A 230,686-nucleotide genomic window follows, 5' to 3' on the forward strand; every position below is an offset into this window, starting at 1 on the left:
GGTCGGCTTCACCTTCAAGGCGCTCCTGGACCCGTTCCACGGCATCGTGAACAACGTCCTCGGCTTCATGAACCTGCCGCAGCCGGGCTGGTACACCGACCCGAACCTCGCGCTGCTCACTGTCGCAGCGGTGGACGTCTGGAAGGGCGTCGGTATCGCGACACTGATCTTCATGGCCGGGATCGTCGCGATCCCGCATGAGTATTTCGAGGCAGCCCGGATGGACGGCGCCGGCGCCTGGTCGGTGTTCCGCAACATCACGCTGCCGCTGGTGCGGCCGGCGACAGCGACCGTCATCATCCTGTCGCTCATCGGCGGGCTGAGATCCTTCGATCTCATCTGGGCGATCACAAAGGGCGGACCAGGGTTCACCAGCGACGTGATCGCATCCGTCATCTACAAGCAGTACCAAGCCGGGTTCTTCGGCCTGTCCACCGCCGGCAACGTCATCCTCTTCATCGTGGTGATCGCGGTCATGGTGCCGGTATCGCTGTTCCTCAATCGAAAGCAGGACGAGCTGTGACTCTCACCGAAGCGATCACCACCGGCCGCAGCCGTGGCACTCGCCGCCCCAAGGTGGATCGCCGGCCGATGACCTTCCGCCGCTGGATCCGCAAGTATCTCATCGGGATCATCGCGATCCTCGTGTCCATCGTCGTCTTCCTCGTGCCTTTCGCATTCGTCATCCTCCAGGCCGCGAAGGACCCCAGGGAAGCCGGGCTGGTCACGTTCTCGCTGCCCACCGAATGGCAGCTCTGGGAGAACTTCATCGCTGTCGTCTCGGCGAACGACTACAACTTCGTGCTGGCGCTGTTCAACAGCGTCGTCCTCACCGTGGCCAGCGTCACCATCATGGTGGTGTTCGCCGCGATGGTCGGCTATGTCCTGCAGCGCAAGCGCACCAAGCTCAACGCGTACATCAACTTCCTCGTGTTGGCCGCCCTGATCGTGCCGCCCGCCGTGCTGCCGACGATCTGGGTGCTGCAGGGCGTCGGTCTGTTCAAGACGCTCCCCGGCCTGATCCTCGTCGAAGCAACCTTCGGGCTCGCGTTCTGCATCCTGCTGTTCCGTGCATTCGTGGCGACGATCCCCAAAGAGCTCGACGAGGCTGCGATCATCGACGGCGCTGGTCCGATCCGCCTGTTCTTCGGGGTGGTCCTGCCACTGCTGAAGCCCGTGATCGTCACCGTGATCGTGGTGCAGGCCGTGAACGTGTTCAGCAACTTCCAGAACCCGCTGTACTTCCTGCCGGGCAGCGACACCCCGACCGTGCAGCTCGCGCTCTACAACTATCAGAGCCAGACGGTGAGCCAGTTCAACCTGCTGTTCATGTACGTGCTGCTCGTCACGATCCCGCCGCTCATCATGTACATCTTCTTCAACCGTCAGATCGTCGCCGGCATGACCAGTGGAGCCGTCAAGGGCTGAACCATGTCGCGCTCACCAGAACTCCGCGGGGACCCCACCGCGGAGCCAAGGGAGTTCGTTGTCCCGGATGAAGACGGAGAGGGTGTCGTCGGGATCGAGTTCCGATCCGAGCCAATCGTCCAGGGCCCGCATGAGCACGCCCGCGGTCTGGATGTCCGGGTCAGCGACCACCTGTTCCCACGCGGCCACGAACCCGTCGGGGGTGGGAACGTCGCGAATCAGCCGGGAGATGTACTTCGGCCCGGGCATGAGAGTGCGGGATGCCGCGAGTGCAGCACGGGCAGCGGCCAGAGACAGATGGAGGCCGGCATGCTGACGAAGGAACGGGTCTCCGCGTTCGACGGCCTGCTTCAGGAAATAGCCGCCGTAGAGACGGGCCTGGGCCACGTGCGAGCGCACCCGTTCGGACCAGACCTCGTCGGGAAGCACAGTGATCCGCTCGATGAGCTGCTCGAGTCCGTCGACTCGGCTGAAGGCGGCGCGAGCGCCGACGAACGAAGCTCGAGTAGGGTCATCGGCGCGCTCCGCGGCGGCGGCGAGATAGGACGGACTCGCGAGCTTGACGTCGATGTACGAGCCGGGATAGTCGATGTTCCACCGCTCGATCCATGCGAATCGGCCGGCGGCGGACTCCTCGGCGAACCGCTGGTCGTCCACGACCAGATAGACGTCGACATCCGAGTCCGGCCGCTCGCTCCCGCGCGCCACCGAACCGACCACGACGACTGCCAGAGTCCGCGGGTCGTCCCGGACCGACTCCACGTAGGCGGACAACGCCCTCTCCTGCTGCTCCACATCGGCTCCTTCGCGTCGGGATCGCGGAACACGCTACCGCCTGCCGCGGGGGCCGGGTGGCGCGACCGTTCACGCGATCTGTTGCCGAGACATGCGTTCCTGTGCAAGAATGAAACGATTCATTTCCACCTACCCTCAACGCCGAGGACGCGACCCCAGAGACCATGCGCCGCATCTGCTTCCAGCTTCTGATCAAGCCCGAACTGCTCGACGAGTACGTCGAGCGGCACACTCCCGTCTGGCCGGAGATGCTCGCCGAGATCGCCGCGGCAGGCCGTCACAACTACTCGCTGTTCCTGGGCGAGGGCGGGCGCCTCATCGGCTACTACGAGACCGACGACGATGACGCGGCCCAGGCGTACCTTGCGGCATCCCCCGTCGCCGCACGGTGGGAAGCCCAGATGGGCCGGTATTTCGCCGGTCTCGAGGGCCGCCCCGACCAGGCTGCGACTCCCCTCGCCGAGATCTTCCACCTCGAAGACCAGCTCGCCGCTGCTGCGGCACCATCCCCCGCGATTGACGAAGAAAGCGACCCATCGTGAGCACTCTCTCTCCCGCTGTTCTGCAGACCCTCGAGGGTCAGGCCATCGAGCTCCCCTCGTGGGCGTTCGGTAATTCGGGTACCCGGTTCAAGGTGTTCACGACACCGGGGACGCCGCGGGACCCGTTCGAGAAGATCGCGGATGCTGCACAGGTCAACCGTGTCACGGCTCTCGCACCGAGCGTGGCGTTGCATATCCCGTGGGACAAGGTCGATGACTACGCGGGCCTGCGCGCCTATGCGCAGGATCTCGGTGTGGAGCTCGGCACGATCAACTCGAACACGTTCCAGGACGACGACTACAAGTTCGGCGCCCTCACCCATGAAGACCCGGTGGTGCGGCAGAAGGCGATCGACCACCACCTGGAGTGCATCGACATCATGGACGCCACCGGTTCCCGTGATCTGAAGATCTGGCTCGCCGAGGGCTCCAACTACCCGGGCCAGGCCGACCTGCGCGGACGGCAGGACCGGCTGCACGAGTCGCTCGAGAAGATCTACGCACGGCTCACGGGTGAGCAGCGCCTGGTGCTGGAGTACAAGTTCTTCGAGCCGTCGTTCTACCACACCGACGTCCCGGACTGGGGAACGTCGTATGTGCAGGTCGCCGCGCTCGGCGACAAGGCGATGGTGTGCCTGGACACCGGCCACCACGCCCCCGGGACGAACATCGAGTTCATCGTGATGCAGCTGCTGCGCCTCGGCAAGCTGGGCTCGTTCGACTTCAACTCCCGGTTCTACGCCGACGACGACCTCATCGTGGGTGCCGCCGACCCGTTCCAGCTGTTCCGGATCCTGTTCGAGGTGATCCGCGGCGGCGGCCTGAACAACCCGGACGTGGCGTTCATGCTCGACCAGTGCCACAACGTCGAGAAGAAGATCCCCGGCCAGATCCGCTCCGTCCTCAACGTGCAGGAGATGACCGCCCGCGCCCTCATCGTCGACCAGGACGCCCTGCGCGCAGCGCAGGTCTCCGGTGACGTGCTGGCCGCGAACGCGGTGCTGATGGACGCGTTCTACACCGACATCCGCCCCGCCCTCGCCGAATGGCGCGAGACCCGCGGCCTGCCCGCCGACCCGATGGCCGCGTTCGCCGCATCCGGCTACCAGGAGAAGATCGAAGCCGACCGCGTCGGCGGCGTCCAAGCCGGCTGGGGAGCCTGACCACCATGGCGGCAGCGGAGAACCGAACGCTCGACGGGCCGCACGGGCCCCTCGTCGTGCGGGTCTACGCGCCCGAAGCACCCGCCGGCCCCGGGCTGGTGTGGCTGCACGGCGGCGGATTCGCCGCCGGCGACCTCGACATGCCCGAGGCGGACTGGGTCTCGAAGCAATTCGCGAACCGGGGAATCACGGTCGTCTCGGTCGACTACCAGCGCGCACCGCTGCCGCTCGAGTGGGCAGCGGCGCTGGGCGTCGAGCCTGTGGCGGGCGCGCACTACCCCGTCGCCTCGGAAGAGGTCGCCTTCGCGTTCGCGTGGGCGGCGGAATCCGGCCTCGCGTCCGGTCCGTGGGCTCTCGGCGGCGCGAGCGCCGGCGGGAACCTTGCGGCGGGCGCCGCGCTGCGGCTGGTCCACGCCGGAGGCGAGGTCCCCGCGCTCGCCGTTCTCGCCTACCCGACCCTGCACGCCGTGCAGGAGGAGCCGGATGCCGCGCTCCGCGCCGCGCTCGATGCAGACCCCGAGGCCGACCAGTTCAGTCCCGCGGCCGTGCGTGGCATGTACGAGAACTACCTCGGCGGCTCGACGGACGGGGCGGAGATCTTCGCCGTCCCCGGCTCCGCGACTGCTGACGACGTCGCCGGGTTCCCGCCGACCATCATGATCAACGACGAGGTCGACGAGCTGAGGGTGTCCGGCGAAGCGTTCGCGGCGTCGCTGCGCGGCGCCGGTGTCGACGTCCATGCCCACACCGAACCGGGGACCCGACACGGTCACCTCAACGACCCCGAAAAGCCCGCCGCCGCGGCATCCGTCGACCGCTTCGCGACCCGAATCCTGACCCTGAAAAGGAAGACCACATGACGAATCCGACTGCTGCCGAGTTGATTGCCCGATCGAATCGCCTGGGCGCTGATCCGAAGAACACGAACTACGCAGGTGGTAATACGTCCGCGAAGGGGACCGAGACCGATCCGGTGACGGGCGAGCCCGTCGAGCTGCTGTGGGTGAAGGGCTCGGGCGGTGACCTGGGAACGTTGAAGGAGTCGGGTCTCGCAGTGCTGCGTCTGGACCGGTTCCGTTCGCTCGTGAACGTCTACCCCGGCGTCGACCGGGAGGACGAGATGGTGGCCGCGTTCGACTACTGCCTGCACGGCAAGGGCGGGGCGGCACCGTCGATCGACACCGCGATGCACGGACTCGTGGATGCCGCGCACGTCGATCACCTGCACCCGGACTCGGGCATCGCGATCGCGACGTCCAAGGACGGCGCGAAGCTGACGAAGAAGATCTTCGGGGACAAGGTGGTGTGGGTGCCGTGGCGGCGCCCCGGGTTCCAGCTCGGCCTGGACATCGCGGCGATCAAGGCGAAGAACCCCGCCGCGATCGGCTGCATCCTCGGCGGGCACGGCATCACCGCGTGGGGAGACACGTCGGAGGAGGCGGAGGCGAACTCGTTGTGGATCATTCAGACCGGCCAGACGTACATCGACGAGCACGGCAAGGCACTGCCCTTCGGCAAGCAGCGCAAGAAGTTCGCGCCGCTCGAAGCCGACGAGCGGCGCGTGAAGGCCGCCGCCCTCGCGGCGACGATCCGTGGCATCGCGTCGCAGGACAAGCCGATGGTGGGTCACTTCACCGACGACCCCCGGGTGTTGGAGTTCCTCGCGTCGGCGAAGGCCCCGAAGCTCGCCGCGCTGGGCACCTCCTGCCCGGACCATTTCCTGCGCACCAAGGTCAAGCCGCTGCTGCTCGACCTGCCGTCCGAGGCCCCCGTCGACAAGCAGATCGCTAGGTTGAAGGAACTGCACGAGGCGTACCGCGCGGACTACACCGCCTACTACGACAAGCACGCTTCGACAGGCTCAGCGACCGAACCTGCATCCCCCGCGATCCGCGGCGCCGACCCGCTCATCGTGCTGGTGCCCGGTGTGGGCATGTTCTCGTATGGGGCGAACAAGCAGACCGCCCGCGTCGCGGGGGAGTTCTACCTGAACGCGATCAACGTGATGCGCGGCGCCGAGGCGCTGTCGACCTACACCCCGATCTCGGATGCGGAGAAGTTCAACATCGAGTACTGGGCGCTGGAAGAGGCGAAGCTGCAGCGGATGCCGAAACCGAAGACCCACCAGGGCCGTATCGCGTTCGTCACCGGCGCGGCATCCGGAATCGGCAAGGCCATCGCCACCCGTCTCGCGGCGGAAGGCGCCTGCGTCGTGGTCGCCGACCTCGACCTCGCCAAAGCACAAGCCGCCGCCGCGGAACTCGGCGGCACGGATGTCGCGATCGGCGTCGCCGCGAACGTCGCCGACGCCGACGGGGTGCAGGCCGCGATCGACGCCACCCTGCTCGCATTCGGCGGCATCGACCTCGTCGTCAACAACGCCGGCCTGTCGCTGTCGAAACCTTTGCTGGAGACCACCGAGAAGGACTGGGACCTGCAGCACGACGTCATGGCGAAGGGCTCGTTCCTGGTCTCGAAGGCCGCCGCGAAAGCGCTCATCGAACAGGGACTCGGCGGCGACGTCATCTACATCTCGTCGAAGAACTCCGTGTTCGCCGGCCCGAACAACATCGCCTACTCCGCCACCAAGGCCGACCAAGCCCATCAGGTGCGCCTGCTCGCGGTCGAGCTCGGCGAATACGGGGTGCGGGTCAACGGCATCAACCCCGACGGCGTCGTCCGCGGCTCCGGCATCTTCGCCGCCGGCTGGGGCGCCAACCGCGCCGCGACCTACGGCGTCGAAGAGAAGGACCTCGGCAAGTACTACGCGCAACGCACCATCCTCAAACGCGAAGTCGTCCCCGAAAACGTCGCCGACGCCGTCTACGTCCTCACCGGCCCCGAGCTCACCCGCACCACCGGCCTGCACATCCCCGTCGACTCCGGCGTCGCCGCCGCCTTCCTGCGATGACCGGCGGCGCCGTCGCCGCCGTCGACCTCGGCGCCACCAGCGGACGCGTCATGCTCGGGCGCGTGAGCGACGGGATGGTGTCGCTCGAGCCGGTCGCGCGCTTCCCGAACGGTCCGGTCGAGGGCGCCGATGGGCTGCACTGGGACTTCTCGGCTCTCTACGGGCATATTCTCTCCGGACTCCGGGATGCCGTGGCTCGCGAGCCCGCGCTCGCGAGCATCGGCATCGACTCGTGGGCGGTCGACTACGGCCTGGTGGCCGAGGGACACCTCGTCGGCGAGCCATTCCACTACCGCGACGAGCGCACCCTCCGCGGAGCCGAAGCGGTCCACGCCATCGTGCCGTTCGAGCAGCTCTACCGCCGCAACGGCCTGCAGTTCCTCGCGTTCAACACGCTCTACCAGTACGTCACAGAGCAGGGCCTGGACGACATCGACGTCGCGCTCCTCATCCCCGACCTCGTGTCGTTCCTGCTGACCGGAACCCAGGGCGCCGAACGCACGAACGCATCGACCACCGGGCTCGTCGACGTGCAGACCGGCCAGTGGGACCTCGAACTGGCCCGACGCCTGGGTGTCCCGGCATCCGTCCTCCCGCCGCTCGTCGATCCTGGGGCGCACCTCGGTCGCCTGCGGGGCGAGGCCGCGGCCGCTGTCGGCGCCGACCTCGAGGTCATCGCCGTCGGTTCGCACGACACCGCGTCGGCCATCGTCGCCGTGCCGCTCAGCTCCCCGAACGCCGCGTACATCTCGTGCGGCACGTGGGGGCTCGTCGGCGTCGAACTCGACACCCCGGTCGTGAGCGATGCGGCACGTGAGGCGAACTTCACCAACGAGGGCGGCGTCGACGGCCGCGTGCGGTTCCTGCACAACGTGACGGGTCTGTGGCTGCTCAGCGAGTCGGTGCGCGCGTGGGAGGCCGAGGACGGCGAGAGCATCGACCTCCCGTCGCTGCTGGCGGACGCGGCATCCGTCGGCCACGACGTGCCATTGTTCGACGCGAACGATCCGCGTCTTGCTGCTCCCGGCGACATGCCCGCTCGCATCGCGGCTGTGCTGAGGGATGCCGGTGCCGCTGCGCCGACGAGCCGCCCGGCCTTCGCGCGCAGCATCGTGGAGAGCATCGCCGCCGCCTTCGCCGGTGCGGTGCACACGGCCGGCCGCCTGACCGATCGAGAGATCGACGTGATCCACATCGTCGGCGGCGGGACGCTGAACCGCCTGCTCTGCCAGGCGACTGCCGACCGCTCGGGCCTGACCGTGCTCGCCGGTCCGGTCGAGGCGACCGCGCTCGGGAACGTGCTGGTGCAGGCTCGCGCGCTGGGATGGTTCGGGGCGGATGCCGCTCTCGAGACCCTCCGAGAGGCTGTGGTGGCGGCGTTCCCGCCGGAACGATTCGAGCCGGCCCAGCGCCCCTGATCGCTCAGACCCCCGCTGTCAACGCCCTGCCGAGGTCGGTCCCGCGGGCCTACCGTGTCGGTATGACAGACAAGCGAACTGAGGGCGAGAACACGACTCCGGATGAAGCAGCGCCCACCGGAGGCGATGAGGTCACCGAAGAGCAGCTCGAGGCCGACAACCCGGCGGAAGAGGACACCCTCAAGATGCTGGATCCCGACGCCGCACCGGGCTGAGCCGCGCAGGTATCAGTCGACGGTCCGCGGCCCTCTTTCCCACCATGAACAGCAAAATCAAACTCGTCCTGTCGGTCGTGGGGTACATCCTCGGTGCCGCCGCCGGAGTCACCGCCATCGTGGTCGGTGCGATGCAGTCCGAGGCGGGCTACATCGTCATCGGTATCGCGTTCCTCGCTGCGGTCGTCGTCGCGTTCATCGCCGGCGCGACCGCATCCCCGCGCGGTTCGGTGTCGGGCCCGAAGTACGGGGCCAAGTTCACTCCGCCCGATTGGGCGTGGTGGGTCGCCGTCGGGATCATCGTCGTCGGCATGGTCATCGGCGGAATCCTGCTCGCGCTCTGAACACTGGCGCCACCGGCGCGGAGTGGACAGACTGAACGCATGGACGGCCTGCGCCGCTGGGCTCTCTGGGTCGCCGTCGTGGCGATCCTGCTCGCGCTGCTCGCGTGCATCGGCGCCGGGATCATCATCTCGCCGCCGCCGCTGGGTGACCGGATCCAGTCGCTGCAGCAGGACTCGTCCGCGGCTCCCTCCGAGCTCGACCAGGACGACATCGAGGACCTCAGCGCGGACGATTTCGGCGAGAGCGCGGATGACCCGCCGGGTCTTGCCATCCCCTACCTCGCCCTGCCGAACGGACTGCTGCTCATCATCGTGGGCCTGATGGCCCTGCCGCTGCTGATCGGCAATCGGATGATCCCACTGATAGGCGGGATCGTGAGCGTGCTCGGCGGGCTCGTCGCCGTGATCGCCGGCATCATCATGGCGATCATCGCGTTCGTCGCCCTCCTCGTGATGGTCTCGCTCTTCCTCGCGGTGCCGTTCGGCACGCTCGCGTACCTCGCGATCTTCGGGTTCTTCGATATCTGGGCATCCGCCGCGCTGCTCGGGCTCATCATGTTCCTGCAGCTCGCGGCGATCGTATTCCTGATCGTCGCCCAGCAGAGCATCCTCGGCAACAAGCGCCTCGTGTTCTGGCTGCTGCTGACCGTGCTCCTGACATTCGTCGTGATGATCCTGCACTCGATCGTGCCGATCATCCTCGTCAGCATCACGGATGCGCTGGGCGCGCTCATCATCGCGATCGTCGGCGCCATCTGGGGGCTCCTGATGCTCATCGGCGGGATCATCTCGCTCATCAAGCAGCTGAACCTCGGGCGTCAGGGGGGCGGCCCTCTCCGCGAGCGCGAAGCGACCGAGTCGGCGACGGCAGCAGCCGTGCGCGAGCGCGAAGCGAGCCGACCTGCGACGATGACGTCTCCCGGCTCGACGCCCGGCGCCGGTACCGCACCGGCGCCTGGTTAGCCCTCGGGCTCGACGACGACCACCGTGCACGTGGCGATCAGGACGCACTGGATCGTCATGGTCGTGTCGTCGTCATAGATCGGGACCGGCTGAGGATCCGAGCACGACAGCGCGGACGCCTTGACCGTCTGGGCCGGATACTCCTTGCCCTCGGTCCGAACGATCACGGTCGCCGGGTCCGGAGCGCACAGGGTGATCTGCGCAGGATCGGGGAGCGGGATGGCGCAGCCGGCCGCTCCGACGACGAACCCGGGAATGGTCGCATCGGCGCAGTCGGCGTCGGCGACATCCGCGAAGTCGAGGCTCGGACGCGGGACCAGCCAGCCCAGTCCGCCGCCGACTCCGCCCTGAGCCTGGTCTGACTCACCCTCCGGCCGCAGCGACCCGTAGAACAGCACGAGCACCACGGCGACCACGATCGCGACGAGCACGACGATCATGACCTTCACGCGGGCGGCTCCTCGGGCTCGGGCGGAGGGGGCGCGGGCGCGGGGACAGGTGCGGGGGCGGTCGCCGGAGCGGGCCCCGGAGCGGCCGCCGGGGGCCTGGCGATCACCACGGTGGGCGCATCACCGTCGACGGTGGCCGCGGGCGCGACGACGGCCGGGGTCGGGGACTCGGGCTCAGGACCCGCCGGCGGCTCCGCCTCCGGCGCGCCGGTGAGGACGGGCGCAGGTTCACTCCCCGGGAAGGACGGCTCAGGCGGTGCGGCGGGTCCGCCGACCGGCAGCGTGGGTGCGACGGGGGCCTCCTCGGGGACCGGCTCGGGCGGGGACGTCTCGGGCCCGTTCTCGAACACGACCTCGGCCGTCACGTGCGCCGGCTTCTCCTGCTGGACGATCCGCTGCACGAGCATCTGGTGGACGACGGCCTCCTTCGGCAGCCTCACGACCACGTGGAACGGACGGATGCGGCCCGCGGCGTCCGGCACCTCCTCGTCGATCCGAACGCCGCTCACCCCGGTCGCCCACTCGAGGGCATCGCGCAGTCCCTGGGCGGTGCCGCGGATGCGCGACAGATGCGCGGCTCCCGCCACGACCTGGCGCAGCCGTCCGACACCCGAATCGAAGCCGCCGGATGTGTCATCCAACCACCGCGCAAGATCGACCCATCGCGCGAGGAACGGCACGAAGCGGTCGGGCGTGAGCTGCGGGTCGAAGTAGTCCGGCAGCTGGGCGAGCACCTCCTCGACCGGATCCTGCAGCTGCGCCATGACCTCGAGGAGGGTCGCGATCGGCGTACCGGCGACGATCGTGCGCTGGTAGACCTCGGGCAGCAGCCTCGCGATGCGTTCAGCCTGCATCGTCGTATGCCACCGTGATCTCGTGGGAGCCCGGTGCGAACAGCCAGTTCGGCGGCAGCGACACCTCGTCACCGAACGCGGCGGGCGAGGCGAGACGCCACGTGCGCCCGTCCGCGCTGCGGAAGACGCCATCCGGTCCGCCGCACAGCGCGAGCGGCGGGCTCGCGTCGTTCGAGGCCACGGTGAAGAGCGCCTGGAATGTGCCGTTCTGGCGCAGCGGCAGTCCGCAGTCCCGCGTGGGGGTGCGCCAGCTGCCGCCGTCCTGCCGCGGGTTGGCGACCGCGACGCCGGCCCGCTCGGTCGCGGCCAGAACCGTCTCGCCGATGAACGCGATGTCGCGGCAGCTTCCGCCGGTCCATTTCGCGCCAGCCGGCTCCCAGCCCTTCGCATCGAGCTGCACGCCGAGTACTTCGACGCGCGATACTCCCGCGCCCTCCTCCTCGCCCGTGGCATATGCCCCCGCGTACAGGTAGCGCCGGTTCGCGATCTCGAGGGTGCGCAGCACCCTGATGTCCTGGTTCTTGAGACCGGTGTTGACGAATGTGCCGGGGCGGCCCTCGGCGAAAGAGACGTACACACCCTTGAGCTCCTGGGCTGCCGCTGCGACGCACAGCGCGCCCGACGGGTCGACCGAGGTCGAGACGGCGTAGAAGCCCATCGCGGCATCCTCCGCCACCACGAGGATGCGGTCGCCCACGGCGTCGCCCTGCAGCGGCTGCCGGAACAGGCCGGCATCGGTCGCGAGGAAGGCGTGGGGCGCGCCGTCGATCAGTGCGAGAGCGACCTCTTCGACGTGCGAGTCGAACTCGCGGATGCGCGCCCACGTCTCGCCGTAGTCCATCGACGCGTGCACCACGCTCGACTCGGTCTCGCCGACGCGAGCGGTCGCCACCACACAGCCCGGAGCCTCCCGGAGCACAGCGAGGCGTTCCACCGACTCGCCCTCGAAGCGCGCGACGGCGACCCATCCGGTCGAGTCGTCGACGGTACGGAAGATCTGCTCGCCGCTCGCCGAGAACCAGGTCTTGCGCTGATTCGGATCCCGGACGATCGACGGAACGACGCGAGGCACGTCCTCGACGATGAGCGTGACATCCGAGACGTAGCGCACACCGCGCTCGGCCTGCAGGACGTCGTACACCTTCGCGACCCGCAGGTGTTCGCCGAACGGCCAACCCGTCTCGGTGCCCACCGGCACCGGCGAGAGCACCCGGTCCAGCCGCTCGCGCAGGCGGCGTTCGATCGCCACACGATCCTCGGCACGGTGCACCACCACGGACGCGCGCACGAGGGTGCCCTTCAATCCCACCCATGAGACCCCCACGCGCGCACCGATCGGCTGGCGCGAATGAAGGGCTTCGGCGAGCCGCTCGAGCACATTCGGGCTCATCGAGGCGGCCAGCGCATCGGCACTCACGTCGCCGCCGTCGCTCGACGGCACGACATACACCTGCACCTCACCCGGCGTGGCCCCCACCCACGCATCGGCGCGCGTCACGGCACGGGCGCGCGAGACCCCGCCGCTCGCGGCCACCGCGAACTGCTCGTAATCCCGCGCCGTCACCACGCGGTCGAGCGTATGGATCGACTGCGGCCCGCGGACCATGGCGTTCTCGAGGGTCTCGCGGTCGCGCCCACCGGTCGCCGCTGCGGGATTCGTCACGGAGACACCCGGCACCGCATCCTTCAACGTCGTGAGCGTGCCGGCAGCGACGTTGCCCTTCGCCCCGCCGCCGTGGCGGTACCAGGCCACGATGCGCCTGCCCGGACCCGGAACCTCGGCGAGCGCCACGGCTTGCGCGGTCAGTCCGCCCGCGGCGGCATCGGCGATCTGAGCGGCCGGGGCGAACATGATCACGCCCTCGGCGCGGTCCACGGTGTACAGGTGTGCCTCGGTCTCGGGACCGGGCGGTGCGCCGAAGTGCTCGGCCTCGGTCCAGATCCGGTACGTGATGCCGCCGGACTCACGGGCGGGCTCGCGATTCTCCAGCTCCCCGGGCTCGGCCTGCACACCGATCACGAGATCGAACACGTCGCCCGTGGGCAGCGAGATGGGCGGATGGGCGACCCGCAGCAGCTGGCCGGGCTTTCCCGTCCCGTTGCCGAGGTGTTCGCCGTCCACGACCTCTCCCGCGTACGCGCGGACGGTCGCCGTCTGCTGTCCCACGGCGATGCGGGCGTCATCCGCCGTCGCGAAGACCGGAGAGTCGGCATCCGATCGCGCCGTCGCGACGCGGCTGCCACGCGGCACGATCACCTCGCTCGTCGCGGGCGCCGACAGCGAGAAGACGAGATCGACGGATGCCGCGGCCGGCGGCATGACACGCACCCCGATGAGTTCGAGGAACTGCACGAACGCCTTCTCGGGGATGCGGTTGACCCGGTAGAGCAGTGTGTCGGTCAGGTACGCGAAGACCTCGAGCAGCGTCACACCGGGATCGCTGGGCGACAGGTCCGTCCACTCCGGACTGCGCGCGGCGATGAGCGCTTTTGCGTCGGCGACGAGCCGGTCGAAGTCACGGTCGTCGAGGTTCGGGATCGGGAGCGGCACGGTCAGGCACCCCCTTGCAGTGCGACGTCGGCGATCAGCCGGTCGGCCGGCCCGCCGAGGCGTGGACGGTAGTCGAGAATCACCTGGAGGCGGTCGGGCGCGTCGGGGACCGGCCCCGCATCGATCGCGAGGATGATGACACGCGGCTCGAACCGCTCGACGGCGCGGCCGACGTAATACCTGGCAAGGCCCGCCGCGGTGGCATCGTTCGGCGAGAAGATGAGGCGGGCGAGATCGCAGCCGTAGTCGGGTCGCATGATCCGCTCGCCGGGGCGGGTCGACAGCAGCAGCATGAGCGCCTGACGGATCGCGTCGGCATCGCGGACGAGCTCGATACTCCCGTTCGGACCGACGGACAGCCCGCTGAGGCCGTCATCGAGGTCGGGATGACCGAACCGCCACCCGATCCAGGTGGGCGGTGTGCGTCTCGTCGGCACCTGGATCGTCATGGCGCCTCCGTCACGAGCGTCTGTCCGGGATGATCTACTCGGTACTTGACCTGCCCCTGCGGCGTTCCGTCGGTGAGGCCGGCGAGGTCGGCGCGCACGATCGGCTTGCCGGCGATCGTCACGAACCCCGACTCGCCTCGCTGCAGATTCACGGTCGTGGTGCACGGCTTGATTCCGACGCTCAGGTTCGGGCATCCGCCGATCGGTCGACCGACAGGATCGTGGTCGGTCAATACGGGCTGACCCGAGACGAAGACGAAGTCCTCGGGAGCGATGAGATCCAGCTTGCCGAGCTTGTGCTCGCAGCGGATGTCGGCATCCAGGGTCACCCAGTACCACATCAGGCCTGCTCCAGTTCGATGCGATCGGCCTGCAGCCGCATGAGGTGACCGGGAGCCTCGAGGACGAGGTCTCCCTCGGCGTGCACGACGATCCCCGTCTCGGTGAGCTCGACCCGGCTTCCGGTCTGATTGCCGATCACGAGGCTGTCGCCGTCGGCGCTCATGCGCAGCGACTGGCCGGTCGGGAGCCGCAGTCCGTACACGCCGACCGCGCCATCGACGACGCCGACGCCGGGCTCACCGCCATCGTTCGTGCGCAGCCCGCCCAGCACCACGCCCCGACCGGGGTCGCGGGAGTCGTGCGCGACGACGACCTGGTCGCCCACATCCGGCTGCAATGCGAGCCCCTTGCTCTCCCCTGCGCCGAGCGCGATCACCGGAAGCCACTCCGACTCCAGCCCGTCGTAGGCGGAGAGCGCGACGCGCACGCGTCCTCGTCCATCAGGATCGTCGATCCGCAGGACCTCTCCGATCGTGATGGCGGATGCCTCACGCCCGGGCGAATCGTCGAGCCGGCGCAGCAGGCGCAGGTGGTCCGGCGTCGTGGTCGTGACCGTGCACGTGTACCCGCCGAACGAGTCGATGACGTGGTCCGCGGTGAGAAGGACGAACGACCCTGACGCGCCGGAGGTGAGCCCCTCGATGATGAGCGTGGTTCCGGGCTCGAGGGCCGGATCACCCTCGATGACCGCCCGCAGCGACCGTCCGGCGGCGCGGTCATCGCCCGCGAGTCCGCGGGCCAGCGCGTCGAGGTGGGCGGCACCGGCTGTCATCGCCCCGCCGAGGATGCCTTCCGCCGCCCCGGGAGCGGTGGATTCGCCATCCGCCGATCCCGTCGCCACATCGCCGGTCACGGGGTCCCACCCCATGACGCGCCAGCCCGACCGGTTCGCCAGCGAACTCGACGTCACGGTCGCGTGCAGCAGGGTCTCGCCGTAGACGACCGTGACCTCGTCGCCCGCGCCCTCGTCGCTGAAGAGCTCGAGAGTGCTCCCGGACGGGTCGACCCGCCACCACAGCCCCGCGCGGCGGGTGATGGCCGTCACAAGATCGAGAGCGGACCGGCCGTCCTGCACGAGCCTCGGCATGCGAGGCCCTTCCTCGGATGCGTCGACGTCCAATCCCGCGGTCGACGCCAGTTCCCGCACGAGCTCTGCCACCGACACGTCCACGAAGACCCTCAGCTGCGAATCGGCCCGCATCCGGTGGGCGGCGTCCTGGCAGCGAGCCGTGACGAGCAACGTGCCGTCGGCACCGAATGACTCCTCGACCGAGACGATCTCTCCCGTGAAGAGTGCATCCGAGAAGCCCTCGACGGATGCCTCGACCGACGCCCCGAGAGCCAGGATGCCCTCGAGCGCATCTGCGTCCGCGGGATCCTCGAACGTGAGCGCGCACGCCGTCGGCGCACTTGCCTCCCGTCGCACCCGGATGCCCGCGAGCAGGGCGACGTCCACGGCGTCGAGCTCGTCGCCGTCGACGCGCAGTGTCACGCCCGGAACCCGATGCGGTCCCAGGGCAACGGTGGCGGCATCGGTCATCGCGTCGCTCCCGTCGGCAGATCCTCCGGGGCGGGGGGGATGATGAGATCGCGGCCGGCCTCGGGCCAGATGACGTCGTCGAGCACGTTGACGTCCGCGATCCACCGCCACAGCGCCGAGCGGCCGCCGAAATAGCGGGCCGCGATCTCGGGGAGGGTCTCTCCCCCCGCAGCCGGCCCTTCATCCGACGACGAACCCGCTCCGATGACCACGTGGATCGCCGCGGGTGCGGCAGCCGCGATCGCCGCGGCCTCGGCATCCGGGATCGTGACAGGGACGGGCGTCTCGGGCGCGGGAGGATTCGGGTCGGGTACTCGGACCAGACGCATGCTGAGCCAGGACCGACTGGGCGTGCCGCTCGCGTCGAACCGTTCGAATCGCTCCGCGAGCGACTCGACGACGGCCAGCACGTTCATCTCCTTGCCGTAGACGACCCGGACCTCCGGAACGCCCCGGCCGCCCTTGTCCGAGTTCTCGGCCAGCTGCCACAGCGGTCTGGTGTGATCGCGGACGTCGCGGCGCGGCGGCACGACCGCGGTGGAGAGCGGGATGTCCGTGCCGCTCTCGATGGGAAGCGGCGTCTCCGTGCCGGGCTCGGCGATCTCGACGTCGCCGGGCTGGAGTGTGCCGACATCCGACCCGCTCGGCTCAGCCGCCACCGGCTCAGCCGCCACCGGCTCGGTCTGAACAGGCGCAGGCGGAGGGACGATCGGCGGCGGAAGGAGGTCGAGGTCGAAGAGCAGCTGAAGCTCCAGCTCGGTGCGGCCGCCGCCGGTGTGCAGCAGGGGAGAGTCGGAGCGCGCCGGACCTGCGACGACACCCGCGCCGGTGCGGCGGGGTGCGAGGCCCGCGACGCGGCGCTGCACGATGTGCTCCGGGTTGAGCATGCATGTGATCCGCTCGCCGTCAGGCAGGAGGAAGGCCACCCGCTCCATCAGGTGCTCCGCTGTTCGTCGATGAGCACATCAGCAGGCGATGCGCCCTCCCATGCGAGCGTTCCGCCCGAGTCCATCGGCGGTGCGCTCCATGTCGAAGGAGGCAGCTCCGGCCACGGCGCCGGCCTCGTGAGGTCGCCCCTCGAGATCCGCACCGCCGGTGCGATCGACGCGGGCCCCGGCGTGCGAGACCGGGGGGCCTGCTCGATCCGGTCCCGCGACGGGGCGACGGAAGCCGCAGGACGGGGCTGCGCCGGCCAGGACGGCTCGTGCGTGTGTTGACGGGCGGTCGCTGCCACCTGGGGCGCCGGGGTCGTCGCCGCGAGCGGCGAATCCCGGACCGGCCGCGACGCGACGGCGATTCGCGGCGGTGAGGAGTCGGGTGAGGGGACGAGCGATGGCACGGGCGACGGCGGTGTGAGGCCGGCATGGTCCGGCCGCGCAGCCTGCACGTCCTGCTTCGCGCCGCTTGTGCGGCGGTCGTCGAAGTGTTCCTGACCGGTCTTCGCCGCGCGGCTGCCGACGTCCGCTGTCGCACCCGATTCGGCGAGTCCCGCCACGGTCGGCGTTCGCGGGCCCTTCGGATCGGCGGCGCGCGGCGGCTTCGGGTTCGACTCGCTGGGAGTCGCACTTGCGGCGTCGACGCCACGACGGCCGTCCTCCGATGCCTCCCGGTCGGAGACGTGGCGCGATCGCCGGCGGAATGAGATGCGCGACGGCCGCGCGGGCCGACCTGCGGGCAGCTCGGCGGCGGTGGGCTTCCCGCGCGCCGGTCGCCGGCGGCGCCGGGGTGGCTCGGATGCGGCCGACGAACCTCGGCCGGCCGCTGGGGACTCCTGCGTCTGCGGAGCGCGAGTCGCGGCGGTGGCCTCTGCCGTCGGCCACGGCGGCAGCGCGCCATCGCCGCCCGGCCAGCCCGGTTCCGGTGCGTCGCCCGTCAGATCGAACGAGAACCACTCCGGATCCTGCGCGGCGACATACGCGGCGATCCCCGGATCGACGCCCGCGAGTCGCGGGTCCTTCGGCAGCACCGGCGCCCGCTCGCTCCCGAGCGAGCGCAGTCCCTCGGCGGCGAGCTCGAGACCGTCGGCGACACGGTCGAAGGCGGTCTGAGCGGCGGCGACCAGTGTCTTCCAGAGACCCGGGCGACGCCCATCAGGCATTGGCCGAACCCACCCTCTCGATGCCCTCGTACTTCAGCCCGAACTCGTGGATGTAGACGTCGCGGGCGGTCGCCTGGAGGCGGGCACCCGCGAAGCTCACCGGAAACGACCCGGCAAGATCCCACTGCACGACCGGTGTCGTACCGCGTGAGTCCAGCAGGATGATGGAGACCGCGAGTCGCCGGATCTCGCCCCGGAGCGTGGCTGCGAACCAATCCCACAGCTCCGTCTGGCGGGTCAGCCCCTGCCGCAGGTACAGCGTCTCGTAGCTGGCAAGGGTGGGGATGTGGTGCACCACCTGCGACTGACCTGCCTCGCGATACTCGACGGTGTCGATCGTCACCCGCGGACCCGAGCACTCGGTGAAGTGCCCGACGGCGAGCTTGCCGATCACCAGCTTGAAGTTGCTCGCTCCGAACGGTGCCTCGAACAGAGGCTGGGCCGCAGCCGGGGCCGGCGGCGTCGTGGGAGCAGCGGATGCGTCGCTCACTATGCTTCCTCTCCGCCGGCGCTGCCGGCCACGTATTGGCTGACCTTGAAGACGATGAACTCAGCCGGTTTGACCGGTGCCATGCCCACGAGTGCCGTCAAGATGCCCGCGTCGATGTTCTCCGGCGGGTTGGTCTCGGCGTCGCACTTGACGAAGAACGCCTCGCGTTCGGTCGCGCCGAACAGTGCGCCGTCGCTCCACAGCCGACGGAGGAACGCGATGACGTCCCGTCGGAGCAGGTTCCAGAGCGTTCGGTCGTTGGGCTCGAACACCACCCAGTTGGTGCCCTGCTGGATCGACTCCTCGGCGAAGGCGAAGAGCCGGCGCACCGGCAGGTACTTCCATGGGCTGGCGCTGCCCGCCCTGGTCCTGGCGCCCCAGATCCTGATGCCACCGTTGATCATGCGAATCGCATTGATGCCCGAGCTGTTCAGCAGTCCCTGCTCGCTGGAGGTCAGCGCGTACTCGAGGCCGACCGCGCCGCGCACGATCTCGTTGGCCGGGGCCTTGTGCACGCCGCGACTGCCGTCGACGCGCGCCCACACGCCGGCGACATGGCCGGACGGGGGGGCGAGCACGAGCTTGCCGGTGACCGGGTCGACGATCCAGATGTACGGGCCGTACTGCGCCGCCCAGTCCGTCTCGCGTGACGCGTTGCCCTCCTCGGTCGGTGCGCCGGGGGCGCCGCGTCGGGCGGGCGACGCCGGCGGCGGTGCCTCCGCGCCCTCGGCATCGGACGCGCCCTCGGCGTCGGATGCCGCTCCGTCGGCCGACGAGCCGGACGAGCCGGACGAGCTCGATGAGGTCGGGCCTGTCACCGTCGCCGGCCTCGTCAGCGTGTTCAGGTCGGTGATCCCCTGCGGGAAGTCGAGCACGGCGACGCGGTCCTGCATGCTCTCGCAGTGGCTGATGACCGCTTCGAGCGACACGGCATCCGTCTCGCCCGGCGCCGCGACGATGGCGATCTCGTCGATCGTTCCGAACTTGTCGATGCCCGGTTGGGACGACGTTCCGGCGACAGAGCCGTTCTTGCCGATGTTCAGCACGTAGCAGCGCTGACCGCCGTTGAGGAAGAACCCGTGCACGGCGAGCGTGAGGTCCGAGCTCGGCCCTTCGCCGCCGAAGATGGTCCGGTACTGCGTCCAGTTGTTGACCGCCAAGGGGACGCCGACGGGAGCCTCGAGATTGTCGGCCCGCCCTATGAATGCCGCGACGTTCGTGCCGACCCCTTCGATCGGTCGGGTGCCCTCCATGACTTCTTCTACGTAGACGCCCGGAGTGAGGTATTGGGGCATGTGTCGTCCTGTCCTTTCTCAGTGTCGGTCAGACGGATTCAGGTATGGGGAGAGCGAGGTCCCCGAGGTCGCCGCCGGCTCGCTCGAGCGGCGCATCGACGGTGAATGTGCGCGCCACACCGCGGGCACGGACGCTCAGACTGAGCGGACCGCCCTCGACGGTGGCGACGGGGAGGCGGAACCGGCCGCGGTGATCGGACATCACCCACGCACCGGAATCGGCGAAGGCGATGCGTGCGGAGGCGAGCGGTCGACCGTCGGATGCCACGACCCTGCCGACGACGACGTGCATGTTGGCCGGCATGACGTGCAGCGGCTCCCTGACGAGCGGTGCCGTCGGACGTTCCACGATGCGCTGCACCGGCACGCGCAGGATGAAGGCGGGCGCGGGTGCGCGGTCGAGGGCTCGCCAGAGGTCGAGGCTCGGGCCTGCCGCATCCATCGGCCAGTCGGTGTCGGATGTCGCCGACAGCGCGAGCCCGCTGGTGACCCCGGCGGCGTCGAACATGGCGAGCCCCACTGTCGTCACCAGCAGGCCGAGCGTGAGTTCGGCGCTGCTGATGTATCGCCGATCCGGCCCCGCCGGGCCCGCGAGCTCGAGGTGGAGCGGGCGGAGCAGCACGGCGCCGTCTCCGGTGTGCTCCTCGTCGAAGTCGTGGACCACCGGGAGCTTCGTGACGTCGGTCGCCCACGCGCTCACCGGTTCGATGGCACGGGCGAAGTCCTCGGCGGGCTCAGGGTTCCGTGCCATATGCCCACAGCTCCATCGGTGGCGCGAAGGAGATACAGTCCCGGAGGCCCGGCGCCGCCGACCTCGCAGGCGCGCGGAACCGTGCGGTCTCGCGGACCTTGGCAAGCCGCGGGATGAGACCGATCGTGAGGGACCACACGCGCTGTAAGAGTGCCGACACCGCGTGCGTGATACCGACGATCCGAAGGAGGATCGGTCCGAGGAGGCGGGCCTGCGCCGCGAACGGTGTGCCCACCGCCAGTGCGGCCGACGCGGCAGGGGTCAGGATGGTCCGGACGACGGGTTTTCCCATGGTGGCCTAGCTCGTCCCGCCCGCGCGGATTCGCGCGGCGGCGTCCGTCGCCGCCGCGACAGTCGGCAAGCGGCACGAGTCATGGACCCACTCGCGGCGCCGCGCCCCCCTGGTCGCCACGGCCACACGGTAGCAGTCGCCGTGCGGGCGCACCAGGGGCGTCGTGGGCCGGCGTCAGCCACGCTCCCACGTGGTGAACGAGACCGGGAACCCGTCCCCGGTGATGGGGCCGATGGACATCACGGACCAGCGCTGCTGATCGGTCAGCTTCACGCAGACGAACGTCTCCCGGTCCGGAAGGAGAGTGATGTTCTGGGCATCGATGTCGTCGTATGCGGTGGCGGCTTCACACGCCGCGAACGTCGGCTCGTCGACGACGGCGAGACGCGGCGGACCCTGCCCGACGACGCCCAGCTCGCCCGAGCCGCCGCCCTGATAGAAGTACACATCCACTCCGTCGGTCGGCGTGGTGGTCGAGCGACTCTCGTCGAGGTCGAAGTACATGTTCGGCGTGGCGAGGAACAGGTCGGACAGGAATACCGGCGGCTCCTCCGCCGCCGTCTCGGTGGGAGTGGGGTCTGGTCGGGTGAGATTCCAGATCAGGATGCCGCCACCCACCAGCAGCAGCAGGGCGACCGCCGCCACGATCACGATCCACCAGGGGAACCTGCGCTTCGTCGGCGCCGGCACCTGGAACGTCACCGTCGGACCCGACACCACCTGATCCGGCGCCTCTTCGAGTGCCGCACCGACCGCGAATGAAGAGGGGCCGGCCGGAGCCTGCTCGGGGACTTTCAGTGCGACATCCACCGTCGCACTGCCGGCCACCGGGAGCGCCCGCTCCGACTCACCCACGACCTGGAACCAGGACGCATCCGCGCCCGCGCCCGGCAGCACCAGCATCCGCGCCCGCACCGGGCGCCCCGTCACGTTCGACACGGTGAACGAGCCCGATCCCGAGCGCGTGGAATCCAACGACACGGTCGACGGACCCGCCACTGCAAACGGAGGCCCCTGAGCCGCCTCAGGTCCTACCGGACCGAAACCATCACCGCCAGACATGGCCACACGGTATCAGCGACCCGAGACGCCGTGACAGACCGAACGCTATTCCCAGACCGTCGCCTTGACCTCTCGGCTCTGATCGGGCTGCGTCGGGCCGAATTCGAGCACCCCCGCGTGCCCTTCGCTGGTGAACACGCAGACGAAGGTGCCGTCGTCGGCCTCGGGGACCTCGACGAACTGCTGGAGGAATACGTCCCGGCACTGCTCGAAGGTCGGCGCAGGGATGAAGGCCACTCCTCGCATGTTGCCGAACACGGTGGTCGGTCGCCCGGCGGGAACCGCGGGTGAGAGGTCGGCATCGGAGAGCTGGATGTCGGTCACGCCGTCGAGGTCCAGGTCGACGTCACGGGTGGCGGTGTCGAACAGGAACGTCTCCGACCGCAGGACCGCGGGTCCCGTGTCGGTCGGACTGGGCTGCGGGTTCGGGCGGGTGAGGTTCCAGATCAGGATGCCGCCACCCACGAGCAGCAGCAGCGCCACCGCGGCGACGATCACGATCCACCAGGGGAACCTGCGCTTCGTGGCCCCCGGCACCTGGAACACCACCGTCGGACCCGAAACCACCTGATCAGGTGCCTCTTCCAGCGCCGCGCCGACGGCGAACGAGAAAGACCCTGCTGGCGCCTTCTCCGCCACCTTGATCGCGACATCCACCGTCGCCGTGCCTGCCAACGGCAGCGCACGCTCCGACTCCCCCGTCACCTGGAACCACGATGCATCCGCACCCTCGCCAGGCAGCACGAGCACGCGCGCCCGCACCGCACGTCCGGTCACGTTCGACACGGTGAACGACCCAGACCCCGTCCGCGCGGCATCCAACGACACGGTCGTGGGTCCCGCCACCGAGAACGGCGGTCCCTCCGCTGCGACAGGTCCTGCTGGACCGAAACCCTCACCGCCCGACATGGGCACACGGTATCAGCGACGCCCCTCTCGGTGAACCGTTATCAAGGACCCACTTGCTCGAAGAACCAATCGTTCGTGATCACCAGGTCGTCCTTCTGGATCCACCCGATGCATGTCAGGAGTTCCGGCGGATGCAGGGTCGTGATTCCCACCACGCTGCCGATGGGCGCCTGCTCGAAGCCGTCGGGACTCTGGTCCACCACGTCCGGATCGCACTCCCCGATCTCGTCGGACGTGGTGCGGACGACCTGGAATCCGGCCGCCGAGAGCAGGGACACCGCCTGGCTGTAGGGCAAGGTCTCGACGGGCGGCACCTCTGCGGTCGTGGGGGGCGCCGCGACCACCGGATCCGTCATGGCAGAGGATGCCGACGCATTGGGGAGGTCGGAGAGGTCGTCAGGGCCGTCCTCGCCGAACGTCTCGGGATCGACTCGCACGGCGGTCTCGACGACGCGGATCCGCATGCCGACCACATCCGCACCCACGACGTACGTCGGGCCGCGTGCACTCGCGGCGTCCTCGCCGGTGCCGACGATGATATCGGCGCACTCTGCGTCGTCCTCGTCGGTGGCGGCATCCGGACACGCTTGCCAGGTGTGCACGAGCACCGAGTCGTCAGGATCCCAGACGCCGGGAGCGACGGCGAGTTCCGCCCCGACCTGCACCGTGCCCGAGACCGTGGGCGCCTGGCTCATCGTCGGGGCAGCGGGGGTTCGCATCAGCAGCCAGATCGTGATGCCGCCGCCGATGAGCAGCAGCAGCGCGACCGCTGCGACGATCACGATCCACCACGGGAACTTGCGCTTCTTGGGCTCCGGAACCTGGAACGCCACGGTGGGACCGGACACCACCTGATCGGGCGCCTCCTCCAGTGCGGCTCCGACCGCGAACGAGAATGCGCCCGCCGGTGCCTTCTCCGCCACTTTCACCGTGACATCCACCGTCGCCGTGCCGGCGACCGGCAGTGACCGCTCCGACTCCCCCACCACCTGGAACCACGACGCATCGGCGCCCGCACTCGGCACCACCATCACACGGGCTCGCACCGGGCGACCGGTCACGTTCGACACGGTGAACGACCCGGACCCCGCTCGTGCGCCATCCAGGGCGACGGTGGACGGACCCGCAACGGCGAACGGTGGACCACCGACCACCGCGGGATCCACCGGACCGAAATCGCCGCCCGACGACATGGCCACACCGTACCGCAGGCGGCACGCTCGGACCAGGGCTTCGTGCTACTCGACGGTGACGGATGCTGTTCCGCAGCGGCACCACCCCGCCGGTCGCGCGAGGCTCACGCCTCGCGTGTGATGGTCACCTTCACGTGGAGGTGGCTCTTGAAGGGCCCGGCGTACACGCCGCGCAGCGGCGGCACATCGCCGTAATCCCGCCCGCGGCCGACGAGCACGTGACGGTCGCCGATCTCGATGTTGTTCGTGGGATCGAAGCCCTGCCACTCGCCGGCGAACCATTCGATCCAGGCGTGGGATTCGCCGGTGACCGGCTCACCGACCTCGGCGCTCGGCCGTGGATGCAGATAGCCCGAGACGTAGCGCGCCGGAATGCCGACTTCGCGCAGCGCTCCGAGCGTGACGTGGGCGATGTCCTGGCAGACGCCCTTGCGGGCTTCCCATGCCTCGTGAGCGGTCGAGTGCACGCCGGTGATCCCGTGCATGTATTCGACGGCATCGCCCACGGCGATCGCGATCGCATGCGCGGCCCGCCCGGGATGATCGTGGTCGGCGGCGATCGAACGAGCGAGGTCGGCCACCTCCGGATGCGGCCGCGTGCGGTGCGTCTGCGTCATCTGCTCGACGGTCTCGATCGATCGCGACGACTCGCGCGCAAGCATGTGCCACGAGACGTCGACGTGCTCGAGCGGACGCGGCCGCACCTCGACGAGGGACCGCGCCGTGATGGTCAGCGCCCCGTGAGGTGACAGAACATCGAACGCGGCGACGCGCGTGCCGAAGTAGTCGACGTACTGGTTGACGGATGTCGAGGGCTCGATGTCGAGCGACGAGTTGAGCACGAACTGGCTGTCGGTCGAACCCGGCAGCATCCGCGCTTCGTTGTACGAAGCCGTCACGTCGCCTTGATAGCTGAACCCGGTCTGGTGCTCGATGCGCAGGCGCTTCATGAGATCTCCCCGATCCAGCTGGGCTCCGCCTGCGCGGGGAAGAACCGGTGACGGATCGCCTCGGATGCCTCACGGGTCACCTTCTGCACCCGTTTCATATGCTGCGGGAGCTCGTCCAGGATCTCGCTGACCGGCCGATACTCGAGGTCATTGCGGATCTGGCCGAGCGCACGGAGGACGGTGTTCGAGTGCCCCACGCGATCGGCGCGCGGGTCGATCGCGCTCATGCAGTTCTCGGCCCGCTGGATCGAGTAGATGATCGAGCGCGGGAAGAGCCGGTCGAGCAGCAGGAACTCCGCGGCGTTTCGAGCGCTGGGCATGCCCCGATAGGTCCGCAGGTACGCTTCGTAGGCACCGCACGAACGCAGGATGGTGGTCCACGAGGGGCCCGATGCCTGCGTGAGCGACCTCGTTGCGAGAAGTCGCGCCGTCATGTCGGCGCGCTCGATGCTGCGTCCGAGCGTGAAGAACTGCCACGCCTCATCCCGACTCGTGGACGAGTCGACGATGCCGACCGCGAGCGCCGAGCGCTCGCGCACCCACTGGAAGAACTCGTGCACCTTCTCGGTCTGCAGGCGTCGCGGCATCCTGGCACTCGTCGTGTTGAGTGTCTCCCAGAGCTCGGTCGACACGATCTCGCGGGCTCGCCGGGCATTCTCGCGTGCTGCGGTCAGGGCGTACGCGATGCTCGCGGGGTTCATGCGGTCGACGGCGAGACGCTGCAGCACGTCACCACGGCGAACCACCTCGAGGCCCTGTGGGGGGAACGAGCCCATGACGCTCAGCAGCGAGCGACAGGCCGTGTCTTCGTCGATCCAAGGGTCTTCGAGGAGCAGCTGCAGGTGCACGTCGAGGATGCGCGCGGTGCCGTCGGCGCGCTCGATGTACCGACCGATCCAGAACAGCGACTCTGCGATGCGGCTCAGCATGACGTCACCTCCGCATCCTGCGACTGCTGTTGCTGCTGTTGCTGCTCCTGCTGCTCGATGCGCGACCGGGGCCGATCCTGCGGCGAGTGCGTCGGCTCGGGCTGTCCGTCGTAGATGATCGGGATGGCGGCGGTCACGGTGGCCGCCTGGTCGGCGACGAGTCCGGCCAGACCACTGCCCTGTCCGTATTCGACGTGCGCGGGGGCCGAGCCGCCGATCACCCAGGTGTCCTTCGATCCGCCGCCCTGGCTCGAGTTGACGACGAGCTGGCCCTCCGGCAGGGCGACGCGGGTGAGCCCCCCGGGCAGCACCCAGACGTTCTCGCCGTCGTTCACCGCGAAGGGGCGCAGGTCGGCGTGGCGCGGGCGCATCCCGTCCTCGACGAGGGTCGGGATCGTCGAGAGCATGACGACGGGCTGTGCGATCCAGCCGCGAGGATCGGCGATGAGCCGCTGGCGAAGCTTGTCGAGCTCGGCGGGCGAGGCATCCGGCCCTACGACCAGTCCCTTGCCGCCCGAGCCGTCCACGGGCTTGACCACGAGCTCGGCGAGGCGGTCGAGCACCTCTTCGAGGGCTCCTGCGTCTTCGAGCCGCCAGGTGTCGACGTTCTTGAGGATCGGCTCCTCGGCAAGGTAGTAGCGGATGAGCTCGGGCACATATGTGTAGAGCAGCTTGTCGTCCGCGACGCCGTTGCCGACGGCGTTGGCGATGGTGACATTGCCGAGACGCGCGGCGAGCATCAGACCCGGAGCCCCGAGCATCGAGTCGGCACGGAACTGAAGCGGGTCGAGGAATTCGTCGTCGACGCGGCGATAGATGACGTCGACCCGCTTCGGGCCGCGCGTGGTGCGCATGAAGACCTTGCCGCCGATGCACAGCAGGTCGCGACCTTCGACGAGCTCGACTCCCATCAGCCGCGCGAGCAGCGTGTGCTCGAAGTAGGCGGAGTTGTAGACGCCCGGCGTCAGCACGACGACGTTCGGATCCTCCACCCCGGGCGGCGCCGATGCCCGGAGGGCTGCGAGGAGCTTGTTGGGGTAGTCGCCCACGGGCCGCACCTGCATCGAGACGAACAGCTCGGGAAGCGTCTGGGCCATGACCCGGCGGTTCGAGATGACGTAGCTCACCCCCGAAGGGACTCGCACGTTGTCTTCGAGCACGCGCATCTCACCGTGCTCGTCGCGGATCAGGTCGATGCCCGACACCTGGATGCGAACGCCGTTCGCACTGTGGATGCCGGCGGCCTGGCGGTAGAAGTACTGGGATGACGCGATCAGGCCCGCGGGCAGCACTTCGTCGCGGACGCAATGCTGGTGCCCGTAGGCGTCGTCGAGAAATGCCTCGAGCGCTCGCACCCGCTGCTTGACGCCGGACTCGATCCTCGACCACTCCTCGAAGGCGATCACGCGCGGCACCGCATCCAACGGGAAGGGACGCTCCTCCCCCGCGAAGTCGAACGTCACGCCCTGCGCCAGGTAGGAGCTCGCGAGCGATTCGGTGCGTCCGCGCAACTCCTCTTGAGTCATGCGCGCCAGCGCCTGGTAGAGCTCCCGATAGGCCTCGCGGGATTCCGCTGCCTCGCCAGGGTGAGCCGGGTTGCCGAACATCTCGTCGAATGCCGGAATGCCGCTCGCAGTCTTCCGCGGCGCCAGCGTGGAGCCGTAGCCATCGAAGAGATCGCCCATGGGGATGAGCCTACTGGGGGCTGTGTTGCCGAGGTGTTTCGGAACTGGACACCGCGATCGTGTCCGTTGTCAGCCGCGCCGAGTCACGGGGCGATGCCCGCCCCTGCTCCGCTGCGCGAACGGCCCATGGCCAGGCTCGCTGCGACGCCCACCCCGGCGACCACGACGATCGCGCCGGCCGCGAGGAGGGTCAGGCCGTCAGGCTGCACGATCGACTGGCCGCGCAGCGCCTGCCACGTGACGAGCGCCACGACGCCGGTGTAGACGACCGCCGTCGTCCAGACGAGGCCGACCCGCACGCGCACATCACGGAGGATGGGGATGCGGCGCGAGGCGAGCTCGACCAGGATCAGCGCCAGCGGGATGAGCTGCAGGGCGTGCATGCCGACGAAGTGCGGGATGCGCAGATCGCCATGCTCGGTGCTCCAGCCCAGGATCAGGATGCCGGGCCCGCCGTCAACGGCGCCGACCGTGTGTGCGCCGACGATGTCGCCTCCCGCAGCCATCTGGGCCTCGCTGGGGATGGTCATGAGAAACCCGAGCGAGAGGCCGACGAGGCAGATGACGGACCCGAGGCGCACCGCCAGCGTGCGAGCGCGATCGGCGTATGGCGAGAACCACAGCAGGATCGCGGCGACGAGCGTCGCCAGCCACAGCACGGCGATGGTGGCGCCCATGACGGACCACACGAAATCGTCGTACGGCGTCTGCTGGTTGAAGTGGCTGCGCTCGCCCCGCACCGTCTGGCTGATGACCGCGGCCATCTCGATGAAGAGGGTCGCGGAGATCACGGTGCCGGCCCACCACGCGATGCGGCGGAACCGACGCAGCTGGCCGATGAGCCAGGCCCACGTCACGGCGTAGATCAGTATCGACACCGAGAACTTGAACGGCTTCGCCCAGATCGGCGCGCCGACGAGCTCACGCCCGTCGAGGAGCAGCCCGCCGATGCTCACGAGTCCGGTGATCGCCATCGTGGCGGCGAGCGCGATGAGCGGTCCGTGCCAGCGGAGGCTCCCCGGCCCCGCCGCGGAGTCCTCGGACGATGCGCCGACAGGCTTCGTCGAAGTGGTCATCATTGCCCCCGATCGTCGTTCCGGCCGTGGATCCGCCGGTACTTGCGACGCTAGGGACGTGCTCACGCGCGAGACACCCGGCCGGCCACCGCATCGACGGGGGGCAGACCCCCGGCTTTCCGCCCCGGCCCACGCCACTCCGCGTAGGCTCATCACGTGGCCGCCAGCCCGACAAGCCGTCGCCTCGCCGCTGCCGCCGCGGGCGCCGCTTCCGCCGTGCTCGGCGCCGGTCTCGGCGAATTGACAGCCGCCGTGGTCGCGCCGGCCGCCAGCCCGTTCGCCGCCATCGGCTCGGCCCTCATCGACCTCGCCCCACCGTGGGCGAAGGATGCTGCGATCGCGCTGTTCGGCACCAGCGACAAGTTCGCGCTCCTGCTCGGAATCGCGATCGTGCTGGTGCTGGTCGCCGCAGCCGCCGGGCTGCTCGAGCTGTGGCGGTCGCCGTGGGGCTCGGTCGTGATGCTCGGCTTCGGCGCGGTCGGCGTGCTGGCGGCGATGACGCGAGCTGATGCCGGACCGCTCGACTGGATTCCGTCGGCCGTCGCGGGCATCGTCGCCGCGGTGGCGCTCCGGATGCTCGTCAAGCGGGTGCCCGCAGGAACCGCGTCCCGTCCGGCGGAGTCGAGGCCCAGCGCAGGCGTCGACCGCCGCACGTTCATCGGGTGGACAGCCGGTGCGGCCGCCGTCGGAGTGCTCGCCGCTGTGGGGGGCACGCTGTTGCGCGCCGGAGCCAGCACGGTGACCGCCGTCCGTCAGACGCTGAAGCTTCCCACTCCCGCGGTGGCGGCACCGCCGATCCCGGCGGGCGCCGAGCTCGACCTGCCGGGGCTCGCGAGCGTCGTCACTCCGAACGAGTCGTTCTACCGGATCGACACCGCCCTCATCGTGCCGCAGCTCAACCCGGCCGAATGGAGCCTGCGGATCCACGGACTCGTCGAGAACGAGGTCGAGATCACGTGGGACGAACTGCTGGCACTTCCGCTCGAGGAGTCCGTCACCACGCTCACGTGCGTCTCGAATGAGGTCGGCGGCGACCTCGTCGGCAACGCGGTGTGGCTGGGCTATCCGATCCGCGAACTCCTGGCGCGCGCGAAGCCGACATCCGATGCCGACATGGTGCTGTCGCACTCGAGCGACGGGTTCACGGCATCCACCCCTCTCGAGGTGCTCCAAGATGACCGCAACGCGATCCTCGCCGTAGGGATGAACGGTGAGCCGCTTCCTGCCGAGCACGGATTCCCGGTGCGGATGGTGGTGCCCGGACTCTACGGGTATGTGTCGGCCACGAAGTGGGTGGTCGAACTCGAGGTCACGCGCTTCGACCGGGCTCGGGCGTACTGGACGGATCGCGGCTGGTCGGAGCGTGGACCGATCAAGCTCGAGTCGCGGATCGACGTGCCTCTCAGGGGTCAAGGTCTGAAGGCCGGAGATGTCGTCATCGCCGGCGTCGCGTGGCAGCAGCAGGTCGGGGTCGAGGGCGTCGAGGTGCAGATCGACGAGGGCGAATGGGTTCCCGCGAGACTCGCGACGGCGATCTCGGACGACACCTGGGTGCAGTGGAGCCTCGCCTGGACCGCCGAGAAGGGCGACCATGTGATCCGCTGCCGCGCGACCAGCAAGGCGGGTGAGCTGCAGACCGAGGATGAGGCGCACCCCGCTCCCGACGGCGCCACAGGCTGGCACTGGCGCACGGTGTCGGTCTTCTGACCCCCTCGCCGGCTCGGTGCGGCTGTCGATGGGAAGGCGCTCAGCGAGCCGGTTCCCGTGCGGTTGGCTGGGCTGAACGAGAAGGTGGCCGCCGTGGCGCCGCCGGGATCAGCAGAGGATCATGAGTGTGAAATCCCGGTCGGTCGGGTTGTGGCTGATGTTGTCGAGTCGCACATCGATCAAGGAGCCATCGACTCTGGTACGGCTCGTGACTCCTTCCGCGAACGCGTAGGCGCTGACCTGCGCGGTCGCGGCACAGCCTGTCAAAGGGCGGTCGAAGCTCACGAAGTACGCCCCGGTGCCAGCGTGATTCACCGAGAGGACGCGTCCGCTGGACGACTGGATCGATCCGTTGGACCCGATGGTCGCGACCATGGGTGCGATGTAATAGCCCGCGACATCGATCACGAGGTGAGTCGCCGCCTTCACGTTGAGCAGCCGGATCTTGCCCGTCGTCGAGAGCGGCACGATCGGGTTGCCCGTCATACTCCCCGAGCTCAGGTACGAGAGCGCCGTCGAGTTCGGCTGCGACGCACCGTCCGCCCATGCGACGATCCGCCCTGCGCCCGTGGCTTCGCCCGTCGTGATCGAAAGGGCGACGGCCTTCGCCGCGAGAGGCACCCCGCATCCGTTGCCCGTGCCTCCCTGCCCCAAGAAGCCGACCGTTCCTCCGACGAACAGCGCACGGGACGCGCCCGAGGCGAACTTTCCGCCCGCCGCACGCGTGTCCACGACGCGGCACGGCGCAACGGGGACGAAATCGAGCTCAGAGGTGGTGACGGCGCCGACGGCGGCCGCACCCACCGCTGGGGCAGCCGGCGCGACCGGTGCGCTGGGGAGGTCCGTCGGGGCGGGCGGCAGGTTGGGAAGGTCGGTCAGCCGGACGGCGGACGCCGAGATGGATGCCATGCCCCCTCCGATGAGCGCGGCGAGTGTTCCGATCACAATGGCAGTGCGCAGCCGGATGTACATCGACATTCCTCCTCATGGGGCGGGTGTGTGCGTCGTGCGACCGGCACCGCCCCCAGGCGGAGCCGCATGCGCCCACAGTAGTGTTCCCGACCCCGCTCCGCCGCTCGCAAATCAGCACACGACCTGCATCGCGACGCCCGAGTCCTCAGCCCGCGAGCACGACCTTCAGCTGCTCGACGGCCCAATCGAGTTCGGTCGAGCGGATGACGAGCGGGGGCGCGATGCGGATCGTCTGACCGTGCGTGTCCTTGACGAGCACACCCCGGGAGATCAGTCGCTCGGCGATCTCGCGACCGGTCCCGGCAGCGGGGTCGATGTCGACGCCCGCCCACAGACCCGCGACGCGGATGCCCGTCACACCGTGGCCGACGAGCTCGGTGAGCTTCGCCTCCAGGTGCTCGCCGAGCGCGGCCGCGCGCCGCTGGAACTCGCCGGTCTGCAGCATCTCGACCACGCGCAGGCCGACCGCCGCCGCAAGTGGGTTGCCACCGAACGTGGAGCCGTGCTCACCGGGGCGGATGACGCCGAGGACGTGACTGTCGGCGACCACGGCAGACAGCGGGAGGATGCCGCCGCCGAGCGCCTTGCCGAGCAGGTAGACATCGGGCACGACGCCTTCGCGGTCGCACGCGAACGTCTCGCCGACGCGTCCGAGCCCCGACTGGATCTCGTCGGCGATGAACAGAACGTTGTGGCGCGTGCATATCTCGCGGACGGCGCGCAGATACCCTTCAGGCGGCAGGATGACGCCCGCCTCGCCCTGGATCGGCTCGATCAGCACGGCTGCGGTCTCGGGGGTGATCGCGGCCTCGAGGGCGGCCGCATCCCCGAACGGCACCGGCACGAAACCAGGCGTGAACGGACCGAAATCACCGTACGCGTCGGGGTCGTCGCTGAAGCCGACGATCGTCGTGGTCCGGCCGTGGAAGTTTCCGTGAGCGACGACGATCGTGGCGGTGTCCGGTGCGATGCCCTTGGTGCGATAGCCCCACGCACGCGCGACCTTGATGCCGGTCTCGACCGCCTCGGCGCCGGTGTTCATCGGCAGCACGAGGTCCTTGCCGCAGAGCTCGGCGAGCGCCGCCGCGAAGGGTCCGAGCCGGTCGTTGTGGTACGCGCGACTGGTGAGCGTGAGGCGGGTGAGCTGCTCCTGCGCGGCGGCGACGATGGCGGGATGCCCGTGGCCGAAGTTCAGCGCCGAGTAGGCCGACAGCAGGTCGAGGTAGCGTTTGCCCTCGACGTCCGTCACCCACGAACCCTCGCCGCGGGAGACGACCACCGGCAGCGGGTGGTAGTTGTGCGCGACATGCTCGCCTTCGGCCGCGATCACCGCTGCCGTCGGGTCGGCGGCGATCGAGAAGGTCATCGCGAGGCTCCTCGCAGCTCGAGCGTGCAGCACTTGATGCCGCCGCCACCAAGGAGAAGCTCGGACAGATCGATGAGCACGGGGTTGTAACCGCGCTCGCGCAGCTGCGCCTCGAAGCCCTTCGCCCGCGGCGAGATGAGGACATTGAGGCCGTCACTGGCCGAGTTGAGACCGAAAACGGCGCCGTCCTCATCCGAGACGAGGATGGCGTCCGGGTAGCGCTCGGCCAGGATCTGCTGACCGCGCGCGTCGAAAGCGCCGGGGAGGTACGCGATGTTCGCCTTCTCGACGCCGTCGGGCCCCTCCACCGGGTCGAGCACCGAGATGGCGGTGTCGAGGTGATAGAAGCGCGGGTCGACGAGGTTGAGGCTCACAACCTCCTTGCCGAAGACCTCGCTCAGCTCGCGGTGGCTGTCGCCCGTCGAGCGGAAGCCTGTGCCGGCGAGGATCGTGTCGCCGACGAGCAGGAAGTCGCCCTCACCTTCGTTGACCTCCAGGGGGTCCACGACGTCGAAGCCGCTCTCGCCGAACCACGCCATGAACGCGGGGCCTTCGGGCACGCGCTCCTGGAAGCGGAACTTCGCACCGTAGGCGACGCCGTCGATGATGAACCCGCCGTTGGCCGTGTAGACCATGTCGGGAAGACCCTCGATCGGGTCGATGAGGTGCACGTCGTGGCCGAGGGCGATGTACGTGTCGTACAGCGTCTGCCACTGCTGGATTGCGCGAGCGGTGTCGGTCGGGTTCGCCGGCTCCATCCACGGGTTGATCGTGTAGCTGACAGTGAAGTGCTCGGGGCGGCACATCAGGTACGTGCGGTGCTGCTGGATGCGGCGGGTCGAGGTGCTTGCCACGGTCGCTGAGCTTGTCGAAGCGGCGGGCGCGGTGTTCTGCGTGGACATACTTGCTCCTACAGGGAGGGGCGGCGGACGCTGTCCAGGGGCCCGACGGGGCTGGGGAAGCCGGCGACTCGGGCACGCCGCATCCATTGTCTCACGGTCGCCGCGAAGGGCCGTCAGGACGGATCGGCGTCCGGATACTGGAACACATCGTCCAGTCCGACTGCGAAGACCCGCGAGATCTGGAACGCCAGCTCGAGCGTCGGCGAGTATCTGCCCAGCTCGATCGCGATGAGCGTCTGGCGCGTCACGCCGATGCGCCTGGCGAGCTCGGCTTGGGTGAGGCCCGCCGCTTCGCGCAGCGGTCGGATCGAGTTGGTGACCTTCGTGGGTTTGACCATCAGGCGAGGCCCCGGCGGTAGGCGACGACCCGTGCGATGTCTCCCACCAGAGTCGACAGCGCGAAGCCGAAGAACAGGGCGTTGCCGATCCAGAACCAGTCCGCCTCGATCATCGACAGCGCGAGTGCCACAAGCGCGCCGGCGACCAGCACGCCATAGCCCAGGCGATTGCCGAACCGCGATATGTCGCGGTCGCGCTGGTCGGAAGTGCCGACCTCGCTGGGATCCCGCATGCCGGCGAGGATCCCCCACACGATGCTGATCACGATCGCTCCCACGATCGACGCGGCCATCGTCCAGAGCATGATGGGAACCCAGTCCACGTCGGTGACCGGTCCGCCCGCGGCGCGGGCCAGCACGACGAACACGTACACCGGAACGGTGATGATCGTGGCGATGAGCGTCGCCCATGTGGTGCGTTCCTGGTAGACCACCGGAGACTCCCATGTGTAAGGAATATTTGACATTTCGACCGTAGCGGTGTGCGGAGGTGATGTCAATTATTCTTTACTCGCGGGGCTTCGATACATGCTCCGCGCCGCGACGTCCGGTCAGATCACGGCTTCCCCGACCCTCGTGCCGGGCCGCTCGGCCGGGCGTTCGACGCTGCACAGCGCGTCCACGACGTACTCCGCGTCGGCGCCCATTCCGAACAGCGCCCCCGACGCCGCCGAGTGCTGGAAGTCGAGTCCGACGAATGCCAGTCCGGCGCATCGGCGTGCCATCCCACGGTCGTGCAGTGGCTCGCCCTCGGCGTCGAGCACGCCGTCGATGCGGATCCAACCGAGGTCCGGCCGCGACCCCGTCGCCCACACCACCGTGGCCGCATCGATCGCGGCGCCATCCGCAGTGACGGGCAGTCCGTCGACGACCGACTCGATGCGTGCGACGCGCGTGATCCCCGCCCGGTCGAGATCGGCGAGTTTGTTGCGGATCAGCATGATGCCGCGATGAGTCTCCTTCGCGGCGCGACCCTTCTCCGTGTCGATCGTGAGGTGGCGGAGTCGGCTGAGGAAGATGCCCGAGAGGATGTTGCCGATCGGCGTGTCGACGTCGACCGGCACCTGCCCGGGATGACGCCCTGCGATCGTGACCCGATGACCGTTGCGCGCTGCCTCGAGCGCGATGTCCGTGCCCGAGTTGCCGGCGCCGACCACGAGCACGTCGCCGGGTGCGAGCTGCTCCGGGCCTCGGTAGTCGATGGAAGTCACCTGCGTGATGCCGGGGTCGAGGTCGCGCGCGAACTCCGGAAGCTTCGGCGTGCGATGCGCGCCCGCCGCGACGACCACACGATGTGCCAGCACGGCATCCCCGTTCGCGAGGTCGAGCCGGAATCGCCCCGAGTCGTCCCGCGTCAGCCCGGCGACGGCCGCGTCGGTGCGCACGACGATGCCGAAGCGCGTGGCGTACCGCTCCAGGTAGTCCCCCATCTGCTGAGCCGTGGGGAACCGGAAGAAGCCGACATCCAGCGGAAGCCCGGGGAGGCTCGAGACGCGGCTCGGGCTGAAGATCCGCAAGGAGCGATAGCGCTCCCTCCAGGAGTCGCCCACGCGCGGATGCGCATCGAACAGCTCTGCGCTCATCCCCCGGTCCATCAGCAGACGGCCGACGTGCAGACCAGCGGCTCCGGCGCCGATGACGGCGGTATCGAGAACTGTTTCGGTCATGATGACCTCCTTCTTCGTGCTCGAACGTACGGCCGCGGCGATCGTCCTCTCATCGGCAGAAATGACCAACTCGAGTCAGGCCGGTGTGGTCATTCCGTGCTCGAACGCGAATGCAGTGGCAGCCGCGCGACTGGGCAGCGCAAGCTTGGCGAGGATGTTGCTCACATGCCGGGCGACAGTCCGCTCGCTGAGGAAGAGTTCGTTCGCGATGGCTCGATTCGAGAGGCCACGCGCGATGAGCCGAATCACCTCGCTCTCCCGGGGAGTGAGACCTCCGGCGGCCGACGGAGGCACGGGCGACGCAATGCGTTCCAGGCGGTCGAGATCCGGCGCCGCGCCGAGCATCGCGAGCGTCGATCGTGCGGCGTCGAACTCGAGCTGCGCCCCCTCCTCGTCTCCCGATGCGCGCGCGGCGCGGCCCAGCTGCATCCGCGTCAGGGCGGCCTCGTAGGGAGCATCGAGGCTGCGCCACGCCGCCCACGATCGGCGCAGCAGTGGCAGCGCGGCAGCGGAGTCGTCACGCGCGACGAGCACGATCGCCCGCGCCCTGTCCGCCTGTGCGCGAAGGTAGACGGTGTCCAACGCCGTGGCGAGCGCTCCGAGGTCTGCGGCCGCCCTCTCGGCCGTATCGAGGTCGCCATGGGCGGCCTCGAGCTCGACCTGCGCCGCGAGCAGATCCGCGCGCCGGTTCGGCTCGCCGGCGGCCTCCAGCGCGCGCGAGATCCCGCTCCGGGCGGTCACCGAATCTCCTTGATCGCGACGCAGCAGCCCGAGCCCCGGCTGTACCTCGCGCCCGAGATCGGCGGCCAGGCGGTATGCGGCCTCAGCCTCGCCGCGACGGCCGGCGAGCCGGTGGAGTTCGGCGAGGCCGTAGACAGCGTTCTCCCTCGTTTCGGGACGACGCTCGTGAGCCGCGACCTCGGTGAGGGTGCGTGTCGCCTCCTCCCACTCCCCGCCGACTCGGAGAACCACGGCGCGCAGCACCGAGCACTCGCCACGGAATGGCTTCAAGCCCTCCTGTGCATCGCACCAGGAGCTGAGGTCACGGGTCCACACCCTGGCGCGATCTACGTCCCATCGTGCGAGGCAGCTCGCGATCACCGCGCAATAGGCGGGGCCGGCGACCCGATCGCTCACGTGGTGAGACGAGATCATCAGCATGACCTGGTCCATCTGCGCGAAGCCGTCTTCGATCCGCCCGATGGCCACGAGCGCCCGCCCGAGCGACATGGTGGCCAGCACCTCTGCGTCGGCGTCTCTGGTCGCACGCGCGATCGCGACGGCCTTCTGGGCGAGATCCGCTGACTCGTCGATCCTGCCGCGACCGAATGCGGCGACCGATCGGCAGATCGCGACGAGCGCCTCCGAGCCTCGACCAGCGGCATCGGATTGGCACAACTCGAACACGCGAGCCATCCATGCGCCGCCACGGATCCCATCGCCCTCCTCCGACAGCGTGAAACCGATCCAGAACGCGCACCGGATGGCCGCATCGACATCGCCGGCCTCGAGGTAGGCGAGATGCGCAGCATCCCACGCCCGCTCCGATTCCTTGGCGCGGCCGATGAACCAGGCCGCCAGCCCGAGATCGTCGAGACCCTGCGCCGACAACCCGCCCGCGGCCTCGTCACGGCTGAGATCTTCGAACCGTGCCGTCCAGTCGTTCAGCGTCGAGGTGACAGTGGCGCCGCCGCCATCCTTCGCGTGATCGGGCATGCGCACAGTATCGACCCGTCGACAAGGGCGAGCAATGGTCTGGGCCGGCGCATGGGACGCGCTCGGGTCAGATCACGCTCTCCGACCAGCGGTCGGGATTGCCGAAGCGGTGCGCGGTGATCGTGATGGACTGCTCGTGAAGGAACGGCAGAAGCTCGAGCCGGCCCGCCGTGGTCACCTCGTTGTCGTAGACCGCGAGGTCGGGGTCGCCTCCCACTGCCTCGGCGAGCCCGCGATGCAGCGCCGCCACGGATTCGCGAGAACCCACGAGACGCGTCCGCGGCGGACGAGAAACGGATGCCGCATCCGCCGCCTCGGCGATGATGTCGGTCGAGCCGACCATGCGCTGGATCCACTGCTCATCGGTCTCGACGAACACGGCGATGCCCTGGTCGCTGAAGGCGCGACGCACCGCGGCGGGGAGCCCGACAGACGCGCTCAGCGTCAGCGACGACCCCGCGCGGATGCCCGCGATCGCGACACGGAGGACGGCCTGCCAGGACGCATCGGCCGCCGCACGGATGGCGACTGCAGAGATCGGACGGTACCGGAAGAGGTTGCGCTCGATGCCGAGCCCCGAGACATCCTTCACCTGTCCGAACTCGCGGTCCCACGCGATCGCGTCCGACAGGGCACCTCGACGCAGCCACTCGAAGGACTCGTAGTCCAGCGACGGCTGAGCCGCCTCGATGACCGACGAGATACGCGAGTCGAGCCCCCGCAGGTGCAGCGTCGCGGAACCGGTGCTGCCCGAGGTGGCACGCCACGATCCGAGGCCGACAAGGTAGTTCGGTCCGCCCGCTTTGGTGCCGGCGCCGACCGACGAGCGCTTCCAGCCGCCGAACGGCTGGCGCTGCACGATCGCACCCGTGATCCCCCGGTTGACGTAGAGGTTTCCGGCCTCGACGCGGTCGAGCCACGTCGCGAGGTCATCGGGGTTCTGTGTGTAGAGCCCGGCCGTGAGGCCGTACGCGACCGCGTTCTGAAGCTCGATCGCGTGTGCGAGCGAGTGTGCGTGCATGATGCCGAGCACCGGCCCGAAGAACTCCTCCTGGTGGAATCGCGACCCCGGCTGCACCCCGGTGCGGATGCCGGGACTCCAGAGACGACCGGCGAGTTCCGGGATGCCGTCCCGTCCCTGTGCTTCGACAGGCATAGCAACCGTTACCAGTTTGGGCTCGACCAGCCACTGCTCCTCCTCGTCGAGGGTCGACAGCGCCCATGCGAGCTTGCCCTGCGGCGGCTCGATCACGGGGCCGACCTCGGCCAGCGGATCGGTCGGCGGTCCGACGCGGAGCGATGCCGCGGCATCCACCAACTGGCGAGCGAACCGGCGTGACCGGCCGACCGGACCGACGAGGATCGCGAGCGAGGCCGCCGAGCACTTCTGGCCGGCATGGCCGAACGCACTCTTGATGACATCGCCCGCTGCCAGGTCGAGGTCGGCCGACGGCATCACGATCATCGCGTTCTTGCCGCTGGTCTCGGCGAGGAGCGGCAGGTCGGGGCGCCACGAGCGGAACAGTGCGGCCGTCTCCCACGATCCGGTGAGGATGACGCGATCGACGTCGGGATGGGACAGGAGCCGCCGGCCGAGTGAGCCTTCGTCGATGTCGACGAGCGCCAGCACATCCCGAGGAACGCCCGCCTCCCACAGCGCCTCAGCGACGACGGCGGCACACCGTCGCGCCTGGGGCGCGGGCTTGAACACCACGCCCGATCCGGCGGCGAGCGCCGCGAGCACGCCGCCGGCGGGGATCGCGACGGGGAAGTTCCAGGGAGGGGTGACCACGGTCAGCCGGGCGGGCTCGAAGACGGCGCCGCTGACGCGATCCAGCTCGCGTGCGGTCGCGGCGTAATAGCTCGCGAAGTCCACGGCCTCGCTGACCTCGACATCCGCCTCGGCGAAGATCTTGCCGGTCTCCGAAGCCGCCACCTCGATCAGCTCGCCGCGACGCGCCTCGAGCGAACGCGCGGCCTCGGCGATGATCACAGAGCGCTCGGCGGCGGGCATCGCACCCCATCGCGCCGCGGCATCCCTCACCCGGCCGACGATCGCCTCGAGCGTCCCCTCGTCGTCGACGCGAGCGGCCGCGATCGTCGCGTCACCGGCCGTCGACGCCTCGATGCGACCCACGATCTCGCGCGCCCACGCCCGGTTGGCGGGAAGCGCAGGGTCGGTGTCGGCGGCATTGCGGAAGCCGGGGGCTCCGGCGGCTCGGCCCTCCGACTCTCGCGACGCGAACACCGCGGTCTCGACAAAGGCCCCGCCGCCGAAGGTCTGCTCCTCGGCAGCGACCGGAGCGAGCGGCGCGGTGTCGCCCGCGTCAGTCCCGGCGGAACGGGCGATTCCGAGCACCGCCTGCGTGAGCCCCGCGTCGTCCTCGCCCGTGTCGCCGTGTTGCAGCCGGGCACGCGCGCGCAGCGAGTCCGGCAACGCCGCGGTGCGGTCCTGCCGGCGGTTCGGTCCGGTGCGAAGGGCCGGATCCACGGCGCGCTCGAGCGAGGCGAGGAACCGGTCCCGCTCGCGGTCGAACATCGCGGGGTCGTCGGCGAGCTCGAATGCCGCCGAGAGGAAGTTCTCGCTCGAGGCGTTCTCTTCGAGGCGCCGCACGAGATAGCTGATCGCCACGTCGAACTCGTCCGGACGCACGACGGGCACGTAGAGCAGCACATGCCCCACCTCGCGCGCCACCGCGTGCACCTGGCCCTGGGCCATGCCGAGCAGCATCTCGAACTCGACATCGTGCTGAACGCCGGTCTCGGCCGCGAGCAGCCACGCGTAGGCGATGTCGAACATGTTGTGTCCTGCGACGCCGATCCGCACCGCTGCGGTGTTCTCGGGCCGAAGTGCGAACTCGAGGCAGCGCAGGTAGCTGGCGTCGGAGTCGACCTTCGCGTCGTACGTGGCCAGCGACCAGCCGTGCATGACGGCATCGACTCGCTCCATCGCCAGGTTCGCACCCTTGACCAGTCGCACCTTGATGCGCGCCCCGCCTGCCGCGACGCGTGCCTGTGCCCATGTGGTCAGCTGCTCCAGCGCCGGCAGCGCGTCGGGGAGGTAGGCCTGCAGCACGATCCCCGCCTCGAGGTCGCGCAGGCGCGGGTCTTCGAGGATGCGGGTGAAGACGGCGATCGTGAGGTCGAGGTCGCGGTACTCCTCCATGTCGAGGTTGATGAAGGTGGTGTCGGTCCCTGGGCCTGTCGAAGGGCCGGCCGCCGTCACATAGAGCGGCAGCAGTCGTTCCACGACCTTGTCGACCACTTCGTCGAACGCCCACATCGAGATATGACTCGCGATCGCCGACACCTTCACCGACACGTAGTCGACATCGGGGCGACGGATCAGGTCATGGATGCCGTCGAGCCGGCGCAGCGCCTCATCCTCACCGAGCACGGCCTCGCCGAGCAGATTGAGGTTGAGCTTCGCGCCGCTCTCGCGGATCGCCGCGATCGCCGGCCCGAGCTTCTCGGGTCGCGCGTCGACGACGAGGTGCCCGACCATCTCACGCAGCACGCGACGTGCGATGGGCACGACCGGCGACGGCAGGATCGGGGCCACGGCGCCACCGACTCGGACTGCCCCGCGCAGGTACCACGGCAGGAACCCGGGGACGAGGGGTGCCACGCGGCTCAGATTGGATGCCGCGGCCGTCAGGCTCTCGGGACGCATCACGCCGTCGACGAAGCCGATCGTGAAGGGAAGCCCGTTCGGGTCTTTCAGTACGCCGGCGAGTCGCTCGGCGGCGGGGTCCACGTCGACCTCGGCGCTTTCGGTGATCCACCGCTGCGCCAGCAGCACGGCACGCGCGGCGAGGTCGTCGCCGGATGCCGTGAGGTCGGTGTCCCCCTGTGAAGGGTCGGTCACCATGGCATCCAGCCTAGGTGCCGCCCGCCCGGCGAGACAGCCGAGCGCTTAGCGCGTGTCTCGCCGGGCAGACGATGCGGGGAATGAGTTCGTCAGACGCGATCCGCGCGTCGGGACCGGGTGGCCGGCTGGTCGTCGACGACTTCGGGTTCGGCATCCGCCGTCACATACGGGTCGACCTCATCGGCTTTGCGCAGGGTCTCCTGCTGCTCGGCGCGATGCTTCGATGCATCGGCGGCGTGCTCGTCGACGGTGTCGCTGAGGCGCTGAGCGTCGAGATCCGCCTGAGCAGCACGCGCCTGGGCCTGCTGCGCTTCGGCGGCTGCCGTTGCGGCATCCGCTCGCGCCTGCGCAGCTCGTGCTTCGCCTTCGCGTGCGGCGAGATCAGACTCACGCGCTTCTTCGCGCAGCTTCTCGGCCTTGTCGTGTTCGGTGCGACGGCGCTGCTCGTTGCGTCTGCGGGAGGTGAGGGCGAGCGCTCCGACGATGACGATCGCCACGACGATGATGGCGATGATGATCCACACCAGTACAGCGTTATCCATGGGTGACTCCTTCTGTGCGATGCCGCCGGGTCGCGGACGACGCACTCCTGGCACGAAACCCGATCGCGCCGCCTGGGGCAAAGGTCTTGCGCTCCCCGCGTACGTCGGCTATGGGTCTCGAAACACCCGAGAGTCCCCACCTTTGGCCCACGGCGGTTGCCTCCGGCGGCAGGCTGAGAGAGCCTGGACAGATGCAGCGGCGGCGAACGATCACACTGATGTGCACCGTCGGAGGGACTCTGGCGACCGTGGTGATCGTGTCGTCCTTCATCGCAGCCAGCGCTGGAGCGGCGCCCGGCGACACGATAGGGCCGATCAATCCGGTGACCCAGCCCCTCGACGGGCACCCCGCCAACAGCGGTTTTCTGGCCTTCATCGAGAACGATGTGCAGCTCAACGCCGACGAGGCGGAAGGAACGCTCGCGCTCGGCGGCGACCTGGCGTTCAACCGCACGTACAACCTGGAAGCTGCGCGACCGACCTTCACCGTGCCTGGCGAGACGCAGTCCGTGACCCTCTTCGTCGGAGGCGGCATCCGATTCCCCGCCGACAGCGGGCTCATCCTTCGACTGCTCGGCGGTGCCGGGTACGCCAAAGTCGCCGACACGTCCACCTACACCGCCTTCGACACCGACTCCAACGGTGCGGTGCAGAACTTCCACATCGTGCCGCCCGGCGGCACCTTCGAGACCCAGCCGCGGATCGAGGGCACAGTCACCCAGACGCCGGCCTCCATCGCGGCGCCCGTCCCGGACGACCTCATCGACCTCCCGGCCGCTTTCGAGCTCTACCGCGACACGTCGACGCTGCTCGGCAGCTGTACGCCGACGATCGAGCTCGTCGCCCGCGACGACGGCGCGGACCTTCCGACTCCGTATCCCCCTGGGACGAATGCACGGCTGACGCTGGTCGCCGGCCAGACGAACGTGCTGAACATCACCGCGTCCGATCTCGCCAATCTGGCGGAGATCACGTATCCGACAGCCCCCAGCGCGGACACACCGCTGCTCGTGAACATCACCGGCGACTTCATCGGCTCGATGCCGAACAGCGCAGGCATCAGCTCGGTGTCGGCGCCCTTCATCCTGTGGAACTTCGTGGATGCGACCACCATGACGGTGACCGGAGGCGACAGCCTGCAAGGGACGGTCTACGCACCGCGAGCGCTCGTCAACTGGCAGGTGACCCAGAACATCGAGGGCAACGTGATCGCGGCCGCGTTCATCCACGGCCTTCCGATCGCCGCTCCAGTGGGTCTGCCGCGCGAGATCCACGACTTCCCGTTCGGCACCGAGCTGACGTGTGTCGAGGCGGGTCCGACACCCACCCCGACGCCGACACCGACACCCACGCCGACGCCGACACCCACACCGACACCGACACCCACACCGACACTCACGCCGACGCCGACGCCGAGTGCGTCTCCGACCGCCGGGGTCACGCCGACGCCGACCGACCCCGCGCTGGCGGCGAGCGGCGGCGACACCGGCTGGCTGCCCCTGGCCGCAGTGGCCGCTCTCGGCCTCGGCGGTATCCTCCTCGTGGGCGACGGCGTGCGGCGCAGTCGGCGTCGCGGACGCGTCTAGCCTGCGTCAGCGCCAGACGCTCGGTGCGTCGGCGCGGGTGGACGGCAGAGCGGATGCCGCGGCCCAGTCGTGCACCCAGGGTGCGACATCCGGGAGCCCGTCAGGCCTGCCGAGCGCGGCGAACAGTTCATCGTGCGACAGCGTGCCGCCGGAGCGCTTGAGCATGCGCGCGCGGATGATGGCTCGCGCGTAGACCTCACCGTCGACGACCGCACGGTGCTCGAGATAGAGCGCCTTGTCGTCGTGCCCCATGAAGCGCGATTCGACGTCGAAGCGCTGCCAAGGGTTCAGCGACTTGCGAAAGGTGATCGTCTCGCTCGACACCACCGCGTACCAGCCATGCCTGCGCATCGCGTCGGCCATCCCTGTCCGGATGAGCAGATCCCATCGGCCGAGGTCGAACAGCGACAGGTAGCGACCGTTGTTCATGTGCCGCAGGATGTCGAGATCCGTGGGCAGGGTCGTCAGCCGGATGACGCCCACGGCTACCGGATCGATGCGCCCCTGACGGCGCACGCGCCGCCTCGCGAGCACGGTGATGAGGAGGGTCCGCCAGATCACATTCACGAGAAGCGATGGTAGCCATGGGTCAACGGACGCGTCGATTCGATTGTGGGGTTCCACCATCGAGCCGCCAACGGACGGTATTCCACCCCCGTATCAGGTGCCGGTCGTGATCAGGTGCCTGTCGTGCGTTCACCCAGGCGTTCGCGCAATCGGGTGGGTGACATCGTGACCGCCCGCCACGTGCCCGAGCCATCCCACCAGGTCGGTCCGCGCACATCGGGGACGCCGTGATTCATGCGGATCTGCCATCCGCTGCAGTCGAGCGTTCGATGGTGGTGCCAGCAGAGCGGAACACCGTTGTCGGTGCCGGTCGAGCCGCCGCGAGAATGCTCACGGACATGATGGATTTCACACCAGCTCGCAGGGACGTGGCACCCCGGAATGATGCACTCCCCGTCGCGAAGAGCAATCCCGAGCCTTTGGTGGTAGTTGAAGATCCGATCGGACGTCTCGATCGCCACGATGCGGCCTCGCTTGTCGCTGATCACCCGCTCGACGTTGCCGCAGCACGCGACCTGCCGGGCAAGACTCAGTGACACCGGCTCGTCGAAGCCGTCGATGTGGGCGAATCCGCGACCGCTCTGCAGATCTGCGGCGCGTACGGAGACCACCAATGTCGGAGCCGCGCCGCCGAGCGTCGGCAGGGCGCCCGAACCCGCGACCTTGAAGATCGCCGTCGCGAAGGCATCGTGCTGCTTCTGCGCGCGCGTGCGGTCATCGGCGAGGCTGTCGACCGGGGCACCCTCGGGACCTGTCTGGCGAAACTCGGGACCTGACGAGGAGCCATCGACCTTCGGATTCAGGATGCTGTCGAATACGAGTTTCAGCTGGCCTGCCACCTCGGGCAGGAGGTTGCCGCGCACCGGCACGAGGCCGTCGCGGCAGACGCCGACAGCCAATCCACGTTTGCGCATCGCGACCGCTTCGCGGGGCTCCGCGCCGTCCTGGTCGAGGTAGGTCGCCCACACAGATGCGAGGGCGCGAAGGTCGTCGGCGCAGGCCGGAGGAGCAGCATCCACCCCCTCGCCTCGCGCTGCGGCGGCAAGCTCCTCATCGGCCGCCTGATGCGCGGCACGGCCCGCGACACCGGCGACGCCGGCGAGCGGCCCCACAACGGCGAGCAGGCCGTCGAGACCGACATGCCCGGACGCGAGCACCGCACGCATGGCGGGATACTCAGCCGGGAGCGTCTCTCCCGACGATGGCGCAACCTCGCGGATGATCACGTGTCCTGCTTTGACCAGCTCGGCCGCGGAGCGGGACGATGCCCGCGTAACCCGCTGCACCAGCTCGTTGGTCGATCGACATCCATATCGCGACGTCATCCGCTCATCGCGCGCCGGCACGCTCGATCGGTAGTAAATCTGCGCGACGCTCTCGATCTGCACCGCCTCCGCTCGGCGAGCGATGCGCGCCGACAACCCGAGTACCGCGAGCAACTCGTCGTCCGAAACGCCCTGCGCGTCGTCAGCAGCGAACATCTCCTCGACGACACCCGCGAGCGCCGCATCGACTGCTTCGAGCGCTGCAGCGAGGGTGTTCATGACTCGATTCTGGTGAGGGCCCCCGACATTGGACCGCCGATGATCTCCCAGATCAAGCGTTGAAACGAAAGCTGTGGAGAAGTCCCTTCTAGCGTCAGAATCGCGGCGGTTGGGGAGGAGCCGAACCCGATGCCCGCCGGGCCGGCCGGCAATTTCACACACTCGAAGCGCGGCATCCGATCGACATTCACAGCCGATCCCGCCTCGCAATCCGGCGGATTTCGCCTCGCGCCGGAGCGAGCGTAGAGTCTGGCCATGGAAGCCGAACTGCAGACCGACGTCGTCGTCCGTCCGGTGCGGGATGTCGACGCCGAGGCACTGGGACGGGTGCACGCGACGTGCTGGCACGAAACATACGACCACCTGATCAGCAAGGCCGCTCTCGAGAAGATCTCCCCTCGGCGCATGGCCGAACTCTGGACGCACTGGGCGGTGCAGGGCCCTGAGTTCAAGATGTTCGCCGCGCTCGTCGACGGTGAGATCGTCGGATTCGCCGGCTCCGGCCCGGCGCGCGACAAGGACGCCCCGCGGTTCCGCGAGCTGTACTTCATCTACCTCCTCGACGCCTGGCATGGTACGGGCATCGGCCAGAAGCTCTTCGACGCCGTCATCGACGAAGACGAGCAGGTCTACCTCTGGGTGGCCGACGACAACCCCCGCGCCCACCGTTTCTACGTCCGCAACGGCTTCGCCGCCGACGGCGCCGCCCACACCGAGCCGTTCCTGGGTGAGACGCTCACCGAGGTGCGGTTCGCCCGCTGACGCCGCCGGACGTGCTGCAGGCTTGGGCTCTCGAGGGCATCCCGGAGATCACCGCCGGCGCTGATCTCGTGAGCCTGATCGCAGACGCCGCGGCCGGCGCGCTGGCAGACGGCGACATCCTCGTGGTGACGTCGAAGATCGTCTCGAAGGCCGAAGGCCGCACGGTCGCCGCCGACGATCGTGAAGACGCCATCACCGCCGAGACCGTGCGTGTGGTGGCAAGTCGTCAGACACCGAACGGCGGCACCACCCGCATCGTGCAGAATCGTCTCGGCATCGTGTCGGCCGCCGCCGGGGTCGATGCCTCGAACACTCCCCACGGCACCGTTCTGCTGCTGCCGATGGATCCGGATGCCTCGGCCCGAGCCCTCGCGACGGGCCTGCGATCGCTGCTCGGCGTAGAAGTCGGCGTCATCGTGTCGGACACCCTCGGCCGCGCATGGCGGGAAGGGCAGACCGACTCCGCGATCGGGGCCGCCGGCCTGCACGTCTTCGAGGATCTGCGCGGCGGGACGGATGCTGAGGGCCGAGCGCTCGTCGTGACCATGCCGTGCGTCGCCGACGAGATCGCCGCTGCGGCCGACCTGGTGAAGGGCAAGACGTCGCGACGGCCGGTCGCCGTCGTCCGCGGTCGCGCCGACCTCGTCGGCAGCCTGGACCTGCCCGGGGCGCGATCGATCGTGCGCCCGCTCGAGCGCGACATGTTCCGCCTCGGTGCGGACGAGGCCTACGCCGAGGGATTTGCGGCGGGCACGGCACTGAGCCCCTCCGGTCCCTGAGCCCCTCCGGCCCCTGAGCCCCTCCGGTCCCTGGGCCTGTCGAAGGGACCTGAAATGCGGCGCTTCGGCAAGCTCAGCGACCGCTGATGTGCGGCGATGTCAGCGTCCGCTGACCTTGCCGAACAGCCGGGCGATCGGGGCCAGGACGAGGGGGCGTGCGGCGACCCAGCCCGCGGCGATCACGACCATCGATGCGACGAAGATCCAGAATCCGACCCAGTTGACCACATCCTGCGACGCGTACATGTGGTTCAGGTTTCGCAGCGCCCCGGTCGCGAAGACCAGCGTGACGTGCACGATGATGAACGCCACGAAGTACAGCATCACCGGGAAGTGCACCGCCCGCGCCCACTCGACGGGGTACGCCTTGTTGAGGCCCTTGGCGTTCTTCGGCCAGATGCCGCTCATCCTCGCCCCGGTGGCGATAGCGAGTGGCGCAGCGAGGAACACCGTCACGAAGTAGGCGAGCTGCTGCAGGCTGTTGTAGTTGACCCAGCCGTTCTCGGTCGGCCAGTCCAGCGACACGTACTGCAGTCCGGCGCTGATCGCATTCGGGAACACCGCCCAGCTCGTCGGCACGAGCTTCATCCACTGGCCCGTGGCGAACAGCAGCGCGATGAAGATCACGCCGTTGACGATCCACAGGATGTCGAGCGACTGGTGGAACCACAGGTTCAGGCTGATCTTGCGCTTGCTGTTCCGTCGTGACCAGAACGCGCTGGGGCGCTTCTCGGTGCGCACCTGCAGCCCGCTGCGGATGATCAGCACCATCAGGAACACGTTGAAGAAGTGCTGCCAGCCGAGCCACGGCGGAATCCCGACGGGCGCCCCTTCGGGCAGCGGGTACTCGCCCGGGTAGGTGATGAGGAACTCCTGCATGAACTCCAGGCTGAGGAACCACCGTACGAACAGCACCGCCATGCCCGCCGCGAACAACAGCCCGGCACCGCCGACGATCACCGCACCCGCCCACTGCAGACGGGTGAACGGGCCGTACCGCTTCGGCTCAGGCGTGGGCTCGGGCCGGACGAAGGCGTCCTTGCCCGGCCACACGGTCCGCGTGAAGGGCAGCGGCACGCTGAAGTCGACCGCAGGAGAAGGAGCCGTACCTGAGCTTGTCGAAGGGCCCGCGGGCGCTTCGACAAGCTCAGCGACCGCTGGCGTGTCTGCGACCGCAGGCGTGTCTGCGACCGGTGGGGTGGCAGCGACCGGTGGGGTGGCAGCGACCGCTGGCGTGTCTGCGACCACTGGCGTGTCTGCGACCGCCGGGGTGGCAGCGGCCGCCGGGGTGGCGGTGGCGACGATCCGGTGAGTGGCGACCGCACCGGCCGGAGGCCACGGCTCGCCGCCGGCGACGCGCGGGAGTCCTCGGCGCAGCGCAGTCGCGTCCGCCGCGACATCCTGTTCGAGCGTCGGGTTCTGGGAGGTCACCGCGGCGGATGCCGCAACCTCTGCCACCCGAGCGCCCTCGGCCTCAGCAACTTCGCGCTCGGGTGTCACCGCCTGCGCGGTCACCGGCGAAGCGGCCGCCGCTTCTGTCACCCGAACGGGCGATGTGACGACCGCGGGCGGCCACGGGTCCCCGCCGGCGACGCGCGGCAGCCCGCGGCGCAGCCTGGTTGACGGATCCCCGGCGCTCCCCGAGCCGGCGCCAGGCCGAGCCTCGCCGCCTGACCTGCGCGGCAGGCCTTGCCGGAGAGTCCGGTTGGATGCCGGGGGCGCTGCCTCTGCGGCGGACGCTTCGACAGGCTCAGCGACCGCAAGCTCAGCGACCGGCAAGACACCCTCGCCGTTCGCGGGCCAGGGGTCTCCCCCGGGTCGCCTCGGCAGTCCGCGCCGGACCGTGCCCCCGTAGGTCGCCATCCGCGGGTTACGCCTTCTTCGCCTCGAGCGCCGCGATCAGCTGCGGCACCACGGTGAACAGGTCGCCGACCACGCCGAAGTCGGCGATCTCGAAGATCGGCGCATCCGCGTCTTTGTTGATCGCGACGATCGTCTTGGCGGTCTGCATGCCGGCCTTGTGCTGGATGGCGCCAGAGATGCCCAGGGCGATGTACAGCTGCGGCGACACCGACACTCCGGTCTGGCCGACTTGGTATGACTGCGGAACGTATCCGGCGTCGACGGCCGCGCGCGACGCGCCCACCGCGGCGCCGAGCGCGTCGGCCAGCTGGTCGACAAGGGCGAACTTCTCCTCCGATCCGAGCCCGCGGCCTCCCGAGACGACCTTGGCCGCACCCCGCAGCTCGGGACGCGACGAGACCACGACCGTCTCGTCGACAGAGACGACGGATGCGGCCTTCCGGCCGGATGCGGTCACATCGAGACTCTCCACGACGGGTGAGCCCACCGACTCCGCGCGCGCGTCGATCGAACCCTGCCGGACGGTGATGACGGGAGCTCCCCAGGTCACCGCGGAGTCCACGTTGTAGGCGCCGCCGTACACCGAGTGGTGCGCGACCACACCCTCCGGGTCGCGAGAGACTCCGACCGCATCCACCGCCAGCCCCGAACGCGTCCGTGCCGCCAATCTGCCCGCGACATCCCGACCCTCGACGGAGTGTGACACCAGAATCGCGTCAGGGCGCACCAGGTCGGACGCCGCAGCCAGGGCATCCACCAGTGGAACCGTCAGCCGGGCGGAGTCTCCTTCGGCGGTGAGCACATGGACCGCGCCGAGGGCCGCTGCATCACCCGCGATCGCCTCGACCGCCGAGCCGGGTGCTACGACGAGGGCGACCGGGGTGCCCACCGATGCGGCCGCGCCGAGGAGTCCCGCGGCGCTCTTGGCGAGCTGGCCGGATGGGGTCACATCGAGCAGCACGAGGATCGAGTCTTCAGCGAACGTCATGACAGCCACTCCTACGCGAGCCGGTTCTGGATGAGGAAGTCCGCGAGCTGCTCGCCGGCGTTCCCGTCGTCGACGATCGTCACTCCCGCCGCGCGCGGCGGCTTCTCGGACAGCCCGATGATGATCGACCGGGATGCCGAGTGATCCTCGGGCTCGACGGCGAGGTCGGCAAGGGTCACCGTCTCGAACGGCTTCTTCTTCGCCGCCATGATGCCCTTGAAGTTCGGGAACCGGGCGTCCGGCAGTCGCTCGGTGATGGAGATCACCGCGGGCAGTTCGGCCGTCACGCTGATCGTGGCGCCGTCCGACGCGCGCTCGCCCGAGACCTTGCCGTCGGCGATCTCGACGGAGTTCAGCGAGGTCGCGGCGGGCAGGTCGAGCAGCTCGGCGATCATCGCCGGCATCACTCCCCCGGAACCGTCCGTCGACTGGTTGCCCGCGATCACGAGATCGAACCCGGTGCGCTGCAGCGCGGCGGCGAGCACCTCGGCGGTGAGTCCGAGGTCCGCGCCGACGAGCCCTTCGTCGGCGATGTGCACGGCCGACGCGGCGCCCATCGCGAGACCCTTTCGCACCGTCGCGGCCGATCCTTCCGGCGCCATCGACATCACGACGACCTCCGTGCCCGGGTTCTTGTCTGCAAAGGACAGGGCGACCTCGAGGGAGCGCTCGCCGATCTCATCCAGCACCGTCTCGGACGCACCACGGTCCGCAAGGCCTGTCTCCAACGACAGCTTGCGATCCCCGTACGTGTCCGGGACCTCCTTGACCAGGACGACGATCTTCATCACGCACCACTCCTTTGTCGAATCGAGTCTATGGCGACACCGGCGTTGCGATTGCGCCTGGTTCGCGGGCTCCGCGCCGTGCCACGAGTGACCTGGACCGACCACGGACTACCGTGGAGACCGTCGGAAGGGAGGCGTGCGATGCCCAGATCGGGACCGCTTCCCGTCGATCCGATCGCCGAAGCCAAGCGCCAGTGGTCGGCGCATGGATGGACGGATGCCGCGGCCGGCATGTCGGTCGTGACTTCGATCATCCGCGCCCAGCAGCTGCTGATGGCGCGCATCGACGGTGCGCTGAAACCGTTTGCGCTCTCGTTCGCACGGTACGAGATGCTGCGCCTGCTGGGCTTCACCCGCCAGGGACGGATGCCGATGGCGAGCGCCATCGCACGGCTGCAGGTGCACCCCACGAGCGTGACGAACACCGTCGACCGCCTCGTCCGCGACGGCCTGATCGTGCGTGAGCCGCACCCGATCGACGGCCGGGCTGCGATGCTCGTGCTCACGCCTGCGGGTCGCGACCTCGTCGACCGCGCCACCCGCGCGCTCAACACCGAGGTGTTCGCCGACCCCGCACTCGCCGAGGAGGACATGGTCGCGCTCGTGCGGATACTCGCGCGCTTCCGCAAGGATGCCGGGGACTTCACGGATCCCCGGCCGATCCCCGACCCGCTCTGACCACAGTCGCTCACCGGTTGGTGAAATCCGGGCTGCGCTTCTCGCGGAAGGCCGACATGCCCTCTTTCTGGTCGGAGGTGTCGAAGAGCGATGCGAAGACGTGGCGCTCGAATCTCAGGCCCTCGGCCAGCGTCGTCTCCATCGCCGCATCCAGCGCCGCCTTCGCGGCATACACGGACGGAAGCGACTTCGCGGCGATCGTCTCGGCCGTCTTGCCCGCCTCGGCGAGCAGCTCGGCCGCGGGGACGACCCGCGACACAAGGCCCGAGCGCTCGGCTTCGGCGGCATCCATCATCCGTCCCGTGAGGATCAGGTCGGCAGCCTTGTAGTACCCCACGGCACGGAGCAGCCGCTGCGATCCGCCCATCCCGGGGATGACGCCGAGGTTGATCTCGGGCTGGCCGAACTTCGCGGTGTCTGCGGCGATGATGATGTCGCACATCATCGCGAGCTCGCAGCCGCCTCCGAGGGCATAGCCCGACACGGCGGCGATCACCGGGGTCCGAACCGCCGCGAACTGCGCCCACCCGCCGAAATGATCGCCCATCAGCACGTCGAGTCCGGACTTGGACTCCATCTCCTTGATGTCGGCTCCCGCGGCGAACGCGCGCTCCGATCCGGTGAGCACGATGGCGCCGATCGCCTCATCCGCATCGAAAGCGGATGCCGCGGCCACGACATCCGTCATCACCTGCGTGTTCAGGGCGTTGAGCGCATCGGGCCGGTTCAGCGTGATCCAGCCGACGCGGCCGCGCGTCTCCACCAGAATGGTGTCGTAGCTCGTCATGACTCTCCTCAGGCTGGGGCGCTGTCGGTGCGGATCGTGTTGATGATCCCTGAGAAATCCTGCCCGGCTCCGGGGCCGGCCGCGAACTCGAGGTAGATCTCGCGTGCGAGCCGCCCCATCCGTGCGTCGACGCCGGTCAGATCGATCGCCTGCTCGGCGAGCCCGAGATCCTTCGACATGAGCGAGCCCGCGAAGCCCGGCTGATAGTCGCGGTTGGCGGGGCTTGTCGGCACAGGTCCGGGAACCGGGCAGTTCGTCGTCAGCGCCCAGCACTGACCGGACGCGTTCGAGGCCACGTCGAAGAGCGCCTGATGTTCGAGCCCGAGCCGCTCGCCCAGTACGAAGGCTTCGGCGACCGCGATCTGCGACACCGCGAGGATCATGTTGTTGCACACCTTGGCCGCCTGGCCGAGCCCGGCGCCGCCGCAGTGCACGATGCGGCGGCCCATCGCCTCGAGCAGGGGAGCCGCCGCGGCGAAGTCCTCGTCCGACCCGCCGACCATGAACGCGAGCGTGGCGTTCTCGGCGCCGACGACCCCGCCCGATACGGGTGCGTCGAGCGAGCGATGTCCGGCAGCCTCGGCCAGGGCATGCGCGGCACGCGCCTCGTCGACGGCGATGGTCGAGGAGTCGATGAACAGGGTGCCGGGTGCCGCGACGGCCAGGAGCCCCGCGGCCCCGTCGACTCCGCGATACGCCTCGATCACCTGTGCGCCGCTCTGGAACATCGTGATGACGACGTCGGCCGCGGCTGCGGCATCCGTCCCCGACGCTGCGACCCCCAGCCCCGCTTCGCGCGCCGCATCGACGGCGGCGGGGAACACGTCGAACCCGACGACATCGTGTCCAGCCGCCGACAGGTTCTTCGCCATCGGCAGGCCCATGTGCCCGAGGCCCAGGAACGCCACGCGCGCAGCGCGTGACCCGCCCTCAGCCTGTCGGAAGATCATCGCGAGCCCTCGACGAGCTCGCGGCCGATGATGACGCGCATGATCTCGTTCGTGCCCTCGAGGATCTGGTGCACGCGCAGGTCGCGCACCACCTTCTCGATGCCGTACTCGTGCAGGTAGCCGTAGCCGCCGTGCAGCTGGAGCGCCTCGTTCGCGATACGGAAGCCGGTGTCGGTCGCGAATCGCTTGGCCATCGCGCACTGCATCGCCACGTCTGGCGACTTCTCGTCGAGCGCGATGGCTGCATCGCGGACGAGCGCGCGGGCCGCCCGCAGCTCCGTCGCCATGTCGGCGAGAGCGAAGACGACGGCCTGCTTCTCGGCCAGCGGCTCACCGAACGTGTAGCGCTCGTGCACGTAGCGCAGCGCCCGGTCGAGGGCGAACTGGGCGCCGCCGAGCGAGCAGGCGGCGATGCTGACGCGGCCGCCGTTGAGTCCCGACATCGCGATCTTGAAGCCCTGGCCCTCCACCCCGAGCAGGGCGGATGCCGGCACGCGCACCGCGTCGAGGATCACCTGCCTCGTCGGCTGGGCGTTCCATCCCATCTTCTTCTCGTTCGCGCCGAACGACAGTCCCGGAGCGTCGGCAGGCACCAGGAACGCGCTGATGCCGCGCGCACCACCGGTCCCCGAGCCCGTCGAAGGATCGGTGCGCGCCATGACCACGTAGACGGATGCCTCGCCCGCGCCCGAGATGAACTGCTTCACTCCCGTCAGCACGTACTCCTCGCCACCCTGCCCGTCAGCAACCCGGATCGCGCTCGTCGCGAGCGCCGCGGCATCCGACCCCGCTCCGGGTTCGGTGAGGCAGTACGCGCCGAAGTCGGTCATGGCGGTGAGTCGCGGCAGCCACAGCTGTCGCTGCTCGTCGCTGCCGTAGGTGTCGATCATCCACGCGACCATGTTGTGGATCGAGATGTAGGCGGCGATCGCAGGGTCGGCGTAGGCGAGCTCCTCGATGATCGCAGCCGTGTCCGACCGGCTCAGCTCCGAACCCCCCACATCCTCGCGGACGTAGATGCCGCCGAGACCCAGTTCGCCGGCACGGCCCAGCGCCTCGCGGGGGAAGTGCTTCTGCTCGTCCCACTCCAGCGCATGCGGCGCGAGCTCGGACTGCGCGAAGTCGCGCACGGCGTCGAGGATCGCCGCACGTTCGTCGGACGTGGTGGGGGTCAGGGTCATCGTCATCGGTGTTCCTTCACGCAGGATGCTGGGGCTCGTGGTCCCGGCTTTGTCAGTGTGCTCATCATACTAGGACATCCATCTATTTTTCCGGTCCTCCTAGTATTACCGGTCGGCCTTTCCGTGCGGATCGGCCGGTGGGATCCTGAAGCATGGACATGTTCCTGAAGATCGACGCAATACCGGGCGACGCGACGGAGAAGGGTCACGAGAAGTGGATCCCGCTGCTGTCGGCGGACGGCGGGGTCAGCCAAGCGGTGGGAATGGCGCATCACGGGGGCGGCGCCGGAGCCGGCAAGGCAGAGTTCCGCCCGGCGGCGTTCACCGCGTGGACCAGTGTTGCCACACCGCTCCTGTTCGCAGCGTGCGTGTCGGGCAAGCACGCCGCAACCGCCACGTTCGAGGCGCTGCGCGAAGGAGACCGGCCCGTCCTGTTCATGAGGTGGGACTTCGAGGACGTCCTCGTCACGACGGTCGGCACAGTGGGCGGCGGAGGTGGCCCGAGTCTGGCGGACTCATTCGCGCTGTCGTACAACCGCATCCGGGTGACGACCTTCTCGCAGGACCCCAAGGGAGGCCTCGGCACGGCCACGGCACGCGGCTGGGACCTCGTCGCCAACCGCGCCTGGTAGCTCGCGGTCCTGCGCACATCCGGCCGCGACACGTTCACCCTTCCGTAACCTCGCGCCACTACGACTGAGAGCACTCGCCCCGACTCTGAGGACACCGATGCCTTCGCTCCTGCTCTCCCGTTCGGCGGTCGCCGCAGCGACCGTCGCGGCACTCGCGCTCGCCACGATCAGCGTCTCGACCGCCGCCGCCGCGTCGATCGTTCCCGACCCGATCGAGTACTCGGCGGATGACGCCGCCCTGGCCCTCAGCCCGGTGGGCACTTTCGAAACCGGCGTCTTCGACGAGTCCGGCGCCGAGATCGTCGCCGCCCACGGTCACCACCTGTTCGTCGTGAACGCGCAGGCTGGCGCCGTGAGCGTGCTCGACTACTCCGACCCGACCGCGATCGCGCAGCAGTCCGTGATCACGTCGGACGGCATCGCGAACTCGGTCGCCGTGCGCTCGGACGGTCTGGGGATCATCGCCTTCGAGGCAGCAGTGAAGACCGATCGCGGTCACCTGGTGTTCTTCGACGCCGTCGGCGACGGGGGCGAGTTCCCCATCCTCGGCGAGGTCACCGTCGGAGCGCTCCCCGACATGGTCTCGATCTCGGCCGACGGCACCTTCGCCGTGGTCGCGAACGAGGGCGAGCCCGCCGACGACTTCTCGATCGACCCCGAGGGCTCGATCTCGGTCGTGCGGCTCCCCGCGCCGGGGCTTGCGGCGCCCACCCAGAGCGACGTCCGCACCGCGGACTTCCATGCCTTCGAGGCCGGCGGTGCGCTGAACCTCCCCGACGACGTGCGCGTCTTCGGGCCCGCGCCGCACGGCGACGACCTCCCGGTGAGCCGCAACCTCGAGCCCGAGTTCATCGCGATCGACGGCGACGTCGCGTACGCGTCGCTGCAGGAGGCCAATGCGGTCGCCGAGATCGACCTCGCGACCGCGGCCGTGACGGCGATCTGGCCGCTCGGCTTCAAGGATCTCGGCACGGCGGGCAACGGCATCGACCCGAGCGACCGCGACCCGCGCGACGCGCCGACCTTCGACGTCCGCACCTTCGAAGGCCTGCACGGCGTCTACATGCCCGACGGCATCAACGCCTACCAGGCGAACGGCCAGACCTACCTGGTCACCGCGAACGAGGGTGACGCGCGGGAGTGGGGCGACTACGCCGAGCCCGTCCGAGTCGGCGATCTCGCCGATGACGGCTTCGGGCCCGTCTGCGACGACAGTCCCCTCGCCGGCTCACTCGGCAACGACCAGCTCGGGCGTCTCAACGTCACGAAGGAGCTCGGCTTCGACGCAGCGGCGGGCTGCTACTCGGACCTCTACGCGTTCGGTGGCCGCTCGTTCTCGATTTGGACGACCGACGGCACGCAGGTGTACGACTCGGGCGACTCGTTCGAAGAGATCACCCACACGGCGAACCCCGACTTCTTCAACTCGAGTCACACCGCATCCGAGCTCGAGGGCCGGAGTGACGACAAGGGTCCGGAGCCCGAGAACCTCTCGATCGGTGCGATCGGCGATCGCACGTACGCATTCATCGGGTTCGAGCGCGTCGGCGGCATCGCGGTGTACGACATCACCGATCCGGGCGCCGCCACCTTCGTCACCTACGTGAACAACCGCGACTTCTCGGTGTCGGTGGAGGATGCCGATGACCCGGCGGCGGTGCTCTCGCAGGCCGGCGACCTCGGACCGGAGGGCGTGACCTTCATCCCCGCGACATCGTCGGCCACGGGTTCACCGCTGCTCGCCGTCGCGAACGAGGTGTCGGGCACCACGACGCTGTTCTCGGTCGTAGATCTGCTCGCTCCGGTCAACACCGCTCCGCCGACGATCAGCGGCAGCCCCGACTTCACGCGGACCCTGAAGGCCGACCCCGGCAGGTGGACGCCCGTCGGCGGGAACGGCAAGGTGACCTTCGACTACCAGTGGCTCCTCGATGGTGAGCCCATCCGCGGGGCGACGAAGCAGACGTACACCGTCGGCCTGCTCGACACCGGGCACGAGATCATCGTCCGGGTGCGGACGAGCCAGTCCGGGCAGCGCGAGGCCGTCGCGACGAGCGCTCCCCTGCTCCTGCGCTACTCCTCGATCGCACTGGTGACGCCGAGTCCGCGCGTCGCGACGACGTCGTCCACCGTGGTCGTGACGGTGCAGGTGCGTCCGTCGAACTTCACGACGGGCGCGACCCGGCCCACCGGAACGGTCAAGATCACCGTTGCCGGCAAGTCCTTCACCGGCACGCTCGACGGCAGCGGCTTCACCGTCCGCATCCCGGTCGGCAAGCTGCCGCGCGGCATCCACCCGATCGTCGCGAACTACTCCGGCGACATCGCGGTCTCGCCGACACGCGGGCTCGGAGTGGTCCTCGTGCGCTGACGACAGTGCGCTGACGACGGTTCGCTGACGACCCCTCCGAGCCGTACGGGCTACTCGTCCCAGGGCTGGAACGCGCGCAGCTCGATCTGGCCGTTGCGGGCCATCGGATGCCGCGACGCGATCTCGATCGCCTCGTCGAGGTCCTCGACCTCGAGGATGTCGAAGCCCACGACGACCTCGCTGGTCTCGACGAACGGCCCGCGGGTCGCGAGCACCTTGCCGCCGCGCACGCGCACGACCGTCGAGTCCGAGACCGGCGCCAGCACCTCGCCCATCACCCGCTTGCCGCTGGCATCCAGGGGGTCGACCCACAGGTCGATGTCGGATTCGTCGGACTCCGTGTCGGGTGTCAGCGACGAGGCGACGAACATCATGTACTTCATATCTGGATCCTTCCGTGACGGGCGCCCGGCGGGAACCCTCACTTCGCGCGTCGAACGGCCCCGCATCGGATCGACGGTTCTCGTCGAAGAGTTTCTGCGGGGCCGTTCGAAACGCGGCGTCAGTAGATGAGCACCGGAACCGGGATCGGCGACCTGGAGTTCTGGTACTCGCCGGTCCCCGTGAACGAGGTGCGGATCACGTGGACGCCTCGCTTCAGGGAGGGGAGCGTGATGCCCACCTTCCCCTTGTCGGCGGCGGCCAGCGTCGCGGTTGCGATGACCCTGCCGCCGTCCGTCACGGTCACGGTCCCGGTCGGAGCGGTGCCGTCCGCCGCCACCACCTTGCCGGTGACCTTGACGGTGGTTCCGGCCTTCGCGACGAGCTCGTTCGGCGCCGCCTTGACCGACGTCGACACCGCCTCCTTGTCCACGAGGACCGCCACCGAGCGGGCGGGAACCGTGACGGTGCCGGATGCCGCATCCCACGTCGTGGTCTTGACCACCGCGTCGGCGCCCTTCGCCTGCGCCGCCGTCAGGGCGAAGCCGCGTCCGGCGAGATCGGGCAGCGCCTGCGTCGTCGCATCGGGTGAGGCGTTGAACACCACGAGCGCACCCTCGAGCGCGGGGTCGACATCCTCGCCGACGAGATCGTCGATGAGCATCACGATCACCCCGGGGGTGGCATCCGGACCGCTGTTCGGGAACGTCACCTTCTGCTCGATGAGGTCCGCCGAGCCGAGTCGCAGGAGACCCACCTGCTCGCGCACGCGCAGCAGATCCAGGGCGGATGCCTCTGCCGCCGCGATGTCGGCTGCTGCGGGCTTGAGCGCCGGGTTCGCGAGCAGCGGGCCGCGCCGCGCATCCCAGTCGTCGGGGTTCTCGGCCGCAAAGGGCAGACCCGAGCCGAACGTCGACTCCTGTCCGGTCCAGTCGATGCGGTTGAACCAGTCGCCCGAGTTGTAGCTGTTGCGGTCGAGCGACTTGGAGCGCAGCAGCTCCGTGCCGGCGTGCCAGAACGAGGGCGACTGCGACAGGGTCACGGTCGCGAGCTCGAGCGTGTTCATGCGCACCCGGTCGGCCATGGACGTGTCGACGGGGAGCTTGAGCACCGAGAGGTCGTAGAGCGTCTCGTTGTCGTGCGCGTCGACGTAGTTGATGGTCTCGTCGGGCTGGTCCGCGTAGCCGGCCGGAGCATCGTTGTACTTCACCTCGGCGCCCGATTTCACGGTGCCGTCGGCAGCAGTCATCTCGAAGCCGCGGAGATTGCCCGTCAGGCCGATCTTGACGAGGTCGGTCTGCTCGCCGAGGGTGCGCGCATCCGGCCGGACCGGGTGGCCGTTCGGATCGGTGCCGAGCCCCGTGCCGAAGCCCTGGTCCCAGACCGACGCCGCGTCGACCGGGCTGCCGCCGTGCACACCGTCACGGAGCCGGTCGTTGAACGTGCCGATGCCCGTGCCGCCGAGGTTGCCCTGGCGGGCCTGCTCGAACAGCTTGTCGTCCTGCACCTCGCCGAAGTTCCAGCCCTCGCCGTACAGGTAGATCGACTTCCCGTCGACGCCGTCCTTCTTCAGCGTCAGCTCGTCGAGGGCCGCCCGGATCGCGAGCATGTTCGCCTTCGAGTGGTGGCCCATCAAGTCGAAGCGGAACCCGTCGACCTTGTACTCGCGTGCCCACAGCACGACCGAGTCGACCATGAGCTTCTGCGCGACCTCGTGCTCGGTGGCGACGTTCTGGCAGCACGTCGAGGTCTGGACGCCTCCTGTCGCGTTGAGGCGCTGGTAGTAGCCGGGCACGACCTGGTCGAGCACCGACTTCGCACCCTGACCGGACTCGGCGGTGTGGTTGAAGACCTCGTCGAGCACGACCTGCAGGCCCATGCTGTGAAGAGCGCCGACCATCGAGCGGAACTCGCCTACTCGTGCACCGCCGTCGGGGTTCGTCGCATACGAGCCCTCGGGAACCGAGTAGTGATAAGGGTCGTAGCCCCAGTTGAACGCATCGGTATCGACGACATCCTTGATGCACTCCCGCTGATCCTCCGAGTCGAGAGCCATCGAGGCGAGGTCGCAGTCGGGCGTCTGCTGGGCGGCTCTGTTCTCCTCGATCGACGCGATGTCGAACGACGGCAGCAGGTGCACCGTGTTGATGCCCGCCGCGGCGAGCTGCTCGAGCTGATCGGTGCCCGCGCTCTTGCGCGCGAAGGCGAGGTACGTGCCGCGCTCGGCCTCGGGCACAGACTCATCCGTGGCCGAGAAGTCGCGGATGTGCAGCTCGTAGATCGCGCGATCCACGGCCCGGTCGATCACGGGCGCCTTCGTCTTCTCCCACTGCTTCGGGCGCCACTGCTTGTCGTCGAGGTCGATCGCGACCGAGCGCGTCGAGTTCTCGGTGAGCGCCACGGAGTACGGGTCGGTCACGTCGTTCTTCTCGATCGCCGTGGTCGTGGGGGCGTAGACCTCGACCTCCCACAGATACTCGTCGCCCTTCAGCCCGGCTTTGCCGCCAGCGGTCCAGGTTCCGGATGCCGCATCCCACGCCGCTTCGGTGTGCACCGGGTCGCCTGTCCCAGCGGGGTCCCAGGTCAGGAGTGTCGCGGCCTGCGCCGTCGGCGCCCAGAGCCGGAACGTCGGCTTGCTGCCCTGGAACGTCACGCCGAGGTCGACGTCGGTGACGGCATCCGCGTACAGGTCGTCGAGCACACCCGGGATCTGCACACCGGTGAACGCGGTGAGTGCATCGCCGGCGCCGCGTTGGGCGACCATGAGCTGGCCCTTCAGCAGGCTCGCCACGGCGTCACGGTCCTGACCCTCGACGTGCAGCGCCGTGTAGTCGGCGAGCGCGGGGAACCGATCCTTCTGCGCCGGGGTCAGGCCGGTGGCGACGAGTGAGAGGTCGACGGCATCACCGCCGGTGACGTCTCCGTCCGCCACCCCGAGCGAGGCGTCATCCGACGAGTACAGCTGCCACGAGGCATCCGCCGCCGGTGCGCCCAGCTTCGATGGCCACGCGATCGTCTCGGCGTCGATCCAGTGCGCCTGCAGCTGCCCGGTGCCGGGAAGCGGCGGATCCGTGAGCTCGATCTCGAGAACGTGCGTGGCGAGCGTGTAGCGGAACAGGATCTGCTTGCCGTCACTGGCGCTGAACGAGTAGTTGCCGCCGCCTGGCACGCCGCCGACCCCGTAGTTCTCATCCCAGCTCAGGCCGTGGGCGACCTTGGTCTCATAGGCGCCGGTCGGGATCGCACTCGTCGCGAACTCGTACACGCCGTCCTTGTCGCCGTCGAACATCAGGCCGCGGAGGCAGCCCGGCGACCAGTCCCCCAGGCATCCGAGCTCGCTCTGCTGCGACCCCGGAAGGGTCACGAAGGGACCCTCCGCATTCGACTGCACGAACTTGCTGCGCGGATCGAAGTAGAACGTGATCTTTCCGCCCGCGTGCGTGATGGAGATGTTGCCGCCGTTCGGCACGCCGTTCGCGCCGAAGTTGACGTCCCACGACTTGTCGGTGGCCACCTTGTACTGGTACGGGCCGGGAGCGAAGTCATCGAACTCGAGCTTCCAGATGCCGTCGACGAGCTTCATCTGCGCCTGTTCGCAATCGGGCAGCCAGTCGCCCGCGCATCCCATCTCGGAGTTGAGGTCGCCGGCGATGCTGACGGTCTTGAAATCGACGGGTTCCTCCGGCTCCTCGGGCTCGACGAAGTTGACCTTGTTGCCGACCGAGGCGTACGTGGATGCGGCTGAGCGCTGGCCGGCGGCATCCGTCGACACCGCCCGGTACTCGACGAGCGTGCCCGCCGCGAGGTCGCCGACGTCGTGGAAGACGCGCGGGTCGGTGTCTTCGGCGGTGCCGAGTGCCTGCCAGTCGGCCGAGCCGACGACCCGCCACGCGAAGCTCGTCTCGCGCCAGGCGTCGTCGGCGGCGGCCGACACGGGAGTCGTGCCGGTCAGTCCTGCGCCGGCGACCGGCACCGACACCGAGAGGTCGGCAGCCGCGGCGGGCGCGGTGACCCCGCGGTCCGCGCGCAGCACGACGGCCGAGAGAGCGGGGACGGTGACGGATGCCGCGGCCGCCGCATCCGCAGTCACCGGCGATCCTCCGCCGTAGACAGGCGTATACGTCGCACCGGCGGTGAGCGTCGTCAGGTCGACGGTCTGGTCCGTCGCGGCGTTGTTGAGGGCCACGACGTACTCGACGCGCTCGTCGCGATCGACGCGAGAGAACGCGTAGACGCCGGCGTCATCGCTCGCGAGGAGTTCGATCTGCGCGCCGTCCACCAGGGCCGGGTGAGCCTCACGCAGCTGCGACAGCGCCGCGATGTGCTCGTAGAGCGGAGCGTCGGTGTCGAACCGGTCGACGGAGCCCACGGTCTCGCCGGTGATGAGCGTCTGGTTCTCGTATTCGTCGACCTGGCTCGCGAAGAGGGACTGTCGTGCGTTCTTGTCGGCGCCGTCGATCACGCCGGTGAATCCCTGCTCGTCGCCGTAGTACACGATCGGCTGGCCGCGGCCAAGGAACAGCAGGTCGTGTGCGAGCAGGTCTCGCTGCTCGGCGGCCGGCTGATCCTTGAGGAAGTATCCGATGCGGCCCATGTCGTGATTGCCGAGGAAGGTCGGCAGAGCGGTCGCCGACGAGTCGCTCGTCGTGTAGTAGTCGTCTCCCGCGAACAGCTTCTGGAGCCCCTTGGCCGAGTTGCCCTTCGCGAAGCTCAGTGCGGCGGACTGGAACGTGAAGTCGAGCACGGAGTTCATGTCGGTCTGGCGCACGTAGGGCGACAGCTTGACGGGGTCAGCCTCATAGACCTCGCCGAACATGAAGAAGTCCGGCTTGCCGTGCGTGTGCGCGTAGTCGAGCACCTGCGTGGACCACTTCTGCCAGAACTCGAAGTTCACGTGCTTGGCGGTGTCGATGCGGAAGCCGTCGATCCCCAGGTCGATCCAGGTGTCGTAGACATCGACGAATCCGTTCACCACGGCCGGGTTCTCCGTCATCAGGTCGTCGAGTCCGCCGAAGTCCCCATACGTGGAGTTCTCACCGCTGTAGGTCGTGTTGCCGCGGTTGTGGTACAGCGTCACGTCGTTCAGCCATGCGGGGACCTTGACGCTCTGCTCGGCCGGCGCGACGACGGGCACGTAAGGGAAGGAGGTCCCCGCGTCGAGCGTCGGAAAGCTGTCCGTGCCCGCGTAGGCAGCGGGGTCGAACGGCGTGCCATCGGCATCCTGGTAGGGGCTCGTCGTCTTGTCGACGTAGGTGTACTGGCCGCCCTGGTACGAGATGACGTCGGCGGTGTGGTTCGTGATGATGTCGAAGTAGACGTCGATGCCGCGGCCGTGCGCATCGTCGATGAGGTCCTTCAGCTCGGCGTTGGTGCCGAGGTGCGGGTCGATCTGCGTGAAATCCGTGATCCAGTACCCGTGGTAGCCGGCGCTCGCATCGGCACCGGTGCCCTGCACCGGCTTGTTCTTGAAGCTCGGCGTCAGCCAGATGGCCGTGGTGCCGAGGCCCTCGATGTAGTCGAGCCGGCTGCGAAGGCCCGCCAGGTCGCCGCCGTTGTAGAAGCCCTTGTCCGTCGGATCGAACCCTGTCGAGAGTCGATCCCCGGTGAGTCCGCCGGTGTCGTTCGAGGCATCCCCGTTGTCGAACCGGTCGGTCATGACGAAGTAGAACTGCTCGTCGGCCCCGGCCTGCCGGGCAGGAGCCGAAACGAGGGCGTCGTCGTCGGAGGTGTAGCCGTCGCGCAGCGACTCGACCTCGACAGTCACGCCGACGCGGTGGATGTTGTCGTCGAACACGAACCGGAGCGTGGAGGTGCCGCCCACGGTGAGCGGGATGTTGGCCGAACCCCCGTCGAGTCCATAGGCCTCGTCCCACGCGCCATCGACCGCCACCTTGTACTCGTACGAGCCTGCCGGCACGTCGAACTCGGCGTCGTACACCCCCGCAACGCCGGTGGGTTCGAGTGCGGTGTCGCCGCAGTCCGGCAGCCAGTCGTCGGAGCAGCCGAGCTCGGACTGCAGCGAGCCGGCGAGCACGAACGTGCGGTCCGCCGCGGCGGCAGGAGTCGCCACGGCGATCCCGCCGGTGAGTATGAGGGGCGCGATCGTCAGGATCGCGGCGGGTCGGACACGTGCGGAGGTCGTCTTCGACACAAGGGCTCCTGGGGTAGGGGATCCCCGGAGAGTACTACCCGCCACCCGCAGGGTCGAGGGGGTTGACCAGTCAGAGGCGCTCGATGATCGTCGCGTTCGCCATACCGCCGCCCTCGCACATCGTCTGCAGCCCGTAGCGACCACCGACCGCATCGAGGTGAGCGATGAGCGTGCCGAGCAGGCGGGTGCCCGAGGCGCCGACCGCATGACCGAGCGCGATCGCGCCGCCCCACGGGTTGAGCTTCGCCGGATCCGCGCCGAGCTCCTTCGCCCAGGCGAGCGGCACCGATGCGAAGGCCTCATTCACCTCGTACGCGTCGAGGTCGTCCATCGCCAGGCCGTTTCGCTCGAGGATGCGGCGGGTGGCCGGAATCGGCCCCGTGAGCATGAACAGCGGGTCATCGCCGACCACGGCGAACGAGTGGAAGCGCGCTCGAGGCGTGAGGCCGAGTTCGACCGCCTTCGCGTCGCTCATGATGAGGACGGCGGATGCGGCATCCGTCAGCGGCGAGGAATTGCCCGCCGTGATGTTCCACTCGAGGTCGGGGAAGCGCTCCGCGAGGGCATCGGTGCGGAATGCCGGACCGAGACCCGCGAGTCCCTCCACCGTCGTGCCGGCGCGCACCGTCTCATCCGCCTGGACGATGCCGCTGTCCGTCGTGACGGGCAACAGCTGCGATGCGAAGCGGCCCTGAGCCGCCGCATCCGCTGCCCGCCGGTGCGACTCGGCCGAGAATGCGTCGAGCTCGCCACGGCTGAACCCCCACTTGCGGGCGATCAGCTCGGCGGACACGCCCTGGTTCACGAGGCCCTCGGGGTAGCGTTCCGCGAGTCCGCGCGGCAACGAGCCGCCGGTGCGCGATGACCCGAGCGGCACACGACTCATCGACTCCACCCCGGCGGCGATGACGATGTCGTAGGCGCCGGCGATGACGCCCTGCGCGGCGAAATGCGCGGCCTGCTGGCTCGATCCGCACTGCCGATCGATCGTCGTCGCGGGCACCGACTCGTCGAAGCCGGCGGCGAGAACGGCCTGGCGGGCGATGTTCATCGACTGGTCGCCGATCTGGCTCACACAGCCGACCAGCACATCGTCGATCTGCCTCGACTCCAGCCCGCTGCGCTCGAGGACCGAGCGCAGCACGCCGGCCGCGAGGTCTACGGGGTGCACACCGCTGAGCGCTCCCCCCGGTTTGCCTCGTCCTGACGGCGTGCGGACGACATCGACGATGACGGCATCGCGGGTCATGATCGCTCCCTCTGCTCCGCGGTCGTGTAGGTGCTGCGCTGCTCGATGACCGCGAGTGTGCAACGCGAGATGCAGGCGAGCTTGCCGGCATCGTCGACGATCCGGATCTCCCAGACCTGCGAGCGCCTGCCGATCGCGGCCGGGGTCGCCGTCGCGGTCACCCATCCGGTGAAGACCGGCCGGATGTGGTTGGCGTTGATCTCCTGGCCCACGACGTGGAACCTCTCGCGGTCCACGGCGAGGAAGCCGGCCCACGAGGCGAGAGTCTCGGCCAGTGCGACGGATGCCCCGCCGTGCAGCACACCGGCCGGCTGCACGGTGCGGTGGTCCACCGGCATCCGCGCGACGATCGCGTCATCGCGCACCTCGATGATCTCGATGCCGAGCGTCTCGATGAGCGTGCCCTGCGACATTCCGTTCAGATCGATGCTGTCGACATCGCCGACCCACACGCTCACTCGACGGACTCCTCCGCGCGTCGGACGGTCGCGGCGAAGGCATCATCGGGCACGTAGCCGTCGATGTGCCGCTCGTCCGGACCGTTGTAGGCCGACAGCGGACGGATCAGGGCGTTGGATGCCGCCTGCTCCATGATGTGCGCGGTCCAGCCGGTGACCCGTGACGCCACGAAGAGCGGCGTGAAGGTCAGCGTGTCGAAACCGATCAGGTTGTAGGTCGGACCCGAGGGGTAATCGAGGTTCGGGTAGATGCCCTTGCGCGCGACGAACTCGGACTCCAGGGTGTCGTACAGCGCGGCCAGATCGCGCGCGTGGTCGCCTTCCAGGGAATAGTGCTCGACGAGCGTGTCGAGGGCGGCCTTCATCGTCGGCACCCGGGAGTCTCCGTGCTTGTAGACGCGGTGGCCGAAGCCCATGATCTTGCGCTTCTCGGCGAGCGCCGTATCGAGCCACGGCGAGACGTTCTCGGCCGATCCGATCTCGTCGAAGATATGCATGACGGCTTCGTTCGCGCCACCGTGCAGCGGTCCCTTGAGCGCGCCGATCGCTCCGACGACCGCCGAGTACAGGTCGGCCAACGTGCTGGTGATCACGCGGGCGGTGAACGTCGACGCGTTGAACGAGTGCTCGCCGTACAGGATCATCGAGACGTTGAATGCGCGCACCACGACCGGGTCGGGCAGCTCGCCGAACGTCATCCAGAGGAAGTTCTGCGAGTAGTCCAGGTCGTCGCGGGGCTCGACCAGTGCTTGACCACGACGGCGGCGCTGGTCGTAGGCGACCATCGCCGGCAACTTGGCGAACAGGCGCTTGGACTTCGCCAGGTCGGACTCGCGCGAATTGTCGAACGCGGCGGGATCGGATGCCCCCACCAGCGAGACGGCCGTGCGGAGCACGTCCATCGGGTGCGCCTCGAGCGGGACCAGGTCGATCGCCTGCTTGACGTTGTCATCGAGCGTGCGGTTCGCCCGCTCCTCGGCGACGAACCCGGCCAGCTGCGATTCGGTCGGCAGCTCGCCGTACCAGAGCAGGTACGCGACGGCCTCGAACGACTGCGTGGCCGCGAGTTCCTGCACCGGATAGCCCCGGTACAGCAGGCTGTTGGTATCGGGGTTGACCTTCGACACGGCGGTGTAGTCGACGGTGACCCCGGCGAGGCCCTTCTTGATCTCGATCGTGTCTGTCATGTCGGTCTCCTCAGCGAGCGATGGTGAAGTTGAACACCGAAGTGTCGAAGTGGTTGTAGTCCTCGTAGTCGACGAGGTCGTAGAGGTCGGCGCGGTGCTGCATCTCACCGAGCTTCGAGGTGAGATGGCCCTCGTCGTTCAGCGTATCCAGCGCTCGACCGGCAGCGCCCATCGCGATGCGGAGGAGCGAGACGGGCCAGATCACGATGTTCACGCCGACGTCGCGCAGCTGATCCGACGAGAACAGCTCGCTCTTGCCGAACTCCGTCATGTTGGCGAGGATCGGCACGTCGAGCGCCGCGCGCAGCGCCTCGAACTCGCCGAGATCGCGCATCGCCTCGGGGAAGATCGCATCGGCACCGGCATCCACGAGCGCCTTCGCGCGGTCGATCGCGGCATCCAGCCCCTCTACAGCACGGATGTCGGTCCGCGCCATGATGAGGAAGTTCGGGTCGCGACGGGCATCTGCCGCGGCTCGGATCCGCTTGATCGCGGTGTCTTGGTCGACCACGGCCTTGCCGTCGAGGTGGCCGCAGCGCTTGGGGTTGATCTGATCCTCGATGTGGGTGCCGGCGAGCCCGGCGTCCTCGAGGGTCTGGATGGTGCGCGCGACGTTCATGGGCTCGCCGAACCCGGTGTCGGCATCGATGATGGCGGGCAGTTCGGTCATCCGGGCGATCTGCTGCCCGCGGCCGGCGACCTCGGTCAGCGTCGTCAGGCCGATGTCGGGCAGCCCCAGGTCGGCGGCGAGCACCGCTCCCGAGATGTAGACCCCCTCGAAGCCCTTGCGCTCGATGAGCCGCGCCGACAGCGGGTTGAACGCGCCGGGGAACCGCAGCAGCTCGCCGGAGGCCAGCCGCTCGCGGAACAGCCGCCGCTTCTCGGCAGCGGTGGTTGTCGAGTACAGCATCAGAACAGGCCCTTCGGCGCGGGGGCGCTCGCGAGCACGCCGAGCTCGGCCACGATCGTGAGCTGCTGCACCTCTCGGGGCGACAGGTCCGGCAGACGCTGCGCCAGGTCGAGGAATCGCTCGATCTCGGCCGCGGACAGCACAGGCTCGGCGAGCATCCGGAACTTGCGGATGTAGTCCTCCCGCGCGAACGGACGCGCGCCGAGCGGGTGCGCATCCGCCACGGCGATCTCGTCGGTCACGCTCTCGCCGTTCGCGAGACGGATCTCGACGCGGCCGCCGAACGCCTTCTCGTTCGGGTCGTCCGAGTGGTATCGGCGCGTCCACTCCTCGTCCTCGGCGGTGGTGACCTTGTGCCACAGCTCGACCGTGTCGGCTCGTGCCGCGCGCTCCGGCGCGTAGGACTCGACATGGTGCCAGCCGCCGTCCTGCAGCGCGACCGCGAAGATGTACGGGATCGAATGGTCGAGCGTCTCGCGCGACGCCGTGGGGTCGTACTTCTGCGGGTCGTTCGCCCCCGAGCCGATGACGTAGTGCGTGTGGTGGCTGGTGTGCAGCACGATCGACTCGATGTTCGCCGGATCGCGCAGCTCTGGCCGCTCCGCGCCGAGCCGACGCGCCAGGTCGATCCACGCCTGAGCCTGGTATTCGGCCGAGTGCTCCTTCGTGTACGAGTCGAGGATGCCGCGCTTCGCCTCGCCGGGACCCGGCAGCGGCACGTCGTACGACGCGTCCGGTCCGTCGAGCAGCCAAGCGATGACGCCGTCCTCGCCCTCGTAGATGGGGCTCGGCGAGGTCTCACCGCGCATCGCGCGGTCGACGGCTTCGACGGCCATCTTGCCCGCGAAGGCGGGCGCATGCGCCTTCCACGTCGAGATCTCGCCCTTGCGCGACTGGCGGGTCGCGGTGGTGGTGTGAAGCGCCTGACCGACGGCCTGGTAGATCGTCTCGACGTCGAGGTCGAGCAGGGTCCCGATTCCGGCGGCAGCCGACGGGCCGAGGTGGGCGACGTGGTCGATCTTGTGCTTGTGGAGCGAGATCGCGCGCACCAGGTCGATCTGGATCTCGTATCCGGTCGCGAGCCCGCGCACCAGCGCGGCGCCGTCCGCGCCGACGTGCTGGGCGACGGCGACGATCGGCGGGATGTTGTCGCCCGGGTGCGAGTACTCCGCTGCGAGGAACGTGTCGTGGTAGTCGAGCTCGCGAACGGCGACACCGTTCGCCCACGCAGCCCATTCCGGGCTCGTCCGCCGGTCGAGCGCGCATCCGAACACCGTCGACCCGTCGCCGCCGATCGAGACCGCGTGGTCGAGAGCCTGCTGCCGGGCGGCACTCACGGGGGCGCGCGTGAGGGATGCCGCGGCCACGGCCGCGTTGTCGATGACGCGGTTGACGATCATGTCGACGACGTCCTGGTCGACCTCGACCGGATCGGCCGCGATCTCGGCGATGTGCCAGGCCAGCTGCCCCTCGCGCTCGAGGTTCTCGTCGCTGCGGTGCACCCGCAGGTGGTGGATGACGGTCATGCTGCTCCCTTTTGTGGGCGGTCGGTCGCTGAGCCTGTCGAAGCGCCTTCGACGGCGGTGAGGATGTTCGCGAGCGCGTTGTGCAGGTGGACGTGCGTCGCGTGCGCCGCGAGATCCGCGTCGCGGTGCGCGATCGCCGCGGCGATCAGCCGGTGCTCGGCGACGGAGGCCGCGAGCCGTGGTGGATTGTCGCGCGCGAGTCGCCTCACCCGCACGAGGTGGGTGCGCACGGTCCGCAGCGCTGCGGTGAGGTAGTCGTTCGCCACAGCGGCATCGAGCTGCGCGTCGAAGAGCGAGATGAGTGCGTAGTAGTCGTCCAGCGCATCCTGGCCCCCGTCGAGGCCGGCGCGCGCGAATGCATCCGCCAGTTCGGCGAAGGCACCGGCATCCCCTCGCTCGGCCGCCAACCGCGCGGCGGTCTCTTCCAGCGCGCGACGGACTTCGAACAGCTCGCGGATGTCGCCCGCATCGACGTCGGTGACGACCGTGACCCGCGCGGACTGCTGGGCGACGAGACCGTCGGCGGCGAGCCTGCCGAGCGCCTCACGCAGCGGAGTGCGACTCACACCGAGTCGCGTCGCCTGTTCGACCTCGCCGAGCACTGTGCCGGGGGGCAGGATGCCGCGCTGGATCTCATCGAGAAGGCTCGCGTACGCCCGATCACTCGCCCGCACTCGCACCTCCTCATCAGTCGATTCGGTCATTGTATACATAAAATGCTCCGTAGAGCGATCTGGGTCACGGAATATCCCATTCCGTATACATCGAAGCCACTGGACTACAGTATTCACAAATTCGTGAAAGAAGCGTACGCTCGCGCTCATGGCTACCGTCATCCACACCCAGGGTCTCGTCAAGCGATACGGCAAGGTCCGCGCCCTCGATGGGCTCGACCTCGACGTCGAAGCGGGCCAGATCCACGGATTCCTCGGCCCGAACGGCGCGGGGAAGTCCACCACCATCCGGGTCCTCCTCGGACTCGCGCGCGCCACATCCGGCGAGGCCACCGTCTTCGGCTCCGACCCGTGGCGCAACGCCGTCGACCTCCACCGCCGCATCGCGTCGGTGCCCGGCGATGTGAGCCTCTGGCCGAACTTGTCGGGCGGCGAGGCGATCGACCTGCTCGCGCGTCTTCGCGGCGCTTCGCGGCGGGATGCCGCCTACCGCACCGGCAAGGAACGCCTGATGGAGGCGTTCCAGTTCGATCCGCGCAAGAAGGGCCGGGCGTACTCGAAGGGCAACCGTCAGAAGGTCGCGCTCATCGCCGCGCTTTCGGTGCCGGCCGAGCTCTACATCCTCGATGAGCCTACGAGCGGCCTGGACCCGCTGATGGAGGTCGTCTTCCGCGAGGAGATCGACCGCATCCGCGCGGCCGGGTCGACCGTGCTCCTCTCGAGCCACATCCTCTCCGAGGTCGAGCAGCTGTGCGATCGCGTGAGCATCATCCGCTCCGGCAGGATCGTCGAGTCGGGCACGCTCGCCGAGCTGCGGCATCTCACCCGCACCGAGGTGTCTTTCGACGCCACCACCTCGCCCCAGGGCATCCCGGGTGCGCACGACGTCACTCTCACCGAGGGCCGGGCGCGTTTCACGGTCGACAGCGACGCCATCGTCGGAGTCCTCCCCGTGCTCGCACAGCGCGACGTGCAGGGTCTTCGCATCGAGCCGCCGTCGCTCGAGGAGCTGTTCCTCCGCCACTACGGCGACGACCTGGCTGCCCTCGAGGCGGCCGAGGCGAAGTGATGAGCGGACTCGGCGCGTTGCTGCGGCAGCGGATGCGCCGCGACTGGCGCCAGCTCCTGATCTGGGCCATCGGGACAGCAGCCCTCGCGTACCTGTCCTACACCGGGGTCTCGCAGTCCTACGGCTCATTGCAGGACCGAGAGCAGCTACTGGTGACCGTGATGGCGAATCCCGTGATCCTGCTCTTCCGCGGGCTCCCGTCCGGCGCCGAGATCGGCGCGTTCATGGTGTTCCTGATCTTTCCGTGGCTCGCCATGATGGCCGCGTTCATGAGCTCGTTCCTCGCGGTGCGGCACACCCGGATGGATGAGGAGCAGGGCCGGGCCGAGCTCGTCTCAGCGACGCCCGCCGGCAGGACGACGCCCGTCGTGGCGACCGTGATGCACGGCTTGATCGCGAACTTCGTGCTCGCGGCGCTCACGACGCTCGCGTTCATCGGCACCGGGCTCGATGCGTCGGGAGCGAAGGTGGCGGGATTCGCGGTCGGCTGCGTCGGCGTCGCCTTCCTCGGAATCGGCCTCGTCGCCGGCCAGCTCATGCGCACGTCTCGCGGCGCGAACGCGCTCGCAACGTGGATCCTCGTGATCACCTTCGTGCTGTGCGGAATCGGCAATGCCTTGGGCACGCCGAGCGACGACCTGCAGTGGATGGAGAGTTCATGGCTGACGTGGCTCTCGCCCTTCGGTTGGGGCGAGAACGTGCGCGCCTACGCCGATGACAACCTCTGGCCCGCGGTCCTGGCGCTCGCATTCGGGCTGCTGCTCGCAGGTGTCGCGATCGCGCTCCAAGCCGTTCGCGATCTCGGCGAGAGCCTCGTGCCCGAACGGCTCGGCCGTGCTGAGGCGCGTCCACTGCTTTCGTCGCCGACGGGGCTGGTGTGGCGCCTGACATGGGGCGCGATCCTCGGCTGGACGATCGGAGGGCTTCTCACGGGGATGCTGTCGACCTCGCTCGCCTCCGTCGTCGACGACATCGGCAATCAGAACCCCGCGGTCGAGGAGATCCTGTCGAAGATCGCGGGCGGCGCGGGAAGTCTGGCGCAGGCCACCGTGTCCGTCTTCTTCGTGATGCTCGGGATCTTCGCGGCGTGCGCGGGCGTCCAGATCGTGTCGCGCGCTCGGCAGGAGGAGGCGCATGGCACGGCCGAGCCTGTCCTGTCGGCGGCTGTCGGCCGCGTCCGCTGGCTCGTCGACTACATCGTCATCGCGTTCCTCGCGGTCGTCGGCGTGGCGGTAGCCGGTATCGGCGGCGCGATGCTCGGGCTGGCGTCCGCCGACGGCGACTGGGGCCTCCTTGAGACGATCACGATCACGGCGTTCGGGCAGCTGCTCGCGGCATCCGTCTTCGTCGTGCTCACGGCGCTCGTCTTCGTGCTCGCGCCGCGGGCGACGATTGCGGCCGGATGGACCCTGGTCGGGGTCGGCTCGATGCTGGGCCTGTTCGGACCGCTGTTCGGGTTCCCGGACTGGCTGGTGCACCTCTCGCCGCTCGCCGTGGCCCCCGAAGTGACGCCGGATGGTGTCGACGTTCGAGGGATGTGGTGGCTGATCCTCGCCGTCGTCGTGGGTGGGGCGGCATCCGTGACGCTCATGCGCCGTCGCGAACTGGCGACCGGCGGATAACGTGGGGGCCAGATGACCGAGCCGACGTATCCCGGTGCCGAAGCCGCCGAGCGCGCCGCCGCGATGCTCACGGCGGCCGGCATGCCTCGGATGTCGGCTCGCGTCATGATGGCTCTCGTCGGATCGCCCGACGAGGGCTACTCGGCCGCCGAGCTCGCAGAGCGACTGGGGGTCTCGGCCGCAGCCGTGTCTGGCGCGGTGCGCTATCTGCAGTCGATCCACATCGTCCATCGGCTCTCGCGCGCGGGCGACCGCCGTGACCGTTACGACCTCATCGACGACGGGTGGCACTCGGTGCTGACCGCGAACGCGCCGCTTTACCGGATGCTGGCCGATCTCATCGACGCCGTCGCCGACGAGAATCCGGGCGCGCCGTTGTCGAACGAGCGCGCCAGGGAGATGTCGGCCTTCTTCCGCTTCTTCGCCGACCGCATGCCGGCGTTCCTCGACGAATGGGATGCGGAGCGCCGAGCGCGCTCAGACGCCGATCAGGCTTCCGGCACCTCGGTCACGCCCTCGTAGAGCGAGATCACATTCCCGTCGGGGTCGACGATCGTCGCCCACCAGCTCGTCGGAGTGATCTCCTGCTTGCCCTGCAAGACGCCGGCACCGGCCTCGACCGCGATGGCGAGGGTGTCCTCGATCGAGTCCACCTCGACGTAGGACCGCGGCTGCGTGAAGTCATCGCTGCGCGGAGCGAGCCCTCCACCGCTGATCTTGTTGGGCGCCTGCCACATCGGGTAGTCCTCGAACCCCGGTGGTGCGGCGATCTGCCACCCGAACAGCTTCGAATAGAAGACCTGCGCCGCGTCGAGATCGCTGACCGGGATGTCGATGTGAGTGATGTCGCCGTGAGCCATGTCGTGTCCTCTCGTCGTCGAGACTGCTCCTGACAGTGTGAGTCTGATGCGGGCCTCCGACAAGGGGCTCAGGATGCCGCGCGAAGTCGCTCCTCGAGAACATCGATCGCGGGCCGCTGCCCCTTCACAAGCCGTTCGCGCGCATCATCCAGCGACGCCCACTCGGCTCGGTCGACCTCGGGGAAGGACGCCTTGCGCCCGGACCGCGGCGGCCACTCGAGCTCGAACTCGCCGAAGCCCTCCGTGGGAGCCTCGAACCTCGCACCGTCACCGATGAACATGGTGACGCGCTTGCCGGACGAGTAGGCGAAGGTGCCGAGCTCCGCGTACGGCACATCGGGCGCCGCGACGCCCAGCTCCTCCTCGAACTCGCGGTGCGCGGCATCCAGGGCGGTCTCGTCACCCTCGACGAACTCGCCCTTCGGAATCGACCAGGCGCCGGCATCCTTCCCACTCCAGTACGGCCCGCCCATGTGGGCGATGAGGACCTCCGGCCCGGGGGTGAGTCGGTACAGCAGGATACCGGCGCTCGTGATCACGGCCGCTGCGTGGGCGACACCCCGTAGGTGTGCTCGGCGTCGGTGTTCGGGGTGTCGCCGAGTGCCTCGTCGATCGCCGCCATGGTGTCGGCGTCCAGCGTGACGCCCGAGGCCTTCACCGTGTCGGCGAGCTGCTCGGGGCGGGACGCGCCGACGAGCGCCGCCGCGACGTTCGGGTTCTGCAGCACCCACGCGATCGCGAGCTGCGGCATCGAGAGTCCGGCCTGCTCGGCCACCGGCTTGAGCCGCTGCACGGCCTCGAGCACGTCATCGCCCAGGAAGCCCTTGATGAAGTTCGCGCCGCTCTTGTCGTCGGTGGCCCGCGAGCCCTCGGGCACCGGCTGCCCCGGGAGGTACTTTCCCGACAGCACGCCCTGGGCCATCGGCGACCAGACGATCTGCGAGATGCCGAGCTCCTGCGAGGTCGGCACGACCTTGCCCTCGATCACGCGCCACAGCATCGAGTACTGCGGCTGGTTCGAGATGAGCTGGATGCCGTAGCTCCGAGCGAGAGCGTGACCGGCGCGCAGCTGCTCCGCCGTCCACTCCGAAACTCCGATGTAGAGCACCTTGCCCTGCCGGACCAGGTCAGAGAACGCCTGGAAGGTCTCTTCGAGAGGGGTCTCGTAGTCGTACCGGTGCGCCTGATAGAGGTCGACGTAGTCGGTGCCGAGGCGCTTGAGCGAACCGTTGATCGACTCCATGATGTGCTTGCGGCTGAGGCCGGTGTCGTTGGGTCCATGCGGACCGGTCGGGAAGTACACCTTCGTGAAGATCTCGAGCGACTCGCGTCGCTGACCGGAGAGGGCCTTGCCGAGCACGGCCTCGGCGGCGGTGTTGGCGTAGACGTCTGCGGTGTCGAACGTCGTGATGCCGGCATCCAGCGCCGCGTGGACTGTGGCGATCGCCGCCGAGTCGTCGACCTGCGAGCCGTGCGTGACCCAGTTGCCGTATGTGATCTCCGAGACTTTGAGACCGCTGTTGCCGAGATACCGATAGTTGACCATCACTCAAAACTACTGGGCCCTTCGGCGGAAGGCTCCGCTGAGGCTCCGCAGGAGGAGGAGCATCCCGCCGAGGCCCAGCACGCTGCCCAGGAACGAGAACACCCGGACACCGTCGGTCATCGCCGGTCCGACATCGGACACGGCGAGGAAGAAGCCGGTCGCCACGAGCGCGACGCCGACGATCGTCGCGGTGACGTCGCCGAGGATCGAGTCCACCCATCGACGATCGTCCGCGCTCTCCAGCGCCCGCACCCGCACCTGGAATGTGCCGTCTTGAAGGGACTGGGTGATCGCCTCGATCCGGCGCGGGAGGCGCCGGAGCTGTTCTGCGGCGATGGCCGACTGAGCCTGCAGCCCGAGTGCCAGGACTCGCGGAGAAGCGAGCTGCAGAGCGATGTGAGGTGCTCGAGAGAGCCCACGGCCGACCATGTCGTAGTCGGGCACGAGTCGACGCAGCGAACCCTCCAGCGAGATGAGCGTGCGGAAGACCAGCAGGAGCGACGGGGGCACCGCGAGGCGGTGCTGACGCATGACGTCGATCAGCGCGCTGAAGACGTTCTCCCCCACCTGGGCGTTGGCGATGCGCGTGAGGATCGCACCGATGTCGTGCTGCAGTGCGGTCTGCTCCACGCTTCCTCCCGAGGCCGGCGCGCACAGCAGCAGCACGATGTCGGTGGCCGACACATCGTCGTCATTCGCGATCGCCACCAGGAGCGGAGCGAGGAGCCTGCGTACGCTGCGCTCGAGCACCCCGACCGCCCCGAAGTCGATCAGAGTGACCGTCTGGTCCTCGGCGAGGATCAGGTTGCCCGCATGGAGGTCGGCGTGGAACACGCCGCGCACGGCGATCTGCTCGAAGACCGAATCCACCACTCCGTCGACGACCGCGTGCGCCGCCTCGGGCGGCAGCGCATCCGGCGTGAGCCGGCTGAAGGGGATGCCGTCGGCGCGCTCCAGCACCAGCATCCGGGACGTGGAGAGGTCGCCGTACACGGTGGGGATGTTGAGCGGTGGCGACTTCGATCGGTCGATCGCCCCCCGGAGCATCTCGGTGTTGGCGGCCTCGACGCGATAGTCGAGTTCTTCGCGGAGCGCGCGCGCGAACTCCGCCGCCAGCGCACGCGCGCCGTAGTCACGTGCCCACTCGGTGCGCCGCTCGGCGTCAGCGGCGAGTCGCTCGAGGATGTCGAGGTCGGTCGTCACCTGGGCTCGGGCCCGGGGCCGCTGGATCTTGATGACGACCCGCTTACCGTTCAGGAGGGTCGCGGTGTGGACTTGGGCGACGGATGCCGCCGCCATCGGCGTCTGGTCGACCGAGGCGAACACCTCGTCGAGAGGACGCTTGAGCTCGTGGCGGATCGCCGATTCGGCCTCTGTCCACGGGATGGGAGTCGAATCCATCTGCAGCGTGGAGAGCGCCCTGATGAACTGAGGCGGCAGCACGTCCTCGCGTGACGACAGCACCTGACCCAGCTTGACGAAAGTCACTCCGGCCTCGTTGATCGCGCCGAGGAGCGCGTCCGGCAGCTCGTCGCTGTAGCCTCTCGAGCGATTCTGGTACAGCCCGATGCCGTGGCGAGAGGCGATGACGAGGATCTGCGCGTATCGCCGGGCGCGGTCGCGCCGCCGGATCGCGTCGCGGATCACCAGGATCGGATTGCGGAGCGGCCGAGTGGGCACCAAGAACTCGCTCACGACGATGACCACGACGACGATCGCGAACACCCAGCCGAAGACGAGCGCCACGATGACCGCCGCGATCGGCAACGCGACGACGAACTTCCCGCCTGTCCACACGTGCGACTGCTCGAGCATCCACAGCACCAGCGGGATGCTCAGCGAGAACACGACGAGGGAGATCAACAGCGAGCGCACCCAGCCGACCGGCGTGTCGAGGAGTCGGCGCGACACCCATGTCGCGACAGCGGCGAACGTGAGCGCCAACAGCGCGAAGGCGAGCCAGGTGGGCATGCTCAGATTCTGTCAGCGCAGCGGCTTGCGCGGTCAGACCTCGAGCGGCGTCAGGGCGGCCGCGGCTTCGTCGTCCTCGGTCGTCGCGAGCTGGCCACAGGCGCCGTCGATCTCTTTGCCGCGCGTGTCGCGCAGAGTCGTCGGGATGCCGGCGGCATTGAGTCTGCGCACGAACTCGTTCTGCACCGGAACCTCGGAAGCGGTCCAGATCGATCCGGGCGTGGGGTTCAGTGGAATCGGGTTCACGTGCACCCAGCCGCGTCCGCGGGCGTTGAGCTTGTCGGCGAGCAGGTCGGCTCGCCACGCGTGATCGTTCATGTCCTTGATGAGCGCGTACTCGATGGAGACGCGTCGTCCGGTCTTGTCGAAGTACGCCCGGGCCGCATCGAGAGCCTCGTCGACCTTCCAGCGGCTGTTCACCGGGATGAGCTCGTCGCGCAGCTGATCGTCCGGGGCGTGCAGCGACAGGGCGAACGTGACCGGGATCTCCTCGGCGGCGAGCTTGGTGATCGCGGGCACGAGGCCGACGGTCGACACCGTGATCCCCCGCGCGCTCATTCCGAGCCCGTGCTCCTTGTCGACCATGACGCGCACGGCCTGCATGACCCTGGCGTAGTTGGCGAGGGGCTCACCCATCCCCATGAAGACGATGTTGGACACCCGCTCGAGGCTGTGGTCGTCGCGTTTCTTGCCGCCCAGGCCACCCTCGGCGATCAGCCGGTTGGCTCGGACGATCTGCTCGATGATCTCGGCCGCGGACATGTTGCGTGTGAGACCTGCTTGGCCGGTGGCGCAGAACGGGCAGTTCATCCCGCATCCCGCCTGCGAAGACACGCACAGCGTGATGCGCCCGGGGTAGCGCATCAGCACCGATTCGACGAGGGCGCCGTCGTGCAGCTTCCACAGGAACTTGATGGTGTCGCCGCGGTCGGTCTCGAGTCGTCGCACCTCGGTCAGGAGCGCCGGAAGCATGCCGTGGACGAACTCCTCGCGACCCTCAGCCGGAAGATCGGTCATCGCGGCCGGGTCGTGCGTCCAGTGGCTGAAGTAGTGCTTCTCGAGCTGCTTCGCACGGAAGCCCGGAATACCGAGCTCCTTGACCTTCGCGACGCGTTCATCGGGCGTCAGATCGGCGAGGTGCACCGGAGGTTTGCCGCGCTTCGGGCTGGCGAACTGGAGGAGAGGCCGACCCTCGGAATCCTTCTTCTGCTTCCATCCCTCGGTCGCCGGGCGCACCTGGCGCACGCGCGGAGTTTCAGGGGACGAGGTCATGTCTTCAGGGTAGGCGACGTACCTGCATGAAATCCGGCTTCTGCACCGAGGAGTCCGGATTGCGTGCATGTGAATGGATGGCGCTCGCTGTCAGAACGTGCGATATTTCTCGATACGGCGCCGTAGCCGGTGAGCCCCCTCGCCATCACCCCACATTGCCTTCGGCTCACGTGGGGGCGCCGCTCGGGGAATGTCGCTCTGGGAAGGGTCGAGGTGACGTCGCTGGTCGCGGCATCGGCGCTGAGCCCGCGCCTCCTTCACGGTGTGTCCGACGACGCAGACCCGCACATGCGAATCGACGGCACCGCGGTCGTCGTCGACATCTCCGGCTTCACCACCCTCTCCGAGCAGCTGGCCGCGGCGGGACGTGAAGGCACCGAGCAGCTCATCGCGACGCTTTCGCGCGTCTTCACGGTGCTCCTCCCCGTCACGGATGACGGCGGCGACGTCGTGAAGTTCGCCGGCGATGCCCTCTTCATCCTCTTCACCGGCACCGACCACGCGAAGCACGCCGTCCATGCCGCATGGAACATGAACCGGGTGCTCGCCACGATCGGCGACATCCACCTGTCGTCGGCCCGGGCGAAGCTGCGCATGTCGGTGGGGGTGCACTCCGGAACGTTCGAGGTGCTGCTGACCGGCGATGATCATGTCAGCGCCATCCTGACGGGAGCGGCCACCTCACGGGTGCTCGAGCTGCAGAATGCGGCCGCGGCGGGGAGGATCCTCGTCAGCGACCAGACCGCCGCGGCTTTGCCCGTCAGACAGGTGGCCGCCGAGGAGGGTGTTCCCGGAGCCCACCGGCTGCTGCGCGCCGGCTCGGTCGCGACGGCGTCGCTGATGGCCCTGTCGGTCGGGCGCACCGAGGCGGCGGACCGGTTCCTCCCTCGTGCCTTCGCAGAGCGCCACGACCTCCTGGGCGCCGAGCCGGACCATCGCTGGGCCGCGATCGCCTTCGTCCAGGTCTCGGGTGTTCCCGACGAGCCCGGACCTGCCGACCTCGAGCGGATGTCGCGGCTGACGGGTCTCGTCGAGGCTGCCGCCGCCGACACCGGCGCGACCCTCCTGGATGTCGACCCGTCCGTCGGCGGCTACCGCTACTTCCTCACCGCGGGCGCGCCGACCACCGCGCAGGATCCGGAGGGCCGGCTGGTGACCGCCGCGCTGCGGATCGTCGCGGCGGGCGGCGGCGACGGCTACACCCTGCGGGCGGGTGTCACGTCGGGGCGGGTCTTCGCCGGATTCGTGGGGGCGACGTACCGACAGACCTACACCGTCATGGGCGATCCCACGAATCTCGCGGCACGTCTCGCCGCGCGCGCCGGAGCCGGAACCGTGCTCGTGGCCCGGTCGGCGCTCGAGCGCACCGGCCGCCCCTTCGAGACCGAGGACGCCGGGACGATCTCGGTCAAGGGCAAGACGCAGCAGATCCCCGTCGCGATCGTGACCGGGCGGGGCGGTGCCACGGTCCTCGAAAGGCAGCAGGTGCCCTTCGTCGGGCGCACCGAAGAGCTCAGCCGCCTCCGCAGCGCGCTGGCGGATGCGGCGGCCGAGGTCGGCTCGGTGCTCACTGTGACCGGCCCCGCAGGGATAGGCAAGACGCGGCTCATCGACCATGCCCTGGCCGAGACGCCGCTGCGCGTCCTGCGGGCGCACGGCGACCGCTACGGCGCGAACACGCCCTACCGCACGCTGCAGTCCCTCCTGCGCCCCCTGCTCGACATTCCGGCATCGGCGACGGCCGCGGATGCCGGTGCGATGCTCGCGCGAGCCATCGCCCAGGGCATGCCCGCACTCGTGCCGTGGCTCCCGCTCCTCGCCCCCGCGTTCGATGCCGCGGTGCCGGATACTCCCGAGGTCAGCGCCATCGACGATGCATTCCGTGCGGAGCGGACGTCACTCGTCCTGGTGGAGTTCATCACCGCTTCGACCACCGATCCCGGGGTCCTCGTCATCGACGACGCGCAATGGGTCGACCCGGCGTCGCAAGCCGTCCTCGAGGTCGTCATCGCCGCAGACGCTTCACATGCGATCGTCCTCCTCCGGCGCGACGAAGCCCGCGGCGTGCCGCCACTCGGCGAAAGCATCGCGCTCGGCGGGCTCGACGACGTGGCGATCCGCGACATCATCGAGGCGGTCGCAGGGCGCCGTCTTCTGCCTGCCGACGCCCGCCCCATCATCAGCCGCTCGGGCGGGAACCCGCTGTTCGCGATCGAGCTCGCAACGGGGCTCGCAGCAGGGGAGCGGTCACTCGGTGACGACGCTCTCGGAATCGAGCAGCTCGTCGGCGAGCGAATCGACGCCCTCCCCGACGCGGAGCGGGCGACCCTTCGTCGCGCGGCAGTACTGGGCATCCGCGTCCCGCTCGGCCTGTATTTGCGATGCGTCGGCGCGCCCTTGATCTCCGGTGGCCTCGGTGCCTTCCTCGAGCTGGGGCCGGATTCCGTCTCATTCCGCAGCGAGCTGTTCCGCGACGTCGCATACGGTCAGCTTTCGTTTCAGGTCCGGCGCGAGCTGCACCGCGCGGCGGCGGCGGCGATCGAGTCGGATCCCATGCTCGGGGGGCCCTCGCGCGCTCTGATGCTCGCGGCGCACTACGAGGCTGCGGGCGAGTGGGAGGCGGCACACGAGGCGGCACGCCAGGCCGCCGAGATGGCCGCCCAGGCCTTCGCGCTGGAGGAGGCGGTGCGCGCGTATCGCGTCGCGGTCGAGGCCGCCAAACGCGCGGGCGACAGCGATCAGCTCGCCGATCTCCTCGAGGCGCTCGGACGCGTGAGCGTCGCCGGCGGCTGGGCCAAAGAGGGGCTCGATGCGTTCTCCGCGGCGCGCAAGCTGATCAGCGACACCGTTTCGCGGGCACGGCTCGATCGCGAGCGAGCGTATGCCCTCAACGTGCTGGGTCGCCAGGACGAGGCCGTGCAGGCCCTCCGCACGGCGCGGCGCGCGCTCACCGGTACCGGCGAGGAAGGCCGCGCCATCCTCGCGGCAATCGACGTCACCGAGGCGGGACTCCGGCTGCGACAGGCGCGCTGGTCCGATGCGCGCCGCCTCGCCCAGGATGCCGCCGCGCTCCTGGACGGTCATACCGCCGACGATACGGAGACGCGTGTCCTCGCCGATGCTCTTCGATACGGCGACATCGCGTCGGGCGAACTCGAAGGCGACACTGCCATGGTCAACCTGCCGCGTGCGCTCGAACTCTACGACCGCGCACGCGACGAACTGTCCAAGTCGAAAGTGCTGAACGTCCTCGGCGCCCGCGCCTACTATCGCGGCGACTGGACGACTGCCGCAGTGCTCTACGGTCAGGCGGGCGAAGCCGCTCAGGCGGCCGGTGACGTCGTGGGTGCTGCGATCGAGACCGCGAACGCGGCCGAGATCCTCGTCGATCAGGGACGCTTCGCCGAGGCCCAGCCTCTCATCGACGATGCGCTCCGCGTGTTCGAGGCATCGGACAATCCGTACCTTGTGGCGTTCGTCACCGGATTCATCGGCCGCGCGGCACTGCGGAGAGGGGATCCGGATGCCGCACGCGCGGCATTCCTCTCGTCGGCCGAGGGCTTCGAGAGCCTCGGCGAGCACGACGCCGCAATCGATGCGCGCGTGCGGCTCGCGGAGGCGGCGCTCGACGCAGGCGACGTGCTCGCAGCCGCCGAGACGCTCGGTGCGCTCTCGGAGCCGGATGGCGTGGGCCCGTCGGTGAGCCGACTCCTCAGGCAGCGGGCACGTCTTGCGGCGGCGGCGGGCGACACCGCCGCCGCGGGCGCGCTCGCGCTCGAGGCGCTCGATGCGGCGGCCTCGACGCCGTTCGAGCGGGCGCTGTCGCTCGTGCTGATCTCACAGCTCTCGCCCGAAGACGGCGCGCTCGCACTCGAGGCAGAGGCGATCCTGCGGGGCCTCGGCCTGGCCGACGTCGATCTGATCGTCCCGCACTCTCCCACCCCGTCGCCCAGAGAGACCCCCCGATGATGCCAGCCTCCATCCTCCGCACCGCGTCAGCGACCGCAGTCGGCGCGCTCCTGATCGCGGGGCTGGTCACGACCTCGCCCGCGCCTGGCGCACAAGCAGCACCGCTCCCCGCCGGCGCCGAGACCTTCGACGTGACGGCCGGCCACGGCGGGGAATCGCAGAACGCGTTCCTCACCGCCGACGCCCAGCGGGTCCTCTTCACGTCCACCGCCAGCGACCTCGTCGACGGGGATGTGAACGGGCAGGCGGACATCTTCTTGAAGGCCGCGATTCCGGGATCCGACGACCCGTTCTCCGGCTCGGCGACGCTCGTGAGCGCTCCGGACGGCCCCGTCGCCGCAACTCGGGCGAACGGGGCCAGCGATGAGGCCGTCGCGAGCGCGGACGCGCGGTACGTCGCCTTCACGAGCTCCGCGACGAACCTCGTCGCCCTGCCGAGCACCGGCGACGGCCGCACCTACATCTACGTGCGCGACACCTTGGCGAACAGGACCATCCGCATCCAGGGCGGCGAGGAGCCCGACGGCTCGTCGTACCGTCCCGATCTCAGCGATGACGGTCGCCGGCTCGTGTTCACCTCGGATGCGGGCAACCTCGGCGCGCCCGGCGCCGACACGAACGCGACGACCGACACATTCGTCGTCGACCTCGATGCGAACGGCGATGGCACGATCGGCGATCTTTTGGTGATCAAGCTCTTCCCGAACGATCAGGTGGAACCCGGAACCCACGACGCCGTGATCAGCGGCAATGGCGCGATCGTCGGAGTGCTGACCCGATGGACACCGGGCGCGGGTTACATCGCCGATACGGACTCGCTCTACGCGGTCAAGCTCGGCAGCGGGGCCCTGCAGGTGGGCGACTCCGGATTCGTCCAGAGCCAGGTTCTGGGCCGGCCATCGGTCGACGCCACCGGCACCGTGTTCGCGTTCGTCAAGGACCAGGCATGCGCCCTCGGCTCGGAGGGCGTGGCGGTCGTGGCGTCGCTCACCAGCGTCTCGGGGATCTTCTCGGTGGCGGTCGGAACGATCCTCACCGACATGCGGTCCGGCTGGGTCGCCGATCCCGTCGTCTCGGCGGACGGCAGCACGATCGCCTGGACGACGACCGTTCCCCCGTTCGACTTCGGCAACGGAGGTGTTCCGGCTCCGCCGCTCGCCGAGGCCGTCGTGCGCGTCCAGCAGGCGTCGTGGTGGGATGCGAGCGGGACCGAGTCCGCGACATGCAGCGGCATCCTCGCGGGCGAGTGGTACGACGTCGCGGAAGGGGCTCACGCGACACTGTCGGCAACGGGGCGCTCGCTCGCGTTCCAGTCGCCCGAGCCTGCCGGCATCCATGTGGTGGACCGCCACTCGAGCGACGGACTCTCGGTGACGAGTGTGCAGGGCTCGATCATCACCCCGTCGTTCGTCACGGAGGTGCCGATCGCGAACATCCCGCTGACATCGTTGCGCGACTACGCAGCGACGCTCGCCGACTCACCGATCTACCGGCTGCCGATCTATCGGCTGCCCATCTATCGGCTGCCGATCTACCGGCTGCCCATCTATCGGCTCCTCGTGGAAGATGCCCCGATCTACCGGCTCCCGATCTACCGGCTCCCGATCTACCGGCTGCCTATCTACCGGCTCGACCTGCCGGGCGGGTGGCCGCAGGTCCTCGAGGGCACACCCTTCGCGGACGAACTCCTCCACACCGTGACGCTCGACGAGGTGCTGGCTTGGGCGGACGACAATCCCGGCACCGGTGCATCCGATCGCATCCACTCGTTGACGCTCGTGGACGTCGGTTTGCAAGGCAGTGGCCTCGACGCCCTGAGCCTCGCGTCGTACGCGCTCGGCAACGCACCCGTAGCCGACCTCACGATCCCGGGCACCGGATCGAACCTCGAGCGCTGGCAGACGCGCGTCGACGCGCAGGGACTCGGTGTCACCGTCGACGGCGAGACGGTGCTCGCCGACCTCGACGCTGCGGGCCTCGACATCGCTGCGACCGGGATCGAGCAGCTCTCGCTCAGCGACCTCGACGACTCCGTCATCGATGAGACGCTGCTGGGCCTGCTCGTCATCGATCCCGACCTCCTCCCGGGGACCCCGATGGGAGCCATCGAGGTGACGACCCTCGACCTCGAGGCGCGCCTTGCCCTGTTCGGCGATCAAGGCGTGACCGGGACGCTCGCCCAGCCGTCCGTCCCGCTTCTCGATACCGCGACCTTCGGCGACCTCGCGAAGGGCGCCTCTTCGCTCACGTTCGGCGACGTGCTGTTCTCGCTCCTCGACGCCGACAGCTATCCGTGGGAGCAGATCTCGGCTTCGTCGATCGACCCGCGAGACGCCTCGGGGTACTCGCCGCAGAGCTGTGTGGGAGGCACGCGCTGCACGTACGACTCGCCGTTCCGCTTCTCCTTCGACGTCGGCCCGGGCGAGCCGACCCGATTCGTCGCACCGACGGCCTCCGTGACCCTTCCGACGGGAACCGTGCCGCTCGAACTCAAGGCTCGCGGCTCGGGGCCGGGCGTCGCGTGGAACTCATCGGCTGCGTACAGCGGCCCCGCGGCGATCGACGGCTCCCTGATCACGGTTCCGATGGCCGATACGGAGGCGGGCACCGTGTTCGAGTTGGCGGCCGTCTACTCGCCTGCGACGTTCAACGGCGACATCTCCGCGACGGCCGTGCTGACCTCCGGGACCCAGCGCGCCGTGAGCACGCTGAGCGGTGCCACTGCGCTGAGCCGCTGGGATGACCCGTCTCACACGTGGTCCGCGGACTCCGGATGGGAGCAGGGGTTCGAGGGCGTCGTTCTGCGCCCCGGAACCCTGTACTACGAGTGGATCTCGCCGTCCGATCTCACGACGGACGACACGGGCGCGACCGTCCAGGGACCGGCGCTCGACGAGGACTTCTACCTCGTCGACCCGCCGGCGCCGGGCAAGCGACTCGTGCTCTCGACGAACGCGAGCGACGGTCAGATCTCGCTCTCGCTGTACAGCAGAACGGGTGCCGCCTCGGCGGCTCTCGGCGTTGCGAACGCCGGACCCGCGCCTGGTACGGCCGTGACCGAGCAGAACACCTCGGGCGAGCCTTCGCTCGCAGGCGCCGATGCTGCCACGGCGATCCAAGGGCGCACCCTCGTCGACCAGGCGGTGCAGCGAGGCGCAGGCACGTCGTCCGTCGAGGCGGCATCGACGGATGCCGCGGCCGGCGAACAGCTCCTCGTCAGGGTTGCGAGCGGCAACGGGCGGCCGAGCTCCACCATGTACTCGCTGCGCGTGCAGTACCTCGACGAGCCTGTCGAGACGGTGTGCACGCCGTGGACTCCCGCATTCCAGACGGATCCCTCGTCCGTCCCCGTCAGCGACCCTCTCACCGACGCGACGAACACGATCTACCTCGTCGACACCGGCCGCTACGACGCGACCTTCGGACCGGGCGCAACCGATCAGGCGAAGCTCGCCCTCGCGAGCCTGTCGGGCACAGGCGAGGTCGGGGGGTCGACCGTCCAGGGTGCGGTGCTGTCGGTGGATGCCTCGCCCGGCGTCGTGGCCGCCCGCGCGGCGTCGGATCAGAATCCCTGCTCCATGAGTGCGCGCGAGGCACTCACGACCGCGATCAACGACTACGTCACGCAGCAGCTCGGCGATCGCCGCGACCAGATCCGCTCTGTCGTCGTCGTCGGCGGCGACGAGGTCATCCCGATGGCACCCGTGGCACAGCACACCAGCCAGTTCACGGAGAGCAGTCATGCGGGCGACCTGCGCCTCAGCGCGACTCCGACCGGCGCGGAATGCCCCGCGGAGGTCGAGGCGGGCGCGCTCGACGCCTGCGCGACTCCGCTTTCGGCAGCGGCTGCGGCATCCGTGATCCTGACCGACGACCCCTACGGCCTTGCCAAGGCGTACGAGTCGCTCGGCGGCTACCTGTATGTGCCGACGACCGCCCTCGGACGCCTCGTGGAAGGGCCCGAGGGCGTGCAGACGATCGCGAAGAGCTTCCTCGATGCGGACGGCACTCTGCCCGCTCCTGGCGTGCTCGATGCCGACTCGACACTCACCGCCGGCTACGGCGCCTGGAGCGAGTTGCCCGAAGACGTCACCGCGGCGCTGTCGTGGCGGTCGTCATCGAACGCGACCTTGGGCGCCGATGACCCGGACGGCCTCTGGGACGCCGCCGACATGGCGGACTCGCTCTTCCCATCGGACGGAAACACCCCTCGGGTGGTGTCGATCAACACGCACGCCGATGAGACGCGCATGCTCCCGGGAGTCGACGATGCCGAGAGCGGTGCCTTCGACGATGCGGATCTCTTCACGACCGACAGTGTCTCGTCGCCGGAGGATCTCTCGGGGTCGCTCGTCTTCCTCATCGGCTGCCACGCCGGAAACAACCTCCCCGCCGCGTATTACGGCCAGGACGCGCGCGACTGGGTCGACGTGTTCTCGAACGCGGCGGGCTACGTCGGCAACACGGGTTACGGGCTCGCGAACGACGTGACGACCGCGCTCAGCGAGCGGCTTCTCGCGATGTATGCGAACTGGATCGGCGTCCAGGTCGACGGAGAGAAGGTCTCGGCATCCGAAGCTCTGCTCTACGCCAAGCAGTCCTACCTCGGAGGGCTCGGGCTGTACTCGGGCTACGACGAGAAGGTGCTCATGGAGGCCGTCTACTACGGTCTGCCGATGTACACCTTCGCTGACGCAGCCACGACGAAGGATGCTCCGGTTCCTGAGATCCCGGCGGCGCTCGAGGATCTGCAGACTTCCGGCGGTCTCTCCACCGCCGCGCTGACGCTCACGCCGTCATTCCAGAAGCGGACGACGCAGGATGCGTCCGGCGCGGAGGTGTCCTATCTCGTCGCCGACGGTCAGGATCCCGCCGTGATCTCAGGGCAGCCCGTGCTGCCGAAGATCGTCTCGCAGCTTCGTCCCGAAGACGGACTGACGCCGCGCGGCGCACTCATCACCGCGCTCACCTCCGAAGTCGAGGACGGGGTGACACCGGCCATCGCGGAGGCCGGCGTCGGGACGAACGACACGAGGGCGACCCGTACCGACCTCGCATTCCCATCGAGCTTCGCGACGATCACGAAGCAGGACACCCCCGACGGACCAGCGGACTTCCTCGTCGTGACACCCGGTCGTGTCGAAGCCCCCCGCGGATCCACTGCGGGCACGGGATCCTTCGAACGATTCACCAGCCTCGACCTCGATGTCGTGTACGGACCTGCCGATGCCGCCGACACCACGCCGCCGTCGGTATCGGCGATGGAGACTTCGCGTGGGATCTTCTCGTTCGCCGTGGACGGAACGGGCTCCGCGGCCACGCGCGGCATCGTGCTCGTCCAGCCAGAGGGCGAGACCGCCTGGCAGCGGCTCGACGTCTCGTTCGCCGACGGGACGGGCACCGCGACACTCCCCCAGGACGGGAGATCGTATCGCTGGATCCTTCAGGTTGCGGATGCCGCCGGCAACGTCGTCGTCGACACGGACCGCGGCCATCTCGACGTGGAGTCCGCCCCCGCTCCCTCGCTCGGGGACGCGGGCGGGACGGCCGTCGTCGCCGCGGGCGCGTCACTCCGGCGAGAGGTCGAGGTCACCGATGCCGCGGCAGGCGAACGGCTCACCGGACGCGTGACCGCCACGGCTGTGGGATCATCCGCGGCCTCCGCGACATCGGTCGCCGCCGTCGTGACGGGTCCCGACGGAGCGACAAGGGCGATGATCGATCAGGTGTTCACGACGCCGGGAGAATACGCCGTCACCCTCACGATCTGCCGCGCCGATGCGTGCACCTCGGCTGAGTTCCCGGTCGAGGTTCCCCTGCCGAACGCCGCACCCTCGGCATCCGTGGCCCTCTCGTCGGATGCTGATCCCGTCACGCCGACGTCTGTGCTCACGGCAGACGCTGAAGGAACCGACCCGGACGGCGACCCCGTCGCACTCTCGTACGCCTGGACGCGCAACGGCGCTCCCGTCGGCGACGACAGCGCGACGCTCGCGCTGGATGGCATTGCCTCGCCGGGCGATGTCATCGGCGTCACGGCGACTCCGAACGACGGCAAGACAGCCGGCCATGCAGCCTCTGCGTCGATCCAGGTTCCCATCCCGCCTGCGCCGCCGGTCATCACCGCCACCGCGACGAACGCCGCAGGGGCCTACGTCGCAGACACGTGGAGCCGTTCGGCCGTCGACATCCGATTCACCTGCACCTCGGGGGCGGCCGTGCTGAACTGTCCCCCGTCTCGGACGATCGCCGACGATACGGGCCGGGGCAGCCTCACGGTCAGCGGGACGATGAGCGACGTGCTCGGGCGCAGCGCCACGGCGAACATCGTCGTCAAGGTGGACCGCAGCGCACCCGCGCTCGCACCGAAGGTCACCCCGGCGACAGTTGCTGTGGGAGGCACGGCGGTCGCGACGGCGAACGCCACCGACGCGGGCTCCGGGGTGGCTTCGCAATCGTGCGACAGCCCGGTGACCGCGACCGCCGGGACGAAGTCCGTGTCGTGCAGGGCGACGGATGTCGCGGGCAACACGGCGACGAGCGACGCGACCTACACGGTCGAAGCGCCGAAGCCGCTGACGTGCGCCGGCCGCGCGGACCGCACCGCCCTGGCCCCGGTCAACGCTGACGGATCGAGTGTCTTCCTGCGAACATCGGGGGTGCCCGTGATCTTCTCTGCGTGCGACGCGAAGGGGGTGCCGATCGGCACCAGAGGTTTCGTCACCGGAGTGACACTCCTCTCGACCACGACGCTCCCCGCAGGTGCCAAGGTGACCGAGCTCTGGTACCCACCGGTCGGAGCGTTCACCTACGTCAGGGCCACGAAGACCTGGCTCGGCCACATCTCGACCTTCCATCTCGCGACAGGAAAGAAATACACCTACCGGGTGACCCTCGCCGACGGTACCTCCTTCACCGTCACGTTCGGAGTGCGATGACCGACGATCCCCCACCCACGCCCGACGATCGCACCCATGCCCTCGCCGTCGCCATGCTCGGCGAGGTGACGGGTGAGATCGACCTCGCGGACCAGAAGGCGTCGATGCTGATCGGCAGCCTCGGCATCGCGTTCAGCATCGTCCTCAGCGGCATCATCGGCGGCGACTGGAGCCTGAACTCGCTCAGCGCGATCGGCGTGGCGCTGTGGATCGTCGGCACCGTCGCGGCGAGCGGCTCGGTCGTCGCGGCGGCGATGGCGGTGTGGCCGCGGCTGAGCAAAGGGCCGGGACCCGGCGCGATCACCTACTGGGGCCAGGTCCGCGGGCTCGAGTCGCCTGCGGCGGTCGCCGACGCGCTCGCGCAGCGCGGGCTCCAGCCGCCCGAGCGCACATATCAGCAGCTGCTGGTGCTCTCAGCGGTGGTGCAGCGCAAGTATCGCTGCATCCGGTGGTCGATGGGGCTCGCCGGCGTCGGGATCGTGCTCGTCATCGTCGCCTTCCTGCTCGTGCGCTGACCGGCCGTGCGCAGAGTCGGGTGCCGCCGAATCGCGGGAGGGTTACCGTGGAACAGGAGGTGAGTCGATGGATGCCGCGGACCGCGCCGAGCTGGACGCCCTCCGCCGCCGGGCGTACGGTCGGGGCGCCGACATCCATGACCAGCCTGCCGCGGTCGCACGACTCATCGAGCTCGAGGATCTCGCGCGCGCCGAGACGGTGACGAACCCGCATTGGCCCGCAAGAGCCGATGACATCGGGACCCGGACCCGGCCGGCGAGCCGCTCGTCGCCGGCCACGGCGGTATCCGATATCGTCCCGCCCGCACGTCCTCCGCGACGACGTTGGGGACTCATCGCCTCGGCGATCGCCGTGGGAGCGGTCGCTGTCGCGGTGGCGCTGACGCAGCTCCCGAGTCCGCAGTCGCCCGCGGCTGCACCGACCCCGCCTATGGACGACCGCTTCATGTACCACGGCGACCCCGGCTCCGAGACGTTGATGACGATCAGCCTCGACGGGGCGTTCGGTCCCTCCGTCGACGTGCCGGTCGAAGGCGGACAGCCGACTTTTCCCGCGACCACCACTCTCGATTGGGCACTTCCGCTCGGCGAGTACTTCGGGTGGCAGCTGTGGGTCGCGGGTGGGACCGGGGACGAGACCGACGAGCACTGCATCCTCATCCAGCGCGGCACGGTGGTCCGGGCCCAGTGCCTCCCCCCTGCCGAGCAGGTCGCCGGCAAGCTCAGCGTGTCGCTCGAGGAGACCGACATCGTTCCCGAAGAACTCCCGCGGCCGATGGATGACGACGAGAGCATCAGGTTCTGGTGGCTCGACAGCGGAAAGGTCGATGTCGTGCTGGGATCGTTCGAAGGGTACTGACGCGGCGGCACCGGCATCCGCCCACTATCGTTTCGTTGTGGTCCCGACCGAGAACCTGCTCGCCTTCACACTGGCAGCACTGGTCCTGATCGTCGTTCCGGGGCCGAGTGTGCTGTTCACGATCGGTCGCGCTCTGGCACTGGGCCGCCTGGGCGGGCTGCTCAGCGTGCTGGGCAACGCGCTCGGGCAGATCCCGCTCATCCTCGCCGTGGCGTTCGGGGTGGGTGCCATCGTGGCCGAGTCGATCGTGCTGTTCACGATCGTCAAGGTCGCGGGAGCCCTCTACCTCATGTATCTCGGGGTGCAGGCGATCCGCCACCGCCGCCAATCGGCGCGCATCGCCACGTCGGACGCACCATCTCGCTCGATCTGGCGGCAGCTCGGCGAGGGATTCGTCGTGGGCGTCACGAACCCCAAGTCCATAGCGTTCTTCGTCGCCGTGCTTCCGCAGTTCGTGGACCTGAGCGCCGGATCTGTTCCGCTGCAGATGATCGAGCTCGGGATGGTCTTCTTCGTGCTGGCGCTCATCTCGGACGGCGCATGGGCCCTCGTTGCCGCCGGTGCGCGCAACTGGTTCGGCAAGTCGCCCGCGCGCATCGAGAGGCTCACGGCCACCGGCGGCGGACTCATGATCGGGCTCGGCGGCATCCTGCTGTTCACCGGCAACAAGCACTGACGCGGGCGGCGTCAGGCGCAGGTCAGCTCAGGAAGATGTCGGGGAACAGCTCCTCGTCGGGGGTGCCCGCCACGGCGGCGTATGCCGAGAAGTCGGTGATGCCGGCTTCCCGCAGCACGTCCTCGACGATCAGCGTCTGCCCGGTGTACTCGCGAGCGGGCTTGATGAGCACCTCGTGGGCGGCATCGGCGTAGATCTCGGGCGTGCGGCTGACCTTCATCATCGCGTCGCCGCCGAGCGCGAACTGCACCGCCGCGGTCGCGATCGTCGTCGCCGGCCACAGCGTGTTGGCGGCGATCCCGGCCTTGGCGAACTCCGCCGCGAGCCCCAGTGTCACCATCGTCATGCCGTACTTGGCGAGCGTGTAGCCGGTGTGCGCGCCGAGCCACTTCGGTGACAGGTTGAGCGGCGGCGAGAGCGACAGGATGTGCGGGTTCGCGGCATCCTTCAGGATCGGGACGGCGGCGCGGCTCAGCATGAACGTGCCCCGCACATTGACGGCCTGCATGAGGTCGTACTTCTTCGCCTGCAGGTCGAGCGAGTGCGACAGGTCGATGACGCTGGCGTTGTTGACCACGATGTCGATGCCGCCGAACTCGCCCTCGGTCTTGAGGACCGCGCCCGTGACGTCGTCGTCGTTGCGCACGTCGCCGACGATCGGCAGGGCGTTGCCGCCGGCCGCGCGGATCTGCTCGGCCGCCGAGTGCACGGTGCCCTCGAGCTTGGGATGCGGGGTGTCGGTCTTGGCGAGAAGGGCGATGTTGGCGCCGTCCCGCGCCGCGCGCAGCGCGATCGCGAGTCCGATGCCGCGGCTGCCGCCCGACATCAGGATCGTCTTGCCTGCGAGTGTCTGTTCAGTCATGGATTCTCCTTGCCATCTTGCCGAGTGCACATGATCTCGGCGAGGTCACATCTCAGCGGCGCCCACAGTGTGTGCGCTCACCGAGAGCATGTGATCTCGGAGATCCCTCATGGGCGGGTCTTGCGGGATGCCGCGGCGAACGCCGCGACGCGCAGCTTCGACTCGTCGGTGTCGAAGCGCGACCCGATCGAGGCCGCCTCGTCCGCGAGGTTGTCTTCGAACGATCGGTGCGCGCCGACACGGACGAGGCGCTTGGCCTGCCCGAAGGCGCCGGTCGCGTTGTCGAGCCAGAACCGAGCGACCTCCTCTGCGCGGCCCGCGACCTCATCGCGGGGCAGCACCTCGGCGACGAGTCCCCAGTCGAGCGCCTCGGCGGCCGACAGGGTGCGATCCTGCAGCAGCAGCTGCAGCGCGCGGCGCTGGCCGATCGCAGCGGGAAGGAGCGTCGAGACGCCGAGGTCGGGGGTGAGGCCGATATTGGCGTACTTGCTCACGAACTTGGCGCTGTCGGCGGCGACGATGTAGTCGGCCGTCAGCATGAGCCCAAGTCCGCCGCCCGCCACGGCACCCTGCACGGCGGCGACGATCGGCTTGTCCGAAAGGGCGAATGTGCGGATGCCGTCGTGGATGACGTGCGCGGCGGCGGTGACGGCCTCTCCCCCTGCGCCGGACGTCGCCATCGCGACGACATCGCCGCCGGCGCAGAACGCCGGGCCTGCGGCATCCAGAACCACAGCCCCGACCGTGGAGTCGCTCGTGATCTCGTGCGCGACATCGCGCCAACGGGCGCCCATGTCGAAGTCCATCGCGTTCAGGTACGCGGGGCGGTTGAAGGTCACACGGGCGAGACCGCCCTCGACGTGGACCAGGATCGAATCAGTGCTCATGGGAGTCCTTACTTCGGTGCCATGCGAATTGCGCCATCCAGGCGGATCGTCTCGCCGTTCAGATAGCCGTTGTCGACGATCGCCATGACGAGACGCGCGTATTCGTCGGGCCGCCCGAGCCTCTGCGGGTAGGGCACCTGCTGGCCGAGCGAGTCCTGCGCCGCCTGCGGCAGGCCCATGAGCATCGGCGTCTCCATGATGCCCGGGGCGATGGTGAGCACCCGAATGCCGTAGCGCGCCAGCTCCCGGGCGATCGGCAGGGTCATGGCGTGGACGCCGCCCTTGCTCGCAGAGTAGGCGGGCTGGCCGATCTGGCCGTCGAACGCGGCGACGCTCGCGGTGTTGACGATGACGCCGCGGTCACCATCGGCGGTCACGTCGGTGCGGGCCATGACGGCGGATGCCTGGGCGATGACGTTGTACGTGCCGATCAGGTTGACGCGGATGATCCTCTCGAATCCGGCGAGCGGCGACGGGCTGCCGTCGCGGCCGAGCACCTTCGCCGGCGGGGCGATGCCGGCGCAGTTCACGACCACGCGGAGGGGCCCCACAGCGGCGGCCGTCTCGACGGCGGCAGCCACCTGGTCGGGGTCGGTCACATCCGCCGGCGCGAAGGTGCCGCCGAGCTCGGTGGCGATTTCGGCGCCCGCCGAGACCGGGAGGTCGATGATGGTGACCGCTGCGCCCGCTTCGGTGAGGCGGCGCGCCGTGGCGAGGCCGAGACCGCTCGCGCCGCCGGTGACGAGCGCTGAGGCTCCCGTGAGGTCCATGGTTCTCCTTCGAACGACCGCCGGCGCGTATTGATCGTGTCGTGAGCGCACGGTATTGCATTCCACCCTACGTGGTACTGAGTGTCATCCTCGTCGCGCGCGAACCCGGCTCGCGGGTGGTGTCACAACTCAGGCTAGACGCTCTGGATCGCGCGCGAGCGTCCCGTCGGTGTTGGATGAGTCCATGGAGCTGCGCGTCAAGCGGGTCTACGAGGACCCCGCCCCCGACGACGGGTGGCGGGTGCTCGTCGACAGGCTGTGGCCGCGCGGCGTGAGCAAGGAGCGCGCGGCGATCGACGCCTGGGCGAAGGATGTCGCACCCTCCGCCGCGCTGCGCAAGGAGTGGCACGGGGCCGACGCACGCGCGTGGGACGCGTTCGCCGACCGGTACCGCGCCGAACTCGCTGGGCCTTCGGCAGAGGCGGTCGCGGCGCTGCGAGGGGAGCTGTCGCGGCATCCCGTCGTCACCCTCGTGTTCGCGGCGCACGATCCGGTCCGCAACCACGTCGTGGTGCTGCGCGAGGCGCTGGAGGACTGACGTGTCCATCCCGGTCGGCTCGGTCGCGGTGCCCGAGCGGGTGCGCGCGCTGGCGCATCGCGCGGCGCTGGAGCCGGTCTGGCTCAACGAGGGCGGCGGGGTGACCTTCCGCACCGGCGACGGCCGGTACATCAAGTACGGCCCCCTCACCCTCGAGTCGTCGTTCGCGGGCGAGGCGCTGCGCCTCGAGTGGGCGGGCGCTCACATCCGGGTTCCGCATGTGCTCGAGGTCGGCGCCGATTCCTCCCACGAATGGCTCGTCACGCGGGCGCTCGGGGGTGAGAGCGCGGTGGCACCCCGCTGGCTCGCCGAGCCCGCGACCGCCGTGCGCGCCGTGGGCGAGGGATTGCGCGCCCTGCACGACGCGCTGCCGGTGGCGGACTGCCCGTTCGAGTGGACGGTGGCCTCGCGCATCGCCAACGCGGCGCGCCGCGGCATCCGTGTGCCGGATTCGCTGCGCGAGCCGCCGCCCATCGACGAGCTGGTCGTCTGCCATGCGGATGCGTGCTGCCCCAACACGCTCATCGGCGACGACGGATACTGGAGCGCGCACGTCGACCTCGGTGCGCTCGGAGTCGGCGACCGCTGGGCCGACATCGCGGTCGCATCGATGAGCACGGAGTGGAACTATGGACCGGGGTGGGAGGACGCGCTGATCGCGGCGTACGGCCTCGAGCCGGACCGGCCGCGCCTCACCTACTACCGGGAGCTCTGGAACGCGACATGACCGATCGAACCGACATCACCGGTACCGTCACCGACATCGGCGGTGCACCGAACCTCGTCCTCACCCGCACGTTCGCGGCCCCCGCCGCCGACGTCTGGCGAGAGCTGACGGAATCCAGCCGACTCGAGCGTTGGATCGGCCGCTGGGAGGGCAACCCGAAGAGCGGGCACATCGCGTTCTTCATGACGGCGGAGGACGAGGATGCCGCGCCTGAGGAGTACACGATCCTCGAGTGCGATCCGCCCCGCCGCTTCGCCGGCGACACGTCGGCCGCAACCGGCTCCTGGCACCTGTGGTTCGAGCTGGTGCCGAAGGGCGAAGTCACCATGCTCATCTTCGGGCAGCGCCTGAACCCGGAAGACGAGGTCGGCTCGATCGGACCCGGCTGGGAGTATTACCTCGACCGGCTCTTGGCGGCGCAGCGCGGGCTGAACCCGGCCACGGTGACGTGGGGCGACTACTACCCCGCGATGGAACCGGCGTACGAGCGGCTGGTCGCCGGAGGCTGATGCGACCGGCCGGTCTGGTTCCGGCGCATCGACCGCTATTGCCAAGCCAAAATGCCGCGAGGAGAATGACGCCGGGACTCCAATGGCGGAGTCCAGGTCTCTGAAGGGGGGCCAGCATCAGCGGGCGCGGTCACCGGGTCAGCGAGGAGGAATTCCAGAGCCTCCAGCGTGACTACGGCGATGCCACCGAGCAGTTCGCTGCGATGAACGAGGTTCTCATCGCGCTCGGCCGGTCCTCATCCGAGCCTGATGCGGTTCTCGACAGCATCGTCGAGAGCGTCCGACGACTCTGCCGGTGCGAGGCCGCCGCCGTCCTCCTCGTCGAAGGAGACCACCTCGTCCTGTCGTCCGCAGTCGGCTTCTCAACCGATTACGTGACCTACGTGGGCGAACATCCGTTCCAGCTCGACCGCGCGTCGCTGGTGGGACGCGTCACACAGGACGGACACACCCAGCAGATCCGTGACGTCCTCACCGATCCTGAGTACGGGCGGCAGGATGTCCGCAGGTTCGTGAAGTTCCGCACCGTGATGGCCGCACCGATGCTGTTGGACGGCGAGGTCGTCGGCGTGCTGTCCCTGGTTCGGACAGCGGTGGACCCGTTCGACGATCGCACCGTCTCGCTGGCGGGAGGTTTCGCGGCACAGGCCGCGGTCGTGGTCCGCAACGTGCATCTCGTGCGAGCCCTCGAAGAGCGCGGGGTGGAGCTGGCTCGAAAAGTGGACCAGCTGGAGGCCCTGAGCGAGGTCGGCGGCGTCGTCAGTTCGAGCCTGGTCCTGGACGAGGTGCTTGCGCACATCATCATGAACGCGGTGCGGTTCTCCGGGTGCGACGGCGGATCCATCATGGAGTACGTCGAAGAGGAGCGCTGCTTCTCGGTGCGCAGCGCGTACGCCACGAGCGCGGACCTGCTCGCACGCCTTCGGCGCATCAAGGTCGAGCTCGAGACCACGCTGGTCGGACGATCGGCGTTGGAGGGTCATCCGATCGCGGTGTCGGACCTCGATGCCGTCGACCTCGATCCGCATCTCCAGCTGCTCCGCGAACACGGCTGGCGCTCGGTGCTCGCGGTGCCGGTGCTGCGCGGCGAGCGCATCATCGGAGCGCTCGTGGTCAGGCGCCGGACGCCCGGGGAATTCTCGCAGCAGACCGTCGACTTCCTCGAGACCTTCGCGAGCCAGTCGGCACTGGCCGTGTGGAACGCCCAGCTGTTCCGCGAACTCGAGACCAAGTCCGCGGAGCTGCAGGTGGCGAGCCAGCACAAGTCCGAGTTCCTCGCGAGCATGTCGCACGAACTGCGCACCCCGCTCAACGCGGTGATCGGATTCTCGGAGGTGCTTCTGGAGCGGATGTTCGGGGAGCTCAACGAGCGCCAGGACGAGTACCTGCGCGACATCCTGGGCTCAGGCAGGCACCTGCTGCGGCTGCTCAACGACATCCTGGACCTGTCCAAGGTCGAGGCCGGGGGGATGGAGTTGGAGCGCTCGACCTTCCCCGTGAAGGGCGCCCTCGAATATGCCGTCTCGATGGTGCGTGAACGCGCGGCATCGCACGGCATCGAGGTCACCCTGGAGACCGACCCGGAGGTGGTGAACGTCGAATCCGACGAGCTGCGATTCAAGCAGGTGCTGCTGAACCTCCTCAGCAACGCGGTGAAGTTCACTCCCGACGGTGGGCGCGTGGCGGTCATCGCTCGACGACGAGACGGCGACCTCGCCGTCACCGTGACAGACAACGGGACCGGCATCCGGCTCGAAGATCGAGAGCGGATCTTCGAGTCGTTCCAGCAGGGTCGCCGGGGCGCTCAGAGCGAGGAGGGGACAGGTCTGGGCCTCACCCTGTGCCGCCGGATCGTGGCGCTCCTCGGCGGCACCATGTGGCTCGAGACAGAAGTCGGGGTGGGCAGCACTTTCGGATTCACGGTTCCGCTCAGTGCTGCGGCCGCCGAGCCCTCGTCGGCGGCGGGCGGCGGCGCAGACCTGCCGGTCGTCGTCGTGATCGACGACGACCATGCATCGATCGACCTGATCGCCGCGTATCTCGACGGACTCGGCGTTCGACTGGTGCCGGCACGCGACGGGCAGGACGGGCTCGAGGTGATCCGTGCGCTGCCGCCTGCGGCGGTGGTGCTCGACATCCGCCTCCCGGGCATGGACGGCTGGGAGGTGCTCACCCGGCTGCGTGCGGATGAGGCCACTCGTGCCGTGCCTGTCGTCATCGCCTCGATCCTCGACGAGAAGCCGCGCGGGCTCGCGCTCGGCGCCGCCGAGTACCTGATCAAACCCGTCGGTCGCGAGGCTCTCGTGGCCGCGCTGCGGCGGGTGGGCGCGTTGCCGGAGGGACCCATGCGGGGCTGGGACGGTCGGGACCCCGTCTCGGCTCAGGGGATCGCCTGATGGCCGGCCACTGCATCCTCGTCGTCGAGGACAACCCGCTCAACCTCAAACTCGTGCGCGACGTGCTCATCGCCTCGGGATTCGAGGTGGTCGCCGCCGGCTCCGGCGAGGAGGCGGTGACCCTCGCAGAAAGCCGGTCGCCAGACCTGGTGATGATGGACCTCCAGCTGCCGGGAATCGACGGGTACGAGGCATTGCGGCTGCTCCGCCAGAATCCGCAGCTCGGAGATGTGCCGGTGATCGCCGTGACCGCGTTCGCCATGCGGGAGGACCGGGAGCGCACAGCCCGCGAGGGCTTCGACGGCTACATCGCGAAGCCGATCAGCGTGCCTGCCCTCACGTCGCAGATCGGCGAGTTCCTCAGCAGGGGGCGGGCCCGTGTCGAGTGACGACATCACCATTCTCGCCGTGGACGATCTGCCACAGAACCTCCGTCTGCTGGATGCCATTCTCAGTCCCCGGGGATACCGACTCATCATGGCCTCGTCCGGGGAGGAGGCGCTCGCTGTTCTGCCCGGCTCGGGAGCCGACCTCGTCCTGCTCGACATCCTGATGCCGGGGATCGACGGGTACGAGGTCTGTCGTCGGATCCGCAGCACCCCGAGCTTCGAGTTCCTGCCGGTGGTGATGATCACGGCGAGCGGCGATCAGGAGAAGGTCCGCGCCATCGAAGCGGGTGCGGATGACTTCGTGAGCAAGCCGCTGAACCAGGGCGAGCTGCTGGCGCGCGTCGCCTCGCTCGCGCGGATCAAGCGATACCAGGACACCATCCAGCGCCAGTCCGCCGAACTCGCGGCGTGGAACCTCGAGCTGGAGGACCGGGTCCGCGCGCAGATCGATGAGCTCCAACGGGTGAACCGGTTGCGGCGGTTCCTCTCGCCGCAGTTGGTGGATGTGGTGATGGACTCCGGCGACGACGGCTTTCTCGTCAGTCACCGGCGCGAGATCGTCGTCGTCTTCTGCGACCTCCGCGGCTTCACCCCCTTCGCCGAGTCGAGTGAGCCCGAAGAGGTGATGGGGGTGCTCTCGGAGTTCCATACCGCGATGGGCGAACTCATCGACCGCTTCGACGGCACACTCGAGCGATTCACGGGCGACGGGCTGATGGTGTTCTTCAACGATCCGATCCCGTGCGAGAATCCCGCCGAGCGGGCCGTGACGATGGCGGTGGCGATGCGCGACCGCGTCGCCGAACTCGCCGCCGCCTGGGCGAGGCGAGGCCACGACCTCGGCTTCGGGATCGGCATCGCGCAGGGATTCGCCACCCTCGGCCGCATCGGCTTCGAGGGCCGGTCCGACTATGCCGCCATCGGCAACGTGACCAATCTCGCTGCGCGACTGTGCGTGGCCGCGGGGCCGTGGCAGATCCTCGTCACACAGCGTGTGCTCTCGGCGACCGAAGAGCTCATCGTCACCGAGTCGGTCGGCGACTTGGACCTGCGCGGCTTCAGCCGGCCGATCCGCGCTTTCGACGTCGCCGGCATGACGAGCCGAACGGGAGGGTGAAAGACATGACCACCTTGGATACCAGACCGGCGCCCGACGCGGTGGAAACGCTTTCGGACCTCGACGAGGAGGCCCGGAACGCCCGATTCCAGCTGTTGCAGGACCGGATGAGCTCGGTGTGGGACTCGATGAAGCTGGATCTCGATGACGAGTCCGTCGTGGTCGTCCCGTCGGTCACCCTCAGTCTCACGACGGCGGCGACCGGCAGCATGATGCAGGCGATGGAGGAGCGCTTCCTGTTCCTGCTGCTCCTGCTGCGCCAGCCGCGGCTGCGGATGATCTACGTCACCTCGATGCCGATCGATGCACGGATCATCGAGTACTACCTCGCGCTGCTGCCGGGTGTGATTCCGAGCCATGCGCTCGCCAGGCTGCACACCGTCTCGGTGGGTGACGCCTCGGCGCGACCGTTGAGCGTGAAGCTGATGGAGCGACCCCGGCTGCTGTCGAAGATCGCCGGCATGATCCCCAACCGGGCGCGGAGCCACCTCATCCTGTACAACACCACCGAGCTCGAACGCGACATCGCGCTCACCCTCGGCATTCCCATGTACGGCGCCGACCCTCGCCTCGCCGAACTGGGCAGCAAGACCGGCTGCCGCCGCCTCTTCGGCGACGTCGGGGTGCGATACCCGCTCGGGGTCGAGGACCTCCACAGTATCGACGACGTGGTCGATGCGGTCGGCGAGATCCTCGCAGCGCGTCCAACGGTGCGCCAGGTCATCGTCAAGCTCAACGAGGGCGTCTCCGGGTCCGGGAACGCTCTCGTCGACCTCGAGGGCATCACCTCACTGCCTGCTTCCGAACGGCGCGCGGAGACGCTGGAGCGCGTGAAGCGGATACAGTTGGAGTCGCCGTATGTGCCGTTCGAGACGTATGTCGCCAACCTCTCGACGGGTGGCGGAATCGTGGAGGAACGCATCGTCGGCGAGGAGCTCCTCAGCCCGAGCGTGCAGATGCGGATTCACCCGGGAGGCAGCGTCGAGCTCCTGTCGACCCACGACCAACTCCTCGGCGGCGCGAGCGGGCAGAGCTACCTGGGCTGCATCTTCCCCGCCGATCCGGCGTACTCGCGTCTCATCAGCGAGCCGGCAATGGCCATCGGCGAGCGACTGGCCGAAGAGGGAGTGATCGGACGCTTCGCGGTCGACTTCGTCGTGGTGCGAACCGCCGACGGCACCTGGTCCGAGTATGCGATCGAGTTGAATCTGCGCAAGGGAGGTACGACCCATCCGTTCCTCACCCTCCAGTTCCTGACCGATGGCAGATACGACGCCGAGACGGGGCGATTCCTCACCCCCGACGGCGCCGTGAAGCACTTGGCGGCCACCGATCACCTCGAGTCCGATGCCCTGCGGGCGATCTCGGTGGGAGACCTCTTCGATGTGGTGGCCCGGCACGGTCTGCACTTCGATCAGTCGAGGCAGACCGGCATCGTCTTCCACATGATCAGCTCCATCACCGAGCACGGCCGCGTCGGGATGACCGCCGTCGGCGACACGCCCGAACAGGCGATGCAGCTGTACGCCCGTGCCCGCGAGGCGCTGCTGGAGGAAGCCCACGTCGCAGCACGGGAGAGCGCGCTCCCCGACTGACAGCGGGTCAGCCACCCGGCCCGAGGATGAGGTTCCAGGTGCCGGCGGCCACCGCCGCAGCGGTCGCCATCGACGCGATCGCGAGCCCGACTGCCATGAGCCCCCACTCGGCGGCTCCGAACCGCGACTCGCGCGCCCAGGTTCTCACGCCGGGTGCACCGAAGCCGCGCGCCTCCATCGCGGTCGCGAGCTTCGACCCGCGGCGGATCGACAGCACCAGGAGCGCGAACGCCATTCCGAGGAATCGCCGCAGCCGCCCCCGGTCGGCGACGCCTCGCGCACGGCGAGCGAGCTCGAGGGCCCGCCAGTCGTCGAGGAACAGCCCGACCATGCGGAGCCCTGCCAGCGCCCCGATCACGAAGCGTGCGGGCAGCTTCAGCACCTGGCCGAGCCCGTCCGCGAGATCGGTCGGATCGACCGTCGCGAACAGCACGACCGACGGCAGCGCGATCGCGAGCACCCGCAGAGTCGTGGCCAGCGCAAGGATGAGCGAGCCCTGACTCACCTCGACGAACAGCCAATCGACATAGACCTCGCCACTCGTGCGGCCGTAGAGCGCGATCGTCAGGCCGGTGAGCGGGGCGAGCGCCCACACGATCCAGGTCCGCGCCCAGAACTCGCGCCAGCCGAGACCCGCGAGCGGCATGAGCAGCAGCTCGAGCGCGAGGGCGACCGCCGCCGACACGACGTCGAGCGTCAGCACGAGCGGGATCGTGATGAGCGCGGATGCTCCGAGCTTCGCGACCGGGTTGACCCGCGACATCCGCCCGGTGCGCGCGTGGGCGTCGAGGAGGGTCATGCTCGCCCGCCCAGGTCGAGGCGCTCGGCGTGGAGCGCGTCGATGACGTCCTCGTCGTGGGTGATCGCGACGATCGCGGAGCCGTCGTCGCGCAGCCGCGCGAGCAGCGCGACGAGCTCCGCCCATGTGCGCGCATCCTGCCCGAACGTCGGCTCGTCCAGCACGAGGACGCGGGGGGCGGTCGCCAGTGCCGCCGCGACCGTCAGCCGCCGCTTCTCGCCGCCCGAGAGGGTGAACGGATTCGCGCGGGCGAGCGGTGCCAGCCGCAACCGCTCGAGCAGCTCGTCCACGCGCGCCGCGGTCTCGCCCTCGCCGATTCCGAGTGCGCGGGGGCCCACCTCGAGCTCGTCGCGCACGGTCTTCGCGAGCAGCTGGTGCTCAGGGTCCTGGAACACCGTGCCGATCCGGGTCAGCAGCTGCCGCGACGCCCAGCGGATCGGGTGTGGACCGGCGCTTCCTGCCAGCTCGGGCGAGGCGAGCAGAGTGCCGGATGCCGGGGCCAGCAGTCCGGCGACGGTCAGTCCGAGCGTCGACTTTCCGGCGCCGTTGGGTCCGGTGATCGCGAGCGCGCCACCCGCTCGCACCGCGACGTCGATCCCGCTCGCCACGGGATGGCCCGCCACGCGCTGCACGGAGAGCCGCTCGGCCGACAGCAGCGGGGCACCGGGTGTCTGCGCGGGTGCGGGCGGACGAGCGGGCGGGATGCCGGGCACCCACACGCCGCGCGCGGCGAGCTCTCGACCCTCGCGTGCCAGCACCGCCTCGGGCGGTCCGTCGGCGATCACGCCGCCGCCGTCGATGTCGCCGAGCACGATCACGCGTGACACGACCGGCAGCCACACCGAGACGCGGTGCTCGACGATGACGAGGGTTGCGGGATGCGCGTCGAGCATCCGCGTCACGGCGTCTCGCACCTCGGTGACACCCGCCGGATCGAGGTTCGCGGTCGGCTCGTCGAGCAGCACGAGTCCCGGTCGCATCGCGAGCAGCCCGGCGAGCGCCAGGCGCTGCTTCTGTCCGCCGGACAGAGCCTTCGTCGCGCGGTCCAGGGGCACGTCGAGCCCGACGGCATCCAGAGACCGCGAAACGCGCGGCCAGATCTCGTCGCGGGGAACGCCGAAGTTCTCGCAGCCGAACGCGACGTCGTCTCCGACCCGCGCGAGGATCACTTGGGCATCCGGATCCTGCAGGACGAGCCCCGCGCGACCGCGGGCCTGCGCCGCCGGTGTGCCGTCGATGAGCAGCGACCCGGTCTGCTCGCCGTCGTCCTCGCCCCCGAGCACACCGGCGAGACCGTGCAGCAGCGTGGACTTGCCCGCACCCGATGCGCCCAGCAGCAGCACGCGCTCGCCGGGCTCGATGTGGAACGAGGCATCCCGGATGGCCCACGCGTGACGTGACGCATGACGCCAGCCCCACCCCTGCGCGTCGATCGCCGCAGGGCGTGGCGTCACGCCAGCCACGGCGTCAGACGCGGGCGCGTACTTCGCGCCCCGAGGCGAACCGGTCGAGCGCCCCGGTCGCGGCGAGCCCGCGCGCGAGCAGCCATGAGAGTCCGCCCGCGATGACCGCACCCGAGATCGATGTGCTGATGAGGTACACGATGATGAACGGGATGTCGGAGCCGGGCCACCAGAGCAGGAGGTTGTTGACCCCACCGGCGAGTGCCGCCCCGACGCCGGCGAGCATCGCGACCGGCAGCGACCAGCGGCGGTAGAAGAAGAGCAGGAAGACCACCTCGGCACCGAGTCCCTGGACGAGCCCCGCCTCGAGGGTGAGGAATCCACCCCACGTGTTCCCGACCAGCGCCGAGACGATTGCGGCGAGCAACTCGGTGTAGATCGCGGCTCCGGGCTTGCGGATGATCAGGGCTCCGAGCACCCCCGCGAACAGCCACGGCCCGTCGAGCAGACCCTGCAAGCCGGGCAGCAAGGGCGTGAGGAACGCGTTCGGCCCGATGTAGGCGATGTTCCAGAGCACGAAGATCAGGCCGGACGCGACGCCGATGACGCTGGCGACGACGATGTCGACGATCCGCCAACGATGGATCCGCGAAGTGGATGAGGTATCTGCGGATGCAGACGTGGAAACGCCCATGATGGCTCCTCCCTGCGCTGGCATGACCCAGATCAGGTTCGACGGTCGAAGCGTGGATCGCTTCCTCTCAGCCCGGCTCACCGGACTCCCGTGGTTGTTTCGATGAGTATAGCCGGTGGCGCCGTTGTACCTTTAGCGGGTGACCGTGGACGACGCTGCTTCTTCGACGCGCCGCGCGCGGCGACGTCGCGACGATGCGTCGATGGATGCCGCGCCCGACCCCGACTCGTCGGACACCGTCCTGACCCTCGAGCACGACCGAGAATCCGCATCGTCCCAGGACGGAGAGGACCCCGTCGTCGACCCGGATTCCGGCGGCCGACCTGCCTACGTGCGGGCCCCTTCGGCGACACCGACCCGAGAGCGATCCGCGCTGCTGTGGGTGGATGAGGCATCCGTCGGCACGACCGCAGGACCCGTCGCGGACCTCTCCACCGCGACGACGCCTTTCGTGCCGGTCGGCAACGATCTGCTCGCCGATCTGCCTCGCCGGTCCCCACTCCGAGCGAGCGTCATCGTCCCGACTCTGATCGGCGCGGGGCTCGTCGGTGCCTATGCGGCGACAACCCTGCTCTGGCCGCTGTACGCCGTCGCACCGACGGTCACAGCCATGGAGGTGCAGCCGGTCCCTGCACCGGCCGCCGCCATGACCTGGCCGGCAACGGGGAGCGCGGCGGTCTCGGTGAACGGCATCACGGGGATGGCGGCATCCAGCCCCGACCCGTTCCCGATGGCCAGCATCACCAAGGTCGTGACGGCGCTCGCGGTGCTCGACGAGATGCCCCTCGCCGTCGGCGAGCAGGGCCCGTCGTTCCAGTTCAGCTACGCCGACAGCCTCGCCTACTGGAACGCACTCGCCCAGAACGAGTCCGCCCTCGACGTGCCCGTCGGGGGCAGCCTGACGGAGTACGAGCTGCTCGAGGGCATGCTGATCGGCTCGGCCGGCAACTACGCCGAGCGGCTCGCCGGCAACCTCTGGCCGTCCGATGCGGTGTACGCGGATGCGGCCAACTCCTGGCTGCGTGCTCATGGCGTCGAGGGGGTGACGGTCGTCGAGCCCACCGGCATGGATCGGGGCAACACGGCGAGCCCGAGCGCCCTCATCCCTCTCGCACAGAAGGCCCTCGCGAACCCGGTGATCGCCGAGATCGTCGCGAAGCAGGCAGTCGACCTGCCTGGCGCCGGGAACGTCGTGAACACGAACGGGCTGCTGGCAGACCCGGGCGTCCTCGGCATCAAGACCGGAACGCTGGACGGCTACAACCTGCTCTCGGCGAAGGACGTGACGATCGGCGACACGACCGTCCGCCTCTACGCGTCGGTGCTGGGCCAGCCCGACGATGCATCGCGCCTGGCCGCGTCACGGGCGCTGTACACGCAGCTCGAGACCCAGTTGCAGCCCGCGCCCTCGGTCACCGCCGGTACCACGACGGCGCTCGTCGAGACCGTGTGGGGCGAAGAGGTGGATGTCGTGACGGCGGATGACGCATCCGTCATCCTGTGGAACGGCGGCACGGGGACCGTCTCGACGTCGTATTCGCTCGGCGACAGCCGAGCGGACGGGGATGTCGTCGGCAGCCTCTCGGTCGGCGGGCCGCTCGATCAGACGACGGTCGACCTCAAGCTCGCCGACGACGTCGAGGGGCCGACCGCCTGGTGGCGGCTCACGCACCCCCTCGAGCTGTTCGGTCTCACCGACTGACCGCCGGCTCAGGCGAAGCGGACCGACTGCTGCAACCTGGTTCGCACGTCGAAGACCTCGTTGCCTCCGATCGCGCGCGCTCCGGTGATCCCACGCCGGAGCACGGTCGACAGGGCGCTGCGCGAGACCACGACGACCGGAGTGCCGCGCACCTTGCCGAGCTCGGCGATCGACTCCATCACGTCGTCGTCGGGCAGCACCACGATCGCGCCGCCGAAGCGCACACCCGCGGCCCGCGCCATGCCGCGCATCCGTGCGACCAGCTCTGCGATCGGAGCCCCCGACACGCCTTCGCCGACCAGCTCGCCGCGTCGGATGCGCACCGGCCCGCCGAAGTCCTCGGACAGGATGCCGTACAGCCCGCTCGGGCCGAGCACGATGTGGTCGATCTTCGCGTCCGAGTCGGCGCCGCGCCCGGCGGCCATCACGTCGTGCCACACCGTGTATCCCATGCCGAGGTCCGCGACCACTCGGGCCGTGGCCTCTTCGGCCAGCGCGTCCGCCAGCAGCCGACGGAGGTGATGCGGCGCGGAGCGCACCAGCGCCGGGTCATACGGGTCCTCCAGCGCCACGCCGCGACCCGCCCACTCGCGGATGAGGGTCAGATACCGCTCCCGCCGCCACCCGCCAGGCTGGCCGTGCGACCGGGCGCGGGGGCGTGTGTCCGGGCGCGGCGCGGGGGCCCGCCATCCGGGTGCAGCGCCTGTCGACGCTTCGGGGGCCGGCTCCGCGCTGAAACCGTGACCGCGATCGTAGGCCGCACGCGCGGCCGGAGTGCCGACGAGTTCCCACGCGCGCTGCACCTGCACGAACACGGCGGCGTCTCCGCCGGTGTCGGGGTGCGTCTGCCGCAGGCGCAGGCGGAAGGCGCGCCGCAGACCCTCTTCGTCGGCGGCGGGGTCGACGCCCAGCACCTCGTAGGCGGACGACGAGAGCGGACTGTCGAACACGCGCCCTCCCGCCGGTTCATCGCCGCAACCGCTGCGGCGGGTTTCAGGCTAATCCACCCGGTGATGCGTGCGGCGCTGCAGAGCGTTCGGGGTCAGCGACGCTGGTTGCGGCGCGCGTATGCGGCCGCGCTGCGGCTCGAGAGCGCGAGCAGGATCAGGATGTCGAGGCTCAGCGACAGGAAGGTGCCCTCGAGAGTGATCTCGTCCCCGATGGCCCACCACGTGGCGAACGATGTCGCGATCGAGATCGTCGAAATCGCCATCACGAAGACCCGCGGCCAGTTGTGTCCCCGGTAGATCAAGAGGGCGAAGAGCGCGTCCAACGCTATGGCGATGACGCCGAACCCGACGGCGATCCAGAACCCGATCTGGATGACCTCCGCTGTCGCCTCCACGGCATCGAGGGTGAGGCTGGCGCTGTCGAGGGCCTCGTCCCATGCAGCACCGAGACCGGCGATCACGAACACGCCCGCGGCGACCCGAATCAGTACGAGCACCACACCGGCGACCGTCGATGCGGGCCGGGGCATGTCGGGGTTGTAGCCCGTCGGACGAAGCAGTCGCGCCGCAGGCTCGTAGGCGGGGCGCTTATGGGGGGATGGCGTCGTCATGGCGTCATCCTGCCCACCGCGCGCACATCGACGATCGGCAGATCGCCGTCTGTGGTGATCGAGTCCCCGCCGCCGTTGCGTGCGTGATACCCGGTCGAGAAGTCCTCGATGACGTCGACCGCCACCGTCGGTTCGCCGGCCGTCACGGTCGCGACGATGTGATCCCGCTCGACGTCGGTGTCGGCGTCGATCTTGTGCGTGACCTGCAGTGTGAACAGCGACAGACCCACGCTCGTGTCGAACGTGCCCGCCGCGACCCAGTCGACGCGGCGTCCGCCGGGCAGCAGCCATCCGTCCGGGCACCGCCAGAAGCGCACATGGTGGCGCTGCGCCGGATTGCCGTCGACCTCCTGCTGGTAGGCGAAATCCTGCTGGCGGTCGAACAGGAACAGGGGGCTCACGGGTGCCTCGTGGTAACTCCGCCGCGTCACCGTCGAGGTGATGATGCGCAGCGACGAGCCGAGCGTGACCGGATCCGCCTTGGTCCAGCCGCCCGTGACCATCGCGCGCTCGACCTGGTCGGCATCTCCGAGGAATGCCAGGTTCACCGGGTCGCCGAGCAGTCCGTCGCTCGTGCGCGCGCGGCCGATGAAGTAGTCGGGCACGTAGATGGACGTGAGGATGCGATGCAGCCGCGGCAGCACCAGATAGGCGAGCAGCACCCAGAAGACGATGACCCAGGCGATACCCCACCACCCGACCTGGAAGGTCTCGGTGAAGCTCAGATAGGCGAGCCAGATCGCCGCGAGGCCCGCGAAGACGAAGAAGAACCAGTCGATCGCGATCCCGATCGAGTACCGGCGCGTCCGCGTCGACCCCTCGTCGTCCACGATCGTCCTCCCGTCATCCCCAGAGTGGGATCGCCGGCACGTACGCGAGGGCGGATGCCGCGGTGCCTGGCGACAGGTCGGCGACGCTCGCGGGCTGCCACTTCGGTGCGCGGTCCTTGTCGATCACCTGCGCCCGGATGCCCTCCATGAGGTCGGGCTGCGTCGTGGCGAACCACAGCACCAGACCGTATTCCTGCTCGAGCGCGGCCCGCAGATGGGGGAGCGCGCGCGCCCGACGCACGGCTTCGAGCGTGACGGCCATCGCAGTGGGCGCCAGTTCGCCGAGCACGTCGGCCGTCGTGGAAGCCTCGGGCTCGGGGCGCGCCCGCAGCCGCTCGATGATCTCGGCGACGGAGTCTGCCGCGAACGCGTCGTCGATCCATGCGCGGGCGTCGCGCAGCCGGGATGGCTCGGGCGTCTCGTCGAACAGCAGCACGAGCTCGGTCGGGCTCGACGGATCCGCGCGTGTCTCGAGCGCGTCGCGAAGAGCTTCGAGCCGGTCGGCGGGCACGTAGTGATCGGCGAAGCCGGCATAGATCGCGTCCGAGCCGTCCATCACCGCACCGGTGAGCCCGAGGTATTCGCCGAGGCGCCCAGGAGCGTGCGCGAGCAGCCAGGTGCCCCCGACATCCGGAGTGAAACCGATGCGCGTCTCGGGCATCGCGAGCTGAGACCGGTCGGTGACGATGCGGATCGCGGCGTGACCGGCGAGTCCGATGCCGCCGCCCATCGTGATGCCGTCGGCGATCGCGACCACGGTCGAAGGGTATTCGGCGATGCGGGCGTTCAGCGCGTACTCGGCGCGGAAGAAGACGCCGGTGTCCTCGGCTCGCCCATCGCTGATCTGCTCATAGAGTCCCCGGACGTCTCCGCCGGCGCACAGGCCGCGGTGACCGGCGCCGTCGAGCAGCACGACGTCGACGTCCGTGTCATGCTCCCAGGCGTCGAGTGCCGCGCCGAGGTCGCCGATCATGCCGAGGTCCAGCGCATTGATGGCGGGGGGACGATTGAGAGTGAGGTGCCCGAGTCCGCCGTAGGCACGGACCAGGACGCTGGGCTCTGCGGCGTCTGTCACCCTCGCAACGTTACCGCCCGACCTCCCGCCTCCGGATTGAAGTGACGGCCACCTCCACTTTCCGCAAAGATGTGGAGAACGACTTCACGACGATGAGAGGTTTTCGGCATGCCCGAGGGATTGGCGCTCGAATTCTCCGGGGTGACGAAGAGGTTCGGCGCGATCACCGCCGTTTCCGACTTCTCAGCACGGGTCGAACCCGGTCATGTGACCGGCTTCCTCGGCCCGAACGGTGCCGGCAAGACGACGTCACTTCGCATCCTGCTGGGGCTCGTGCGCGCCACCCAGGGCACGGCCACGATCGCCGGAGTCCCCTACGCCAAGCTCGACCGGCCGCTGCAGACGGTCGGCGCCGTCCTCGAGGCATCGAGCTTCCACCCCGGTCGCACTGCGGCGAGCCATCTCGCCGTGTACGCGGACGCTGCGGGCATTCCGCGTTCTCGTGTGGATGACGTGCTCGGCCTCGTCGGCCTCGCCGACTCCGCGGGACGCAAAGTCGGAGGGTTCTCGCTCGGCATGCGCCAGCGCCTGGGGCTCGCCTACGCGCTGCTCGGCGACCCCGGAATCCTCGTGCTCGATGAACCGGCGAACGGACTCGATCCCGAGGGCATCAAGTGGATGCGCGGGTTCCTCCGCCAGCTCGCCCGCGAAGGGCGGACGGTCCTCACCTCCTCGCACCTGCTCGCCGAGGTGCAGCAGACGGTCGATGCGCTCCTCGTGATCTCGCAGGGCAGACTCGTCTTCCAGGGCGCCCTCGACGAGCTCACCGACCCGTCGGAGTATGCCACGGTCGTGGACTCCCCCGACCGCCCCGCCCTCGTCGCGGCGCTGCGCGACGCCGGCGTGACGTTCGAGGTGCTGCGCTCCGGTCTCACGGCGCGCGGCTTCGATACCGCTCAGATCGGACAGATCGCGGCATCCGCGGGCATCGCCCTGTCATCGCTGCAGCGGCGGGGACCGGCGCTCGAAGAGGTCTTCCTCGAACTGGTCGACGGCACGCGCGTGCATTCGAGCGCCGCGGGCGAGGCTCCCGGGGGCGCGATGTCGGGTGCGGGCGTGCTCACTGCCGGCGTGGCCGCCGAGATCGCCGAGCCCAATCCCGATCCCGAGCCCGAGCCGCAGCCCGACCATCAGCCCGATCCGCAGCCCGATCCCGTGGCTGCCGTCGACGCCCCGACACCCCCCGCCGGCTTCGTCGTGGCGAGCACCGGCGTCATCGACATCATCACTCCCGACGAAGGCGAGCCGGATGCGGTGGATGTCGACGAGCCCGAGCCCGCGAACCAGCCGCCGACGTTCACCGTGGACGGCCAGGGCGTCACCGTCGAGGGCGAAACAGCCGGCACCGCCGAGGCTCCCGCGCACATTCCGGACTCCGATCGCCCGTGGGAGGCCTATGTGAAGACGGAATCCGACCTCGAGGCAGACGCTTTCTTCTCATCGTTCGACGCCCAGCGCGCAGCAGCGGCCGCCGAGGCTGCGCGACTGGTCGAAGCCGAGCCTCAGGAAGAGCCGGAGCCGGAACCCGAACCTGAGTTCCCCCCGGACGACCGATCCGAGGCAGCCACCGATGAGCCGCCCGCCGAGACGAGCGAGTTCGGCGGGCTCGCGGACCTTTCACCCGATTGGGTCGAAGAGGATCGACCCGACCGGGACGGAGGTGAGGGGCGATGAGCCTGACCGCGGCAACCCGCTCCGAGACCACGAAGCAGTTCACGACGTCGATCTGGTGGGTGCTGGCCATCGTGCTCGCCGCCTACGTCGGTTTCACGGCCGCGGTGCTGGGCTTCGTCTTCACGGCGTCGGCCACGGGCGCGCTGCCCGGGAACGGACCGCAGATTCCCAGCGAGGGACTGCCGCCCGTGCTCTACAGCACGGCCACGGCCGTCGGCTACGTGTTCCCCCTGCTCATCGGCACGCTGATAATGACGACCGAGTTCCGCCACAAGACCCTCACCCCGACGTTCCTCGCCACTCCCCGGCGGGGTGTCGTGCTGTGGGCGAAGCTGCTCGTGGGAGTGGTGCTGGGCGTGCTGTTCGGCGTGATCGGCGTCATCGCCTCGGTCGTGCCCGCGGCCGCCTTCCTCGCCGGCTCGGCACTCGAGACCGGCCTCACCTCGTCCGACACGTGGGCGCTGTTCGGTCGCATGGTCATCGCCTTCGTGCTGTGGGCCTTGATCGGCGTCGGTGTCGGGGCGCTCGTGCGCAATCAGGTCGGCGCGATCGTCGGGGTGCTGGTGTTCACGCAGTTCGTGGAGCCGATCGGTCGAGCCGTCGCATCCCTGGTCGAAGGCCTCTCGGACTTCACCCGGTTCCTGCCGGGGGCCGCGAGCGACGCACTGGTCGGCTCGAGCGTCTTCGACGCGAGCACCGCGGCCTCCGGCGGCGTCTCAGCCTCTCTCGAGTGGTGGGCGGGCGGGCTCGTCCTGCTCGGGTACGCCGTCGTGTTCGTGGTGCTCGGGTACCTCGTGACCTGGCGGCGCGACGTCAGCTGAGTCGGGCTGCGGGCGCGGGCGACGGGGAGGGCGTCTTCCGTGGCCGCGGCTTCTTCGCGGGTGACGCCGGCTGCACCGGGATCGTGCCCGTCTCGGCGGCGATGTCGACGACATCCGCCGCCTCGTCCGCGACATCGAGCTGCAGAGCCTGGACGAGCGCGAGACCGTGCCTGGTGGTGAGGATCACCCGCTGGAAGTCCGGATGTCCCTCGAGGTCGATCACGACACTCGGGCGATGGCGACGGATGATGGCGAAGTCCTTGGCACCCGCCGACTTCCAGGTTCCCATCGCGACGATGCCCTTGAGGTGCGTACCCGGACTCGGAACGCCCCGCAGCCACGTCCATGCGTCGTCGGTCAGCTGCACTTTGGCGATGGTCGACCGATCGATGATGACATTCCCTTTGTGGAATGCCATCGCCCGCTCGGCACCCGACAGCACGACTTCGAGCTGGGTCGAGTCGAGCAGCAGTGTGACCATGCGACTAGTCTGCCAGCGGCCGCGGCTGCGCACCCTGCCCTTTTGCTCACAGGAGGACAACGATCGGCGACGCCCGGCACCGTGGGCGGTGCAAGACTGGTTCGGTGACCCTGCTCGAGTCGGCTCCCCCGCAGGACCCGACGATGCCCGCGCGTGCCGGCGCCGTCCTCGATCGCGCCGCAGCCGGTGCCCGGCTCGACGAGTCCGATGCCGAGGCGCTCCTCGCTGCGACGGGCGACGACTTCGAGCGGCTGCTCGACCTTGCGTCAGCAACTCGCGACGCCGGCCTTGCGGCCGCGGGTCGCCCCGGCGTGATCACCTATTCGCGCAAGGTCTTCGTTCCCCTGACAACCCTCTGTCGCGACCGCTGCCACTACTGCGTCTTCGTCGACACCCCCGCGCAGCTTCTCAAGCTCCACAAGCCGGCCTTCATGTCGCCCGAGCAGGTGCTCTCGGTGGTTCGGCAGGGTCAGGCGCTCGGGTGCAAAGAGGCGCTCCTCACCCTCGGCGACCGCCCTGAGGACCGCTGGCCAGACGCCCGCGCGTGGCTCGACGAGCACGGGTTCACCTCCACGCTGGACTATGTCGGCCACGTCGCACGGCTCGTCACGGCCGAGACGGGGATGCTCGTGCACGCGAACCCCGGAGTCATGAGCGCGGAAGAGCTGCGGATGCTGCGCCCTGTCGCGCCGTCCATGGGGATGATGCTCGAGACGACTTCGCGCGCGCTCTTCGAGCAGCCCGGGCAGGTGCACTACGGCTCGCCCGACAAAGACCCCGCACTGCGGCTCGCGGTGATCGACGACGCCGGACGTGAGCGCATCCCGTTCACGACGGGCATCCTCGTCGGGATCGGCGAGACCCTCCGCGACCGGGCGGAGTCGCTCGTGGCGATCCGCGACGCGCACGAACGGCATGAGCTGCGCGGGCAGGGCCACGTGCAGGAGGTCATCGTCCAGAACTTCCGCGCGAAGCCGCGCACCGCCATGCAGAGCGCGCCGGATGCGGCAATCCTCGAGTACGTCGCTGCGGTCGCCGTCGCCCGTCTCGTGATGGGTCCGGCGATGCGGATCCAGGTGCCGCCGAATCTCTCCGACCCCGCGGAGTTCGACCTGCTCGTGCGGGCCGGCGCCGACGACTGGGGCGGCGTCTCGCCTCTCACCGCCGATCATGTGAACCCCGAGCGGCCGTGGCCGCACCTCGATGACCTCGCCGCCCGCACCGCGGAGCTGGGCTTCGAGCTGCGCGAGCGCCTGACCGCCCAGCCCGAGTTCGTCGTGGCCGCCGACGAGTGGATCGACCCTGGATTGCATGCGGCCGTCGAGGCGCTCGCCGACCCCGGAACGGGGCTCGCGGCCACCGAGGCCACACCGAGCCCATCCGTTCCTGGCCGGCCCACCGATTCGGAGCAGCCCGAATCGATGGGTTCCCACCGAATGAACGGGTCCGGCAGCGCGAGCATCCGCCGTCTCGCCGAAGCGGCGGCATCCGACCCCCGTGCTCTTGACGACGACGGGTGGGTCGCCCTGTTGTACGCGACCGGCGACGACCTCGACGCCCTCACGGCGACCGCCGACGACGTGCGCCGGTACACGGTCGGCGAAGCGGTGAGCCTCGTCGTCAACCGCAACCTCACCTCGAGCGGGTTCCGCTCGTCGGGCGCAGATGACCCAGCCACGTACACCATCGACGACGTCGCAGCGATCGCGGCCGACGCGTGGGATCTCGGCGCGACCGAGCTCTGCATCCAGGGCATCCTGCCCTCCGACGAGGACCCGAGCGCGTATCTCGCGATCGCCCGCGCGGCGAAGGCGGGTGCTCCCGGCATCCACCTGCACGCCTACCGTCCGCAGGATGTGTGGGATCTCGCTGACCGCGGCGGGCTGGGCCTCGCGGGTGCGCTCGCCGCTCTCCGCGAAGCGGGCGTCGACACCGTGCCGGGCACCGGCGTCAAGGTGCTCAGCGAGCGGGTGCGCCGCCTCGTGGCACCGGGCGACGTCGAGATCGATCGGTGGGCGGAGGGGATCACCGCCGCACACCGCGCCGGGTTCCACTCCACCTCGGTGCTGTTCTACGGGCACGTCGAAACAGCGGCCGAGCGCATCGTGCACCTCCGGCGCCTCCGAGAGATGCAGAACACGACACGGGGCTTCACCGAGTTCGTGCCGATCCCGCTCCCAGGGCCGGGCGGCGGCGTACCGCTGGTTGCGGGGCGCAGCGCGCTCGACGAGCACCGCGCGATGGTCGCGGTATCGAGACTGGCGCTGAGCGGCAGCATCTCGCACATCCAGATCCCCTGGACGCGCGTCGGCCGCGACGCCGCCGCCGAATTGCTGCGGTCGGGCGGCGACGACCTCGGCGGCACACTCCTCGACGGGCGCGTCAAGCCCCATGCCGGCATCGAGCAGGGCCTCGAGCTGCCCGTGACGGATGCCGCGGCCATAGCCGCTCGGCTGTTCCGGCCGTTCCGGCAGCGCACCACCGACTACCGCGAGCCGCCGGCCGGCCGCAGGGTGGTCACCCGATGACCCGCGTCGAGGTCGTCATCGTCGGCGCCGGCTTTGCAGGACTCGGAATGGCGATGGCACTCCGCCGTGCGGGGCGCGACGACTTCGTCGTACTCGAGCGGGCGGCATCCGTCGGCGGCACATGGCGCGACAACACTTACCCCGGCGTCGCGTGCGACGTTCCTTCGCACCTGTACGGGTTCGCCGATCGCCCGAACCCCGACTGGTCGGGCACGTACGCGCACGGCGACGAGATCCGCACCTATCTCGAGCGCATCGTCGAGACCGACGACCTCGGATCTCGCCTGCGACTCGGCACCGCGATGCTGGGCGCCGAGTGGGATGCCGCGGCTGAACTGTGGCACTTGGAGACCTCGAGCGGCACGATGACCGCGGATGCGCTGGTGCTGGCGTGCGGGCGCCTGACCGAGCCGGCGATCCCCGACATCCCGGGTCTCGAGACCTTCCCCGGCCCGATGTTCCACTCGTCGCGCTGGGATCACGACACCGACCTCGCCGGCGCCCGCATCGCGGTCATCGGCACCGGGGCGAGCGCCGTGCAGCTCGTGCCCGAACTCGCCCGGACCGCCGACGTCACGCTCTTCCAGCGCACGCCCGCGTGGATCGTGCCGCGCGGCGGCGAGGCGTACTCCGCCGCCGATCGCCGCCGGTTCGCCGATCATCCCGACGAGCTCGCGCGACTGCGGTCGGCTCTGTACGTCGAGGGCGAGGCGCGGTTCGCTTCGCGATCGGGGGATGCCGCGGCATCCCGCGACGCGCAGGCCACCGCGCTCGCGCACCTCGAGTCGCAGGTGCCGGACCCTGCGCTGCGCGCAGCCCTCACGCCCGACTACGCGTTCGGCTGCAAGCGGGTGCTGCTGTCGGATGACTTCTATCCCGCTCTGGCCTCCGGCTCCGTCGCACTCGAGGCCTCGGCGCTCGCCGCCGTCGAGGGGTCGACCGTCGTCGCGGCGAGCGGCACCCGCTACGAGGTCGATGCCCTGGTGCTGGCCACCGGGTTCGCGTCGACGCGCCAGCCGTACGCCCAGCTCGTCCGCGGTGAGAGCGGCACCCTCGCCGACCACTGGTCGACCGGGATGACGTCGTTCGCCTCGACAGCGGTCTCGGGCTTTCCGAATCTGTTCATCCTCGACGGGCCGAATGCGGCACTCGGGCATTCGTCGTCCGTCCTCATGATCGAGGAGCAGGTCGCGTACGTGCAGCGCTGCCTCGAACACCGCGACCGCCTCGGCGGTGCGCTGCGCGTGGACCCCGCGGCCGAGGCCGCGTACACCGACGAGATCGCGGCGGCCGCGGCATCCACCCCCTGGATGACCGGCGGATGCCGCAACTGGTACGTCGACGAACGCTCCGGTCGCCTGACCCTGCTATGGCCGGGGACCGTCGACGCCTTCCGCGAGCGGCTCGCTCGCGCGGATGGGTCGGAGTTCGGATTTGCGCCTGTCCCGGGCGCTCGGAGAGGAACCGCATGACAGTCCCGCTGCGTTTCGGATACAAGGCATCGGCGGAGCAGTTCGGGCCGAATGAGCTGCTCGATTTCGCCATCCTCGCCGAAGAGGTGGGATTCGACTCGGTCTTCATCTCGGACCACCTGCAGCCGTGGCTGCACGAGGGCGGGCATGCCCCCGCGTCGGTTCCCTGGCTGGGAGCGCTCGGCGCACGCACGTCGAAGGTGCTGATCGGAACGTCGGTGCTCACGCCCACGTTCCGCTACAACCCGACCGTCGTGGCACAGGACTTCGCGACGCTCGGCGTGATGTTCCCGCGGCGTGTGATCCTCGGCGTCGGCACCGGCGAGGCGCTCAATGAAGCCAACCTCGGGATCGAGTGGCCCGATCCGCCGGAGCGGTTCCAGCGGCTCAAAGAGGCGATCGAGCTGATCCGGCTGCTGTGGGCGGATGATCGTGTGACCTACGAGGGCAAGTACTACACGGCGCGCAACATCACGATCTACGACAAGCACGACGACCACCCGGTGCCGATCTACATCGGCGCCGCCGGCCCTGCCGCCACGCGTCTGGCCGGCAGGATCGCCGACGGATTCATCACGACGAGCGGCAAGAAGCCCGGGCTGTACACCGAGACTCTCCTGCCTGCGCTCCACGACGGGCTGCAGAAGGCAGGGCGCACGGCCGACGACGTCGACACGCTGATCGAGATCAAGGTCTCGCTCGAAGACGACAAGGATGTCGCGCGCGACAAGACGCGCTTCTGGGCGCCGCTCGCGCTGTCCCCTGAAGAGAAGATGGGAGTCGACGACCCCATCGAGATGCAGCGGCTCGGCGAGCAGCTGCCCATCGAACGTGCTGCGTCGCGGTTCATCGTCTCGGACGACCCTGATGAGCACGTCGAACGCATCGGCTGGTACATCGACCTCGGCTTCCGGCATCTGGTGTTCCATGACCCCGGTGACGACCAGGCGGGCTTCCTCCGTCGCTACGGTGAGGAGATCCTGCCGCGACTGCGGGCACGGTACGGCGCGTGACGGGGCGGATCTGGACCGTCGTCATCCCTGTGAAGCCGTCGGTTCGTAGCAAGTCCCGGCTGGACGTGCCCGGCATGGATCGCGTAGCCCTGGCACGCGCGATCGCCATCGACACGATCGCCGCGGCGGCCGCATGCGAATCGGTCGCACAGGTCGTCGTCGTGACGGATGACGGCGGCGTGGTCCTGCAAGCCGTAGACATCCCCGGGCTCCGTTTCGTGGCGGACGACGACGCCGGAGGACTGGATGCGGCCGTCGCCGTGGGCGCGGAGAAGGCGGACGGGACACCGCGCGCCGCCCTGCTCGGCGACCTCCCCGCGCTGCGCCCGAGCGATCTCGCTCTTGCGCTCGATGCGGCGGCATCCGTCGACCGGGCTGTCGTCGCCGATGCGGAGGGCACCGGCTCGACCCTCGTCACGGCCCGCGCGGGAGTCTCATGGCTCTCGTCGTTCGGCGACGGGTCGTTCGCACGCCACGTCGAGCTTGGTTTCGAACCGCTAGAAATTCCGGATGCCTCGACCCTGCGCCGCGACGTGGACACCGCCGATCAGCTCGATGCGGCGGCGAGGCTCGGCCTGGGTCCCCGCACGGCCGCACTGGTTGCGGCGCGAAGGCGCTGACCCGAGTCCTTGATCACCGTCGGCGGCGACTGGCCGGCGCTGCTGAAGCTCCCCATAGATGCGAATGTGCTGAAGCCGTCATTCCCGTTCAGGGATGAATCGGAGGGTCGCAGGCGGGTGTTCGATGTAGACCCGGCCGAGCGGGCTGGTCCATTCCAGGACCCCGCCCTCGAGTTGTCGTAACTGCCACGCGGTGTTGTGTTTCAGCGTGTGATGTCGCCGGCACAGGTGGGCCAGATTGCAGATGCTGGTTGCGCCGCCGTGTTGGTGATCGATGCTGTGGTCGATGTCGCATCGCCAGACCGGAGCGCGACAGCCGGGAAACCGACAGTGTTCGTCGCGCGCCCGAAGATGGCGGACCTGCGCCTCGTTGGGGAACCTTCGCTCCACGGCGACGACGGCACCGCTGGTGCGATCGGTGAGGACCAGGTGCCACAGCGACGCGTTGCCGGCCATTCGCTGCGCGGTCTCGGAGTCGATCGGGCCGCGGCCGGTCAGACATGCTGACGGCCCGGCGTCGTCCCCGGCGAGGACGGACTGCGGGACGGTGATCTGCACGATGCCGCGGATCGCGTCGATCCCCTCACCACCGTCCGCATCGATGCCCTCCACGGTGGCGTGCCCCGTGAGCAGCAGGTCGCAGAGCATGTCGGCGCGAATCTGGTCCAAGGTCCTGACCGGCCTGATATCGCCAGCAACGGCAGTGGTGTCAGCACCGGTCGCGGCGATTGCAGCATCCGCCATCGCGGCACCCGCCCGCCCATCCGCCTTCGCAGCATCCGCCTTCGCGGCAGCAAGTTCGGCGGCAAGGATGATGCGCGCTTGCTGCGTGAGCCGGTCATAGATGCCGTGCGCCAGCACCGCGGGCAGCGGCACCAGCAGCTCCGCCATTCCGTCGTCGGTATCACGGACCTCCACTCGCCGACCGGCGCGCGCCTCGAGGTGGCGTTCCGTGAGACTGACCGGCTGCAAGTCCTCCGCGATCGCCTTGGCGATCACCCGCATCCGACTCGTCGTGAGATGCGCGGGCAGCTCGAGCATCATCCGCTCATAGTCGGCCCGGACTTCGCCGTCCATCAGCCGCGTGCCCTCGTCGATGATGACCTGCGCGTGCGCCCGCGACATCCCACCCGATCGCAGCTTCGAGAGCGAAGCTGCATAGAGATCCCGCAGAACCTGCGCGTCGTTCATGTGAGCCTGGACGGTGCGATCGCTCATACCGACGGCGCACGCGAGCTCCGCCGCCATCGACCGCACCGCCAGATCGGTGTCGCGGCGGGACGAGCCATCAACGAGAGCCAGATCGAGCGCGTCGGCGAGGATACGCGCCTGCACCGCCTGCCATTTCGCGATCTGCGCGGCAGCGTCCTCCCACTCGCACAACAGCTGCTCGCGATGCGACACCCCGGCCAGATATCGCGCCACGCCAGGCGTTATCGGCTCGTCGTCCCAGATGATGTCGGAATCTCGCGGCTCGGGATCGACGCCCCACGACTCCGCAACCTCCATCAGCCGTGCCCACTCCGCTTCGACGTCCTCCGCTTCGGGCGGGGAATCGAGGTTCGCTGACATGACCCAATGATGGCACCAACCTCAGACATTGATTCGATGATATGAGGCCGAATGACACAAATTGAACGCCCAATATAAGAATGCACGTTCTACGCGACGCTGTACACGCGGGATCATTCCCGGGACCCATCGACTCGAATACCTCCGCCCGACGTCACCTGTCGCCCGCGGGGCGGAATGCGCGTCACAGAAGAATCCGCAGAGGATGGATGTCGTGAGACTCGCGGTGATCGGCGGCATCCTGCTCCTCGTCGGCGGCGCCGCCGTGGCCGTCGGGATCCTGCCCGCATCCGATGCGCTCATGGTCGCCGACCGAGTATGGCCGATCCTGCTGTTCGTCGTCGCCATCACGATCGTGGCCGAGTTCGCGGCGTTCGCGGGCGTGTTCGATGTCGCGGCGGATTTCCTCGCCCGTCTCGCGCGAGGCCGTACGTGGTTGCTGTGGATTCTCATCGTCGTCCTGGCTGTCGTGGTGACGTCGTTCCTGTCGCTGGACACGACCGCTGTGCTCCTCACCCCGGTCGTCGTGGCGGTGGCGCGCACCCATCGACTCGAGGTGCTGCCGTTCGCGTTCACGACGGTCTGGCTCGCGAACACGGCGTCCCTGGTGCTGCCCGTCTCCAATCTCACGAACCTCCTCGCTGTCGAGCGGCTCGACATCAGTCCCCTGGCCTTCGTGCTGACGCTCGGTCCGTCGGCGCTGATCGCGATCGTGGTGACGGTGCTGCTGCTCTGGATCGTCCATCGACGTGCGCTTCGCGGCACCTACGCTCCCGCGCCCCGTCCGGAGATCTCCGATCGCCTCCAGCTGATGGTGACGGCGGCGGTGGTCGTCGTCCTCCTGCCGCTGCTGGTGAGCGGCATCCCGCCGTGGATTCCCGCGCTGGCGGCAGCGGCACTGCTGCTGGGCGTATTCCTGTGGCGATCGCCGCGGGCGGTGCGGGTGGCACTCGTGCCCTGGCAGCTCGTGGTGTTCGCATCCGGACTGTTCCTCGCGGTCGCCGCGCTGGAGGCGGCCGGCTCGCGAGCTCTCCTGGATGTCGTGGCCGGCGCAGGCGAGGATCTCTCCTCGCTCTGGCAGCTCGCAGGCGTCGGGATGCTGGGAGCCAACGCCGTGAACAACCTGCCGGCGTATCTGGCACTCGAGTCCGTCGCAGACTCCCCCGCGCGGCTCGGGGCGCTCCTCACCGGCGTCAACGCCGGATCGCTCATCACGCCATGGGCATCGCTCGCCACACTCCTCTGGCACGAGCGCCTTCAAGCGGTCGGCATCGATGTGCCGTGGCGCCGCTACGTGGTGCTGGGACTCATCGTTGCGCCGCTCACGGTCGCGCTCGCCGTCATCCCGCTGGCGTCGCTCTCGTGAACGTGCTCACCGTGCCCACGCCTCACCTCATCCGCTGATGCCCGGCGAGAAGACGTCCTCGATCCGGCAGTCGAAGAGCCGGGCGATGTGGAAGGCCAGCGGCAGCGAGGGGTCGAAGCGGCCACGCTCGATCGAGACGATGGTCTGGCGCGAAACGCCCAGCTGCTCGGCGAGCTGGGCCTGCGACCAGCCGCGCTCCGCGCGTCGGCGCACGAGGTCGTTCTGCACTACGACGCCCGAGCCCGGATCACGAGGTAGCGCGCGCCGACGTCCGCGACCGCGAGTGCGAGCAGTCCGAGCAGGGCCACCGCGGCCTGGAGCTCGAACCGCGTGATCAGCAGCACGGCTGCGCCGAGCGTCATGGCAACGAGCAGGTCGAGGAACGTCTCGGCGCCGGCGCGCAGCATCCACTGCACCTCGACGCTCTGCTCACCGTGCGCGTCGACGACGATCGTGTTGCGCGAGACGAAGAGCTTGTGACCCAAGGCGAACGCGGGGTAGGCCGCGCAGAGCGCCCCGATCCCGAACGCGAGCCAGAAGTCGGGCTGGTTGGTGACGCCGACGATGGCAGCGACGATGGATGTGGCGATCACGCCGAAGACCACGGCGAGGATGTAGTACGAGGCCGGCGCTCGTCGCACCTGCCGCGGCGGGTCCGCCGGGACCATCGGCCACCTCCAGAAGTAAAGTGTGCTTGTCTTCGATGGAAGTAAAGCACGCTTTACATCCATCGTCAACACACGATCGATTCGGACCACAGAAGTCGGGTGCGCGCCACGGCCGATAGGCAGGCTCTTTGCAGAGGGGGGACCATGATCGCAGCGCTCAACGGGCTCGTCGACCTCATCGAGGATCAGCTCACCGATGAGATCGACGTCGCGGGCCTCGCGAACAGTGCCGGCACCACGGAGTATCACCTGCGCCGGATGTTCTCGTCGCTCGCCGGGATGCCGCTGTCGGAGTACATCCGACGACGGCGGATGTCGGTCGCGGCGGCAGACATCCTCGGCGACGGTGATCTGTTGGGCATCGCTGTGCGCTACGGCCACGGCTCTGCCGAGGCGTTCGGCCGGGCATTCCGGGCCGTGCACGGCGCCGGCCCCGGCGACGTGCGCCGAGACGGTGGTCCCCTTCGCATTCAACCGCAGCTCAGGTTCCGCCTGACCGTAGAAGGGAACACCACGATGGACACTCGCATCGCGGACCGACCGGCATTCCGACTCATCGGCCACGCTGCGCGGGTGCCGCTCATCCATGAGGGCGTCAACCCCCACATCCAGGCGCACATAGCGGCGATGCCGGCAGCCGAGCACGGCCGGCTGAAGGAGCTGAGCAACACCGAGCCGGCCGGCCTTCTCCAGGTGAGCGCGGAAGTCGACCCCGACTACACCGAGGGCAGCGAGCTCACCTACCTGCACGGCGTCGCCGTCAGCAACGCCACGCCGGTACCGGCCGACCTCGACGAGATCGAGGTCGGTGCCGGCTCGTGGGCGGTGTTCCGCACCGCGGGCCCCTACCCGGCGGCCCTGCAGTCCACCTGGGCCGCGACGGCGACGGACTGGTTCCCCTCCCACCCGTGGCGGCTGCGCCCGGGTCCCTCGATGGTCGCGGTCCTCGATCGTGCACCGGACTTCAGCACGGCGACCTGCGAGCTGTGGCTGCCGGTCGAGCGGGCATAGTCGCGCGTCAGATCACCAGCAGGTACACCGCGCCGACCACCGTGAAGATGATCACGAGTCGCTCGAAGAGGACCTGGTCGATGCGGTCGGCGAACCACAGACCCAGCAGAGCTCCGCCCACCACGAGGGGCACGAGCACGAGATCGAGCAGCAGGCCCGGCACCGTGATGAGCCCGAGACCGACCGAGAACGGCACCTTCATGATGTTCACGATGGCGAAGAACCATGCCGCCGTGCCGAGGAACTCCTTCACCGAGAACCGCGATGCCAGGAAGTACATGGACATGACCGGCCCACCCGAGTTGGCCACCATCGTGGTGAAGCCGCCGAGCGTGCCGTACGACGCGGCGGCGATCCGATGCGATCCGCCGCTTGCGACCGTCTGCCCGATCCGCCGTCGCACCAGGGTCACGGCGATCACCACCAGGAGGATCACCCCGATCACCTTCCTCACCCATTCGTCGTCCGCAACGGCGAGGAACAGGATCCCCAGCGCGAGCCCGACGAGCACAGCCGGAGCCAGGCGAATCAGCACACGCCAGTTGGCGTGACGCCGGTAGGCGGTGATCGCGAACACGTCCGCGACGATCAGCAGCACGAGCAGCGCGCCGGTGGACTGCTTGGCCGGGAGGATCGCGGCGAAGATCGCCACCGAGACGGTCGTCACGCCCGGGATCGCCGTCTTCGACACTCCGACCGCGAACGCCGCGATCGCCAGCAGCGCCCACGCGAACCACGTGAGGTCGGGCATGTCAGACGCCCGCTGCCGACAGCGCCGCCTCAGCGAGGGCCGCGGAGTGCGCCTCGTCCTTCATCCACAGCGGTGCGACCAGAGTCCGGATGCCGCGCCCCTCGATCACGGACGCCGAATCCGCGTCTTCTTCGGCGACGAGCCAGGCGTCGAGCAGACCGCCCTGCGCGCGCGCGCCGTAGTGGGCTGCGACCGCCGACGCCGAGGTCTCCACGCCGATGGCGGAGAGGCAGACATCCGCCATCCCGCGAACCACGCGCCCGCCGATGATCGGGGACACGCCGATGACACGCGCGGATGTCGCAGACAGCGCCTCCCGGACACCCGGCACGTCGAGGATCGGGCCGATCGAGACAACGGGGTTGGACGGTGCGATGAGCACGACGTCGGCTCCGGTGATCGCGTCGGCGACACCGGGTGCCGCGGCGGCGGCCTCAATGCCCGGATTCTCGAATCGCGCGGGATCGAGGGCTGCGCGATGGCGGGTCCACCACTCCTGGAAGTGGATGCGCGAGCCGTCGCGCAGCACCACGATCGTGTCGACCTCGTCGTCGGTCATCGGAAGCAGCCGCGCGCCGAGGGGCCAGCGGCGCGACATCCGCTCGATGACCCGCGTAGGTGTCAGCCCCTCGCGCAGCCATCCGGTTCGGGCGAGATGGGTTCCGAGGTCGAGGTCGCCGAGGGTGAACCACGGCCAGCCCGCGCCCCACTCCTGCAGCTCGTGATTCACGCGCTCACTGTCGCCCTCGCGGCCCCAGCCCCGCCCGGCGTCGTTGACCCCGGCAAGGGCGTACACGATCGAGTCGACGTCGGGCTGAAGTCGCACCCCCGACAGCCACAGGTCATCGCCCGTGTTCACCACGACGGTGAGCGCATCCTCGGTGGTCGTGACACCGCGCCCCCGCAGAGCGGCACGTGCCCCGCGCACAAAGCGGGATCCGCCGACCCCGCCGGCGAGGACGACGATACGAGGGGTCGGCATCGGTCCAGGCTATCCGCATCCGCTCGGTCGGCTGACGACGGCAGGGAGCGTCGAGGATGACCTCGCCGCCATTCGACCTAGGGTGCGAACTCGTCCGCGGCGTGGGGCAGGGCGAACTTGGCGACCGCATCGATCAGCGCATCGACCGTCTGCTGATCGGCGATCACGTCGACCGACAGTCCGGTTCGCCTGGCGTCCTTCGCGGTGCGGGGACCGATGGCGGCGATGAGGGTCTCCGGCGGCACATCGGGGAACTGTGCGCTCACCTGCTCGGCGACCGATCCGCTCGTGACGAGGATCGCGTTGATGCGCCCCGACCGGACATCCTCAGCGATGCGATCGGTCACCGGAACGCCGACCGTCCGGTACGCGACGACGCTTCTGACGCGGTGACCCGCTTCCGACAGCATCCGAGTGAGCACCGGCTTCGCGATCTCGCTGCGAAGGGTCAGGATGTCGCGAGCCTCGGGTTCGAGAGCGATCATCTGCTCCGCCATCCCCGCCGCGGAGTTGTCACGCTCGGGCACGAGGTCGACGCGATAGCCGGCTGCGACCAACGCCGCTGCTGTGGTCTCGCCGACCGCGGCCACTCTGGTCGAGGAGGGGATGTTCGCACGGTAGGCGTAGAGCACATCGACGGTCGTGGCGCTGGTCACGGTGAGCCAGTCGAAGGCGCCGGACTCGAGATCCGCAAGCGCCTGCTCGAGCGTGGGCTGGTCATTCGTCGGCGCGAAGTTGATGAGCGGTGCGATGACCGGCACGGCACCCTCACGGCGCAGTGTTGCGGCAACGGAGTCCCCCCACGGTCCACCACGGGGCACCAGGACCCGCCATCCGGCGAGCGGTTTGGTGATCGTGTGCTGTGGGGCTGGGTTCATTGGAGTCGACTCTCGTGGGGCTGAGCCGGCCGCCCACGACGTTCGAGCAGCCGAAGCGCGTTCGAATCGGGTTCGCGCTGTCGGCAGCATCCGCACCATTGCACTGCCTCACACCGAGCATACCTCGCGGAGGGCGTGCTGTCCGGTATGCACGATGATCCGCGGCGGCAGAGCCGACACCCGTCGCCGCCGGGCGCGGATCCGGGCGATCAGCGCGTGTAGAGGCGCACGAGTCCCCAGACGATCCCGCCGACGGTCACCGCGGCCGCAATGACCGCAGCACCGGCAAGAGCCGGGTTCGACCGGCTGAACGCTCGGGCAGCCTCGACGTTGTCGTCGATGGTGCGCGAAACACGCCGTGGCACATTCGCCTTGACTTCGATCGCCGCGAGGGCGGCCTTGAGTTCGGTGCGGGCCTTCACGACAGGATCGGTGATTCCGATCGGCACCGCTGTGGCAGGCACGGGAATCGGGACCAGCGCGGGCAGGTCAGAGCTCATCGCGGACCTCTTTCACGTCTTGCACGATCGATTGCACCGGGTTCTGGGCTCGCGCAAGCTTGCGGAACTGCAGGTAGCCGAGCAGTCCGAGCACCGCGGTTATCAGGATCATGACGACGAACACGACCAGCGCCGACAGCCACACCGGCCACCACGACGAGAGCCCGGCGATGACGAACGTCCCGAGCACGGGAATCGACCAGAACAGCACGAACAGTGCACCGATGATCCATCCGGTGCCGACACCGGCGTTCTTGGCGGTCTTGGCAAGCCACGCCTTGGCGGCTTCGACCTCCGCGATGACGAGGTTGCGGACCAGTTCCGGAACGTCGCCGAGCAGCGTGAGAAGGCTGTCGTCGGCGCGGTCGCGGAAGCCACGTGGCGTGGTCATCTCACTTTCCGCCGGGCTTCTTCGCTGCCTTCGCGATCTCGTCGACCGCGTCGTCGATCTCGTCCTTCACAGCGGAAGCAGACGATTGAGCGGCATCCGCGATGTCGTCGGCCTGGTCCTGCCCGGTCTTGAGGGCGGCATCCAGCTTCTGTCCGGGCGTCGTGCCCTTCGACGACGCAGCCTTGGTCACCTTGACCGCTGAGTCCCACAGCGTGCTCGGAAGCGCCATGGCCGTCGATGCCGCGAAGTCCTTCACCTTGGCGACCTGCTCTTGAACCGGGTCGAGGTTCCAGACTTTGAGCGCCTGGCCCTTGATCTGCTCGTAGCGCTCACGCCCTGCGCGGGAGCCGAGGACGTAGCCCACGGCAAGTCCGATCACAAGTCCTGCTCTGCCCTTCATGCGGTCTCCTCACACTCATGGTGCTGGTGGTCTGGTCCCAGGGTAGCCCTGTATGCCGATTCCGGTATCCACCCTTGACAACCCGGTCGATGCGGACCCGGTCTCATCCCGCGACACTCTCACTCCGAGGCGGGAGCCGATCCGAACAGCGTCGCACGACGAAGGACCTCGGACTGGGCGCGGGCGTCTGGCACGACCTGGGCGAGGCCGGTTCCACTCAACCAGGCACCGACCGCGACGATCCCCGGCACCTTCGAGAGCGTGGCGCGGACGGCGGCCGCGGCCTCCCGCTGTCCGATGGCCGCACCGGGCAGAGTCTGCTCGTAGCGTGCGATATCGCTGCCGACCAGGTGGGTCGCGTCCAGCCGGACGCCAAGCAGCGCCGATGCCTCAGCCAGTGCCAGAGTCGTCGCATCGTCGCGGCCGAGGCCATCGGTTGCCGGCGCCTCGGACTGGGTGCCGAACGAGACGCGGACCACGTGGCGATGCGGATGTCCCACGGCGGCCGCCTCGCCGAGCCAGGGCCATTTCGCGCTCGAGTGCGTGAGTGCCTTCGCCCGATGACTGCCCGGCACGGTGAGCACGCCCGTGCCGCGCGGTGCGCCATCAAGGTCGGGGGCGTCGACCACGAGCGTGACGACGTGGACGCGGGGAGCGACACGGTCGGAATCCGCCGGCCCGATGAGCCCGGCCAGCAGCGCACGCGCGGCCGACTCCGAGCACGCCACGATCACCTGCTCCGCGTTCAGGTCGCCCTCGGCCGTGCGAACCGTCCACCCGGGCTTCACCCCGGGCTCTGCGGTGGGAACGATCGCCTCGACCGGCGTCTCGACCTGGATATCGGCACCGAGCTCGACGAGCCGCGCTCCCAGCGCATCGACGAGGCGCGACATCCCGCCGCTGATGCCCTCGACCGCGCTTCCGGGCGCCTCGGCGCGTGAGCGGGCGAGCGCAGCGACAGCCCCGGAGAGCGACCCGGCGTTCGTCAGTGCGGCGTTCAGCCCGGGCGCCGCCAGCTCGACGTCGATGTCGTCGGGGTCGGCGGAGTACACGCCCGAGGTGACCGGTGCGACCAGGCGGTCGAGCACCCGGTCGCCCATGCGGCGGCGCACGAGTCGGCCGAGACTGCGCTCCTCGCCGATCGTGAGCACCGGGCGGAGTCGATCGGCGTACGCACGCCAGGCGCCCCTCCAGCCGATGATCGCGCGCACGTCATCCGTGAACGGGTTCTCGGGAATTCCGAGCACGCCGCCCTTCGGCAGCGGCGCGGCTCCGGGTAGACCGGCCAACCACGCCCCGCCGGGCAGCGGAGCCACGATCTCGTCGGCGAGGCCGAGTTCCTCGACGAGCCGCCGGACGTGACCGCCTCGGGTGGCGTAGCTCTCGGCCCCGACATCCAGCGTCAGGCCCGCGACATCCGCTGACCGGACGAGCCCGCCGAGCCGATCGGATGCCTCGAACACCGTGACCTGCATGCCGATCTTCGCGCACTCCAAAGCAGCCACGAGCCCCCCGATGCCGCCGCCGACGACGACCACTCGCGTCTCTCGAGCGTGCGCGACGAGCTCGTCGAACGGTAACGGGTCATCAGCCATCCCTCCATCCTGGCATCCGGTCTTGCACGCGGCACGAGGGGCATGGATCCACCGTCCGCAGGGTGCGAGACTGGCGGCATGACGCTCCACATCACCGGCGACGAGGCTGCCGACCGTCTGCTCACCGAGAACCCCCTCGCGCTGCTCATCGGCATGCTGCTCGATCAGCAGGTCGCCATGGAGACCGCCTTCGCGGGCCCGCGGAAGATCCAGGAGCGCATCGGATCGGTGGATGCCGCCACCATCGCCGGCTACGACCCCGAAGCCTTCGTCGATGTCTTCCGGACCACTCCCGCCGTCCACCGCTTTCCCGGGTCGATGGCAGCGCGGGTGCAGGCGCTGTGTGCCGAGGTCGAGCAGGAGTGGGGTGGGGATGCCGCGGCGATCTGGACGCGCGGCGATCCGTCCGGCACCGAGGTGCTGCGACGCCTCAAGGGCCTCCCTGGCTTCGGCGAGCAGAAAGCGAAGATCTTCCTCGCGCTGCTCGGCAAGCAGACCGGGTTCGACGGAGACGGATGGCGCGAGGCATCCGGAAGCTATGGCGATGCGGACTGCTACCGGTCCGTCGCCGACATCACGTCTGCGGACTCCCTGGCCAAGGTGCGCGAGCACAAACGCGCGATGAAGGTCGCCGCGAAGGGGGCGTGATGGAACCCACGGGCGGCGACGTCGGCGCCTTCATCGCGGGAGTGACGCCGGCGAAGCGACGACGGGATGCCGACACGCTCGTCGCACTCATGGAGCGCGTGACCGGCGAGGAGCCCGTGCTGTGGGGCTCGATCATCGGCTTCGGGCGGTACCACTACCGCTACGAGTCCGGCCGCGAGGGTGACGCCGGGGCCGCCGGCTTCGCGCCGCGCAAGGCTGCGACTGTGATCTACCTGCCCGACGGAGTGGGCGCGCACACGGACTCGCTTGGGCGACTCGGCGCACACACGACAGGCGTCGGCTGCCTCTATCTCAAAGACCTGGAGAGCATCGACCTCGCCGTGCTGGAAGAGATCGTGCGCTCGTCCTACAGCACGGTCACGGCGGGCACATTCGGCCAGCGTGCCCGTGACGGCGGGTCGAGCTGACCGCTCGGCGGCGAGACGCGGTATCTCGAGGGCACCCGGCGCCCTCTGCAACCGTGAACGCAAGCTGAGCCGGCAGAGTCGCCGGATCTCGCGAAAGGAGCATGAGATGGCACTCAACGGGTACGCGAGGCTGACCCTGAACGGCACGGCGCTGACGGGCGACGTCAGCGTCGATCATGTGGGCTCGGTGGACGTCCAGTCCGACCACGTCGAGGTGCAGCGGCTGACCTTCGGCGCCGACGTCGCCCGCGCCCCGGGCAGCGGGCAGGCGACGGGCAGGCGGCAGTATCAGCCCATCCGATTCGTCAAGCGCATCGATCGCAGCACTCCCCTGCTGTACCGCGCCCTCGCGCAGAACGAGCGCGTCGCAGGCGACATCCTGCTGTTCGATCTGAATCCGGATGACGGCACCCTGCGCCACTTCTTCACCGTGACGATCGCCAACGGGGTGGTCTCGGGCATCTCCAGCGTCCTTCCCGACACACGCGACACGCAGCAGTCCTGGGACGCCTACGAAGAGGTCTCGCTGACATTCGCGAGCATCACCCTGACGCACGACCCCACCGGCACCGAGATGCAGGACCAATTCGGCCGTTTCCTCTAGCCGAGACGGCGGTCAGGCTCCGACGAGGCGCTCCGCGAGGTAGGCGCGCAACCCGTCGATCGGAACCCGCTCCTGACCCATCGAGTCGCGATCGCGCACCGTGACGGCGTCGTCTTCGAGCGAGTCGAAGTCGACCGTGACGCAAAACGGCGTGCCGACCTCATCCTGACGGCGGTATCGACGTCCGATCGCGCCGGCGTCGTCGAAGTCGACGTTCCACTCGCCGCGCAGGTCGGCAGCGACCTGCCGGGCGAGCGGCGAGAGCTTCTCGTTGCGCGACAGCGGCAGCACCGCGACCTTGACCGGAGCGAGGCGGGGGTCGAGCTTCAGCACCGTCCGAGTGTCGGTGCCGCCCTTCGCGTTCGGCACCTCCTCTTCGTGGTACGCGTCGACGAGGAACGCCATCATGGCCCGGGTGAGTCCGAACGAGGGCTCGATCACGTACGGGATGTACTTCTCACCCGACGCCTGGTCGAAGTACGTCAGGCTCTGGCCGGAGGCCTCGGTGTGGCTGGACAGGTCATAGTCGGTGCGGTTGGCCACACCCATGAGCTCGCCCCATTCCTTGCCCGAGAAGCCGAACTTGTACTCGATGTCGATCGTGCCCGCGGAGTAGTGGGCGCGGTCGTCCTCGGGCACGTCGAAGCGCCGGATATTGGCCGGGTCGATGCCGAGGTCGATGAACCAGTCCCAGCACGCCTCGACCCAGTGCGCGAACCACTCCTCCGCCTCAGCGGGAGGCGTGAAGAACTCGATCTCCATCTGCTCGAACTCGCGCGTGCGGAAGATGAAGTTGCCGGGCGTGATCTCGTTGCGGAACGCCTTGCCGACCTGGCCGATGCCGAACGGAGGCTTCTTGCGCGAGGCTGTCAGCACGTTCGAGAAGTTCACGAAGATGCCCTGTGCGGTCTCGGGTCGCAGGTAATGGAGGCCGGATTCGTCGTCGACCACGCCGAGGTAGGTCTTGACGAGTCCTGAGAACGCCTTCGGCTCGGTGTACTGGCCCTTGACGCCGCAGTTCGGGCAGGGGACGTCCGCGAGCCCGTTCTCGGTGGGACGACCCTTGCGGGCCTCGAAGTCCTCGATGAGGTTGTCGGCGCGGAAGCGCTTGTGGCAGTTGAGGCACTCCACCAGCGGATCCGTGAAGGTTGCGACGTGGCCGGATGCCTCCCACACGCGCTTCGGCAGAATGACCGAGGAGTCGAGACCGACCATGTCGCCACGACCGCGGACGAACGTCTGCCACCACTGGCGGCGGATGTTCTCCTTGAGCTCCGTGCCCAGTGGGCCGTAGTCCCACGCCGAGCGGGATCCGCCGTAGATCTCGCCCGCCTGGAAGACGAACCCGCGGTGGCGGGCCAGGGCGATCACTTTGTCGAGGCGGGACTGCTCGGCCATGGTGGCTCCAATGGTCGGGGTGGGCGTGCGCGGATCAGCGCTGGTGCGGGCGTCCTAAAAGGGATGCCACGGCATCCGTCGATTCTAGTCGGCGGGAATCTCCACCCCGCGCCCGTCAGGCGGTTGTTCGCTATGCGCCGGCGGCGGGCTCTCCCGAAAGCGATCCGTCGTCGTCCGCGCGGCGGAACGCGCGGTCCCAGTCGCGCAGCTCCTTGCGTCGCCCGATCAAGGAGTCCAGCGAGACCTGGAAGTGCAGCGCGCGCTGCGCGTTGACCTGCTTGATGTTGTCGACCAGCTGCTCCGACACCGCGACCACGGCATCGCGGACCTCGCTCACACGCTCGTCGGGGTCGTCCCACAGGTTCGGATGGATGAGGATGTCGAGCAGATAGTGGCGATCGGCCGCGGCGAGGAGCTTGGCGAGCTTGTCGCCGTACTCGATCTCGGCGAGCTGACGCTGATCCTCGGAGCCCTTCCCCGCAAGCCGCTCGAACAGCTGGGTGACGTTGTCGGCGATGGCATCGAGGTCCTGCGAGGTCTGGGCTGCGATCGGATGGCCGGCGAGCCCCGCGGCGGCATACTCCGCACTCAGCGCATGGAGTGTCTGCACCTGGGCGCTCACCGTCTCGGGCACCGGGGCCTCTTCGGCTTCGGCAGGAGCCGGCCGACGGCGGCGGCGGATGACTGCGACAACGCCGACGATCCCGCCGACCACGACCGCCGCTCCGATGGCGAGCCCGATCACGAGCCCGCCGGACACATCAGCGCCGCTCACCGGCGGAGTGTCCGACGCCGTGACGACACCCTGCACGGTCCCGGTCAAAGCGTCCTCGAGCGACCCGGCGGACGACTCGGCCTCATTGGCGATCTGCATCGCCTCACCGCGGTCGAGCACCCGTGAACCCGCCGACAGATCGTCGCCGACCGCGACGATGATCGTGTTGTATTCGGGGTGCGCCGCAGCGAGCTGCGACACGATCTCAGGACCGGATGCCTCGAGCGCGGCATTGTCCGAGAACACCGCCACGCCGATCGACGCGTCGCCGATCTGCTGGTCGAGCACGCTGCTCAGAGCGGAGGCGTCGGGCACCTCCGACGACACGTACACGTTGTCGTTCGCCAGCGATTCGACGGCATCGTCGACGTACCCTCCGGCGTCGGCGAGCGCGATCAGCATCCGTGTCCTGCCGGTCAGAAGTTGTTGATGACAGACGCGAAGACGAGATCGATCTTGGCCGGGTCGGAGGCATCGAACCACTGGCCGCCCGTCGCCTCGGCGATCCGCTGCAGGGGGCCGGTGTCGGCGCCCTCGCCGTAGGCGATCGGGAAGATGCGCACCGGAGCCGCATCGCCTCCTTCGCGCTCCGCGGTGCCGATCTTGGCGATCAGAGAGTCGAGCGAGATCGACGAATCGGTGTCTTCGCCGTCGGACAGCACGACGATGGCGTTGATCCGGCCGGGTTCCGCCCGTGCGCGCATCTCGTCGTAGGCGAGCGAGATCGCGTCGTACAGCGGCGTGCCCTGCCGGTTCGCGAAGTGGAGGTCGTCGAGGGAGCTGCCGAGCGACTCGCGATCCGCGGCGAGGGGCGAGACGTCCCGCAGCACCGCGATATTGCCGTCGCCGAAGCCGGACTCGAGCCCGGTGGTGAACGCCCACACCCCCACCTCGTCGGTCGTGCGGAAATGCCCGAGCGTCGCCTGTGCGCCCTCGATCGCCCCATCGAGCTTGGATCGGCCGTCGCCGATCGCCTCATCCATCGATCCCGAGATGTCGATGACCTCGAGCACGGAGGAGGGCTTGCGGATCTGGGTCCACTGATCGATCGCGGCCGAGACGACGTCGACCTGCGGACGCGGCAGGGTCACAGCCGGGCCAGCGGGATCGACGCCGTACTCCTCGGTGAACAGCTTGCCGAGCGGCACCGACTCGTCGAGCGGTCGGAAGCCGAACTGGGGCAGGATCTTCTGGGCGGGCTCCGTCTGCAAGAAGGCGGCGAACGCCTCGCCCGCCTCGCGCTGCACCGGGGTCACCCAATCGGCGCCGAGAACCGTGACGGGGTTGTCGGACCACATCGAACCGCCCTCGGGGTAGACCGCGACGAGCTTCTCCTTCGGCGGGGTGAGCTTCTCGCCCGGCTGCACCGTGTGCGAGTCGGGGTTGCCCTGGTTGTAGTTCAGCAGCGAGGTCTCCTCGACTGCCACCGCGGACACGTAACCCGAACCGCTCGCGCCGTTCTGGGTCTCGTCGTACAGCGTCGTGAGCACCTTGCCGGTGGTGTCGCCGTAGTGGATGACGCACTCCTCGAAGACCCGCGAGAAGTCCTCGGCCGCGGCGACATCGGCTGCGGTCAGCCCTTCGGTCTTGCCCGACGCCTCGTAGGACTGCATGAGGATGGCGGAGAGCCCCGTGGTCGACGTGTTCGGGTTGGTCTTGGAGATCTTGAACGACCCCCACACGGGCTTTCCGACGCTGCCCCAGCCGTCCGGGTCCGCGCACAGCTGCTCGATGTCCGTGATGCTGATCGGCTTGCCGGGATATCCCAGCGCGCGGGCCATGGCCTCCGGCATCCCGAACACGACCGGTGTGCGCGTGAACGATTCGGGTTCGCCGACGAGTGAGGGCGACGCCGCGGCCGCGACGCGCTCGGTCCAGACTGTCGAAGCCGGCGACCACAGTGTCGGCCAGAGCTCGGGGTTCTCGTTCGGCCAGTCGCCGCCCGCCGTCAGGTAGCGCGTGGCGTCGCCGGATGAGACATTGACCGGGCGGACGGTCGCGCACTCGTCGAGCGCCTCAGCCTCGGGCGAGTCCTTGAACGCCGCCGCGAGCGCGTCGAGCATGTTGACCTTCTCGGACGAGGTGGCAACCGCGATGTGCGTGCAGCCGTCATCCGCGAAGTCGCCCTCGCCGGGATCGCCTTCATCCGGGCTCGATCCGAAGCATCCGGTCAGCCCGATGGTCGCAGCGAGCACGAGCGCGCCCACGGTGATCCTGCGCCGGCCGGGTGTTGTTCGGACGAATTGGATGCGCGGCGCGAGGGGGGCGCGGCGTCGCGGGCGAGGTCCCATGGGTACAGCGTAAGTCGCGTGGGGATGGCGTGCACGACCTCCTCCACAGGAGGTGGGCGGCGGGCGGTCAGACGGCGCGCAGCACGTCGGGTCCGAGCTCCTCGATCGACGTGCAGCCGGCGAGTCCGAGCGTGATGTCGAGCTCGGCGAGGATGTTGCGGATGACCTCACGCACCCCTGCCTCGCCGGCGATGCCGAGGCCGTAGGCGTAGGACCGGCCGATCGCGACGGCGGTGGCTCCGAGCGCGAGGGCGATGACGGCATCCGACCCCTGCCGCACACCCGAGTCGAAGACGATCGGCACCCGACCGCCGACGCGCTCCACCACGTCGGGAAGGGCCGCGAGAGTCGGAACCGACTGGTCGATCTGGCGTCCGCCGTGGTTCGACACCCACACGCCGTCGACCCCCGCGTCGAGTGCGCGGGCAGCGTCGTCCGGATGCACGATGCCCTTCAGGATGATCGGGAGCGTCGTCCAGTCGCGGGCCCGCGCCAGGTCGTCCCACGTGAGCGCAGGCGTCGAGAACACATCGAGGAACGTCTCGATCGCGGCCCTCGGCAACGGCGAGCGCAGGCTCTCACGCACTCCCGCCCCCGTCAGGGCGCCACCCTTGCGCGCGATGCTGATGCCCGCCGCCAGCGCCTTGGGCGTGAGCCTGACGCGCGGCGGCGCGTCGGTCCCTGAGCCGCCCCCGGTCCGTGAGCCGCCCCCGGTCCCTGAGCCGCCTCCGGTCCCTGAGCCGCCCCCGGTCCCTGAGCCGCCCCCGGTCCCTGAGCCGACCCCGGTCCCTGAGCCTGTCGAAGGGCCCACCCGCTCGCGCACCAGCTGCTCGAACACCGGATCGCTCGTGTACTGCGCGATGCCGAGGCCGCGCGTGAACGGCAGGTAGGCGAGGTCGAGATCGCGCGTGCGCCAGCCGAGCAGGTGGGTGTCGAGCGTCACGACGATGGCTTCGCAGCCGGATGCCTCGGCCCGGCGCAGCAGCGATGCATTGAGCTCGTCGGATGCCGACCAGTACAGCTGGAACAGCCGCGCGCCGGCCGGCGCAACATCTCGCACCTCCTCCATGGGGAAGGACGCCTGGTTGCTCAGCGTGTACGGCACGCCCAGAGCGGCCGCCGCTCGTGCGACCGCCAAGTCGGCGTCGGCGTGCGCCATCTCCATCACGCCGAGCGGAGCGAGCAGCAGCGGCGTCGCCCGCCGCCGGCCCAGGAAGTCGATCGAGAGGTCGCGCGTCGAGACATCGCGCAGCGGGCGTGGCCACACCTGCCAGCGGTCGAAGGCCGCACGGTTCGCCGCGACGGTGCGCTCGGCGCCCGCGCCGCCCGCGATGTAGGCGAACGCCTCGGCGCTCAGCGCCTTGCGGGCGGCGGCTTCGAGGGCAGTGGAATCGATCGGCACGCGAGGTCTCGTGCCGCTGATCCCGGCCCGGTAGATCTCGGACTGCGTGCGCCGTGAGATGCCGCGGGCCGCCGCGGGATCGTCGGGAGCCACGTTGCTCTGAACCATGCGCTCAGCCTAGATTCCCGACTCAGCCTGTCGCACGGTCGCTGAGCCTGTCGCACGGTCGCTGAGCCTGTCGCACGGTCGCTGAGCCTGTCGAAGCGTCAGCCCGGACCGAAGCCGCACCAGTTCGCGACCCACGTGAGGATGCGGCCTCGCACATCCTCGACGGCCGCGATCTCGACTGTGCCCGGCTCTCCCTCTACCTCGACGTCGAAGGTGAAGACCGTGCCGCGCTTGTCTTCCTGCACAGCGTGCGGATCGCACCGAAGCGGCACGAGCGGGAGGTGCACGATCGTCGTCTCGGTGTCACCCGACGCGACGGCGATGTCGATCGGGTACCCGACCGGCTGCGTGCCCGCGAACGTCAGGAGGTTCGTGTCGTGGACGCCGACGATCCGGGCGCTGTCCTCGCCCGTCGGTGCGATCTCGAGCGTGAGGTCGGCGGGGCTGCCCGATTCCGACGGTGTGAAGGAGACGATCGACACATCGGCTGCCTCGGCGAGCGCCTGCGCCCGGCACTCGCGCTCGTGCATCGGCCCGAGCACGTCCAGCGCGTCGGGGAGCGCACCCTCTCTGACCTCGTCGGCGCCCTGGCCGACGAAGGTCAGCCGGACGCTGGGCGTGCCCTCCGTGACGTCACAGGCCATCTCGGGCAGCTGGATGCGGAAGTCGACCGTACCCCCGGGACCCAGCGTCGACTCCCGGTCGAGCACGCGCGAGGCGACACCGTCGAGGCGCGGATCGGCAACGGTGACGTCTCCGATCCGGATCGACGTGTCGCCCGCGTTGTGCACCTCGACCTGCGCCTGGCGGGCCGCGACATCCGATCGCAGCTGCACCAGCACGGCGGTGATGCCTTCGGGGAGCGGGGACCGCGCGGACTCGTCCATCGCAGCGGAGCACGCGCTGAGCGCCAGCATCGCGAGCACGCCCACCCCCGCAGCGAGTCGCCGATGTTCACGCCGACGAGAGGCGAGGCGTGCCGGCATCCGTCACCGCCGCACGGTCTCGCGCGCCACCGTGAACTCCTCGAGGGCGGCGTGATCGATGTCGACGCCGATGCCCGGCCCGGTCGGCACGCGCACGTGGCCGTCCTCGAGGACCGCCGGCTCGGTGACGATGTCGCGGTGGTAGAAGCGACTCGATGCCGACACGTCACCCGGAAGGGTGAAGCCGGGCAGGGCCGCGAGCGCCGCATTGGCGGCTCGGCCGATCCCGGTCTCGACCATGCCCCCGCACCACACCGGGATGCCGGCTTCCCGGCACAGGTCGTGGATCGCGACCGCTTCGAGGTAGCCGCCCACCCGCCCGGCTTTGATGTTGATGACGGATGTCGAGCCGAGCGCGAGCGCGTCGGTCGCTGCCTTGAGCGACACGATCGACTCGTCGAGGCAGATGGGGGTGCGGACCCGTCGAGCGAGGGTGGCATGGTCCACGATGTCGTCCTCCTGCAGCGGCTGCTCGATGAGGAGGAGGTCGAACGGGTCGAGTCCGGCGAGGGTCTCGATGTCGGCGAGCGTGTAGGCCGAGTTCGCGTCGACCTGCAGGGGGATGTCGCCGAACGCCTCTCGCACGGCGGCCGTGTCGGCGATGTCACGGCCGGGCTTGATCTTGAGCTTGATGCGCACGTATCCCTCGTCGAGGTATCCGCGGACGACCTCGACGAGGCGGGCTGGGTCGCTCTGGATGCCCACCGACACACCGGACGGCACCCGATCCCGCTCGGCGCCGAGGTAGGCGGCGAGCGGGCGTCCCTCCGCGCGGAGCGCCGCGTCGAGCACGGCGAGCTCGACGCCGGCCTTCGCCATCCGGTGTCCCTTGAACGGCTCGAGGATGCGCGAGACGTCTTCGGCGGCGATCCGGGGCGTCTCGAGCAGGGCTGGGATGAGCCAGCGGGATGCGGCATCCCACGCGCCCTGCGTGTACTCGCTCGAATAGAGCGGAGCCTCGCCCGTGACGATCTCGCCCCATCCGTCGCCGTCGGCCGTCAGGGCGCGCACGATGATCACTTCGCGCACCGTCTCGGTGCCGAACGAGGTGGTGAACGGCGAGACGAGCGGGATGCGCAGGACCCTCAGCTCGAAGCCGTCGAGCGCGACGGGAGCGGTCGGCCGGACGATGGGCATGCGCCCAGGGTAGCCCTGCGGTGCAGCTTCACAGCGCGAAGCGACCCGCACCGTGCTCGTCGCTGACCGGGATGAAGGTCGACCTCGACTTGCGCGGGCGCTGCCCCCGCAGTTCACGACGATGATCACGGGCCACCGCGTGTCGCACCGCGACCACGACGGCATCGACGCGCTCGCGCATGGTTGCTCCTCCGCTGTCCATGCCCACCAGGAGCACGCGGGGACCCGTCAGATACATCGACCGGTCGACCACTTCGAAGGAGGTCTACCCTTCCGCGGAGGAGTGGCTCGAGAATCCTCCGCAGATTCGGCGATCTCCTTCGAAGTGGTCGGTGCGGGTCAGGCAGGCACCTCGGCGAACGCGCGCACCGGGAACGTTCCGAATCCCTCGACCGCAGGTGGCGCTGCCGTGAACCGGGCGCCTCGAGCCGGCAGGGCACCCAGGTTCGTCAGGTGCTCCACGACGTGCACGCCGGCCGCGAGCAGCAGCGAATGAGCGGGGCGCTCGCCCCCTCCTGAGCCTGTCGAAGGATCGGCATCGTCGATGTTCAGCGAGTCGATCCCGACGAGCGCGGCGCCCGCGTCGATGAGGGACTGCGCTCCGTCCCCCGTGAGGAAAGGAGCGCCGCTGCCGTACTCCGGGCGGCCGAACCAGCGGTCCCAGCCGGTGTGCAGCAGTACGGCGGCGCCTCGCACATCTCGATCCGCGAGCGTCTCGGGCCGGATGCCGCGACGCTCGGGCGACCACGCGTCCTCCAGGTGGAACACCTCGGCGCGCAGACCGACGAGCGAGTCCAGTGCAAGCCCAGCGAGGTCCGGGCCATCGGCATAGCGGTGGAACGGAGAGTCGAGGTATGTCCCGGTGTTGCCGACCATGGTGAGGATGTCCATCGCGAACTCGGTGCCCGGCGCATACCTCGCCCGAGAGTCCTCCCGCGTGAGGTGGGGCGTGATCGTCGGGGCCGGCAGGCCCGGGTAGGTGACGAGCCCTGCGCGGATCGGGTGGCTGAGGTCGACGACTCGCGTGCTGCTGATCGGTGCCGGCTCGACCGCTCCCCTGCTGCCGCGGTGCGGCTCCTCTACGATTCGCAGCCCGCGCAACTCGACCTCCTCGACGAGCGCGAGACCGAGATGCCGCACCAGCAGCAGGCCGATCTCATCCGTCGAGAGGGAGTTCGAGGGCAGGTCGAGGCGGAATCCGGTGCCGGCGAGCTCACCGCCGTTGGCGAAGCGGATGTCGAAATCGAAGTGGGCGTGATACTCGGGCATGATCGTCAGCCTATGGGCGACCGGATGGCGCACACTGCCAGATCTCGCTGGATTCCGGACGCTGAAGCCCGGTCAGCGAACGGCGGCGACCAGGAGGTAGCCGCGCTCGTCGTCGAAGCCGCCGATCACCAGGCCTCCCGCGAGGTGCCCGAGCATCTCGTCTCGCACGCGATGACGCCACGCTGCGGCATCCGCCGGGGATTCGCGCCGCAGGGTCTCGATGTCGTGCGGCACCGCGACCGACGCCAGCACGCGATCGTCGGCGGGCATCGCGACCGGGGGTGCCGCGAGTGCCCACGACACCATGATGCGGTCGGTCTCATCGCCGCGGTTGACGCCGTCGTCCATCGGTCCGTAGTGGTTCACGAGGTAGTCGTCCACGCGCGTGCCGAGCACCCGCAGGTTGAAGTGCGCATTGCGGGCGACGAGCGGGTCGAACGTCCACGTGATGTGGCCGACGTCGCGGGCGAGGGCCCATGCCCGCTGGTGCTGCTTGAGCACGCGGCCCAGACCGTGACGCTGATGCTCGGGAAGCACACCGGTGATGTGCGAGTGCATCGACCGCGCGGCGGGGGCCGCGAAGAATGCGACGGATGCCCCGACCATCTGCTGGCCCTCGTAGAGGCCGACGGCGTAGTTGCCGGAGTGGGCGAGCGCGCGCAGGAGGTTCGGCGGCATGCCCGAGTGATCGCCTCCCCACACCTCGGAGAGCACGTTCGAGGCCTCGAACACCGCATCCACGGTCTCGAGCGGGCGGATCTCGATTCCCGGCGGTGTCTCGACGGATGCCTCGGTCATGACGCCACGATATCCCCGGGCCGCTCGGCCCGGCATCCCGGCCCTGGTCTCGTCGCGCGCCGATAGCCTGAACCAATGCCGCCGAGTGATGAGGACAAGAGAAAGCGCCTCACCCGGATGCCGCGACACGGCGCCATCGTCGCGGTTCTCGCCCTCACCGGCCTCGCCTCTTCATTCATGTTCACGCTCGTCGTGCCGATTCAGGCCGAGCTGCCCGAGCTGCTCGGCGCGAGCCGCGAGGACACCGCATGGGTGGTGACCGTGACGCTGCTCGTGGCGGCGATCACCACACCCATCGCCGGACGTCTCGGCGACATGTACGGCAAGCGGCGCATCGTCCTGGTGCTGCTCGTGCTCCTCATCATCGGCTCGGTCATCGCCGCCTTCTCGACGAGCCTGATCGGCGTGATCATCGGCCGGGCGCTGCAGGGTGCGGTCGTCGGCGTGGTGCCACTCGGCATCGCGATCCTGCGCGACGTGCTGCACACCAGCGGGGTCAACAGCGCGATCGCCCTCATCAGCGCCACGCTCGGCGTCGGAGGCGCCCTCGGTCTGCCCATCAGCGCATTCATCACGGAGTTCGCCGACTGGCACATCATCTTCTGGGTCGCCGCCGGTATCGGCGCCGTGTGCTTCGGACTGGTGCTCTGGATCGTTCCCGTCAGTGTGCTGCGCACACCCGGCAGCTTCGACTTCGTCGGCGCGGCCGGCCTCGCCGTCGGCCTCACCGGCATCCTGCTCGTCATCTCACGGGGCAACGAGTGGGGCTGGCTGTCTCCCGCCACGCTCGCGCTCGGACTCGGCGGCATCGTCGTCCTGCTCATCTGGGGCTGGTACGAGCTGCAGATCGCCGAGCCGCTGCTCGATCTGCGCGTCGCCGCACGCCGACCGGTGCTCCTGACCAATTTCGCCTCGATCGGCATGGGCTTCGCGCTGTTCGCGTCGAACGTCGTCTTTCCGCAGATTCTCGAACTGCCCGTCGAGACCGGCGCCGGTCTCGGCCTCTCGCTCATCGCCGCGAGCCTCGTGGTCATGCCCGCCGGTCTCGTCATGATGGTGCTGTCCCCGGTGTCCGGACGCCTGGCAGGCGTCATCGGGCCCCGCGCGCTCTTGATCATGGGCGCCGTCGCCCTCGTCGCCGCGTACGCCTTCGTGCTGATCGCGGGCAATGGCGTGTGGCAGATCTTCGTCTCGAACATCCTCATCGGCATCGGGATCGGCTTCGGCTTCGCGGCGATGCCGATGCTCATCATGCGATCGGTGCCGCAGAGCGAAACCGGGGCGTCGAACGGGCTGAACGCGCTGTTCCGCTCGCTCGGCACGAGCACCGCAGCAGCCGTGATGGGCGCGGTCCTCGCATCGTCGTCCACGGTGCAGGACGGCATGCAGATCCCCTCGGCCGCGGGGTTCCACCTCACCTACATCCTGGCAGGCGCCGGAGCCGTGATCGCACTGCTCCTCGCGCTGTTCATTCCGGCCCATCCCGCCGCAGAGGAGCGGCATCCGTCACTGCCCCGCTGAGGCACCCTGGTGACACCCCTCAGCAGGCCGCTAGCCTGACGCAATGAGCCAGAACGAGGGTCCGGATCAGGTCCCGGTCGGGCCGCCGATGGGTGCGGCGACGGCTGAGGACGACAGCGCAGTCACCGCCGCTCACGACAGGCGTGATCATGGCTTCTTCGGACAGCCGTTCGACCTCGTCCACATCTTCTTCGTGGAGATGTGGGAGCGGTTCAGCTTCTACGGCATGCAGGGCATCCTGCTGCTGTACATGTTCCACTCGCTCGAGAAGGGCGGGCTCGGGATGCCGGAGGCGACCGCCACGGGCATCGTCGGCGCATATGGCGGCGCGGTCTACCTCTCGACGATCCTCGGCGCGTGGGTCGCGGACCGACTGCTCGGATCCGAGAGGGTGCTGTTCTTCAGCGCGATCGTCATCATGTGCGGCCACATCGGACTGGCCGTGCTGCCCGGATTCTGGGGTCTCGGCGTGGGACTCATCCTTGTCGCCGTCGGGTCGGGCGGACTCAAAGCCAACGCGACCTCGGTCGTCGGCACGCTCTACGCACCGGCCGACACGCGGCGGGATGCCGGCTTCTCGCTGTTCTACCTCGGCATCAACCTCGGGGCACTGCTCGGCCCGATCCTGACCGGGTGGGCCATGGTCACGTGGGGATTCCACGCCGGGTTCGCACTGGCCGCGATCGGCATGGCGGCGGGCCTCATCCAGTACTCCATCGGGCGCAAGAACCTGCCCGACGATGCGCGCGTCATCCCGAACCCGCTGCCGGCCGGCCGACGGATCATCATGATCGGCATCGCGGTCGCCGCCATCGTCCTCATCATCGTGCTGGTGCTGGCGGGCGTCATCAAGGCCAAGAACCTCGCCGATGTCGTCATCCTGGTCACGCTCGCGGCGGCGATCGCCTACTTCGCCGTGATCCTCACCAGCAAGCGCATCGACGGCGACGAACGGTCACGCGTGTTCGGCTTCATCCCGCTGTTCATCGTGAGCGTGGGCTTCTGGTCGCTCTACCAGCAGCAGTTCACGGTGCTGACGCTCTACTCCGACTCGCAGCTCAACCGCGACATCTTCGGGTGGATCATGCCGGTGCCGTTCGTCCAGTCGATCAATCCGATCTTCATCATCATCCTGTCGGGCGTGTTCGCGGCCCTCTGGACGAAGCTCGGCTCGCGCCAGCCCTCGACGCCTGTGAAGTTCGGTCTGGGATCGATCGTGATGGGCATCGCGTTCCTGCTCTTCCTGCCGTTCGCGAACGGCGCAGACAACTCGACACCGCTGCTCGCGATCGTCGGCATCCTGCTCGTCTTCACGATCGCCGAGCTCTTGATCTCGCCCGTCGGGCTGTCGGTCACGACGAAGCTCGCGCCGAAGGCGTTCCACACGCAGATGGTGGCGCTGTTCTTCCTCTCGGTCGCACTCGGCACCGCGATCGCCGGATGGCTCGCGCAGTTCTACAACGCGAAGGATCAGGTGCCGTACTTCTCCGTGCTGGGCATCATCGCGATCGTGCTGGGCAGCGCGCTGCTGCTGTCGATCAAGCCGGTGCTGAAGCTCATGCGAGGGGTGCGGTAGCTCATGCGGGGTGTCCGTTAGCTCGTCCGCAGGTGACAGACCCCTGCGCATCGGCATGCTCGCGCCCATCGCCTGGCGCACCCCTCCGGAGCACTACGGTCCGTGGGAGCAGGTCGCGTCGACCCTGACCGAGGGACTCGTGCGGCAGGGCGTGGAAGTCACCCTGTTCGCCACGGCTGACTCCCTCACGTCGGCGCACCTCGATTCGGTCGCTCCTCACGGCTACGCGGAGGACCCCACGATGGACGGGCGCGTCTGGGAGGCGCTGCACATGGCCCGCGCCATGGAGCGCTCGCACGAGTTCGACCTCGTGCACAGTCACCTCGACTGGCTGCCCCTCGCCCTGGAGGCGCAGTGGCGGGCACCGCTCGTGACGACGGTCCACGGGTTCTCGGGTCCCGCCATCCTGCCTGCCTACGAACGCGCCGGATCCGCGTTGGTCTCGATCTCGGACGCCGATCGAGCGCCCTCGCTCCACTACGCCGCGACGATCGGACACGGCCTCGACACCGACGCGTTCCCGGCCGGGCCGGGCGGCGACGTCCTGCTCTCGTTCGGTCGGATCCACCCCGACAAGGGCACCGCCGACGCCATCGACATCGCCGAGCGCGCGGGTCGCCGCCTCCTCATCGCCGGCATCGTGCAGGATGAGGACTACTTCGACGAGCTCGTCCGTCCGCGAATCGATGACGATCGGGTGGTCTACCTCGGTGCGGTCGGCGCCGCTGAGCGACCCGGAGTGCTGGGTGCGGCGGCGATGCTGCTGCACCCCATCCATTTCGACGAGCCGTTCGGACTCGCCGTGATCGAGTCGATGCTGTGCGGCACGCCGGTGCTCGCGTATCGCCGCGGCGCCATGCCGGAGGTCGTCGACGACGGCGTGACCGGGCTGCTCGTCGATCCGCACGACGGGATCGCACAGGCCGCGGCGACGGTCGCCAAGGCGGCGGCGCTGGATCGCACCCTCGTCCGCCGCCGTGCGCGGGAACGGTTCAGCGTCGAGCGGATGGTCGAGTCGTACCTCGACCTGTATCGCGACCTGCGCGACGCGGCGCACCGTCGCGCTCCCGGTGAGTGACCGCATCACCGAATTGTCAAGCCCGGCCTGAATCAGGTTTCCGACTCTTAGCGTGGCCTCTTCGCCTCCGGGTGACCCTCGCCGAAGTCCGCTGTGCGGAAAACACGAAAGGGACACCATTGTGACGCGGTTCGGCTTCGTCTCGACATACCCACCCACCCGCTGCGGCCTCGCGACGTTCACGGTCTCACTCGCGCGAGCGGTGGCCGATCCTCGCGAAGCACCGCCTTCGATCGTGCGGGTGATCGACGCCGACGAGGACTGGCGAACATCTCCGCAAGAGGTCGGACGCGTCGTCGCCGCTATCAGGGCCGACGATCTCGCCTCGCATCGCACTGCGGCCCGCGCGCTCGACGGGTGCGACGTCGTCATCGTGCAACACGAGTTCGGCATCTACGGGGGCGAGGACGGCGCCCAGGTGATCGGCATCCTCGAGGCACTCCGAGTACCCGCGATCGTCGTGCTCCACACCGTGCTCCCCACGCCAAGCGTGAACCAACGACGCATTCTCGAGCGGGTCGCCGGGCTGGCAGCCGCCGTCGTCGTCATGACCGATCATGCGCTCGAGACGCTGAGTGCGAATTACGCCGTGGATCCCGCCCGGGTGCACCTCATTCCGCACGGGGTGGCGTACGCACCAGGCCACGCGCCGCATCATCGCGGGACGGTCCGCCGGATACTCACGTGGGGTCTGCTCTCACCCGGGAAGGGGCTCGAGCGCGGCATCCGCGCTCTTGCGCTGCTGCGGATGCGAGGGGTCTCGGCCGAGTACGTGATCGCCGGCCAGACGCACCCGAAGGTACGCGCGCACAGCGGTGAGAGCTACCGCGAGAGTCTCGCCGGGCTGGGTCGGGCACTCGGAGTAGACGATTCGGTGGTCTTCGTGGATCGATATCTGACCGATGACGACATCGCTGCGCTGCTCGCCTCTGCAGATGCCGTGCTGCTGCCGTACGAGTCGCACGAACAGGCGACGTCGGGCGTGCTCGTCGAGGCGGTCTCGGCCGGCGTTCCCGTCGTCGCCACGGCGTTCCCGCACGCGGTGGAACTTCTCGGCGACGACGACGGCCTGGGAGTCGCCGTCAGGCACGACGATCTCGCAGGAATGGCCGACGGGCTGGAGGCGATCTTCACGGCGCCGGGCACCAAGGAGGGGCCGGGTTCGAGGCCTCGAGGCCGCGTCGGTCTGACCTGGGCGCAGGTCGCGGCCAGGTACGCCGAGCTGTCCGCTCGACTGCACGCCGTCAAGGCGGCGTGATCGAATCTCGGGTGCCGCTCGCGCACCTCGCGGCGCTCACCGACACGAACGGGGTCTTCGAGCACGCCGAGTTCGAACGGCCGCGGACGGACCACGGCTACTGCCTCGATGACGCCGCTCGGGCACTGATCGTCGCCGCGCGCGAAGACCACTCCCCCGAGTCGGCGCGGATCGCCGCGGTCTGCTTCGCCTTCGACTGCTGGGGTTTCTCCTTGACCTCGAGACCCGGGACGGTCGGCTGTCGGTGACTCCCGTCGCGGGGCGCGGTCCCGGCGACCGCGGACCCGCACTCGACCAGCAGCCGATCGAGGTGGCAGCGATCGCGGAAGCGTGCAGCCGGGCGCGCCTCGTGACCGGCGACCCGAGTTGGTCGGACGAGGTTCGCATCGCATGGGGGTGGTTCGAGGGCGACAACGACGCAGCCATCGCGATGTTCGACCCCCGCACCGGAGCGGGCTACGACGGGCTCACCCCAGTGGGTCGCAATGAGAACCGGGGCACGGAGTCCACGCTCGCGGCGCTCAGCACGTTGCAGTGCCTGCGGCGCTGCTGCGAGGGCCGACTCGAGCGGACTACGGCTCGAGCGTGAGCGACGGCGCGAGCGGCACGATCGTCTCGCGCAGCCGGATGATCTCGCGTGTGAGTTCGTGCAGTCGCACATCCTCATCCAGCTCCGGACGCCACTGCGGAACCGGCAGCGCAACGCCGGCCGCGCCCGGCACGACGAAGACCGTCATGCACTGCGTCGTCAGGGTCAGCTCGTGGGGCGTGCGCGGATCGGCGGACGAGACCCGGATGCCGAGATGCATGCTGTGCGCGCTGGTGAAGAGCAGTCGCGCCTCCACCTCGACGAGATCGCCGATCGTGACCGGAGCGAAGAAGTGGATGCCGCCCGAGTACACCGCGACGGCGGAGGCGGCATCCTCATCCTTCACCCATGCCGCTGCGCACGCGAAGGCGGCCTCGTCGATCCAGCGCATGACGGTGCCACCGTGCGCCTTGCCGCCCCAGTTCACGACTCCCGGGGGAACGAGGAATCGCATGGTCGCCTGCGGCGCATTCGACGCGTCGGTGTAGTCCTGCGACAGCATGAGGCGCTTGATCTCGCTGCGCGACGGGATGCGGTCGACCGCCGCCTCGGTGAGCTTGCGGTCGGCGCGCGACTGCGGCTGCCATTCGGGCACCGCAGCCGGCCGGCCGTCGGCGCCCTTCGCGACGAAGACCAGAACGCACGTGGTCGCGGGAGAGTAGGAGCGCTCGCTCACCTCGCTCGAAGACACCGTGACCACGACGTGCATGCTCGTGCGTCCGGTGAGCACGATCCGCGCCTGCACTTCGATGAGGCTTCCCGGTGCGATCGGGCGGCGATGCCGCACGTTGCCGACGTACGCCGTTACGCAATATGCGCCCGCCCAGCCCACAGCGCAGGCGTAGCCGGCCTTGTCGATCCACTCCATCACGCTGCCGGCGGCCACCGAGCGTCCACCCGCAGCCGTATCGCCGGGCGTCGACATGAAGCGCATGGTGATGCGGTCATCGCGGCCGGCGGTCTTGGGGTGCGTCGTCGGCGTGGTCACGGCCTCAGCCTAGGGATTCGGATGGCGTGCCAGCAGCACACCCCCGGTTCCCACGGCCGCAGCGACCGCCATCGTGACTGCCGACACCGCAGTGCTGGTGGTCGGCGAGGTGGCTCCCCCGAGCATCCCACCGAGCCACGGCCCGACCGCGATGCCGACGTTGAAGAGCACGACGATGCCGGCGCTCGCCAGGGTTCGCGTGCGATCGGTCGACGAACGCATCAGCGCCGTCTGGATGATCGGGAAGATCGCACCGATCGCGAACCCCCATGCCACGAGACCTGCGACCACCGCGGCGATGCTGCCCGGCCACACCGTCAGCACCGAGAACGCGGCAGCGAACACGAGCAGCGTGGCGGTCAGGGCGCTACGGGGGAACCGGTCGGCGAGGAAGCCCGCCGCCACCACTCCGACCATGCCGGCCATGCCGTAGACGAAGAGCAGCCCGGCCGTCCAGTCCGCGCCGATCGACGCCGACTGCTCGAGATACGGGCGGATGTAGGTGAACGACGCGAACTGGGCGGTTGCGATGAGGACGGATGCCGCGCCGAACGCCGCGATCGCCGGCAGCGACGGGTCGCGCCACAGCGAGCCGCGGTCTCGGCGAGCACGGACGGTGCGCTCGGGAACGACCCGCGGCATCCGGATCAGCACGATGGCGGCGATGGCGAGGGAAGCGAGCGCGAGCACGACGAAGGCGATGCGCCATCCCAGCGTCTGCGCCAGCAGGGTCGCGGCAGGGAGGCCCGCCACAGTGGCGGCTGTGCCGCCGGCGGTGACGATCGAGAGTCCGCGACCGAGGTGCGACGGCGAGAGCAGCGAGCTGGCGTAGACGATGACGACCGCCCAGAACACGCCGTGAGCCAGGGCCGCGACGACTCGCGACCCGATCGCGAGACCGTAGGCCGGAACGAAGGCGGTCGCGAGGTTCGCGAGCGCGAACACGGCCAGCGCGGTGCCGATCACCAGCCGTCGGTCGAACGCAGCCGACGCCCGCGACAGTGGAATGCTCGTGAGGATCACGGTCGCCGCCCACACCGAGATGAGCAGGCCGATCTGCACGGGCTCGACGCCGAAGTCCGCTGCCATCTCGGGCATCAAGCCAGCAGGCAGCGACTCCGCGGTCACGGTCACGAACACACCGAACGCCAGGATCGCGAGCGAGCCCAGGGGAATGCGCGTCGGGCTGGTGCCGACCGGCACGGAGGCGGTGGAGATCGTCATAGATCGAGGCTAAACTTTGACATTGATGTCAATGTCAAGCCCAGAGCGGGAGAAGTCGTCATGAAGATCGGCGACCTGTCGGAGCGCACCGGGATACCGACCCGGATGCTGCGCTACTACGAGCAGCAGGGTCTCCTCGAGGCGAGCCGCACGCCGAACGGCTACCGCTCGTACGACGACTCAGATGTGGAACGCGCCACCCGAGTGCGCGGGCTGATCCAGGCAGGACTCTCGACGCGGATGGCGCGGGTCGTGCTCGACATCGAGCGCCAGAGCGAGCTCGCGACACCGCCTGACTGCTCTCGCGCGCTCGCCGAGCAGCTGGCCGAAGAGCTCGAGGCGCTCGAGGCCCGCCTGTCGTGCCTGACGAAGAGCCGCGACGCCGTAGCGCTGTATCTCGAGCGATCCCGGAACGGCGACCTGATCCCCCAGCCCGCCGGCGCCGACGCCGGTCGTCGAGCGAGCTGAGCGAGCTGAGCGATACGGTCCCGCGCTGACGGGTGAGCGCCCACGAGACGGGACCTTCGACTCTGCAGCGGGCTCGCCGCCGGCGGTTGAGTGGACCCGTGGGTGACAGTCCCGTCGTCCGCGGGATCGAGGTGGTGCTCATGGAAGCCGAAGCACTCGAAGACGTCTCGACTGCCGTCGACGTCGACGCACAATGGCGGCCGTTGCTGCTGATCGGTGCTGGCGCGGCGGTGTTCGTGGTGATCATGATCCCGATCCAGGCGCTCGTGTTCATCCTCAGCCCCCCACCACAGGCCGTCCTTGATTATTTCGACCTCTTCCAGCGCAATCCTCTGCTCGGCCTGCTCGATCTCGACGTCCTGCTCACGATCGACTACCTCGCCATGATCCCGTTCTATCTCGCCTTGTTCGTGGTCATCCGGCGAACGGCGGCGACCTCGGCACTGGTCGCCCTGGTCGCGGGCCTGTTCAGTGTGGTGCTGTTCCTGTTCTCGCGCGAAGCGACGTTCTCGATGTGGCTCCTGAGCAGCCAGCACGCATCCGCTGCCTCCGCGGCGCAGGAGGCCGCATTGGTCGCCTCCGGCCAGACACTGCTCACGCTCTACAACGGCGGCTCGTTCGGTCTCAGCTACATCCTCGGCGCGATCAGCACATTGATCTTCTCGGTCGCCATGGTCAGACACCGTGTCTTCGGGCTCCTCCCCGGGCTCGTCGGGATCATCACCGGAGTCACCATGCTCGTCCCGGCCAACCTGGGCCAGGTCGGCGTGGTGGTGGCGATGCTGTCACTGATCCCCACGGCACTGTGGCTGATCCTGCTCAGTCGCGCGTTCCTCCGCACTGCCAAGGCGATGATCCCGCCGCGGATCGCGTCAGCGTAGCGTGGGCGATTGCACCACTGGCGAAGTCGGGCGACCCGCCTGATACCGGCGCCGGACGCCTGCCCCGGTTCCCTGGGACAGGGCTCCGGGCCGCGGCCGGTCGGCTATCATTCCGGCATGTCGAACCCCACTCCGATCGACGACGTGCCGATCGGCGGTGAGGCCATCCGACTCGGGCAGTTCCTCAAGTTCGCGGGGCTCCTCGACTCCGGTGGAAACGTGAAAGAGGCCATCATCGACGGGTACGTGACGGTCAACGGCGAGGTCGATCGTCGCCGCGGGCGGCAGCTGCAGCTCGGCGACATCGTCACCTTCGAAGGACGCACGATCCGCGTCTGCCGGTGACGTGCCGATGCCGACCCTTGCGGATTTCTCGGGGATATTGTCGTATCCGAGCGTCGCCGTTCGTGGATGGGATGTGCGAACCCTTCCGGGTCGCCGTGACCGAGGACCCACGACATGGCCCTCGTCCCGACGAGAGGAGACGACAGTGACGAAATATCTGATCGCATTCAACGACGAGTGGGTGCCCTTGCACACCCCCGACGAATTGCGCAGAAAGAGCGAGGCCTCGCAAGCCGTGCTCGAGGAGATGCAGGCGGCAGGCGTCTTCCTCTACGCGGACGGAGGGATCGATGCCTCGACCGCGGTCTTCAGCGTCGTGAGCAAGGATGGCAAGCCGATCTTCACCGATGGGCCGTTCGTCGAGACCAAGGAGCACCTCGGCGGCTTCACCGTCGTGGACGTGGCGGACGATGAGGCCGCGCGCTACTGGGCAGGCCGGCTGGCCGTCTCACTGGACTGGCCCCAGGAGGTGCACCGGTTCCCCTCAGATCTCGCGGAGATCATCGAACGGCAGTCGCCCGAGAGTGACTGACGTGGCGGCATCCACCCAGGCTCTGCGGGAGACGTGACCGAATCAGCCGCCGAGGAGGCGATCGCCTGGGCCGCCTCCTGCGCACGCTCCTTCCGGATGAGGACGAGGTGACCGGCCTCTTCGCCCTGATGCTCCTCGCTGACGCCATCCGCTATCGCGGAAGACTCAGGCGAATTCGTGGATCACCCGGATGTTGCCGTCGACGGCTGTGGCATTCGCCCCGGTGTTGTGAACCGCGACGAACACACCCGTTCCGAATACCGGCACCGAGATCGCGATCGTGTTGAACCGGCCGAAGTCACCCTGCCGGGCCGTGGCGTAGCCGTTGTTCGGCGTCGGGCCGAAGTGGACGCGCCAGTGCACGTCCGGCTGCTGTGAGGTGATCGAGAACATCAGCTCGACGGTGCGGGCGTCAGCGACGTCGAAGACGGCGCTGCTGATGCGCGCACCCGCGGCAAGCGGTGTCTGGATCGGGATGAGGATGTCGTATGTCGTGGCGATCATGATGCTCTCCAGTCGTCTGTGCGGAACTCCCCCGTATTGGAGGAGCAGGTCCGCACGCGCCGTGATACCCGGGGAGCGGCGGATTTCCCGGGCTGATCTCGGACGCTCCGCGACCCGGGGTTCGGATAAGAACCCTGACTTCGGCAGACTGGAACCGACCAGACACACGCGGCCGCGACGCCCGGAAGCAAAGGATCACTCGATTGACCGTACGTATTGTGCATGTCGGCCTCGGGGGGTGGGGCGGCAACTGGGCCAGCACCGTCATCCCCACCGTCCCCGAGGTCGAGGTCGTCGCGATCGTCGACCCACACACTCCCACTCTCAAGTCCGTCGCGTCGGAGATCGGGGTCTCCGCCGAACTGTCGTTCGGCTCGTTGAGCGACGCCTTGGCGGCGGTCGAGGCCGAGGCCGTCGTCATCACGTCACCGGTTGCGACCCACGTGCCCTTGGCGTTGGAGGCGCTCGAAGCGGGGAAGCACGTGCTCGTCGAGAAGCCGCTCGCGAACACCGTGGAAGAGGCGCAGCGCGCCGCCTCGCGTGCGGAAGAACTCGGGCTGATCCTCCAGGTCAGTCAGAACTACCGCAACTACCCCGCCCCCCATGCGGTGCGCAGACTCCTGAAGGACGGTGCGCTCGGCGAGCTGGCCGCGATCAACATCGACTTCCGCAAGTGGGACAACGACGCGCCCAAGAAGACGCACCGGCACTACGCGTTCCCGCATCCGATGATCAACGACATGGCCATCCACCACTTCGACCTGCTCCGGATGATCACCGGGCACGAGGCGGTGAACGTGTTCGCAAAGGTGGGCGACCCCTCCTTCAGCAAGTACGACGAAGAAGCCTCCGCCGTCATCACGATCGAGATGGAAGACGGGCTCGTCATCAGCTATCGCGGCAGCTGGCTGAGCCGGGGACCCGAGACGGCGTGGGCGGGCGACTGGAGCATCCAGGGCGAAAAGGGCGAACTCTTCTTCACTTCGCGCGGTGGTGGCGAGAAGGAGGATGCTTCAGGGGATGTGGTGACCCTCCGGCGTCCTGGGAAGCGCAAGGCGAAGAGACTGGCGCTGGAGGACACCGCGTTGCACGACCGCGCTGCCGGCCTGGAGATCTTCGCGCGGGCGGTCACCGGCGGCCCGGCACCGGAGAGCACCGCCCGTGAGAACCTGGGCAGCCTGGCCCTCATGGAAGCGGCTGCACGCTCGGCCAGCTCGGGGCGGGTAGAACCAGTCCAGCGTCCGTGAGCGAGCAATGGCGCGGGGCGTGGAGAAAGGCATCGCGCTAGGGTCACATGATGTTCACGGACTCAGATCTGCAGAGTCTCGCGAGAGAGCTGGCTTCGGTACCCGGCGTGGCAGGCGTCGCTCTCGGCGGCAGCAGGGCGCGCGGCACTCACCGGCCCGACTCGGACGTCGACCTCGGGGTCTATGTGCGGCCCGATCTCGACCGAGCGGAACTCTCGGCGGTGGCGACACGGTGGTCGGACGCCGAGACGGTGATCGGCGAGGCCGGAAGCTGGGGGCTGTGGGTCGACAGCGGCGCCTGGCTGAAAGTCGACGGCACCAGCGTCGACCTCATCCTGCGCGACGTGCAGCGCGTGACCGATCAGTGCCGGCGCGCGGTTCGCGGACAATTCGCGTTCCACCACCAGCCCGGCCATCCCCTCGGATTTCTGGACATCGCCTACGCCGGCGAAGTCGCCCTCTGCGTTCCCGTCGCCGACTCCTCGGGACTGCTCCGATCGCTGGCGCAATCACTGAGCCCGTACCCCGCGGCGCTCCGACGATCGATACTCCACAGTCTGTGGCAGGTGGACTTCCTCCTGGACGGCGCGGGGAAGAGCGTGGACCTGGACGATGTCGGATACGTCACGCTGTGCACCACGCATGCGGTCATGCTTCTCGCTCACGGATGGCACGCCGCGGCAGGACAGTGGGTCGTCAATGAGAAAGGTCTGATCCCGGCGGTGAGCCGCCTTTCCATCGACACGCACGACTTCAGCAAGCGCGCGGCAACGCTGCTCGGCGCGATCGGAGCCACCCGCGCTCAGATGCGCCAGTCCATAGACCAGGCACGTCAACTGCCTCGCCCGGACCTCGAGCGTGACGCCGGCTAGGTCCGTCAGCCCGACCTGGTTGCGCCTACTCCGGCCTGAGGCTCGCCTGCCACCGACGCTGTTCACGCACGATGAGCACCGCGAAGATGCCCCAGATGCCGACGTCGTCCACCAGTCCCAACGGGCCGAGGACGAGCTCGGGGATCAAGTCGATCGGAACGACGGTGTAGACCAGAGCGGCGACCGCCGCGACCCATGTCGTCGGTGCGACCCGATGCTCTCGGGTCTTGATCGCCTTCAGGAAGCTCCACCACATGGGGTCAGTGTGCGGCAGAAAGCCTGGAGAAACCTGATCATTCGTAGGGTGATCGCCGCAGCCGCTTGACGTCGGTGCGCCGCTTCTTCGCTTCCAGCCGCCGTTCCTTGGCACCTCGACTCGGCTTCGTCGGTCGCCGTTGCGGTGCGGGCGCACGCAGTGCATCGGCGACGACGGTGGCCAGTCGAGCGCGCGCCGCATCCCGGTTGCGCAGTTGCGCGCGGTATTCGGATGCGGCGATCGTCAGCACGCCGTCGACAAGGCGACCGCCCAGACGCTCGAGAAGCCGCTCTCGCTGGACCGGCGAGAGGACGGCCGAGCCTGCCGCATCCCTCTACTCGGGAGTCGGCGGTGTTCACGCCCTGCCCGCCCGGGCCGGAAGACCGCGAGAACCGCCACGACAGCTCGGACTCGGGGATCGTGATTCCCGAGTCGACCCTGAGACCGGGGCGGTGGGCAGCGGGCATGGATCCATCATCCTCTTCCCCGCACGTCCGCCGACTCAATCGCGGGTCGCCACGAACACGAACTCGGGCCCCCGGGGCGACCGTCTAGAACACGTACTCCATGAGGTCGGTGCCCAGCGTCCGGAATGCCTCGTGCGCCCGCATCCGGTGCATGATCGACAGGTCGTCGAAGCACACGATGAGCGCGTACGACACACCCGCGCGGGGGCCTGCCAGAACACCGGCTTCGACGCGGACGCCGGCATCCCGACCGGTCTTGTTGACGAAGAGCAGACCGTGCTCGTCGTTCTCGTGCGAGAACGGGTCGAGGCCGGTGGCCGACGCGACGAGCGAAAGGTCGTGGTTGAGGCTCAGCCACTCCGCGACCTGGGCGCTCACGCCGACCGACACGGCCTGCGAGTTGACGAGCGCGTCGAAGACCTGGGCGAGCTCACGGGCTGATCCGAGCGCGAAGTGGGGGGCGTCATCCGGCCCCCGCTCGTCACGGAACTGGTCGAGCAGCGCCATGCGCTGGAGGCCCAGATCTTCGATCCGTGCGCGGACTGCCGGCAGGCCGACGCGGGCGAGGAGTGCGTTCGCCGCCAGTGCGTCTCCCGTCGACGCCGTCAGCACCGCGAGATCCGACAGCGGGAGTGCCGGAGCCTTGAGGTGCTGCCACACGCCGGCGACACCGACCGGTTCGACCGACGAGCGCTCGATGATCTCGAGCGGATCCAGGCGACCCGATTCGAAGCCCGCGGCCACTTCGATGAGCAGCGGCACGATGCCGAGCCCGGCTACGGGCAACGTCACGAAATCGTCTCCCGCCAGCACTGCCGTGCCTCGATCGAGATCCGTGACGCTCACCGAGACCTTCGCACCGGCGGCGGCGAGGTCATCGAGCGCCTTCAAGGTCGAGGCGAACGAGCGGCGACCGGCCGCCGCCCGCCTGGGAAGACGTCGGTTGAGGCTTCGTCGCGACCCCCGCTGCGACTCTGCTGCCCTGTTGGGCTCTGGGGGCGTGCCCACGAGCGGGCTTCCTTCCGGTGGATGAGATCGGGTGATGGGTGTGCGCCTGTCGGCGCGTTGGAACTGCATGTGTTTTTCGTTCTGTTCGGGATCGCTGGAGCTTCGGTGTTCAGTTGTGGTCGACCGGCATCCGGTCGTTCGCGCGTCAGCGCCGGCTCGCCGCGGGCCTTCGGGGGCCCGGGCTCACCAGATGGTGACGCGCTTGTCGGCGTCGAGCCAGAGGGCGTCGGACTCAGTGACGTCGAAGGCATCGTAGAACGCGTCGATGTTGCGGACGATCTGATTGCAGCGGAACTCGTTCGGCGAGTGCGGGTCGATCGTGAGCAGGCGAATGGTCTCGGCATCCCGCCCCTTCTGCTGCCAGATCTGTCCCCAGCTCAGAAGCAGTCGCTGGATGCCGGTGAACCCGTCGATCACGGGGCCCACGACGGTCTCGCCCTCGGTCTCTGACCCTTCGTCGGGCTCGGACGCTTCGACAGGCTCAGCGACCGAGGCCTTCGGATTGAGGTGGAGCGCGTAGGCCTTGAGTGCGATGCCCAGACCGCCGAGGTCGCCGATGTTCTCGCCGATCGTCAGCGCGCCGTTGACCTTGTGGTCACCCTCGAGTCCGAGGGGCGTGAGCTCGTCGTACTGCGCGATCAGGTTGGACGTCCGCTCTTCGAAGGCGGTGCGATCGTCATCGGTCCACCAGTCGCGCAGCGATCCGTCGCCGTCGAAGCGGCTGCCCTGATCGTCGAAGCCATGGCCGATCTCGTGCCCGATCACTGCCCCGATGCCGCCGTAGTTCGCCGCGGCATCCCGCTCAGCATCGAAGAACGGGTACTGCAGGATCGCCGCCGGGAACACGATCTCGTTCATGAGCGGGTTGTAGTACGCGTTGACGGTCTGCGGCGTCATGTACCACTCGTCGCGATCGATCGGCTGGCCGACCTTGTCGAGCTGGCGATCGTGCTCGTGGATGTGCGCACGCCGGACGTTGCCGATGAGGTCACCCGCGTCGATCTCGAGGGTCGAGTAGTCCTTCCACTTGACCGGGTAGCCGATCTTCGGCGTGAACGCGTCGAGTTTGGCGAGGGCGCGCTCGCGGGTCTCGGGGCTCATCCACTCGAGCTCGGCGATGGACTGCCGATAGGCCTCGATGAGGTTGCCGACGAGCTCGTCCATTGCGACCTTCGCGCTGGGCGGGAAGTGCCGGTCGACATAGACGCGCCCGATCGCCTCGCCGAGCGCGGCCTCGGTGAGGCCGACGCCGCGCTTCCAGCGCTCACGGTTGACCGGCACACCGGTCAGCTGCGTGCCGTAGAACGCGAAGTTCTCGGCGACGAACTCGTCGGACAGGAACGCGGCGCTCGCGTGGACGATGGAGAAGCGCAGCCAAGCCTTCCAGTCCTCCAGCCGCTCCTCGACGAGCAGCGAGCCGAGACCTTCGATGAAGCTCGGCTGGTAGACGTTCACCTCGGCGAACCCGTCGGGGTGAGTCGGTGCGACGCCCTCGAGCCACGGGGTCAGGTCGATGCCGATGAGGGCGCCGAGCTCATCCCACGACTTCAGGTTGTAGGTCGCGACGGCGTCACGGCTCTTGACGTTGTCCCAGTGGTGCGTGGCGAGCTCGGTCTCGAGCGCCACGATGCGGTCGGCGGAGGGGCCGGCATCCGCCACTTCCGCGAGCTCGAGCATCTTCTGCACGTGCGCGCGGAATGCCGTGCGGGTCGCCTCGAAGTTCTCGAGCCGGTAGTAGCTCTCGTCCGGCAGCGAAAGTCCGCCCTGGATGAAGAACGGCACGTACCGCTGCGGGTTGCCCGGATCGGGCTCGATGTACAGGTGGACCAGTCCGGCGACGCCGTCACGCTCGAGTTCGCCGACGGTGCGGAGGAACTCGGGGATGCTCGTCACGGCATCCACTCGGGCGAGCTGCTCGACGAGCGGCGAGCCGCCGAGCGACGCGATGCGCTCGGTGTCCATGAAGCTCGTGTACAGATCGCCGATCTTGCGGGCCTCGGTGCCCGGCTCGGCCGTCTGCGACTCTTCGATGATCGCGTGGACGTCCTTCTCCGCCTGCTCGGCGATGAGGTGGAACGAGCCCCACCGCGCCTTGTCGTCGGGGATCGCGGTGCGTTCGATCCACGCGCCGTTGACATAGCGGAACAGGTCGTCCTGGGGGCGGATCTCAGCACTGAGCTCGTCGAGCGCCAGACCCGATTCGGGGGCATCGGTCATTGGTCCAGGATATGCTCCCCCGGGCCCGGGATCCGTCCGTCGCCCCCATCCTCAACGGTTACGGACACGACACGCCGTGATCGGCGAGCGCGCCACGGCGTGTCGCGTCCGTAACCGGGTGGGGGCGGGACTCGTAGGCTCGGAGCGTGACAGGAACCGGGCCGGCGCTGAACCGCGACATCCTGCGCCTCGCGGTCCCGGCGCTCGGCGCACTCATCGCCGAACCGCTGTTCCTCATCGTCGACTCGGCGCTCGTCGGGCACCTCGGGGTGACCCCGCTCGCCGGTCTCGGCATCGCGTCGGCCGTGCTGCAGACGATCGTCGGCCTGATGGTCTTCCTGGCATACTCGACGACCCCCGCCGTCGCGCGCCGGTTCGGCGCGGGCAGCTTCTCGAAGGCGGTCTCGGTCGGCATCGACGGGATGTGGCTGGCCCTGGCCATCGGCGCGGTCCTGGCCCTCGTGGGATACCTCGCCACGCCGTTCCTCGTCGGCCTCTTCGGCGCGACACCCGCCGTCTCGGAGCAGGCGGTGACGTATCTCGGGATCTCGATGTGGGGGCTGCCCGCGATGCTGATCGTGTTCGCGGCGACCGGACTCCTGCGCGGGATGCAGGACACGGTCACGCCGCTGTGGATCGCCGGAATCGGATTCGGCGCCAACGCCCTGCTCAATTGGCTGTTCATCTATGGCCTGGGGTGGGGCATCGCGGGGTCGGCGGCCGGCACCGTCCTCGCGCAGTGGGGCATGGTCGGCGCGTTCGTCGTGGTGATCGGACGGCTCGCGCGCACGCACTCGGCATCCGTCCGCCCGCACCGGCAGGGCGTGAGCGGATCGGCGCGGTCGGGCGGCTGGCTGTTCCTGCGAACGGTATCGCTGCGCATCGCCCTGCTCGCGACCGTGGTGGTCGCCACCGGCCTCGGTACCGAGGAGCTCGCCGGATGGCAGGTCGCCTTCACGATCTTCTCGACCGCGGCGTTCGCGCTCGACGCGCTCGCCATCGCCGCGCAGGCGCTCATCGGCAAGGGCCTCGGCGCCGGCGAGGAGGACTTCGTGCGCCGTGTGCTCGGTCGCACCGTGGCGTGGGGGGTGTGGTTCGGCGTCATCGTCGGAGCGGTCATCGGCGCGCTGTCGGGAGTCATCGGACTGCTCTTCACGGGTGACCCGGCTATCGCCGCGCTCGTCCAGCCCGCGCTCATCGTGCTCGCCGTGGCGCAGCCCGTGTGCGGTGTCGTGTTCGTGCTCGACGGCGTGCTCATCGGTGCCGGCGACGCCAGATACCTCGCGATCGCCGGAGTGCTCAACTTGATCCCGTTCGTCCCTGCGCTCGTGCTCGTCGCGGCGCTGCATCCGACCGGCGCGGCAGGACTCGCGTGGCTCGCGGTCTCGTTCTTCGGCGTGTACATGCTCGCTCGCCTGGCCACCCTCGGCTGGCGGGTGCGGGGCCATACCTGGATGACCGTCGAGGTCTGACCCGTCATCGGTCTGACCCGTCATCGCTCTGCACGGCGGAGTATCACGACGCGCGGTATCACGACGTTCCTCGGCGCCTCCTAACCCGCATGGCGCGCACTCGGCGGCGCCGGGAGGAGCGACCCGTGTCCGGTTCCGGAACCTTCGCGTTCACCGTCCATCCCCGCGCACGCCTCGGCGAGGATCTCGCCCGCCTCTGGAAGCCGTTGAGACACCTGCCCGAGGCGTTCTACGACACCGCCCTCCGTCGGCTGCCGCTTCCGCCGGTGACGATGGCGGCCGTTCGCATCGGCGGAGAATCCGTCGGGCATGTGGTCCTCGTCCCGTTCGGTGCACGGCACCTGCTCGCGGACATCGAGGGCGGCAGGCGCCGGGTGGGCCTGGCCGTCGACCGGGCGGTCGCCCTCGGCGCGGACGTGGTCGGTCTCGGCGCGCTCACGGCGACGGTCACCGCCGGGGGAGCCACGCTTCGCGAGCGCACCGACATCGGCGTGACGAACGGCAACGCGTTCACCGCCGCTATCGTCGAGGACCAGATCCGGATGCTGCTCCCCCGCGTGGCGGAGCGCGCCGGCCGTCCGCACATCGCCGTCGTCGGCGCAAGCGGCAGCGTGGGCACGGCCGTGACGAAGCTGCTGGCTCGGGACCCCGCAGGCACGCGTCTGACACTCATCGCGCGCACCGCGCCCCGGGTGAATGCGCTTGCAGCATCCGTAGCCGCCGATGTGGAGGTCTCGGTCGCGCACACCATCGACGCGGTCGTCGACGCCGACCTGGTCGTGCTGCTGACGGCGTCGGCGGATGCGCTGCTCGGCGCCGAGCACGTGGCTCCCGGAGCGGTGGTGATCGACGCGACACAGCCACGGAACACGTCACCCCGGCTCGCCGTGGACCGACCGGACGTGCTCGTCGTGGACGGCGGCATCGTCTCGATCCCCAGTCTGAGGATCATGGGCGGCGACATCGGACTGCCCGACGGCCGCTCGTATGCGTGCTTCGCAGAGACCGCGATCCTCGCGCTCACCGGACACACCGGCCATTTCGCGGTGGGCAATCCGACGCTCGACCAGGTCGACGAGATCCGTGAGCGAGCCTATGCACTCCGCCACTTGGGATTCCATGCTGCTGAGCCCTCGAGCTTCGGCAGACCGGTCTCCCTCGAGCCCCGGACGGCGGTGATCGCATGAACCGCATCGTGCTGCTGGGCGGCGGTTATGTCACGCTCCACGCGTACGCGAACATCGTGCGGCGCTCGGGCCGCGAAGTGCGGCACGGCGACGTCGAGATCGTCGTCATCTCGGCCGATCGCGCGCACCGGTTCCACGGCTTCACGGGCGAGCTCATCACGGGCGTGGTCGACCGGGACCGCCTCGCAACTCCTCTGGACGAGGCGATGCCGCTGGCGCGCATCATCCTCGGCCGAGCCGTCGACATCGACCCCGAGGGGCGCCGCGTCTCCTACCGCGCCGGTGACGACGCGGCGGTCGAGACCCTCGACTACGATCACCTCGTCGTCGGCACCGGAGCCAGGGAGCCGATCGCGGAGGTCACCGGCCTGCGCCGTCACGGCTTCACCCTTCGTGGGCCGGACGAGGTCGGTGCGCTCGCCGACCGCCTGGCCAGTGCACCGGGCTCGCCCGTCGTCGTCATCGGCGGCGGTGTGGCTGGTGTCGAGCTGGCTGCGGCGATCGCCGGTCGCGGACATCCGGTCTCGCTTGTGCACTCCGCACCGCGAATTCTCGGCGAATGGGATGACCAGCCCCGGCTGGTCGCGCGCGCCGAGACCGAGCTGACGGACCTGGGCGTCACCGTTCTGGCTGATCGACGCGTGGTGGAAGTCACATCCGCCACCGCCCGGCTATCGGATGGCGCTGTGCTCGAGTGCGCCACGATCGTGGCGGCGACCGGGCAGCGCCCGGTGCGCATCCCGGGTCTGGATCGCTGGCGCGACGATCGCGGCCGACTTCGCACGCATCCCACCCTCTCGGTCACCGCGGGAGTGTGGGCAGCGGGAGATGCCGCCCACGTGAGGCACCCGGTGACGCGGCGCGCCGTGCCGGCCAACGCCCTCTGGGCCGTGAAGGGCGGCGATCACATCGGGCGTGCGATCGCTCGCGAGCTGCGCGGACGCCGAGCTGCGCGATTCGGATTCCGCGGACTCGGGCGCGCCGCCGCGTTCGGCTTCGGCGAGGGGATCGCCGAGCTGTACGGCATCCCCCTGACCGGCGCCACCGCCTGGGTGCTGCGCCTCGTGTTCTTCCTCCGCTTCATGCCCTCGCGGCGCCGCGCGGCCGGAGTCGTCGCCGACGTCGCGCGTTTCGTCCTGGCCCCGCCGGCCGAGCGCTCGGCGTCGAGCCTCGGGTCCCGGTCCGGGTCCTGGCTCGGGTCCGGGTCCGGGTCCGGGTCCGGGTCCGTTTACGGACACGACACGCCGCGTCGCGCGAGCGGCCGGCGGCGTGTCGCGTCCGTAAACGGATAAGAGGGTCATGCCCAGCGGCGGCACCACTCGTACATGACGACCGCGCCGGCGGCACTCGCGTTGATCGAGCGGGTGGAGCCGTACTGGGTGATCTCCACGACTCCGGATGCCGCCGCCACCGCTTCGGGCGACAGTCCGGGCCCCTCCTGCCCGAACAGCAGCACGCATCGTTCGGGCAGTTCGGCACGGTCGAGCGGCACAGAGCCCTCGACGTTGTCGATCGCGATGATGGGGAGGGATGCGGCATCCGCCCATGCGGCGAAAGCCGCGACATCCTCGTGATGACGCACGTGCTGGTAGCGGTCAGTGACCATCGCGCCGCGCTTGTTCCAGCGCCGGCGGCCCACGATGTGCACCTCGGCGGCGAGGAAGGCGTTCGCGCTGCGGACGATGGATCCGATGTTCATGTCGTGCTGCCAGTTCTCGATCGCGACATGGAAGGGGTGCCGCTGGAGGTCGAGGTCGGCGACGATCGCGTCCAGCGACCAGTACCGGTAGCGGTCGATCACGTTGCGGGTGTCGCCATGCGCGAGCAGTTCGTGGTCGTAGCGGGGGTCGTCGGGCCATGCGCCGGCGCCGCCTGGCCACGGCCCGACACCGTGCGGGAGGGTCGGCTCGGGGTCGGGTTCGGTGTTGGTCACCGCGCCAGGCTAGTTCGCGGAGGGTGGCGGCCGTAACGCGGGCGTCCTGGCACCTGCGCGCTTCGCCAGATCAGGTGGTTCGACCAACACAGGAAGATCCGCGACCGTCGTGGCCTGAATCAGCGAGATCACCTGTTCTGGGTACCGCGCACATCTTTCGGTCGGCCGAAAAACAATCTACGATTTCGGTATGCCGAAAACTGGCGCTTCGATGGAGATCGCACCGCCGACGCCTGCGCCTTCGACGAAGCACCTCGCGTGGCTGATAGGTCCTGCGCTCGTGGCGGGCGTGGCTTATCTCGACCCCGGAAACGTCGCGAGCAACATGACCGCGGGAGCCGTGTACGGCTATCTGCTGGTGTGGGTCGTCGTGCTCGGCAATGTCATGGCGTGGCTGATCCAGTACCTGTCCGCGAAGCTCGGCATCGTCACCGGGCGGAGCCTTCCCGAGATGCTCGGCCGGCGCATCGGCAACCGATGGGCACGGCGTGCGTACTGGCTGCAGGCCGAGCTGGTCGCGATGGCGACCGACATCGCGGAGGTGATCGGCGGAGCGGTCGCGCTCAACCTGCTGTTCGGCATCCCGCTGCTCTGGGGTGGACTGATAACCGGGACGGTGTCACTCGTGCTGCTCGTGGTGCAGTCGCGCCGCGGCCCGCGCACATTCGAGTTCGTGATCATCGGGCTCGTCGCGATCATCGCGATCGGCTTCACGTTCGGCGTGTTCATCGCGCCGCCCGACGCCGGCGCGATCGTCGGCGGGCTGGTGCCGCGGTTCGAGGGCACCGGATCGGTGCTGCTGGCGGCATCCATCCTCGGCGCCACGATCATGCCCCACGCGATCTATGCGCACAGTGCCCTCGCTCGCGACCGCTTCGCGCCGACGGATGCCGGGGGCCGGGCGGCGTCGGACCCTTCGACAGGCTCAGGGACCGATGCACGCGCAGGCTCAGGGACCGATGCACGCGCAGGCTCAGGGACCGATGCACGCGCAGGCTCAGGGACCGATGCACGCGCAGGCTCAGGGACCGATGCACGCGCAGGCGCAGTGACCGATGCGGGCTCAGCCCGTTACCGCCGGACGGCCTCGAACCCAGACGAGGGACCGGCGCAGATCCGCATCGAGATCCCGCTCGAGGAGCTGCGCGGCATCCCGACCTCACGACTGCTGCGCGCAACGCGCTGGGACGTGTCGATCGCGATGATCATCGCGGGCACGGTGAACCTCTGCATCCTGCTGCTCGCCGCGGCCAACCTCGCGGGCGTGCCCGGCACCGCCACGCTCGAGGGCGCGTACAACGCGTTGAGCGCCGGGCTCGGGCCGCTCGTCGCTACGCTGTTCGCCGTCGGCCTCCTCGCGAGCGGGCTCGCCTCGACCTCGGTCGGCGCCTACGCGGGTGCCGAGATCATGCACGGCCTCCTGCACATCCGAGTGCCGCTGGTCGCCCGGCGGCTGGTCACCCTCATCCCCGCGCTCATCATCCTCGGCGCGGGTGTGGATCCGACCCTCGCGCTGATCCTGAGCCAGGTCGTGCTGTCGTTCGGCATTCCGTTCGCACTCGTTCCGCTGGTCGCCCTCACCGCCAACCGCGAGGTGCTGGGTGTGCACCGCAATCGCCTCGCGACGACGATCGCCGGGATCGCGGCATCCGTGTTCCTCATCGCGCTCAACGCGATCCTGCTCTGGCTGGTGCTCACCGGAGCCTGACGACCTCGGCCGGTACCCTGAAGCCGTGGCCTCCCCTGCCGTCGACGACTACCTCAAGACGATCTATCACCACACCGAGTGGCAGACCGATCGCATCACGCCGTCGCAGCTCGCCGCCGAGCTCGGACTCGCGCCTTCGAGCGTCACCGAGATGGTGCAGAAGCTCGCGGCACAGGGCCTCGTCACGCATCGGCCGTACGGTCCGATCGCGCTGAGCGATGAGGGCGAGCGGCGAGCGGCGGCGATCATCCGCCGCCATCGGCTCATCGAGACGTGGCTCGTCCGCGAGTTCGGATACGCATGGGACGAGGTGCACGACGAGGCCGAGGTCCTGGAGCACTCCCTCAGCGACCGCCTGCTCGAGCGCATCGACGAGCGGCTCGGGCGGCCACGGTTCGATCCGCACGGCGATGCGATTCCGGATGCCGCGGGCCACGTCGATCGCGAACCCTTCGTGCTGCTCGCCTCGGCATCACCCGGTCACGCCGGACGCGTGCTGCGCGTGAGCGACCGCGACGCGAGCCTGCTGCGCGCGATGGAGGCGGCCGGAGTCGCCGTCGGTGCCGACGTGATGGTGACGGATGCCGGAACCCTCCGCATCGGTGCCTCCGAGGTCGCGCTGCCCGTGGGGGCCGCCGACGCCGTATGGCTCAGCGCCTGAGCAGGCGACCCGTCCGGGCGCAGGGCTCCGTGCGTCAGAAGAAGAGCGAGCCCGCGAGGTAGCTCACGCCCATGGTCCCGAGGCCGACCACAAGGCTGCGCACCAGCATCCGGAGCGCAGAGAGGCGTCCGAGACCCGCTGCCACGAGCGAGGTCAGCGCGAGGGAGACCACGACGGCCACGAGGATCGCCCAGGTCTCGATCGCGACGGGGGCGAAGTACGTGATGAGCACCGGCACCGCCGCACCGATCATGAACGCCACGGCCGTCTCGAAGCCCGACCACCACGGCGCCGCCGGAGCGAGGATCTCCTCGAGCCCGTGCTCGGCGTCGAGCTGCGCGGCCAGGGCGTCGCGGGCGGTCAGCTGCTCGGCGACCTCCCGCGCGAGGGCCGGCGCGAGACCCCTGCCCTGCCAGTACTCGGCGAGCTCGGCCAGTTCCCCGACCGGATCCTGCTCGAGCTCGGCTCGTTCCTCGTCGGCGATCTTGAGCTGCGCCTCGCGCTCGGCGGCGACCTCGGCCCACTTCGCCCCGCCCGCGCTCAACCCACCGGCGAGCATCGAAGCGACCGACGCATAGAGCAGCAGCTGGTCACCCGCACCGGCACCCGCGAAACCCTGGAGCAGACCCGCGGTCGCGATGATCCCGTCATTGGCGTCGATCGCCCACGACGACTCGCGGACTCTCCGGATCATCCGGGCCCACAGCGACGTCGCAGCTGACGGCATCCGACCTCCCGCGGTCAGTCTGCCAGCGGCTTCACCCGCCACCCACTCGCACACGGCCGTTTCGTCTGTGCTCGTCTCGCTCACGCTGCCGAACCCGCCGCACGCGCCCGAACGGCCGGCGCGTCGCGGGGCTCAGCGCCGGACCCGTGCGGCCTTCTCGATCGGCCAGCGCACCCCGGTCGCATCCTCGCACGCGCGCCACAGCCGCGCTGCGACCTCGGGATCGCGGGTGATCTTCGCCGCCGTGCTCCGTCGCGGCTCGCCCCACGGCCCGGCCCTCGGCCCCCAGAACTCGCCGCCCTCGATGGACGGATCCACGAGAGCGCGCACGAGCGACCATGCCCCATGCTCCTTGGACTGCGTGATGGGCGCCTGCAGGTTGTCGGTGAAGCGCGTGAGCTTCGTAGGCGCGTTGACCCCGACCACCCCCGGCGTGCGTCCGCTGACCGAGTATCCCGGATGCGCGACGACGCTCGTCACCGCGACGCCGGCATCCCGCAGCCGCCGATCGGCTTCGAACCCGAGCGCGGTCGTCGCGACTTTGGACTGCACGTAGGCGCGCCATCCCGAGTACCCCGTCGTGAGCTCCGGGTCGACAGGATCGTACGGCGTCAGGGCGGTGGACATGCTCCCGACCCACACCATCCGGCCACGAGCCGCGGCCAACGTCGTCAGCAGCTCTCCGGCGAGGGCGAAGTGTCCGAGCACGTTGGTCGCGAACACGACCTCGTGCCCGTCGCCGGTGGTCTCACGACGCTTCGGCGGATGCACGATCCCGGCGTTGAGCAGAACGCCGTCCAGCCCGCCGCCCATGCGAGCGCTCGCGGCGGCCGCGCGAACCGACCCGAGGTTGCTCGTGTCGAGCAGGAGCGTCTCGACCTGGGCGGACGCGGCATCCGGACTTCGGCGATGGATTGCGGCACGCGCGGCCGCGAGCCGGTTCGGGTTGCGGCCGGTCATGATGACCCGCGCTCCGGCGCGCACGAGCTGTTCGGAGGCGAAATAGCCGAGCCCCGCGTTGGATCCGGTGATGATGTAGCTGAGACCGGTGAGATCGGGAAGGTGCTGGGGGTCCCAGCCGACGGCGCGTGGCACGACTCCGACCCTACGCCCGGCTATGGCACCCGCCGTCGATAGGCTGGGCTCATGCGGACCCGTGCCGACATCGAATGCTGGCTGACCGACATGGACGGCGTGCTCGTCCATGAGAACACCCCCATCCCCGGCGCGTCCGAGCTGCTGCAGCAGTGGCGCGACGAGGGCACCCCGTTCCTCGTCCTGACGAACAACTCGATCTTCACGCCGCGCGATCTGAGCGCCCGGCTGCGGGCATCAGGGCTCATCGTCCCGGAGCACGCGATCTGGACGTCGGCGCTCGCGACGGCGGACTTCCTGCAGAGTCAGCTGCCCGGCGGATCGGCGTTCGTCATCGGCGAGGCGGGGCTGACCACCGCCCTGCACGAGGCCGGCTTCATCATGACCGAGACCGACCCCGACTACGTCGTCGTCGGCGAGACCCGCAACTACTCGTTCGAGGCCATTACGAAGGCGATCCGGCTGATCCTCGAGGGCGCGAGGTTCATCTCGACGAATCCGGATGCCACGGGTCCCTCGATCGACGGCGTACTGCCCGCGACGGGCGCGATCTCAGCGCTCATCACCAAGGCGACCGGCAGGGCGCCGTATGTCGTGGGCAAGCCGAATCCCATGATGTTCCGCTCGGCGCTCAACCGCATCGGCGCCCACTCCGAGAACACCGGGATGATCGGCGATCGCATGGACACCGACGTCATCGCCGGCATCGAAGCGGGCCTGCACACCGTTCTCGTGCTGACCGGCATCAGCGATCCGGCCGAGATCGAGCGATTCCCGTTCCGCCCCGACGAAGTCCTGGAGTCCGTGGCCGACCTGCTCTATACCGAGCCGGTCGAGACGGATCTGCCCGAGACCGACATCGTCGAGGGCCTCTGACGGCGATGGGCGCTCTCGACGACGGTGAGAAGGTCGTGGCAGCGGATGCCGCGACGTGGCGGGCGTGGCTGGCGGCGAACCATGCGACCTCCAAGGGAGCATGGCTGGTGCGTCCGCGACCGGGATCGGGTCTCGACCTCATCGGCTACGAGGATGCGATCCTGCACGCGCTGTGCTTCGGCTGGATCGACGGCCCCGTCCGCACCTTCGACGAGCAGACAGCCGGACTGTGGTTCGCCCCGCGGCGCCCGTCGAGCGGCTGGGCGGCCACGAACAAGGTGCGACTCGAGATCCTCGAGCGCGACGGCCTCATGGCCGAGGCCGGCATCCGCGCTGTCGAGCTGGCGAAGGCCAACGGGTCGTGGACGATTCTCGACAATGCGGAGGCCCTGCGCGAGCCCGACGACCTCGCAGTCGCGCTCGATGCGGTGCCCGCCGCCCGCGAGCAGTGGGATGTCTTCCCCCCGTCGAGCCGCAAGTTCGGCATCGCGGCGGTGGACTCGGCCCGCCGGGCCGACACGCGCGCGGCGCGCATCGCGAAGATCGTCGCGGATGCCGCAGGAGGAAGGCGTCCGCAATGACCGAGCTCGAGCAGACCCTGCTGTTCGCCGTAAGTGGCGTGGTGCTCGTCGGCACGCTCATCGTCTTCGTGTGGCAGTACATCCGCATGAACAGGCGCGACAAGGACGACGACAGGTAGGCGCCCTCCCCAGGTCATCCCGATCGTGAGCGAGCCGAAGGCGAGACGAAACGCGCACGACTCGGTCCCGCGGCTCGCGACGCTCCGGGCCGGTCCTGGTTTCGCAGGGTTCCGGCATCCGGAACCTGGGTTTGCTGGACCGCGCACCGCCGAGCGAGCGAAGCGACTCGAAGTGTCCCTCGCAACGACCACGGACTTCCGGTCGTCGAGCGAGCGAAACGAGACGAAACGCCCCTGGTCGGCGCCTACTGCGGCTGGAGCCCCAGGTCGTCGAGGTCGATCGCGGCGAGCCATTGCAGACCCTCGGCCTCGACCGCCGCCTGCGCGCCGGTCTTGCGGTCGACGATCACCGCGACGGCGACCGGCTCCGCCCCTTCGCGCCGCAGCGCTTCGACGGCCTTGAGGGCGGACTGACCGGTGGTCGAGGTGTCTTCGACGACGACGACGCGCTTGCCCGCGACATCCGCCCCCTCCACCTGACGGCCGCGACCGTGGTCCTTCGGTTCCTTGCGCACCACGAACGCGTCGAGCGGATGGTCGGTCCGCGCGGACTCGTGCATGACCGAGTTGGCGATCGGATCCGCACCCAGCGTGAGGCCGCCGACGGCGACGATCCCGTCGACATCCCTGATCAGGTCCAGCATGATCCGCCCGATGCCGGGGGCTGCGCGGTGATCCAACGTGAGCTTGCGCATGTCGACGTAATAGGTTGCCTTCTTGCCGCTCGACAGGGTGAAGTCGCCGTGGAAGACGGCTTCGTCTTTGATCAGGCCGATCAGGGCTTGGCGGTCGGCTTCGGTCTCGGGCGTGGACGCGACGGTCATGCGACCGAGTCTACGGATCGCCGCGATACGGTCGGGGAATGGTCGAGCGCACGCACCTTCCCGGTGGCTCAGGCGGCGTGTGGTACGCCGACGATCCGGTGTTCGGTCCCGTCGTGCACCGCCCCGTCGGGCCATGGACTCCCGCGGTGCACCGCCTGCTCGCCTTCCTCGCCGACGACGGACTCGAGGGCGTGCCGCGCGTGGTCGCCGTGACGGACACCGAGGAGACGCTCACGTTCCTACCGGGCGAGGCACTGGATCCGGGCATCCGCGAAGCTGACGATGACGTGCTCGCCCAGGGAGCAGCGTGGCTGCGGCGGTATCACGACGCGGTTCGCGGGTGGGATCCCGGCGATGTCGCCTGGCGGCAGACGTCGTCGCCGCTCGCGCCGGGCCAGCTCATCTGCCACAACGACACCGGCAGCTACAACTGGATCGTGGACGACCGCGGGTTCGCCGGGCTGATCGATTGGGACCAGGCCGGGCCTGGGCATCCCGTCGACGATGTCGCCATCCTGTGCTGGTCGGCGATCCCGCTCGGCGACCCCCTGCCCCCGGCGGATGCGGCCCGGCGCGTGCGTATCGTCGCCGAGGCCTACGGCGGGCTCACTCCGAACGAGATCCTCGACGCTGTCGCCGCACGCATGCTCACATCGGTGACCAGGATCGCCGCGGGCATCGAACGGGGCGACCCGGGGATGCTGTCGCTCCGCGATCGCGCAGAGCCCGAGAACACGCGCCGCGCCGTCGACGGCTACCTCGCACGCGTCCCCGCGATCCGCGCCGCGCTGGGCTGATCGCGCGGGCTCGGTCCGCCGATTCGGCACCAGGAACGTCCGCGGCCGACCGTAGGCTGGGAGCATGCGCCTGGCCACCTGGAACGTCAACTCCGTCCGCGCTCGCGTCGACAGGATCGTCGGCTTCGCGGTGCGAGAAGGCATCGATGTGCTCGCCATGCAGGAGATCAAATGCAAGGCCGACCAATTCCCCTACGAACAGTTCGAAGAGGCCGGCTATCACGTCGAGGCGCACGGCTTCTCGCAGTGGAACGGCGTGGCGATCGCGAGCCGGGAGCCCCTCACCGACGTCGAGGTGGGCTTTCCCGGGATGCCCGGCTTCGCGAAGGAGCCCGGGCTCCTCGAAGCCCCGCCAGAGGCTCGCGCCATCGGCGCCACCGTCGGCGGAGTCCGCGTGTGGAGTCTCTACGTGCCGAACGGGCGCGCGCTCGGCGACCCGCACTTCGACTACAAGCTCGACTGGCTTTCGGCGCTGACCGAGTACACGACCGACGCGCTGACCGAGGACCCCGATCTGGCGCTGGCGCTCGTCGGCGACTTCAACATCGCGCCGACGGATGCCGACAACGGTGACCCCGCGGTGGTTCCAGGCTTCTCCACCCACGTCTCGCCTCTGGAGCGCGAGGCGTTCGCGGCGCTCGAGGAGGCGGGATTGACGGATGTCGTCAGACCCCTCGTGCCGATCGGCTTCACGTACTGGGACTACAAGCGGCTGCGCTTCCCGAAGAACGAGGGCATGCGGATCGACTTCATCCTCGGCTCGCACGGGTTCGCCAACGCGGTGGCGGGAGCTTCGATCCACCGCAACGAGCGCAAGGGCGAGCTGCCGAGCGACCATGTCCCGGTGGTCGTGGATCTCGACTTCAGCGGGCCCGACGACGACGACCGCCCGATGATCTTCTGACGCGACCCCGCCGGGCTCAGCGGGGTTCGTCTCGGTCGCTGCGCTCCCTCGCTCAACGACCGAGGCCTGCGAACAGCCCCACCACTCGGGCCACCGCCGCTCGGTCGCCGTGGATCTCAACGCCCGACGCCCCCAGCGGCTCGCCCGCGTGAAGGATGAGCGCCCACTCCGACGAGTCCGCACGCACCGCGGCCGAGGCCAGCGGGTTCGACCCGCGCGCGATGCGCAGGCCCGCGGCATCCCACGACAATGCGTAGTCGTAACCGGCCGCCCCATCCACCCGCGCATCGTGCAGGTGCAGCTCGAGCTGGATCGGCGGCTCGATCGACTCGCTCGGCGCCATCGTCGTCATCGACTGGACCGCGGCATCGGGCGTGAGCCCTGCGCCTTCGAGCGTGCGCGTCGGCGACGCGTGTGCCCAACGACCCAGAGCCGCGAAGGTCGGCTCGAGCTCGCGCGCCCAGTCGGTCAGCTCATAGACCGGCACGTTCGCGGGCGGCGGCAGGGTCACGCGCCGGATGAGTCCTGCCGCTTCGAGTTCGCGCAGGCGTGTGGTCAGCACGGCCGGCGTGACTCCTCGCAGCCCCGATTCGAGTTCGCGGAACCTCTTCGGTGCGAGCATCAGCTCACGGATGACAGGGTAGGTCCAGCGGTCGCCGAGCAGTTCGATGGCATGCGCTGTGGCGCAGGCATCCCCCTGCTGCGCGTACCTCCGTCTGGTCGGCATGGCGACATTCTCGCATATGGGTATTGAAGAGCAAGTGCCCGCTATGTTAGAAATAGCGGCATGTCCGAGTTCGCAGATCGTTATCCGATGCCTGAGATCGTCGATCGCGGTGAGTGGCAGCGCCGACGCGATGAGCTGCTCGTCCGCGAGAAGGCGCACACCCGCGCCGGTGACGTGATCTCCGCCTCGCGCAGACGACTGCCCGCCACCCCGGTGCCACCGACCACACTGATCGGCGCCGACGGCCCGACCTCGATCGTGGACGCCTTCGAAGGGCGTCCGCTGCTCATCGCGTACGCCTTCATGTGGCACCGTGGAAAGTCGACCGCCCAGCAGTGCGAGGGCTGCACGCTCACGATCGCCGATCTGTCCGCCACCTCACCCGCCTACCTCGAGGGCCGCGATGTGACCTTCGCGGTGTTCTGCGAAGGGCCGTGGGACGACATCGCGGCGTTTCGCGACTTCATGGGCTGGACGATGCCCTGGTACTCGACGGAGTTCACCCAGAACGAGCCCGCCGTCGCCGACGGCGGAATCATGCGCTCCTACTTGCGCGACGGCGATGACGTCTATCTGACCTACGAGACCACCGACCGAGGCACCGAGTCCTTCGCGCCCGTCCTCAACCTGCTCGACCTGACGCTCTACGGTCGCCAGGAGGTCTGGGAGGACTCACCAGAAGGCTGGCCGCAGGACCGGCAGGGCTCGTGGTGGCGCCGTGACGGTCGCCCCGTCGCACAATGGCTGCACACCGACGAGCCCGTCGGCGCGGCGCACGCCCACGCGCACCACCACTGAGGCTTCGCCGCACAGCGGCGTTCAGGCCTCGCGGTCCAGGGTGTCGAAGTCGCCCGTCGCGGGAACCCCGGGCTGGGGTCCGTAGCGCAGCAGCACGGCGCCGTTCGCCGAGACGAGCGGCGGTGCGAGCAACTCGAGGTTCGCGGGCACGGCACCGTCGGGGAAGACCTTCTTGCCCTGCCCCAGGACGATCGGATAAACCCACAGCCCCAGCTCGTCGTACAGACGGTCCGCGAGCAGGGTCTGCACGAAATCGACGCTGCCGATCACGTGGATGTTCTCGTGCCGTTCGCGCAGTTCCGACAGCTCGGCGGCGAGGTCTGGTCCGAGCTGCGTGGTGCCCTGCCAGTCGAGTGCGGGTGTCCCCCGCGAGGCGACGTACTTGGGCACCCGGTCGAACTGCCGGCCGATCGCGCCGTCGACGCCGTCCGTGTGGTTCGGCCAGTACGCGGCGAAGATGTCGTACGTCTTCCGGCCGAGCAGCAGCGCGTCGAGCCCCGAGATGGCGGCGCCGACGTTCTGCCCGACGACATCGTCGAAGAGCGGCGCCTGCCAGCCGCCGAACGGGAAGCCGCCATCGCGGTCCTCATCGGGATTGCCCGGCGCCTGCGCGACGAGGTCGAGAGTGGTGAACAGGTCGATCTGAATGCGGCCGGTCATGGCCGTCTCCTTTCGGGATCGCGGATGCCGCGACGTCCGTCATGCCGCGAGAATCGGCGTTGCCAGGGGGTCGATGGAGAATGTCGCGGCGAATCGCTCGAGCAGGGTGGCGTCGCCATAGACCACGGCGATCACCTCCTGATCGATCGCCTCGGCCGGTGTGAGCTCTCCCGAGATGACACGGCGGATGCCGGGACCCGCCGCGAAGACGAGCTCCGGCTCACCCGCGGGGAGCCTGCCGCCGATCGGCGGAGCCGGCGGCGCGAGTTGCGCGATGCGGAGCGTCTCGCCGTCCACCTGCACGCGGAGCACCACGTCGCCGACATGCACTTCGTAGTCGGCGGCGGGCAGGGCGGCTGCGGCATCCGGCCGGAAAGCCGTTCGCAGCGCCATCGTGAGCGAATCTGCCGTGACGATGTCGTCGGGCCCAGGATCGCCCATCTGCTGGAAACCCCAGCGCCCGAGCGCGAGGACGATCGGCTCCAGCGCGCGTCCGTACTCGGTCAGCTCGTACACGAGCCCGCAGTTCTTGAGTGCCACGCGCCGCACCACGCCACCCTCCTGAAGCTCCTTGAGCCGCACCGAAAGGATGTTCGTGGGGATCTTGGGCAGCCCCTGCTTGAGGTCGGTGTAGCGGCGAGGGCCGACGAGCAGATCGCGGACGATGAGCATTGCCCATCGCTCGCCGATCAACTCGACGGCGGTCGTGACCCCGCAGTACTGCCCGTAGCTGCGGGATGCCACGTCAGGCCTGCGCGCCCTGCTCCGCCATGTAGGCCTCTGGTCCCTTTTCCGCGGCCACGGGGTCCATGTAGAGGAAGCCGAGGCTGTTGCCGTCGGGGTCGTCCAGGTCACGGGAGTACATGAAACCGTAGTCCTGCACCGGCCGCGGCTCGCTGCCGCCGGCGGCGAGACCGGCTTCGAGGATCTTGTCGACGTCCTCACGCGAGTCACGGCTGAGCGCGAGCGACACCTGAGCGCTGGTCGAGGCGTCGATGATTGTCTTGTCGGTGAAAGTGGAGAAGTACTCCTTGGTGAGCACCATGAAGTAGATGTTCTCGTCCCAGACGATGCACGCCGCGTTGTCGTCGGTGAAGAGCGGGTTGATCTCGCAGCCGAGCGCTGTGTAGAACGCCTTGCTGCGCTCGAGGTCCGAGCTCGAGAAGTTCACGAAGATGCTGGTGGCCATGATGGCTCCTTCCGAGGGATTCTGATGGACGCATCTGGCGTCTGGCTCGATACTTGCAAAAAACAACCATGCTTGTCAATAGCAAGTAATCCAGCGGAGCGCAGCATCCGCAATCCCTCTCCGTCGTGCGGGGGATGCCGTCGCCCCATCTCCCCCGTACCGTGGAGAGATGTCCGATTCCGCTTCGCCGCGGCTCGCGCGCCCGGCGCCCACTGCCGGCGAACTGCGCTCCGATGTGTGGCTCGCTGCCGCTCTGATGCTGGGGGCCATCCTGAGCGCGGCCCTCGGCAGCGTCGCCGGCATCTACGGCGATGAATCGCCGGGCCTCGAGTGGGCGCTGCTGTATGCCGTCGCGCTCACGGCTCCCCTTGCCGTGCGCCGGCGCTATCCCGCGATGGTCGCGATCGCCGGCGCGCTGGCGTTCTTCGTGGCGATGAGCTTCCACATCCCCGAGATGTACGTCGGCAACATTGTGCTCTTCATCGGCATGTACACGGTCGGCGCATGGATGAACGACCGCCGCCGCGCGGCGATCGTGCGCATCGCGATCATCGTGGGCATGTTCGGCTGGCTGCTCGTCACGACATTTCAATCCGCGACAGGTGACACGGACGGCGGGCTGTCCCGCGCCGGGCTGTTCTCGCCCTTCGTCGCGTTCATGCTGATGCAGTTCCTGGTCAACGCGGCCTTCTTCGGCGGCGCGTATTACATGGGCGACAGGGCCTACGCGTCCGCGCTCGAGCGCGAGGCACTGCGCCAGCGGACCATCGAGCTGGAGCGCGAGCGCGAGGTCACAGGCGCCCAGGCCGTCGCGCTCGACCGCGTGCGCATCGCCCGCGAGCTGCACGACGTCGTCGCCCACCACGTGTCGGCGATGGGCGTGCAGGCGGGTGCCGCCCGTTCGGTCATGGAGCGGGATCCGGATGCCGCACGGACCGCGCTGCGCGGCATCGAGACCGAGGCGCGCGCCGCGCTCGAGGAGCTGCACCACCTGCTCGAGACCCTCAGAACGCCCGCCGGCGATGCGCCCGACGCGTCGACCGTGCGCATCTCGGGACTCGCCGAACTGGTCGAGCACGCGCGTGAGAGCGGGATGCCGACCACACTCACGATCGTGGGCGAGCCCGTGGACCTGCCCGATCTCGTGCAGGTGAACGTCTTTCGCGTCACCCAGGAGGCGCTGACCAACGCGCGCCGACATGGGGGTCCGGATGCCGCAGCCGATGTCAGACTGCGCTACGCGGCCGACGAGCTCGAACTCGAGATCGCGAACGAAGGCCGGCTGACATCGTCGGTGCGCCCGGGCCTCGGCATCCTGGGCATGCGCGAGCGCGCGGCGGCCTCCGGAGGGTCCATCGAGGTCCGGCCGCGCAGTCGCGGCGGCTTCCTGGTTCGAATGCGGGTTCCGCTGCCGTCACGGGTCACCGTATGAGTCGCGACGCGATCCGCGTGCTGCTCGTCGACGACCACGCCATCATGCGCGCCGGGTTCCGGATGATCCTCGAGACGGCGGACGACATCACGGTGGTCGGCGAGGGGGCCGACGGCGCTGCGGCGGTCGCGGCGGCATCCGCTCTGCGTCCTGACGTGATCTGCATGGACATCCAGATGCCCGAGATGGACGGCATCGAGGCGACCCGCCGCATCGTCGCCGACGCGACGCTGCATGCCGCGGTCGTGATCGTCACGACGTTCGATCGCGACGATTACCTGTTCCAAGCGCTCGATGCGGGCGCGAGCGGCTTCCTGCTCAAGAACGCCGGTCCGGAGGAACTCGTCGCGGCGGTCCGCGTCGCCGCTGCGGGCGACGCGCTCCTCGCTCCCGAGGTGACCCGCCGCGTGATCGCGCGGTTCGCGGCATCCGGCTCGCCGTCGAGCGAAGGACCGGTCCGCGGCAGCGATGCGAAGAGGACCTGGCCCGACCCGACGGGCCCCGCCTCGATGCCGGAGCTGACCGATCGCGAAGCCGAGGTGCTGACGCTCGTCGCCGAGGCCATGAGCAATTCCGAGATCGCCGAGCGCCTCTACATCGGCGAAGCGACGGTCAAGACCCACGTGTCGAATGTGCTGCAGAAGCTCGGCGCGCGCGACCGGGTGGCCGCCGTCGTCTACGCCCATCGCCACGGGCTCGCGTAGCGCGGCTCAGCGCGCGGCGAGACCGCATGTCCCACTTTCGCCCCCCGACGGGCTTCGAGTCCGGGAGAAAGTGGGACATGAAGCGGGAGAACGGGGGCGCCGCGACGGCCGGGGGACCGGATCATCCGCGCGGCGGAGGACGGTAACCCCCCTCACGGGGGATGTCCGCCGGCCACCGCCTGCCTAGCGTGGGAGCGACCGCACTGAAGGAGACGAGATGCTGAAGCTGACCGGGATCACGAAAAGCTACGGAGGACGACTTGCGCTCGACGACGTGTCATTCGACGTGCTGCCGAAACGCCTGACCGGCTTCGTCGGCGGCAACGGCGCCGGCAAGACCACGACAATGCGCATCGTCCTGGGCGTGCTGAGCAAGGATGCCGGGACTGTTGCGCTCGACGGCGCCGAGGTGACGGCATCCGATCGTCGCCGTTTCGGCTACATGCCCGAGGAGCGCGGGCTGTACCCCAAGATGAAAGTGCTCGAGCAGATCGTGTACCTCGCGCGGCTGCACGGGTTCTCGAAGACGGATGCCGAGACCCGGGCGACGGGGCTGCTCGAGCAGCTCGGACTCGGCGAGCGCCTCGCCGACAACGTCGAGACGCTGTCGCTCGGAAACCAGCAGCGCGCGCAGATCGCCGCTGCGCTCGTGCACGACCCCGAGGTTTTGATCCTCGACGAGCCGTTCTCGGGCTTGGACCCGCTCGCGGTCGACGTCGTCGCCGGTGTGCTGCAGCAGCGCGCGGCCGAGGGCGCCGCCGTCCTGTTCTCGTCGCACCAGCTCGACGTCGTCGAGCGGCTCTGCGATGACCTCGTGATCATCGCCGGCGGCACAATCCGCGCAGCCGGCGCACGCGACTCGCTGCGCGCCGAGCACTCCACGCGGCGATTCGAGCTGGTCTCAGCGGGCGATGCCGGGTGGTTGCGCTCCGAGGCCGGCGTCGAGGTGCTCGACTTCGACGGCGGCTACGCGGTGTTCGACGTCGACAGCGACGAGACGGCGCAGCGCGTGCTGCGCCGGGCCGTGGCGCAGGGGGATGTCGCGAGCTTCGCGCCGCAGCATCCCACCCTCGCCCAGATCTTCCGGGAGGTCATCCGATGAGCACGCAGTCCCCGCGCATCGCCCTGGCACCCAGCTTCGCGCAGAGCGTGTGGCTCGTCTCGGAGCGCGAGATCGCATCCAAGGTGCGTAGCAAGGCGTTCCTGATCTCGACGATCATCCTCTTCCTCGGCGCCCTCGCCCTCGTCATCTGGGGCGGCATCTCGGCAGGGAACACCGACGGAACGCCCGTCGCAGTGACGGCCGGCGCCGAGCAGTATGTGCAGGACGTTCCGGGTCTCGAGATCACTCCGGCCGCCGACCAGGCCGACGCCGAGGCCCTCGTGGAGTCGGGCGATGTCGATGCGGCGATCGTCGAAGACTCCTCGTCACCGCTCGGGTTCGCCCTCATCGCCGACTCGAGCGCGCCGACGCAGCTCATGCTGTCGCTCGCCGAAGTGCCGCCGGTGCAGCTGCTGAATCCCGACACGACCGACGAGGCACTCCGCTATCTCGTCGCGATCGGCTTCGGCGTCGTGTTCCTGCTCGCCGCGTCGCTGTTCGGAGGCACCATCGCGCAGAGCGTCGTCGAAGAGAAGCAGACGCGGGTCGTCGAGCTGCTCATCTCGGCGATCCCGGTGCGGGCGCTCCTGGCCGGCAAGGTGATCGGCAACACCGTGCTCGCGATGGCGCAGATCCTCGTGCTCTCGGCGATAGCCATCGTCGGACTCACGGTCACCGGGCAGGGCGCGATCCTGCAGGGTCTCGGGGGGCCGATCGCATGGTTCGCGGTGTTCTTCCTCTTCGGATTCATCCTGCTGGCGTCGCTGTTCGCGGCGGCAGCGGCGATGGTGTCGCGTCAGGAAGACATCGGATCGACGACGACGCCGCTCACGATGCTGATCATGGCGCCGTACTTCCTGGTGATCTTCTTCAATGACAACCCGACGGTGCTCGCGATCATGTCGTACGTGCCGTTCTCGGCTCCGGTCGGGATGCCGATGCGCCTCTACCTCGGAGAGGCGCAGTGGTGGGAGCCGCTGCTCTCCCTCGCGATCCTCATCGCGACCTGTGTCGCCGCGATCCTCGTCGGTGCCCGCATCTACGAGAACTCGCTGCTGCGGATGGGTGCACGCGTGAAGCTGCGCGAGGCGCTCGCGCGCTGAGCCGCGGACCCGCCGGGCGCCTACTCTCGGGTGCTCGGCGGGTTCAGGTCGGTGTGGAGAGCCGTGAACATCGAATAGGTCTCGCCATCGGTATCCGGCGGACGCTGTTTGAACTCGTTCAAGAGGGCGTACAGACGCTCCTGTAGTTCGGCCTTGTGCTCGACGTTGAGCTTCAACCCGAGCCACGTGACGTTGAGCTGGTCGTCGGCGAGGCCGTTGATCTGCTGCAGGAACGTTTCGACCAGGATGTAGTTGCCGCCCTCGGGCATCGGAGTCCGCCACGACAGGCCGGTGGCACGGTACGGCACCTCGCGGCTGCCCTGCGCACCGGCCCGATCGGGTTCGGCGGCGAGGTAACCCGTCTGCACGAGCGTGCGGACGTGATGGAGCATCGTGCCCGGGTTGACGTCGAGAAGCTCTGCGAGCTCCTTGTTGGTCCGCGACTCCCACGCACAGAGCCGAAGCACTCGCAGCCGCAGCGGTGAGCTGATCGCCCGCATCCGCGCCTCGGCCTCAGGATCGCCGGGTCGCAGGATGATGCGCTCCCCGCTCTCGCGCTCGTCCTCGCGCTCGTCCTCGATCTCGTCGGTCACGAGGTCAGAATAGCCGATTGACAATTCCCAATCGGTGTTTGAGACTGATTGACATGTCCCAATCAGACGAGGGTTCGAGCGAGGCCGCACTCGAGGAGAGCGTGCTCGCCGAGGCTCGCGCCGAGGCGCGGACTCCCCTCTCGTCGACTCATGCGGAGGATGCCGCCGAGGCCGACCGTGCGATCGACTCGGCGGCCGCTCCCGCCGTGGTTCCGGCACCGAAGGGGTCGCTCTGGCGCGACCGCAACTTCCTCACGATGTGGAGCGGCCAGGCGCTCAGCCAGTTCGGCGCGCAGATCACCGAGCTGGCGCTTCCTGTTCTCGCCGTGCTGATCCTCAACGCGACAGAGTGGCAAGTCGGCGTGCTGACGGCCGCCAATGTCGCGGCGTTCCTCGTCGTGGGCCTCCCCGCGGGCGCGTGGATCGACCGCATGCGCAAGCGGCACGTCATGATCGTGGCCGATCTGGTCCGCGCCATCGCGCTCGCCTCGCTGCCCGTCCTCGCCGCGTTCGGGGCACTCCAGATGTGGCAGATCTACCTCGTCGCCGTTGTGATGGGCGTCGCCACCGTATTCTTCGATGTGTCGAACCAGAGCATCATCCCGTCCCTCGTGCGCAGCCACCAGATCGCCGAGGCGAACGGCAAGCTGCAGTCGACCGAGCAGCTCGCCGGAATCGCGGGGCCGGCCTTCGGCGGCTGGCTGATCGGGGTCGGCGCTATGTTCGCGAGCCTGTTCGTGGTCATCGGTCCGTTCTGGACGATGCGCGAGCTGCCCGACGCCCACGCCCCGGCGAGCGTCTCGACCACCTGATTTCGGTGCACGCGTTCCGGCAAGGGGTACGCGTGCACCGATTCCCTCTTCGATGACCATGTCAAGCCCTCGCTGGTAACAGTCGCCATCGGTTCTCTTGGCGTCGACCAGGGCTATCGTGACGGGATGGCGAGCGACACGACGTTGTGCATTCTGGGAGCCTCGGGCGATCTGACGTCACGGCTGCTCCTGCCGGCACTGGCCCAGCTGCTGACGGAAGACCCGGAACGCAGCGTCAAGCTCGTCGGGGCCGGGATCGACGAGTGGGATGACGACGCGTGGCGGACCGTCGTCGCGAAATCGTTCGCATCCGCGGGAGCGTCGGGTCCTGCCGTCGAATCCGTGCGCGACGGTGCGATCTATCGCCGCACCGACATCACCGACCCTGACGGCTTCGCCGCACTGCTGCGGGAGTGCGAAGGCCGGGTCGCCCTCTACTTCGCCGTCGCCCCTGCCATCGCAACCAAGGGGTGCGAGGCTCTCGAGAAGATCGACCTCCCCGAGGGCATCATGCTCGGACTCGAGAAGCCGTTCGGAAGCGACGAAGCGAGCGCGGCCGCACTCAACGAACTGCTCGCCAAACTCGTGCCCGAGGACCAGATCTATCGCATCGACCACTTCATGGGTCGTTCGACCGTGCTCAACGTGCTGGGACTGCGTTTTGCGAACCGGGTGTTCGAACCGGTGTGGTCGAACGAACACGTCGAGTCGGTCTCGATCCGCTACGACGAGACCCTCGGCCTGGAGGGGCGAGCGGGCTATTACGACCATGCCGGCGCCATGATCGACATGATCCAGAGTCACCTGCTGCAGGTGCTCGCCGTGGTCGCGATGGATCCGCCCTCGACCCTGGATGCCATCGACTTCCGTGATGCGAAGGCCGCTGCCCTGCGCGCCACCAAGGTGCTCGACGATGACCCCGTCGCTCACTCACGGCGCGCCCGGTACACGGCCGGTTCCATCGGCGAGCGGAAGCTGCCCGACTACGCTGCGGAAACCGGCGTCGACCCCGCCCGCGACACCGAGACGCTCGCGCAGGTGACCTTCGAAGTCCAGACCTCACGGTGGGCCGGGGTGCCCTTCACGCTTCGCTCTGGCAAAGCGCTGACCGAGAAGTTCAGCGAGATCGTCATCCGATTCAAGGCGGTCTCGCACCTTCCACGCGGCTTCGAAGGCTCGACCGAGCCGTCGATCCTGCGCCTCTCGCTCGGACCGGATCGGATGGCGCTCGAGCTGAACCTCAACGGTCCCGGCGATCCCTTCCACCTCGATCGCGGAACACTCGAGGCGGAATTCGGCGAGGGCGAGCAGCGGGCTTACAGCGAAGTGCTGGAGGGCATCCTCGACGGCGACCCGACCCTCTCGGTGCGGGGCGACACCGCCGAACAGTGCTGGCGCATCGTACAGCCCGTCATCGATTCGTGGCAGCGCGACGATGTGCCCCTCGAGGAATACACCGCCGGTTCGACCGGACCATCGGACTGGCCGGCGATGTGACCCCGCCCGTCCGTCGCCCAGATGCACCCCGCCGTGCCTAAGGTTGACCATGGCCGCGAGCATCCTGTCGATCGGCACCGCGGTGCCGGCGGCGCGCGTGTCGCAGACCGCCGCTCGCGACGTCTTCGCAGCCCAGCCCGGCCTGAGTCGCATCACGCAGCGGCTCATCCACGCCGCGTTCGACGCGTCGGCGATCGACTATCGCAATACGGTGCTGTCAGACCTCGTGGCATTCGCGACGGGCGACGATGTACGGACCGACAGCGGGATGCCGCTGGCCGGCGATGGCGGCAGGATCCTCGCCCCGACCACAGGCGCCCGCAACGATGCGTACATCCGCCTTGCGCCGGGCCTCTTCGCCGAGGCCGCCGCGCAGGCTCTCGACGAGGCCGATGTCGCCCCCGACGAGATCACGCATGTCGTCACCGTCTCGTGCACCGGCATGTTCGCGCCGGGCCCCGACTTCCGTTTGGTGAAGGATCTCCGTCTGCCGCGGACGGTCGAGCGCTATCACATCGGATTCATGGGCTGCGCGGCGGCACTCCCCGGTCTGCGCGCGGCAGCGCGAATCTGTGCAGCGCAGCCCGATGCGGTCGTGCTCGTTGCGGCGGCGGAACTCTGCACGCTGCACATCCGATCGTCAGATGACCCGCAGCAGGTGGTTGCGGCATCCGTCTTCGCTGACGGAGCCGCCGCGGCTGTCGTGTCGGCGAAGCCCCGTGGCGGGTCGCCGCGGCTCGAGCTGGATCGGTTCGGCACGGCGCTCACCAGCGAGGGCGAGTCCGAGATGGTGTGGACGATCGGCGACGAGGGCTTCGACATGGTGCTGACCGCGGAGGTGCCGCGAATCATCGGGCGTGAGATCCGTGAAGCGGTCGGCTCTTTCCTCGGTGCGGACACACCGGACGTGTGGGCCGTGCATCCGGGCGGTCGCAGCATCCTCGATCGGGTGGAGACGGGTCTCGACCTCGATCCCGCCGCGCTCGAGGCATCCCGTTCCGTGCTCCGCAACCAGGGAAACATGTCGAGCGCGACGATCCTGTTCATCCTGCGCGATCTGCTCCACGATGACGCCCTCCCCTTGGGTGCGCAGATCGCCGCGCTCGCCTTCGGACCAGGACTCACCGTCGAGTCGGCGCTCCTGACCCGCACCTCGACGGCGGCCGCGTGAACCTGAGCGTCCGCGACGCCGATGTCGCCGAACTCATGGACGACCCCGACTGCGATCCTCGCCGGCTCGCAGCGACACTCCGTCGTTTCGACACCGTCAATCGGCTCATCAGCGGTTGGGGTGCCGCGTATCGCTCGCAGCTGCGCCCGTATCTCGCCTCGCTCGGAGCACCCGCTCGAATCCTCGACATCGGCTCCGGAGGCGGCGACCTGGTCTTGCGGCTCGCGAGCCTCGCGGCGCGCGACGGGTTCGACGTGCGGTGGGTGGGTGTCGACCCCGACCCGCGCGCGATCGCCGTCGCCCGGGAGCGCACCACATCAGGGGTGGAATTCCAGTGCGCGGATGCGGCGGCGCTCGCTGCGGCGGGTGAGCGATTCGACGTCGTCGTGTCGAACCATGTGCTGCACCATCTGTCGGCCGGTGAGCTCGCCGTCTTCGCTGAGCAGTCGCTCGCCCTGTCGGAGGGGATCGTCGTGCATTCCGACATCCGCCGCAGCCGGCTCGCGTATGGCCTGTACACGATCGGGGTGACTCCGTTCGCACCCGGGACGTTCCTGCGCACCGATGGGCTGCGCTCGATCCGCCGGAGCTACCGCGTCGACGAACTCGCGCTCGCGCTCGGGGATGGGTGGCGCGTCGAGGCCGCGGCGCCGTACCGCGTCCTGGCCGTGGGCCGGGCCGATGGCTGACGTCATCGTCGTCGGCGCGGGACCGGTCGGCTCGCTCCTCGCCGGCGAGCTCACGCGACGAGGCGTCGACGTCGCGGTGCTCGAGCGGCGCACGGCACCTGGCGACGGCACGCGCGCGATCGGCGTGCATGCCCCGGTGCTCGCGGCCCTCGAGGCGTCCGGGATCACCGAGCGGCTGCTCGCCTCCGCCGTGCGTGTCTCGCGGGGTGAGGCGCGGACCGACGGACGTGCGCTCGGGGTGGTGCGGTTCGACCGGCTCCGCACACGGTTCCCCTTCGTCGCGGCGCTTCCGCAGGCCGCGACCGAGACGGCGCTCGGCTCGGGAGCCCCAGAGCCCACGTGGGCGACCACGGTGACCGCGGTGACGCCCGGAGCTGACGACATCCGCGTGTCGCTCGCCTCTGGTGACTCGATACGCGCGCCCATCGTCGTGGTGGCCGGAGGGTGGCGCGCCCGCGACCTCGTCTACCGTCCGGGAGGTGTGCGGGTGCTGCCGTACGCCGACCGCTATCTCATGGCGGATGTCGCGGCCGACCGCGACGGCGACCTGGCGGTGGTGAACATCGACCGCTCCGGAGTGCTCGAGTCCTTCCCCCTGCCCGGCGGACGGCGTCGGTTCGTGGCGTGGGACTCCGACCCACGCGACACCAGCGACGGTGCGCGGACCCAGCGCCTGCGAGCAGCCCTCGAGCTTCGAGGCGAGCTGGATGCGGCGGCGCGGATGACGGACGCGTCGGCGTTCGAGGTGCGCCGCGCTGTGGCACCCGGTCTGCGCCGCGGACGCCTGTTCGCGATCGGCGACACCGCCCACGAGGTCAGTCCGATCGGCGGGCAGGGGATGAACCTCGGGCTCCTGGATGCCGCGACCCTCGCGCCGCTGCTCGCAGCCTGGGTGCGGACGGGCGAGGCGCCCGATGCGGACCTGGGCCGGTGGGAGCGCCGCCGGGTCGCGTCGGCGCGCACCGCCGCCGCGATCGCCACCCTCAACACCTCGCTGGGGCGGCCACTGGGTTCGTTCCCGCACGCCGTGCGGCGCGTGGGTCTGCGGCTCGCGCTGCTGCCGCCCGGCGCGCGACTGCTCGCCCACGCCTACGCCATGGGCTTCGACCGCGACGCCTGATCGATCGGCGCCGGGGTGCGGCCGAGCGCCGCTCCGCCCGCGCCCGCCGGTCGCACTCCGACCCGGTGGGCGGCTTTCCAGGTCCGCGGTCGAACGCGACATCCGCGCCATCGATAGGCCGCGGATGCCGAAACCAGCCGCGGATGCGGTGCGAAGAGCCACCCGCGCCGCCGGTGGCACTCCGGCGCGGTCATCGACCCCCCACCTGAGGACGCCGGAGACTCAGGCGGCGATGGCACCGCCCGTCGCAACGAGCTGGGCCGCGAGCAGAAGCGCCGCGAGCATCACGAGCCGGAACAATGCCCGCGTGGGCGGCCGTACCAGAGCGAGCACAGCGGTCGCCACGGCGACGACGACCACCGCACCGAAGAAGATCCACGACAGCAGCGAGGCAGTCGCGACGTCTCCCCTTGTGGATCCGATCAGCACCGCGACGGCGCCGACCACGATGCCGGCAGCCGCGATGACGGCCGACGAACGCGCGCCTACCCGGTGCGGCAGTCCGCGCACCCCTGTCCGCAGGTCCTCATCCAGGTCCGGAAGGACGTTCGTCAGGTGCACCGCTGCGCCGAGCGCGGCGCCTGCGATCCAGGCCCAGGGCGCCGCGACATGCGGATCCGGAGAAGCGAGGGTAGCCAGCGACGGGAAGATCCCGAAGCTGACGATGAACGGCAGGATCGAGAACGGCGTCGCCTTCAGCGCGACGTTGTATGACCACGCCGACGCGAGGAAGACGGCGTGTGCGGCCAGCATCCCGAAGCCCAGCGGGGCCGACAGCACCAGCGCCACGACGACCGTGCCGATGGCAGCGCCCCACGCGACGCGCTCGCTCACGTCTCCGCGGGCGATCGGCTTGTCGGCGCGGCCGACCGCCCGGTCTCGAGGCGCGTCGATCACGTCGTTCGACAGGCCGATCGAGAGCTGACCGCTGAAGACAGCGAGGGTCAGCAGCACCAGTCGCCACGGCTCGAGCCCCACAGCGATACCGATCGCCAGGGCGAGTGCCGAGACGACGAGCGTCGGGCCGGGGTGTGTCGAACCCCACAAGGCCCGGATCATCTCGAAGACCGATTGACGTCTCATGTCCACGCCCCCGCCGGACGCACAGCGCTCGCCGCGCGACGCCCCCGCCAGATGCCGACGAGGCGGCCGGAACGCGCTAGTTGCATTCTCCGACCGTAGCGGCGTCGAAGCCGCCGGACCTCGCGCGGCGTATCGATCCAGGATGTTGCCTCTTCCCAGCGACCCCGGGAACAGTTCACAGGTGCATGCGGTTGCATAGAACGGGCCGAGGGTGTCCCGCACCATATCGATCTCAACCGCAGGAGACGCCATGACCGACATCCTCGACCGCACCGCCCCCACCCACGCTCCGATCCTCGATGTGCTCGCCGAGCGTTGGAGCACTCGAATCTTCGACAGCGTCGCAGCGCTCGATGAGACGGCGCTGGCGAGCGCCCTCGAAGCGGCGCGCTGGACCCCCACGGGCGCCAACACTCAGCCGTGGAAGCTCATCGTCGCACGCCGCGGCGGCGAGGCGCACGCCAAGATCATGGCGACCCTTGCCGGCTTCAACTCGGCATGGGCCGGGGATGCCGGTGCGCTCATCGTCTTCGTCGCAGAAACCACGCGCGACGGCAAGCCGATGACCTGGGCACTCTATGACACCGGACAGGTCGCTGCGCACTTCACCGTGCAGGCGCACGCCGACGGCCTTTCAACCCACCAGATGGGCGGTTTCGATCCTGCGGCCATCTCAGCGGCATTCGGACTGAGCGACGACTTCACCCCGATCACCATCATGGCCGTCGGCGAACTCGGTGACATCCGCGCCGCCTCGCCGGAACTGCAGGAGCGTGAGAACGCACCCCGCACGCGTCGCGCCGTCGCGGAGTCCCTGCTCGTCGACGCGTAGGGCCTTCGCTGCGGTCAATCCTCGAGGATCGCCTCGATGACCTCGTCGTCGTCGTCATCGAACGGCGGCTCAGGTGGCGCGGCCGGCCCGTCGCTCGTCAGCACGAGCGAAGACCCGTCGGCCGCGACATCCACCCGCACCACGTCGCCGTCGCGCACTCCGCCCGAGAGGATGCCCATCGCGAGGCGGTCCTGGATCTCGGACTGGACGAGCCGGCGCAGCGGCCGCGCTCCGAACACCGGGTCGTACCCGCGCTCGGCGAGCCACGCGCGGGCGTCGGGGGTGACGGCCAGCGAGAGTCGACGATCCTTGAGACGGCGGTGGAGCGCATCGACGGAGAGCTCGACGATCTGAGCCAGGTCGTCCTCGGTGAGGGCCTGGAAGATGACGATGTCGTCGAGCCGGTTGATGAACTCGGGCTTGAACGCCTGGCGCACCAGTCCCTGCACCTGCTCGCGCTTCTGCTCGATCGACAGCGTCGGGTCGATGAGGATCGGCGAGCCGAGGTTCGAGGTCAGGATCAGGATGACGTTCTTGAAGTCGACCGTGCGGCCCTGGCCATCGGTCAGGCGGCCGTCATCCATCACCTGCAGCAGCACGTCGAAGACCTCGGGGTGCGCCTTCTCGACCTCGTCGAGCAGCACGACGCTGTACGGACGGCGGCGCACCGCCTCGGTCAGCTGCCCACCCTGCTCGTAGCCGATGTACCCGGGAGGGGCGCCGACGAGACGTGAGACCGAGTGCTTCTCGCCGTACTCCGACATGTCGATGCGCACCATGGCGTGCTCGTCGTCGAAGAGGAAATCGGCCAGCGCCTTCGCGAGCTCGGTCTTGCCGACGCCGGTGGGTCCGAGGAACAGGAACGAGCCGGTCGGACGATCGGGGTCGCTGATGCCGGCACGTGAGCGGCGCACGGCATCGGAGACGGCCTTGACGGCTTCCTTCTGCCCGATCAGCCGCTTGCCGAGTTCGGTCTCGAGGTGCAGGAGCTTCTCGGTCTCGCCCTGCAGCAGCCTGCCGACCGGGATGCCGGTCCAGGCCGCGATCACGGCGGCGATGTCTTCGTCGGTGACCTGGTCGTTCACCATCCGATCCCCCGCGGGCTCTTCGCGCTCGGCTTCGACGAGCTGACGCTCGAGGGCCGGGATGTCGGCATACAGCAGTCGCGACGCCTTCTCGAGGTTGCCCTCGCGCTGCGCGCGTTCGGCCTCCATGCGAGCGGCGTCCAGCTTCGTTTTGAGGTCGCCGACGCGGTTGAGGGAGGCACGCTCGTGCTCCCAACGGGTTTGGAGCTCGCCGAGCTTGTCCTGCTCGGCCTCGAGCGTGGCACGCAGCAGGGCGAGGCGCTCCTTCGACGCGGCATCCTTCTCCCGCTTGAGCGCGAGCTCTTCGAGCTTGAGGCGGTCGACGTGCCGGCGCAGCTCGTCGATCTCGAGCGGCGCCGAGTCGATCTCCATGCGCAGCCTCGACGCGGCCTCGTCGATGAGGTCGATCGCCTTGTCAGGCAGCTGGCGGCTCGGGATGTAGCGATGCGAGAGGGATGCGGCGGCCACGAGCGCGGCATCCGCGATGGCGACCTTGTGGTGCGCCTCGTAGCGCTCCTTGAGGCCGCGGAGGATCGCGACGGTGTCTTCGACGCTCGGCTCGCCGACGTAGACCTGCTGGAAGCGGCGCTCGAGCGCCGCATCCTTCTCGATGAACTCGCGGTACTCGTTGAGGGTGGTGGCGCCGATCATGCGCAGTTCGCCGCGGGCCAGCATGGGCTTGAGCATGTTGGATGCCGCCACCGATCCCTCGCCACCGCCCGCGCCCATGAGCACATGGAGTTCGTCGATGAACGTGATGATGCGTCCGTCGGAGTCGGTGATCTCCTTGAGCACGCTCTTCAGGCGCTCCTCGAACTGCCCGCGGTACATCGCACCGGCGACGAGCGCGGAGATGTCGATCGTGACGAGCTCTTTGTCCTTGAGCGATTCGGCGACGTCGCCGGCGACGATGCGCTGGGCGAGGCCCTCGACGACGGCGGTCTTGCCGACTCCGGGCTCGCCGATGAGCACGGGGTTGTTCTTGGTCCGGCGGGTCAGCACCTGGCTGACGCGCCGGATCTCGCTGTCGCGGCCGATGACCGGGTCGAGCTTGCCCTGACGGGCGCGGTCGGTGAGATTGATCCCGAACTGCTCGAGGGCGCTGCGCGCATCCTCCTGACCGGGTGTCTGTGTGGCGTTCATGGTTCTCCTGAAGTCTGAGTCGGCTCGGCGCAAAACTTGAGCCGTCTTGACTCAAGTTTAGCAGGTCCGATTGTTCACGCCAAGCGCATCACCCCCCGCGGGACTCGCCCCCCTTTCACCGGTTACGGACGCGACACGCCGCGGCGCTCCGCGCGGCGACGGCGTGTCGCGTCCGTAACCGTGCAGGGGATGGGGCGCGACGCTGTGGGTCAGGCGACCGTTTCGAGCACGGCCGATTCGGCCCCGGCGGCCTCCATCGCCTCGCGCGTGCAGCAGAAGCGCGCGCGGTACGCGGTCGGGGTCGTGGCGAGGACGCGGGCGAAGTTCTGGCGGAGCACCGCTGCGGAGCCGAAGCCGCTCTCGTAGGCGATGCGGTCGAGGCCGAGGTTGGTCTTCTCGAGCAGGCGCTGGGCGTGGATGATCCGCTGTCGCGCGAGCCATGCCGCGGGCGTGGCTCCGAGGTCGGCCCGGAAGCGCCGCGCGAACGTTCGGGGAGACATGTGCGCCTTCGCTGCGAGCTGGTCGACGGTGAGCTCGTGGCGCAGGTTGTCGAGCATCCAGTCGGTCACGGGAGCGAGCGAGAGAGATGCGACCTGCGGCAGCGGCTTGTCGATGAACTGGGCCTGGCCGCCGTCACGCTGAGGCGGCACGACCATGCGCCGCGCGATGCGGTTCGTCATCTCGGCGCCGAGCTCCTGCCGCAGCAGGTGCAGGCACGCGTCGAGGCCGGCCGCGGTGCCGGCGCTCGTGATGATGCGGCCGTCCTGCACGTAGAGCACGTCGGGGTCGACATCGACCTTCGGGTACATCCGCGCCATGACGTCCGCGTACATCCAGTGCGTCGTCGCTTTGCGGCCGTCGAGCACTCCGGCTGCTCCGAGGATGAAAGACCCGCTGCAGACGCTCAGCACCCAGGCCTGGCGCTCGACGGCAGCGCGAACGGCGTCCAGCACGCGCTCATCCGTGTGCGCCCAGTACTCGTGAGGCGTCGGCGACACGACGACGAGATCGGCCTCGTAGGCGAACGACAGATCGTTCTCGACATTGATCGAGAAGCCGATCTTGGACTGCACGACACCGGGATCCGGTGTCACGATGCGGAAGTCGAAGTTCGGGATGCCGTCATCCGTCCGATCGAGGCCGAAGGCCTCACACGCGACGCCGAACTCGAACGGTGCGAAACCATCCTGGACGATCACGGCGACTGTCTTCATTGAGATCTCCTGTCGGGCGCTGAGCCTGTCGTGCCGGTCGCTGAGCCTGCCGACGCGTGGCAGTTTTCGTGCGATGTGTGTCCATTCTGCCACTCGTGGCAGTCAGACCGCAAGCGTAGCGTTACTGCCATGTTCATGGTGATTCTTCTCGCAGCACTGTCCTTGGCCGGCATCGCTTCCACGATCGCCGCCCTCCGCAGCGACGGCTACCGTCGCACGCCGACCGACTGGTCGCGCCTCTCCTGATCCTGTTCCCGACGCGGCTCGTCTCGCTTCGCTCGCTCAACGACCGGGAGCCACCGGTCGTCGAGCGACGAGCGGAGCGACGAGTCGACGGACCGCCGGACGCTTCGACAGGCTCAGCGACCGGCTTGCGCCGTGACCCTGTCGTAGACGTCGATCATCGCGGCCGTCCGTGAAGACTGACGGAAGCGGTCGCGCACCGCCGGATCCGGCTTCGGCGCCACGTCCGCCTCGATGTCGGCCGCCGCGCGGCGCAAGGCGTCAGCGAGCGCCCCGACCGAGGCGTCCGCGACATCCCATCGGCCCTGACCGAGCTCGGCGGCGAGGTCAGGGTCGCTGACGATCGCGGGCGTACCGAGCGACGCGGCCTCGAAGATGGTCATGCCCTGCGTCTCGAAGCCGATCGAGGTCTGCACGACGGCGTCCGCCGCCTGGATCCTGCGGAGGGTCTCGGCATACCGCATCCGCCCCGCGAAGACGACGGATGCCCGTGGCCGACGCTTCTCGATGATCCGGCGCGCTGCGCGCAGCTGCCCGCCGCCGCCGATGATCTCGACGTCGGCGTCGACTCCGGATTCGGCGACCGCCTCGAGGAACGTAAGGAGGCGCTTCTCGGGGCTCATCCGCCCGATCCACACGAAGCGCGGGCGACCTGGCGCGCGCTCACCCGGTGCGGCGGCGAGCGCCGCATCCAGTACATCGTCGTCGATCCCGTTCCACACCACGTCGACGGCGGGCGCGCCGTGCCCGGGAACCACTCCGTGCGCTTCGAGCCGACGCGCGAAGTGCGATGAGGGGGCGGTGACGGCATCCGATCGCTCGGCGAAGCGTCGCAGGAACGACCAGCCGTCGCTTCCGGTCGCCTTCGACTCGGAGGCGACGCCGAGCGCGCGGCGCTGCCATGCGTTCAGCACGCGCAGCACGAGACCCGGGAAGGGCGCCGTCGCCCGGATGCCGACATCCACCCGATTGTGCATCGTGTGCACCACCGGCCGCCGGTGGCGGGCGGCGAAGCGGTGGCCGATGAAGGCTCCCCAGAAGTCCGCCTGCACGTGTACCACATCGACGGGCGGGCGCCCTGACATCGCCTCATCGAGGAAACGATCCGTACGACGGCTCGGCCACGTGAGCGAATACTCGCGGTCGAACGTGACCGGCAGCGACGGCAGGTCGAGGTACGCGGACGTGTCGACAGGCTCAGCGACCGCAGCCGGCTGAGCGGCCGCACCAGCGGCGGCCCGCCGCCCGTGCATACGCGGCGCGACGACGGTCACGGTGTGCCCGGCCTTCTCGAGGAACCGCCGCTGCAACCGCATCGACACCTGAGCGCCGCCGAGGGACTCGAGGTGCTGATCGCCGAACATCACGACGTGCACGGCGCTACTCGGGGATCGGTTCGCCGCGGTAGAGCGCTTCGAACGTGTCGAGCGTGCGCTGCATGTCGTGCACCTTGACGCCCTCGCGCGAGGCATGCTGCATGCGCACGCGCTCGTCGGCGGACTGCGTGAGCACCTTCGTCAGCTTGGCGGCGAGATCGTCGACGTTGCCGGGCTCGAAGAGGTATCCGTTCTCGCCGTCGTGGACGAGGTGCGGAAGCGCGACCGCATTCGCGGCCACGATCGGCAGACCGGATGCCATGGCCTCCATGGTCGCGATGGACTGGAGTTCGGCGATCGACGCGATGACGAAGAGACTCGCCCGGCTCAGGGTCGCGCGCAGCTCTTCGTCTGAGGTGAGGCCGTGGAACGTCACGCGGTCCGAGAGCCCGAGCTCCCTGATGAGGTGCTCGAGATTGCGGCGCTGGTCGCCGTTGCCGATGATGTCGAACGTGACGTCGAGCGACGGATCGAGCTTCGTCACGGCGCGCAGCACCACGTCGATCTGCTTCTCGGTGGTCAGGCGTCCGACGAACACCAGCCGGTTCGCGTCGCGAGCGGTGTAGTCGGGGGTGTAGTTGCTCGCCTCGATGCCGCAGCTGATCGGGATGACATTGTGGATGTCGATCGTCGACTCGAGGAAGTCCGCCGCCTTGCGCGTCGGCGTCGTGACCGCCCGGGTCATGGCGAACGTGCGGGCGGCATCGTCCCATGCGACCTTGATGACGAACTTGTCGAGGAGGGGAGGCAGCGTCGTGAAGTCGACGACGTTCTCCGCCATGACATGGTTCGTCGCGATGATCGGGATGCCGCGCTTGCGGGCCTCACGCGCGAGGCCACGGCCCAGATTGATGTGGGACTGGATGTGGACGACATCCGGGGTGACCTTGTTCAGCACCTGGCGCGAGTAGTACTTCGTCATCCACGGGAACACGAACGTCAGCCAGTCGTGCGGCCAGTACCGATGGGAGTGGATCCGATGGATCGTCATCGGCTGCCCCTCGATCACTTCCGTGAAGGTGCCGTGCGGGCCATGCGTCCTGCTCGGCGCCATCACGTGGACGTCGTGTCCACGGGCCACAAGTCCTGCGGCGAGACGCTCGGCGAAGCGTGCAGCCCCGTTGACGTGAGGTGAGAAGGTGTCGGCGCCGATGACGATCGTCAGCGCTCGGGGACTCCTCCCGGGGGCGGAGGAGTCGTCGGGCGTCGCGGGATCGGTCACGGGGTATGGCCTGTCTGTGCGGCGGAGTGGCGCGGCCTGAGGGGGCGAGCATGCGCGGATCCCACTGTACCGGAGGGGTGCGGCGGTACCCCGTCCGAAGGCGCCGAGCCGCGGCATCCGCGCCCGTTCAGTACGCGAGCGCCTCGGGGAACACAGGCCAGAGCAGCGCCGCTGTGCGCGCCTGACCCGCCGTCAGGTGTGATGAATGCACGGGACTCGGTGTCGGGCGCGGGCGCCTCGGCTGCGTCGGTCAGCCTCTTCGCGATGTCGGTCGGCAGTCTGCGCTGGCTGACGAGCAGCACCTGGGTCGGCGAGGAGTCGAGGCTTCGCGTGGTCGGTGTGGAAGCACCACAGGCATCAGCGGCAACCACACCCGTTTACCCTGGAACCATGCTCCGACTGCAGGCCGACGCCGATCCGACACTGTGGGTGCCGGTCACGGACTCACTCGGTTTCACGGGACGCCGCCACCGGAAGGCCGCGATCCGGATGCTGCTGACCCAGGCCAATCGCGCGATGGGTCAGGCCGAGCGCCCAGGCAGCGGGTTCGTCGCGTGGGGCATGAGCCAGGCCGCGCCGTTCCTCATGAAGCGCGCGGGTGGCAGGGTGCTGGTATGGGTGTGGAAATCCGACCCCGACCTGCTCGTCGTCATGGCGCAGATCCAGGAGGCGACACCCCAGCTCCGCACGGCGCGAGCCATGATGCCGATGGAGTACGACGACACCGAGGCGTTCCGCAACCCGCACCTCGGAGTCGGTGAGAAGCTCGCGATCCCGCTTCCCGCCGACCCGCGCACACCGCCGTTCGCGACCTACACGTGGGATACCGGCACGCACTTCGTCACGGTCACGGCCGTGTGCGCCGACCGCGAGCGTTTCGGAATCGTCATCGGATCGGTGGACGATGTGGCGCACACCCTCCGCGTCGTCGAGGATCTCGCCATCGGCGAGTCCGCCGAGATCCTGCGTATCGATCCCGCGTAGCCGGCGGGGTGCCCCGCGCTCAGCGACCGGGACCGGGACGGCGGGCGGATAGCGTTGGGCCATGGCCGACGACATGGTGCCCATCGCGGGGGGCACCTTCCTGATGGGCTCGGACGAGTTCTACCCAGACGAGCGCCCGGTGCACGAACGAACGGTCGAGGCGTTCGAGATCGACCGCTACGAGGTCACGAACGAGGACTTCGTCGCCTTCGTCGCCGACACCGGCTACGTCACGGTCGCCGAGCGACCGATAGACCCCGCCACGATGCCCGACGCCGATCCGGCCGACCTCGTTCCGGGCGCCATGGTCTTCACTCCCACCGGGGGTCCGGTGGACCTCGACGACTGGCGCCAGTGGTGGCGGTGGGAGCCCGGCGCGTACTGGCGCGCGCCCGAAGGACCCGGTTCATCGATCGACGAGCGGATGCGGCATCCTGTCGTGCACGTCGCGTTCGAAGACGCGCAGGCGTATGCCGCGTGGGCCGGCAAGCGTCTGCCGACCGAGGCGGAGCACGAGTTCGCGGCACGCGGTGGACTCGCCGGCGCTCGATTCGCCTGGGGCGATGACATCTACCCCGACGGCGTTGCGCAGGCGAACTCGTGGCTCGGCCGCTTTCCGTATGACAACCAGGGCGTCGGCGATGCGGCCGCGGTCGGCTCCTACCCGCCGAACGGGTTCGGACTCTACGACATGACGGGCAACGTGTGGGAGTGGACGACCGACTACTACACGCCGCGGCACCTGCGACTCTCGGACAAGCCAGTCGACGGCGGCAAGCGGAACAATCTCCTCGCTGCGGCGAGCGCACAGGAGGGATTCCCCATGATCCCCCGACGCGTGCTGAAGGGCGGTTCGCACCTCTGCTCACCGGACTACTGCCTGCGCTTCCGGCCCGCGGCCCGATCGCCGCAGGCGGAAGACACCGGGATGTCGCACATCGGGTTCCGCTGCGCACGAAGTGTTTGAGTCCGCCGAAAGCCCTGGGCCGGGTCCTGCTCGCGAACGCGAGCGCTCAGGCATCCCGGACGTCGTCGCCGGCGTCCGATCCACCGCCGCCGACAGGCACCGCGCCGGTCTCGAGGAGCACGGCCTCGGCGTCCAGGTCGGTCGCGGCCTGCTCGAACTGCGACTGGTACAGGCGCCAGTACGCACCGCGTTCGGCGATGAGCTCGTCGTGCGAACCCTTCTCGACGATGTCGCCGTGCTCCATCACGAGGATGAGGTCGGCATCCCGAATCGTCGACAGGCGGTGCGCGATCACGAACGACGTGCGTCCCTCGCGCAGCGCAGCCATCGCGTGCTGCAGGAGCAGCTCGGTGCGCGTATCGACGGATGACGTGGCCTCGTCGAGGATCAGCACCGACGGCTGCGCCACGAACGCACGCGCGATCGTGATGAGCTGCTTCTCGCCGGCCGAGACGTTCGAGGCATCCTCGTCGAGCACCGTGTCGTAGCCCTCCGGCAGCGAGTGCACGAAGCGGTCGACACGCGTCGCCTTGGCGGCGTCCACGATCTCTTCATCAGTCGCGGACTCGCGCCCGTAGCGGATGTTGTCACGGATCGTGCCGGCGAACAGCCACGGATCCTGCAGCACCATGCCGGTACGCGAGCGGACGTCGTCGCGCGTGAGCTCGGCGATGTCCTGTCCGTCGAGCAGGATGCGGCCGCCGTCGAGCTCGTAGAACCGCATGATGAGGTTCACCAGCGTCGTCTTGCCCGCACCGGTCGGTCCCACGATCGCGACGGTCTGGCCCGGCTCGACACGGAACGACAGGTCGGTGATGAGCGGGCGGTCAGACGTATACGAGAACGCCACGTTCTCGAACTCGATGACGCCTCCCCACCCCGGTCCCTGAGCCTGTCGAAGGGCGGGCGCATCGGGTGAATCCGGCTCCTGCTCGTCGGCATCCAGCAGCTCGAACACACGCTCGGCCGAGGCCGTGCCCGACTGGACGACGGCGGCCATGCCGCCCAGCTCGGACAGCGGCTGGGTGAACTGCTGCGAGTACTGGATGAAGGCCTGCACATCGCCGAGGCGCAGCTGGCCGTTCGCGACCATCAGCCCGCCGAGCACCGCGATCCCCACGTAGGTCAGGTTCCCGATGAACATCATGCCCGGCATGATCATGCCGGAGAGGAACTGGGCCTTGAAGCTGGCTTCGTAGAGCTCCTCGTTCTCGATCTGGAACTTCTCGCGCGAGTCTGCCTCGCGGCCGAACACCTTCACGAGCGCGTGACCCGAGAAGGACTCCTCGACGCGGGCGTTCAGACGCCCGACCTTGCGCCACTGGATGCCGAACGCCTTCTGCGAGCGGGGTCCGATGACACCGAAGATCACGGCCATCAGCGGGAGCGAGATGAGCGCGACGATCGACAGCTGCCACGAGATCGAGAACATCATGATCAGCACGCCGACCACGGTCAGGATCGAGGTGACGACGGTCGAGAGCGACTGCTGCATCGTCTGCGTGATGTTGTCGATGTCGTTGGTCACGCGCGAGATCAGCTCACCGCGCTGCACCTTGTCGAAGTACGAGAGCGGCAGCCGGTTGATCTTCGCCTCGACCGACTCCCGCAGCTGCCACATCGTGCGGACCATGATGACGTTGATGACGTAGCCCTGCACCCAGTTCAGAAGCGACGACACGACATAGATCGCCATCACCGTGACGACCACCATCCGCAGTGCCGTGAAGTCGACTCCGGCACCGACGACGAAGCCGTCCATCGCGGAGATCATGTTGGCGAGGTCGGTCTGACCTGCGAGGTTCAGCGCCGTGACCACCGCCTCCTGCGAAGTGCCCGGCGGGAACTGCGCTGCAAGGGCATTGGAGGCGAAACCCTCGAAGATGATGTTCGTCGCTTCGCCGAGGATCTTCGGCGCGATCACCGCGAGCACGACACCGATCGCGCCGAGGATCGACACGAAGATGAACGCGACCGCGTGCGGCTTCAGCAGCCCGATCAGGCGGAAGAAGCTCTTGCTGAAGTTCGTGGCCTTGCCGGGCTTGACGCTGTCCCAGTCGCCCGAGCTCTGACGAGCCTGCTCGGCGAGCTCGAGTTCGAGCCGCTCTTCCTCGGTGAGGATGTCGGGGGCGCTCATGCCTCCACCCCCAGCTGCGATTCGACGATCTCTCTGTAGGTGACGTTCGAGGCCAGAAGCTCCTCGTGGGTTCCGACACCGACCATGCGGCCGTCCTCGAGGACGACGATGCGGTCTGCCTCGGTGATGGTCGACACCCGCTGGGCGACGACGATCTTCGTGACATCCGGAAGCTCGCGCCACAGGGCCTGGCGCAGCCTCGCGTCGGTGGTGAGGTCCAGCGCCGAGAACGAGTCGTCGAAGACGAGGATGTCGGGCTGGTGCACGATCGCCCGCGCGATGGCCAGCCGCTGCCGCTGACCGCCGGACACGTTGGTGCCGCCCTGCGCGATCCGGGCGCCGAGCTGACCCTCCATCTCTTCGACGAAGTCACGGCCCTGGGCGATCTCGAGCGCGTGCCAGAGCTCCTCGTCGGTCGCCTCCTCGCGCCCGAACCGGAGGTTCGACGCGATGGTTCCCGTGAACAGGAACGGCCGCTGCGGTACCAGCCCGATGCCCGTCCAGAGGTGGTCGAGGTCCGCATCCCGCACGTCCACCCCGCCGATGCGGACGGCGCCGCCGGTCACATCGAACAGCCGCGGGATCAGCGAGACGAGCGTGGTCTTGCCCGACCCGGTCGAACCGACGACGGCCACGCTCTCGCCGGGGCGGGCGGTGAAGCTGATGCCCTGCAGGACCGGCGACTCGGCACCGGGGTAGGTGAACTCGACGTCGTCGAAGGCCACGGCCCCGGGCTCGCTGAACTCGCTCACGGGGCTGGCGGCGCGCGTGAGCGTCGACTCGCTCGCGAGCACCTCGCCGATGCGCTCGGCAGACACCGCAGCACGCGGGATCATGATCGTCATGAAGCTCGCCATGAGCACGCCCATGAGGATCTGACCGACATACTGCATGAAGGCGAAGAGGGTGCCGATCTCGATCGTGCCGTCGTCGACCTGGATGCCGCCGAACCAGATGACCCCGACCACTGTGACGTTCAGCACCAGCATCGCGAGCGGAAAGAGCAGAACGAACAGCGAACCGACCTTGCGGCCGACCACCATGATGTCGGTGCTGGCGCCGCGGAAACGCTCCTCTTCGATGTCTTCGCGCACGAAAGCCCGTACGACCCGGACGCCGGTGAGCTGTTCGCGCATGATGCGGTTGACGGCGTCCAGCTTCTTCTGGAAGCTGCGGAACAGCGGCACCATCCGACTGATGATGAGCCCGGCGACGAGCAGCAGCACGGGCACCGCCACGGCGATCAGCCAGCTCAGCTGGGCATCCTGCTGCACGGCCATGATGATGCCGCCGATCGCCAGGAGCGGTGCGGTGACCAGCATCGTGGCGCCCATCATCGCGAGCATCTGCACCTGCTGCACGTCGTTGGTGTTGCGGGTGATGAGCGAGCCCGGGCCGAACTTCGACACCTCACGCTCCGAGAACCCGCTCACCTTCTCGTAGACATCGCGGCGGATGTCGCGGCCTGCCGCCATCGCGGCGCGCGCCGCGAAGTACGTGGCGACGATGGACGCCGTGATCTGCAGAAGGGAGATCGCGAGCATGAGGGTGCCCGTTGACCAGATGTAAGCGGTGTCGCCCTTGGAGACGCCCTCGTCGATGATGTCGGCGTTGAGGCGGGGCAGATACAGCGACGCCATCGCTGAAACGAACTGGAACACGAGCACGCCCAGCAGCAGCCAGCGATACGTCTTCAGGTATTGGAAGAGCAGTTTGCCGAGCACGGAGGTCTCCAGGAGGTGAGGGTGAGGCGCCGATCACGCTGATCACGTGGACCGGGGCGCGCTGAATGCGCCGCCGCCGACCTCCAGGGTCGCAGACACCACGGACACTCTTCGACCGAGTGAGCCCTCCGTCCGCTGAGGGCGAAACTCCCGGCTCGGATCAGACCGGCGGCGGCGCGAGGACGGCGGACCGGTCGTCCCGCACGCTCACGACCGGGCAACCGCGCTCCGGGGCCCGCGAGAGCCTTCTAAGACGGCGCCACCACCTTGAGGTCCTGCTTGGGAACCACGACTTCGCGGATGATCAGCAGGACCGATGCCATCAGCGGGAGGGCCACCAGCACGCCGATCACGCCTGCGAGAGTGCCGCCGACCAGCGCTCCGATGAGGACGAGGGCTGCCGGAATCGAGATGGCACGGTTCATGACGCGCGGGCTCACGACGTAGGACTCGAGCTGGATGTAGATGAGGTAGCCGATCGCGAAGATCAGCGCCTGGGTGGGGTTGGAGAACAGCGCGACGATCGACGCGAACACCCAGAAGATCACCGACCCGAACAGCGGGACCAGTGTGATCACGAACGCGATGACGGCCATGAGCGCGGGGTATGGCAAGCCGATGACGAGGTGCAGGAAGAACACCACCGCGGCATTGATCGAGGAGAGGACCACCGAGCCCAGCAGCGAACTGCCGACGGACGCCGTCACACGCTCGGTCAGCCGCGAGAGCGTCGGGCGATCGTGCGCGGGGGCGAGCGAGTACAGCGCTCGCTTCATGCCGTCGAGGGATGAGAGGAAGTACAGCGTGAGCGCAGTGATGATGAAGCCCGCCGTGATGGCGCTCGCGACGCCCACTCCGATCCGGAGCACACCCCCGCCGATCGCGGCGACGGTCTCGGGCTGATGTATGTGTTCCGCCACCTCGGCCAGCGCACCGGACACAGCCAGCTGGAGGTCGCTCGGCAGCGTGAGGAACCAGTCGCTCTCGAGCGTCTGCGCGATCGCCTCCGGTATCGACTCGATGAACTGGCCGATCTGCTGGACGACGGGCGGCAGCACGAAGACCAGCACCGCCACAGCGAGGAGCGCGAACGCGCCGAACACGATCCCGATCCCCGCTCCGCGCTTCATGCCGCGACGCTCGAGCGTGCGGACGACCGGGTCGAGTCCGAGCGAGATGAACAGGGCGAGGATGATGTAGATCAGGATCTCGGTGATCGAGGCGATCGCCGACCCGAGGACGATGCCGCCGAGGACTCCCAGCGTCGCGACGAAGGCGACGACCAGAGGACGCTCGATCGCTGCCAGGATGCCTCGGCGAGGCTCTCGCGACATCGGCGGAGCCGGCTCCGGCTCCGGCTCCGGCTCATCGGCGACCACCTCAGTGCGCATCGCAGCCGCGGCCGCACGGGTGGTAGGCGGATTCGGCTCCGGGTGCCCGGGCGCGACCTCAGACGAGTTGCTCATGGCCGGACACTAGCGCCGACCCCCGCCCCGCCGAGTCACCCCACGCGGGCGATATCGGCGGCCTCCAGCAGACCGAGCTCGCGGGCACGGGCGATCGCGGCATCCCGCCCACCCGCGTCGAGCTTGCGGTAGATGTGGGCCATGTGCGTCTTGACGGTGTTCACCGACACGAAGCAGCGCGCCGCCATTTCGGCATTGGTGAGCCTGCTCGGAAGATAGGCGAGCAGCTCGTGCTCCCGCGCCGTGAGCGGCTCGGTGAGCTGCTCGGCATCGGGGCGGGTGGTCGGTGCGAAGCGATCGAGGACGGCACGGCGGAATCCGGCGGGAGTGCCGGGAAGGCCTCTCAGGAGGTCTTCCACGTGATGCCCCGCGCTCAGGAACGGGTAGACGAGACCCTCGGGTTCCGCTGCGTCGAGCGCGGCCGTGAGGAAGCCGCGTGATTCCGCGGGGTGCCCGTCGACGTCGCTGAGCCAGGACTGCAGGATGGCGCGCTCCACCGTCTGGGACGGACTCGCCGGTGCGGCGGGCTCGGCCGCACCCAGCCTCGTCCTGGCGCCATCGGGGTCCCGCGCTGCGAGGAGGCCGGCCACATCTTCGAAGACGAGGTGCGACCACTCCGCCTGGCTGCCCGCCGGTGAGAATGTGCCGACGCGCCTCAGGCGCCGATTCGTGATCGCGCGGAGGGCGCTGCGCACGATGGGGGGTGGCGTGCCCGTCGGTGGTATCGCCGCGACATCCGTCCCGTCCGGATCGACCAGTCGCGACTCGGCATGCGCGACCCAGAGCAGCTGGACCCGAGCGTTCGATGCGGCACGCACGTGTCCCTCGTGCAGGGCGAAGGCGCCGGCCTCCGCCTCGCCGCGCTGGATCGCGACGAGCGCCCGCGCGAGGTAGGCATCGGCCGGTCCGGGATGAGAGAGCAGGGAGAGCTCGCGTGCCAGCTCCAGACCCTCGTCGGCGAACTCGGCGGCGCGGATCAGCCTGCCCTGCCATGCCTCCGCGAGCGCGATGCTCCCCAGCAGCCCAACACGAAAAGCGCCGTACGAGGCACCCGGCGAGGCAAGGCTGCGCGCCAGCCACTCGAGTGCCCGCTCGGCATCGCCGAGGAGGAAGTGGCCACGCCCGATCGACGCCAGCACGAGCGTCGTCAGCAGCGCCTGGTCCGACATGTGAAGGAGGTCCGGAATGACGGTGCCTTCGACGCGTTCGAGGAGCTCCAGCGCACGCTCGCCCTCTTGGACGTATGTTTCGGGATGCGGTCGGAACTGCACGCACGCGGCGAGATACGCCCGAGCGACCAGCTCGACTCCGAGCGGCAACCCTGGATCACCGAGGATGCCTCGCAGGATGTCTTCCGCGATCGCCGCGCGCCCGGACATCCCCTCGAGGATCCCGTAGAGCATCTCCGCTTCGACGCGTGCGGCTCGGACATCTGCGGGGACCATCGCGAGCCATCGCGCGACGGTGGCTGTCTCGCCACGTTCGTAGACTTCGCGCCCCCGGGCCATTATCAGGTCGAGCGCGCCATCCCATCGCTTCGCCGCGAGGAGGCATTCGATCGCACTTGTGGTGTCGCCACGCGCCGTGTGCCACCCGGCGGCCAACGCGAGAAGGTCGGACTCGGCTCCGGGATCGGAGGCGCGCAAGCGGTACCGCAGCAGGTCGCGAAACAGGTGGTGGAAGCGGTAATGGTCGGGCTTTCCGGCTACGGCGACGACGAACATGGACTCGTACTCGAGCTCGCGAAGGAACGCGGCACCGCCGTCGACGCCTCCGACGACCTCCACGAGACCCGCGTTGAGCTCTTCGAGCACCGACAGCTGCAGCAGCGCACGGCGTCGCCCCGCGGGAAGCGCGTCGAGCACCTCTTCACTCAGGTAGTCGATGGCGAGCCGGTCGCTCTCTGCCAGGGCGTCCACGAACTCCGCGCTGTCGTCGCGGAACCGCAGGCTCAACCCGGTGAGATGGATGCCGGCAGCCCATCCTTCGGTCCTCTCGACGATCGACGCGGCGGTCTCCGGATCGACCGGACGGCGCAGGATCCGCTCGATCACGCGCCCCGCGCTCTCCGGATCGAAGGCGAGCTGGGCCTGGCGGAGCTCCACCAGGCCGTGCTGCAGTCGATGGCGGCTCCACCCGAGCTTGAGATCGACGCGTGATGAGAACACGAAGTGAGTGTTGGGCGGGAGCATGTCGACCAGCCGCCAGAGGTCGGTGACGACCTCGGCATTCGAGACCCGATGCAGGTCGTCGAAGACGACGACCACCTTCGCGGGCACATCTGCGAACGCCGCAGCCAGGGACTCGATCATCTCCTCGCCGAGGCCCCCACCGGCAGCCCCGAGCGGCACGTCGAGCGTCGACAGCCTCGAGTCCACCGCGCCCAGCTCGCTGAGGAGCCGGCGCGCGACGTGGACCGCGTCGTCGTCCGCCGCACTCATGTCGAGCCACGCGACGCGGGCATCGCCGAGGGAAGCCGCCCACTGATTCAGCAGGACGCTCTTGCCTGATCCGGCGGGTGCGACGACCAGCGTGAGGGGTGCATCCAGGCCGACGTCCAGACGGGCCCGGAGCTCCGGCCGGTCCACGGCGTGCGGAGGGACCGTACGCGCAACCGTCATCTGTCACCGCCTTCTGCGTGCGAGGTTCGCGTGGGCACGAGAATCATCCCACAGGGGTGACGGCAGTTCGACGGGGGTGTCGCACGATGGCGATATCGCGCGGATCCGGCCGCGCTCGAGGAGGTGGCACATGCCCGCTCACGTCATGGAGGTCGTGGTGCGGGGCAGGCTCGGACCGGATCTCGTGGCTGCGCTCGAGGGCTTCGACGTCGAGCCTGGGCAGAACGGAATGACGCGGATCGTCGGACCGGTCCCGGACCAATCGAAGCTCTTCGGTCTGCTCGACATGTTCGACGGCCTGCACATCGAAGTCGTGTCGGTCAACCCCGTGGGCGCGGAGACCCCCTAGATTCTCACCCGAGGCGGGTGACGCATCCCCCTCGTGTGCGTCAATAGCCTCACAACAAGGCGGCGGGCTTCCCGGCCCGCCCTGAACGAATGGAACGACATGTTCTTCACCGATGACAGCAGTCTCTGGTCCTTGCTTGTCTGGTTCTTCTGGGTGTTCGTGTTCTTCGCCTACCTGATGGTCCTCTTCTCGATCCTGGGTGACCTCTTCCGCGACTCCGAACTCAGCGGATGGTGGAAGGCGGTCTGGATCATCTTCCTCATCTTCATCCCCTTCCTCACCGCACTGGTGTACCTGATCGCGCGGGGCAACGGCATGACGAAGCGCGGCATTGCGCAAGCCCAGGAGATGCGAAAGGCGCAGGACGACTACATCCGGCAGACCGCAGGAGCCTCCAGCGGGGGCAGCAGCGTGGACGACATCGCGAAGGCGAAGTCTCTCCTCGACTCCGGCGCCATCACGCAGGCGGAGTTCGACGCGATCAAGGCCAAGGCACTCGCGAGCTGAGCCGGCCGTCATCCGGAAAGGCCGTTCTGTTCACCTGAACAGGACGGCCTTTTCGTTCGTTCTTGCGCCATGATGGCCATATCACCCGCCTGGGATGACGACCTCCCCTCGGCACGATACGAGGCTTGTGTCACAACCAATGCGCCGTGGCTGCTCAACGGTCTCGCGGCGTTGAATCCGGAGGTATCCATGACAACGTTCGACTACGGCCCGATCGAGTTCTACGCGATCGGATTCGACGGCGACAGGCCGGGCCCAGAGATCCTGCAGGCGATCGACGATCTCGTCGCGTCGGGAACGGTGAATGTCCTCGACCTCGTGTTCGCAACCCGCTCCGAGGACGGTGAGCTCACAGTGCTGGAACTGTCGGACACCGTGGATGACGCCGAGGTGCCCTCGCTGGACCTCGTGGGTCTCGCCAGCGACGACGACATCGCCGAGCTGACCGACGGCGTCGCACCGGGGACGTCGGCGGCGATCCTCGTCGTCGAGCTGCTGTGGGCCAAGGCATTCGCCTCGGCTCTGTTCGACGCCGGCGGCGTGGTGCTGGCGCGCGAGGGCATCCCCGCGCCGATCGTCAACGCATACCTGTCCGAGAACCTGGACTGAAGGAGGAGCACATCATGATGAGAAGAAGAGGACGCGGGCTTGTCGGCATGGCCGCCCGCACGGCCGTGATCGCGGGCACCGCGACCGCCGTATCCGGTGCCGTCGCCGGCCACCAGCAGAACAGAGCCAACGAGGCAGCCGAGGCGCAGGCCTATGAGGCGCAGCAGAACCAGGCGGCTCTGGATGCCGCCGCGGCACAGGCCGTCGCCAACGCCCAGGCCGCTGCGCCGCCGCCGGCTCCGGCCGCGCCGGCGGGGGGTGGCACCGACCTCATGTCGCAGCTCAACCAGTTGGGCGCCCTGCACGCGCAAGGCATCCTGTCCGACGACGAGTTCGCGGCCGCCAAGGCCAAGCTGCTCAGCTGAGTCGAGTCACCGAAGGGGGCTCGGACCGGGCAACCGGGCGGGCCCTCTTTCGTTTCTCAGTGCGCCACGCCCCCGCTTTTGAGCAGGATCATCAGGATGCCGAACCCGGCCGTCCCCAGCGCTCCGAGCACGCGAATGTACCAGCGCGCACCTCGGCGCGCGAACGCGATGTAGCCGAGCACCGCGAGCACGGCGACGCAGATCCAGAGCGCGATCCAGGCCGCCGTGTCATCGGGGACGATCTTCGCCACTCCGAGCAGGAGGATGCTCGACGGGATGAGGGCCGCGACGAGCAGTCCCCATGATCGGCGCACCGCGGCTCTGAACGACTCGCGGATGCCGATGATCCGGCCGTCCTCGAATCCGTGGTGCGCCACCGTGCCGGCATACACGTGCGCGGCCCAGAAGATGAGAACCGTGCCGACGACCTGGAGGAACACCACCCATGCCGTCGCACCCAGGGAACCGCTCGCGACGATCATGCCCGCCACGAGGATGACGCCGTACACGCCCTCGTCGGTCGCGAAGTGCCGCCGCACGATGTGCAGAGGCCCGACCTTGTCGTCGTGTGGGGCGCGGTGCCCGTCGCTCATCGACACTCCTCCGGCGGCTCGGACGGCTGACACGCCGAGCCTATAGCCCGTCGACGGCGCTACTGCCGCGCCATCGCCACCCGCAGTCGCTCGTCCGGGTCGATGAAGTGGTCGTGATCGTCATCGCCGAGATCGATCTGAACCCAGTGGATCTTGCCGCGGAACCGACTCGTCTGCGGCGTGTAGTCGCTGCTGACGGCGGTGCCGGACTCGTATCCGATATCGGTGGTCTCGTCGGCGGAGAAGATCATCGCCTGTGTCGCCCCGACGCGACCCGTGCCGACCGAGTCGCCGTCGTAGTAGATCGTCACGTCGCCCCCCTTGGCGAGGCCGCCGCCGTCGTAGGCGAACTCCACGCGCACCTGGTGCGTGCCGGCGGGGATGACGGAATCGGCCGCGGTGGCGAACTCCTGAATGCCGAGCACGTTGTAGACGAACTTGGCCTTGCCTTCGGCCACATAGACGCTCCAGCCGCCGAACCGCCCGCCCTGCGCGATGATCACGCCCTCCGCGCCGCCCTCGGGCACCTCGATCTCGGCGGTCACCGAGAACGACTTGTTCTTGATGCTCACCACGCTGTTCTCGGAGAGGCGACCCATGCCCGCGAAGAACAGCTGGCTGTTGCCGCGAATCAGCGTCGGCCTGCCCGCGAGATCGGGATTGAGCCTCTCGCCGGTTCGATCGTCGATCGGCAGGACGTTGTACTTCACGGCCTCGATCAGCCAGAGCCGTTGGAGATGATGCAGCCGGTCAGGGTCTTCGGAGGCGAGATCGCGAGCCTGGCTGTAGTCGCTGCTGCCGTCGTAGAGCTCCCACACGTCGTCATCCAGCGCACCCGTGGCCGCCATCAGCAGCCACGGGGTGCGGTGCTTCGTGACGGCGCTCCAGCCCTTGTGGTAGATGCCGCGGTTGCCGAACATCTCGAAGTACTGCAGATCGTGGCGCTCGGCAGCATCCGCGGCAGCGAAGGCGTAGAGCATGCTCTTGCCCTCGATCGGTGACTGCTGCACGCCGTTGACCATGGTGGGCTCCGGCAGGCCCGCAGCCTCGAGGATGGTCGGCGCCACGTCGATCACGTGCGTGAACTGCGATCGCAGGCCGCCCTTGTCGGCGATGCCCGCGGGCCAATGCACGATCGTTCCGTTGCGGGTGCCGCCCCAGTGCGAGGCGACCTGCTTGGTCCACTGGAAGGGTGTGTCCATGGCCCACGCCCAGCCGACGGAGAAGTGGTTGTACGACGACGGCGAGCCGAACTCGTCGATCTTCGACACCATGAACTCCGGCGTCTCGAGTGCGGCCATGCCGTTGAAGTTCGCCATTTCGTTGAAGGCGCCGTTCATCGTTCCCTCTGCCGATGCGCCGTTGTCACCGATGATGTAGTAGATGATCGTGTCGTCGAGCACGCCGAGGTCGTCGATGGCGTCGATCACCCGCCCGACGTGGAAGTCCGTGTGCTCGAGGAAGGCCGCGTAGACCTCCATCTGGCGCTCGAGCACGGGCTTGAGCTCGGCGGGCATGTCATCCCACGCGGGGATCTCGGCGTGGCGCGGCGTGAGCTCGGCATCGGCGGGGACGACGCCCAGCGCTTTCTGGCGGGCGAAGGTCTTCTCGCGCTGCACGTCCCAGCCATCGGCGAACCTGCCCTTGTACTTGTCGATCCAGTCCTTGGGCACGTGGTGCGGCGCGTGGGTGGCGCCCGGGGCGAAGTACACGAAGAACGGCTTGTCGGGCATGAGCGCCTTCTGGGTGCGGATCCAGCTCACCGCGTGGTCGGCCAGGTCCTCGGTCAGGTGGTAGCCCTCTTCCGGCGTCGCCGGCGGCTCGACGGGCGTCGTGCCGTCGTACAGCGCCGGATCCCACTGGTTGTTCTCGCCGCCGATGAAGCCGTAGAACTTCTCGAACCCGCCCCCGCCTGACGGCCACCCGTCGAACGGTCCCATCGGCGACGACTGCCAGACCGGCACCTCGTGGCACTTGCCGAACTGCGCGGTCGAATAGCCGTTCAGCTTCAGCGTCATCGCGAGCGGCGCCTTGGTGTTCGGCTTCAGAGAGCTGTTGCCCGGTGCGGATGTCGCCGTCTCGGTGATGCTGCCCATCCCGACCGAGTGGTGGTTGCGACCCGTCAGCATGGCCGCCCGCGTCGGGGCGCACAGCGCCGTGGTGTGGAATCGGTTGAACTTCAGTCCTCCGGCAGCGAGCTTCTCTGCGTAGGGCGTCGCACAGGGTCCTCCGAATGCGCTCGACGCACCGAATCCCACGTCATCGAGGAGCACGATGAGCACATTGGGCGCACCCTCGGGGGGAAGCAGCGGCTCGATCGGCGGAAAGTGCGTCTCGGGGTCCTTCGCGTCGAACGTCGTGAGCCCCGGGACCGGCAGGTCGGGGATCGGAAGCATCGTGCGTGCGTGGCGGTCAGGAGACATGGTGATCCTCTCGGCGAGTCCGTCGCCTGTACGCTAACGCCACCCCGGGTCCGCAACCTCACCCTCGGGGGGTGAGGTTGCGCTCACTTCGCCGGTGGCTCGCCGAGCTTCGCGGTGAGCTCTGCGAGGCTGCGCGCGACGTTCCGCACCTGGCCTCGCGTCGCCGGCTCGTCGTCGTCGCTCGAGCGGGCTGCGGCCTTCTCGAGCACCCATGAGGCGAACGTGGCCGTCACCACGCCGACCACCGCGACGCCGCCCGCCATCAGCCCGACGGCGACGGTCCTGCCCCCAGGGGTGACCGGGTAGTAGTCGCCGTAGCCGACGGTCGTGATCGTCACGAACGCCCACCACACGGCATCCCCGAAGGTCTCGATGTTCGCACCGGGCGCGCCGCGCTCGGCGTCGAGCACCGCGAGCGCCGCCACCCAGATCAGGATGAGCGCGGCTCCCGCGCCGTAGACGGAGATGCGGCTTCGCAGCGCGGTTCCCTGGGAGGTTCGCTTCGAGGAGATCCTGGTGAACGCCTGCAGCAACCGCAGCGGCTTGAGGGGCGGCAGTACGACGACGAGCAGATCGAAGATGTGGTGCCGGAACCAACGGCCACGGGGTGACGACAGCCAGAGCCGGACCAGGTAGTCGATGATGAAGACGATCCACGTCGCGAAGATGAGTCCGCGCGCGATGCTCTCGGCCGTGCCCTGCAGATCGGCGATCACCTGCCACGAGTAGGCGACGATGAACACCAACGACGCCACGAGCAGCGGCCAGTAGGTCAGCTGGAACCACCGTTCCTCGGTCATTCCGCTGCTCCGGCCGGTGGTCATGGCACCGCTCCCCCCGGCCTCGCGGCCGCCGTGTCGCCGGAGAGCCAGCGCAGCCAGCGCTTGTCGGGATCGCCCTCCAGCACGAGCGCTCGCACCAGCAGCGTGAGCGGGATCGACAGGATGGCGCCCAGCGGCCCGATGATGAAGGTCCAGAAGATGACCGAGAAGAAGCTCAGCGTGAGACTGAGGTTCACTGCGTCGCTCACGAACTTCGGCTGGACGAGCACCTGCAGCGTCACGTTCACGACGCAGTAGACCGCGATGACGGCGAGCATGAGCGGCCAGCCGCCGACGACCAGAGCCAGCAGCGCCGGCGGGATGAGGCCGATCACGAAGCCGATGTTCGGGATGAAGTTCGTCACGAACGCGAGGATCGCCCAGACCGCAGGTGCGGGCACGCCGAGCGCCCATAGCGCAAGGCCGTCGATGATCGCCACGACCGCACCGAAGCTCGCGTTGACGACGTAGTAGCGGCGAACCCCCGAGTTGAAGAGGACGAACCGCCGCACCAACGGCTTCACACCTGCGCCGAACGCCCGCTCAGCGTGTGTGTAGCGGGCACCGTCGGCCGCCATGAAGATCACGTACGCCAGGACGAAGAAGAAGGCCGTGAGCACGCTCAGCACCGTGCCGCCGAGCGATGCCGCGAAGCTGAGGATGTTCGAGGGATCGAGAACGGATGCCGCGGCACCCGCTCCCTCTTGATCGAGCCCGAAGGACTGGAGCCAGGTGATGATCGACTGCGCGGTCGTCTGGAGTTGATCGCTGAAGTCGCCGACGAGGCGCGCGAACTGGATGCCGGCGAAAGTCAGCAGGAGGGCCAGGAACGCGAGGATGAGGTATGCCACGACGATGACGGCGGTCGTCGCGGCCCATGGCGGCCAACCGCGGCGCTCGAGCGGATGTCGGACCGGATGGCAGATGATGACCATGACCGCGCCGAGAACCAGCGGCCCGACGAGGTCACGGGCGAACGAAAGACCCGCGAGGGCGATCACAGCGGCGGCGAGCCCGATGAGAACCCGCAGTGTCGGAGACATCGCCGGAGCTGCAGGGGGTGCCGGAGCGTGGGACTGTCTCACGGCGCCAGGCTATCCGCGGCCCCGCGCACACCCGCGAGGGCGCGCCCGGACAGTCCCACGACTGTGGGCCGTCACTCGCCGTCGCGTTCGGCGAGCCGCTCATCACAGCCCGTTCAGCCGCCGATGACCGACTCGGCATTGCCCGATGGCTCAGGGTCGGGCAGCCGCCGCATCCGGAACGCATTGCCGATGCCCGCGAGGCCGGCGAGGATCGGGATGAAGAGCGCCACCTGCAAGGCGATCGGACGGGCCTGCTCGTTGATGGCGATCACCTCGTCCTGCACATCCTGCGGCTCGCCGGCGAGCATGTCGTTGAGCTGGGTGGTCGACATCAGCTGCGCGTCGTCTTCCAGCGTCGCGGAGATCTGCGCCTTGTCGTCGGACGGCAGCACGGTGCTGGCGTCCACCATCGCGGTGAACGTGAACGCGAGCGTGGCGAGCATGATCGCACCTGCGAACGCGAGGCCGAACGACAGGCCGAACGATCCGGCAGCCGAGTTGACTCCCGCCGCCTCACTCACCCGCTCGTTCGAGATCGGCGCAAGCGTGTAGTTGTTGAGCTGCGAGACCAGCAGCCCGAGTCCGGCGCCTGCGATGATGAGCGGGATCGTGAGCCACCAGCCCGAGGTCGCGAGCGGCACGATCGGCACGATGATCCCCAACCCCACGACCAGCAGGATGAAGCCCAGCAGGATGAGGTTGGCCGGCCGCCCCTTCGCTCTTCGTCCGGCGAGGATCGCCACGACGAACATGCTGAGCGAGAGCGGCGCGATCGAGAGACCGGCCTCGAGCGCGTTGTACTCCAGCACCATCTGCAGGTAGAGCGGCAGCACGATCATCGTGCCGCCGAGCGCGATCTGCTGCAGCAGCTGTCCGCTCACGCCCGACTGGAAGGGCTTCGAGCGGAACAGAGCGGGATCGATCAGCGTCGCCTTCTGTCGCTTCTTGCGGCTGACGATCCACCATGCGAAGCCGAGCATCGCGATGACGCCCAGGCCGATCAGCAGCGCGACGTACTCACCGCCCTCCTGCCAGACCAGGATGCCGAGCACGATGCCGCCCATGCCGACCACCGAGAGCGCGGCGCCTCCCCAGTCGACGATCCGCGATCCGGTGTAGTTCGCGTCCTTGACGAGTCCGATTCCCGAGAGCACCACCGCGATCACCACCGCTTCGAGGGCGAACCCGACGCGCCACGTCCAGACGGTCGTGATGAATCCGCCGAGAAGTGGTCCCACCGCGGCGGCGATGGCGGCAGAGGCGCCGACGAGGGCGTACACGCGCTTCTGCTGCGCGCCCTCGAAGTTGCCGTGGATGAGCGACTGCATGGCAGGCAGCAGGAGTGACGCCCCGATACCGCCGATGACGGCCCAGAAGATGACGACCGCCATGAGGTCCTGCGCGAACACCATCGCGACAGCTCCGACTGCGTACCCGAGAAGTCCGAGCACGTAAGCGCGCTTACGCCCGATGAGATCGCCGGTCTTGCCGCCGATCAGAATGAAGGCGGCCGAGACCAGCGCCTCGAGGGCGATGGCACCCTGCACACCGCTGGCGGTGGTGCCGAGGTCGTGGACGACCGCGGAGATCGACACATTCATGAGGGATGTGTCGAACACGAGGACGAACATCGCCATGGCGAGGAGGATCGCGAGCCGGGTGTTGAGCTTCCCCGTCGTGGGCGAGGTTTCTGTCATGCGCTCACTGAACCACACCGCCCACCGCGAGGGATAGATGCCGCTCGATCGCGTCAGGGTGCGCCGACGTCCTCGTCGGACTCCCCTGGCGTCGTGTCGGGGCCCGCCGGCGCGTCGAGCGGCCGCCGCGGCCGCCAGACCACGAGCTCGGTCGCACGGCGCGTGCGCGTGCCATGGCGCAGCGTGACGACGGCACCCGTCGAACCGGCCGCGAACACCCGCGCACCCGGGCGGCGCTCGAGCTCGGTCCGCATGCGCTCCTCGAGTTCGTGCACCCGGACGTGCAGTTCGCGCACCCGCTCCTCGAGGTCGAGGATGCGCGCGATGGCCGGAAGGCCGATGCCCTCCCCCGACATCCGAGCCACCTGCCGCAGCTGCTCGACGTGGTGCAGCGAGTACCGGCGCGAGCCGCCCTGGGTGCGCGCGGGCACGACGAGGCCGAGGCGGTCGTACTGACGCAGGGTCTGCGGATGCATGCCCGACAGTTCCGCGGCGACGGCGATCGCGAGGATGGGTGCGTCCTCGTCGAGTTCGCGGTGCTCAACCATCAGCCGCGCGCCTTCGCCATGAGGTCGGCTCGCGGATTCTCCTTCGGCTCGAGGCGGTGGTAGCGCTCGAGCGCTTCGCGGGCTTCGTCGTCGAGGTGCGACGGCACCGCGACCTGGACTTCCGCGAGGAGGTCTCCGGTTCCCTTCGTGGTCTGCACTCCTCGGCCCTTGACGCGCAGCACGCGGCCCGATGGCGTCCCGGGGGCGACGCGCAGCTTGACGGGGTCTCCACCGAGCGTGGGCACCTCGATGGTTGCGCCGAGCGCCGCCTCGGTGAAGGTGACGGGGACGGTCACGCGCAGGTTCAGCCCCTCTCGCGTGAAGACCGGATGCGGCCTGACGGTCACCTGTACCACGACGTCGCCGTGCTCTCCGCCGTCCGGCGAGGGACGGCCGCGGCCGCGCAGCCGGATCTTCTGGTTGTCGGACACCCCTGCCGGGATCTTGACCTTGAACGGCTTGCCGTCCTCGCCCTGCAGGGTGATCGTCTCGCCCTTGGTAGCGGTGATGAAGTCGATCGTGGTGCGCGCGGTCACGTCGGAGCCGCGGGTCGGGCCGCCGTAGCCGCGGAAGCCGCCGCTCGGCTGACCGAACCTCCCCGAGCCGAACCGTCCACCCTGCTGCTGGTTGAACATCGAGAAGATGTCGTCGAAGTCTTCTGCGGTCTGCGCTCGTCCGCCGCGGCCCTGGCTGAACATCGAGAAGACGTCCTCGAAGCCGCCCGCGCCCTCGCCGCCCGCGGTGAAGCGGGCACCCGAGCCCATCGCCCTGATCTGGTCGTACTCCTTGCGCTGCTCGGCGTCGGAGAGCACCGAGTACGCCTCGCTGATCTCCTTGAACTTCGACTCCGCTGCGGTGTCGCCCTGATTGGAGTCCGGGTGGTACTTGCGCGCGAGCTTGCGGTAGGTCTTCTTCAGGTCGGCGTCACTGACGTCTTTGGCGACGCCGAGGACCTGATAGAAGTCCTTGTCGAACCAGTCCTGGCTGGCCATGTGCCTCCTCAGGCCCCTGAGCTCGTCGACGGGTCTGCCGGCACGGCGACGACGACCTTCGCAGGACGCAGTTCGACGGAACCCAGGCGGTAGCCGGTCTCGACGACCTCGAGCACCGTCGGCTGGGTGACTCCCGGGGTGGGAGCCTGGAAGATCGCCTCGTGCTGCTGCGGGTCGAAGACCTCACCGGCGGCGCCGTAGGTCGACAGGCCCATCCGCTCCGCGACGCCGCGGACCTTGTCCGCGATCGCCGAGAACGGCGTGCCTTCTTCGAGGTCGCCATGCTTCTCGGCGCGGTCGAGGTCGTCGAGCACCGGAAGCAGCCCCTTCGCGACTGCCCCCTGCGCGCGCTCGATCTCGAGCTCGCGCTGCTCCTCGGTGCGGCGCCGGTAGTTGGCGTACTCCGCCTGCAGGCGCTTGAGGTCGTTCAGCAGCTGCGACTCGAGGTCTGCCAGTACCGCGTCCTCGGCGGCGGCATCCGCGTTCTGAGCCGCGCCCAGGATGTGGTCGACGGTCAGCTCTTCCGGCGCGTCCGGGCCGGAGGCGCCGGCGGGCTGCGCCGGCGCCTCCGCACCCTCGGCTGCGGGGAGATCTTCGCCGCGCCCCGGATCCTGCGGACCCTCAGGCTCTTCGAAGCCCTTCTTCGCCATGGCTACCTCGACTCCCCTGAGCCGGCCGACGGCTTCTCGTCTTCGTCGTCGACGACCTCGGCGTCGATGACATCCTCTTCGGGGTTCGGGACATTGCCGGCACCCGGCTCGTTCGCCGCGGGGTCAGGGTTCTCGCCCGCCGCCTGGGAGGACTGGTAGATGGCTTCGCCCAGCTGCGACTGGCTCTGGTTGAGCTTGTCGTACGCGGTCTTCACCGCGTCGTCGTCCTCGCCTGCGAGCGCAGCCTTGAGCGCGTCCACATCCGCCTGAACGGAGTCCTTCACCTCGGTGGGCAGCTTGTCGGCGTTGTCCCTGATCAGCTTGTCGATCGAGTAGGCGAGGGTCTCGGCCTGGTTGCGGGTCTCGGCGGACTCGCGACGCTTCTTGTCGTCGGCTGCGTTCTCTTCGGCCTCGCGCACCATGCGCTCGATGTCTTCCTTCGCCAGCGACGAGCCGCCCGTGATCGTCATCGACTGCTCCTTGCCGGTGCCCTTGTCCTTTGCGGACACGTGCACGATGCCGTTGGCGTCGATGTCGAAGGTGACCTCGACCTGCGGGATGCCGCGGGGGGCCGGGGCGATGCCGGTGAGCTCGAAGGTTCCGAGCGGCTTGTTGTCGCGGGTGAAGTCGCGCTCGCCCTGGAACACCTGGATCGCGACCGACGGCTGGTTGTCGTCGGCGGTCGTGAAGGTCTCGCTGCGCTTGGTCGGGATGGCGGTGTTGCGCTCGATGAGCTTCGTCATGATGCCGCCCTTGGTCTCGATGCCGAGGCTCAGGGGGGTCACGTCGATGAGCAGGACGTCCTTGCGCTCGCCCTTCAGCACACCGGCCTGCAGAGCAGCGCCGACGGCGACGACCTCATCGGGGTTGACGCCCTTGTTCGCCTCTTTGCCGGCCTCCTGCTTGACGAGCTCGGCGACGGCGGGCATGCGGGTGGATCCACCCACGAGCACGACGTGGTCGATGTCGCCGACCTTGATGCCGGCCTCGCGGATGACGTCCTCGAACGGCTTCTTGGTGCGGTCGAGGAGGTCCTTGGTGAGGTCCTCGAACTTGGCGCGGGTGATCGTCTCGGACAGCGACACCGGACCGCTGTCGGTCAGCGACAGGTACGGCAGGTTGACGCTGGTGCTCGTCGACGAGGAGAGCTCCTTCTTCGCCTGCTCTGCGGCCTCTTTGAGCCGCTGCAGCGCGATCTTGTCGCCTGAGACGTCGACGCCGGTGGTGTCCTTGAACTGCTTGATGAAGTAGTCGACGAGGCGCTGGTCCCAGTCGTCGCCGCCGAGGCGGTTGTCGCCGGCGGTGGAGCGCACCTGGATCGTCGAGAAGTCGTCGTCCTTGCCCACCTCGAGCAGCGAGACGTCGAAGGTTCCGCCGCCGAGGTCGAAGACGAGGATGAGCTCGTCCTCCTTGCCCTTGTCGAGGCCGTACGCCAGCGCCGCCGCGGTCGGCTCGTTGATGATGCGCAGGACGTTGAGGCCCGCGATCTCGCCGGCCTCCTTGGTGGCCTGGCGCTCGGCGTCGTTGAAGTACGCGGGCACGGTGATGACGGCATCCGCCACGGCGTCACCCAGGTACTGCTCCGCGTCACGCTTGAGCTTCTGCAGGATGCGGGCCGAGATCTCCTGAGGAGTCCACTTCTTGCCGTCGACCTGGAAGCCCCAGTCGGTGCCCATGTGGCGCTTGACGCTCGAGACGGTGCGGTCGACGTTGGTGACGGCCTGGCGCTTGGCGGTCTCGCCGACGAGCACCTCTCCGTCCTTGGTGAACGCGACGACCGACGGTGTCGTGCGGAAGCCCTCGGCATTCGCGATCACCTTGGGCTCGCCGCCCTCGAGGACGCTGACGACCGAGTTGGTCGTACCGAGGTCGATTCCAACAGCACGTGCCATGTGTATCTCTCCTTGTTGTGGGCTGAGCGGACAGCGCAGCCCGTGGTTTCGTGGAAAATCCGTGGTGCGACCCGACCGTTTCGAACGGGTTGAGCCGTGGTGACTCAAGGCTATCCACCCACATCAGACCTGTCAAATAGAGTTGAGCCACATGGACTCAACTTTCAGCAACCGGGATCACGCAGCGTGGGCGAGTATCTGCAGGCCGACGACGGCGAACCCGAGGGCGACGAGCAGGCCCAGTGCCAACAGCTGCTTCCACCACTCCAGGCGGGACCGGCGCACGGCGAACCAGCCGATCAGCCCGAGGGTCGCGATGTACACGATCGACGAGGCACGCAGCGCCGTGGGCAGCTGCATGACCCCGACCCACGCCAGCACCAGGAGGATGCCGGGGACCGTGACCGTGCTCAGTGCACCACCGGCGATCCGCAGCATGATCGCGAGGTCCTGCCTGCGGGGGAACTCCCGATGCACCGCGAGGTGCGAGATGACCTCCGAGACGAACCCCGCCGCGGTGATGCCCAACACGCCGAGCAGCAGCGCGAACAGCGCGTGCTCCGGATCGGAATGGTCGTTCGCGTTCACCACCAGCACGATCGCGAGTCCGGTGAACGTGGCGTAGACGCGCTCCTTGAAGTACATGACGAACGCGTCGTCGCCGCCCTCGAATTCGGCGATCCGCTCGAGCGACCGCTCGGAGCGGCCACGCCTGCGCCCTCTGGCCAGAGGTCGGGATGCCGGCTGCTCGGGCTGCGCGGATGCTTCGCCTGCGGCATCCGCACCGGCCGCTCCGGTGACGTCATCCGCGGACATGCCCGCGAGCCTATCGTGCCGGAAGAACGCCGCCTCAGGTCGAGGTCGCGACGGCGTCAGATGTCGATCGGGGCAGCCGCCTCCGGGCCCGGCTGACCGCCGAGGCGCTCGACCAGGCGCTCCCGCGCGCGGCCGAGGTGGACCGCGAGCAGTTCTGCTGCCGCCTCGCCCTGCCCGAGCTCGATGAGTTCGAGCAGGCGATCGTGCTCGGCAGCGATCGTGCTCGTCGGCAGGAGCGAGGCGCCCTGCACCTGCGACATGCAGAACACGACCTCCGATGCGAGGGACTCGTAGACCCAACTGGTCCGCTCACTGTCGAGTGCGTCCACGAGACTCCGATGGAATCGCATGTCGGGATCGACGATCTCGCGCGGCGAGGCGCCGGCGAGGGCGGCGATCTCGGCATTGGCAGCGCGGGCGGCTGCGGGCACGAGGCGGTCGGCGGCGAGGCGCCGAAGAACCTCTGCCTCGATGATCGAGCGTGCGCGGTAGATGTCGCGAACGTCCTCGAGCGTCAGTCGCATGACACGGGCGGTCTTGTGGGCGCTCCGCTCGAGGAGCCGTTCGCGCACGAGATTCTCGATCGCGGCCTTCGCCGTGGGGCGAGCGACGTCGTAGAAGTCGGCGATCTCGACCTCCGCCAGAGGCGTGTCGGGTTCGAGTTCTCCCGCCAGCACGCGCCGACGAAGGTCGGCTGTGACGGCGTCGATGATCGAGACGGCGGCAACCCTCGGCATCCGGACCTCCTGTGTGCATGCGCCCGCGAGCACCTTCTGCATCCAATATTAGCCGCCATTGTCTACCGTGAGCACTTGACAGACTTGTCTACTTGTCTGACAATAGGAGGACTAGAATGACTCGGATGCGACGATGACGCGCATGATGGCGCGGCTCGAAGGAGAGTTCCCCGTGTTCCAACAGATCCTCGACCCCGTGTTCGGGTCGCTGTTCTTCTCCGCGCTCGTCGCGGTCATCCCCCTCGTGACGCTGTTCATCCTCCTCGGGGTGTTCCGCGTCAAAGCCTGGAAGGCCTCGCTCGTGGGGCTCACGCTGTCGATCCTGCTCGCGATCGTCGTGTGGCAGATGCCTGCGGTTCAGACCGCGAGCGCGACGGTCGAGGGTGCGCTGTACGGCATCATCCCGATCCTCTGGATCCTCGTGAACGCGCTGTGGGTGTACCGGCTCACCGTGGTCACAGGCTGGTTCGAAGTGCTCGGCGAGCGGATCCGGGCGATCAGCGACGACCAGCGGATCCTTGCGATCCTCGTCGCATTCTGCTTCGGCGCGCTGCTCGAATCGCTGGCCGGCTTCGGGGCGCCCGTCGCGATCTCGATCGCCATGCTCATGGCCGCCGGCATGAAGCCCGTCAAGGCGGCCGTCGTGTCGCTCCTGGCGAACACCGCACCCGTCGCCTTCGGCGCCATGGCCGCGCCCATCATCGCCCTCTCCGGGGTCACCGGAATCGACATCCACCTGCTCTCGCAGATGGCGGGGCGCCAGACCCCGTTCCTCGCGGCGTTCGTGCCGCTCATCCTCGTGTTCATCGTCGACGGCCGGCGCGGCATCCGTCAGACCTGGCCCATCGCGGTCGTCGCGGGGCTCTCGTTCGCGATCGCGCAGTTCGTGACGTCCAACTTCATCGCCGTAGAGATCACGGATGTCGTCGCCTCGGTCGTCACGGTGATCGCGGTGCTGCTCATGCTCCGCGTGTGGAAGCCTGCACACACGATCGCCTTCGACCGCGCCGAGGGCTCCGAGACGGCGGGCGGCGGTCCCCGAACGGGAACCGCGACCTCGGCGACGCTCGTGCAGGTCGGCGAGGCCGTGAAGGTCGACCAGTCGCTCTACACGAAGGCCCGGCTGACCTGGAACGCCGTCATGCCCTACGTCGTCATCATCATCGTCTTCTCGATCTCGCAGATCCCCGTCGTCAAGCTCTGGATCGCCGAGACGACGACGATCCACTTCCCGTGGCCGGAGCTGTCGATCACGGATGCCGCGGGCAACCCGGTCGGCACGGAGTACAAGCTCAACCTCCTCGGCACCGGCGGTACGCTGCTGCTCATCTCGGGCATCATCGTCGCGCTCGCCTACCGCGTGTCGTTCCGCCGCGCGGTCGCCGCGTACGCCGCCACTCTCCACCAGCTGCGGTTCACGATCGTCACGGTCACGGCGGTCCTCGCCCTCGCGTACGTCATGAACCTGTCCGGTCAGACGCAGAGCCTGGGCGCGGCGCTGGCGGCCACAGGCGCCTTCTTCATCGTGCTCTCGCCTGCGATCGGGTGGCTCGGCGTGGCCATCACCGGCTCCGACACGTCATCGAACGCGCTGTTCGGACTGCTGCAGGCGACGACCGCGGAGCAGGTCGGCATCAGCCCGATCCTGGCGGCAGCCGCGAACTCGTCGGCAGGCGTGCTCGGCAAGATGCTGTCGCCTCAGAACCTCGCCGTCGCGGCAGCCGCGGCATCCATGGCGGGCAAGGAGGGCGACCTGTTCCGAAAGCTCGTCTGGTGGAGCCTGGGGCTGCTCGTCGTGTTCACCGGCTTGGTCTATCTGCAATCGACTCCCCTGCTCGGGTGGATGGTTCCGGTCGCGCCGTGACCGCGGAACCGAACGCCGGGACCACCGACGCCGACCGCACGCGGGCCGGCACGATCCCGGCCGGCCATGTGCGAGCCGAAGTCGCCGAGGCGGTGGCCGAGGCATCCCGGATCAAGACCAGGGCGATCGATCGCGTCGCGTACGCGAGCGACGCCTCGCACTTCCTCCTCACGCCGAACGCCGTCATCGTCGCCGAGAGCGCCGAAGAGGTGGCCGCCATCCTGCGCGCGGCCTCGGCGAGCGGATCGCATGTGACGTTCCGGTCCGGCGGCACGAGCCTGTCTGGACAGTCGTCCGGCGACGACATCCTCATCGACACGCGACAGGCGTTCCGCCGGATCGACGTGCTCGATGGCGGTGCCCGCGTACGGGTCCAGCCGGGCGCCACGGTTCGGCAGGTGAACATGCGACTGCTGCGGCACGGCTACCGGCTCGGCCCCGATCCCGCGAGCGAGGCCGCCTGCACGATCGGTGGCGTCGTGGCGAACAACTCGAGCGGCATGGCGTGCGGCATCGTCGAGAACACGTATCGCACACTCGAGTCGATGGTCTTCGTGCTGCCGTCGGGGACGATCGTCGACAGCGCAGGACCCGCAGCAGACGCCCACCTCAAGGAGCACGAGCCTGAGCTGTTCGAGGGACTCCTCCGCCTCGGGCGGCGCGTGCGCGAGAACACGGAGTCGGTCGCGATCGTCGAGCGCCAGTTCGCAATGAAGAACACGATGGGCTACGGCGTCAACGCCTTCCTCGACTTCGAGTCGCCGGTCCAGCTGCTCGTGCACCTCATCATCGGGAGCGAGGGAACGCTGGCGTTCGTCGCCGAAGCGACCTATCGCACCGTGCCGCTCATGCGCGAGATCACGACGGCGCTCGCCGTGTTCCCGACCCTCGACCAGGCGACCCGTGCGCTCCCCGAGCTCGTGGCGACGGGCGCCACGACGCTCGAGCTCATGGACGCGACCAGCCTGCTCGTCGGCCAATCGTTCGCCGACGCCCCGCCGCAGATCCTCGGCTTCGATGTCACGAGCGAGGCGGCGCTCCTGATCGAATACCAGGCCGCGGACCCCGAACGGCTCGCCGGCCTCGCAGCCCGCGCCGCCAAGACGCTCTCGGAGCTGCCGCTGCGCAGCCCCGCCGCCCTGTCGACGGATACGAAGGACCGCGCACTCGCGTGGAAGCTCCGCAAGGGCCTCTACACGTCCGTCGCGGGTGCGCGACCACCCGGTACGACGGCCCTCCTCGAAGACATCGTCGTGCCGGTGCCGACTCTCGCGCAGACCTGCGAAGCGCTGCAGGGGCTGTTCGACCGCTACGCGTATCGGGACAGTGTCATCTTCGGCCATGCCAAGGACGGCAACATCCACTTCATGCTCACCGACCGCTTCGAAGGAGACGAGGCGATGGCACGGTTCGCCGGGTTCACGGAGCGCATGGTGGATGTCGTGCTCGAAGCCGGAGGCAACCTCAAGGCAGAGCACGGCACGGGTCGCGTGATGGCGCCGTTCGTCCGCCGCCAGTACGGCGACGAGCTGTACGCGGTGATGCGTGAGCTCAAGCGGCTGTGCGATCCCACCGGCATCCTCAACCCCGGCGTCATCATCGAAGACGATCCCACCGCTTACCTGCGGGACTTCAAACACGCCGAGCCCATCGAGATCGAGGCCGACCGCTGCGTCGAGTGCGGATACTGCGAGCCCGTGTGCCCGTCGAAGGACCTCACCCTCACGCCCCGGCAGCGCATCGTCGTGCGCCGTGCGATGGCGAGGGCAGACGCTTCCGGCGACCACGCCCTCGCGAAGGAGCTCGACCGCGACTACGACTATTCCGGCATCGACACCTGCGCCGTCGACGGGATGTGCGTGACCGCGTGCCCGGTGCTCATCAACACCGGGCAGCTCGTCAAGCGCCTGCGCCGAGAGGATGCGAACCCCGTGCTCGCCGCCGGATGGAAGGCGGCCGCGAGGGCGTGGGGGCCCGTGACGCGTGCCGGTTCGGTCGCCCTGTCGGTCGCAGACACGGTGCCCGTGGGTCTCGTGAAGGCCGCCACGACGGTCGGTCGCGGCGCACTGGGCGCCGACACCGTGCCCGAGTACGCGGCGGATCTTCCGGGCGGAGGGCAGGCACGCCGATCGCGGGCGGGGAGTCTCGGCTCAGGCACCGGCGACGCGGTCGCGGTCTACCTTCCCGCGTGCGTCAACAGCATGTTCGGTCCGGCGGGTGACGGCGTCGGCGCGACCGAGGCGTTCGTACGGCTCATCGAGCGCGCCGGCGTCCGGGTGGTGGTGCCCGAGGGGATCGAGGCGATGTGCTGCAGCACGCCCTGGACGTCGAAGGGGTTCACGGGTGGTCGCGACGTGATGGCGGAACGAGTGGTGAGGGCGGTGCGCAAGGCATCGCGCGACGGCCGGCTGCCGATCGTGAGCGACGCCGCGAGCTGCACGGAAGGCTTCGCGCACATCTTCGAGGATGCGGCGCTGGGGTGGCGGACCGAGGATGCGGTCGCGTTCGTCGCCCGTGAGGTGCTGCCGACGCTGGGCCCGATCACTCCGGTTGTGGGATCGCTGGTGCTGCACCCGACCTGCTCGTCGACGCAGATGGGGCTCGATCCCGCGCTGCGCGTGGTCGCGGATGCCGTCGCGGGCTCCGTCTCGGTGCCGGACGCGTGGGGATGCTGCGGTTTCGCGGGGGACCGCGGGATGCTCCACCCCGAACTCACGGCATCGGCGACGGCGGCGGAGGCGGCAGAGGTCCGAGCCCTCGGAGCCGATGCGCACGCGTCGTGCAATCGGACGTGCGAGCTCGGCATGACCCGTGCCACCGGCAGCGAGTACCGGCACGTCCTCGAGCTGCTCGAGGAGGCGACCAGGCCGGACGACGCGGGATGACGACCTTCCCGAGGGCGAATCCGCCGAGTCACGTCCCTCCTCAGGACGGCGACTTCGCCGCCTGGCGGGCACGGCGGTCCGCCTGACGGCGCTTGGTCCAGCGCGTGAATCCCTTCGTCTCGGGGATACGGGCGAGGATCGGGCCGGCCACGATCGTCATCAGGACGTACGCAGTCGCCAGCGCCGCCAGTGAGCGGTCGACGCCCGATCCGACGGCCAGCCCGGCGATCACGATGGAGAACTCGCCGCGCGGGGTCAGCACGAACCCGGCGCGCCACCGGCCGGCTTCACCGATGCCCGCGCGTCGCGCGGCGATGTAGCCCGTCAGCACCTTCGTGCCCATCGTGACGACGGCGAGGATCACGGCGGGGATGAGCACGGGGACGAGATCGCGTGGATCTGTCGACAGCCCGAAGAACAGGAAGAAGACCGACGCGAAGAGGTCGCGCAACGGCGTGAGCACCCGCGTGGCGTGCTCGGCGACCGGCCCCGAGATCGCGATTCCCACGAGGAAGGCGCCGACGGCCGCCGATACCTGCGCCTGTGCTGCCAGGCCGGCGACGAGCAGCGTCAGCCCGAGCACTGACAGCAGGAGCACCTCGGCGTTCTTTGACCACACCAGCTTCGACACCATCGCACCGTGGCGCAGGGCGAAGTACAGGATGACGAGCACCGAGGCGAGTGCGAGTGCGACGCTGACGACTCCGGCTCCCAGATCCGCACCGATCAGCAGGGCAGTCAGAAGCGGCAGGTAGAACGCCATGGCGAGGTCTTCGATGACGAGCACCGACAGCACGACGGGCGTCTCGCGGTTCGTGAGGCGGCCGAGATCCTGCAGGACTTTCGCGACCACCCCGGACGACGAGACCCACGTGACACCCGCGAGCGCGACCGCCCCGACCGGACCCCAGCCGAGCAGGAAGCCGATGATCGCCCCGGGCGCGGCGTTGAGCAGCATGTCGACGACGCCTGCGAATCGCGACGTCTTGAGTGTGCCGACGAGCTCGACCGCGTTGTATTCGAGGCCCAGCATCACCAGGAGCAGGATGACGCCGATCTCCGCGCCGATCTCGATGAAGTCGTCGCCGGCCGAGATCGGGAAGAATCCGCCTTCGCCGAACGCGAGACCGCCGAGCAGGATGAGGGGAATGGGCGAGATGCCGATGCGTGCGGCGAGCCGTCCGAGCAGGCCGATGCCGAGGAGGAGCGCGCCGATCTCGATGAGGACGAGCGCGTCTTGGTCCATAGGACGACTCAGCCGCCCGCGATGATGCGGACGAGCTTGTCCAATCCCTCGCGAGTGCCCACCGCGACGAGTGCGTCGCCGCTGCTCAGGCGGTCGGCCGGCACGGGTGCCGGGATGACGCCGACATCACGGATGATCGCGACGACGGAGCAGCGCGTCAGCGTTCGAGCTCTGGTGTCACCAAGAGTCCGACCCACGTAGGGTGAGTCCGCTCTCACCGGGATCTGCTCCATGTGGAGCCCGGCGACCTGCTCGCGCAGCCCGGCGAGCTGAGTCAGCAGGAGCGTGCCACCCAGCACTTCCGAGAGGGCGGTGGCCTCGTCATCCGTCAGTTCGATCGTCTCGTCTGCGCGATCGGGATCGTCCTCGTCGCTGAGCGCGAGCTCGCGCCCCCCGTCTCGGAAGCTGACGACCGACAGGCGTCGGCCGTCGACGGTGAGGATGTCGTGGCGCACGCCGATTCCCGGCAGCTCGACACGTTCGACGTGGACTGGCATGCGACCATCATGCACCGCCCGCGCGGTCGGCTTCGAACCTCACGCCCTTCCATGAGGCGGCCATGGGGGCACGGCTCCGAGATGCTCAGCCCAGCGCAGCCTTCTCGGCGGCGTAGAGCGCGCCCACCTGAGCCCCCGTGAGCGCGGAGTTCCAGACCCGCAGCCGGGCGATCGCACCTTTGTGCCGGTTGATCAGGCTGCCGTCTCGCTTGACGGCCCCGACCATGAAATCCGTCGCGGCGGCGTTGAGTCCGTCCGGGTACAGGTAGGGGTTGCGCGCGTAGGTCGCTCCGTGTGAATCGGTGTACGAGGGATAAGGGGTCGTCCGGCCGTCGAGGTACGCGACGGCCTTCGCCCCGTCGTACGTGCCGACGTGGAACTGCCATATCCCTCGCGTGATCTTGCGCGGCTCTGCCGCATAGTCGATCGAGAAGGGGTAGCCGGGCGTGGCTCCGCCGCCCTTCGACACCTCCATGCACACCATGTCGTCGCCCCCGTACATCGGCAGGTCGTTGAACAGCGCATACGAGCGCCGGGGATCGGCGCGAGACTCCTGCCAGCATCCCGCGATCAGGGCGTTGTTCGTGTCGCTGCTGTAGACCCACGCCGCGACCGTCACCGCGTTCGTCGTCGCCCCCACATTCAACCGGCCGACGAACGCCGCCGGCACGACGAGGTAGTCGTTCATACCGTTGAACTGCACTCCGCCCCCGAAAGGAGTCGAGATTCGCACCGCCGTGGATCTCCAGCCCTGCTTCAGCGCGGGCGCTCCGGCGATACCGGACGCGTACGGGGCCGCGCTCTCGGCGAAATTCCAGCTCGCCATCGGTAGGGGCACGGAGGCCGCTGCGGCGGGAGCGGGATTGCCGAGGACCACCGAGGCAGCGGCGCCGGCCGCAGCAGCCGTACCGAACGCGAGCAGCTGACGACGATCGAGGAGAAACGGCCGAGCCTGGTGCGAGATGTCCACGAGGTGCACTCCATTCGAGGTGGGCTCCCCCCGTGGCAGGGAAGCCCGATGCGATCGACCCGGGGCTTGCAGTGGTGTTCGGCGCAATGGTACGCGGGCACCCCGACTGCGCACCATCCGGCGTCAGCTCCGAACGCCGACGGATGGGGTGGATGATGGGCGCATGGCTCTCCCATGGGATTTCCATCCCCTCGAAGGTGCGCGCGTGAGGCTCGATCCCCTGCGCGACGACGCGGACTTCGACGCCCTTTACGCGATCCAGTCAGATCCCGCGGTATGCCGATACCTGCTCTATGACGCGCGGTCGGCGGAGGAGGTCGCCGCCGCGCTCGAGCGCGACTCGGCGAAGACGCGACTCGAGCGGGTCGGCGACTACCTGCAGCCCGCGATCCGCCTCCGCGACGCCGACGATCTGCTGATCGGCACGATGTACTTCCACCTCACGTCGGTCGATGACCGCACCGCCGAGATCGGATGGCTCGTGTCGCCCCGGTTCCAGGGGCAGGGGTACGCCCGCGAGTGCGCGGAGGTGCTGCTCGATCTCGCATTCGGCGAGCTGGACCTCCACCGCGTCTACGCCGAGCTCGACCCGCGGAACACGGCGTCCGTCCGGGTGTGCGAGCGACTCGGGATGCGGCGCGAGGCCCATCTCGTCGAGCACATGTGGCTGAAGGGCGAGTGGACCGACACCGGCACCTACGGCATCCTCGAGCGCGAATGGCGCGTCTGACGCACGAATGTGGCGGCGAGACGATCGGCTCGCATAGCCTGGGCGCGCCGCAGTGTCGCGGCAGGGCACGGCGCCACCCGCCGTTCACCGAAGGGCCCCAGCGTGACCGACATGAGTGAGCCCGACCCGCCCGTCGTCCCCAAAGTGGCGTCGCCCAATCTGTCGACGGCGGCGATGAGCGCACTGTTCCAAGACAGCACCGACGACGCGCCGATCCCCCGCAAGCGGGTCATCTCGTGGGCCATGTGGGACTGGGCGACGCAGCCTTTCAACTCGGTGCTGCTCACCTTCGTCTGGGTACCCAGCTTCCTCGTGTCGCCGTTCTTCCTCGATCCTGCGGTCGCCGCCTCCGGGACGGTGAGCGGGGTCGAGATCGACTGCGACACCTCAGCGAACGCCGCCACCGACTACTGTCGTGCACTCGGCGCACTGGATGCGAACCTCGGCTGGGGAATCATGGTCGCGGGCATTCTCATCGCGCTGCTCGCACCCGTTCTCGGGCAGCGAGCAGACGCCACCGGGCGACGCAAGCTGACCCTGGGGATCTTCACCGGACTGCTGATCGCCTGCCAGTTGGCGATGGCATTCATCGGCGGCGCCCCGTCGCTGTTCTGGTTCGGCGTCGCAATGATCGCTTTCGGCAGCATCGTGGGCGAGATCGCCGGCGCCAGCTACAACGCGCTCCTCGTCTCGGTGTCGACGCCGAAGACCGTCGGCAAGGTCTCCGGCCTCGGCTGGGGATTCGGATACATCGGCGGCATCGTCGCTCTCGCGATCGTCGTCGGACTGATTCTCAGTGGGGTGCTCGACGGCACTCAGGCGAGCACGTTCCAGTGGATAGCCGCCGGTGCGACGGTGTGGACGATCGTGTTCTGCATTCCGATCTTCAGGAACGTGCCCGAACCACCGCCCTCGGCCGACACGAAGCGTGTGAACTTCTTCGCGGGATACATCGAACTCTTGCGCTCGATCGGGCGACTGTGGCGCGAGCACCGCGCCACCGTTTGGTTCCTGATCGCGTCCGCGGTCTACCGTGATGGGCTCGCCGCCGTGTTCACCTTCGGAACGGTGATCGCGGCGCGCGTCTTCGGCTTCGGCTTCACCGATCTGGTCATCTTCGGCATCGTGCTGAATCTCGTCGCAGGCGTGTCGACCATCTTCGCGGGTCGCCTCGACGACAGGTTCGGACCGAAGACGGTGATCCTCGTCTCCATCGGCGGGATCATCGCGTGCTGCGTCACGGTCTTCCTCGCGGCCGGTGCGGGAAAGCCCCTGTTCTGGGCTGCCGGGATCGTGCTCGCGATGTTCGTCGGGCCGGCGCAGGCCGCCTCGCGATCGTTCCTCGCTCGAGTGACCCCGATCGGCCACGAGGGCGAAGTCTTCGGGCTCTATGCGACAACAGGCCGCGCGGCGAGCTGGATGGCCGCGCTGCTGTGGGGCGTCTTCATCGCGGCTGCGGCCAACCAGACGCTGTACGGCATCCTGGGGATCGCCCTCGTGCTGGCAGTCGGGTTCGTGCTGCTGCTCTTCGTACGGGTGCCTGCTCGCACCGTCTGAGCGCAGTCCACAGGGCTCGGGAGTCGCTCGCGGATTTTCGGCTACCCTCGCTCGGGGGGTCACCACAGACCACGACGAGTGAGAGGCCGAAGTCCGCGCGTGACCATGCCCCTTGTCGAGCGCCGACGGATGGCGCGACACCGCCGCGCGCTCGGGTACTGGGGCGTCATGCTGGCGCTCTACCTGTCGCTGTGGCTCGGCGCGACGCTGGCCCCGCCTCCGTGGCTGCACGCCACGATGCTGTTCGCACACCTGGCCTCGATCATCATCGGACTCGGTGCAGCCGTCTTCCTCGAGTACAACGGCCTGCTGTGGATGATGAGGCGACGCACGCTTGCCGACCTCCGGCACACCGAGCGCTCGGTCTCGCCGCTCGCATGGCTCGGCATCATCGGCCTGTTCGCCAGCGGTGCGTTCCTCCAGCCGAACCTCGAGGACCCTCTCACGGTCATCAAGATGGCCGCGGTGCTGCTGGTGGCGATGAACGGCATCGCGATGACGCGGCTCACGGAAGAGCTCGCTCGACTGCCCGCGCACGTGCCGTTCGCGACCATCCCGCCGCGGGTGAGGCTGTGGTGCGTGTGGAGCGCCGTCGTGTCGCAGGCCGGCTGGTGGACCGCTGTGGTCATCGGGATGCTGAACACCGCCGTCCGCTGATCCCCGGTCGGGGGCGTCCCCAGGATGGCGGGCTAGGATGTGCCATCGCGATTCACCCGACTCGCTGATGTTCGCGGGTCCCCCGACCCGCTTCAGGTCTCCCCCCACCTGAGGATCCGCCATGCCTGAGCTCACGCTCCGCGCGCGCATCGCAGCGCGCCGCGCCGTCATCCCTTCCCCCACCGCACGCGAGCCGCAACCATGAGCGGTTCGAAGCCGTCGGCGATCGAAGAGCGTCGCCGCGCGCGTCGTGCCCGGCAGCGCCGCTTCGTCATCTGGGTCAGCGTCGCCTGCATCGTCACCCTGGTCGCGGCGATCGGCTCCGTCGGCACTCTCGTGATCTCGGCCTTGGCAGACGGGGGCAGCGCGATGCCGCAGCCGTTCAGGACGTCGACCGCGAGCCCGACCCCGAGCGCCACGCCGACCGTCTTCCCCGAGGACGTGCCGGCGGCTGAGAGCGGCGGCGAACCCTGCACCACGGTGACGGTGATGTCGTCCTTCGAGAACGCCGAGATGGTCGCCAACCTCGCGGCCGCCTACAGCTCTCAGCCCCGCGACATCAACGGCTCATGCGTCGCTGTCGAGGCCGCCCGAGACAAGTCCGGGCTCGTCGCCGAAGCCGCCGAAGCGGGCTTCGCAGGTATCGCCCCCGGCAAGCGCCCGACCGTCTGGCTGCCCGACTCTCACACCTGGCTCTCGCTCGCCCGCGCGAACGGTGCGGCGTCCGTTCCCGAGGGCGGAGTGAGTGTGGCGACCTCGAACGTCGTGCTCGCGATGCCCGCTCCTCTCGCCGAGTCGATCGGGTGGGATGTCACGGCGCCGAGCTGGCGGAACATCTTCGACGCCGCCTCCGACGCGGACCTGTGGAGCGATCTGGGCCATCCCGAGTGGGGCGGCTTCAAGCTCGGCAAGACCAGCCCGCTCGTGGCGACATCCGGCGAAGCGGCGATGTTCGCATCCTTCGGCACTGCCGCAGGCTCGGTCGCAGACGTAGCGGCCTCGGCGATCGAAGAGCCCGCGATCCAGGCGATCGTCCGTGACCACGAGCTCGCCACGAGCCATTACATGGCGACGCCGGAGCACTTCCTCTGGCACGCACGTCAGGCCGAGGCATCCGGATCCGCGGCCGACTTCCTCTCGGCGGTGATCGTCGACGAGAAGTCGGTGTGGGACTACAACCGCGGCATCACCAGCCGCGACGGAATCACCCGCATCGAGGCCGACCCGCCGAAGGAGCAGCTCGTGCCGATCTACCCGACGGACGGCTTCTTCGTCGCCGACAACCCCGCGGTGGTCCTGACCGGCGACTGGGTCGATCAGAACGAGGCGGATGCCGCGGCGGACTTCCTCCGCTACGCGGGCACCGCGCAGGGCCAGGAGATCGTCCGCACGTCGGGCTACCGAGACCTGAATGGCGAGCTCGACCCGGGAGTGGCCGAGACCGCGCACCTGGCCACCGCGCCGGAGGGCGGGCTGACGCTGCCGGGACAGGATGTCGTCGCCGCAGTGAACGAGAGCTTCCCGCAGGTGCGCAAGCGCGCGAGCGTGCTGTTCCTGATGGATGTCTCGGGCTCGATGGATGAGTCGATCTCGGCGTCCGACACCAAGCTCACCGCTGCGAAAGACGCCATCACGCTCGCCCTCGATCACTTCACGGCCGGCGACAGTGTCGGGCTCGCGGCCTTCGCTCAGGACGAAGACGGCACGATGCTGCCGGGCGAGGTGGCTCCGGTTGCCGACATCGCCACATCCCGCAAGGACTTCCTCCGCGCTCTCGATGGGCTGCATTCGATGGGAGACACCCCGCTGTATCAGGCGGTGGACACCTTCGCGGCGCAGCAGGCCGAGACGTCGTCACCCGATCGCATCACGGCGATCGTCGTGCTCAGTGACGGCAGGAACGACACCAACCATCCGACGATCGGTGTCGACCGGATGATCGCCGACCTGCAGGACCTGCATCACGAGTCCCCCGTGCTCGTGTTCACGCTTGCCTACGGTGCTGATGCCGACGTCACGACGCTCCAGGCGATCTCGGGGGCGACCGGCGCGCACTATTACGACGCGACCGACCCGACCAAGCTCAAGGCGGTGCTGGGCGACCTCGTCACCAGCTTCTGACCGTGAAGCCGCCGGCGGTGATCACTGCGGCCAGCCCTCCGCGAGCTTGGTGAGCAGGCGCGCGAGCTCCGTCCGCTCGGCGTCGGTGAAGGGCGCGAGCGCCGTGTCGATCGCGTCCCGCCGTTCGCCGCGGAACCCTCGGACGATGGCGGAGCCCTGCGGCGTGAGCGCGACGCGAGTGCGACGGGCGTCATCCGGGTCGGCCTCCCGCCGGGCGAGGCCCATGTCGACCGCCTGCTGGACCAGCCGCGACGCGCGCGGCTGATCGACTCCGACGGCTTCGCCGATCTCGCTCACGGTGAGCGGGCCGGATGCCGCGGCCAGCGCATCGAGGAGCCTGAGCCGAGCGGGCCCGCCGAGACGTGCCCCGGCGAGCCAGGGCGGCGGTCCTCCGTGCCCCCGGCCCTGGTGCTGGCCGCCGTGCATCCAAGGCGGCTCACCGTGGGAGTGGTGCGGACCACCGTGCGTGCCCTGATCCCAGGGCGGCCGCGGCATCCGTCGTCCACGGAGCCGGGCGAGCGCAGCGGCGATCGCGTCGGCGGGGTCGACCGGGTTCTCGGGGCTCACAGGACAAATTTACATGCAACTTGACATATGTCAGAACTTCATGTCACACTACATACACATGCTCTTCGACATGCAATTACCGGGAAGAGCTCCGAGCGGCCTCTTCGCGTCGCACTATGAAAGGACTTCCTGATGGAAACCGAAAACACGGACAACACGCAAAACGCAGAGAACTCTGACGACTCGGGGGTTGGCGGCGGCGAGAACCTCCGCGCCGACCGCCGTCCCATCGGCTACTGGCTGCGCACGGTCGACTCCTACATCACGCGTGAGTTCGCTCGCGCATTCGACGACGCGGGGGTCAGCCGTCGCGACTGGATGCTGCTGAACCTCATCTCGGGCGACGTGGAGGCTCCGGGTTTCGCGGAGCGCCTTGCCCGCAAGGGCAAGCGGCTGCGCGGCCTCGAGCAGCGCGGCTGGGTCGAGGAGGCCGGCGACGGCACCTGGACCCTCACCGATGACGGGCGCGCCGCCAAGGAGCGCCTCGGCGCCGTGGTCGACGGCATCCGCACCCGCGTCGCGGGAGCAGTCTCACCCGAGGACTTCGCCACCACGCTCGCCTCGCTCGAGGCGATCGCACGCGAACTCGGGTGGGATGAGAACGAGCGCGGCCCATGGGCCGGCTTCGGCCGCGGTTTCGGGGGTGGCTTCCGACCCGGCTTCGGTCGCGGGTTCGGCGAGGGCTTCGGCCGCGGGTTCGGAGAGGGCTTCGGCCCCGGCTTCGGTGCGGGCTTTGGCTCGCGCGGCTTCGGCCCCGGCGCGCGTCGCGGATTCAGCGAGGGCTTCGGCCCCGATGCGATGCACGACCACGCCGACCACCCGCACCACCACCGGGGGCACGGTCACCCGGGTCATCACGGCGATCACGGTGACTGCCACGCCCACGGCGGGCACGGCCACGGTCACCCCGGTCGCGAGGGTCACGGCCGGGGTCAGGGTCGCGACCGCCACGACGCCGAGCGCGCGTACGAGCGGGGCTTCGACGCCGGCTACACCCGCGGACAGTCGGCCTCCTAGCCCTGACCTGTCCAGACCACCCCTTCCCGCCCCCACTCTCGACGGCTCCGCCGTCCGGGATGGACTCGGCGAGAAGGGGTGGTTTCGCGTCGGGGTCAGGCCTCGAGGGCGGCGAGCGCCCCGGCGGTGGCTCCGGCCGTGAGAAGGCGCTCGCGCATGGCCCGTGCAGCGAGGCGGTACGGTCGATCGCTGCCGACGATGAGCGATCGCGCGTTCGCCTCGTTGTCGAGCGAGATGAGTTCGAAGGCGAGCTGCTCGATCGCCTCGTCGTCGAGCGCCAGCTCACCCGCGGCGACCGCGTGGCGCAGCTGCGCCTCGAGGTACCCGTACCAATCGCGCAGCCAGCCGTGCACGGCGTCGCGCACCGGTCCCGGTTTCGAGTCCACATCGGCCGCCGTCGCCGCGAAGAAGCATCCACCCGTGAACACCCGCTCGCGCGAGTAATCGAGTGCCCGCCGAAGCAGCGTGGCGAGCCGTCGCACACCGCGCGGCTCCTGACGTGCGGGATACACCACGTGCTCGCGGAAGATGTCCGCCGCCGCCGCGACAGCGGCGATCTGCAGCGACTCCTTGCCTCCGAACAGGGTGGCGATGCTGCTCTTGCTGTGGCCCGACGCCTCGGCCAAGCGCCCGATCGTCACGCCGTCTAGCCCCTCCACCGATGCGATGTCGGTCGCGTGCACGAGGATCTCACGCCGCGACGCATCGCCGCGAGCTCGGCGGCGGTCCTCTGTCACAACTGTCATGACACTAGTGTACGAACGATCGTTCGTGTAGTCTACGTACGATCGTTCGTACACTTGGAGGATCCGATGACCGACACCTTCGCCACCACTCGCCGCGCCGTGGCCGCCGCATCAGCGATCTCGCCCCGGCTCGGAGGCCGCGCTGCTCTGGCGGCGTTCTTCTCCACTGCAGGACGGATGCCGGTGCGCTCCGCCGACGAGGCCACCCACGACAGCGCTCGGCGCGGGGCCGTGCGCGTTCGAGGGCACGAACTGGTCACGTACCGATGGGGCGGAGGCGACGACACCGTGCTCCTGCTGCACGGCTGGCGCGGACGTGCCTCGCAGTTCGGCCCGCTCGTGCGCGAGCTCGTGTCCGAGGGGTTGCATGTGGTCTCATTCGACGCCCCCGCGCACGGCGACTCACCCGGCCGGCGCACGGATCTGCGCGACTGGGTCGCGGCGACCGTCCAGCTTCAAGCCGCGCACGGGCGCTTCCGCGCGATCGTCGGTCACTCGTTCGGAGGACTGGCCGCCCTCACCGCGGCCCGACAGGGCGTCACGACGGCGTCGGTCGCCGCGATCGCCTCAGCGGGAAGCCCCGCGGCCTTCCTGAGCGAGTTCTCGGATGCGATGCGGCTCGACGAGCCCA

210 protein-coding genes, 1 pseudogene and 1 riboswitch (2 of these 212 running past the window's edge) are annotated in these 230,686 nt (G+C 69.0%); of the genes and pseudogenes, 91 read left to right on the top strand and 120 right to left on the bottom strand.

Annotation, left to right across the window (positions count from 1 at the left end; genetic code table 11):
• Both ABD188_RS02300 and ABD188_RS02305 read left to right on the top strand, forming a co-directional pair.
• On the top strand, positions 1-523 hold the 3' portion of the coding sequence (locus tag ABD188_RS02300) for a carbohydrate ABC transporter permease (protein WP_425561320.1). Its footprint begins 410 nt before the window's first position; the window shows 523 of its 933 coding nt (coding positions 411-933); its start codon lies beyond the left edge, outside the window; its stop codon occupies positions 521-523.
• 68 nt (positions 524-591) lie between these two features.
• Positions 592-1,428, top strand: a complete 837-nt coding sequence (locus tag ABD188_RS02305; protein WP_344066818.1) for a carbohydrate ABC transporter permease — start codon at positions 592-594, stop codon at positions 1,426-1,428.
• Between the two features lie 12 nt (positions 1,429-1,440).
• On the opposite strand, the gene ABD188_RS02310 is transcribed toward ABD188_RS02305, so the two are convergent.
• Positions 1,441-2,223, bottom strand: coding sequence for a nucleotidyltransferase domain-containing protein (locus tag ABD188_RS02310; protein ID WP_344058131.1), 783 nt, complete (start codon positions 2,221-2,223; stop codon positions 1,441-1,443).
• Between the two features lie 164 nt (positions 2,224-2,387).
• On the opposite strand from ABD188_RS02310, the gene ABD188_RS02315 reads away from it, so the two are divergent.
• The 8 genes from ABD188_RS02315 (at position 2,388) to ABD188_RS02350 (ending at position 9,779) form a co-directional block, all read left to right on the top strand.
• On the top strand, positions 2,388-2,765 hold the full coding sequence (locus ABD188_RS02315; protein WP_344058133.1) for an L-rhamnose mutarotase: 378 nt from the start codon (positions 2,388-2,390) through the stop codon (positions 2,763-2,765).
• Complete coding sequence (gene rhaI / locus ABD188_RS02320; RefSeq protein WP_344058135.1) at positions 2,762-3,928, top strand: L-rhamnose isomerase; 1,167 nt, start codon at positions 2,762-2,764, stop codon at positions 3,926-3,928. Before ABD188_RS02315 ends, rhaI begins: the two co-directional genes overlap by 4 nt.
• Positions 3,929-3,933: 5 nt before the next feature.
• Entirely contained in the window at positions 3,934-4,788 is an 855-nt protein-coding gene (locus ABD188_RS02325; RefSeq protein WP_344058138.1) for an alpha/beta hydrolase fold domain-containing protein, read from the top strand.
• Entirely contained in the window at positions 4,785-6,839 is a 2,055-nt protein-coding gene (locus tag ABD188_RS02330; RefSeq protein ID WP_344058139.1) for a bifunctional aldolase/short-chain dehydrogenase, read from the top strand. Before ABD188_RS02325 ends, ABD188_RS02330 begins: the two co-directional genes overlap by 4 nt.
• A complete protein-coding gene (locus tag ABD188_RS02335) occupies positions 6,836-8,257 on the top strand; it encodes a rhamnulokinase (RefSeq protein WP_344058141.1) in 1,422 nt (473 codons plus the stop codon). The genes ABD188_RS02330 and ABD188_RS02335 overlap by 4 nt, the downstream gene beginning before the upstream one ends.
• Positions 8,258-8,319: 62 nt before the next feature.
• Positions 8,320-8,472 (top strand): hypothetical protein, encoded by a 153-nt coding sequence (locus tag ABD188_RS02340; RefSeq protein WP_344058143.1) that lies wholly within the window; start codon positions 8,320-8,322, stop codon positions 8,470-8,472.
• 44 nt (positions 8,473-8,516) lie between these two features.
• A complete protein-coding gene (locus ABD188_RS02345) occupies positions 8,517-8,816 on the top strand; it encodes a hypothetical protein (protein ID WP_344058144.1) in 300 nt (99 codons plus the stop codon).
• Between the two features lie 39 nt (positions 8,817-8,855).
• Positions 8,856-9,779 carry a hypothetical protein gene (locus tag ABD188_RS02350; protein WP_344058146.1) on the top strand — a complete coding sequence of 308 codons (924 nt, stop codon included), beginning with the start codon at positions 8,856-8,858 and terminating at the stop codon, positions 9,777-9,779.
• Here ABD188_RS02350 and ABD188_RS02355 read toward each other — a convergent pair.
• The 18 genes from ABD188_RS02355 to ABD188_RS02440 form a co-directional block, all read right to left on the bottom strand.
• Positions 9,776-10,228: a hypothetical protein gene (locus ABD188_RS02355; RefSeq protein ID WP_344058148.1), complete on the bottom strand. Its 453-nt coding sequence runs from the start codon at positions 10,226-10,228 to the stop codon at positions 9,776-9,778. The genes ABD188_RS02350 and ABD188_RS02355 overlap by 4 nt on opposite strands.
• A complete protein-coding gene (locus ABD188_RS02360; RefSeq protein ID WP_344058150.1) occupies positions 10,225-11,082 on the bottom strand; it encodes a phage tail protein in 858 nt (285 codons plus the stop codon). The genes ABD188_RS02355 and ABD188_RS02360 overlap by 4 nt, the downstream gene beginning before the upstream one ends.
• Positions 11,072-13,633 (bottom strand): baseplate J/gp47 family protein, encoded by a 2,562-nt coding sequence (locus tag ABD188_RS02365; protein WP_344058152.1) that lies wholly within the window; start codon positions 13,631-13,633, stop codon positions 11,072-11,074. Before ABD188_RS02365 ends, ABD188_RS02360 begins: the two co-directional genes overlap by 11 nt.
• A gap of 2 nt (positions 13,634-13,635) precedes the next feature.
• Positions 13,636-14,082, bottom strand: coding sequence for a GPW/gp25 family protein (locus ABD188_RS02370; protein WP_344058154.1), 447 nt, complete (start codon positions 14,080-14,082; stop codon positions 13,636-13,638).
• Positions 14,079-14,423 carry a hypothetical protein gene (locus tag ABD188_RS02375; RefSeq protein ID WP_344058156.1) on the bottom strand — a complete coding sequence of 115 codons (345 nt, stop codon included), beginning with the start codon at positions 14,421-14,423 and terminating at the stop codon, positions 14,079-14,081. The genes ABD188_RS02370 and ABD188_RS02375 overlap by 4 nt, the downstream gene beginning before the upstream one ends.
• A complete protein-coding gene (locus ABD188_RS02380) occupies positions 14,423-15,964 on the bottom strand; it encodes a phage baseplate assembly protein V (protein ID WP_344058158.1) in 1,542 nt (513 codons plus the stop codon). Before ABD188_RS02380 ends, ABD188_RS02375 begins: the two co-directional genes overlap by 1 nt.
• Positions 15,961-16,899 (bottom strand): hypothetical protein, encoded by a 939-nt coding sequence (locus tag ABD188_RS02385; protein WP_344058159.1) that lies wholly within the window; start codon positions 16,897-16,899, stop codon positions 15,961-15,963. Before ABD188_RS02385 ends, ABD188_RS02380 begins: the two co-directional genes overlap by 4 nt.
• A complete protein-coding gene (locus ABD188_RS02390) occupies positions 16,899-18,062 on the bottom strand; it encodes a hypothetical protein (RefSeq protein WP_344058161.1) in 1,164 nt (387 codons plus the stop codon). The genes ABD188_RS02385 and ABD188_RS02390 overlap by 1 nt, the downstream gene beginning before the upstream one ends.
• Positions 18,055-18,552, bottom strand: a complete 498-nt coding sequence (locus ABD188_RS02395) for a phage tail protein (RefSeq protein WP_344058163.1) — start codon at positions 18,550-18,552, stop codon at positions 18,055-18,057. Before ABD188_RS02395 ends, ABD188_RS02390 begins: the two co-directional genes overlap by 8 nt.
• Entirely contained in the window at positions 18,552-19,847 is a 1,296-nt protein-coding gene (locus ABD188_RS02400; protein WP_344058164.1) for a phage tail sheath family protein, read from the bottom strand. Before ABD188_RS02400 ends, ABD188_RS02395 begins: the two co-directional genes overlap by 1 nt.
• Positions 19,848-19,875: 28 nt before the next feature.
• Positions 19,876-20,598, bottom strand: a complete 723-nt coding sequence (locus tag ABD188_RS02405; RefSeq protein WP_344058166.1) for a carboxypeptidase-like regulatory domain-containing protein — start codon at positions 20,596-20,598, stop codon at positions 19,876-19,878.
• 466 nt (positions 20,599-21,064) lie between these two features.
• Positions 21,065-21,952 carry a hypothetical protein gene (locus ABD188_RS02410; protein WP_344058168.1) on the bottom strand — a complete coding sequence of 296 codons (888 nt, stop codon included), beginning with the start codon at positions 21,950-21,952 and terminating at the stop codon, positions 21,065-21,067.
• A 45-nt stretch (positions 21,953-21,997) separates the two neighbouring features.
• Complete coding sequence (locus ABD188_RS02415) at positions 21,998-22,861, bottom strand: hypothetical protein (RefSeq protein ID WP_344058170.1); 864 nt, start codon at positions 22,859-22,861, stop codon at positions 21,998-22,000.
• Between the two features lie 41 nt (positions 22,862-22,902).
• Positions 22,903-24,054, bottom strand: coding sequence for a PASTA domain-containing protein (locus ABD188_RS02420; protein WP_344058172.1), 1,152 nt, complete (start codon positions 24,052-24,054; stop codon positions 22,903-22,905).
• A 104-nt stretch (positions 24,055-24,158) separates the two neighbouring features.
• Complete coding sequence (locus ABD188_RS02425) at positions 24,159-25,004, bottom strand: transglutaminase family protein (RefSeq protein ID WP_344058174.1); 846 nt, start codon at positions 25,002-25,004, stop codon at positions 24,159-24,161.
• The gene (locus ABD188_RS02430) at positions 25,001-25,933 is read right to left on the bottom strand and encodes an alpha-E domain-containing protein (protein WP_344058175.1); all 933 of its coding nucleotides are present in this window, start codon (positions 25,931-25,933) and stop codon (positions 25,001-25,003) included. Before ABD188_RS02430 ends, ABD188_RS02425 begins: the two co-directional genes overlap by 4 nt.
• On the bottom strand, positions 25,927-27,618 hold the full coding sequence (locus ABD188_RS02435; RefSeq protein WP_344058177.1) for a circularly permuted type 2 ATP-grasp protein: 1,692 nt from the start codon (positions 27,616-27,618) through the stop codon (positions 25,927-25,929). Before ABD188_RS02435 ends, ABD188_RS02430 begins: the two co-directional genes overlap by 7 nt.
• An 83-nt stretch (positions 27,619-27,701) precedes the next feature.
• On the bottom strand, positions 27,702-28,694 hold the full coding sequence (locus ABD188_RS02440; RefSeq protein ID WP_344058179.1) for a hypothetical protein: 993 nt from the start codon (positions 28,692-28,694) through the stop codon (positions 27,702-27,704).
• A gap of 156 nt (positions 28,695-28,850) precedes the next feature.
• On the opposite strand from ABD188_RS02440, the gene ABD188_RS02445 reads away from it, so the two are divergent.
• Entirely contained in the window at positions 28,851-30,401 is a 1,551-nt protein-coding gene (locus ABD188_RS02445) for a molybdopterin-dependent oxidoreductase (RefSeq protein WP_344058181.1), read from the top strand.
• 108 nt (positions 30,402-30,509) lie between these two features.
• Here the strand turns inward: ABD188_RS02445 and ABD188_RS02450 are convergent, their stop codons facing one another.
• From ABD188_RS02450 to ABD188_RS02490, 9 genes are all read right to left on the bottom strand, one after another.
• Positions 30,510-31,379: a hypothetical protein gene (locus ABD188_RS02450; protein WP_344058183.1), complete on the bottom strand. Its 870-nt coding sequence runs from the start codon at positions 31,377-31,379 to the stop codon at positions 30,510-30,512.
• Between the two features lie 139 nt (positions 31,380-31,518).
• Entirely contained in the window at positions 31,519-32,739 is a 1,221-nt protein-coding gene (rocD, locus tag ABD188_RS02455) for an ornithine--oxo-acid transaminase (protein ID WP_344058185.1), read from the bottom strand.
• Complete coding sequence (gene ddaH / locus ABD188_RS02460) at positions 32,736-33,641, bottom strand: dimethylargininase (protein WP_344058187.1); 906 nt, start codon at positions 33,639-33,641, stop codon at positions 32,736-32,738. Before ddaH ends, rocD begins: the two co-directional genes overlap by 4 nt.
• Before the next feature lie 113 nt (positions 33,642-33,754).
• Positions 33,755-33,979, bottom strand: coding sequence for a helix-turn-helix transcriptional regulator (locus ABD188_RS02465; protein WP_344058189.1), 225 nt, complete (start codon positions 33,977-33,979; stop codon positions 33,755-33,757).
• The gene (locus ABD188_RS02470) at positions 33,979-34,413 is read right to left on the bottom strand and encodes a hypothetical protein (protein ID WP_344058191.1); all 435 of its coding nucleotides are present in this window, start codon (positions 34,411-34,413) and stop codon (positions 33,979-33,981) included. Before ABD188_RS02470 ends, ABD188_RS02465 begins: the two co-directional genes overlap by 1 nt.
• A gap of 117 nt (positions 34,414-34,530) precedes the next feature.
• Positions 34,531-35,646: a flavin-containing monooxygenase gene (locus ABD188_RS02475; protein ID WP_344058193.1), complete on the bottom strand. Its 1,116-nt coding sequence runs from the start codon at positions 35,644-35,646 to the stop codon at positions 34,531-34,533.
• A gap of 75 nt (positions 35,647-35,721) precedes the next feature.
• The gene (locus ABD188_RS02480) at positions 35,722-37,362 is read right to left on the bottom strand and encodes a LuxR C-terminal-related transcriptional regulator (RefSeq protein ID WP_344058195.1); all 1,641 of its coding nucleotides are present in this window, start codon (positions 37,360-37,362) and stop codon (positions 35,722-35,724) included.
• 67 nt (positions 37,363-37,429) lie between these two features.
• Positions 37,430-41,233 (bottom strand): proline dehydrogenase family protein, encoded by a 3,804-nt coding sequence (locus ABD188_RS02485; RefSeq protein WP_344058197.1) that lies wholly within the window; start codon positions 41,231-41,233, stop codon positions 37,430-37,432.
• An 89-nt stretch (positions 41,234-41,322) separates the two neighbouring features.
• Positions 41,323-41,775 (bottom strand): hypothetical protein, encoded by a 453-nt coding sequence (locus ABD188_RS02490; protein WP_344058199.1) that lies wholly within the window; start codon positions 41,773-41,775, stop codon positions 41,323-41,325.
• A 218-nt stretch (positions 41,776-41,993) separates the two neighbouring features.
• Here ABD188_RS02490 and ABD188_RS02495 point away from each other — a divergent pair, with 218 nt between their 5' ends.
• Positions 41,994-43,361 (top strand): collagen-binding domain-containing protein, encoded by a 1,368-nt coding sequence (locus tag ABD188_RS02495; protein ID WP_344058201.1) that lies wholly within the window; start codon positions 41,994-41,996, stop codon positions 43,359-43,361.
• A gap of 6 nt (positions 43,362-43,367) precedes the next feature.
• Here ABD188_RS02495 and ABD188_RS02500 read toward each other — a convergent pair whose 3' ends face one another.
• Positions 43,368-43,928 carry an acyl-CoA thioesterase gene (locus ABD188_RS02500; protein ID WP_344058203.1) on the bottom strand — a complete coding sequence of 187 codons (561 nt, stop codon included), beginning with the start codon at positions 43,926-43,928 and terminating at the stop codon, positions 43,368-43,370.
• Between the two features lie 110 nt (positions 43,929-44,038).
• Positions 44,039-45,472 carry an HNH endonuclease signature motif containing protein gene (locus tag ABD188_RS02505; protein ID WP_344058205.1) on the bottom strand — a complete coding sequence of 478 codons (1,434 nt, stop codon included), beginning with the start codon at positions 45,470-45,472 and terminating at the stop codon, positions 44,039-44,041.
• A gap of 255 nt (positions 45,473-45,727) precedes the next feature.
• Here ABD188_RS02505 and ABD188_RS02510 point away from each other — a divergent pair, with 255 nt between their 5' ends.
• Both ABD188_RS02510 and cofE read left to right on the top strand, forming a co-directional pair.
• Positions 45,728-46,234, top strand: a complete 507-nt coding sequence (locus tag ABD188_RS02510; RefSeq protein WP_344058207.1) for a GNAT family N-acetyltransferase — start codon at positions 45,728-45,730, stop codon at positions 46,232-46,234.
• An 11-nt stretch (positions 46,235-46,245) separates the two neighbouring features.
• On the top strand, positions 46,246-47,013 hold the full coding sequence (gene cofE / locus ABD188_RS02515) for a coenzyme F420-0:L-glutamate ligase (protein ID WP_344058209.1): 768 nt from the start codon (positions 46,246-46,248) through the stop codon (positions 47,011-47,013).
• A gap of 99 nt (positions 47,014-47,112) precedes the next feature.
• On the opposite strand, the gene ABD188_RS02520 is transcribed toward cofE, so the two are convergent.
• From ABD188_RS02520 to ABD188_RS02530, 3 genes are all read right to left on the bottom strand, one after another.
• Complete coding sequence (locus tag ABD188_RS02520) at positions 47,113-48,528, bottom strand: cytochrome b/b6 domain-containing protein (RefSeq protein ID WP_344058210.1); 1,416 nt, start codon at positions 48,526-48,528, stop codon at positions 47,113-47,115.
• A gap of 355 nt (positions 48,529-48,883) precedes the next feature.
• Complete coding sequence (locus tag ABD188_RS02525; RefSeq protein WP_344058212.1) at positions 48,884-49,864, bottom strand: electron transfer flavoprotein subunit alpha/FixB family protein; 981 nt, start codon at positions 49,862-49,864, stop codon at positions 48,884-48,886.
• A gap of 11 nt (positions 49,865-49,875) precedes the next feature.
• Positions 49,876-50,652 (bottom strand): electron transfer flavoprotein subunit beta/FixA family protein, encoded by a 777-nt coding sequence (locus ABD188_RS02530; RefSeq protein ID WP_344066821.1) that lies wholly within the window; start codon positions 50,650-50,652, stop codon positions 49,876-49,878.
• A 141-nt stretch (positions 50,653-50,793) separates the two neighbouring features.
• On the opposite strand from ABD188_RS02530, the gene ABD188_RS02535 reads away from it, so the two are divergent.
• Positions 50,794-51,330, top strand: coding sequence for a MarR family winged helix-turn-helix transcriptional regulator (locus tag ABD188_RS02535; protein ID WP_344058213.1), 537 nt, complete (start codon positions 50,794-50,796; stop codon positions 51,328-51,330).
• A 10-nt stretch (positions 51,331-51,340) separates the two neighbouring features.
• Here ABD188_RS02535 and ABD188_RS02540 read toward each other — a convergent pair whose 3' ends face one another.
• From ABD188_RS02540 to ABD188_RS02550, 3 genes are read right to left on the bottom strand one after another with little or no spacing between them, the layout of a single operon-like run.
• Positions 51,341-52,117, bottom strand: coding sequence for an enoyl-CoA hydratase (locus tag ABD188_RS02540; RefSeq protein ID WP_344058214.1), 777 nt, complete (start codon positions 52,115-52,117; stop codon positions 51,341-51,343).
• 8 nt (positions 52,118-52,125) lie between these two features.
• Positions 52,126-53,067, bottom strand: a complete 942-nt coding sequence (gene mmsB, locus ABD188_RS02545; RefSeq protein WP_344058215.1) for a 3-hydroxyisobutyrate dehydrogenase — start codon at positions 53,065-53,067, stop codon at positions 52,126-52,128.
• Entirely contained in the window at positions 53,064-54,254 is a 1,191-nt protein-coding gene (locus ABD188_RS02550) for an acyl-CoA dehydrogenase family protein (RefSeq protein ID WP_344058217.1), read from the bottom strand. Before ABD188_RS02550 ends, mmsB begins: the two co-directional genes overlap by 4 nt.
• Positions 54,255-54,406: 152 nt before the next feature.
• Here ABD188_RS02550 and ABD188_RS02555 point away from each other — a divergent pair, with 152 nt between their 5' ends.
• The gene (locus tag ABD188_RS02555; protein WP_344058219.1) at positions 54,407-54,880 is read left to right on the top strand and encodes an Hcp family type VI secretion system effector; all 474 of its coding nucleotides are present in this window, start codon (positions 54,407-54,409) and stop codon (positions 54,878-54,880) included.
• Positions 54,881-54,977: 97 nt separating this feature from the next.
• Positions 54,978-57,251: a choice-of-anchor I family protein gene (locus tag ABD188_RS02560; RefSeq protein WP_344058221.1), complete on the top strand. Its 2,274-nt coding sequence runs from the start codon at positions 54,978-54,980 to the stop codon at positions 57,249-57,251.
• A 50-nt stretch (positions 57,252-57,301) separates the two neighbouring features.
• Here ABD188_RS02560 and ABD188_RS02565 read toward each other — a convergent pair whose 3' ends face one another.
• From ABD188_RS02565 to ABD188_RS02600, 8 genes are all read right to left on the bottom strand, one after another.
• Complete coding sequence (locus ABD188_RS02565) at positions 57,302-57,634, bottom strand: YciI family protein (protein WP_344058223.1); 333 nt, start codon at positions 57,632-57,634, stop codon at positions 57,302-57,304.
• A 119-nt stretch (positions 57,635-57,753) separates the two neighbouring features.
• Positions 57,754-63,783, bottom strand: a complete 6,030-nt coding sequence (gene pulA, locus ABD188_RS02570; protein WP_344058225.1) for a pullulanase-type alpha-1,6-glucosidase — start codon at positions 63,781-63,783, stop codon at positions 57,754-57,756.
• Positions 63,784-63,853: 70 nt separating this feature from the next.
• Positions 63,854-65,032: a thiolase family protein gene (locus tag ABD188_RS02575; protein WP_344058227.1), complete on the bottom strand. Its 1,179-nt coding sequence runs from the start codon at positions 65,030-65,032 to the stop codon at positions 63,854-63,856.
• Positions 65,029-65,490, bottom strand: a complete 462-nt coding sequence (locus ABD188_RS02580) for a hotdog fold thioesterase (RefSeq protein ID WP_344058229.1) — start codon at positions 65,488-65,490, stop codon at positions 65,029-65,031. Before ABD188_RS02580 ends, ABD188_RS02575 begins: the two co-directional genes overlap by 4 nt.
• Positions 65,487-66,677 carry a bifunctional 2-methylcitrate synthase/citrate synthase gene (locus ABD188_RS02585; protein WP_344058231.1) on the bottom strand — a complete coding sequence of 397 codons (1,191 nt, stop codon included), beginning with the start codon at positions 66,675-66,677 and terminating at the stop codon, positions 65,487-65,489. The genes ABD188_RS02580 and ABD188_RS02585 overlap by 4 nt, the downstream gene beginning before the upstream one ends.
• A gap of 10 nt (positions 66,678-66,687) precedes the next feature.
• Positions 66,688-67,587 (bottom strand): methylisocitrate lyase, encoded by a 900-nt coding sequence (gene prpB, locus ABD188_RS02590; protein ID WP_344058233.1) that lies wholly within the window; start codon positions 67,585-67,587, stop codon positions 66,688-66,690.
• Positions 67,587-69,113, bottom strand: coding sequence for an MmgE/PrpD family protein (locus ABD188_RS02595; RefSeq protein ID WP_344058235.1), 1,527 nt, complete (start codon positions 69,111-69,113; stop codon positions 67,587-67,589). Before ABD188_RS02595 ends, prpB begins: the two co-directional genes overlap by 1 nt.
• Positions 69,110-69,787: a GntR family transcriptional regulator gene (locus ABD188_RS02600; RefSeq protein WP_344066824.1), complete on the bottom strand. Its 678-nt coding sequence runs from the start codon at positions 69,785-69,787 to the stop codon at positions 69,110-69,112. Before ABD188_RS02600 ends, ABD188_RS02595 begins: the two co-directional genes overlap by 4 nt.
• Before the next feature lie 148 nt (positions 69,788-69,935).
• Between ABD188_RS02600 and ABD188_RS02605 the strand changes: the two genes are divergently transcribed.
• From ABD188_RS02605 to ABD188_RS02615, 3 genes are read left to right on the top strand one after another with little or no spacing between them, the layout of a single operon-like run.
• The gene (locus ABD188_RS02605; protein WP_344058237.1) at positions 69,936-70,856 is read left to right on the top strand and encodes an ABC transporter ATP-binding protein; all 921 of its coding nucleotides are present in this window, start codon (positions 69,936-69,938) and stop codon (positions 70,854-70,856) included.
• Positions 70,856-72,478: an ABC transporter permease gene (locus ABD188_RS02610; protein WP_344058239.1), complete on the top strand. Its 1,623-nt coding sequence runs from the start codon at positions 70,856-70,858 to the stop codon at positions 72,476-72,478. Before ABD188_RS02605 ends, ABD188_RS02610 begins: the two co-directional genes overlap by 1 nt.
• 12 nt (positions 72,479-72,490) lie before the next feature.
• Positions 72,491-73,000, top strand: a complete 510-nt coding sequence (locus ABD188_RS02615; protein ID WP_344058241.1) for a GbsR/MarR family transcriptional regulator — start codon at positions 72,491-72,493, stop codon at positions 72,998-73,000.
• On the opposite strand, the gene ABD188_RS02620 is transcribed toward ABD188_RS02615, so the two are convergent.
• From ABD188_RS02620 to rlmN, 5 genes are all read right to left on the bottom strand, one after another.
• The gene (locus ABD188_RS02620; protein WP_344058243.1) at positions 72,967-73,338 is read right to left on the bottom strand and encodes a VOC family protein; all 372 of its coding nucleotides are present in this window, start codon (positions 73,336-73,338) and stop codon (positions 72,967-72,969) included. The genes ABD188_RS02615 and ABD188_RS02620 overlap by 34 nt on opposite strands.
• 68 nt (positions 73,339-73,406) lie before the next feature.
• Positions 73,407-73,877: an NUDIX hydrolase gene (locus tag ABD188_RS02625; RefSeq protein WP_344058245.1), complete on the bottom strand. Its 471-nt coding sequence runs from the start codon at positions 73,875-73,877 to the stop codon at positions 73,407-73,409.
• Entirely contained in the window at positions 73,874-74,884 is a 1,011-nt protein-coding gene (locus tag ABD188_RS02630) for an aldo/keto reductase family protein (protein ID WP_344058247.1), read from the bottom strand. The genes ABD188_RS02625 and ABD188_RS02630 overlap by 4 nt, the downstream gene beginning before the upstream one ends.
• 9 nt (positions 74,885-74,893) lie before the next feature.
• Positions 74,894-76,855: an ABC1 kinase family protein gene (locus tag ABD188_RS02635; RefSeq protein WP_344058249.1), complete on the bottom strand. Its 1,962-nt coding sequence runs from the start codon at positions 76,853-76,855 to the stop codon at positions 74,894-74,896.
• 33 nt (positions 76,856-76,888) lie between these two features.
• Complete coding sequence (rlmN, locus tag ABD188_RS02640; RefSeq protein ID WP_344058251.1) at positions 76,889-78,127, bottom strand: dual-specificity RNA methyltransferase RlmN; 1,239 nt, start codon at positions 78,125-78,127, stop codon at positions 76,889-76,891.
• Positions 78,128-78,340: 213 nt separating this feature from the next.
• Here rlmN and ABD188_RS02645 point away from each other — a divergent pair, with 213 nt between their 5' ends.
• The 5 genes from ABD188_RS02645 (at position 78,341) to ABD188_RS02665 (ending at position 91,084) form a co-directional block, all read left to right on the top strand.
• The gene (locus ABD188_RS02645) at positions 78,341-82,096 is read left to right on the top strand and encodes an AAA family ATPase (protein WP_344058253.1); all 3,756 of its coding nucleotides are present in this window, start codon (positions 78,341-78,343) and stop codon (positions 82,094-82,096) included.
• Positions 82,093-89,034 carry a hypothetical protein gene (locus ABD188_RS02650; protein WP_344058255.1) on the top strand — a complete coding sequence of 2,314 codons (6,942 nt, stop codon included), beginning with the start codon at positions 82,093-82,095 and terminating at the stop codon, positions 89,032-89,034. The genes ABD188_RS02645 and ABD188_RS02650 overlap by 4 nt, the downstream gene beginning before the upstream one ends.
• On the top strand, positions 89,031-89,549 hold the full coding sequence (locus ABD188_RS02655) for a Pycsar system effector family protein (RefSeq protein ID WP_344058257.1): 519 nt from the start codon (positions 89,031-89,033) through the stop codon (positions 89,547-89,549). Before ABD188_RS02650 ends, ABD188_RS02655 begins: the two co-directional genes overlap by 4 nt.
• A gap of 67 nt (positions 89,550-89,616) precedes the next feature.
• Positions 89,617-90,408 (top strand): hypothetical protein, encoded by a 792-nt coding sequence (locus ABD188_RS02660; RefSeq protein ID WP_344058259.1) that lies wholly within the window; start codon positions 89,617-89,619, stop codon positions 90,406-90,408.
• Positions 90,409-90,445: 37 nt separating this feature from the next.
• Positions 90,446-91,084 carry a LysE family translocator gene (locus ABD188_RS02665; RefSeq protein ID WP_344058261.1) on the top strand — a complete coding sequence of 213 codons (639 nt, stop codon included), beginning with the start codon at positions 90,446-90,448 and terminating at the stop codon, positions 91,082-91,084.
• A gap of 22 nt (positions 91,085-91,106) precedes the next feature.
• On the opposite strand, the gene ABD188_RS02670 is transcribed toward ABD188_RS02665, so the two are convergent.
• The 3 genes from ABD188_RS02670 to ABD188_RS02680 all read right to left on the bottom strand — a co-directional run bounded on the left by ABD188_RS02670 (position 91,107) and on the right by ABD188_RS02680 (position 93,603).
• A complete protein-coding gene (locus ABD188_RS02670) occupies positions 91,107-91,946 on the bottom strand; it encodes an SDR family oxidoreductase (RefSeq protein ID WP_344058263.1) in 840 nt (279 codons plus the stop codon).
• Between the two features lie 107 nt (positions 91,947-92,053).
• Entirely contained in the window at positions 92,054-92,833 is a 780-nt protein-coding gene (locus tag ABD188_RS02675) for an enoyl-CoA hydratase/isomerase family protein (protein WP_344058265.1), read from the bottom strand.
• A gap of 8 nt (positions 92,834-92,841) precedes the next feature.
• Positions 92,842-93,603, bottom strand: coding sequence for an SDR family NAD(P)-dependent oxidoreductase (locus ABD188_RS02680; protein WP_344058267.1), 762 nt, complete (start codon positions 93,601-93,603; stop codon positions 92,842-92,844).
• 184 nt (positions 93,604-93,787) lie between these two features.
• Here ABD188_RS02680 and ABD188_RS02685 point away from each other — a divergent pair, with 184 nt between their 5' ends.
• The 7 genes from ABD188_RS02685 (at position 93,788) to ABD188_RS02715 (ending at position 100,874) form a co-directional block, all read left to right on the top strand.
• Complete coding sequence (locus ABD188_RS02685) at positions 93,788-94,141, top strand: DUF488 domain-containing protein (RefSeq protein WP_344058269.1); 354 nt, start codon at positions 93,788-93,790, stop codon at positions 94,139-94,141.
• Between the two features lies 1 nt (position 94,142).
• Positions 94,143-94,868, top strand: coding sequence for a phosphotransferase (locus ABD188_RS02690; protein ID WP_344058271.1), 726 nt, complete (start codon positions 94,143-94,145; stop codon positions 94,866-94,868).
• Positions 94,865-95,377, top strand: a complete 513-nt coding sequence (locus ABD188_RS02695; protein ID WP_344058273.1) for an SRPBCC domain-containing protein — start codon at positions 94,865-94,867, stop codon at positions 95,375-95,377. The genes ABD188_RS02690 and ABD188_RS02695 overlap by 4 nt, the downstream gene beginning before the upstream one ends.
• A gap of 203 nt (positions 95,378-95,580) precedes the next feature.
• Positions 95,581-97,773: a hybrid sensor histidine kinase/response regulator gene (locus ABD188_RS02700; protein ID WP_344058275.1), complete on the top strand. Its 2,193-nt coding sequence runs from the start codon at positions 95,581-95,583 to the stop codon at positions 97,771-97,773.
• Positions 97,773-98,162 carry a response regulator gene (locus ABD188_RS02705; protein WP_344058277.1) on the top strand — a complete coding sequence of 130 codons (390 nt, stop codon included), beginning with the start codon at positions 97,773-97,775 and terminating at the stop codon, positions 98,160-98,162. Before ABD188_RS02700 ends, ABD188_RS02705 begins: the two co-directional genes overlap by 1 nt.
• A gap of 19 nt (positions 98,163-98,181) precedes the next feature.
• On the top strand, positions 98,182-99,279 hold the full coding sequence (locus tag ABD188_RS02710; RefSeq protein WP_344058279.1) for an adenylate/guanylate cyclase domain-containing protein: 1,098 nt from the start codon (positions 98,182-98,184) through the stop codon (positions 99,277-99,279).
• 5 nt (positions 99,280-99,284) lie between these two features.
• Positions 99,285-100,874 carry a peptide ligase PGM1-related protein gene (locus tag ABD188_RS02715; RefSeq protein ID WP_344058281.1) on the top strand — a complete coding sequence of 530 codons (1,590 nt, stop codon included), beginning with the start codon at positions 99,285-99,287 and terminating at the stop codon, positions 100,872-100,874.
• A 7-nt stretch (positions 100,875-100,881) separates the two neighbouring features.
• Here the strand turns inward: ABD188_RS02715 and ABD188_RS02720 are convergent, their stop codons facing one another.
• From ABD188_RS02720 to ABD188_RS02730, 3 genes are all read right to left on the bottom strand, one after another.
• Complete coding sequence (locus ABD188_RS02720; RefSeq protein WP_344058283.1) at positions 100,882-101,673, bottom strand: energy-coupling factor transporter transmembrane component T family protein; 792 nt, start codon at positions 101,671-101,673, stop codon at positions 100,882-100,884.
• Entirely contained in the window at positions 101,670-103,136 is a 1,467-nt protein-coding gene (locus tag ABD188_RS02725) for an ABC transporter ATP-binding protein (protein ID WP_344058285.1), read from the bottom strand. Before ABD188_RS02725 ends, ABD188_RS02720 begins: the two co-directional genes overlap by 4 nt.
• Before the next feature lie 4 nt (positions 103,137-103,140).
• On the bottom strand, positions 103,141-103,770 hold the full coding sequence (locus ABD188_RS02730; protein ID WP_344058287.1) for an ECF transporter S component: 630 nt from the start codon (positions 103,768-103,770) through the stop codon (positions 103,141-103,143).
• Positions 103,763-103,872, bottom strand: a riboswitch (TPP riboswitch). It overlaps the preceding gene by 8 nt.
• 37 nt (positions 103,873-103,909) lie before the next feature.
• Between ABD188_RS02730 and ABD188_RS02735 the strand changes: the two genes are divergently transcribed.
• Positions 103,910-105,472 carry a D-alanyl-D-alanine carboxypeptidase family protein gene (locus ABD188_RS02735; protein ID WP_344058289.1) on the top strand — a complete coding sequence of 521 codons (1,563 nt, stop codon included), beginning with the start codon at positions 103,910-103,912 and terminating at the stop codon, positions 105,470-105,472.
• 8 nt (positions 105,473-105,480) lie between these two features.
• Here ABD188_RS02735 and ABD188_RS02740 read toward each other — a convergent pair whose 3' ends face one another.
• The 4 genes from ABD188_RS02740 to ABD188_RS02755 all read right to left on the bottom strand — a co-directional run bounded on the left by ABD188_RS02740 (position 105,481) and on the right by ABD188_RS02755 (position 108,938).
• The gene (locus ABD188_RS02740; RefSeq protein ID WP_344058291.1) at positions 105,481-106,422 is read right to left on the bottom strand and encodes a DnaJ domain-containing protein; all 942 of its coding nucleotides are present in this window, start codon (positions 106,420-106,422) and stop codon (positions 105,481-105,483) included.
• A 92-nt stretch (positions 106,423-106,514) separates the two neighbouring features.
• Complete coding sequence (locus ABD188_RS02745; RefSeq protein WP_344058293.1) at positions 106,515-107,033, bottom strand: hypothetical protein; 519 nt, start codon at positions 107,031-107,033, stop codon at positions 106,515-106,517.
• Positions 107,030-107,863, bottom strand: coding sequence for an LssY C-terminal domain-containing protein (locus tag ABD188_RS02750; RefSeq protein WP_344058295.1), 834 nt, complete (start codon positions 107,861-107,863; stop codon positions 107,030-107,032). The genes ABD188_RS02745 and ABD188_RS02750 overlap by 4 nt, the downstream gene beginning before the upstream one ends.
• Before the next feature lie 13 nt (positions 107,864-107,876).
• Positions 107,877-108,938, bottom strand: coding sequence for an enoyl-CoA hydratase/isomerase family protein (locus tag ABD188_RS02755; RefSeq protein WP_344058297.1), 1,062 nt, complete (start codon positions 108,936-108,938; stop codon positions 107,877-107,879).
• Between the two features lie 108 nt (positions 108,939-109,046).
• Here ABD188_RS02755 and ABD188_RS02760 point away from each other — a divergent pair, with 108 nt between their 5' ends.
• Positions 109,047-110,612, top strand: a complete 1,566-nt coding sequence (locus ABD188_RS02760) for an ABC transporter ATP-binding protein (protein ID WP_344058299.1) — start codon at positions 109,047-109,049, stop codon at positions 110,610-110,612.
• Positions 110,609-111,433, top strand: coding sequence for an ABC transporter permease (locus ABD188_RS02765; RefSeq protein WP_344058301.1), 825 nt, complete (start codon positions 110,609-110,611; stop codon positions 111,431-111,433). The genes ABD188_RS02760 and ABD188_RS02765 overlap by 4 nt, the downstream gene beginning before the upstream one ends.
• Here the strand turns inward: ABD188_RS02765 and ABD188_RS02770 are convergent.
• Positions 111,426-111,914: a hypothetical protein gene (locus ABD188_RS02770; protein WP_344058303.1), complete on the bottom strand. Its 489-nt coding sequence runs from the start codon at positions 111,912-111,914 to the stop codon at positions 111,426-111,428. The two genes, ABD188_RS02765 and ABD188_RS02770, sit on opposite strands and share 8 nt — an antisense overlap.
• A gap of 143 nt (positions 111,915-112,057) precedes the next feature.
• Here ABD188_RS02770 and cofG point away from each other — a divergent pair, with 143 nt between their 5' ends.
• The 4 genes from cofG to ABD188_RS02790 all read left to right on the top strand — a co-directional run bounded on the left by cofG (position 112,058) and on the right by ABD188_RS02790 (position 117,547).
• The gene (cofG, locus tag ABD188_RS02775) at positions 112,058-114,442 is read left to right on the top strand and encodes a 7,8-didemethyl-8-hydroxy-5-deazariboflavin synthase CofG (RefSeq protein ID WP_425561360.1); all 2,385 of its coding nucleotides are present in this window, start codon (positions 112,058-112,060) and stop codon (positions 114,440-114,442) included.
• Positions 114,439-115,914: a flavin-containing monooxygenase gene (locus ABD188_RS02780; RefSeq protein ID WP_344058306.1), complete on the top strand. Its 1,476-nt coding sequence runs from the start codon at positions 114,439-114,441 to the stop codon at positions 115,912-115,914. The genes cofG and ABD188_RS02780 overlap by 4 nt, the downstream gene beginning before the upstream one ends.
• Complete coding sequence (fgd, locus tag ABD188_RS02785; protein WP_344058307.1) at positions 115,911-116,927, top strand: glucose-6-phosphate dehydrogenase (coenzyme-F420); 1,017 nt, start codon at positions 115,911-115,913, stop codon at positions 116,925-116,927. The genes ABD188_RS02780 and fgd overlap by 4 nt, the downstream gene beginning before the upstream one ends.
• Before the next feature lie 74 nt (positions 116,928-117,001).
• A complete protein-coding gene (locus ABD188_RS02790) occupies positions 117,002-117,547 on the top strand; it encodes an NTP transferase domain-containing protein (protein ID WP_425561321.1) in 546 nt (181 codons plus the stop codon).
• A gap of 78 nt (positions 117,548-117,625) precedes the next feature.
• On the opposite strand, the gene ABD188_RS02795 is transcribed toward ABD188_RS02790, so the two are convergent.
• Complete coding sequence (locus tag ABD188_RS02795; protein ID WP_344058310.1) at positions 117,626-119,119, bottom strand: HNH endonuclease signature motif containing protein; 1,494 nt, start codon at positions 119,117-119,119, stop codon at positions 117,626-117,628.
• 205 nt (positions 119,120-119,324) lie between these two features.
• Here ABD188_RS02795 and ABD188_RS02800 point away from each other — a divergent pair, with 205 nt between their 5' ends.
• Entirely contained in the window at positions 119,325-120,485 is a 1,161-nt protein-coding gene (locus tag ABD188_RS02800) for an SLC13 family permease (RefSeq protein ID WP_344058311.1), read from the top strand.
• A gap of 27 nt (positions 120,486-120,512) precedes the next feature.
• Here the strand turns inward: ABD188_RS02800 and ABD188_RS02805 are convergent, their stop codons facing one another.
• Together ABD188_RS02805 and ABD188_RS02810 are read right to left on the bottom strand one after the other, a co-directional pair.
• A complete protein-coding gene (locus tag ABD188_RS02805; RefSeq protein WP_344058313.1) occupies positions 120,513-120,713 on the bottom strand; it encodes a helix-turn-helix transcriptional regulator in 201 nt (66 codons plus the stop codon).
• Positions 120,713-121,153 carry a hypothetical protein gene (locus ABD188_RS02810; protein ID WP_344058315.1) on the bottom strand — a complete coding sequence of 147 codons (441 nt, stop codon included), beginning with the start codon at positions 121,151-121,153 and terminating at the stop codon, positions 120,713-120,715. The genes ABD188_RS02805 and ABD188_RS02810 overlap by 1 nt, the downstream gene beginning before the upstream one ends.
• 144 nt (positions 121,154-121,297) lie before the next feature.
• On the opposite strand from ABD188_RS02810, the gene ABD188_RS02815 reads away from it, so the two are divergent.
• Positions 121,298-122,164, top strand: a complete 867-nt coding sequence (locus ABD188_RS02815; RefSeq protein ID WP_344058317.1) for an AraC family transcriptional regulator — start codon at positions 121,298-121,300, stop codon at positions 122,162-122,164.
• A gap of 7 nt (positions 122,165-122,171) precedes the next feature.
• On the opposite strand, the gene ABD188_RS02820 is transcribed toward ABD188_RS02815, so the two are convergent.
• From ABD188_RS02820 to hemG, 7 genes are all read right to left on the bottom strand, one after another.
• Positions 122,172-122,915, bottom strand: coding sequence for a sulfite exporter TauE/SafE family protein (locus tag ABD188_RS02820; protein ID WP_344058319.1), 744 nt, complete (start codon positions 122,913-122,915; stop codon positions 122,172-122,174).
• Position 122,916: 1 nt separating this feature from the next.
• Positions 122,917-123,897, bottom strand: a complete 981-nt coding sequence (gene cofD / locus ABD188_RS02825) for a 2-phospho-L-lactate transferase (RefSeq protein ID WP_344058321.1) — start codon at positions 123,895-123,897, stop codon at positions 122,917-122,919.
• A 77-nt stretch (positions 123,898-123,974) separates the two neighbouring features.
• A complete protein-coding gene (locus ABD188_RS02830; RefSeq protein WP_344058323.1) occupies positions 123,975-124,775 on the bottom strand; it encodes a uroporphyrinogen-III synthase in 801 nt (266 codons plus the stop codon).
• A 209-nt stretch (positions 124,776-124,984) separates the two neighbouring features.
• Complete coding sequence (locus ABD188_RS02835) at positions 124,985-125,275, bottom strand: hypothetical protein (RefSeq protein WP_344058325.1); 291 nt, start codon at positions 125,273-125,275, stop codon at positions 124,985-124,987.
• Positions 125,265-125,666 (bottom strand): phage holin family protein, encoded by a 402-nt coding sequence (locus ABD188_RS02840; protein WP_344058327.1) that lies wholly within the window; start codon positions 125,664-125,666, stop codon positions 125,265-125,267. Before ABD188_RS02840 ends, ABD188_RS02835 begins: the two co-directional genes overlap by 11 nt.
• A gap of 1 nt (position 125,667) precedes the next feature.
• On the bottom strand, positions 125,668-126,066 hold the full coding sequence (locus ABD188_RS02845; RefSeq protein ID WP_344058329.1) for a hypothetical protein: 399 nt from the start codon (positions 126,064-126,066) through the stop codon (positions 125,668-125,670).
• Between the two features lie 119 nt (positions 126,067-126,185).
• Positions 126,186-127,661, bottom strand: a complete 1,476-nt coding sequence (gene hemG, locus ABD188_RS02850) for a protoporphyrinogen oxidase (protein WP_344058331.1) — start codon at positions 127,659-127,661, stop codon at positions 126,186-126,188.
• 78 nt (positions 127,662-127,739) lie between these two features.
• Between hemG and ABD188_RS02855 the strand changes: the two genes are divergently transcribed.
• The 3 genes from ABD188_RS02855 (at position 127,740) to tssD (ending at position 129,341) form a co-directional block, all read left to right on the top strand.
• Positions 127,740-128,309, top strand: coding sequence for an HhH-GPD-type base excision DNA repair protein (locus tag ABD188_RS02855; RefSeq protein ID WP_344058333.1), 570 nt, complete (start codon positions 127,740-127,742; stop codon positions 128,307-128,309).
• Positions 128,309-128,737: a DUF1801 domain-containing protein gene (locus ABD188_RS02860; protein ID WP_344058335.1), complete on the top strand. Its 429-nt coding sequence runs from the start codon at positions 128,309-128,311 to the stop codon at positions 128,735-128,737. The genes ABD188_RS02855 and ABD188_RS02860 overlap by 1 nt, the downstream gene beginning before the upstream one ends.
• Before the next feature lie 106 nt (positions 128,738-128,843).
• The gene (gene tssD / locus ABD188_RS02865; protein ID WP_344058337.1) at positions 128,844-129,341 is read left to right on the top strand and encodes a type VI secretion system tube protein TssD; all 498 of its coding nucleotides are present in this window, start codon (positions 128,844-128,846) and stop codon (positions 129,339-129,341) included.
• A 12-nt stretch (positions 129,342-129,353) separates the two neighbouring features.
• Here tssD and ABD188_RS02870 read toward each other — a convergent pair whose 3' ends face one another.
• The 9 genes from ABD188_RS02870 to ABD188_RS02910 form a co-directional block, all read right to left on the bottom strand.
• Complete coding sequence (locus ABD188_RS02870) at positions 129,354-130,739, bottom strand: glycine--tRNA ligase (protein WP_344058339.1); 1,386 nt, start codon at positions 130,737-130,739, stop codon at positions 129,354-129,356.
• 130 nt (positions 130,740-130,869) lie between these two features.
• Entirely contained in the window at positions 130,870-131,916 is a 1,047-nt protein-coding gene (locus tag ABD188_RS02875) for a hypothetical protein (protein WP_344058341.1), read from the bottom strand.
• Between the two features lie 14 nt (positions 131,917-131,930).
• Positions 131,931-133,805, bottom strand: a complete 1,875-nt coding sequence (locus ABD188_RS02880; protein ID WP_344058343.1) for a substrate-binding and vWA domain-containing protein — start codon at positions 133,803-133,805, stop codon at positions 131,931-131,933.
• 67 nt (positions 133,806-133,872) lie between these two features.
• Positions 133,873-135,315 carry an alpha-hydroxy-acid oxidizing protein gene (locus ABD188_RS02885; protein WP_344058345.1) on the bottom strand — a complete coding sequence of 481 codons (1,443 nt, stop codon included), beginning with the start codon at positions 135,313-135,315 and terminating at the stop codon, positions 133,873-133,875.
• A 98-nt stretch (positions 135,316-135,413) separates the two neighbouring features.
• The gene (locus tag ABD188_RS02890) at positions 135,414-136,232 is read right to left on the bottom strand and encodes a hypothetical protein (protein ID WP_344066826.1); all 819 of its coding nucleotides are present in this window, start codon (positions 136,230-136,232) and stop codon (positions 135,414-135,416) included.
• Positions 136,233-136,304: 72 nt separating this feature from the next.
• Positions 136,305-137,438, bottom strand: a complete 1,134-nt coding sequence (gene menC / locus ABD188_RS02895) for an o-succinylbenzoate synthase (RefSeq protein ID WP_344058347.1) — start codon at positions 137,436-137,438, stop codon at positions 136,305-136,307.
• A 28-nt stretch (positions 137,439-137,466) separates the two neighbouring features.
• Positions 137,467-137,619: a hypothetical protein gene (locus tag ABD188_RS02900; protein ID WP_344058348.1), complete on the bottom strand. Its 153-nt coding sequence runs from the start codon at positions 137,617-137,619 to the stop codon at positions 137,467-137,469.
• A 158-nt stretch (positions 137,620-137,777) separates the two neighbouring features.
• Positions 137,778-138,707: a cyclase family protein gene (locus ABD188_RS02905; RefSeq protein ID WP_344058349.1), complete on the bottom strand. Its 930-nt coding sequence runs from the start codon at positions 138,705-138,707 to the stop codon at positions 137,778-137,780.
• A gap of 72 nt (positions 138,708-138,779) precedes the next feature.
• Positions 138,780-139,505, bottom strand: a complete 726-nt coding sequence (locus ABD188_RS02910; protein ID WP_344058351.1) for a GNAT family N-acetyltransferase — start codon at positions 139,503-139,505, stop codon at positions 138,780-138,782.
• A 117-nt stretch (positions 139,506-139,622) separates the two neighbouring features.
• Here ABD188_RS02910 and ABD188_RS02915 point away from each other — a divergent pair, with 117 nt between their 5' ends.
• The 6 genes from ABD188_RS02915 to ABD188_RS02940 all read left to right on the top strand — a co-directional run bounded on the left by ABD188_RS02915 (position 139,623) and on the right by ABD188_RS02940 (position 145,527).
• A complete protein-coding gene (locus tag ABD188_RS02915; RefSeq protein ID WP_344066829.1) occupies positions 139,623-141,026 on the top strand; it encodes an MFS transporter in 1,404 nt (467 codons plus the stop codon).
• A gap of 88 nt (positions 141,027-141,114) precedes the next feature.
• Positions 141,115-142,602, top strand: a complete 1,488-nt coding sequence (locus tag ABD188_RS02920) for a peptide MFS transporter (RefSeq protein WP_425561361.1) — start codon at positions 141,115-141,117, stop codon at positions 142,600-142,602.
• Positions 142,603-142,657: 55 nt separating this feature from the next.
• Entirely contained in the window at positions 142,658-143,680 is a 1,023-nt protein-coding gene (locus tag ABD188_RS02925; protein WP_344058355.1) for a glycosyltransferase family 4 protein, read from the top strand.
• A 121-nt stretch (positions 143,681-143,801) separates the two neighbouring features.
• A complete protein-coding gene (locus ABD188_RS02930) occupies positions 143,802-144,938 on the top strand; it encodes a glycosyltransferase (RefSeq protein WP_344058357.1) in 1,137 nt (378 codons plus the stop codon).
• On the top strand, positions 144,935-145,186 hold the full coding sequence (locus ABD188_RS02935; protein ID WP_344058359.1) for a hypothetical protein: 252 nt from the start codon (positions 144,935-144,937) through the stop codon (positions 145,184-145,186). Before ABD188_RS02930 ends, ABD188_RS02935 begins: the two co-directional genes overlap by 4 nt.
• Positions 145,183-145,527, top strand: coding sequence for a hypothetical protein (locus ABD188_RS02940; RefSeq protein ID WP_344058361.1), 345 nt, complete (start codon positions 145,183-145,185; stop codon positions 145,525-145,527). Before ABD188_RS02935 ends, ABD188_RS02940 begins: the two co-directional genes overlap by 4 nt.
• Here the strand turns inward: ABD188_RS02940 and ABD188_RS02945 are convergent.
• Positions 145,511-146,515 (bottom strand): acyl-CoA thioesterase, encoded by a 1,005-nt coding sequence (locus tag ABD188_RS02945; RefSeq protein WP_344058363.1) that lies wholly within the window; start codon positions 146,513-146,515, stop codon positions 145,511-145,513. The genes ABD188_RS02940 and ABD188_RS02945 overlap by 17 nt on opposite strands.
• 9 nt (positions 146,516-146,524) lie before the next feature.
• A complete protein-coding gene (locus tag ABD188_RS02950) occupies positions 146,525-147,739 on the bottom strand; it encodes an MFS transporter (protein WP_344058365.1) in 1,215 nt (404 codons plus the stop codon).
• Between the two features lie 60 nt (positions 147,740-147,799).
• On the opposite strand from ABD188_RS02950, the gene ABD188_RS02955 reads away from it, so the two are divergent.
• From ABD188_RS02955 to ABD188_RS02970, 4 genes are all read left to right on the top strand, one after another.
• On the top strand, positions 147,800-148,207 hold the full coding sequence (locus tag ABD188_RS02955; protein ID WP_344058367.1) for a MerR family transcriptional regulator: 408 nt from the start codon (positions 147,800-147,802) through the stop codon (positions 148,205-148,207).
• Positions 148,208-148,305: 98 nt separating this feature from the next.
• Positions 148,306-149,088, top strand: a complete 783-nt coding sequence (locus tag ABD188_RS02960; RefSeq protein ID WP_344058369.1) for a hypothetical protein — start codon at positions 148,306-148,308, stop codon at positions 149,086-149,088.
• A 117-nt stretch (positions 149,089-149,205) separates the two neighbouring features.
• Entirely contained in the window at positions 149,206-149,433 is a 228-nt protein-coding gene (locus ABD188_RS02965) for an RNA-binding S4 domain-containing protein (protein ID WP_344058371.1), read from the top strand.
• 145 nt (positions 149,434-149,578) lie between these two features.
• Positions 149,579-149,965: a YciI family protein gene (locus ABD188_RS02970; RefSeq protein WP_344058373.1), complete on the top strand. Its 387-nt coding sequence runs from the start codon at positions 149,579-149,581 to the stop codon at positions 149,963-149,965.
• A 165-nt stretch (positions 149,966-150,130) separates the two neighbouring features.
• Here ABD188_RS02970 and ABD188_RS02975 read toward each other — a convergent pair whose 3' ends face one another.
• Entirely contained in the window at positions 150,131-150,469 is a 339-nt protein-coding gene (locus ABD188_RS02975; protein WP_344058375.1) for a hypothetical protein, read from the bottom strand.
• Positions 150,470-150,672: 203 nt separating this feature from the next.
• Between ABD188_RS02975 and ABD188_RS02980 the strand changes: the two genes are divergently transcribed.
• Complete coding sequence (locus ABD188_RS02980) at positions 150,673-151,716, top strand: Gfo/Idh/MocA family protein (RefSeq protein ID WP_344058377.1); 1,044 nt, start codon at positions 150,673-150,675, stop codon at positions 151,714-151,716.
• 50 nt (positions 151,717-151,766) lie between these two features.
• Positions 151,767-152,588: a nucleotidyltransferase domain-containing protein gene (locus ABD188_RS02985; RefSeq protein WP_344058379.1), complete on the top strand. Its 822-nt coding sequence runs from the start codon at positions 151,767-151,769 to the stop codon at positions 152,586-152,588.
• 25 nt (positions 152,589-152,613) lie between these two features.
• Here the strand turns inward: ABD188_RS02985 and ABD188_RS02990 are convergent, their stop codons facing one another.
• The 4 genes and pseudogenes from ABD188_RS02990 to ABD188_RS03005 form a co-directional block, all read right to left on the bottom strand.
• Positions 152,614-152,844, bottom strand: a complete 231-nt coding sequence (locus ABD188_RS02990) for a YkvA family protein (protein ID WP_344058381.1) — start codon at positions 152,842-152,844, stop codon at positions 152,614-152,616.
• Positions 152,845-152,881: 37 nt separating this feature from the next.
• Positions 152,882-153,311 (bottom strand): annotated as a pseudogene (gene arfB, locus ABD188_RS02995) (alternative ribosome rescue aminoacyl-tRNA hydrolase ArfB).
• An 84-nt stretch (positions 153,312-153,395) separates the two neighbouring features.
• Positions 153,396-154,319 (bottom strand): serine hydrolase, encoded by a 924-nt coding sequence (locus ABD188_RS03000; protein WP_344058383.1) that lies wholly within the window; start codon positions 154,317-154,319, stop codon positions 153,396-153,398.
• Between the two features lie 183 nt (positions 154,320-154,502).
• Complete coding sequence (locus tag ABD188_RS03005; RefSeq protein ID WP_344058385.1) at positions 154,503-156,536, bottom strand: M13 family metallopeptidase; 2,034 nt, start codon at positions 156,534-156,536, stop codon at positions 154,503-154,505.
• Between the two features lie 146 nt (positions 156,537-156,682).
• Between ABD188_RS03005 and ABD188_RS03010 the strand changes: the two genes are divergently transcribed.
• The 3 genes from ABD188_RS03010 (at position 156,683) to ABD188_RS03020 (ending at position 160,487) form a co-directional block, all read left to right on the top strand.
• Positions 156,683-158,008 (top strand): MATE family efflux transporter, encoded by a 1,326-nt coding sequence (locus ABD188_RS03010; RefSeq protein WP_344058387.1) that lies wholly within the window; start codon positions 156,683-156,685, stop codon positions 158,006-158,008.
• A 125-nt stretch (positions 158,009-158,133) separates the two neighbouring features.
• Positions 158,134-159,195, top strand: coding sequence for a semialdehyde dehydrogenase (locus ABD188_RS03015; protein WP_344058389.1), 1,062 nt, complete (start codon positions 158,134-158,136; stop codon positions 159,193-159,195).
• Positions 159,192-160,487, top strand: coding sequence for an NAD(P)/FAD-dependent oxidoreductase (locus tag ABD188_RS03020; RefSeq protein ID WP_344058391.1), 1,296 nt, complete (start codon positions 159,192-159,194; stop codon positions 160,485-160,487). The genes ABD188_RS03015 and ABD188_RS03020 overlap by 4 nt, the downstream gene beginning before the upstream one ends.
• Before the next feature lie 5 nt (positions 160,488-160,492).
• Here ABD188_RS03020 and ABD188_RS03025 read toward each other — a convergent pair whose 3' ends face one another.
• On the bottom strand, positions 160,493-161,128 hold the full coding sequence (locus ABD188_RS03025) for a TrmH family RNA methyltransferase (protein WP_344058393.1): 636 nt from the start codon (positions 161,126-161,128) through the stop codon (positions 160,493-160,495).
• Positions 161,129-161,339: 211 nt separating this feature from the next.
• Between ABD188_RS03025 and ABD188_RS03030 the strand changes: the two genes are divergently transcribed.
• Entirely contained in the window at positions 161,340-162,836 is a 1,497-nt protein-coding gene (locus tag ABD188_RS03030) for an Nramp family divalent metal transporter (RefSeq protein ID WP_344066832.1), read from the top strand.
• A gap of 25 nt (positions 162,837-162,861) precedes the next feature.
• Complete coding sequence (locus ABD188_RS03035; protein WP_344058395.1) at positions 162,862-163,497, top strand: metal-dependent transcriptional regulator; 636 nt, start codon at positions 162,862-162,864, stop codon at positions 163,495-163,497.
• A 34-nt stretch (positions 163,498-163,531) separates the two neighbouring features.
• On the opposite strand, the gene ABD188_RS03040 is transcribed toward ABD188_RS03035, so the two are convergent.
• Together ABD188_RS03040 and ABD188_RS03045 are read right to left on the bottom strand one after the other, a co-directional pair.
• Positions 163,532-164,224 (bottom strand): VIT1/CCC1 transporter family protein, encoded by a 693-nt coding sequence (locus tag ABD188_RS03040; protein WP_344058397.1) that lies wholly within the window; start codon positions 164,222-164,224, stop codon positions 163,532-163,534.
• A 132-nt stretch (positions 164,225-164,356) separates the two neighbouring features.
• Positions 164,357-165,319, bottom strand: a complete 963-nt coding sequence (locus tag ABD188_RS03045; protein ID WP_344058398.1) for an SDR family NAD(P)-dependent oxidoreductase — start codon at positions 165,317-165,319, stop codon at positions 164,357-164,359.
• Between the two features lie 51 nt (positions 165,320-165,370).
• Here ABD188_RS03045 and ABD188_RS03050 point away from each other — a divergent pair, with 51 nt between their 5' ends.
• Genes ABD188_RS03050 through ABD188_RS03060 form a run of 3 tightly spaced genes read left to right on the top strand, consistent with a single transcriptional unit; the run spans position 165,371 to position 166,895 of the window.
• Positions 165,371-166,195, top strand: a complete 825-nt coding sequence (locus ABD188_RS03050) for an HAD-IIA family hydrolase (protein WP_344058400.1) — start codon at positions 165,371-165,373, stop codon at positions 166,193-166,195.
• A gap of 5 nt (positions 166,196-166,200) precedes the next feature.
• Positions 166,201-166,776: a YdeI/OmpD-associated family protein gene (locus tag ABD188_RS03055; protein ID WP_344058402.1), complete on the top strand. Its 576-nt coding sequence runs from the start codon at positions 166,201-166,203 to the stop codon at positions 166,774-166,776.
• A complete protein-coding gene (locus ABD188_RS03060) occupies positions 166,773-166,895 on the top strand; it encodes a hypothetical protein (protein ID WP_344058404.1) in 123 nt (40 codons plus the stop codon). Before ABD188_RS03055 ends, ABD188_RS03060 begins: the two co-directional genes overlap by 4 nt.
• A gap of 245 nt (positions 166,896-167,140) precedes the next feature.
• On the opposite strand, the gene pyrE is transcribed toward ABD188_RS03060, so the two are convergent.
• Positions 167,141-167,719, bottom strand: a complete 579-nt coding sequence (gene pyrE / locus ABD188_RS03065) for an orotate phosphoribosyltransferase (protein WP_344058406.1) — start codon at positions 167,717-167,719, stop codon at positions 167,141-167,143.
• A 38-nt stretch (positions 167,720-167,757) separates the two neighbouring features.
• On the opposite strand from pyrE, the gene ABD188_RS03070 reads away from it, so the two are divergent.
• The gene (locus ABD188_RS03070; RefSeq protein ID WP_344058408.1) at positions 167,758-168,516 is read left to right on the top strand and encodes a phosphotransferase; all 759 of its coding nucleotides are present in this window, start codon (positions 167,758-167,760) and stop codon (positions 168,514-168,516) included.
• 64 nt (positions 168,517-168,580) lie between these two features.
• On the top strand, positions 168,581-169,420 hold the full coding sequence (locus tag ABD188_RS03075) for an exodeoxyribonuclease III (protein ID WP_344058410.1): 840 nt from the start codon (positions 168,581-168,583) through the stop codon (positions 169,418-169,420).
• Between the two features lie 52 nt (positions 169,421-169,472).
• Here ABD188_RS03075 and ABD188_RS03080 read toward each other — a convergent pair whose 3' ends face one another.
• Positions 169,473-170,147 carry a winged helix-turn-helix transcriptional regulator gene (locus ABD188_RS03080; protein WP_344058411.1) on the bottom strand — a complete coding sequence of 225 codons (675 nt, stop codon included), beginning with the start codon at positions 170,145-170,147 and terminating at the stop codon, positions 169,473-169,475.
• A gap of 87 nt (positions 170,148-170,234) precedes the next feature.
• Here ABD188_RS03080 and ABD188_RS03085 point away from each other — a divergent pair, with 87 nt between their 5' ends.
• A complete protein-coding gene (locus ABD188_RS03085) occupies positions 170,235-170,945 on the top strand; it encodes a DUF899 family protein (protein ID WP_344058413.1) in 711 nt (236 codons plus the stop codon).
• Between the two features lie 21 nt (positions 170,946-170,966).
• Here the strand turns inward: ABD188_RS03085 and ABD188_RS03090 are convergent, their stop codons facing one another.
• The 3 genes from ABD188_RS03090 to ABD188_RS03100 are packed head-to-tail and all read right to left on the bottom strand — an operon-like array spanning position 170,967 to position 172,794.
• Complete coding sequence (locus ABD188_RS03090) at positions 170,967-171,605, bottom strand: dihydrofolate reductase family protein (protein ID WP_344058415.1); 639 nt, start codon at positions 171,603-171,605, stop codon at positions 170,967-170,969.
• A 39-nt stretch (positions 171,606-171,644) separates the two neighbouring features.
• Positions 171,645-172,349 (bottom strand): winged helix-turn-helix transcriptional regulator, encoded by a 705-nt coding sequence (locus tag ABD188_RS03095; protein WP_344058417.1) that lies wholly within the window; start codon positions 172,347-172,349, stop codon positions 171,645-171,647.
• Position 172,350: 1 nt separating this feature from the next.
• Positions 172,351-172,794: a VOC family protein gene (locus tag ABD188_RS03100; protein WP_344058419.1), complete on the bottom strand. Its 444-nt coding sequence runs from the start codon at positions 172,792-172,794 to the stop codon at positions 172,351-172,353.
• Positions 172,795-172,963: 169 nt separating this feature from the next.
• Between ABD188_RS03100 and ABD188_RS03105 the strand changes: the two genes are divergently transcribed.
• The 4 genes from ABD188_RS03105 (at position 172,964) to ABD188_RS03120 (ending at position 177,135) form a co-directional block, all read left to right on the top strand.
• The gene (locus ABD188_RS03105; protein WP_344058421.1) at positions 172,964-174,226 is read left to right on the top strand and encodes a sensor histidine kinase; all 1,263 of its coding nucleotides are present in this window, start codon (positions 172,964-172,966) and stop codon (positions 174,224-174,226) included.
• On the top strand, positions 174,223-174,930 hold the full coding sequence (locus ABD188_RS03110) for a response regulator (RefSeq protein ID WP_344058423.1): 708 nt from the start codon (positions 174,223-174,225) through the stop codon (positions 174,928-174,930). The genes ABD188_RS03105 and ABD188_RS03110 overlap by 4 nt, the downstream gene beginning before the upstream one ends.
• Positions 174,931-175,147: 217 nt before the next feature.
• Positions 175,148-176,032: an ABC transporter ATP-binding protein gene (locus tag ABD188_RS03115; RefSeq protein WP_344058425.1), complete on the top strand. Its 885-nt coding sequence runs from the start codon at positions 175,148-175,150 to the stop codon at positions 176,030-176,032.
• On the top strand, positions 176,029-177,135 hold the full coding sequence (locus ABD188_RS03120; RefSeq protein WP_344058427.1) for an ABC transporter permease: 1,107 nt from the start codon (positions 176,029-176,031) through the stop codon (positions 177,133-177,135). Before ABD188_RS03115 ends, ABD188_RS03120 begins: the two co-directional genes overlap by 4 nt.
• Before the next feature lie 20 nt (positions 177,136-177,155).
• Here the strand turns inward: ABD188_RS03120 and ABD188_RS03125 are convergent, their stop codons facing one another.
• Complete coding sequence (locus ABD188_RS03125) at positions 177,156-177,728, bottom strand: ArsR/SmtB family transcription factor (RefSeq protein ID WP_344058429.1); 573 nt, start codon at positions 177,726-177,728, stop codon at positions 177,156-177,158.
• Between the two features lie 53 nt (positions 177,729-177,781).
• Here ABD188_RS03125 and ABD188_RS03130 point away from each other — a divergent pair, with 53 nt between their 5' ends.
• The 5 genes from ABD188_RS03130 (at position 177,782) to ABD188_RS03150 (ending at position 183,017) form a co-directional block, all read left to right on the top strand.
• Complete coding sequence (locus tag ABD188_RS03130) at positions 177,782-178,540, top strand: MFS transporter (RefSeq protein ID WP_344058431.1); 759 nt, start codon at positions 177,782-177,784, stop codon at positions 178,538-178,540.
• 126 nt (positions 178,541-178,666) lie between these two features.
• Positions 178,667-180,037 (top strand): glucose-6-phosphate dehydrogenase, encoded by a 1,371-nt coding sequence (locus ABD188_RS03135; RefSeq protein WP_344058433.1) that lies wholly within the window; start codon positions 178,667-178,669, stop codon positions 180,035-180,037.
• 49 nt (positions 180,038-180,086) lie between these two features.
• A complete protein-coding gene (locus ABD188_RS03140) occupies positions 180,087-181,208 on the top strand; it encodes a type III polyketide synthase (RefSeq protein WP_344058435.1) in 1,122 nt (373 codons plus the stop codon).
• On the top strand, positions 181,205-181,897 hold the full coding sequence (locus ABD188_RS03145) for a methyltransferase domain-containing protein (RefSeq protein ID WP_344058438.1): 693 nt from the start codon (positions 181,205-181,207) through the stop codon (positions 181,895-181,897). Before ABD188_RS03140 ends, ABD188_RS03145 begins: the two co-directional genes overlap by 4 nt.
• Positions 181,890-183,017, top strand: a complete 1,128-nt coding sequence (locus tag ABD188_RS03150; RefSeq protein ID WP_344058440.1) for an FAD-dependent oxidoreductase — start codon at positions 181,890-181,892, stop codon at positions 183,015-183,017. Before ABD188_RS03145 ends, ABD188_RS03150 begins: the two co-directional genes overlap by 8 nt.
• Positions 183,018-183,239: 222 nt before the next feature.
• Here ABD188_RS03150 and ABD188_RS03155 read toward each other — a convergent pair whose 3' ends face one another.
• Positions 183,240-184,100: a UbiA family prenyltransferase gene (locus ABD188_RS03155; protein WP_344058442.1), complete on the bottom strand. Its 861-nt coding sequence runs from the start codon at positions 184,098-184,100 to the stop codon at positions 183,240-183,242.
• A 250-nt stretch (positions 184,101-184,350) separates the two neighbouring features.
• Between ABD188_RS03155 and ABD188_RS03160 the strand changes: the two genes are divergently transcribed.
• The gene (locus ABD188_RS03160) at positions 184,351-184,932 is read left to right on the top strand and encodes a nitroreductase family protein (protein ID WP_344058444.1); all 582 of its coding nucleotides are present in this window, start codon (positions 184,351-184,353) and stop codon (positions 184,930-184,932) included.
• A 14-nt stretch (positions 184,933-184,946) separates the two neighbouring features.
• Here ABD188_RS03160 and ABD188_RS03165 read toward each other — a convergent pair whose 3' ends face one another.
• The 4 genes from ABD188_RS03165 to ABD188_RS03180 form a co-directional block, all read right to left on the bottom strand.
• Complete coding sequence (locus ABD188_RS03165) at positions 184,947-187,160, bottom strand: ATP-dependent Clp protease ATP-binding subunit (protein WP_344058446.1); 2,214 nt, start codon at positions 187,158-187,160, stop codon at positions 184,947-184,949.
• Positions 187,161-187,369: 209 nt separating this feature from the next.
• Positions 187,370-188,374 (bottom strand): GlxA family transcriptional regulator, encoded by a 1,005-nt coding sequence (locus ABD188_RS03170; RefSeq protein WP_344058448.1) that lies wholly within the window; start codon positions 188,372-188,374, stop codon positions 187,370-187,372.
• 359 nt (positions 188,375-188,733) lie between these two features.
• On the bottom strand, positions 188,734-189,993 hold the full coding sequence (locus ABD188_RS03175; protein ID WP_344058450.1) for a glycosyltransferase family 4 protein: 1,260 nt from the start codon (positions 189,991-189,993) through the stop codon (positions 188,734-188,736).
• A gap of 4 nt (positions 189,994-189,997) precedes the next feature.
• Positions 189,998-191,215, bottom strand: coding sequence for a glycosyltransferase (locus tag ABD188_RS03180; RefSeq protein ID WP_344058452.1), 1,218 nt, complete (start codon positions 191,213-191,215; stop codon positions 189,998-190,000).
• Positions 191,216-191,605: 390 nt separating this feature from the next.
• On the opposite strand from ABD188_RS03180, the gene ABD188_RS03185 reads away from it, so the two are divergent.
• Together ABD188_RS03185 and ABD188_RS03190 are read left to right on the top strand one after the other, a co-directional pair.
• The gene (locus tag ABD188_RS03185) at positions 191,606-192,199 is read left to right on the top strand and encodes a hypothetical protein (protein ID WP_344058454.1); all 594 of its coding nucleotides are present in this window, start codon (positions 191,606-191,608) and stop codon (positions 192,197-192,199) included.
• Between the two features lie 73 nt (positions 192,200-192,272).
• Complete coding sequence (locus tag ABD188_RS03190) at positions 192,273-193,166, top strand: formylglycine-generating enzyme family protein (RefSeq protein WP_344066835.1); 894 nt, start codon at positions 192,273-192,275, stop codon at positions 193,164-193,166.
• A gap of 46 nt (positions 193,167-193,212) precedes the next feature.
• Here the strand turns inward: ABD188_RS03190 and ABD188_RS03195 are convergent, their stop codons facing one another.
• From ABD188_RS03195 to ABD188_RS03210, 4 genes are all read right to left on the bottom strand, one after another.
• Positions 193,213-195,303 carry an ABC transporter ATP-binding protein gene (locus ABD188_RS03195; RefSeq protein ID WP_344058456.1) on the bottom strand — a complete coding sequence of 697 codons (2,091 nt, stop codon included), beginning with the start codon at positions 195,301-195,303 and terminating at the stop codon, positions 193,213-193,215.
• Entirely contained in the window at positions 195,300-197,027 is a 1,728-nt protein-coding gene (locus tag ABD188_RS03200; RefSeq protein ID WP_344058458.1) for an ABC transporter ATP-binding protein, read from the bottom strand. The genes ABD188_RS03195 and ABD188_RS03200 overlap by 4 nt, the downstream gene beginning before the upstream one ends.
• A 248-nt stretch (positions 197,028-197,275) precedes the next feature.
• On the bottom strand, positions 197,276-198,493 hold the full coding sequence (locus ABD188_RS03205; RefSeq protein ID WP_344058460.1) for an AI-2E family transporter: 1,218 nt from the start codon (positions 198,491-198,493) through the stop codon (positions 197,276-197,278).
• A 35-nt stretch (positions 198,494-198,528) separates the two neighbouring features.
• A complete protein-coding gene (locus ABD188_RS03210; RefSeq protein ID WP_344058462.1) occupies positions 198,529-201,114 on the bottom strand; it encodes a winged helix-turn-helix domain-containing protein in 2,586 nt (861 codons plus the stop codon).
• 130 nt (positions 201,115-201,244) lie between these two features.
• Between ABD188_RS03210 and ABD188_RS03215 the strand changes: the two genes are divergently transcribed.
• The 4 genes from ABD188_RS03215 (at position 201,245) to ABD188_RS03230 (ending at position 202,944) form a co-directional block, all read left to right on the top strand.
• A complete protein-coding gene (locus ABD188_RS03215; protein WP_344058464.1) occupies positions 201,245-201,463 on the top strand; it encodes a hypothetical protein in 219 nt (72 codons plus the stop codon).
• A gap of 99 nt (positions 201,464-201,562) precedes the next feature.
• A complete protein-coding gene (locus ABD188_RS03220; RefSeq protein WP_344058466.1) occupies positions 201,563-201,970 on the top strand; it encodes an SHOCT domain-containing protein in 408 nt (135 codons plus the stop codon).
• 189 nt (positions 201,971-202,159) lie between these two features.
• Positions 202,160-202,579, top strand: a complete 420-nt coding sequence (locus ABD188_RS03225) for a DUF6325 family protein (protein ID WP_344058468.1) — start codon at positions 202,160-202,162, stop codon at positions 202,577-202,579.
• 14 nt (positions 202,580-202,593) lie between these two features.
• Positions 202,594-202,944: an SHOCT domain-containing protein gene (locus ABD188_RS03230; protein WP_344058470.1), complete on the top strand. Its 351-nt coding sequence runs from the start codon at positions 202,594-202,596 to the stop codon at positions 202,942-202,944.
• A 56-nt stretch (positions 202,945-203,000) separates the two neighbouring features.
• On the opposite strand, the gene ABD188_RS03235 is transcribed toward ABD188_RS03230, so the two are convergent.
• The 11 genes from ABD188_RS03235 to ABD188_RS03285 all read right to left on the bottom strand — a co-directional run bounded on the left by ABD188_RS03235 (position 203,001) and on the right by ABD188_RS03285 (position 215,198).
• Positions 203,001-203,537, bottom strand: coding sequence for a hypothetical protein (locus ABD188_RS03235; protein WP_344058472.1), 537 nt, complete (start codon positions 203,535-203,537; stop codon positions 203,001-203,003).
• A gap of 59 nt (positions 203,538-203,596) precedes the next feature.
• Positions 203,597-205,960 (bottom strand): arylsulfatase, encoded by a 2,364-nt coding sequence (locus ABD188_RS03240; protein ID WP_344058473.1) that lies wholly within the window; start codon positions 205,958-205,960, stop codon positions 203,597-203,599.
• 83 nt (positions 205,961-206,043) lie between these two features.
• A complete protein-coding gene (locus ABD188_RS03245) occupies positions 206,044-206,784 on the bottom strand; it encodes a potassium channel family protein (protein WP_344058474.1) in 741 nt (246 codons plus the stop codon).
• Positions 206,781-207,866, bottom strand: a complete 1,086-nt coding sequence (locus tag ABD188_RS03250) for an AI-2E family transporter (RefSeq protein WP_344058475.1) — start codon at positions 207,864-207,866, stop codon at positions 206,781-206,783. Before ABD188_RS03250 ends, ABD188_RS03245 begins: the two co-directional genes overlap by 4 nt.
• A gap of 113 nt (positions 207,867-207,979) precedes the next feature.
• Positions 207,980-209,563 carry an MFS transporter gene (locus ABD188_RS03255; protein ID WP_344058477.1) on the bottom strand — a complete coding sequence of 528 codons (1,584 nt, stop codon included), beginning with the start codon at positions 209,561-209,563 and terminating at the stop codon, positions 207,980-207,982.
• A 53-nt stretch (positions 209,564-209,616) separates the two neighbouring features.
• Entirely contained in the window at positions 209,617-210,111 is a 495-nt protein-coding gene (locus ABD188_RS03260) for a heat shock protein transcriptional repressor HspR (RefSeq protein ID WP_344058479.1), read from the bottom strand.
• A complete protein-coding gene (locus ABD188_RS03265; protein WP_344058481.1) occupies positions 210,111-211,103 on the bottom strand; it encodes a DnaJ C-terminal domain-containing protein in 993 nt (330 codons plus the stop codon). The genes ABD188_RS03260 and ABD188_RS03265 overlap by 1 nt, the downstream gene beginning before the upstream one ends.
• Before the next feature lie 8 nt (positions 211,104-211,111).
• Positions 211,112-211,753 (bottom strand): nucleotide exchange factor GrpE, encoded by a 642-nt coding sequence (locus ABD188_RS03270; RefSeq protein WP_344058483.1) that lies wholly within the window; start codon positions 211,751-211,753, stop codon positions 211,112-211,114.
• A 2-nt stretch (positions 211,754-211,755) separates the two neighbouring features.
• The gene (gene dnaK, locus ABD188_RS03275; protein WP_344058485.1) at positions 211,756-213,645 is read right to left on the bottom strand and encodes a molecular chaperone DnaK; all 1,890 of its coding nucleotides are present in this window, start codon (positions 213,643-213,645) and stop codon (positions 211,756-211,758) included.
• Between the two features lie 177 nt (positions 213,646-213,822).
• On the bottom strand, positions 213,823-214,461 hold the full coding sequence (locus ABD188_RS03280; protein ID WP_344058487.1) for a hypothetical protein: 639 nt from the start codon (positions 214,459-214,461) through the stop codon (positions 213,823-213,825).
• Positions 214,462-214,517: 56 nt separating this feature from the next.
• Entirely contained in the window at positions 214,518-215,198 is a 681-nt protein-coding gene (locus ABD188_RS03285) for a GntR family transcriptional regulator (protein ID WP_344058489.1), read from the bottom strand.
• Positions 215,199-215,331: 133 nt separating this feature from the next.
• Here ABD188_RS03285 and ABD188_RS03290 point away from each other — a divergent pair, with 133 nt between their 5' ends.
• Both ABD188_RS03290 and ABD188_RS03295 read left to right on the top strand, forming a co-directional pair.
• A complete protein-coding gene (locus ABD188_RS03290) occupies positions 215,332-217,062 on the top strand; it encodes an L-lactate permease (protein WP_344058491.1) in 1,731 nt (576 codons plus the stop codon).
• A gap of 68 nt (positions 217,063-217,130) precedes the next feature.
• Complete coding sequence (locus tag ABD188_RS03295) at positions 217,131-219,947, top strand: FAD-binding and (Fe-S)-binding domain-containing protein (protein WP_344066838.1); 2,817 nt, start codon at positions 217,131-217,133, stop codon at positions 219,945-219,947.
• A gap of 40 nt (positions 219,948-219,987) precedes the next feature.
• Here the strand turns inward: ABD188_RS03295 and ABD188_RS03300 are convergent, their stop codons facing one another.
• The 3 genes from ABD188_RS03300 to ABD188_RS03310 form a co-directional block, all read right to left on the bottom strand.
• Complete coding sequence (locus ABD188_RS03300; RefSeq protein WP_344058493.1) at positions 219,988-221,193, bottom strand: cation:proton antiporter; 1,206 nt, start codon at positions 221,191-221,193, stop codon at positions 219,988-219,990.
• Positions 221,194-221,201: 8 nt separating this feature from the next.
• Positions 221,202-221,690: a cation:proton antiporter regulatory subunit gene (locus ABD188_RS03305; protein WP_344058495.1), complete on the bottom strand. Its 489-nt coding sequence runs from the start codon at positions 221,688-221,690 to the stop codon at positions 221,202-221,204.
• Between the two features lie 85 nt (positions 221,691-221,775).
• A complete protein-coding gene (locus ABD188_RS03310; RefSeq protein ID WP_344058497.1) occupies positions 221,776-222,660 on the bottom strand; it encodes a LamG-like jellyroll fold domain-containing protein in 885 nt (294 codons plus the stop codon).
• Between the two features lie 205 nt (positions 222,661-222,865).
• On the opposite strand from ABD188_RS03310, the gene ABD188_RS03315 reads away from it, so the two are divergent.
• From ABD188_RS03315 to ABD188_RS03330, 4 genes are all read left to right on the top strand, one after another.
• Positions 222,866-223,390 carry a GNAT family N-acetyltransferase gene (locus ABD188_RS03315; protein ID WP_344058499.1) on the top strand — a complete coding sequence of 175 codons (525 nt, stop codon included), beginning with the start codon at positions 222,866-222,868 and terminating at the stop codon, positions 223,388-223,390.
• 111 nt (positions 223,391-223,501) lie between these two features.
• Positions 223,502-224,947: an MFS transporter gene (locus tag ABD188_RS03320; protein WP_344058501.1), complete on the top strand. Its 1,446-nt coding sequence runs from the start codon at positions 223,502-223,504 to the stop codon at positions 224,945-224,947.
• Between the two features lie 99 nt (positions 224,948-225,046).
• The gene (locus tag ABD188_RS03325) at positions 225,047-225,604 is read left to right on the top strand and encodes a hypothetical protein (RefSeq protein ID WP_344058503.1); all 558 of its coding nucleotides are present in this window, start codon (positions 225,047-225,049) and stop codon (positions 225,602-225,604) included.
• 201 nt (positions 225,605-225,805) lie between these two features.
• Positions 225,806-227,725, top strand: coding sequence for a vWA domain-containing protein (locus tag ABD188_RS03330; RefSeq protein ID WP_344058505.1), 1,920 nt, complete (start codon positions 225,806-225,808; stop codon positions 227,723-227,725).
• Positions 227,726-227,746: 21 nt separating this feature from the next.
• Here the strand turns inward: ABD188_RS03330 and ABD188_RS03335 are convergent, their stop codons facing one another.
• On the bottom strand, positions 227,747-228,292 hold the full coding sequence (locus ABD188_RS03335; protein ID WP_344058507.1) for a MarR family winged helix-turn-helix transcriptional regulator: 546 nt from the start codon (positions 228,290-228,292) through the stop codon (positions 227,747-227,749).
• Positions 228,293-228,424: 132 nt separating this feature from the next.
• On the opposite strand from ABD188_RS03335, the gene ABD188_RS03340 reads away from it, so the two are divergent.
• Positions 228,425-229,309 (top strand): MarR family winged helix-turn-helix transcriptional regulator, encoded by an 885-nt coding sequence (locus tag ABD188_RS03340; protein WP_344058509.1) that lies wholly within the window; start codon positions 228,425-228,427, stop codon positions 229,307-229,309.
• A gap of 95 nt (positions 229,310-229,404) precedes the next feature.
• On the opposite strand, the gene ABD188_RS03345 is transcribed toward ABD188_RS03340, so the two are convergent.
• Positions 229,405-230,055, bottom strand: coding sequence for a TetR/AcrR family transcriptional regulator (locus ABD188_RS03345; RefSeq protein ID WP_344058511.1), 651 nt, complete (start codon positions 230,053-230,055; stop codon positions 229,405-229,407).
• A 66-nt stretch (positions 230,056-230,121) separates the two neighbouring features.
• Here ABD188_RS03345 and ABD188_RS03350 point away from each other — a divergent pair, with 66 nt between their 5' ends.
• Positions 230,122-230,686: the 5' portion of an alpha/beta fold hydrolase gene (locus ABD188_RS03350; RefSeq protein ID WP_344058513.1), read on the top strand. Its footprint extends 452 nt past the window's final position; the window shows 565 of its 1,017 coding nt (coding positions 1-565); the start codon lies at positions 230,122-230,124; its stop codon lies beyond the right edge, outside the window.

It is taken from the genome of Microbacterium pumilum (assembly GCF_039530225.1).
GTDB lineage: Bacteria > Actinomycetota > Actinomycetes > Actinomycetales > Microbacteriaceae > Microbacterium > Microbacterium pumilum.

Bases quoted from the DNA above. Each gene is read 5' to 3' on its own strand.
- ABD188_RS02305 (WP_344066818.1), top strand. From the start codon at position 592: ATGACCTTCCGCCGCTGGATCCGCAAGTATCTCATCGGGATCATCGCG.
- ABD188_RS02315 (WP_344058133.1), top strand. From the start codon at position 2,388: ATGCGCCGCATCTGCTTCCAGCTTCTGATCAAGCCCGAACTGCTCGAC.
- ABD188_RS02325 (WP_344058138.1), top strand. From the start codon at position 3,934: ATGGCGGCAGCGGAGAACCGAACGCTCGACGGGCCGCACGGGCCCCTC.
- ABD188_RS02330 (WP_344058139.1), top strand. From the start codon at position 4,785: ATGACGAATCCGACTGCTGCCGAGTTGATTGCCCGATCGAATCGCCTG.
- ABD188_RS02335 (WP_344058141.1), top strand. From the start codon at position 6,836: ATGACCGGCGGCGCCGTCGCCGCCGTCGACCTCGGCGCCACCAGCGGA.
- ABD188_RS02340 (WP_344058143.1), top strand. From the start codon at position 8,320: ATGACAGACAAGCGAACTGAGGGCGAGAACACGACTCCGGATGAAGCA.
- ABD188_RS02345 (WP_344058144.1), top strand. From the start codon at position 8,517: ATGAACAGCAAAATCAAACTCGTCCTGTCGGTCGTGGGGTACATCCTC.
- ABD188_RS02350 (WP_344058146.1), top strand. From the start codon at position 8,856: ATGGACGGCCTGCGCCGCTGGGCTCTCTGGGTCGCCGTCGTGGCGATC.
- ABD188_RS02360 (WP_344058150.1), bottom strand. From the start codon at position 11,082: ATGCAGGCTGAACGCATCGCGAGGCTGCTGCCCGAGGTCTACCAGCGC.
- ABD188_RS02370 (WP_344058154.1), bottom strand. From the start codon at position 14,082: ATGACGATCCAGGTGCCGACGAGACGCACACCGCCCACCTGGATCGGG.
- ABD188_RS02375 (WP_344058156.1), bottom strand. From the start codon at position 14,423: ATGTGGTACTGGGTGACCCTGGATGCCGACATCCGCTGCGAGCACAAG.
- ABD188_RS02380 (WP_344058158.1), bottom strand. From the start codon at position 15,964: ATGACCGATGCCGCCACCGTTGCCCTGGGACCGCATCGGGTTCCGGGC.
- ABD188_RS02385 (WP_344058159.1), bottom strand. From the start codon at position 16,899: ATGGAGCGGGTGGCCTTCCTCCTGCCTGACGGCGAGCGGATCACATGC.
- ABD188_RS02390 (WP_344058161.1), bottom strand. From the start codon at position 18,062: ATGCCTGATGGGCGTCGCCCGGGTCTCTGGAAGACACTGGTCGCCGCC.
- ABD188_RS02400 (WP_344058164.1), bottom strand. From the start codon at position 19,847: ATGCCCCAATACCTCACTCCGGGCGTCTACGTAGAAGAAGTCATGGAG.
- ABD188_RS02405 (WP_344058166.1), bottom strand. From the start codon at position 20,598: ATGGCACGGAACCCTGAGCCCGCCGAGGACTTCGCCCGTGCCATCGAA.
- ABD188_RS02410 (WP_344058168.1), bottom strand. From the start codon at position 21,952: ATGTCTGGCGGTGATGGTTTCGGTCCGGTAGGACCTGAGGCGGCTCAG.
- ABD188_RS02415 (WP_344058170.1), bottom strand. From the start codon at position 22,861: ATGTCGGGCGGTGAGGGTTTCGGTCCAGCAGGACCTGTCGCAGCGGAG.
- ABD188_RS02420 (WP_344058172.1), bottom strand. From the start codon at position 24,054: ATGTCGTCGGGCGGCGATTTCGGTCCGGTGGATCCCGCGGTGGTCGGT.
- ABD188_RS02425 (WP_344058174.1), bottom strand. From the start codon at position 25,004: ATGAAGCGCCTGCGCATCGAGCACCAGACCGGGTTCAGCTATCAAGGC.
- ABD188_RS02430 (WP_344058175.1), bottom strand. From the start codon at position 25,933: ATGCTGAGCCGCATCGCAGAGTCGCTGTTCTGGATCGGTCGGTACATC.
- ABD188_RS02435 (WP_344058177.1), bottom strand. From the start codon at position 27,618: ATGGGCGATCTCTTCGATGGCTACGGCTCCACGCTGGCGCCGCGGAAG.
- ABD188_RS02440 (WP_344058179.1), bottom strand. From the start codon at position 28,694: ATGACCACTTCGACGAAGCCTGTCGGCGCATCGTCCGAGGACTCCGCG.
- ABD188_RS02450 (WP_344058183.1), bottom strand. From the start codon at position 31,379: ATGTCGATGTACATCCGGCTGCGCACTGCCATTGTGATCGGAACACTC.
- rocD (WP_344058185.1), bottom strand. From the start codon at position 32,739: ATGACCTTCTCGATCGCCGCCGACCCGACGGCAGCGGTGATCGCGGCC.
- ddaH (WP_344058187.1), bottom strand. From the start codon at position 33,641: ATGTCCACGCAGAACACCGCGCCCGCCGCTTCGACAAGCTCAGCGACC.
- ABD188_RS02465 (WP_344058189.1), bottom strand. From the start codon at position 33,979: ATGGTCAAACCCACGAAGGTCACCAACTCGATCCGACCGCTGCGCGAA.
- ABD188_RS02475 (WP_344058193.1), bottom strand. From the start codon at position 35,646: ATGACCGAAACAGTTCTCGATACCGCCGTCATCGGCGCCGGAGCCGCT.
- ABD188_RS02480 (WP_344058195.1), bottom strand. From the start codon at position 37,362: ATGCCCGATCACGCGAAGGATGGCGGCGGCGCCACTGTCACCTCGACG.
- ABD188_RS02485 (WP_344058197.1), bottom strand. From the start codon at position 41,233: ATGGTGACCGACCCTTCACAGGGGGACACCGACCTCACGGCATCCGGC.
- ABD188_RS02490 (WP_344058199.1), bottom strand. From the start codon at position 41,775: ATGGATAACGCTGTACTGGTGTGGATCATCATCGCCATCATCGTCGTG.
- ABD188_RS02495 (WP_344058201.1), top strand. From the start codon at position 41,994: ATGTGCACCGTCGGAGGGACTCTGGCGACCGTGGTGATCGTGTCGTCC.
- ABD188_RS02505 (WP_344058205.1), bottom strand. From the start codon at position 45,472: ATGAACACCCTCGCTGCAGCGCTCGAAGCAGTCGATGCGGCGCTCGCG.
- ABD188_RS02510 (WP_344058207.1), top strand. From the start codon at position 45,728: ATGGAAGCCGAACTGCAGACCGACGTCGTCGTCCGTCCGGTGCGGGAT.
- ABD188_RS02525 (WP_344058212.1), bottom strand. From the start codon at position 49,864: ATGACGTTCGCTGAAGACTCGATCCTCGTGCTGCTCGATGTGACCCCA.
- ABD188_RS02530 (WP_344066821.1), bottom strand. From the start codon at position 50,652: ATGAAGATCGTCGTCCTGGTCAAGGAGGTCCCGGACACGTACGGGGAT.
- ABD188_RS02535 (WP_344058213.1), top strand. From the start codon at position 50,794: ATGCCCAGATCGGGACCGCTTCCCGTCGATCCGATCGCCGAAGCCAAG.
- ABD188_RS02540 (WP_344058214.1), bottom strand. From the start codon at position 52,117: ATGACGAGCTACGACACCATTCTGGTGGAGACGCGCGGCCGCGTCGGC.
- mmsB (WP_344058215.1), bottom strand. From the start codon at position 53,067: ATGATCTTCCGACAGGCTGAGGGCGGGTCACGCGCTGCGCGCGTGGCG.
- ABD188_RS02550 (WP_344058217.1), bottom strand. From the start codon at position 54,254: ATGACGATGACCCTGACCCCCACCACGTCCGACGAACGTGCGGCGATC.
- ABD188_RS02555 (WP_344058219.1), top strand. From the start codon at position 54,407: ATGTTCCTGAAGATCGACGCAATACCGGGCGACGCGACGGAGAAGGGT.
- ABD188_RS02560 (WP_344058221.1), top strand. From the start codon at position 54,978: ATGCCTTCGCTCCTGCTCTCCCGTTCGGCGGTCGCCGCAGCGACCGTC.
- ABD188_RS02565 (WP_344058223.1), bottom strand. From the start codon at position 57,634: ATGAAGTACATGATGTTCGTCGCCTCGTCGCTGACACCCGACACGGAG.
- ABD188_RS02575 (WP_344058227.1), bottom strand. From the start codon at position 65,032: ATGACCCGCGATGCCGTCATCGTCGATGTCGTCCGCACGCCGTCAGGA.
- ABD188_RS02585 (WP_344058231.1), bottom strand. From the start codon at position 66,677: ATGACAGACACGATCGAGATCAAGAAGGGCCTCGCCGGGGTCACCGTC.
- prpB (WP_344058233.1), bottom strand. From the start codon at position 67,587: ATGCTGTACTCGACAACCACCGCTGCCGAGAAGCGGCGGCTGTTCCGC.
- ABD188_RS02595 (WP_344058235.1), bottom strand. From the start codon at position 69,113: ATGACCGTCATCCACCACCTGCGGGTGCACCGCAGCGACGAGAACCTC.
- ABD188_RS02605 (WP_344058237.1), top strand. From the start codon at position 69,936: ATGGCTACCGTCATCCACACCCAGGGTCTCGTCAAGCGATACGGCAAG.
- ABD188_RS02610 (WP_344058239.1), top strand. From the start codon at position 70,856: ATGAGCGGACTCGGCGCGTTGCTGCGGCAGCGGATGCGCCGCGACTGG.
- ABD188_RS02615 (WP_344058241.1), top strand. From the start codon at position 72,491: ATGACCGAGCCGACGTATCCCGGTGCCGAAGCCGCCGAGCGCGCCGCC.
- ABD188_RS02620 (WP_344058243.1), bottom strand. From the start codon at position 73,338: ATGGCTCACGGCGACATCACTCACATCGACATCCCGGTCAGCGATCTC.
- ABD188_RS02630 (WP_344058247.1), bottom strand. From the start codon at position 74,884: ATGGTCAACTATCGGTATCTCGGCAACAGCGGTCTCAAAGTCTCGGAG.
- ABD188_RS02635 (WP_344058249.1), bottom strand. From the start codon at position 76,855: ATGCCCACCTGGCTCGCCTTCGCGCTGTTGGCGCTCACGTTCGCCGCT.
- rlmN (WP_344058251.1), bottom strand. From the start codon at position 78,127: ATGACCTCGTCCCCTGAAACTCCGCGCGTGCGCCAGGTGCGCCCGGCG.
- ABD188_RS02650 (WP_344058255.1), top strand. From the start codon at position 82,093: ATGATGCCAGCCTCCATCCTCCGCACCGCGTCAGCGACCGCAGTCGGC.
- ABD188_RS02655 (WP_344058257.1), top strand. From the start codon at position 89,031: ATGACCGACGATCCCCCACCCACGCCCGACGATCGCACCCATGCCCTC.
- ABD188_RS02660 (WP_344058259.1), top strand. From the start codon at position 89,617: ATGGATGCCGCGGACCGCGCCGAGCTGGACGCCCTCCGCCGCCGGGCG.
- ABD188_RS02670 (WP_344058263.1), bottom strand. From the start codon at position 91,946: ATGACTGAACAGACACTCGCAGGCAAGACGATCCTGATGTCGGGCGGC.
- ABD188_RS02675 (WP_344058265.1), bottom strand. From the start codon at position 92,833: ATGAGCACTGATTCGATCCTGGTCCACGTCGAGGGCGGTCTCGCCCGT.
- ABD188_RS02680 (WP_344058267.1), bottom strand. From the start codon at position 93,603: ATGGACCTCACGGGAGCCTCAGCGCTCGTCACCGGCGGCGCGAGCGGT.
- ABD188_RS02685 (WP_344058269.1), top strand. From the start codon at position 93,788: ATGGAGCTGCGCGTCAAGCGGGTCTACGAGGACCCCGCCCCCGACGAC.
- ABD188_RS02695 (WP_344058273.1), top strand. From the start codon at position 94,865: ATGACCGATCGAACCGACATCACCGGTACCGTCACCGACATCGGCGGT.
- ABD188_RS02700 (WP_344058275.1), top strand. From the start codon at position 95,581: ATGAACGAGGTTCTCATCGCGCTCGGCCGGTCCTCATCCGAGCCTGAT.
- ABD188_RS02705 (WP_344058277.1), top strand. From the start codon at position 97,773: ATGGCCGGCCACTGCATCCTCGTCGTCGAGGACAACCCGCTCAACCTC.
- ABD188_RS02715 (WP_344058281.1), top strand. From the start codon at position 99,285: ATGACCACCTTGGATACCAGACCGGCGCCCGACGCGGTGGAAACGCTT.
- ABD188_RS02720 (WP_344058283.1), bottom strand. From the start codon at position 101,673: ATGACCCTCCTCGACGCCCACGCGCGCACCGGGCGGATGTCGCGGGTC.
- ABD188_RS02730 (WP_344058287.1), bottom strand. From the start codon at position 103,770: ATGGGCGTTTCCACGTCTGCATCCGCAGATACCTCATCCACTTCGCGG.
- ABD188_RS02745 (WP_344058293.1), bottom strand. From the start codon at position 107,033: ATGACGACGCCATCCCCCCATAAGCGCCCCGCCTACGAGCCTGCGGCG.
- ABD188_RS02760 (WP_344058299.1), top strand. From the start codon at position 109,047: ATGCCCGAGGGATTGGCGCTCGAATTCTCCGGGGTGACGAAGAGGTTC.
- ABD188_RS02765 (WP_344058301.1), top strand. From the start codon at position 110,609: ATGAGCCTGACCGCGGCAACCCGCTCCGAGACCACGAAGCAGTTCACG.
- ABD188_RS02770 (WP_344058303.1), bottom strand. From the start codon at position 111,914: ATGGTCACACTGCTGCTCGACTCGACCCAGCTCGAAGTCGTGCTGTCG.
- cofG (WP_425561360.1), top strand. From the start codon at position 112,058: ATGCCCGCGCGTGCCGGCGCCGTCCTCGATCGCGCCGCAGCCGGTGCC.
- ABD188_RS02780 (WP_344058306.1), top strand. From the start codon at position 114,439: ATGACCCGCGTCGAGGTCGTCATCGTCGGCGCCGGCTTTGCAGGACTC.
- fgd (WP_344058307.1), top strand. From the start codon at position 115,911: ATGACAGTCCCGCTGCGTTTCGGATACAAGGCATCGGCGGAGCAGTTC.
- ABD188_RS02790 (WP_425561321.1), top strand. From the start codon at position 117,002: ATGGATCGCGTAGCCCTGGCACGCGCGATCGCCATCGACACGATCGCC.
- ABD188_RS02795 (WP_344058310.1), bottom strand. From the start codon at position 119,119: ATGTCAGCGAACCTCGATTCCCCGCCCGAAGCGGAGGACGTCGAAGCG.
- ABD188_RS02800 (WP_344058311.1), top strand. From the start codon at position 119,325: ATGGATGTCGTGAGACTCGCGGTGATCGGCGGCATCCTGCTCCTCGTC.
- ABD188_RS02810 (WP_344058315.1), bottom strand. From the start codon at position 121,153: ATGGTCCCGGCGGACCCGCCGCGGCAGGTGCGACGAGCGCCGGCCTCG.
- ABD188_RS02815 (WP_344058317.1), top strand. From the start codon at position 121,298: ATGATCGCAGCGCTCAACGGGCTCGTCGACCTCATCGAGGATCAGCTC.
- ABD188_RS02820 (WP_344058319.1), bottom strand. From the start codon at position 122,915: ATGCCCGACCTCACGTGGTTCGCGTGGGCGCTGCTGGCGATCGCGGCG.
- cofD (WP_344058321.1), bottom strand. From the start codon at position 123,897: ATGCCGACCCCTCGTATCGTCGTCCTCGCCGGCGGGGTCGGCGGATCC.
- ABD188_RS02830 (WP_344058323.1), bottom strand. From the start codon at position 124,775: ATGAACCCAGCCCCACAGCACACGATCACCAAACCGCTCGCCGGATGG.
- ABD188_RS02835 (WP_344058325.1), bottom strand. From the start codon at position 125,275: ATGAGCTCTGACCTGCCCGCGCTGGTCCCGATTCCCGTGCCTGCCACA.
- ABD188_RS02840 (WP_344058327.1), bottom strand. From the start codon at position 125,666: ATGACCACGCCACGTGGCTTCCGCGACCGCGCCGACGACAGCCTTCTC.
- ABD188_RS02845 (WP_344058329.1), bottom strand. From the start codon at position 126,066: ATGAAGGGCAGAGCAGGACTTGTGATCGGACTTGCCGTGGGCTACGTC.
- hemG (WP_344058331.1), bottom strand. From the start codon at position 127,661: ATGGCTGATGACCCGTTACCGTTCGACGAGCTCGTCGCGCACGCTCGA.
- ABD188_RS02855 (WP_344058333.1), top strand. From the start codon at position 127,740: ATGACGCTCCACATCACCGGCGACGAGGCTGCCGACCGTCTGCTCACC.
- ABD188_RS02860 (WP_344058335.1), top strand. From the start codon at position 128,309: ATGGAACCCACGGGCGGCGACGTCGGCGCCTTCATCGCGGGAGTGACG.
- tssD (WP_344058337.1), top strand. From the start codon at position 128,844: ATGGCACTCAACGGGTACGCGAGGCTGACCCTGAACGGCACGGCGCTG.
- ABD188_RS02870 (WP_344058339.1), bottom strand. From the start codon at position 130,739: ATGGCCGAGCAGTCCCGCCTCGACAAAGTGATCGCCCTGGCCCGCCAC.
- ABD188_RS02875 (WP_344058341.1), bottom strand. From the start codon at position 131,916: ATGCTGATCGCGCTCGCCGACGCCGGAGGGTACGTCGACGATGCCGTC.
- ABD188_RS02880 (WP_344058343.1), bottom strand. From the start codon at position 133,805: ATGGGACCTCGCCCGCGACGCCGCGCCCCCCTCGCGCCGCGCATCCAA.
- ABD188_RS02885 (WP_344058345.1), bottom strand. From the start codon at position 135,315: ATGGTTCAGAGCAACGTGGCTCCCGACGATCCCGCGGCGGCCCGCGGC.
- ABD188_RS02890 (WP_344066826.1), bottom strand. From the start codon at position 136,232: ATGCTGGCGCTCAGCGCGTGCTCCGCTGCGATGGACGAGTCCGCGCGG.
- menC (WP_344058347.1), bottom strand. From the start codon at position 137,438: ATGCCCATCGTCCGGCCGACCGCTCCCGTCGCGCTCGACGGCTTCGAG.
- ABD188_RS02900 (WP_344058348.1), bottom strand. From the start codon at position 137,619: ATGCGCGAGCGCGTCGATGCCGTCGTGGTCGCGGTGCGACACGCGGTG.
- ABD188_RS02905 (WP_344058349.1), bottom strand. From the start codon at position 138,707: ATGCCCGAGTATCACGCCCACTTCGATTTCGACATCCGCTTCGCCAAC.
- ABD188_RS02910 (WP_344058351.1), bottom strand. From the start codon at position 139,505: ATGACCGAGGCATCCGTCGAGACACCGCCGGGAATCGAGATCCGCCCG.
- ABD188_RS02915 (WP_344066829.1), top strand. From the start codon at position 139,623: ATGCCGCGACACGGCGCCATCGTCGCGGTTCTCGCCCTCACCGGCCTC.
- ABD188_RS02920 (WP_425561361.1), top strand. From the start codon at position 141,115: ATGGGTGCGGCGACGGCTGAGGACGACAGCGCAGTCACCGCCGCTCAC.
- ABD188_RS02925 (WP_344058355.1), top strand. From the start codon at position 142,658: ATGCTCGCGCCCATCGCCTGGCGCACCCCTCCGGAGCACTACGGTCCG.
- ABD188_RS02950 (WP_344058365.1), bottom strand. From the start codon at position 147,739: ATGACGATCTCCACCGCCTCCGTGCCGGTCGGCACCAGCCCGACGCGC.
- ABD188_RS02955 (WP_344058367.1), top strand. From the start codon at position 147,800: ATGAAGATCGGCGACCTGTCGGAGCGCACCGGGATACCGACCCGGATG.
- ABD188_RS02965 (WP_344058371.1), top strand. From the start codon at position 149,206: ATGTCGAACCCCACTCCGATCGACGACGTGCCGATCGGCGGTGAGGCC.
- ABD188_RS02975 (WP_344058375.1), bottom strand. From the start codon at position 150,469: ATGATCGCCACGACATACGACATCCTCATCCCGATCCAGACACCGCTT.
- ABD188_RS02985 (WP_344058379.1), top strand. From the start codon at position 151,767: ATGTTCACGGACTCAGATCTGCAGAGTCTCGCGAGAGAGCTGGCTTCG.
- ABD188_RS02990 (WP_344058381.1), bottom strand. From the start codon at position 152,844: ATGTGGTGGAGCTTCCTGAAGGCGATCAAGACCCGAGAGCATCGGGTC.
- ABD188_RS03005 (WP_344058385.1), bottom strand. From the start codon at position 156,536: ATGACCGATGCCCCCGAATCGGGTCTGGCGCTCGACGAGCTCAGTGCT.
- ABD188_RS03020 (WP_344058391.1), top strand. From the start codon at position 159,192: ATGAACCGCATCGTGCTGCTGGGCGGCGGTTATGTCACGCTCCACGCG.
- ABD188_RS03030 (WP_344066832.1), top strand. From the start codon at position 161,340: ATGGAGATCGCACCGCCGACGCCTGCGCCTTCGACGAAGCACCTCGCG.
- ABD188_RS03040 (WP_344058397.1), bottom strand. From the start codon at position 164,224: ATGCCGTCAGCTGCGACGTCGCTGTGGGCCCGGATGATCCGGAGAGTC.
- ABD188_RS03050 (WP_344058400.1), top strand. From the start codon at position 165,371: ATGCGGACCCGTGCCGACATCGAATGCTGGCTGACCGACATGGACGGC.
- ABD188_RS03055 (WP_344058402.1), top strand. From the start codon at position 166,201: ATGGGCGCTCTCGACGACGGTGAGAAGGTCGTGGCAGCGGATGCCGCG.
- ABD188_RS03060 (WP_344058404.1), top strand. From the start codon at position 166,773: ATGACCGAGCTCGAGCAGACCCTGCTGTTCGCCGTAAGTGGCGTGGTG.
- pyrE (WP_344058406.1), bottom strand. From the start codon at position 167,719: ATGACCGTCGCGTCCACGCCCGAGACCGAAGCCGACCGCCAAGCCCTG.
- ABD188_RS03070 (WP_344058408.1), top strand. From the start codon at position 167,758: ATGGTCGAGCGCACGCACCTTCCCGGTGGCTCAGGCGGCGTGTGGTAC.
- ABD188_RS03075 (WP_344058410.1), top strand. From the start codon at position 168,581: ATGCGCCTGGCCACCTGGAACGTCAACTCCGTCCGCGCTCGCGTCGAC.
- ABD188_RS03080 (WP_344058411.1), bottom strand. From the start codon at position 170,147: ATGCCGACCAGACGGAGGTACGCGCAGCAGGGGGATGCCTGCGCCACA.
- ABD188_RS03085 (WP_344058413.1), top strand. From the start codon at position 170,235: ATGCCTGAGATCGTCGATCGCGGTGAGTGGCAGCGCCGACGCGATGAG.
- ABD188_RS03090 (WP_344058415.1), bottom strand. From the start codon at position 171,605: ATGACCGGCCGCATTCAGATCGACCTGTTCACCACTCTCGACCTCGTC.
- ABD188_RS03100 (WP_344058419.1), bottom strand. From the start codon at position 172,794: ATGGCCACCAGCATCTTCGTGAACTTCTCGAGCTCGGACCTCGAGCGC.
- ABD188_RS03105 (WP_344058421.1), top strand. From the start codon at position 172,964: ATGTCCGATTCCGCTTCGCCGCGGCTCGCGCGCCCGGCGCCCACTGCC.
- ABD188_RS03110 (WP_344058423.1), top strand. From the start codon at position 174,223: ATGAGTCGCGACGCGATCCGCGTGCTGCTCGTCGACGACCACGCCATC.
- ABD188_RS03115 (WP_344058425.1), top strand. From the start codon at position 175,148: ATGCTGAAGCTGACCGGGATCACGAAAAGCTACGGAGGACGACTTGCG.
- ABD188_RS03120 (WP_344058427.1), top strand. From the start codon at position 176,029: ATGAGCACGCAGTCCCCGCGCATCGCCCTGGCACCCAGCTTCGCGCAG.
- ABD188_RS03130 (WP_344058431.1), top strand. From the start codon at position 177,782: ATGTCCCAATCAGACGAGGGTTCGAGCGAGGCCGCACTCGAGGAGAGC.
- ABD188_RS03135 (WP_344058433.1), top strand. From the start codon at position 178,667: ATGGCGAGCGACACGACGTTGTGCATTCTGGGAGCCTCGGGCGATCTG.
- ABD188_RS03140 (WP_344058435.1), top strand. From the start codon at position 180,087: ATGGCCGCGAGCATCCTGTCGATCGGCACCGCGGTGCCGGCGGCGCGC.
- ABD188_RS03150 (WP_344058440.1), top strand. From the start codon at position 181,890: ATGGCTGACGTCATCGTCGTCGGCGCGGGACCGGTCGGCTCGCTCCTC.
- ABD188_RS03155 (WP_344058442.1), bottom strand. From the start codon at position 184,100: ATGAGACGTCAATCGGTCTTCGAGATGATCCGGGCCTTGTGGGGTTCG.
- ABD188_RS03160 (WP_344058444.1), top strand. From the start codon at position 184,351: ATGACCGACATCCTCGACCGCACCGCCCCCACCCACGCTCCGATCCTC.
- ABD188_RS03165 (WP_344058446.1), bottom strand. From the start codon at position 187,160: ATGAACGCCACACAGACACCCGGTCAGGAGGATGCGCGCAGCGCCCTC.
- ABD188_RS03170 (WP_344058448.1), bottom strand. From the start codon at position 188,374: ATGAAGACAGTCGCCGTGATCGTCCAGGATGGTTTCGCACCGTTCGAG.
- ABD188_RS03185 (WP_344058454.1), top strand. From the start codon at position 191,606: ATGCTCCGACTGCAGGCCGACGCCGATCCGACACTGTGGGTGCCGGTC.
- ABD188_RS03190 (WP_344066835.1), top strand. From the start codon at position 192,273: ATGGTGCCCATCGCGGGGGGCACCTTCCTGATGGGCTCGGACGAGTTC.
- ABD188_RS03195 (WP_344058456.1), bottom strand. From the start codon at position 195,303: ATGAGCGCCCCCGACATCCTCACCGAGGAAGAGCGGCTCGAACTCGAG.
- ABD188_RS03205 (WP_344058460.1), bottom strand. From the start codon at position 198,493: ATGAGCAACTCGTCTGAGGTCGCGCCCGGGCACCCGGAGCCGAATCCG.
- ABD188_RS03210 (WP_344058462.1), bottom strand. From the start codon at position 201,114: ATGACGGTTGCGCGTACGGTCCCTCCGCACGCCGTGGACCGGCCGGAG.
- ABD188_RS03215 (WP_344058464.1), top strand. From the start codon at position 201,245: ATGCCCGCTCACGTCATGGAGGTCGTGGTGCGGGGCAGGCTCGGACCG.
- ABD188_RS03220 (WP_344058466.1), top strand. From the start codon at position 201,563: ATGTTCTTCACCGATGACAGCAGTCTCTGGTCCTTGCTTGTCTGGTTC.
- ABD188_RS03225 (WP_344058468.1), top strand. From the start codon at position 202,160: ATGACAACGTTCGACTACGGCCCGATCGAGTTCTACGCGATCGGATTC.
- ABD188_RS03230 (WP_344058470.1), top strand. From the start codon at position 202,594: ATGATGAGAAGAAGAGGACGCGGGCTTGTCGGCATGGCCGCCCGCACG.
- ABD188_RS03235 (WP_344058472.1), bottom strand. From the start codon at position 203,537: ATGAGCGACGGGCACCGCGCCCCACACGACGACAAGGTCGGGCCTCTG.
- ABD188_RS03240 (WP_344058473.1), bottom strand. From the start codon at position 205,960: ATGTCTCCTGACCGCCACGCACGCACGATGCTTCCGATCCCCGACCTG.
- ABD188_RS03245 (WP_344058474.1), bottom strand. From the start codon at position 206,784: ATGACCACCGGCCGGAGCAGCGGAATGACCGAGGAACGGTGGTTCCAG.
- ABD188_RS03255 (WP_344058477.1), bottom strand. From the start codon at position 209,563: ATGACAGAAACCTCGCCCACGACGGGGAAGCTCAACACCCGGCTCGCG.
- ABD188_RS03260 (WP_344058479.1), bottom strand. From the start codon at position 210,111: ATGGTTGAGCACCGCGAACTCGACGAGGACGCACCCATCCTCGCGATC.
- ABD188_RS03265 (WP_344058481.1), bottom strand. From the start codon at position 211,103: ATGGCCAGCCAGGACTGGTTCGACAAGGACTTCTATCAGGTCCTCGGC.
- ABD188_RS03270 (WP_344058483.1), bottom strand. From the start codon at position 211,753: ATGGCGAAGAAGGGCTTCGAAGAGCCTGAGGGTCCGCAGGATCCGGGG.
- dnaK (WP_344058485.1), bottom strand. From the start codon at position 213,645: ATGGCACGTGCTGTTGGAATCGACCTCGGTACGACCAACTCGGTCGTC.
- ABD188_RS03280 (WP_344058487.1), bottom strand. From the start codon at position 214,461: ATGTCCGCGGATGACGTCACCGGAGCGGCCGGTGCGGATGCCGCAGGC.
- ABD188_RS03285 (WP_344058489.1), bottom strand. From the start codon at position 215,198: ATGCCGAGGGTTGCCGCCGTCTCGATCATCGACGCCGTCACAGCCGAC.
- ABD188_RS03290 (WP_344058491.1), top strand. From the start codon at position 215,332: ATGACGCGCATGATGGCGCGGCTCGAAGGAGAGTTCCCCGTGTTCCAA.
- ABD188_RS03300 (WP_344058493.1), bottom strand. From the start codon at position 221,193: ATGGACCAAGACGCGCTCGTCCTCATCGAGATCGGCGCGCTCCTCCTC.
- ABD188_RS03305 (WP_344058495.1), bottom strand. From the start codon at position 221,690: ATGCCAGTCCACGTCGAACGTGTCGAGCTGCCGGGAATCGGCGTGCGC.
- ABD188_RS03320 (WP_344058501.1), top strand. From the start codon at position 223,502: ATGAGTGAGCCCGACCCGCCCGTCGTCCCCAAAGTGGCGTCGCCCAAT.
- ABD188_RS03330 (WP_344058505.1), top strand. From the start codon at position 225,806: ATGAGCGGTTCGAAGCCGTCGGCGATCGAAGAGCGTCGCCGCGCGCGT.
- ABD188_RS03340 (WP_344058509.1), top strand. From the start codon at position 228,425: ATGGAAACCGAAAACACGGACAACACGCAAAACGCAGAGAACTCTGAC.
- ABD188_RS03345 (WP_344058511.1), bottom strand. From the start codon at position 230,055: ATGACAGTTGTGACAGAGGACCGCCGCCGAGCTCGCGGCGATGCGTCG.